Annotated in this window: 170 protein-coding genes, 2 pseudogenes and 1 other annotated feature; of the genes and pseudogenes, 44 read left to right on the top strand and 128 right to left on the bottom strand. The window is 48.1% G+C overall.

Going from position 1 to position 167257, the window contains the following annotated elements; all coding sequences use genetic code 11:
- Window positions 1-256: 256 nt before the first annotated feature.
- The 14 genes from IQ294_RS11745 to acpS all read right to left on the bottom strand — a co-directional run bounded on the left by IQ294_RS11745 (window position 257) and on the right by acpS (window position 10377).
- Window positions 257-706, bottom strand: a complete 450-nt coding sequence (locus IQ294_RS11745; protein WP_203334220.1) for a SprT family protein — start codon at window positions 704-706, stop codon at window positions 257-259.
- 65 nt (window positions 707-771) lie between these two features.
- The gene (locus IQ294_RS11740) at window positions 772-2928 is read right to left on the bottom strand and encodes a Tex family protein (RefSeq protein ID WP_203334219.1); all 2157 of its coding nucleotides are present in this window, start codon (window positions 2926-2928) and stop codon (window positions 772-774) included.
- Between the two features lie 169 nt (window positions 2929-3097).
- A complete protein-coding gene (locus tag IQ294_RS11735) occupies window positions 3098-3697 on the bottom strand; it encodes a SpoIIE family protein phosphatase (RefSeq protein ID WP_203334218.1) in 600 nt (199 codons plus the stop codon).
- A complete protein-coding gene (gene sigB / locus IQ294_RS11730) occupies window positions 3697-4479 on the bottom strand; it encodes an RNA polymerase sigma factor SigB (RefSeq protein ID WP_203334217.1) in 783 nt (260 codons plus the stop codon). Before sigB ends, IQ294_RS11735 begins: the two co-directional genes overlap by 1 nt.
- The gene (gene rsbW / locus IQ294_RS11725; RefSeq protein ID WP_203334216.1) at window positions 4457-4927 is read right to left on the bottom strand and encodes an anti-sigma B factor RsbW; all 471 of its coding nucleotides are present in this window, start codon (window positions 4925-4927) and stop codon (window positions 4457-4459) included. Before rsbW ends, sigB begins: the two co-directional genes overlap by 23 nt.
- Window position 4928: 1 nt before the next feature.
- Complete coding sequence (locus tag IQ294_RS11720; protein WP_203334215.1) at window positions 4929-5258, bottom strand: anti-sigma factor antagonist; 330 nt, start codon at window positions 5256-5258, stop codon at window positions 4929-4931.
- Window positions 5259-5350: 92 nt separating this feature from the next.
- On the bottom strand, window positions 5351-6352 hold the full coding sequence (locus IQ294_RS11715) for a PP2C family protein-serine/threonine phosphatase (protein WP_203334214.1): 1002 nt from the start codon (window positions 6350-6352) through the stop codon (window positions 5351-5353).
- Between the two features lie 12 nt (window positions 6353-6364).
- Window positions 6365-6766, bottom strand: coding sequence for an anti-sigma regulatory factor (locus IQ294_RS11710; RefSeq protein WP_144840966.1), 402 nt, complete (start codon window positions 6764-6766; stop codon window positions 6365-6367).
- A 2-nt stretch (window positions 6767-6768) separates the two neighbouring features.
- Window positions 6769-7131: an STAS domain-containing protein gene (locus tag IQ294_RS11705; protein WP_203334213.1), complete on the bottom strand. Its 363-nt coding sequence runs from the start codon at window positions 7129-7131 to the stop codon at window positions 6769-6771.
- Window positions 7128-7958, bottom strand: coding sequence for an RsbT co-antagonist protein RsbRA (locus IQ294_RS11700; RefSeq protein WP_203334212.1), 831 nt, complete (start codon window positions 7956-7958; stop codon window positions 7128-7130). Before IQ294_RS11700 ends, IQ294_RS11705 begins: the two co-directional genes overlap by 4 nt.
- Window positions 7959-8158: 200 nt before the next feature.
- A complete protein-coding gene (locus IQ294_RS11695; RefSeq protein ID WP_033543552.1) occupies window positions 8159-8509 on the bottom strand; it encodes a type II toxin-antitoxin system PemK/MazF family toxin in 351 nt (116 codons plus the stop codon).
- 4 nt (window positions 8510-8513) lie between these two features.
- On the bottom strand, window positions 8514-8798 hold the full coding sequence (locus IQ294_RS11690) for a transcriptional regulator (RefSeq protein WP_203334211.1): 285 nt from the start codon (window positions 8796-8798) through the stop codon (window positions 8514-8516).
- 100 nt (window positions 8799-8898) lie between these two features.
- A complete protein-coding gene (alr, locus tag IQ294_RS11685) occupies window positions 8899-10008 on the bottom strand; it encodes an alanine racemase (protein ID WP_203334210.1) in 1110 nt (369 codons plus the stop codon).
- An 18-nt stretch (window positions 10009-10026) separates the two neighbouring features.
- On the bottom strand, window positions 10027-10377 hold the full coding sequence (acpS, locus tag IQ294_RS11680) for a holo-ACP synthase (RefSeq protein WP_203334209.1): 351 nt from the start codon (window positions 10375-10377) through the stop codon (window positions 10027-10029).
- 68 nt (window positions 10378-10445) lie between these two features.
- Here acpS and IQ294_RS11675 point away from each other — a divergent pair, with 68 nt between their 5' ends.
- Window positions 10446-11048: a rhomboid family intramembrane serine protease gene (locus tag IQ294_RS11675; protein WP_203334208.1), complete on the top strand. Its 603-nt coding sequence runs from the start codon at window positions 10446-10448 to the stop codon at window positions 11046-11048.
- Window positions 11049-11066: 18 nt separating this feature from the next.
- On the opposite strand, the gene IQ294_RS11670 is transcribed toward IQ294_RS11675, so the two are convergent.
- From IQ294_RS11670 to IQ294_RS11640, 7 genes are all read right to left on the bottom strand, one after another.
- Window positions 11067-12599 (bottom strand): PH domain-containing protein, encoded by a 1533-nt coding sequence (locus tag IQ294_RS11670; RefSeq protein ID WP_203334246.1) that lies wholly within the window; start codon window positions 12597-12599, stop codon window positions 11067-11069.
- Window positions 12592-13071 carry a PH domain-containing protein gene (locus IQ294_RS11665; protein WP_203334207.1) on the bottom strand — a complete coding sequence of 160 codons (480 nt, stop codon included), beginning with the start codon at window positions 13069-13071 and terminating at the stop codon, window positions 12592-12594. The genes IQ294_RS11670 and IQ294_RS11665 overlap by 8 nt, the downstream gene beginning before the upstream one ends.
- 471 nt (window positions 13072-13542) lie before the next feature.
- Window positions 13543-15063, bottom strand: a complete 1521-nt coding sequence (gene cshA, locus IQ294_RS11660) for a degradosome RNA helicase CshA (protein WP_203334206.1) — start codon at window positions 15061-15063, stop codon at window positions 13543-13545.
- 334 nt (window positions 15064-15397) lie between these two features.
- Window positions 15398-16096 (bottom strand): alpha/beta hydrolase, encoded by a 699-nt coding sequence (locus tag IQ294_RS11655; protein WP_203334205.1) that lies wholly within the window; start codon window positions 16094-16096, stop codon window positions 15398-15400.
- A gap of 18 nt (window positions 16097-16114) precedes the next feature.
- Entirely contained in the window at window positions 16115-17473 is a 1359-nt protein-coding gene (locus IQ294_RS11650; protein ID WP_203334204.1) for a UDP-N-acetylmuramoyl-tripeptide--D-alanyl-D-alanine ligase, read from the bottom strand.
- A 12-nt stretch (window positions 17474-17485) separates the two neighbouring features.
- Window positions 17486-18556, bottom strand: coding sequence for a D-alanine--D-alanine ligase (locus tag IQ294_RS11645; RefSeq protein ID WP_203334203.1), 1071 nt, complete (start codon window positions 18554-18556; stop codon window positions 17486-17488).
- Window positions 18557-18731: 175 nt separating this feature from the next.
- Complete coding sequence (locus tag IQ294_RS11640; protein ID WP_203334245.1) at window positions 18732-19502, bottom strand: hypothetical protein; 771 nt, start codon at window positions 19500-19502, stop codon at window positions 18732-18734.
- A gap of 158 nt (window positions 19503-19660) precedes the next feature.
- Between IQ294_RS11640 and IQ294_RS11635 the strand changes: the two genes are divergently transcribed.
- The gene (locus IQ294_RS11635; RefSeq protein ID WP_203334202.1) at window positions 19661-20848 is read left to right on the top strand and encodes an FtsW/RodA/SpoVE family cell cycle protein; all 1188 of its coding nucleotides are present in this window, start codon (window positions 19661-19663) and stop codon (window positions 20846-20848) included.
- Window positions 20849-20877: 29 nt separating this feature from the next.
- Here the strand turns inward: IQ294_RS11635 and IQ294_RS11630 are convergent, their stop codons facing one another.
- On the bottom strand, window positions 20878-21018 hold the full coding sequence (locus IQ294_RS11630; protein ID WP_203334201.1) for an Lmo0850 family protein: 141 nt from the start codon (window positions 21016-21018) through the stop codon (window positions 20878-20880).
- A 294-nt stretch (window positions 21019-21312) separates the two neighbouring features.
- On the opposite strand from IQ294_RS11630, the gene IQ294_RS11625 reads away from it, so the two are divergent.
- Window positions 21313-22488 carry an MFS transporter gene (locus IQ294_RS11625; RefSeq protein ID WP_203334200.1) on the top strand — a complete coding sequence of 392 codons (1176 nt, stop codon included), beginning with the start codon at window positions 21313-21315 and terminating at the stop codon, window positions 22486-22488.
- A gap of 22 nt (window positions 22489-22510) precedes the next feature.
- Here the strand turns inward: IQ294_RS11625 and IQ294_RS11620 are convergent, their stop codons facing one another.
- Window positions 22511-23368 (bottom strand): SDR family oxidoreductase, encoded by an 858-nt coding sequence (locus IQ294_RS11620; protein WP_203334199.1) that lies wholly within the window; start codon window positions 23366-23368, stop codon window positions 22511-22513.
- A 99-nt stretch (window positions 23369-23467) separates the two neighbouring features.
- Window positions 23468-24766, bottom strand: coding sequence for an MFS transporter (locus tag IQ294_RS11615; protein WP_203334198.1), 1299 nt, complete (start codon window positions 24764-24766; stop codon window positions 23468-23470).
- A 117-nt stretch (window positions 24767-24883) separates the two neighbouring features.
- Here IQ294_RS11615 and IQ294_RS11610 point away from each other — a divergent pair, with 117 nt between their 5' ends.
- Window positions 24884-26104 carry a helix-turn-helix domain-containing protein gene (locus tag IQ294_RS11610; protein ID WP_203334197.1) on the top strand — a complete coding sequence of 407 codons (1221 nt, stop codon included), beginning with the start codon at window positions 24884-24886 and terminating at the stop codon, window positions 26102-26104.
- A gap of 33 nt (window positions 26105-26137) precedes the next feature.
- Here IQ294_RS11610 and IQ294_RS11605 read toward each other — a convergent pair whose 3' ends face one another.
- On the bottom strand, window positions 26138-27256 hold the full coding sequence (locus IQ294_RS11605) for an NAD(P)/FAD-dependent oxidoreductase (RefSeq protein WP_203334196.1): 1119 nt from the start codon (window positions 27254-27256) through the stop codon (window positions 26138-26140).
- A gap of 153 nt (window positions 27257-27409) precedes the next feature.
- Between IQ294_RS11605 and IQ294_RS11600 the strand changes: the two genes are divergently transcribed.
- The 5 genes from IQ294_RS11600 to cls all read left to right on the top strand — a co-directional run bounded on the left by IQ294_RS11600 (window position 27410) and on the right by cls (window position 33026).
- Window positions 27410-28252, top strand: coding sequence for an MBL fold metallo-hydrolase (locus IQ294_RS11600; RefSeq protein ID WP_203334195.1), 843 nt, complete (start codon window positions 27410-27412; stop codon window positions 28250-28252).
- A 221-nt stretch (window positions 28253-28473) separates the two neighbouring features.
- Window positions 28474-29736 carry a glycosyltransferase gene (locus IQ294_RS11595; protein WP_203334194.1) on the top strand — a complete coding sequence of 421 codons (1263 nt, stop codon included), beginning with the start codon at window positions 28474-28476 and terminating at the stop codon, window positions 29734-29736.
- Window positions 29681-30400 carry an HAD-IIB family hydrolase gene (locus IQ294_RS11590; RefSeq protein WP_203334193.1) on the top strand — a complete coding sequence of 240 codons (720 nt, stop codon included), beginning with the start codon at window positions 29681-29683 and terminating at the stop codon, window positions 30398-30400. Before IQ294_RS11595 ends, IQ294_RS11590 begins: the two co-directional genes overlap by 56 nt.
- Window positions 30401-30599: 199 nt before the next feature.
- Window positions 30600-31430 (top strand): squalene/phytoene synthase family protein, encoded by an 831-nt coding sequence (locus IQ294_RS11585; RefSeq protein ID WP_203334192.1) that lies wholly within the window; start codon window positions 30600-30602, stop codon window positions 31428-31430.
- A gap of 141 nt (window positions 31431-31571) precedes the next feature.
- Entirely contained in the window at window positions 31572-33026 is a 1455-nt protein-coding gene (gene cls / locus IQ294_RS11580; RefSeq protein WP_203334191.1) for a cardiolipin synthase, read from the top strand.
- Between the two features lie 57 nt (window positions 33027-33083).
- Here cls and IQ294_RS11575 read toward each other — a convergent pair whose 3' ends face one another.
- On the bottom strand, window positions 33084-33968 hold the full coding sequence (locus tag IQ294_RS11575) for a M15 family metallopeptidase (RefSeq protein WP_203334190.1): 885 nt from the start codon (window positions 33966-33968) through the stop codon (window positions 33084-33086).
- 119 nt (window positions 33969-34087) lie between these two features.
- Here IQ294_RS11575 and IQ294_RS11570 point away from each other — a divergent pair, with 119 nt between their 5' ends.
- Window positions 34088-35239 carry a 3-phenylpropionate MFS transporter gene (locus tag IQ294_RS11570; RefSeq protein WP_203334189.1) on the top strand — a complete coding sequence of 384 codons (1152 nt, stop codon included), beginning with the start codon at window positions 34088-34090 and terminating at the stop codon, window positions 35237-35239.
- Between the two features lie 685 nt (window positions 35240-35924).
- Here the strand turns inward: IQ294_RS11570 and IQ294_RS11565 are convergent.
- The 4 genes from IQ294_RS11565 to IQ294_RS11550 form a co-directional block, all read right to left on the bottom strand.
- Window positions 35925-36179, bottom strand: coding sequence for a hypothetical protein (locus tag IQ294_RS11565; RefSeq protein WP_349291353.1), 255 nt, complete (start codon window positions 36177-36179; stop codon window positions 35925-35927).
- 42 nt (window positions 36180-36221) lie between these two features.
- Window positions 36222-37007, bottom strand: a complete 786-nt coding sequence (gene yidC, locus IQ294_RS11560) for a membrane protein insertase YidC (RefSeq protein ID WP_203334187.1) — start codon at window positions 37005-37007, stop codon at window positions 36222-36224.
- A 203-nt stretch (window positions 37008-37210) separates the two neighbouring features.
- Window positions 37211-37996 carry a helix-turn-helix domain-containing protein gene (locus tag IQ294_RS11555; protein ID WP_203334186.1) on the bottom strand — a complete coding sequence of 262 codons (786 nt, stop codon included), beginning with the start codon at window positions 37994-37996 and terminating at the stop codon, window positions 37211-37213.
- Window positions 37997-38279: 283 nt separating this feature from the next.
- Entirely contained in the window at window positions 38280-39185 is a 906-nt protein-coding gene (locus IQ294_RS11550) for a diacylglycerol/lipid kinase family protein (protein WP_203334185.1), read from the bottom strand.
- Between the two features lie 262 nt (window positions 39186-39447).
- Between IQ294_RS11550 and IQ294_RS11545 the strand changes: the two genes are divergently transcribed.
- A complete protein-coding gene (locus tag IQ294_RS11545) occupies window positions 39448-40575 on the top strand; it encodes an MFS transporter (protein ID WP_203334184.1) in 1128 nt (375 codons plus the stop codon).
- A 31-nt stretch (window positions 40576-40606) separates the two neighbouring features.
- On the opposite strand, the gene IQ294_RS11540 is transcribed toward IQ294_RS11545, so the two are convergent.
- Window positions 40607-40999: a hypothetical protein gene (locus tag IQ294_RS11540; RefSeq protein ID WP_203334183.1), complete on the bottom strand. Its 393-nt coding sequence runs from the start codon at window positions 40997-40999 to the stop codon at window positions 40607-40609.
- 86 nt (window positions 41000-41085) lie between these two features.
- A complete protein-coding gene (locus tag IQ294_RS11535) occupies window positions 41086-41532 on the bottom strand; it encodes a GNAT family N-acetyltransferase (protein ID WP_203334182.1) in 447 nt (148 codons plus the stop codon).
- Window positions 41533-41626: 94 nt separating this feature from the next.
- On the opposite strand from IQ294_RS11535, the gene IQ294_RS11530 reads away from it, so the two are divergent.
- A complete protein-coding gene (locus IQ294_RS11530; protein ID WP_203334181.1) occupies window positions 41627-42118 on the top strand; it encodes a GNAT family N-acetyltransferase in 492 nt (163 codons plus the stop codon).
- A 20-nt stretch (window positions 42119-42138) separates the two neighbouring features.
- On the opposite strand, the gene IQ294_RS11525 is transcribed toward IQ294_RS11530, so the two are convergent.
- From IQ294_RS11525 to mntR, 6 genes are all read right to left on the bottom strand, one after another.
- On the bottom strand, window positions 42139-42783 hold the full coding sequence (locus IQ294_RS11525) for a DUF4064 domain-containing protein (RefSeq protein ID WP_203334180.1): 645 nt from the start codon (window positions 42781-42783) through the stop codon (window positions 42139-42141).
- A gap of 395 nt (window positions 42784-43178) precedes the next feature.
- Window positions 43179-43460 carry a GNAT family N-acetyltransferase gene (locus tag IQ294_RS11520; protein WP_203334179.1) on the bottom strand — a complete coding sequence of 94 codons (282 nt, stop codon included), beginning with the start codon at window positions 43458-43460 and terminating at the stop codon, window positions 43179-43181.
- Window positions 43461-43476: 16 nt separating this feature from the next.
- Window positions 43477-44448, bottom strand: coding sequence for a ring-cleaving dioxygenase (locus IQ294_RS11515; protein ID WP_203334178.1), 972 nt, complete (start codon window positions 44446-44448; stop codon window positions 43477-43479).
- A gap of 395 nt (window positions 44449-44843) precedes the next feature.
- A complete protein-coding gene (locus tag IQ294_RS11510) occupies window positions 44844-45728 on the bottom strand; it encodes a DUF1002 domain-containing protein (RefSeq protein WP_203334177.1) in 885 nt (294 codons plus the stop codon).
- Window positions 45729-45781: 53 nt separating this feature from the next.
- Window positions 45782-46645, bottom strand: a complete 864-nt coding sequence (locus tag IQ294_RS11505) for a CvfB family protein (RefSeq protein ID WP_203334176.1) — start codon at window positions 46643-46645, stop codon at window positions 45782-45784.
- Window positions 46646-46665: 20 nt separating this feature from the next.
- Window positions 46666-47088: a transcriptional regulator MntR gene (mntR, locus tag IQ294_RS11500; protein ID WP_203334175.1), complete on the bottom strand. Its 423-nt coding sequence runs from the start codon at window positions 47086-47088 to the stop codon at window positions 46666-46668.
- Window positions 47089-47250: 162 nt separating this feature from the next.
- On the opposite strand from mntR, the gene IQ294_RS11495 reads away from it, so the two are divergent.
- Window positions 47251-47406, top strand: a complete 156-nt coding sequence (locus IQ294_RS11495) for a lmo0937 family membrane protein (protein WP_112224129.1) — start codon at window positions 47251-47253, stop codon at window positions 47404-47406.
- 61 nt (window positions 47407-47467) lie between these two features.
- On the opposite strand, the gene IQ294_RS11490 is transcribed toward IQ294_RS11495, so the two are convergent.
- The 3 genes from IQ294_RS11490 to IQ294_RS11480 are packed head-to-tail and all read right to left on the bottom strand — an operon-like array spanning window position 47468 to window position 51033.
- Window positions 47468-48586 carry a GNAT family N-acetyltransferase gene (locus IQ294_RS11490; protein ID WP_203334174.1) on the bottom strand — a complete coding sequence of 373 codons (1119 nt, stop codon included), beginning with the start codon at window positions 48584-48586 and terminating at the stop codon, window positions 47468-47470.
- A gap of 25 nt (window positions 48587-48611) precedes the next feature.
- The gene (locus tag IQ294_RS11485; protein WP_203334173.1) at window positions 48612-50684 is read right to left on the bottom strand and encodes a heavy metal translocating P-type ATPase; all 2073 of its coding nucleotides are present in this window, start codon (window positions 50682-50684) and stop codon (window positions 48612-48614) included.
- Window positions 50677-51033, bottom strand: a complete 357-nt coding sequence (locus IQ294_RS11480) for an ArsR/SmtB family transcription factor (RefSeq protein WP_203334172.1) — start codon at window positions 51031-51033, stop codon at window positions 50677-50679. The genes IQ294_RS11485 and IQ294_RS11480 overlap by 8 nt, the downstream gene beginning before the upstream one ends.
- 176 nt (window positions 51034-51209) lie before the next feature.
- On the opposite strand from IQ294_RS11480, the gene IQ294_RS11475 reads away from it, so the two are divergent.
- Entirely contained in the window at window positions 51210-51629 is a 420-nt protein-coding gene (locus tag IQ294_RS11475) for a universal stress protein (RefSeq protein WP_203334171.1), read from the top strand.
- A gap of 50 nt (window positions 51630-51679) precedes the next feature.
- Here IQ294_RS11475 and IQ294_RS11470 read toward each other — a convergent pair whose 3' ends face one another.
- The 4 genes from IQ294_RS11470 to murB form a co-directional block, all read right to left on the bottom strand.
- Complete coding sequence (locus IQ294_RS11470; RefSeq protein WP_203334170.1) at window positions 51680-52015, bottom strand: fluoride efflux transporter FluC; 336 nt, start codon at window positions 52013-52015, stop codon at window positions 51680-51682.
- Window positions 52012-52356: a fluoride efflux transporter FluC gene (locus IQ294_RS11465; protein ID WP_238942809.1), complete on the bottom strand. Its 345-nt coding sequence runs from the start codon at window positions 52354-52356 to the stop codon at window positions 52012-52014. Before IQ294_RS11465 ends, IQ294_RS11470 begins: the two co-directional genes overlap by 4 nt.
- Window positions 52357-52400: 44 nt before the next feature.
- Window positions 52401-54767 carry a penicillin acylase family protein gene (locus tag IQ294_RS11460; protein ID WP_203334168.1) on the bottom strand — a complete coding sequence of 789 codons (2367 nt, stop codon included), beginning with the start codon at window positions 54765-54767 and terminating at the stop codon, window positions 52401-52403.
- 141 nt (window positions 54768-54908) lie between these two features.
- Window positions 54909-55826 carry a UDP-N-acetylmuramate dehydrogenase gene (gene murB / locus IQ294_RS11455; RefSeq protein ID WP_203334167.1) on the bottom strand — a complete coding sequence of 306 codons (918 nt, stop codon included), beginning with the start codon at window positions 55824-55826 and terminating at the stop codon, window positions 54909-54911.
- A 206-nt stretch (window positions 55827-56032) separates the two neighbouring features.
- Here murB and IQ294_RS11450 point away from each other — a divergent pair, with 206 nt between their 5' ends.
- Window positions 56033-56557, top strand: coding sequence for a YceI family protein (locus IQ294_RS11450; RefSeq protein ID WP_203334166.1), 525 nt, complete (start codon window positions 56033-56035; stop codon window positions 56555-56557).
- Between the two features lie 65 nt (window positions 56558-56622).
- On the opposite strand, the gene IQ294_RS11445 is transcribed toward IQ294_RS11450, so the two are convergent.
- The 4 genes from IQ294_RS11445 to IQ294_RS11430 all read right to left on the bottom strand — a co-directional run bounded on the left by IQ294_RS11445 (window position 56623) and on the right by IQ294_RS11430 (window position 60897).
- A complete protein-coding gene (locus IQ294_RS11445) occupies window positions 56623-58164 on the bottom strand; it encodes an FAD-dependent oxidoreductase (protein WP_203334165.1) in 1542 nt (513 codons plus the stop codon).
- Between the two features lie 116 nt (window positions 58165-58280).
- A complete protein-coding gene (locus tag IQ294_RS11440) occupies window positions 58281-58910 on the bottom strand; it encodes an FMN-dependent NADH-azoreductase (protein WP_203334164.1) in 630 nt (209 codons plus the stop codon).
- 105 nt (window positions 58911-59015) lie between these two features.
- Window positions 59016-59732: a DsbA family oxidoreductase gene (locus IQ294_RS11435; protein ID WP_238942790.1), complete on the bottom strand. Its 717-nt coding sequence runs from the start codon at window positions 59730-59732 to the stop codon at window positions 59016-59018.
- 238 nt (window positions 59733-59970) lie between these two features.
- Window positions 59971-60897 carry a manganese-dependent inorganic pyrophosphatase gene (locus tag IQ294_RS11430; RefSeq protein WP_203334162.1) on the bottom strand — a complete coding sequence of 309 codons (927 nt, stop codon included), beginning with the start codon at window positions 60895-60897 and terminating at the stop codon, window positions 59971-59973.
- Window positions 60898-61279: 382 nt separating this feature from the next.
- Here IQ294_RS11430 and IQ294_RS11425 point away from each other — a divergent pair, with 382 nt between their 5' ends.
- Window positions 61280-62083 (top strand): GNAT family N-acetyltransferase, encoded by an 804-nt coding sequence (locus tag IQ294_RS11425; protein ID WP_203334161.1) that lies wholly within the window; start codon window positions 61280-61282, stop codon window positions 62081-62083.
- A gap of 33 nt (window positions 62084-62116) precedes the next feature.
- Here the strand turns inward: IQ294_RS11425 and IQ294_RS11420 are convergent, their stop codons facing one another.
- The 20 genes and pseudogenes from IQ294_RS11420 to IQ294_RS11330 form a co-directional block, all read right to left on the bottom strand.
- On the bottom strand, window positions 62117-63412 hold the full coding sequence (locus tag IQ294_RS11420; RefSeq protein WP_203334160.1) for an arsenic transporter: 1296 nt from the start codon (window positions 63410-63412) through the stop codon (window positions 62117-62119).
- A gap of 15 nt (window positions 63413-63427) precedes the next feature.
- Window positions 63428-63757: an ArsR/SmtB family transcription factor gene (locus IQ294_RS11415; RefSeq protein ID WP_203334159.1), complete on the bottom strand. Its 330-nt coding sequence runs from the start codon at window positions 63755-63757 to the stop codon at window positions 63428-63430.
- A 156-nt stretch (window positions 63758-63913) separates the two neighbouring features.
- Window positions 63914-64441: a type 1 glutamine amidotransferase domain-containing protein gene (locus IQ294_RS11410; RefSeq protein ID WP_238942789.1), complete on the bottom strand. Its 528-nt coding sequence runs from the start codon at window positions 64439-64441 to the stop codon at window positions 63914-63916.
- A 69-nt stretch (window positions 64442-64510) separates the two neighbouring features.
- Window positions 64511-65101 carry a DNA-3-methyladenine glycosylase gene (locus IQ294_RS11405; RefSeq protein ID WP_203334158.1) on the bottom strand — a complete coding sequence of 197 codons (591 nt, stop codon included), beginning with the start codon at window positions 65099-65101 and terminating at the stop codon, window positions 64511-64513.
- Between the two features lie 21 nt (window positions 65102-65122).
- Complete coding sequence (gene trpA, locus IQ294_RS11400) at window positions 65123-65893, bottom strand: tryptophan synthase subunit alpha (RefSeq protein ID WP_203334157.1); 771 nt, start codon at window positions 65891-65893, stop codon at window positions 65123-65125.
- Complete coding sequence (trpB, locus tag IQ294_RS11395; protein WP_238942808.1) at window positions 65890-67083, bottom strand: tryptophan synthase subunit beta; 1194 nt, start codon at window positions 67081-67083, stop codon at window positions 65890-65892. Before trpB ends, trpA begins: the two co-directional genes overlap by 4 nt.
- Before the next feature lie 75 nt (window positions 67084-67158).
- Window positions 67159-67695 (bottom strand): annotated as a pseudogene (locus IQ294_RS16330) (phosphoribosylanthranilate isomerase); the annotation flags it as partial.
- A complete protein-coding gene (gene trpC, locus IQ294_RS11390) occupies window positions 67692-68468 on the bottom strand; it encodes an indole-3-glycerol phosphate synthase TrpC (protein WP_203334155.1) in 777 nt (258 codons plus the stop codon). The gene trpC and the pseudogene IQ294_RS16330, both read right to left, overlap by 4 nt.
- On the bottom strand, window positions 68465-69457 hold the full coding sequence (gene trpD, locus IQ294_RS11385) for an anthranilate phosphoribosyltransferase (protein ID WP_203334154.1): 993 nt from the start codon (window positions 69455-69457) through the stop codon (window positions 68465-68467). Before trpD ends, trpC begins: the two co-directional genes overlap by 4 nt.
- Before the next feature lie 60 nt (window positions 69458-69517).
- Window positions 69518-69750: a binding site (T-box leader), on the bottom strand.
- 111 nt (window positions 69751-69861) lie between these two features.
- Complete coding sequence (locus IQ294_RS11380) at window positions 69862-71010, bottom strand: acyl-CoA dehydrogenase family protein (protein WP_203334153.1); 1149 nt, start codon at window positions 71008-71010, stop codon at window positions 69862-69864.
- Between the two features lie 12 nt (window positions 71011-71022).
- Window positions 71023-71793 carry a 3-hydroxyacyl-CoA dehydrogenase gene (locus IQ294_RS11375; RefSeq protein WP_203334152.1) on the bottom strand — a complete coding sequence of 257 codons (771 nt, stop codon included), beginning with the start codon at window positions 71791-71793 and terminating at the stop codon, window positions 71023-71025.
- Between the two features lie 19 nt (window positions 71794-71812).
- Window positions 71813-72961: a thiolase family protein gene (locus IQ294_RS11370; RefSeq protein WP_203334151.1), complete on the bottom strand. Its 1149-nt coding sequence runs from the start codon at window positions 72959-72961 to the stop codon at window positions 71813-71815.
- A 140-nt stretch (window positions 72962-73101) separates the two neighbouring features.
- A complete protein-coding gene (locus IQ294_RS11365; RefSeq protein ID WP_203334150.1) occupies window positions 73102-74007 on the bottom strand; it encodes a glycine betaine ABC transporter substrate-binding protein in 906 nt (301 codons plus the stop codon).
- A gap of 15 nt (window positions 74008-74022) precedes the next feature.
- Window positions 74023-74661, bottom strand: a complete 639-nt coding sequence (locus IQ294_RS11360) for an ABC transporter permease (protein ID WP_203334149.1) — start codon at window positions 74659-74661, stop codon at window positions 74023-74025.
- Window positions 74658-75626 carry an ABC transporter ATP-binding protein gene (locus IQ294_RS11355; protein ID WP_203334148.1) on the bottom strand — a complete coding sequence of 323 codons (969 nt, stop codon included), beginning with the start codon at window positions 75624-75626 and terminating at the stop codon, window positions 74658-74660. Before IQ294_RS11355 ends, IQ294_RS11360 begins: the two co-directional genes overlap by 4 nt.
- A gap of 153 nt (window positions 75627-75779) precedes the next feature.
- On the bottom strand, window positions 75780-77420 hold the full coding sequence (gene abc-f, locus IQ294_RS11350) for a ribosomal protection-like ABC-F family protein (protein WP_203334147.1): 1641 nt from the start codon (window positions 77418-77420) through the stop codon (window positions 75780-75782).
- Window positions 77421-77694: 274 nt separating this feature from the next.
- Window positions 77695-78564, bottom strand: a complete 870-nt coding sequence (locus IQ294_RS11345) for a GNAT family N-acetyltransferase (RefSeq protein ID WP_203334146.1) — start codon at window positions 78562-78564, stop codon at window positions 77695-77697.
- Between the two features lie 128 nt (window positions 78565-78692).
- The gene (locus tag IQ294_RS11340) at window positions 78693-79922 is read right to left on the bottom strand and encodes an MFS transporter (RefSeq protein ID WP_203334145.1); all 1230 of its coding nucleotides are present in this window, start codon (window positions 79920-79922) and stop codon (window positions 78693-78695) included.
- A gap of 171 nt (window positions 79923-80093) precedes the next feature.
- Window positions 80094-80903 (bottom strand): zinc transporter ZupT, encoded by an 810-nt coding sequence (zupT, locus tag IQ294_RS11335; protein ID WP_203334144.1) that lies wholly within the window; start codon window positions 80901-80903, stop codon window positions 80094-80096.
- A 100-nt stretch (window positions 80904-81003) separates the two neighbouring features.
- Window positions 81004-81648 carry a uracil-DNA glycosylase gene (locus tag IQ294_RS11330; RefSeq protein ID WP_203334143.1) on the bottom strand — a complete coding sequence of 215 codons (645 nt, stop codon included), beginning with the start codon at window positions 81646-81648 and terminating at the stop codon, window positions 81004-81006.
- A gap of 130 nt (window positions 81649-81778) precedes the next feature.
- On the opposite strand from IQ294_RS11330, the gene IQ294_RS11325 reads away from it, so the two are divergent.
- Window positions 81779-82120 (top strand): P-II family nitrogen regulator, encoded by a 342-nt coding sequence (locus IQ294_RS11325; protein WP_203334142.1) that lies wholly within the window; start codon window positions 81779-81781, stop codon window positions 82118-82120.
- 125 nt (window positions 82121-82245) lie between these two features.
- Window positions 82246-83526 carry an ammonium transporter gene (locus IQ294_RS11320; protein WP_203334141.1) on the top strand — a complete coding sequence of 427 codons (1281 nt, stop codon included), beginning with the start codon at window positions 82246-82248 and terminating at the stop codon, window positions 83524-83526.
- Window positions 83527-83591: 65 nt separating this feature from the next.
- Here the strand turns inward: IQ294_RS11320 and IQ294_RS16325 are convergent, their stop codons facing one another.
- From IQ294_RS16325 to IQ294_RS11290, 6 genes are all read right to left on the bottom strand, one after another.
- Window positions 83592-84224, bottom strand: coding sequence for a phosphatase PAP2 family protein (locus IQ294_RS16325; RefSeq protein ID WP_203334140.1), 633 nt, complete (start codon window positions 84222-84224; stop codon window positions 83592-83594).
- 383 nt (window positions 84225-84607) lie between these two features.
- Window positions 84608-85561 carry a siderophore ABC transporter substrate-binding protein gene (locus IQ294_RS11310; protein ID WP_203334139.1) on the bottom strand — a complete coding sequence of 318 codons (954 nt, stop codon included), beginning with the start codon at window positions 85559-85561 and terminating at the stop codon, window positions 84608-84610.
- Window positions 85562-85581: 20 nt separating this feature from the next.
- Window positions 85582-86343 carry an iron ABC transporter ATP-binding protein gene (locus tag IQ294_RS11305; protein ID WP_203334138.1) on the bottom strand — a complete coding sequence of 254 codons (762 nt, stop codon included), beginning with the start codon at window positions 86341-86343 and terminating at the stop codon, window positions 85582-85584.
- Window positions 86340-87290: an iron chelate uptake ABC transporter family permease subunit gene (locus IQ294_RS11300; protein WP_203334137.1), complete on the bottom strand. Its 951-nt coding sequence runs from the start codon at window positions 87288-87290 to the stop codon at window positions 86340-86342. Before IQ294_RS11300 ends, IQ294_RS11305 begins: the two co-directional genes overlap by 4 nt.
- Entirely contained in the window at window positions 87283-88233 is a 951-nt protein-coding gene (locus IQ294_RS11295) for an ABC transporter permease (RefSeq protein ID WP_203334136.1), read from the bottom strand. The genes IQ294_RS11300 and IQ294_RS11295 overlap by 8 nt, the downstream gene beginning before the upstream one ends.
- A 257-nt stretch (window positions 88234-88490) precedes the next feature.
- Complete coding sequence (locus IQ294_RS11290; protein ID WP_203334135.1) at window positions 88491-89351, bottom strand: DUF6612 family protein; 861 nt, start codon at window positions 89349-89351, stop codon at window positions 88491-88493.
- A gap of 197 nt (window positions 89352-89548) precedes the next feature.
- Between IQ294_RS11290 and IQ294_RS11285 the strand changes: the two genes are divergently transcribed.
- Entirely contained in the window at window positions 89549-91267 is a 1719-nt protein-coding gene (locus tag IQ294_RS11285) for an ABC transporter ATP-binding protein (protein WP_203334134.1), read from the top strand.
- Window positions 91268-91554: 287 nt separating this feature from the next.
- On the opposite strand, the gene hflX is transcribed toward IQ294_RS11285, so the two are convergent.
- Window positions 91555-92826 carry a GTPase HflX gene (gene hflX / locus IQ294_RS11280; protein WP_203334133.1) on the bottom strand — a complete coding sequence of 424 codons (1272 nt, stop codon included), beginning with the start codon at window positions 92824-92826 and terminating at the stop codon, window positions 91555-91557.
- A 90-nt stretch (window positions 92827-92916) separates the two neighbouring features.
- The gene (locus tag IQ294_RS11275) at window positions 92917-93621 is read right to left on the bottom strand and encodes a VOC family protein (RefSeq protein ID WP_203334132.1); all 705 of its coding nucleotides are present in this window, start codon (window positions 93619-93621) and stop codon (window positions 92917-92919) included.
- 167 nt (window positions 93622-93788) lie between these two features.
- On the opposite strand from IQ294_RS11275, the gene IQ294_RS11270 reads away from it, so the two are divergent.
- Window positions 93789-95339 (top strand): BCCT family transporter, encoded by a 1551-nt coding sequence (locus tag IQ294_RS11270; protein ID WP_203334131.1) that lies wholly within the window; start codon window positions 93789-93791, stop codon window positions 95337-95339.
- Between the two features lie 51 nt (window positions 95340-95390).
- Here the strand turns inward: IQ294_RS11270 and putP are convergent, their stop codons facing one another.
- A complete protein-coding gene (putP, locus tag IQ294_RS11265; protein WP_203334130.1) occupies window positions 95391-96911 on the bottom strand; it encodes a sodium/proline symporter PutP in 1521 nt (506 codons plus the stop codon).
- Between the two features lie 109 nt (window positions 96912-97020).
- Between putP and IQ294_RS11260 the strand changes: the two genes are divergently transcribed.
- A complete protein-coding gene (locus IQ294_RS11260; RefSeq protein WP_203334129.1) occupies window positions 97021-97383 on the top strand; it encodes a DUF2188 domain-containing protein in 363 nt (120 codons plus the stop codon).
- 53 nt (window positions 97384-97436) lie between these two features.
- Here IQ294_RS11260 and IQ294_RS11255 read toward each other — a convergent pair whose 3' ends face one another.
- The 3 genes from IQ294_RS11255 to desA all read right to left on the bottom strand — a co-directional run bounded on the left by IQ294_RS11255 (window position 97437) and on the right by desA (window position 100299).
- Complete coding sequence (locus IQ294_RS11255) at window positions 97437-98036, bottom strand: response regulator transcription factor (RefSeq protein WP_203334128.1); 600 nt, start codon at window positions 98034-98036, stop codon at window positions 97437-97439.
- Window positions 98033-99169 (bottom strand): sensor histidine kinase, encoded by a 1137-nt coding sequence (locus tag IQ294_RS11250; protein ID WP_203334127.1) that lies wholly within the window; start codon window positions 99167-99169, stop codon window positions 98033-98035. The genes IQ294_RS11255 and IQ294_RS11250 overlap by 4 nt, the downstream gene beginning before the upstream one ends.
- A 107-nt stretch (window positions 99170-99276) precedes the next feature.
- Complete coding sequence (gene desA / locus IQ294_RS11245) at window positions 99277-100299, bottom strand: Delta(5) desaturase DesA (RefSeq protein ID WP_203334126.1); 1023 nt, start codon at window positions 100297-100299, stop codon at window positions 99277-99279.
- A 102-nt stretch (window positions 100300-100401) separates the two neighbouring features.
- On the opposite strand from desA, the gene IQ294_RS16515 reads away from it, so the two are divergent.
- Entirely contained in the window at window positions 100402-100764 is a 363-nt protein-coding gene (locus tag IQ294_RS16515) for a hypothetical protein (protein WP_432419956.1), read from the top strand.
- Window positions 100765-101055: 291 nt separating this feature from the next.
- On the opposite strand, the gene cydC is transcribed toward IQ294_RS16515, so the two are convergent.
- The 5 genes from cydC to IQ294_RS11215 form a co-directional block, all read right to left on the bottom strand.
- Window positions 101056-102762, bottom strand: a complete 1707-nt coding sequence (gene cydC / locus IQ294_RS11235; RefSeq protein ID WP_203334125.1) for a thiol reductant ABC exporter subunit CydC — start codon at window positions 102760-102762, stop codon at window positions 101056-101058.
- Window positions 102759-104486 carry a thiol reductant ABC exporter subunit CydD gene (gene cydD, locus IQ294_RS11230; RefSeq protein ID WP_203334124.1) on the bottom strand — a complete coding sequence of 576 codons (1728 nt, stop codon included), beginning with the start codon at window positions 104484-104486 and terminating at the stop codon, window positions 102759-102761. Before cydD ends, cydC begins: the two co-directional genes overlap by 4 nt.
- A 195-nt stretch (window positions 104487-104681) precedes the next feature.
- On the bottom strand, window positions 104682-104855 hold the full coding sequence (locus IQ294_RS11225; protein WP_203334123.1) for a hypothetical protein: 174 nt from the start codon (window positions 104853-104855) through the stop codon (window positions 104682-104684).
- Window positions 104856-104964: 109 nt separating this feature from the next.
- Complete coding sequence (locus IQ294_RS11220; protein ID WP_238942787.1) at window positions 104965-105756, bottom strand: hypothetical protein; 792 nt, start codon at window positions 105754-105756, stop codon at window positions 104965-104967.
- Window positions 105757-105931: 175 nt separating this feature from the next.
- On the bottom strand, window positions 105932-107575 hold the full coding sequence (locus tag IQ294_RS11215; protein WP_203334122.1) for an AMP-binding protein: 1644 nt from the start codon (window positions 107573-107575) through the stop codon (window positions 105932-105934).
- 163 nt (window positions 107576-107738) lie between these two features.
- Between IQ294_RS11215 and IQ294_RS11210 the strand changes: the two genes are divergently transcribed.
- Together IQ294_RS11210 and IQ294_RS11205 are read left to right on the top strand one after the other, a co-directional pair.
- Entirely contained in the window at window positions 107739-108896 is a 1158-nt protein-coding gene (locus IQ294_RS11210; RefSeq protein ID WP_203334121.1) for a class I SAM-dependent methyltransferase, read from the top strand.
- Window positions 108893-109150 (top strand): hypothetical protein, encoded by a 258-nt coding sequence (locus tag IQ294_RS11205; protein WP_203334120.1) that lies wholly within the window; start codon window positions 108893-108895, stop codon window positions 109148-109150. The genes IQ294_RS11210 and IQ294_RS11205 overlap by 4 nt, the downstream gene beginning before the upstream one ends.
- A 46-nt stretch (window positions 109151-109196) precedes the next feature.
- On the opposite strand, the gene IQ294_RS11200 is transcribed toward IQ294_RS11205, so the two are convergent.
- The gene (locus IQ294_RS11200; RefSeq protein WP_203334119.1) at window positions 109197-109619 is read right to left on the bottom strand and encodes a hypothetical protein; all 423 of its coding nucleotides are present in this window, start codon (window positions 109617-109619) and stop codon (window positions 109197-109199) included.
- 142 nt (window positions 109620-109761) lie between these two features.
- On the opposite strand from IQ294_RS11200, the gene IQ294_RS11195 reads away from it, so the two are divergent.
- From IQ294_RS11195 to IQ294_RS11175, 5 genes are read left to right on the top strand one after another with little or no spacing between them, the layout of a single operon-like run.
- Complete coding sequence (locus IQ294_RS11195; RefSeq protein WP_203334118.1) at window positions 109762-110526, top strand: hypothetical protein; 765 nt, start codon at window positions 109762-109764, stop codon at window positions 110524-110526.
- A 1-nt stretch (window position 110527) separates the two neighbouring features.
- A complete protein-coding gene (locus tag IQ294_RS11190; protein ID WP_203334117.1) occupies window positions 110528-110887 on the top strand; it encodes a GntR family transcriptional regulator in 360 nt (119 codons plus the stop codon).
- Entirely contained in the window at window positions 110884-111582 is a 699-nt protein-coding gene (locus tag IQ294_RS11185) for an ATP-binding cassette domain-containing protein (protein ID WP_203334116.1), read from the top strand. Before IQ294_RS11190 ends, IQ294_RS11185 begins: the two co-directional genes overlap by 4 nt.
- Window positions 111583-111584: 2 nt before the next feature.
- Window positions 111585-112508 (top strand): ABC transporter ATP-binding protein, encoded by a 924-nt coding sequence (locus tag IQ294_RS11180; RefSeq protein WP_203334115.1) that lies wholly within the window; start codon window positions 111585-111587, stop codon window positions 112506-112508.
- Complete coding sequence (locus IQ294_RS11175) at window positions 112486-113430, top strand: ABC transporter permease (RefSeq protein ID WP_203334114.1); 945 nt, start codon at window positions 112486-112488, stop codon at window positions 113428-113430. Before IQ294_RS11180 ends, IQ294_RS11175 begins: the two co-directional genes overlap by 23 nt.
- A 329-nt stretch (window positions 113431-113759) precedes the next feature.
- Here IQ294_RS11175 and IQ294_RS11170 read toward each other — a convergent pair whose 3' ends face one another.
- Together IQ294_RS11170 and IQ294_RS11165 are read right to left on the bottom strand one after the other, a co-directional pair.
- Window positions 113760-114374, bottom strand: coding sequence for an NAD(P)-dependent oxidoreductase (locus IQ294_RS11170; RefSeq protein ID WP_203334113.1), 615 nt, complete (start codon window positions 114372-114374; stop codon window positions 113760-113762).
- A 23-nt stretch (window positions 114375-114397) separates the two neighbouring features.
- A complete protein-coding gene (locus tag IQ294_RS11165; RefSeq protein WP_203334112.1) occupies window positions 114398-115129 on the bottom strand; it encodes an NADPH-dependent oxidoreductase in 732 nt (243 codons plus the stop codon).
- A 103-nt stretch (window positions 115130-115232) separates the two neighbouring features.
- Between IQ294_RS11165 and IQ294_RS11160 the strand changes: the two genes are divergently transcribed.
- Both IQ294_RS11160 and IQ294_RS11155 read left to right on the top strand, forming a co-directional pair.
- The gene (locus IQ294_RS11160) at window positions 115233-115787 is read left to right on the top strand and encodes a M15 family metallopeptidase (protein WP_238942786.1); all 555 of its coding nucleotides are present in this window, start codon (window positions 115233-115235) and stop codon (window positions 115785-115787) included.
- Between the two features lie 381 nt (window positions 115788-116168).
- Window positions 116169-116744 carry a hypothetical protein gene (locus IQ294_RS11155; RefSeq protein WP_238942785.1) on the top strand — a complete coding sequence of 192 codons (576 nt, stop codon included), beginning with the start codon at window positions 116169-116171 and terminating at the stop codon, window positions 116742-116744.
- A 37-nt stretch (window positions 116745-116781) separates the two neighbouring features.
- On the opposite strand, the gene IQ294_RS11150 is transcribed toward IQ294_RS11155, so the two are convergent.
- Window positions 116782-118080: an ABC transporter permease gene (locus tag IQ294_RS11150; protein ID WP_203334111.1), complete on the bottom strand. Its 1299-nt coding sequence runs from the start codon at window positions 118078-118080 to the stop codon at window positions 116782-116784.
- Window positions 118070-118768, bottom strand: coding sequence for an ABC transporter ATP-binding protein (locus IQ294_RS11145; RefSeq protein ID WP_203334110.1), 699 nt, complete (start codon window positions 118766-118768; stop codon window positions 118070-118072). The genes IQ294_RS11150 and IQ294_RS11145 overlap by 11 nt, the downstream gene beginning before the upstream one ends.
- A gap of 205 nt (window positions 118769-118973) precedes the next feature.
- Between IQ294_RS11145 and IQ294_RS11140 the strand changes: the two genes are divergently transcribed.
- The 5 genes from IQ294_RS11140 (at window position 118974) to IQ294_RS11120 (ending at window position 123444) form a co-directional block, all read left to right on the top strand.
- Complete coding sequence (locus IQ294_RS11140; RefSeq protein ID WP_203334109.1) at window positions 118974-120020, top strand: glycosyltransferase; 1047 nt, start codon at window positions 118974-118976, stop codon at window positions 120018-120020.
- A gap of 151 nt (window positions 120021-120171) precedes the next feature.
- Window positions 120172-121017, top strand: coding sequence for an STAS domain-containing protein (locus tag IQ294_RS11135; RefSeq protein WP_203334108.1), 846 nt, complete (start codon window positions 120172-120174; stop codon window positions 121015-121017).
- A 134-nt stretch (window positions 121018-121151) separates the two neighbouring features.
- Window positions 121152-121973 carry an amino acid ABC transporter substrate-binding protein gene (locus IQ294_RS11130; RefSeq protein WP_203334107.1) on the top strand — a complete coding sequence of 274 codons (822 nt, stop codon included), beginning with the start codon at window positions 121152-121154 and terminating at the stop codon, window positions 121971-121973.
- Complete coding sequence (locus tag IQ294_RS11125; protein WP_203334106.1) at window positions 121960-122664, top strand: amino acid ABC transporter permease; 705 nt, start codon at window positions 121960-121962, stop codon at window positions 122662-122664. Before IQ294_RS11130 ends, IQ294_RS11125 begins: the two co-directional genes overlap by 14 nt.
- Before the next feature lie 30 nt (window positions 122665-122694).
- Window positions 122695-123444, top strand: a complete 750-nt coding sequence (locus tag IQ294_RS11120) for an amino acid ABC transporter ATP-binding protein (RefSeq protein ID WP_203334105.1) — start codon at window positions 122695-122697, stop codon at window positions 123442-123444.
- A gap of 190 nt (window positions 123445-123634) precedes the next feature.
- On the opposite strand, the gene IQ294_RS11115 is transcribed toward IQ294_RS11120, so the two are convergent.
- The 8 genes from IQ294_RS11115 to IQ294_RS11080 form a co-directional block, all read right to left on the bottom strand.
- Entirely contained in the window at window positions 123635-124399 is a 765-nt protein-coding gene (locus IQ294_RS11115) for a SurA N-terminal domain-containing protein (RefSeq protein WP_238942784.1), read from the bottom strand.
- A gap of 140 nt (window positions 124400-124539) precedes the next feature.
- A complete protein-coding gene (locus IQ294_RS11110; protein WP_203334104.1) occupies window positions 124540-125196 on the bottom strand; it encodes a Dph6-related ATP pyrophosphatase in 657 nt (218 codons plus the stop codon).
- A gap of 116 nt (window positions 125197-125312) precedes the next feature.
- Window positions 125313-126695, bottom strand: coding sequence for a class II fumarate hydratase (gene fumC, locus IQ294_RS11105; RefSeq protein WP_203334103.1), 1383 nt, complete (start codon window positions 126693-126695; stop codon window positions 125313-125315).
- Window positions 126696-126920: 225 nt separating this feature from the next.
- On the bottom strand, window positions 126921-128414 hold the full coding sequence (locus tag IQ294_RS11100) for a UDP-N-acetylmuramoyl-L-alanyl-D-glutamate--2,6-diaminopimelate ligase (RefSeq protein WP_203334102.1): 1494 nt from the start codon (window positions 128412-128414) through the stop codon (window positions 126921-126923).
- A 220-nt stretch (window positions 128415-128634) separates the two neighbouring features.
- Complete coding sequence (gene floT, locus IQ294_RS11095) at window positions 128635-130173, bottom strand: flotillin lipid rafts scaffold protein FloT (protein WP_203334101.1); 1539 nt, start codon at window positions 130171-130173, stop codon at window positions 128635-128637.
- A gap of 20 nt (window positions 130174-130193) precedes the next feature.
- Window positions 130194-130733, bottom strand: a complete 540-nt coding sequence (locus IQ294_RS11090; protein ID WP_203334100.1) for an NfeD family protein — start codon at window positions 130731-130733, stop codon at window positions 130194-130196.
- A gap of 108 nt (window positions 130734-130841) precedes the next feature.
- The gene (locus tag IQ294_RS11085; RefSeq protein ID WP_203334099.1) at window positions 130842-131558 is read right to left on the bottom strand and encodes a hypothetical protein; all 717 of its coding nucleotides are present in this window, start codon (window positions 131556-131558) and stop codon (window positions 130842-130844) included.
- Between the two features lie 112 nt (window positions 131559-131670).
- Window positions 131671-132204 (bottom strand): P-loop NTPase family protein, encoded by a 534-nt coding sequence (locus IQ294_RS11080; protein WP_203334098.1) that lies wholly within the window; start codon window positions 132202-132204, stop codon window positions 131671-131673.
- Window positions 132205-132432: 228 nt separating this feature from the next.
- Here IQ294_RS11080 and IQ294_RS11075 point away from each other — a divergent pair, with 228 nt between their 5' ends.
- Complete coding sequence (locus IQ294_RS11075; protein WP_006830093.1) at window positions 132433-132633, top strand: cold-shock protein; 201 nt, start codon at window positions 132433-132435, stop codon at window positions 132631-132633.
- 323 nt (window positions 132634-132956) lie between these two features.
- Here the strand turns inward: IQ294_RS11075 and IQ294_RS11070 are convergent, their stop codons facing one another.
- The 7 genes from IQ294_RS11070 to IQ294_RS11040 all read right to left on the bottom strand — a co-directional run bounded on the left by IQ294_RS11070 (window position 132957) and on the right by IQ294_RS11040 (window position 141178).
- The gene (locus IQ294_RS11070) at window positions 132957-134600 is read right to left on the bottom strand and encodes a serine hydrolase (protein WP_203334097.1); all 1644 of its coding nucleotides are present in this window, start codon (window positions 134598-134600) and stop codon (window positions 132957-132959) included.
- A 94-nt stretch (window positions 134601-134694) separates the two neighbouring features.
- On the bottom strand, window positions 134695-135723 hold the full coding sequence (locus IQ294_RS11065; RefSeq protein ID WP_203334096.1) for a F0F1 ATP synthase subunit beta: 1029 nt from the start codon (window positions 135721-135723) through the stop codon (window positions 134695-134697).
- Window positions 135724-135908: 185 nt separating this feature from the next.
- Complete coding sequence (locus tag IQ294_RS11060; RefSeq protein WP_203334095.1) at window positions 135909-136361, bottom strand: GNAT family N-acetyltransferase; 453 nt, start codon at window positions 136359-136361, stop codon at window positions 135909-135911.
- Window positions 136361-136813: a hypothetical protein gene (locus IQ294_RS11055; RefSeq protein ID WP_203334094.1), complete on the bottom strand. Its 453-nt coding sequence runs from the start codon at window positions 136811-136813 to the stop codon at window positions 136361-136363. The genes IQ294_RS11060 and IQ294_RS11055 overlap by 1 nt, the downstream gene beginning before the upstream one ends.
- Window positions 136814-136918: 105 nt before the next feature.
- Window positions 136919-139546, bottom strand: a complete 2628-nt coding sequence (locus IQ294_RS11050) for an MMPL family transporter (protein WP_203334093.1) — start codon at window positions 139544-139546, stop codon at window positions 136919-136921.
- A gap of 3 nt (window positions 139547-139549) precedes the next feature.
- The gene (locus IQ294_RS11045) at window positions 139550-139993 is read right to left on the bottom strand and encodes a MarR family winged helix-turn-helix transcriptional regulator (RefSeq protein ID WP_203334092.1); all 444 of its coding nucleotides are present in this window, start codon (window positions 139991-139993) and stop codon (window positions 139550-139552) included.
- 105 nt (window positions 139994-140098) lie between these two features.
- Window positions 140099-141178, bottom strand: coding sequence for an AI-2E family transporter (locus tag IQ294_RS11040; protein ID WP_203334091.1), 1080 nt, complete (start codon window positions 141176-141178; stop codon window positions 140099-140101).
- Window positions 141179-141321: 143 nt separating this feature from the next.
- Between IQ294_RS11040 and IQ294_RS11035 the strand changes: the two genes are divergently transcribed.
- Entirely contained in the window at window positions 141322-142152 is an 831-nt protein-coding gene (locus tag IQ294_RS11035; protein WP_203334090.1) for an undecaprenyl-diphosphate phosphatase, read from the top strand.
- Between the two features lie 377 nt (window positions 142153-142529).
- On the opposite strand, the gene IQ294_RS11030 is transcribed toward IQ294_RS11035, so the two are convergent.
- From IQ294_RS11030 to IQ294_RS11015, 4 genes are all read right to left on the bottom strand, one after another.
- Window positions 142530-143657 carry a CAP-associated domain-containing protein gene (locus IQ294_RS11030; protein ID WP_203334089.1) on the bottom strand — a complete coding sequence of 376 codons (1128 nt, stop codon included), beginning with the start codon at window positions 143655-143657 and terminating at the stop codon, window positions 142530-142532.
- 188 nt (window positions 143658-143845) lie between these two features.
- A complete protein-coding gene (locus IQ294_RS11025) occupies window positions 143846-145534 on the bottom strand; it encodes a hypothetical protein (RefSeq protein ID WP_203334088.1) in 1689 nt (562 codons plus the stop codon).
- 114 nt (window positions 145535-145648) lie between these two features.
- Window positions 145649-146476, bottom strand: a complete 828-nt coding sequence (locus IQ294_RS11020) for a DUF368 domain-containing protein (protein ID WP_203334087.1) — start codon at window positions 146474-146476, stop codon at window positions 145649-145651.
- Window positions 146477-146568: 92 nt separating this feature from the next.
- A complete protein-coding gene (locus IQ294_RS11015) occupies window positions 146569-147639 on the bottom strand; it encodes a nitronate monooxygenase (protein ID WP_203334086.1) in 1071 nt (356 codons plus the stop codon).
- 130 nt (window positions 147640-147769) lie between these two features.
- On the opposite strand from IQ294_RS11015, the gene IQ294_RS11010 reads away from it, so the two are divergent.
- Complete coding sequence (locus IQ294_RS11010; RefSeq protein WP_203334248.1) at window positions 147770-148024, top strand: hypothetical protein; 255 nt, start codon at window positions 147770-147772, stop codon at window positions 148022-148024.
- Between the two features lie 357 nt (window positions 148025-148381).
- On the opposite strand, the gene IQ294_RS11005 is transcribed toward IQ294_RS11010, so the two are convergent.
- The gene (locus IQ294_RS11005) at window positions 148382-149341 is read right to left on the bottom strand and encodes a nuclease-related domain-containing protein (protein ID WP_203334085.1); all 960 of its coding nucleotides are present in this window, start codon (window positions 149339-149341) and stop codon (window positions 148382-148384) included.
- 126 nt (window positions 149342-149467) lie between these two features.
- Window positions 149468-150319, bottom strand: a complete 852-nt coding sequence (locus tag IQ294_RS11000; RefSeq protein WP_203334084.1) for a VOC family protein — start codon at window positions 150317-150319, stop codon at window positions 149468-149470.
- A gap of 135 nt (window positions 150320-150454) precedes the next feature.
- On the opposite strand from IQ294_RS11000, the gene IQ294_RS10995 reads away from it, so the two are divergent.
- The gene (locus IQ294_RS10995; RefSeq protein WP_203334083.1) at window positions 150455-150781 is read left to right on the top strand and encodes a winged helix-turn-helix transcriptional regulator; all 327 of its coding nucleotides are present in this window, start codon (window positions 150455-150457) and stop codon (window positions 150779-150781) included.
- 43 nt (window positions 150782-150824) lie between these two features.
- Here the strand turns inward: IQ294_RS10995 and abc-f (IQ294_RS10990) are convergent, their stop codons facing one another.
- The 8 genes from abc-f (IQ294_RS10990) to IQ294_RS10955 all read right to left on the bottom strand — a co-directional run bounded on the left by abc-f (IQ294_RS10990) (window position 150825) and on the right by IQ294_RS10955 (window position 157450).
- The gene (gene abc-f / locus IQ294_RS10990; RefSeq protein WP_203334082.1) at window positions 150825-152459 is read right to left on the bottom strand and encodes a ribosomal protection-like ABC-F family protein; all 1635 of its coding nucleotides are present in this window, start codon (window positions 152457-152459) and stop codon (window positions 150825-150827) included.
- 99 nt (window positions 152460-152558) lie between these two features.
- Entirely contained in the window at window positions 152559-152696 is a 138-nt protein-coding gene (locus IQ294_RS10985; protein ID WP_161787028.1) for a hypothetical protein, read from the bottom strand.
- A 97-nt stretch (window positions 152697-152793) separates the two neighbouring features.
- The gene (locus IQ294_RS10980) at window positions 152794-153747 is read right to left on the bottom strand and encodes a CorA family divalent cation transporter (protein ID WP_203334081.1); all 954 of its coding nucleotides are present in this window, start codon (window positions 153745-153747) and stop codon (window positions 152794-152796) included.
- A 79-nt stretch (window positions 153748-153826) separates the two neighbouring features.
- Window positions 153827-153982 carry a hypothetical protein gene (locus tag IQ294_RS10975; protein WP_203334080.1) on the bottom strand — a complete coding sequence of 52 codons (156 nt, stop codon included), beginning with the start codon at window positions 153980-153982 and terminating at the stop codon, window positions 153827-153829.
- 62 nt (window positions 153983-154044) lie between these two features.
- Window positions 154045-155205 carry a PstS family phosphate ABC transporter substrate-binding protein gene (locus tag IQ294_RS10970; protein ID WP_238942783.1) on the bottom strand — a complete coding sequence of 387 codons (1161 nt, stop codon included), beginning with the start codon at window positions 155203-155205 and terminating at the stop codon, window positions 154045-154047.
- Between the two features lie 21 nt (window positions 155206-155226).
- Window positions 155227-155643, bottom strand: a complete 417-nt coding sequence (locus IQ294_RS10965; RefSeq protein WP_203334079.1) for an NUDIX hydrolase — start codon at window positions 155641-155643, stop codon at window positions 155227-155229.
- A gap of 137 nt (window positions 155644-155780) precedes the next feature.
- Window positions 155781-156254 (bottom strand): GNAT family N-acetyltransferase, encoded by a 474-nt coding sequence (locus tag IQ294_RS10960; RefSeq protein ID WP_203334078.1) that lies wholly within the window; start codon window positions 156252-156254, stop codon window positions 155781-155783.
- Window positions 156255-156664: 410 nt separating this feature from the next.
- Window positions 156665-157450 (bottom strand): LysM peptidoglycan-binding domain-containing protein, encoded by a 786-nt coding sequence (locus IQ294_RS10955; RefSeq protein WP_203334077.1) that lies wholly within the window; start codon window positions 157448-157450, stop codon window positions 156665-156667.
- Window positions 157451-157726: 276 nt separating this feature from the next.
- Here IQ294_RS10955 and IQ294_RS10950 point away from each other — a divergent pair, with 276 nt between their 5' ends.
- Complete coding sequence (locus IQ294_RS10950) at window positions 157727-159232, top strand: BCCT family transporter (protein WP_203334076.1); 1506 nt, start codon at window positions 157727-157729, stop codon at window positions 159230-159232.
- 167 nt (window positions 159233-159399) lie between these two features.
- Entirely contained in the window at window positions 159400-159597 is a 198-nt protein-coding gene (locus IQ294_RS10945) for a hypothetical protein (protein ID WP_203334075.1), read from the top strand.
- On the opposite strand, the gene IQ294_RS10940 is transcribed toward IQ294_RS10945, so the two are convergent.
- Window positions 159573-160559, bottom strand: coding sequence for an NAD(P)/FAD-dependent oxidoreductase (locus tag IQ294_RS10940; protein ID WP_203334074.1), 987 nt, complete (start codon window positions 160557-160559; stop codon window positions 159573-159575). The two genes, IQ294_RS10945 and IQ294_RS10940, sit on opposite strands and share 25 nt — an antisense overlap.
- 226 nt (window positions 160560-160785) lie before the next feature.
- Here IQ294_RS10940 and IQ294_RS10935 point away from each other — a divergent pair, with 226 nt between their 5' ends.
- Together IQ294_RS10935 and IQ294_RS10930 are read left to right on the top strand one after the other, a co-directional pair.
- A complete protein-coding gene (locus IQ294_RS10935) occupies window positions 160786-161577 on the top strand; it encodes an SDR family oxidoreductase (RefSeq protein ID WP_203334073.1) in 792 nt (263 codons plus the stop codon).
- A 76-nt stretch (window positions 161578-161653) separates the two neighbouring features.
- A complete protein-coding gene (locus IQ294_RS10930; RefSeq protein ID WP_203334072.1) occupies window positions 161654-162097 on the top strand; it encodes a peptidylprolyl isomerase in 444 nt (147 codons plus the stop codon).
- A 131-nt stretch (window positions 162098-162228) separates the two neighbouring features.
- Here the strand turns inward: IQ294_RS10930 and IQ294_RS10925 are convergent, their stop codons facing one another.
- From IQ294_RS10925 to IQ294_RS10895, 7 genes and pseudogenes are all read right to left on the bottom strand, one after another.
- On the bottom strand, window positions 162229-163317 hold the full coding sequence (locus tag IQ294_RS10925) for an AI-2E family transporter (protein WP_203334071.1): 1089 nt from the start codon (window positions 163315-163317) through the stop codon (window positions 162229-162231).
- 93 nt (window positions 163318-163410) lie between these two features.
- Window positions 163411-163692 carry a hypothetical protein gene (locus IQ294_RS10920; protein ID WP_203334070.1) on the bottom strand — a complete coding sequence of 94 codons (282 nt, stop codon included), beginning with the start codon at window positions 163690-163692 and terminating at the stop codon, window positions 163411-163413.
- A gap of 100 nt (window positions 163693-163792) precedes the next feature.
- Complete coding sequence (locus IQ294_RS10915; protein WP_203334069.1) at window positions 163793-164308, bottom strand: isoprenylcysteine carboxyl methyltransferase family protein; 516 nt, start codon at window positions 164306-164308, stop codon at window positions 163793-163795.
- A pseudogene (locus IQ294_RS10910) lies at window positions 164305-165375 on the bottom strand (type III polyketide synthase). The gene IQ294_RS10915 and the pseudogene IQ294_RS10910 overlap by 4 nt, the downstream one beginning before the upstream one ends.
- Before the next feature lie 24 nt (window positions 165376-165399).
- The gene (locus IQ294_RS10905) at window positions 165400-166095 is read right to left on the bottom strand and encodes a type 1 glutamine amidotransferase domain-containing protein (RefSeq protein ID WP_203334068.1); all 696 of its coding nucleotides are present in this window, start codon (window positions 166093-166095) and stop codon (window positions 165400-165402) included.
- A gap of 123 nt (window positions 166096-166218) precedes the next feature.
- Window positions 166219-166665: a YaiI/YqxD family protein gene (locus IQ294_RS10900; RefSeq protein ID WP_203334067.1), complete on the bottom strand. Its 447-nt coding sequence runs from the start codon at window positions 166663-166665 to the stop codon at window positions 166219-166221.
- Window positions 166665-167240, bottom strand: coding sequence for a DUF1836 domain-containing protein (locus tag IQ294_RS10895; protein WP_203334066.1), 576 nt, complete (start codon window positions 167238-167240; stop codon window positions 166665-166667). Before IQ294_RS10895 ends, IQ294_RS10900 begins: the two co-directional genes overlap by 1 nt.
- Between the last annotated feature and the right edge of the window lie 17 nt (window positions 167241-167257).

Genomic DNA, 167257 nt, shown 5'->3' with positions numbered 1-167257 from the left:
CTCTACCACTGAGCTACTTCGGAATAATAATTCAATTGCGCCGTCAGTACTTGTCGACTTTTCCTATTATAAAGAGCCCTGAAGAAAACGTCAACCTCTTTTCTTGAATTAGTTTTTTTCCACAGATTATTGTTAATTCCGGACAATTAAAAGAGAAGATTCTCAAAATCGAGAATCTCCTCAGCATTCTGGTATTTCGTTTCAGCCTTTATTCTTCGTTCCATAAAATTATAAACCGCCCGCTGCTGATGCGGATTTATTTCATGGCCAATTTGCCTGCGCATCTTCCGCAGCGATATCGCTCCGTGTTCATCCTGATCTTCCGGATGTAATCCGCCTGACACGAAACGCATCGATAAATATAACGCTTCGAGGGCTTCCGGTTCTTCTGTTCAATCAGCGAACAAAAACGGGGAGAGCCCGTTTCCTTTAGAAGGTTTCTGAAATCTGCATCCCGATGTTTATATCCTTTGCCTTCAAGGTGCAGATGATAATGGCACAGTTCATGTTTGATGATGCCTTCCAACTCAGCGTAGCCAAATTTCTTGTAGGAGTTTGGATTGATTTCGATATTATGGGATTTTAGCATGTAGCGCCCGCCTGTTGTTCGCAGCCGAGAATTGAAAAAGCCGCTATGCTTGAACGGTTTACGGAAAACCGTTGCTGAAATCTCTTTGATCATTTCAGTGAGCTCGTAGTCAGTCATAAAGATTCCCCTGTTTGATTAGTTATAGAAAATGGCCGCTCCTGAAACGAAGAACGGCCATCCCTTTAAATCTGTTCTTTCGGCTGAAGCATGGTCAATGCGATCCGCCCTTTTTCTTTTTCCACTTTTTCGACCCAGGCTGTGACGATATCGCCGACAGCCACCACTTCAAGCGGATGTTTTACGAAACCTTTTTTCAATTTCGAGATATGGACAAGCCCATCCTGTTTGACGCCTATGTCGATAAAGGCACCAAAATCCACTACATTCCGGACGGTACCCTGCACTTCCATACCCGGCAGCAAGTCTTCCATCTTCAGAATATCGTTCTTCAATAAAGGCTGCGGGAATTCGTCACGGGGATCCCGGAAAGGTTTTTTCAATGCGTCCAGGATATCCTGCAAAGTGATTTCGCCCACTTCCAGCTTTTCACTGAGTTCTTTGATGTTCAAACCTTCAAGTTTATCTGTTGTTTCAGGTTTTCCGACATCTTTTTTATCCGCCCCTACAAGTTTCAGCAGTTTTTCAGCTACATCGTAACTCTCTGGATGAATGCCGGTAGCGTCCAACGGATTTTTGCCCTCCGGAATACGGAGGAAGCCGATAGCCTGTTCATAGGTTTTTGCGCCCAGCCTCGGAATTTTCTTCAATTGTACGCGTGATGTAAATGCCCCATTTTCATCGCGTACTTTGATGACATTCTCTGCAACAGTCTTGCTGAGGCCTGCCACATACTGCAACAGCGATGAAGATGCCGAATTGACATTGACGCCGACCTGGTTCACCGCTGTTTCGACTACGAACGTCAGCTGATCCGCTAATTTTTTCTGTGATACATCATGCTGATACTGGCCGACGCCCACTGCTTTCGGATCGATTTTCACCAGTTCCGATAATGGATCTTGAAGGCGGCGCGCGATTGAAGCGGCGCTGCGTTCTTCCACTTGGAGATCCGGAAACTCGGCTCTTGCAATGTCTGACGCCGAATAAACACTCGCCCCCGCTTCATTGACGATGACGTACGAGATGCCTGCAGAATTACCTGAAATGAAATCGGCGACAAATTGTTCGGTTTCACGCGAAGCGGTCCCGTTGCCGATTGCCATGATTTCAATCGGATATTTATCCGTCAGGCGTTTCATCGTTTTTTTCGCGCCTTCCTGGTCATTTCGGGGTGCATGCGGGTATATGACTGCAACTTCGAGCAATTTACCCGTTTCATCGATAACAGCCAGTTTACAGCCTGTCCGATAAGCCGGATCTACCCCCAGTACCATTTTATTCTTCATAGGCGGCTGCAGTAACAGGTTACGGAGGTTCTCCGAGAAGATATGGATGGCCTGTGTTTCGCCTTTTTCACTGAGCTCATTTCTGATTTCCCGCTCTACAGAAGGTTGGATCAAACGTTTGTAACCATCTTCAATCGCCTGCTCCAAATAATGGATGGCATGGCCTGAGGCGGGTATCCATTTCCTCTTCATCAATGCGATGATTCGATCTGCCGGGGGATTGATGGAAACTTTCAAAACATTTTCCTTTTCACCCCGGTTGATCGCCAAGATACGGTGTGGAACAATTTTCTGGATGGCTTCTTCGTATTCGTAATACATTTCGAATACTTGCTTCTCATCTTCATTGCCTTTTTTAACCGATGTTGAAATCATCCCGTCTTTTCTCGTCATATAACGGATTTTCTCGCGAATATCAGCATCATCGGCGAAAACTTCAGCCAATATATCCTGCGCCCCTTGGAGCGCTTCTTCAGCATCCGCTACATTTTCTCCTGTAAATTCCGCAGCTTTTTTCATTGCGTCTCCGCTGCCGCCTTCGAACAGCCAATCTGCCAGTGGCTGCAAACCTTTTTCTTTGGCAATGGTGGCTTTCGTCCGGCGTTTTTGTTTGAACGGGCGATAAAGGTCCTCCAGCCGCTGCAATACTGTCGCTCCCTGAATTTCTTTCTCCAATTCCGGAGTCATTTTTTCCTGCTCATCAATTGAACGGATAATTTCTATTTTTCGCTGTTCGAGATTTTGGATATATGTGTACCGGTCATCGATCGCTTTTATCTGCACTTCATCAAGGGAGCCTGTCGCTTCCTTGCGGTAACGGGCTATAAAAGGAACCGTATTGCCGTCTTCGATCAAGCTGATGACCTGTGCAACCTGGTTTGGGCGGACACCCGTCTCTTTTGCAATCAGGCTTTGAATTTGCTGTAATTCCATCAAAACACTCTCCTTTATTCCTATCCCATTTTAACACATTAAGAAAAGCGGCGGCGACGGCTTATGACCCGAAGAGCCGGGCGCTGGAGTCTGGACACAGGAACGCCTTTCTAAGAGCCTGTAGACTAAAAAAGCCAGACTTTCTTTACCATTAAAAAAAGAAGCCATCTCATTTGAGAAGGCTTCCGGTTATGAATGTAGCATCGTCACCCGATTGGATCGTAGTGAGAATATCGTAATATAATTGTTCTGGCAATCCTGAGCGGCGCATCAATGCTTTCGGATTGCGCAGTTCTACACCATCTGAGTGGATGAGGAATAAGTCATCTTCCACGTAAGTGTAAAGCTGGGTATGCAATTTTTGTGGACGGCCGGAAAGATAACCCATCACAGGCAATGGGTAGATCATTTCATCCGTACCCTTGCGATAGAGATAGAAGCGGATGTTTCCGACACAGCTGTATTCCAGGGTCTTATTTTTAAAGTCCACTTTGAAGATGGCTACCGCTGCGCCTCTCTTCTGCACCATTAAATCATTGAAACGATACATCAGCTCATCTATAGACTCGTGGTGATGTTCTCTCAAAATTTCAGGAATGACCTGCGAAGACTCTCTCGCAATCGGCCCACTTCCCAGACCATCGGCTATGGAGCAAATAAAATAATCTTCAGTCAGCACAGTATGATAGCTGTCACCGGATTCAAAATTACCTTTTTTTGCTTCATTGAAGATACAAGCGTCAATATATTGGTGACGGATTTTTTCCACTACGTAACTCCACCCGCCGCTAATATGGCTTCCTGCAGTTTCTTGATGGCTTTGCGTTGAAGACGGGATACGTGCATTTGTGAAATGCCGAGTTTATCCCCCGTCTCTTTTTGGCTCAGCTGCTCTATGTAGGTGTATTGGATAATCTGCTTTTCGCGTTCGGAAAGCACATTCATCGCATTTGCCACCAACATGCGCTGATCCGCTTTTTCATAACCGTCATCTTCTTGACCGACAACGTCAAATAAAGTCACGGTGCTTCCGTCTGAATCGGCTTCCAAAGAGTGGTCCATGGACAAAGCCTGATAACTTTTGCCCATTTCCATCGCTTCCAGTACATCGTCCTCATCAACATCAAGGTATTCAGCGATTTCCCATACCTGGGGAGAACGCTGAAGCTCGCTTGTCAGCACTTCTACAGTTGCCTTGATACGCGGACCCAATTCCTTGATCCTCCGGGGAACATGGATTGCCCAGGTCTTATCACGCAGGAAACGCTTGATCTCCCCGATGATAGTCGGTACGGCAAACGCTTCAAAACTGCGGCCAAATGAGGGATCGTACCTTCTGATGGCACCCAGGAGCCCAAGCATGCCCACTTGCGCAATATCCTCGTGATAGGATTTACCATTCGAATATTTACGGGCGATGGACTCCACTAACCTTTTGTAGTTGTTCACCAGGTGAGTTTGGGCTTCTTCATCCTCATTTTTCTGATAAGCCTCAATCCATTCCAATACCTGCTCTTTGGTAGGCTGATTAGGATGAGATCGTTTCGACATCCTCTTCCACCTGCTCTCCTCCAACATACTTGGTCATGAAGACAGTGACGCCTTCCTGATGATGGACTTTTACTTCATCCATTAACGTTTCGATCAAATACAGGCCTAGGCCTCCTTCACGAAGGAAATCTCCTTCGGCTTGATCATGGTAAGGACCTACTTTCGCTTTCGTTTCTTCGAAATCAAAACTTTGGCCATGGTCAGCAACCATGATTTCGATTTTATCTCCATATAAAGCACAACCGATGACAACTTCGCCGTCTTCATCATCACTGTAGGCATGTTGAACAGCATTTGTTACAGCTTCACTAGAAGCGATTTTCAAATCTTCGATATCATCATAGGAAAAGCCGATTCTGCTGGCCAGTCCTGAGATCGTCAATCGTGCAACACCGACATATTGGGATTTAGCAGGGACACGCATTTCAACATAATCAAAAGGGCGCATGTTAATTACCACCTTTTCCAGCTGATTCGATATCCATGATATCTCCTAAACCGGTAATATCGAACAACCGTTTTAAGCGCGCAGACAAACCACTTAATTTCAAATGGCCTCCCTGGGAATTCACTGATTTATAAAAAGCCACAAATACACCAAGACCGGTACTGTCCATATAATTAACTTCCGAAAGGTTCAATTCTGCATTTAAGGATTCTATATTTTGATAAGGCTCTAATTTCTCGCGCAGAACCGGTGCAGTATGTGCATCAATTTCACCGCTGATATGGCCTTTAAGGACCTTATCCGATTCCTGCAAATCTACTTGAATATTCATCTTTATGACACCCCGTTTTTCTATAATTAGCAAAAATTAAAAAAGCCACTGTACATCTGTTTACCACAAGCGCATGGCAATTAAACATACAATCAGACTTTTTTATAGATAACCAATGTAAAGTCATCGCTAAGCTCAGCATTTTGCATGCGAACCAGCTCATCGTAGACATATTGCACAATGACTTGTGCAGATTCATCTTTTTTCCGGAGAATCAATTCATTGATCACTTCCCGGCCTATGAAGCCTTCTGCCGTCCGGCCTTCTGTCACACCGTCCGTCATCATGATGACCATATCATTCTTTTCCAGTTTGACTTCTTTTTCTTCATAAGTAGCCATGGTGGAAACGCCCAACAACAGGCCTTTGACGGTCAATTCTTCAAATTCACCAGCCTCTGCGCGATAAAGCACTGCCGGTTCATGGCCAGCAGAGCCATATGTCAGAATGCTGGTTTCAGCTTCATATCTTCCATAAAACATGGAAACGAACATGAAATCATCGACACTTTTCTCTACGATGCGGTTGATGGTGCTAAGAACTTCCCTTGGAAATGCCAGTGAATCATTCAAACTGTCCATCCCGAATTTAACCATAGACATGCAAAGGGCCGCCGGAAGGCCTTTGCCGATTACATCAGCCACAGCTATCCCTGCGTGTCCATTATCATCACTGATAAAATATATGTAATCCCCGTTCATCTTGCGAAGGGGCACGGAAAGCAAACCGATGTCCAAGCCTTCGAGTGCAGGCATCTTTGTTTTCAGCAACGTTTCCTGAACATTGGCTGCCAAATCCATCTCCATCCGCAATTCTTCCTGTCTCTGCAGGAGACTTTGACGCTCTTGCAGGGCCAGTCCGTAATTGATCATCATTTCAATCAGGAAGTCGAAAGAATGCCAGACAGTTTCTGGCATCTCTTCGTATAATTCCTGCATCGCCGCTTTATGCATGCTGATGACATCTTCCGGAGCGGTGTTTTCAGAAATAAGCTGGCGGCTGAAGTTTTGGCCGACATATAGATTCTGTTCCGATTGCCGTTGCATATATTGGTTCAATATTTCTTTATATTGACTGCCGATTTTTTGAACCATATGGAATTCCCCCTATCGAAGCCATTTCGTAGCTCTAATATCTGTCCCTTCACCTAGGGTTGTTTCAATTTTAAAGTCATCCATCAAACGTTTGACACCAGGAAGCCCTGCTCCAAGTCCGCCTGAAGTTGAAAAACCGTCTTCCATCACTTTGCGGATATCAGGAATTCCTGGACCGCTGTCTGCAGCAATGATCAAAATACCGTTAATGCCATTTTCTGTCAGACGTTGGATTTCAATCTTGCCTTGTCCGGCATATAAATAGATATTGCGGGCAAGCTCGCTGATTGCCGTTGTGATGCGAGCCTGGTCTACTGTACCGAAACCCAGTTCTTTAGCCACATTGCGGCCAAGTTGTCTGGCGGCTACAATATCCCATTCTGTTTGGATTTCCACTGAGGATTGGTTGCTCATCTTTAAGCCTCCAATTCCATTTGAAGTTTATCCAAACCGTTTTCTAAATCCAGTGCTGTCATGACATCTTCAAGTCGAATTCCTAACTCGATCAAAGTGATAGCAACTGCCGGCTGAATACCAGTTATAACAACTCTCGCTCCCATTAAGCTTGACATGCTGATGACGTCTCCCAAAACTTTTGCGATGAACGAATCGATGAAATCTATGGAAGTCAAATCGATTACGACGCCACGGGCACTTGTTTCATGCAATTTGGCCAATAAATCTTCCTGGAACTGTATAGCAGTCTGATCATCCAATTCCCATTGAATGGAGACGATCAATGTATCTCTCAGTTTTAAAATCGGTATACGGACATTCATGCTTCATCTACCTCCACAATTTTTCGATTTGTCCAAGCCAAAGCTTGTTCAACACCGCGCTGCAAGGTGCTTGTTGTGGTGAATTCATTCAAATTGATGCCGAGCGTTACGATTGTCTGGGCAATTTCTGGCCGTATGCCGACCAGCATGCATTTCGCTCCCACTAACCGTACAGCGTCCGCCGCTTGAATAATGTGATGCGCCACCATTGTATCTACTACCGGGACACCTGTTATATCAAGCAGGACCACTTCGGCACGATGTCTTACTACACCATCCAGAAGGTTTTCCATAATAAGGCGGGCGCGTTCTGTATCAATCGTTCCGACAAGAGGCATGACCGACACTTTATCGAAAACCGGGATCAATGAAGCCGAAAGTTCCTGTAAGGCGATTTTCTGAAGGCTGACAGTGCGTTCCCATGTTCTTGAATATGTATCGATCGTGCTGTCGCGGATAGGTGTGATCCACTTATTGAATTCTTTGGAGAACCCGCGGTAATTGTCATTATTGATGAGCCCGTCTTTTTCCATTCCGTCAAAGACGATATCCCCGAAATGATTGATGGCTTTCGTTACGAAGGTGATCGACCAGCCGTAACGGACCACTTTTTCCGCGAAATCATTCAGACGGCTTTCATAGGCCTGATGGCTTTCCAATAAATTCGATGTCATCAATTCAGCAAATTCCCTGCTTGTCTGATTCATCAATTCTTCAGGCAGCACTTCAAATGAGCGTTCACTCTTTTCATTGCGCATCAGTTCCTGCCAATTCGAAATAATCTCCGTCATGTTCTCCTGAATATATCTAGCCATTTGCTTATTCATGTTTTAAAAGATCCTCCTTAGGCTCAAAACACTCTCTTTAAATTCCCCGCTATCATTTTTAAGTTCTCTATTCTTTATTGTATCGGAAATGTCCAGATTGCACATCTTTTTTATATTCCATTCTCATTATAAAGGGGTATATTGTAAAAAAACACCCGAAGATAAGCCTCTTCGGATGTTTTTTAAAAGGATATGTATGCTTAGAACTTCACGAGGCCGACACTGATTTCAAGTGCTTCATCCACTTTTTCCATCAAGGCTTCATCAAGCTGTGTAATTTTATCCGTCAACCGCGATTTATCGATCGTACGCAATTGTTCGAGCAAAATCACCGAATCTCGTTCAAAACCATATTTCTTGGCGTCAATCTCAACATGCGTTGGAAGTTTGGCTTTCTGGATCTGTGCTGTGATTGCTGCAATGATGACAGTTGGACTGAACCGGTTTCCTATATCATTTTGTATTACCAGCACCGGCCGGGTTCCTCCTTGCTCTGACCCGACCACTGGTGATAATTCCGCAAAAAAAACGTCTCCGCGTTTTACAATCAAGTTGTCACCCTCCGCTTACGAGCCGTACGGTCATATGCTCCGCTTCATACTCAGCATGAGAACATTCACAGGAAATCGACAGATTAATCTGCGACATTTCCACGTAGCCCTTGATCATCGCTTCCCGAATATGATTAGAGTCATACATGTTTTTCATCACACGCTGAGTGGAAACATAGATGAATTCTCCGTCCGCTTGAACCCGCTCATCTGAATGTGTAGTAAGTTCTGAAATCAATTGTTTCGGCAGCTTAACGACTACCTCTTTTGTCTTGGACTTCTCGTACACAGCTGACACCTCCGGAATACCATTGTTCTCTCTGTATCTTTTTCTATTCTACAATCTTAACATCCCTGCATACTTAAAGAAAGACAATTTTCGAAGTTCTTTAGGCCCCCCTGTACAGCCTCGGCACCCGCGCCGTGAGAATACAGGGGATTTCATAAGGGATGGTCCCCAATTTTTCTGCCCATTCTTCTATTGATATAGTGTCATTCAGCTGCGTTCCGAGCAATTGGACTTTTTCGCCGACAGCAATTTTCTCCGGCAGGCGGATCATGCATTGATCCATGCAGATGCGTCCGATGATCGGCATGCGCTGCCCCCCTACCAAGACTTCCTGCCCCTGAAGACCTCGGAGCAATCCGTCCGCATAGCCGATAGGCAATGTCGCAATCCATTCATCTTCATCACTTGTATAGGTAGCGCCGTAACTGACCTTATCCCCTTTTTTCACTTTTTTGACATGGATGATTTCAGTTTCGAGACCCATCGCCTGTTTTAACTCGAGGTGCATTTCATTCTTCACATAACTTGAAGGTGCGATGCCGTAAAGGGAGATGCCGATGCGCACGGCATCAAATGCAAGTTCCGGATTCAGGATGGCCGCAGCGCTGTTGGAAACGTGAAAAAGCAAAGGCCCGCCATTCCATTTTTGTCTGATGGCTTTGATCCTTTCGGCCTGTTCAAGAAATAAAGGATTGGCCGCCTCGTCTGCAGTCGCGAAATGGGTGAACATCCCCGCCACTTCGAAAACCGGATTGGCTGCCACGGCGAACGCCGCTTCCGCCTCCTCCGGTTCAAAGCCGATCCTCCGCATGCCCGTGTCGAATTTGAGGTGGATCTTCAGCGGCGCATCCGTCCCTTCGAGTCCAGCGGCTGCAGCTTCCATCCACTCGAGCGAATAGGCTGTCACGGTGATATTCCGCTTGACCGCTTCTCCAAGAAAACTGACTGGCGATGCACCCAATATGAGAATTTCCGCATCTACTGCATGATCCCTTAAATACAATGCTTCATCCGGAGTTGCCACTGCGAGCATCTCCGCTCCGCTCTTCAGCGCCTGTTTTGCGATTTGCACAATTCCGTGGCCGTATGCATCCGCTTTGACAACGGCCATGACCCTTGCGGCGCCCACTCTTTCTTTCAAGACTTTCATATTGTGATCGATCGCTTCCAGATCAATGATCGCTTTCGTTGGTCGGTATATTATGTCCATTCATTCATTCGCCTGCCTCTATGATTGTAAAAGTATCTGCGCTGCTGCATATTCCTTTGTGTGTGTGATGGAAACCAATCCGTCCGGCTGTTCATGGAAGAAGACGGACGGTTTGCCGCTTGGATCTTTTCTGATTTCAATATCCTTGAAACTGCAGAATTTCCCGATGCCCGTCCCTTTCGCTTTTCCAAAAGCTTCTTTCGCCGCAAACCGGCCAGCAAGGTATTCCGTCTTTCTGCTGTCCGATAATAATTCATATTCCGCCAATTCGCGATCGGTTAGCACGCGTTCACGAAATTTCGCGGACCTGCCGTCAAGTCGCCTGATACGGCCCAATTCGACGATATCCAAGCCAATTCCAGTAATCATAAATGCTTCTCCTTTCATTCACAAACCCGAAAAAGGTATAATGATCAATATGAAACAGAGGTGACGAAATGTTTATTCGCAGAGAAAGCTTTTCCGAGTATTTACGCTTTTATCCCGTTGTATCCACATTGATCGCCATTAATGTTTTGATACATATTTTATCATGGATTCCTTTGCTCGGAGCGTATATCTTCAATTACGGCGTCGGCGCCAACTTCCTGATCGCTGAAGGCGAATGGTGGCGCTTCATCACGCCGATGTTCCTGCACGGGGGCCTGATGCACTTGCTGTTCAATATGTTCTCGCTGTTCCTCTTTGGACCTGAGCTGGAAAAATTGACTGGAAAAGTCCGCTTTATCACGATCTATGCGCTTGCCGGCATTTTCGCCAACATCGCGACTTATTTCCTGCAGCCCCCGAGCTACCTGCACCTGGGTGCCAGCGGAGCAATTTTCGGCGTCTTCGGGGCATACGGCGCATTGCTGTATTACGGAGGACGCGCGCTGCCGCAACTAAGACAGATCCTCCTGCCGATCCTTGTAATCAGCGTCATCATGACATTCCTGACGCCGAACGTCAATGTTACGGCACACATCGCCGGATTGATCACGGGCTTCATCATCGGACTGGGTTTTTTCCATCCGAAGCGAATCGTCAGTTGGCGGAAATAAGAAAAGATCAGCCGGGAATCACTCCGGCTGATCTTTTTGTTTTATTCTGCGGGGAGACGGCTGATACCATTCCAGGATCCGGCTGGCGTCGTCTTTCTCCATATAAGTTAAGCGGGCCGTATAGCCGAGCATCCCTGATTTGATCGTCGCCTGAATAGAAGCGAGCTCTCTTTTACGCTGGAAATAGGTCTGCGAAACATTCACTGCCTGCACCCGTTTTTTCCAGGCATAAAATGTATGTTTACTGAACCCCCTGAATTCCATCGTCAGCTGTTTTCCGGTAAGCGCGTAACCTGCCGTGCGGTGCTGCCAAATCCCGACCGCAATAACCGGCGGTACGATCAACAGCGATAACAGACCGTAAGGATAGAAATAATAACCCAAAGCACCGATGACCGGCAGCATCCAGATAAAATCGAGGCGGTAATAAAAATGGACGCTTCGTTTCGGCGCTTTTGTTAGTTCCGGTTCGAATTCCATATCCGGGAACAATTCACGCAGCACCGGAAGCATGTCGGCAGTTTTCACCAATGGGAACAGACGGATTTTCTCGTCTTTGGCACCCATTGAACCGCCGGCACTTTCGACGGTCACGACACCGTAGCCGAACAATTCACGCAGCGGATTCCTTGAAACTTTTATTCCTTGAATCCGTTTGAACGGCACTGAAACTTTCTTCTTCTCAAGCAGCCCCCTGGTGATATAGATATGATCATCATCGACCTGGATGGTGAACTGGTAATTCGCCAACAGCGTCAAAATGACCGAGATGACCCAGGCGACCAGAAGGCCGGCAAATACCGCAAGGGCGACAATAAGATAACCGAAACGCAGGAAGAGCATGACTTCCTCGTAAATCGCTTCATAAGGAATCAGTTCGCTGAATTGGGATAAAAATACACCGACCGCTGAAATGACGACTCCTATGCCGCCGGAAGTCGTCGCCAGAATCAGCAATTCCTTCATCGACATGCGGTAGAGTGTCTTCAATTCCTTTTTCTGCGGCGCCGCGCTTTCTTCTGCCGTTTCAGTCACGGCTTCGTGCGGCCCCATAGCCGGTACGGCCGGATATTTCGCCTTTTCCATTTCCGTTTCGATGCGGTCTGCATCTGCACGTTTAATCGCTGTAAGTTCCGCTTCCGCTTCCCCTGCTTTACTGGACCCAGCCGTCTCAACCTTTACTTTCACCAAGTCAAAAGGCCGGTGAAAAATTCCTTCCGTATAGTTGAGGCTTTGAATCCGCTCAAACGGGATGTATCTTTTCTTTTTTACGAAAAGGCCGTACTCGATGCGCAATTCCCCATCTTCAAACCAGTAAACGAACCTCTTCCATTTAACAATTCCGATAACCAGCGACATCAGCACCACTGCCAATCCGATTATCAAAGGGAGAAGACCGACCCAGCCCTCATTGAACATCGCGCTGATGCCGCCTTCCCTGAAAATATTGACTCCGAAAATCACAAGAAACGGAATGATTAATTCCTTCAAACTTTTCATGAAATTAATGAACGCCGAGACCGGATGCAATTTATAGCGAACGTTAGACATCATCTTCCGCCACCCTTGCCAATGCTGAAATCATCCCTCGAAGTTCATCCGCTTCAGAGGTGATCAAAGCCGGAATGGTATGTGTAGTGGCCGCAGTGGAAATGGTGATTTCAGCCAAATCATACCGCCGCAGAATCGGCCCCTGTTCCGTATCAACGTGCTGCACACGCACCATCGGCACCAGCGTGCGTTTTACGATGAACAGGCCATGCTGCAATTCAATTTCCTGTTCCCTTACCTCATAACGCCAGCGCTGCCAGCGGATTTTAGGGAAGAGGTAGATGAACAGAAAAGCGAATAAGACGACTATGCCTGCATAAACGGCATAAAGCCATACCGGCCAGTCCAGAAAATAAGTCAATACGCCGGCACCAATTGCCAGCAACGCTAAAATAATGGTTTCAATGATTCCATAGAGCCGCCACACGGTCAGGCCTTTTCGCGAAATTCTGTTTTTCGGCTGATTATCCATTTCCGATTCCCCATTCCTTATTCTCTCTTTAGTCTTTCATATTCTGTTATACGATTCAATAGCAGGAATGTTTCGGGTTGTGATATTTTTTATAGAAGTTGAACAATAAACAGTCTGAATATATCGCTTCAGCGCTATGGACAGTGCAAAGATTATGCTCCTGCGCAAAGGAGGCGCCGCAAGTTCATGGCGCACCTTCGCTTAGGTCCACTTCTGGTTATCGATCGAAGCAGCAAAGATTNGGACAGTGCAAAGATTATGCTCCTGCGCAAAGGAGGCGCCGCAAGTTCATGGCGCACCTTCGCTTAGGTCCACTTCTGGTTATCGATCGAAGCAGCAAAGATTCGGCCTCGCAGGCGTCGGCCAGATCTTCGAAGCTGTTTTGTGCAATATCGATTTTCCACTTTTATCTCTTCCTTACCAAAAAACCCGCCAGCAGTTTCCTGCTGACGGGTTGTGGATTCGTAATTATTAAGATTCGTGACGGCGAGTGCGTCCTGGACGGCCTCCGCCTGCTGCACCGGATCCGCCTTCACGACGGCGGCTTGCGCCTGAACTTGCGCCACTTCTTGCCGGACGGCCTGAGCCTGAAGAACGGTTGCCTTTATAGCCTCCGCCGCTTCCGCTGCGAGATCCGCCGGATTTTCCTTTGTAGCCTCCGCCACCGCGTGACGGCAATGGACGCTCTTCAGAAATTTGAACTGGAACATCTTCCGGTTCTTTAGTCAATGTTTTAAGTGCTGCTGCAATCAAATCGACCGCATCATGCTTTTCAAGCATTTGCGTCGCGAATTCGCGATAGTCGCCAAGATTGTTTTTATCAGTCATTTCAAGCAATTGTTCCATTGCAACACGTTTTTGGCCAAGTACAGCCTCATCCGCAGTCGGTGGCACCAATGCTTCCATTTTCTTCTTGGTAGTACGTTCGACAATTGTCAGGTAGCCCATTTCACGTGGCGTTACAAACGTGACTGCGACTCCTTTTTTGCCTGCGCGGCCAGTACGGCCGATGCGGTGAACATAGCTTTCCGGATCTTGTGGGATATCGAAGTTGTATACGTGCGATACGCCTGAGATATCAAGTCCGCGAGCTGCTACGTCAGTGGCAACCAAAATGTCGACTTTACCAGCTTTGAACTGTTTCAAAACAGACATACGTTTCGCTTGGCTCAAGTCACCGTGAATTCCTTCAGCAACGTAGCCGCGGATATTCAAAGCTTTAGCCAATTCGTCAACGCGGCGTTTTGTGCGACCGAAAATGATCGCAAGTTCCGGCTGTTGTACATTCAAAAGACGTGAAAGAACGTCGAATTTTTCGCGTTCAACAGATTTAACATAGAATTGCTCGATGTTTTCAACTGTCATTTCTTTTGATTTGATTTTCACGATTTCAGGAGTCTTCATGAATTTCTCAGCGATGCGGCGGATTGCATCCGGCATTGTTGCTGAGAACAATAATGTCTGGCGTGTTTCAGGAACACTTGACATGATTGTTTGGATGTCTTCGATAAAGCCCATGTTCAACATTTCGTCTGCTTCATCAAGGATCAATGTGTTTACGTTGTCCAGTTTAAGCGTGCGGCGGTTGATATGGTCCAAAAGACGTCCTGGCGTACCAACGATAATTTGCGGGCGGTTTTTAAGCGCGCGGATTTGACGTCCGATTTCCTGTCCGCCATAAACGGAAAGAATGCGTACGTTTTTGTCCTGCCCGAGTCTGTAAAGCTCTTCAGAAACCTGAATAGCAAGTTCGCGAGTCGGTGCGATGACCAATCCCTGTACGTTACCGTCTTTAGTGTCGATCTTTTCGATCAACGGGATACCGAAGGCAGTAGTTTTACCAGTACCTGTCTGTGCCTGGCCGATGATGTCCTTGCCTTCCATACCAAGACGGATCGTACCTTCCTGGATTGGTGTTGCTTCTTCAAACCCCATGCGTCTTACGGACTTTAAAGTTGTTTCGCTGATATTTAACTCTGAAAATTTTACCAAATTTTTTCAATCTCCTTTTGTCTTCATCTTATTTACAAATGGTACACATTTTAGATGAATTCGTGACAAGGTCGAGCCTTTATGAGGAAGTTTCACGTCGAAAATCATACTCTGTAGTTTTAAGTTCAGAGGAATGTGTGAACAGAAAAAGCTCGGGCTTTGCCGAGCGGTCTGATCGGCGGGTGTTTCATGCCCAAAATATAGAACAAACCGTTTTGCTCAAAAAAATACTCTTCACAGGGAAGAGTGCTTCAAAAATGTATCCATTGCTCTAAATAGAATAACACGCTTCTTTTCCACATGCAATCAATACGCAAAGGTTCCATTAATCAGTTTATTCTTGTTCCTTCTCCATAAATGCCAAAACATGTGCAAACCATTCTTCACGGTCATCGCTGTAGCAGATCAGATGCTGCCCGTTTTCGGAATGGCGGATTTCCTTTTCAACGGAACCGATTTTATTATATATATGCTCTGCCGCCGCAAATGGCACGATGCCATCTTTCTTGCCTTGGACAATGCAGATTGGCAGCGTCAGCTTATCATAATACGGTTCGACCATTTTGACCACCCGAAGAAATTCAAACGCTGAACTGATCGGAGTGTTCAACAATTTGTACTCATACAGGTGGAACAGCGGATTTTGGGCAAGCCTGCCTTTAACGGCATCGCCCGCGGCCACCCGCACCTCTTCGAGAATCTGCCCCGCGCTGATGTATTTGACCGCTGCACTCAACAGCACCAGTTTCTCTATCTTATAGCGCATCGCCAAATACATGGCGATAAGGCCCCCCATCGAAAAGCCGACGATGATGACGCGGTCGACCTGCTTTTTCAAGTCTTTCAAAGCGAGTTCCGCTTCCATCATCCAGGATTCAGCCGTCTTTTTCCGAAGGTCCAGGGTGCCGCCGTGCCCTGGCAATGTCGGCATTTTCACGACCCACGAAGTTTTTTCTTCTATATAATCAGCAAGCGGCTGAACCTCAAAAGGGCCTCCTGTAAAACCATGGATAAGTAAAACACCCGTTTTCAAATTGCTTCCTTCTTTCAATCAGTTCCGGGTAAAAGGTTCGATGATGTTTTCCAGCGCCATCCCACGGGAACCCTTCACCAGGATCAAGGATTTTTCCGTAATCGATTTTTCCAGCACATCAATGACAGGGCAATAATCATCCTTGCTCCAAATCAGTTCCCCGCCAAAGCTTTCCTGCAGTTTCGCATATAGCCATTCCATTCGGGGACCATACAGGCAAACGCCTTTGATCTCATCAGTGATGAAATTCGCAATCGACTCATGATAATCGCGCTCCTTTTCACCAAGCTCGAGCATATCCCCAAGAACCACCCATTTTTCTTCCTTCATGGTCGTTTCCCGGATGAAATTCAATGCCGCTTTCATCGAAGAAGGAGCTGCATTGTAGGCATCATTGATGAATGTGGCCCCGCTTATCGCGTGAATCATCTGCATGCGCATATCCGTCAAAGCCGCATCTTTCAGGGATCTGCGGATATCTTCCTCCGTCAAACCTGCTTCCAGCGCAATCAAAATCGCCGACAGCGTATTTTTTACCTGATGCTCGCCTAGCACAGGAATCGTGAATGTCGCATCTATGATGCCGCTGACCATGAACGTGCTGCCGCTTTCTGTCGCACGGATATCCGTCACCGTCAATTCGTTATTATCATCGAAGCCGAATGAAACCGCCTGCGGGAAATTTTCAACAAATGGCTTCAGCAACGGTTCATCACCGTCATAGAACAATTTGCCGTGTGTTTCCAGACCAGCTGTAATTTCGAATTTCGCCCTTGCGATGCCTTCTCGCGAACCAAGATCCTGCATATGTGCTTCACCGATGTTCGTGATGACCGCATAGTCCGGACGGGCCAGTTCTGACAGGAATTCAATCTGGCCAAAGCCGCTCATCCCCATTTCCAGTACCGCAAACTTCGTATCTTCATCAAGTGACAGGATCGTCAGCGGCAATCCCAGTTCATTGTTGAAATTGCCCTGCGTTTTCTGCACTTTGAAATAAGGCTTCAACACACTCGCAACCAGGTCTTTCGTAGATGTCTTGCCGTTTGAACCGGTGATCCCGATGACTGTCGTGGACAGTTCATCGCGGTAAGCGCGCGCCATTTCCTGGAGCGCTTTCTGGCAGTCATCGACAATCAGCAGCGGCAAATCCTCCGGCGGCGATGGTTCATCACGCTGCCATAATGCGGCAGCTGCCCCCGCTTCGATGGCTTGGCGCACATATTTATGCCCGTTGACCTTTTCGCCGCGGAACGGCACAAACAGGTCACCTTTCTGAAGCGTCCGCGTGTTGATGGAAACCCCGGTGATTTCAATGCCTTTTAAATTCGTTCTTACATCCAGCCATTTGGCTACTTGCTCTATCATTTTCTTCATGCTTTTCTCCACTCAATCCATTTTTACTTGAAGTAATTGTTTTTCCTTGTAGCGTTCCATGGCAAGGTCGATCAGTCTTTCAATCAATGCCGGGTAAGCCAGTCCTGTGTTCTCCCATAATAAAGGGAACATGCTGAACGGCGTGAAGCCCGGAAGCGTATTTACTTCATTGATCAGAATTTCGTGCTCTGCAGTGACGAAGAAGTCAGCGCGCACAAGCCCTGAACAATCCAATATTTTAAACGCCTTTTTGGCAGATTCAACAAGTTCGCCATACACTTCATCCGGAAGATCTGCCGGAATGATCATGGCTGTATTGCCGTCTTTATATTTCGCCTGGTAATCATAGAATGCTTTCAGCGGTTTGATCTCGCCGGCGACCGAACATTCCGGCTCATCGTTGCCGAGGACGGCGATTTCGATTTCGCGGGCGGTCACGCCTTGCTCAACCACGATTTTACGGTCGAACTTCAATGCTTCCTCAACTGCCGCAATCAATTCTTCCTCATTTTCCGCTTTACTGATCCCGACACTTGAGCCAAGATTTGCCGGTTTGACGAATACCGGCCAGCTGAGTTCTGCCGTGATCTTTTCAACAAGACCTGTCTGGCCATTTTTCCAGTCTCTTCTGATGAAATAGACATAAGGCGTCTGTTTCAGGCCCGCGATTTCGAATAATTGTTTCATGACCACTTTATCCATCCCTGCGGAAGAAGCAAGCACGCCATTGCCGACATACGGAAGGTTCATCACTTCAAGCATCCCCTGCACAGTACCGTCTTCTCCGTTCGGCCCGTGAAGCAGCGGAATGATGACGTCGAGGCTGCCGTCCTGCTCAGCCGGAAGGAAACCGGAAATGTCATTCGGAGCTGAAGCGCCCAAGGTGAGCTGCAATTGTTCAATGCCTGCAGCCGGTCCTTCAAGTGCTGCGCCTTTCCGCCATTCCCCTTCCTGTGTGATATAAACCGGATAAACTTCATATTTATCAAAATTCAGCGCTTTCGTCACTGCCTGGGCTGTTGAAAGGGAAACTTCGTGTTCTGCGGATTTGCCGCCATATAATAAACCAATTCTTTTCTTCATGTCTAATTGACCCCATTTCGTTTTCCATTATGCTTTAGTTTATCACGAACCCGGTTCGACGAAAAATCTTTCCTGAACCGGCAATTGAAAAAGCTGCCGAAATTAATCGGCAGCCTGTGATTTGGAGCGGTTTCGCTTTTCCCTGTCGAGTCGTAACGGAAGCCGTCGCTGTCCTCTAGGTCCAACGCTTCAATTTGCGGTCATAAATGACCTTCTGTACAATTTTCTGCTTTGTATAATCCCCGATATCCGAATCGAAATCATCCATGAATGAGATTTCCTCAATTTGGCGAATATGCAATTCAATCGTATTTTTCGTTTTTTCGGGATCTGCCAGCGAGATTAAAATCCCTTCCCGGTAGAGATTCTTCATTGACTTCAAAATCTCCTCAGGCAGTTCCGGAATCATGTCCTTCACTTTGCGCCGCCAGAAATTCTGGCCGTGGTCGACGCGGCGGATCATCTGCATAAAGTAATTGCCGACCAATTCGTTCAGCCGCTCCAGATTGCGGAAATAGATCTTCGTCGTCTGCTCGTCTTCGCTCGACAGATAAATGAATTCATTCAGCAAAGTCGAATAGAAAGGCGAGCGGACCGTTTCTTTCTTATGTCCAATATATAATAATTCCGCCTGTTCCTGCGGCGTCAGGGAATTCACCTGCTTCTCACTCCGAAAATCGATCCAGCAGAATTCCCCCTTGTTTGCTGCGCGTGATTTCCGCAGCTCCGGGTATTCTTCCTGGGAGGCGAATTCCAGCTGCGTGTGCATATTATAAGAAGCATCCTCATAGGAATGCTTCAGCAGCAACAGGTTTCTCGGCATTTTTACAGCATCCATAAACTGAGCGAAGGTAAGGCCACTGAACAGGGCAAATTGATCAGCATCATTTAAGTAAATATATAGATGCTGAACATAATGTTCCGTATTATTCACTTTCTTCACCATTTCCTTCACTCCATTCTCCCCTCATTATACGTGCAGTTCCATTAAATATGAAACATCCGGGCTCGTTATGCGTCATTACTTTTGTAATGCGCATAAACGGCCGGAATAAGTTATAATGTAAACCGACTCTCAATACTAAAAAGTACAGGTGAACGCTAATGCAAACGAATAAAAGCTTTGCCGACCGCATCGACTGGTCGCTCGCTTTCATATTATTTCTTTTTTTCGTCGTCAGTCTCGTGGCAATATCGTCCGCTCAGACTTCCGGTCAATATCTGACCAATTTTGTGCCAAAGCAAGGTCTTTTTTATATCATTTCGATCGTTATGATCGGTGTGCTGATGTATTTCGAACCGGAACAATACAAGAAAATGGCCTATTATCTTTATGGCGCCGGAATCCTGTTGCTGCTGCTATTGATGCTGGCACCTGATGGCCCCGGCCAGATCGGGCGTCCCATCAACGGCGCCAAAGCCTGGTTCCATACCCCATTCGTCAATATTCAGCCGGCTGAGTTTATGAAAACCTTCTATATACTTGGTCTCGCGAAGATGATTTCATCGCATCATGAGAAATTCGCGCTGAAAACCACTAAAACCGATTTGTGGCTGCTTGGCAAAATCGGGATCTTGTTAATGATTCCACTGGCTTTCATCCTTCAGCAGCCTGATATGGGAACTGCTCTCGTCTTCATTGCCATTACACTTGCCATTATTGTTGTGGCAGGCATTTCATGGAAAATCATTCTGCCAAGTTTCGGCAGTGTGGCGCTTCTCGGCGGAACGCTATTATGGATGGCGCTCTACATGCAGGATTTCCTGTCGAACACGTTAGGCATCGGCCAATACGCGTTTGCACGGATTTACACCTGGCTCGATCCCTATTCATATGCCGATGGTGAAGGTTATAACCTGATTGCCGCCTTGAATGCCATCGGTTCCGGTGAAGTTTTCGGTAAAGGCTATCAGGGGCGTGAGGTCTATGTACCTGAAAATCATACCGATTTCATCTTTACCGTCATATCGGAGGATTTCGGCTTTATCGGTGCAAGTGCCGTCATCATCCTGTTCTTCATGCTTATCTATCATTTGACGAAAATCACTTTGCAGCTGAAAGACACATTCAGCACTTACGTCTGTGCGGGAATCATCGCCATGATCACATTCCACGTATTCCAGAACATCGGGATGACCATCCAGCTGCTGCCTATCACCGGTATCCCACTGCCATTCATCAGTTACGGCGGGAGCTCGCTGATCGGGAATATGCTTGCAATCGGGATTGTCTTCAGTTTGAAATTCCATCACAAAACATATATGTTCGGCAATGATAAAGAAGACCAATAAAAACTCCGACGCGCGATGCGTCGGAGTTTTTACATTTCAGATTGTGGTCGAGGGGGTTGCGGCAATGCTAATGCCTTCAATAATTCAGTACGTGATTTTGTGATTTTTGCTTGGATCCCAAGTTTCGTCAAATTTGAAACGATATTGCGAACATCTACTTCCTTCGCCATCCAGATCACCTCTCCGTATTTCACTCATTTATAATAACGTATGTAAAGCCTTTTTGGATTCATACAATTAGTTAAATAGTTGACTTTTCTTTGTCTATGTATATAATACCATCTTTTCAGGGTTTTAAACTTTTCATTTACATTACAATATTGCAGTCGTGTAAATTTATATGCCGCTCGCTTCCGCCTATTTGACCGGTCGTAAAACCGTTAACTTTATACCTTTCATTTACCTTCACGCTGAACAGGAGTAAACTGGTAGCATAGTCTTTTTAGAAAGCGGGAACATATAACATGAAGAAAACCATTTTACTGCTCATGTCGGTCCAATTTTTTGTCTATTTGGGATTCGGCATCATCATTCCGATTTTACCGGAAGTGATCGTCCAGCAAGGATACAGTGAAATCCATGTCGGCGGCCTTATTACGATATACGCACTGGCTTCTTTTTTCACAGCACCGTTATGGGGCAAGTTATCGGACAGCACCGGACGGAAGAAGTTAATCCTGATCGGCCTCGCCGGTTTCAGCCTGAGCTTCTTCCTGTTTTCCCTGTTCCTCGATAACCTTGCGCTCCTGTACATATCCCGCATCATCGGCGGCCTTTTCTCCGGCGCTTTGTATACGGCTGTCACCGGCTATGTCGCGGATATTACAACCAATGAAGAACGCAATAAATATATGGGGCTTCTCGGCATGTCGATTGGCCTTGGCTTTATCTTCGGGCCGGCTATCGGCGGTGTGCTCGGGGCAGTCTCACTGTCGCTGCCTTTTACCGCTTCAGCTGCCCTGACTTTATTGCTGCTGGTTTATGCAGGCGTCATTTTGAAGGAGCCTGTCCGCCAGGGTGAGGCGACAAAACGCGCTTTGCTGCCGAAAGGCGCAAGCACGCTGTGGCAATTCCGGATCCGTTATCTGTTCCTGATGTCTTTCATGGTGACCTTCCTTCTCGCAGGACTGGAATCGACGTTCCAGTTATTCCAGATCGACCAGATCGAAATCACACCGCTGCAGCTCGGTTACCTGTTCATGGCCAGCGGTTTTGTGGATGCCGCCATTCAAGGCGGCGTCGTCCGGCGCATCAAAGACGGAGCCGAAACGAAATGGATCATCGGCGCCCAGGTCATTACAGCTGCCGGGCTTCTGCTCCTGCCGTTTACAAGCAGCCTGATCTTCGCAGGTGTGGCATTGAGTGTTTTCACGGCCGGCAACGCGCTTGCCCGGACGGCACTCGTATCGCTGACATCGAAGGAATCCGGCGGCAAATACGGGACAGCTGCCGGCATGACCTATTCAATGGACAATATGGGGCGCATCATCGGTCCCTTATTCTTTACCTGGCTATTGACGATTCAGGCAGGTTCGATCTATTACCTGTCAGGAGCACTGGCAATTGCCAGCATCCTGTTGATCGTCCTGTTCCGCGGCTCCCTGAAAACGACACCCAAAAAAGAAGGCACTCCAGCATAATGGAGTGCCTTCTTTTCATTTTTTAGAAAGGTGTTCCTCCGTTGATATGCAGGACCTGCCCTGTCACGTAAGAAGAATCGTCGGAAGCGAGATATACATACCCCGGTGCAAGTTCATCCGGCTGCCCCGGTCTGCCAAGCGGCGTCTCCGTTCCGAAACCTTCTACCTGATCGGCCGGGAACGATGCCGGAATGAGCGGTGTCCAGATTGGTCCCGGGGCCACGCCGTTTACGCGGATCCCTTCTTCTGCCAATGACCCTGACAGAGCACGGGTGAATGACAGGATCGCACCTTTTGTCGATGAATAATCGATCAGCGTCGGCATACCCTGGAATGCGGTGATCGAAGTCGTATTGATGATCGAAGCACCGCGTTTCATGTAGTCAAGCGCCGCCTTTGTCATATGGAACATACTAAATACATTCGTGCGGAAAGTCCGTTCCATCTGTTCGGCTGTAATATCTTTCAGCGACGTCTGCACATGCTGTTCACCCGCATTGTTTACGAGAATATCAATTCCGCCGAACTCATCCGCCACTTTCTGCACGCTTTCCCGGCAAAATGATTCGTCGCCGATATCGCCTGCAATCAGAATACATTTCCGGCCTTCCTGCTCGATCAATTTCTTCGTTTCTTCCGCATCCTGATGTTCATCCAGATAAAGAACGGCAACGTCCGCCCCTTCTTTTGCAAAAGCGACGGCAACCGCACGGCCGATTCCGCTGTCGCCTCCGGTGATCAGCGCTTTTTTACCAGGCAGGCGCTGGGCTTTGCCAGCCAGATTCTTATTGAAATCCGGTGCCGGATCCATTTCAGTCTCAAATCCCGGCTGGCGTTCCTGTACCTGTCCGGGCACTTTCTCCACTTTATCTTTATCCATTCCGAATCATCCTTTCCAGATTTTTATGTCTTTCAGGATTTTCCCGTTTTGAATGATCGTAAACATGGGAAAGCTCACAGCCATCAACCGAACCTTGTCCTATTCCTGAAATTTCGGCGTTGCCGGAATCACTTTTTTATCCAGCTCCGGATGCGCTTTTTTCAAAATGGACGGGCGCATCAGATAGCCTGTCAATACGATCAGGCATAGACTGCTTCCGAGCACCACATATTCTGCCGGCAGCAGATCATACAGCAGGCCGAACAATAAATAACCGAGGGGCATCATCGCCATCGCCATCGATTCCAGAATGCCGAAGACGCGGCCGCGATATTCCTCTTCGACATCTTTTTGCATCATGACGCCGATCGGGGTGTTGACGAATACATTGGTGATGCCGAATGTCAGCATAAGCAGCAGGTAATAAATGACGGCTGCCGAATACGTAAATTCAATCACGAGCGGCAAGCCCATCCCCGCCAGCAGGACCGACATTCCAAGGATCCCCCTTTTGGCGAACAGCAAAGGGAATTTCACTTCTTTTCTAACCGAGAAGTAAATGGAAGACGCCAGCATGCCGACAGCGATCATCGCTTCGATAAAGCCGAAATGAGTGGCTTCGATCTTGAGTTCCTGGACGACGATGAACGGCAAACCGATCATCAGCGCGGAAAAGAAGAAATTTACACCGACCGCGACGGTGACAATCACCATCACCACCTGATTCGATTTCAGATACACGAAACCTTCTTTCATGCCCGCAAGCATGGATTGTTTCACTTCCGTTGCCGCGTCAGCAACCCGGTTCGTGAATAATTTGAAATCCATCGTAGCCTCCAGTGCCACCGCCAATAAATACGCAGAAATCTGGATGATCAAAAAGACGTTCATCGACACAAAGCCGAATAGGATCCCCCCCACCACCGGCCCGCCGATTGTAGCGATCGCCATTGCCGACTGGTTGAAGCCCATCGCTTTTTGGATGCGGTCAGTATCGATCAGATTCGCGATGGAGGATGAAAATGTGACACTGGCAAACATTGAACTAACCGATAACAATGCCGTGGCCGTGTAGATGGCCGGCAACGACAAACCGGCGGCCATACTGTAAAGAAGCAGTCCACCAACAGACAATGCGCTGGCAAATTGAGCCAAAATGACAATGGTCTTTTTCGGATAATTATCGGCAAGATAGCCGGCGAAAGGCGCAAGTAACGTCCTCGCCAGAATGCTGCAGATCAAATTGAGCGCAAAACTGGCTGCTGAACCCGTCAAAGCCAAAACATACAAACTGATGCCGAATGTGTAAACCGAACTGCCGAATGTCGAGATGAGCTTACTGATCGTGAATGTGTACAGATGATAAGTGGCGCGCCGAATCTTTGCCGCTTCCGTCATTTTTCCCACTCTCCATTTTCAGAAGTTTAATTTAATTAAACAAAATATATCACGCCTTTACTGGTAATGCAAGAAAAAGTTTAATATAATTAAACTATATTTTAAAGAGGTGAGAAAATGGCTTCATTGGGTGAGCGCATCCGGAAATTGCGCAAAGAAAAAGGCCTGACATTGCAGGCGCTTGCTGGCGCCGAACTCTCCAAAGGCATGCTCAGCCTCATAGAAAACGGCAAAGCAAACCCTTCCATGGAGAGCCTGGCTTATATAGCAGAGCGTCTGGAGATCAATAAAAATGAATTACTGGAAGAAGTATCGCCTTCCGAATTGCGGGAGGTGCTGCAAGAAGTTGAAAATCTGTATTTAAAGATTATGGATGATATGACAGCCGGCTTCATAAAGATCATCGGACTGATCCGGCCGTATATCGAAAAACTGCCTTACCGGTATGAATCAGCACGGCTTCTCGAAATCTACAGCCGCTGTCTCTATTATATGAAAGAAGACGGCTGGGAAGCTTATCTCGCCGAGGCCGAAGAAATGTACGAAGGCCTCCACTTGATGAACAACAGTGCCGACATCCAGCTCTTCCGTGCCATGCTCCAATTCAATGATCATCGATACGCGGAATCCCTGGACATGCTGAAGCAGTCGCGGGAAATGTTTGAAGAACGCGGCGTCGTTCTGGATGCCCTTAAAAAACTGGATTTCGATTTCTCCGAAGCCATCCTGCATTTCGCAATCGGAAAAGATGAGGATGCATTGAAAATCATAGGAGATGCCATCCAGTATTCGAAAGAAAATCAGATTTTCTACAAAATGGATGCCTTGTACAGAGTTTCCGCCTTCCACGCGATCCTCAAGGAAGATGAAGAAAGAAAAGATTATTATGTCAATAAACTGCGGATTTTCGCAGAGTTTACCGATGATTCAAAAATCGATATTGTGCTGGATCTGCTGGAAGCCCATTATTTGAACTCTTTCAAACGTGATTTTGAGCGAGCGCTGGAAATAGTGGATAAAAATATCGAGAAATACAACGAAGAAGAGACTTCCCAGTTCTTCATCGAAAAAGGCAAAGCCCTGTACGGCCTTGGCAGAATGGAAGAAGCGCTGATTTGGCTTGAAAAGCATAGACTCTGGGAATTTATCCATCACCCTTATGACTTGCTGATGAACTATGAAAGAGATGCTTACCTTGCTTTAATCTACGAAGAGCAGGGCAGACACAAACTGGCGCTGAAGCACGCAGAAATCGCCAGAAACAATGCTGCTCCGATGCCCGACCTCCCTTATAAAAAGTTCATCATGGACGTATACAATCAAATCAGCCAACAATAAAACCCGCCAAATGGCGGGTTTTATTGTTGGGCATTAAATTTCCTGAAAAACATCTTCTATTGAATAATCGCCCAAATCGATATCGAGCGCCTCGCCTAATGCCAGTTTCGCAAGCTGCGCACCAAAATAAGGGCCAGCAGTCAGGCCGGATGAGCCGAGTGCGTTCGCTGCAAAAAGATTGTCGTGCCCTGGAACCCGGCCGATGAACGGCAGCGCGCTCAATGTGGTCGGGCGGAATCCCGTGCTTGCGCCCTTCAGTTCAGCTCCCGCTAACCCCGGAACCACATCCAGCACCTTATCAAGAATATGATGGATGCCTCCCGCTGTCAGCTTCGCATCAAATCCTGCGTCATTTTCATGGGTTGCCCCGGCAATGATTCGCCCGTCCGCAAACGGAACGATATATTGGCCATAAGGCACCATGGCGACAGGCCAATCCCCAGTTCCGCCTTCCCCAAGCTGCAATTCAAGAATCTGCGCTTTCTGCGGCACAACGTCCATCCGGAGGCCAAGGGGCCTGAACAATTCAGGCGCCCAAGCCCCGCCGGCCGATATCATGCTGTCGGCATAAAAATTCTGCCGATCCACTGCTGCACCGATCACTCGGCCGTCTTCCCTAATAAATCCGGCATCCCCGTCGATCATTTCCGCTCCCAGTTTACGGGCGGCACTGACCAGCGCATCCCGGACTGCCCGTCCGTCGATGCGGGCGGCGCCACTGACATAGAGGGAGCCGTATTCGGAGCCGGCATGCGGAAACAGAGCTTGGGTCTGTTCCGCATCAAGCCTTTCAATCGTCCCCATCTCCGGAGCCTCTTCTCTCCGCTCGCGCGCTTTCGCTTCCATCTTATCCAATTTGCTGTCTTCATGGATGCTGACGATGCCGACTTTCTTATAGCCTGTTTCCGTTTCGCCAAGCGCTTCCAGCTGTTCTATCAAACGCGGATAATACTTGGCACCGTTTTTCGCCAGATGATACCAGGCTTTATTCCTCCGCTGGGAAATCCACGGGCAGACGATGCCGGCAGCTGCTCCCGTCGCCTGGCCTGAATCCGCCCGGTCGATCAGCGTCACTTTCGCCCCCGCCTTCGCTGCTTCGTATGCAGTCGAAGCACCCAGAATCCCTCCACCGATGATGATCAATGACTTCATATTTTCACCTTTTCCCTGCTTTATCTGTCTTTCATTCTAAAGCACCGCGGCGAGAGACTCAACTTCACCAGAAACTGTGTCCGCCTGATTCAATTTCTGCAATTGGGGGTAAAGCAAGAAATAGAAACGATACGAGAACAGGAGGAACCCATTATGGAAAAAAGCAAAAGCACGGAAGCCATCCTGCCGATGACTTCCGTTAAAAGCGGCTCCGGAGTGGAAGTGGCGCCGGATGTCTACTGCTATACTAATCAGATCGTCAACTTATTTTTCATCGGAAATCCGGATATCAGCAATGATTATATCCTGGTCGATGCCGGCATGCCGCGTTCCGCCGACAAGATTCTGCAGGAAGCGGAAAACCGTTTCGGTCCTGAAGCAAATCTGAAAGCGATCATTTTAACTCACGGGCATTTTGATCATGTCGGCAGCATCGTCGATATTCTCGAGAAATATCCAGTGCCGGTTTATGCACACCCATTGGAATTCACCTATCTGAAAGGAATCACTGATTACCCCCAACCGGATTCATCTGTCGAGGGCGGCCTCGTCGCCAAAATTTCGAAAGCATTCCCGGTGGAATCAATCGATATTTCAAAACACCTGAATGAACTTCCGGCAGACGGCACTGTGCCGGGGATGCCGGGCTGGCGCTGGATTCATACGCCAGGGCATTCAGCAGGCCATATCTCCCTGTTCCGTGATAAAGGGAAATTGCTGATTGCCGGTGATGCTTTCGTGACAGTCAAACAGGACTCCCTCTATAAAGTGCTAACGCAGAAAAAAGAAGTTTGCGGCCCTCCTGTCTACCTGACCACGGACTGGCGCGCCGCTTGGGAATCCGTTGTCAAACTGGCAGACCTTCAGCCATCCATTGCCGTCACGGGACACGGCAAACCGATCCACGGAGCAGCTCTTGCCGAAGGTCTTGTAGACCTGGTGAAGAATTTCCCGGAGAAGGCTGTCCCTTCACACGGAAAATTTGTGGACAATTAAGCAATCGAATTTTTTTAGTAAATCCGTCAATTATTTTGATGGAACCTGACGCCAGCAGCTGCTGGCGTTTTTTTGCCGCTCCCAAAGTTATTAAAAATATATAAATTTTCAGTTTAAAGGTTTTATTTCCCGTAATTCAGGGTAAACAAATAACGGAGTCTCAAATTTTTAATACACTACTTAAATAATGATTTATGCATACAGAAACGGAGATGAGCTCGATGATTAAGAAAGTGCTGTTTGTTTCGGATCATGGAGATCCATTGGCAAAGTTGGGCGGTAAGCAAGCCGGAGGCCAGAATAATTATGTTAAACAATTGGCACTTGCACTGGAAGACAAAGGATTACAGGTCGATGTCGTAACGCATTGGTGCGAAGCTTCAGCCCCTCGTATAGAAGAATTCGGCAATGCCTGCCGTGTCATCCGGATTGAAGCCGGATATAAAGGATTCGTATCGAAAAATGAAATGTATTCGATGCTATCCGATTTTTATAAGGAAATGAAAGAGACATTGCCGCTCGATACTTATGACATTGTCCATACCCATTACTGGTTGTCGGGGTTAATCGGAATGCGGTTGAAGAAGGATTTCAATCTTCCGTTCATCCATACTTCCCACTCTCTCGGCTGGGCGAAAATGGAAGCTACAGGCATCAAGGATGACGTGCGTACCCAAGCTGAAATGGCGATTCTGGAAACAGCCGATCAGGTGCTTGCTACGACTAACAGTGAAAAACAATTGATCAAGAATCATGTTGCTTCTCCTTCTCCCATCCGAGTAATCCCCATTGGCGTCGACGAAGCGTTCAAAGTGCGCGGCAGCCGTACCCATATTCGCAAACGACTTGGCTACTCAAGCCCCCTTTTCGTATTTGCCGGAAGGCTCGAAGAAACGAAAGGTATCTTCACCTTGCTTAATGCATTTAAATTATTGGCCGATAAAACAACGGAAAATTTCCGCCCGCGCCTTGTCATGGCCGGCGGCGAACCGGACGCCATCAACCCGGTGACGAAACTTCCGAAAAACCATAAAATCCTGAAAGCTTTGCGTGGCATTGAAGATCAGGTGGAATTTGTAGGGCCAAAATCGCAGGAAGAATTGGCGCTTCTGTTCAATTCGGCTACAGCTACAATCGTGCCGAGTTTCTACGAATCGTTCGGCATGGTCGCTGCGGAAGCCCAAGCCTGCGGAAGCCCTGTCATCGCCTCCAATGTCGGCGGACTCAAAAACGTCGTACAGGACGGAGTAACCGGACTTCTTGTAGAAACAAAAAATGCAGTGGATCTGGCGGTGGCGATGGAGGTTCTTTCAATCAATCACCTTCTATCCCAGAAACTCAGCCGTCAGGCAGTGGAAGTGGCGAAAAAAGATTTCCACTGGCCATCGATTTCCGAAAGAGTAATGAAAATGTATGAGGTGGTAAGCAGTGAAAAACGCAACACATCTATTGGCAACCGATTTGGATGGAACATTGGTCGGTGACCGGCCAGGCTTGGATGAGCTTCTTGGGTTCTACAAGAACCAGGAATATACAGTTTCCCTGGTCTACATCACCGGGCGGCATTTCCAGTCGGCATTGTCGCTGATCAAAGAAGAAAAACTTCCTGTACCGGAAATACTCATAACGGACGTGGGTACAGAAATTCATGCGGGACCTGAGTTCATAAAAGACGGAGAATGGGAAGAACGGATGCAGCAGCACTGGCATCCGGAGGAAATAGACCGGATTGCAGCCTCTTTTCAAGCCTTGCAGAAACAGCAGCTCCCTGTGACCAATCGCTGTTCCTATTACGTTGAAGACCTCAAAACGGTTGAAGCGTTTGAACGGCAGCTTCTGGCAGCAGATATTCCCCATAAGCTGATATACAGCGGCGGCAGGGACCTCGACATCCTTCCTGCAAAAAGCGGAAAAGGTGCGGCACTCGAGTATATCCTTGATAAATTCGATGCACGCGAATCCAAAATCCTCGTGGCCGGCGATTCAGGAAACGATCTTGAGATGCTGACGCTGGGATTGCCTTCTGTCATAGTAGGAAACGCAATGCCTGAATTGCTGGAAAGCGAAGAACATCCAATGATTTTCCGGGCAAGCAAAGTTTGCGCAGGCGGGATCCAGGAAGCCTGGAGCCATTTTCATCCCAATTGATCATCCCTTTCCAATTATTTCTTTTTGGAAAGGGTTTTTTCAATGTGCCGTGTTTATGACAAAACCGCGTTATTATTTGTTTTTTCTCATATATGGTTTATATTTATATAGAAGGAATCTCATTCTCCGGAATGCTTGAAACTATAAAATCATACATATAATGCAGGATGAACAGCCATTTTAAAAGGAGGAATTTGAGATGAGTAAAGTTGCGAATCTGCAAAAAGAGTCCATGCTCATGTTGAAAGAAACGAGCCGCACCTTTTTCATTCCCATCAGTTTTTTGGAACCCACACTGAAAAAGACTGTCGGTTCCGCTTATCTTTGCATGCGCGCAATCGACGAACTTGAAGATCATCCTGAACTGGACAGCCAGATCAAAAGCCGCTTGCTCAGGGAAACAAGCAAAATGCTGAAGCTGCCTTTCGACCGGGATTCCTATGAAGCGATGCTCAAACCGTATGAGCATATCCTGCCGGAAGTCAGCCTGCGCCTAGCTGACTGGATCAGTATTTGTCCACCTGAAATAACAGCAAAAGTTTTGGAGTCAACTGCCGAGATGGCTGAAGGAATGGCCAAATGGGTTGACCGCGGCTTTGTCATACACACCCGTGAAGACCTCGATGATTATACGTATTACGTGGCGGGCCTGGTGGGTGTCATGCTATCCGACTTATGGAAATGGCATGACGGAACGGAAACCGACCATCAGTTGGCAATCGGCTTCGGCCGCGGACTCCAAGCAGTCAATATGCTGCGGAATCTGGATGAAGACCGCGAACGCGGCGTCAGTTTCGTACCTGAAGGCTGGACACGCGAAGACATGTTCAATTATGCCAATGAAAACCTGGCGCAAGCCGATCTCTACGTCAAGTCCATCAAGAACAAGCGAATTCTGATGTTCTGTAAAGTGCCGCTCGCACTGGCGCACAGTACGTTGAAAGCCCTGAAATCCGGTAAAGAGAAAATGAGCCGGGTGGAAGTGGAAGGCATTGTCGAACAATTGAAGGAGCAGGAACAAATTCAATGAATTCTCTAGTCCGTTTCTTTTGAAGCGGACTTTTGTTCACTTGAAAGGGTATGGTATGGTCAAGTCAATTTTTTCTAAAATAATCCAACAGACTGGGTTATACTGTAAAGATAAGAAATCATTGCGCAAAGGGGAAATAAAATGACCGTCACGATTGTCAGCGTATTATCTGTCGCCATCTTCATACTGAATATTTTTCTTGCAGCCGCTCTGGTATTCCTGGAACGCCGGGATGCTTCTTCAACCTGGGCATGGCTGCTTGTGCTGTTTTTCATTCCGATTGCCGGATTCTTCATTTACCTCCTGCTGGGCAGGAGACTCCGTAAAAAAACTTTGTTCAAATGGGAAGGCCGCACCCGGGTCGGAATCGAGAACCTGATTGCGCATCAGATGAATGAATTGCATGATGATACGTTCTATTACAGACATGAAAATTCAAAGGAATACAAAGATCTCATCTATCTCCACCTCCGCAATAACGGAGCTGTACTGACACAAAATAACGGAGTCGAAATCTTCAATGACGGCCGGGAAAAATTCGAAGCCCTGCTGGAAGATATTGAAAAAGCGAAACATCATATACATATCCAATATTATATCTTCAGGCTTGATCAATTGGGCACGCGCCTGCTCAATGCTTTGATCGATAAAGCGAAGGAAGGCGTCAAGGTCCGGCTTTTATATGATGATATGGGATCCCGGACGCTCCGCAAGAGGCATTTCAAGGAATTGATCAGTTACGGCGGCGAAGTGGAATCTTTCTTCCCTTCCATCCTGCCGCTCATCAATCCCCGGCTGAATTACCGCAACCACAGGAAAATCGTTGTCATCGACGGGTGCATCGGTTATATCGGCGGCTTCAATGTCGGCGACGAGTACATCGGCCTCAGCCGTAAATTCGGTTATTGGCGCGATACCCATCTTCGCATAGAAGGCGGTGCCCTGCACCCGCTGCAAACCCGGTTTATCCGTGACTGGAATCAGGCATCCACCCGCCAGGACATCGAATATGACGAAATCTACTTTCCGGCAACCGTTGAAAAAGGGGAGACCTCCATGCAGATTGTTTCCAGCGGACCTGATGAAGAATGGGAGCAGATCAAAGACGGTTACATGAAGCTGATCAATATGGCTGAAGAATATGTCTATATTCAAACGCCTTATTTCATACCGGATGCAAGTTTCTACGACGCAATCCGTGTGGCCGCCTTATCGGGTATCGATGTGCGTGTCATGATACCGAATAAACCCGATCATCCATTCGTCTACTGGGCAACTTATTCCTACGCCGGCCAATTGCTGCGTGCAGGTGCCCGGGTGTTCATCTACGATAACGGATTCCTGCATACGAAAATGATCGTCGTGGATGATAAAGCTTCGACTGTCGGAACTGCCAATATCGATGTCCGCAGTTTTAAACTGAATTTCGAAGTGAACGCCTTTATCTATGATGAGAAAGTTTCAACTGAACTCGCCGATTTATTCTATCAGGACATGGAATTATCCACCGAACTCACTATGCAGACCTACTACGAAAGAACGCGGATGATCAAAACGAAAGAATCCATCGCGCGGCTCTTGTCACCCATCCTGTAAAATAACAATAAGGCGCCCCGGAGAAAGCATTGTTTTCTCCGGGGCGCCTTATTGTTTTCAATCCACTTCCAAGTATTCTTCCAGCGTGATATCAGCTTCATAAATCTCCGTTGCCGCACCTTTTCCGACATAGCGGAAATGCCAGGATTCATGCATATATCCTGTCAGCTGTTCCTTGCCTTCCGGATATCGCAGGATAAATCCGAAACGGTGGGCATTTTCAGCCAGCCATTTTCCGCCTTCCGTTTCGCCGAAACTGGCAGCGGCCCAGTGCTGTTCCTCACCCGTTTCACCGATATCGAACGCCAGGCCGGTCTGATGTTCTGAAAATCCGGGGCGGGCACTGTAGCGATCCGCTTTTTCCACGCCATCTTTTTCCACGTAGCCTTCGTATAATTCCTGTTGGCGGTTGAAGTCACGGAATGTGCTGAATGCAATCAGATCGATATCCGATTTCAACGCTTCCTCCCGCATCGCATCAAACGAGCTTTTCGCTTCCGGATCGACTCCCGGTGCGTAGTCGGATGGCAGCGGATTCTGTTTATTGGCAATCAGGATGCCATTGATAAAAGTCGGTTCTTCCGGTAACTCGATGGAATCCGGATAAACGGTCGCATCTTTGACCGCCTCTTCCAGTTCCTCATCATCCGCCTCCGGTATCACCGGCAGGTTGTCTGTTACAACATCTTCTTTTTCTTCAGGAATTACGACCGATTCCTCTTGCACTTCTTCGATCTGCTTTTCCCCTTCCCCCGCAGGTTCAGGTGAGGCCAGCTGGTTGATCTCTTCAGTGAGCGCATCCCAGCTCCGCTCTGCATCCCAATCGTGAAGGTACAGCCAGAAAGCGGCGGCTCCCGCTATCAGCAAGGCTCCGATGATCAGAATCCATTTTATATAAGACTTTTTCTTGTTGTTATTATTAAGTGCATAACGGGACTGCATAGTTCTCCTTCTTTCTCTCAAGTTCTATCTCATTCTAACACTTTTATGCGTTAAATTCCCCCTAAAACCATGAACATTGGATATACTGGAAAGGACTTTGAATGATTAGAGGTAACGATATGAACAATCAAAAATGGCTGTCACTCAACTTTTTCGCCTTCTTCTTCACCTGGGGCATATTTCTTCCATATTGGACGGGCTGGCTGACAAACGATAAAGGGCTCAGCGTCTCAGCAGCCAGCATCATCATGGGCGCCGGCATGATTGCACGTTCCCTGTCGACGCTCCTGTTTTTTCCGATGCTGACCAGGCTGTTCTCACTCGGACGCCTCATGCAGATTCTCGCTTTTGCTTCACTCGTCAGCATGGCGCTGTACATACCGGCAAATTCTTATGTATCCTTATTTGCCATCACATTTATCTTCAGTTTGACGTATCCGAACATTTTACCGGCTATGGAAAGCGGTGCGACCGTATTGATGCAGACGGACCGCATCCATTACGGGAAAAGCCGGTCATTCGGCTCAGTCGGCTACATGGTCGCTGTGCTGATTGTCGGCATCGCAACTTCCATTTGGCTGGAAGCGGCGATTCTCTGGGTAATGATAGCTGGGCTGCTGTTCATGGCCATTACCCTGTCGACTGTTTCACCCGCCCCGCTGTCGGTAAAACCTGAGCCGAAAAATAAAGCAAGCAAAGGGGCTGTCAAAGAACTGCTCCGATCAAAGGCGTTCCTGACTGTGCTGCTGGTGTCCATCCTGTTGCAGGGCGCACACGCCGCTTATTACAACTATGGCTTCATCTATTTGCAGGATATCGGCGTAGGTGCTTTCTACATCGGCCTCATCCTGAATGTCGCCATCATTTTTGAAATCGTCATTTTTGCGAAAGCCGATACATGGTTTGATAAATGGAGCGTTTCATCCATGTTCATCCTGGCGGGCATCGGCTCGACACTGCGCTGGGTCCTGATTTTCCTGTTTCCATCGGTGTGGGTCTTCATCTTTTCACAGGCGCTGCACGCCCTTTCATTCGGTATCGCCCATTATGCTTTTATCCGTTACATTTTCAAAAAGCTCGATCCACTGCATATACCCGCTGCACAGGGGATGTATGCCGCAATTGCCATGAGCCTGAGTGTCGCATTGCTGACATTCATCGGTGGTTTCCTTTACGAAATATCGCCTGGCCTGTCATTCCTTGGGATGATCGCTTTCTCGTTCCCGGCAATTATTCTCGTGTTGCTGACAAGAAAGAAATTTTCTTATTAAATTTTGTCCCACCCCCGAAAAGAGCTGCTGCCTGACGAATAACTGGGTAATACGCTACAAGGAGATGGACAAAAGATGAAACAAATTTCACAGAGCGATCTTATCAGCTTGCTCGACCAGCTGGATGTATTGCTTGAAGAATGCGAACAGGATGAACGTCAATCAAACAATACCTCGGCTTCTGCTTAAGAAGACTTCAGGAAAATATAATAGATGAGTTGAAATAAAGGTTTGATAGTAATCGATATTCCACAAAACAGCTTCGCTTTCCATAAACCCGTGCTCCTGGCTCTGCATCGCTAACGCTAGCTTCGAGACATGGTGGGGCGTTGGATCGCTGCGCTAGCTTCGTCGCAGGAGGCTTCGCTGTTTTGCTCCATATCTTAGAAATTCTTCTCGAGCTGAAGTGGTTTCCATAAGCGAACTCGGACCCTCGTCCGAGTGGGTGCACAACGCTGCGCTGAAACTGAAGGAAGTCTTTGCTGCTTCACTCCAACTCTAGAAGTGGACCTAAGCGAAGGCGCGGCACAGGACTGGGTGGAGCAATAAGACGAGTGTTCTTCTCGGCTTATTGTGGGAACCCGGTCCATAGCGCCAAAGCGAAATATAAATGTCGTTTCTTTAATTCATTTTATATAAAAACAGCGCAGCCCTTTTTATATGAGCTCCGCTGTTTTTGATTTGATTAGATTATAATCGTTCCCAGTACCACGAAGAACAGGATGCCGAAGATGACAGCCATCCCCCTCATCCATTTCGCTTCACGATCCATACCCTGCGCTTTCATCTGGCGATACCTGAACATATTCGTCAAGACGAACAGGACCGTCATGAAAAGAACCGCGATATCCATATACCCCATAAACAGAAAGACTACTGCCGCTATACTCAACACGGCGATTGCAATTCCCTGCATCATTTTTGAATTCAACTTTCCCACTCCTCAAAAAGAAAGCCGGCATACGCTGCCGGCAGACTTCCATTATTTTTTCTCTTCTGCTTCTACCGCTTCCAGAGCTTTTTCCGGATGATTCGAATAGAATTTACGTCCGATGAATGTTTGGATGATCAGGAGGATCCCTCCGACTGCCCAATAAACCGGCAGTGCCGCCATCGAAGTAAAGGAGATGAACATGATCATGATCGGCGAGATGTAGATGAATAGCTTCATCTGCTTCTGCTGCTGTTCAGGCATCGTCCAAAGTGAGATTTTTGCCTGGAAGAAATACACAGCACCCGCTATCAGTGTCATCGCGATATCCGGTTCCCCTAAGTTGAACCATAGGAATTCGTGCGTCCGCACTTCCGGTGAATACAGGATCGCAAAATACAGACCCATGACGATCGGCATTTGGATGATGACCGGCAAACAGCCCATATTCAAGGGATTGACTTCATGTTTTTTGTAAAGTCCCATCATTTCCTGCTGAAGTTTCATCTGTTCTTCTTTGTCTTTTGTTTCTTTCAGACGTTTCTGGATATCTTCCATTTCAGGGCGCATTGCATCCATTTTGACTTTCATCCCCTGCTGGCGCTTATATGTACGCAGCATGAACGGCATCAAGACCAGACGGATTATGACCGTGATCGCCACAATGGCAAGTCCGTAGCTGCCGCCGAAAAGATTACCTAAATAATCAAGGGAAAAGTCGAAGGGTGCAACAAAAATGGTGTAGAAGAAACCTTCCTTGTTCTGTACAGCCGCACAGCCGCTCAGGAATAGCACAGCTGTTGCCAGCATCGACATCAATATCAATTTCTTTTTCAAATTAGTCACCTTCACCTTTTTAAACTATAAAGAAGTATACCGCATACGCAGGTCACATTTCAAACCGCTGAAAATAAATGCAGAAAGATTCCGTAAAGGATTTGACAGGAATGTGGCACAGGAAAAGCAGAAACGGCCGTTCAGCTCCGACAAGCGTAAGACATCCTAAAATCTCCATAAAAAAAAGGGAGAATTTCTTCTCCCTACTTAGCGTTCGGCAATGTATATCTGAAATAAGGAATATGCTGGCTGTCGCGGAATTGTTTCGGCGTCACCGTCGTATATTTCTTGAAGATGCGTGTGAAGTAGCTTTGATTACAGAAATGGAATTGCTTCGAGATTTCTGAAATCCCTTTATCTGAATGGCGAAGATAATGTTGAGATTCTTCAACACGGCGCACATTCAAGTATTCCACCAGCGTAATGCCTGCGTGTTCACGGAAAATCCGCGACAAGTGGCTGGTTGAGATATGGAAATGTTTCGCCACATCTTCCACTGACAGATCGCGTTCCACTTCATCATTGATGAACATGACAACTTTATTGACCGTCTGGTGGCCAAATGAAGGCTGTTTGCGTTCTGATATGACGGAAATGAAAAACTCGATCAATTCGTCTGCTACATACAGGAACTCGGAATCGCTCATACGATTGTCCACAAGTTCGATGCATGCGTTATTAAATGCAAATGCTTTTTTCGGCGGCACGCGCATTTCAAATAGCTTCCGTGCCATCACGGAAGAAAGAACTATGTAATAGTTTCGGATTGCCCGAATTGTGTCTTTCCCTGCGTGCAAGGAAATCATATCGATCAAAGCACGAAGGGTTTCTTTCGCTTTGTCTTTTTCCAAATGATGGATTTCATAAATTAATTGGGTTTCGGTTTCGTAAAACTTTTCCAAACCATCATATTGGTTGAGGTTCTCACTTTCAGCCATGAAAATTTTGGAAATCGTTTCTTGAATTGTAGGCACAGCAATAATATTCATCTTTTCCCCGTCTTTCTTTTCACAAGTTTTTGCACTCACTTTACCAACTATATACTGAAACAATAAATAAGAACACAGTTTTGCTTGCAGAATTTAACCTTCTTTAAGCATTATGGTCCATTACCTATTTCCCAATGATAAATTCATTAGGAAATATCTTCCCTAAATGTATACTAAATATACCGCAATTAGTGTAAAAAATCACTAATTTTCTTTAAAAGTAATGAAGTTTTAATATTTCTGCAATGCAATACTTCTTTACCACTTAATATGCAAGCCACTTTTACTCCTGGAGTTCTTCTTTTTCCGGCGGGATAAGCGCTCTGATATGACGCGGCAGCACTTCGATTTTAAACGGCGTCGCACAGCCTTCGTCTCCGTCTATATTACAGACCAGCGGTTCTTTTGTTTTTATGACCACTTTTGTTGTATGGATTGCTTCCACCGCAGGGTCCTCTTCCAGTTTCCCTCTCCACAAAGCTCCCGCCATTCTGACAAAACCAGCGAGTTTCGCGTGTTCCACGATAAACAGATGCAGCAGCCCGTCATCCGTCAATGCCTCAGGCGCCAATTTTTCAAAACCGCCTACGGAATTTGTTAAAGCGACGAGAACCAGTTTCGCATCCCCTTCCCAGACACCGTGGTCATGCTCAATTTCGAAATGCGTTTCCTGATCCGAAGTGATCGCTTTGATCCCTTCTATGAAATAGGCGAGTGCACCCAGACGTGTTTTCTGTTCAGGGGATACTGCTGATGTGGATTCCGCCACATCCCCGATGGCCAAAATGTTCATGAAATAATAATCGCCCACTTTGGCGATATCGACCTTTTTCTCAGTCCCTTTTTTCAATGCGGCAATCGCTTCTTCAGGATCCAGGGAAATTCCAAGTGCACGGGCGAAATCATTGACCGTCCCCAATGGGATCAAAGAAAACAAAGGCTGATGCGGCTGTTCGGCCAGACCTGATACAGCTTCGTTTATCGTTCCGTCCCCTCCCATGGCAACGACGAAGTCGTATTTCTCCTCACAGGCTTCTTTCGCAAAGCGAGTGGCGTCCATTTGTTTCTCTGTCTCTCTAGTATCGACAGTATAACCCATTTCTTTAAGTGTTTCTTCTACATTTCCCTTGTAATCAGCAGCTTTTTCTTTTCCTGCCGAGGGATTCAGGATGAACATGGCCTTTTTCATCTTCTAACCTCCAAATGATATAATGTAGTAGGTGAATAATATTTTTAAAAATAGCTATTCCGCAAAACAGCTCCGAAGGTATTAGCCGTGCCTTCCACGGCTAATACCATTGCGACGAGCTGTGCGCAGGAGCATAATCTTTGCTCTGTCCAAAGCGCCGAAGCGACTTATTTAGTCAAACTTCATTATTTCTATAATACCCTTTAATCAGGAACTCTTAATCCATAAACTTTTTATTATTTCCAGGGAATGGGGATGCGCAGTGCATATCTTTATTTATCTCATCATCTTTTTCTCGTTCTTCGATTTATTTGCCCAATTGCCGATCATCAGCCCATTTGCAGTCGAGCTGCAGGCCACTCCATTTTTGGCGGGGCTCGCGGTCGGGATGTATTCGCTGTCGAATACATTCGGCAATATCCTATCCGGTGTTTTTTCCGACAGGAAAGGGCCGTTCGCCATTCTGGTCACCGGACTGGTGTTGACAGCGTTGTTTCTTTTCACTTATTCATTCGCTGAAGATCCATACAGCCTTCTGATCGTCCGTTTCCTCCATGGGTTAGCCGCGGGATTGATCATTCCTGCCGCATTCACCTATCTGGCCAACCGCACAGAACAGAACCGCCGCGGAAAAGGGGCGGCAGTTTCAGGAGCATTTGTGGGCTTGGCTGCAATCATCGGACCTGCATATGGAGCGATATCTGCAAGCCGTTCGGGTGTTCCGGAGACCATGGCGATTACAGGAGTGATGCTGCTGATCCTTGGGGTTTTTTCTTTTTTCCTGTTGAACCGAAATGTGAAAAGCGGAAAAAAACTGCCTGCTGGACCCCTCTCCTTCATGATGATCCGGCGAAATCCTGGATTATTGCGGGCATTCATGGGCGCTTTTTTCCTGATGTTTTCCCAGGGCGTCCTTGCTTATATGCTGCCGCTGAAAGTCGATTTGCTCGAATTGCCTTCGGAAATGAGCGGATTGCTGCTGAGTGTTTTCGGCATCACCGCCATTCTGATTTTCCTGTTGCCGGTCAACCGCCTTTTTGATCGGGTGAAACCTGTCTATACCTTAATCGCAGGCTTTTCCGTCATGGGCAGCTCACTCTTTTTATTGAGCGCCGTTTCAGCCGCCCCGCTGCTGTATGTGAGCATGATCTGCTACGGCATCGGCTTTGCCTTATTATTCCCATCCATCAACTCGCTGTTGATCGATGCCACTACAGAACGCTCCCGCGGCAGGGCCTACGGTTATTTTTACGCTTTCTTCTCGATCGGCGTTGTGGCAGGCTCTTCCTTCACCGGTGCTTTGGCGCTGACTGCCGACCAGGGTTTCGTCACCAGCGGCGTATTGCTTCTGAGCGCGGCAGCCATTAATCTGGCGACATTAAAAAAATGAAGAAGTAAAGGGTGGTCCGAGGACCACCCTTTTAAATATTCTCTGTGCCTATGCGTGGTTCCGGAGAGACCGAATCGGTGTTTTCCGATTTTTCCTTGCTGCTGTCGTTGGAGGACAATTTTTTATCGTCTTCGTTTTGCTGTTCTTTTTCATTTTGCTGTTCTTCTTCATTGTAATATTGCACGGAAGTCATTGAACCTTCCGATACCATCTTGTTTTCACGCGGTTCTTTCGGATCTGAGCCGTCATGTGGTGTCTTTTTAACGTCATCCAAGTTTTGTGATTCCATATAACTGTTCACCTTCTCTTTCGCATTATTGAAAGCCAATGTCGCTTTTTCACGATTTTCCGGATTTTTGAAATATGCGTAGGCACCTACCGCAAGGCCTGCCAGCAACAGTCCCTTGCCTTTTCCTTTAGCCATTCAACCACTCCTCCGCCAAATAATGTCTTCTATATAATATACCCTTATTCAATGAATTTAATCTTTTTGGACAGTGCATCGAAAGCTCAGATTTTCTCCAGTTTCATATCAAGATGGGGAATGCCGTCTTCATCATATTCGGCTGAAATCGGCTCGAATCCGAACGATTGATAAAAATCCTTCAAATAGACCTGCCCCTGTAATTGAATCGCTTCCGGCTGCCATTCGGCAAAGATGAAATCAATGCATTTGTGCATCAGTTCTTTCGCCAATCCCCTGCCTCTCGCTTCCTGTCTGACAATCACCCGTCCGATGGAAGGGATATCGTATTTCAGGCCGCCCGGAACGAGCCTTGCGTAAGCAAGAACTTTTCCGTCCTTGGTATAGGATAAGTGGGCAGATTCCTGATCCAGACCATCAAGTTCCGGATAAGGGCAATTTTGTTCCACCACAAAGACATCGACACGCAGCTTCAATCGTTCGTAAAGTTCCGCTGCTGTCAGTTCATCAAATTTATGCAGTTCCCAAGTCAAAAGCACTCACTCCTTTTGTCTCTATTATTCCACAACAGTGGCTATTCATGCAGAATTTTGATATGATGACGAAAAGAATTTCTGAGGTGATTGCATGATTCGCACAGGTACTTCCCAAGATATAACCGCTGTCCAGGAAATTGCCCATACCAGCTGGAATGACACTTATCAAAATATTATCCCTTCGAATATACAGCAAAGTTTCTTAGATAAATCCTATTCTGTTCCGATGATGGAAATGCGTTTAAAAAAGACGATTCTTTTATTGGCTGAACATGAGGGAGAGGCTGTCGGATTTGCCAATTTCACAAAACTCGATGATGACGGCGATGCCGAACTCATCGCCCTCTACATGAAACCGGAACATCAGCGCAACGGCTACGGCAAGAAACTGCTCCACAGCGGATTGACGTATCTGCTCGATGGTTCGAATCTATTCGTCTATGTTGAATGTGAAAATATGAAAGGCCGCCGCTTCTATGAAGCGAACGGTTTCGAGTTGGTGGAAGAGTTCGAGGAATTATTTGAAGGCCACCCGCTGCAGACAGCCAAATATGTTTATAATTTGAAAGCACCCGCTCTGTGAGCAGGTGCTTTTTCATTTCCCTATAAAGGACGGCGAGGCGTGTCGTCGTCGGAACGCGCATCTTCTTTGCGAAGCATATCATCTGTCCTTGATCTTCGTGTTTCGTCCCTGCGCTCGACAGGCTCGGTTCTTCTGCCGACCGTTTCTTCGCGGCGAACAGGATCGTCTGTTCTGCCTGCATGATCCTCGCGGTAGACCGGATCTTCATTTCTGTACAGTTCATCTTCACGCAACTGCGGCTTGCGCACGAAGCACATGATCGCTGCGACATAGAAAAGGATCGATGTCGGCGATAGGACGAATGCCAGCAAACCTGCCAGGATGAAGAATACGCCTGCCAGATTCGCACTTCGGGTTTTCTTCAAGTTAAGGATGGCCACAATCGCAAAAATCGTGCTCAATACAAGCATTGCGACAAGGATCCATCCGAATACACTGACACTGCCCGTTATGAAGTCCACCACCATTTGAGCTTCTTCCGGATTTCCTTCAAATGCAGGGTCATTCATGATCTCCTGCTGGAATTGCTCGAACTCCGCTGTCCCTTCCAAGCTGCTGATGGATGTAATCAGCCATGCCAATAAAATAATGCTGAGCACATTAAATACGATACCGATAATACCTAAAACTCTTTCACCTGTCCTGCTGATCATTCCATTATTCACTGAATTCCCTCCTTATTATTAGTAGTAGTCACTATAAAAGCAGCTATTAATACATTGCCTGTAAATAGGATTCCCTAAATAAAATTGCGCAAAACATGTTTAATTGCCTCGGAGCCGGGTATTTATTTAGTAAGAAACAAAAATGCAAACAATTGAAAGGAGTTCTAAAAAATGGAAAAAAACTTAGTTTTTACTCAATCAGATTTCATGGTCGGTCTAGGTGGAGCTTCAATTTTAACTGGTATCGTTTTCTTAATGACATTCCTATAAGAAATTGGAGGCAATTATGAAAAATTACATACGCGAAACGTAGAAAAAGCAATCCAGACCATAATCGGCAGATTGCTTTTTTGTGTTGTTCTTCTATAATAAGCGCATTCAGTCAATCTCCCTGATTACGCCTTTAAGTCTTCATACTCATCCGAGCGTTCAAAAACAGCCGCTACATACGAACAAACCGGTTCTATTTTATAGTCATTTTCACGTGCATATGCTGCTGCACGGTCGACCAGTTTTTTCGCAAGGCCCTGATTGCGCATCTCTTCCTTTACATATGTGTGTTCCACGACCATAAGATCAGCCATCTGAGTCCACGTAATTTCTCCGTTGACGGTTCCGCCGTCTTCATTGCGGAATGCAAATTCTTCCTGCCCAAGTTCGATCAATTTAAATTCCATCTTCCATCCTCCTCGATTACTGCTTATTAATATTCAACGGGCGCAGTGATGCTTCAATCGCATCCCGCTTAGGCTCTAAAAATGGTGGCAAAGCCAATGTCTCCCCTAAACTTTCAAGCGGTTCATCTGTCGCAAAGCCGGGTTCATCTGTCGATAATTCAAACAGGATACCGTTCGGCTCCCGGAAATAGATCGCTTTGAAATAGTAGCGGTCCACTTCCCCGGAAGTCATAAAGCCGTTTTCACGCAGGTAATTATTCCACTTGCTGTATTCTTCGTAGGTTTTAACCCGGAACGCCACGTGATGGACGCTGCCGCGGCCGGGTCTTTCAGGTGGAAGATCCGGACGTTCCTCTACATGTACTTCGCCAGCCGGTCCGCCTTTTCCTGTCGAATAGACAAAAATTTCTTCCATGCCGGCTGTGTCCGACGGGTAGCTGCCAATCAGTTCAAAGCCCATGATCTCCGTCAACACCGCTGCTGTGCGGTCTCTCTTTCTCACCGTCAGCTGTACATTGCCTAATCCAAGAATTGCATACTCTTCCGGTATACCTGATTTTGTCCACGGAATACCAAATTCAATGCCTGTTCCGTCGTCTACCGTAAGCATCAGGCGGGAGCCTTCAAAATCCTGGAAATCCAATGTTTTACGGTTGAACCTGTCCTGTATTTCACCGTGAGGCACTTCAAATTCCTTAAAGCGCTTCAGCCAATACTCCAGCGCTTCTTCATTCCTTACCCGAAAAGCTGTCTTACTGATGCTTGAAACACCTGGATATGTGCGCCCCGCCATCGGGATATCAAAATACGTCATATCCGTTCCCGGTGTTCCAACAGCATCCGCGTAAAATAAATGATAGGATGAGGTCGAATCCTGATTCACGCTTTTCTTCACAAGGCGCATGCCGAGGATGCGTGTAAAAAAGTCATGGTTTTTATCTGCATTGGCTGTAATTGCCGACACATGGTGAATCCCTTCCAGTTTCATGATACCTGCCCCTTTCAATTGTCTCGAATTCGAGATATTAAACAAATAATAACACGCACTGGTATTCGTCGCAAGAATATGGCTTGGGATAAACCAATTTTTTCTATCTTCTTCAATCATTTCACTGCAGCTGGAGTGGAAAGAGAATAAATATAGATGAATAATCGATATGACGCTTCGCTGGGGTTCACTTCTAATGAGAACGTGAAGCACCCATGACTCCTCACAGTTTCAGCGTAGCGTTGAGCACTCACCCGCACGAAAGGTCTGAGTTAGCTCAGCGATGCAGGGACAGAGACAGGAGCACGGGTTTTGGAAGGCAAGCTGTTTTGCGGATTATCGGTTATATAGGTCATAACAAAAAACGGACAGCCTGGGTGGGCTGTCCGTTTTTATCAGTTAAACCAAGATCGAACTGTGTCCGCCAGGTTTCTGAAGAATTCTTTCACGCTGTTCCAAAAGCCTTCATTGTTGACGATCGAACCAAGTTTATCTTCAATCGTTTTGCTTAAATCTTCAAGCTGCGTCGACCATTTGGAGAAATCGATATCCAGCTGGCGGATGCGGTCCATCAGATCCGTCAATAATTTACGGTCTTCCGGGCTCAACTCGATCTGCAGCTTCGATAATTGTTCTTCAACAATTTTTTCGACGTCTTCACGGGAAGCTGGATTTGTTTCAGCAATCTGCTTTTTGATCTCTGTCAGCAATTCGCTGACTTTTGCTTCATCCACGTTTTCAGCAAGCTCCGTTGCAACTTCCAGTTCATCGTTCGCTACGTCTGTACGTTCCGGATCCAGTTGTTCGCCGTTCACTTCATAAGCTTTATAGATTCCCACCAATGCAGAATGGCCAGTGACCGGTTTGGGTGCCGCAACTTCAACTGTGGCATTTTCGATCCCTGCCGTCAGCATGGCATTGGCATACATTTCGGCAGTTACTTGCGTGATGTTATCCGGAGTTACGATTTGGATGACAAGACCCTTGCCTTCATCCTGACGGGTGATTTTTGCGGATGAGAACATGCGCGCACGTGCATCGCCGTCTTTGATATAAGCCACGAGGTCTTCGCCTGTCACTTCGATTTCTTCCACTTCCGCTTCGTCTTCGACACTCAGATCTTCAGAAACGCTCGCTTTTTCAGCTTCTGACAGATTTCCTCCGTACACGACGATCGGCACGCCGAATTTTTCATTGATACCGACATTCGCCATGGCCATGGAAGGCAGGATCATGGATATAGTTAAAATCATTGCAATCGTTGCGATTAGTTTTTTCATCTTTGTAAACCCCTTTCATAGAAATAATACGAATCAATTCCAGAAAGGTTGCATTACTTCTGCTGGAGTTTTGTCCAGCCATCTTCCTGCACAATTCGGCGATCTTTATATAATCTTCCTAAAGCCCGTTTGAATGCAGCTTTGCTCATGCCGAACATTTCCTGTATCTCATCCGGTGAAGATTTATCGCTGAAAGGCATCTGGCCGCCGGATTCCGTTAAATAACGCATGATCGTTTCCGCGTCATCCGACAGGCGTTCCTGTTTGCGCGGCAATAGAGAGCCGTTCAATGTACCATCGTCTTTGACGCCGATGATGCGCACTGTTTTTTCTTCGCCGAGGCGAGGTTCTTCTTCACGCTCTGTTTCGTGGACGAAGATTCTGTACATTTCAGGCACAGAAAGCATGAATGTGCCTACCGGCAGCAGACGGTAAGCCCGCGCTTTCAAATCCTGGTTATAGACGGCTGTTGGCGCATCCACGTATAATTCATTGACTTTTTCTTCTGTCGCGAGCCGCCCGTACAAGTCACCATAACGGTCTGTGCGCAGTGTCATGAAGATATGGTCTCCTTGTTTCGGCCATAATTCCTCAAATTGCGGCAAGTCTGCAGGCAATACATAAACTTCACGCGTCGTGCCGATATCCACGACAGCACCTTCACGTTTTGAAATTTTCAATACTTTTGCCCAGCCGTAGATGCTTGGCAGAATATGCGGGATCATTGGCGTGGCAGAAACACCGCCTTGACGGTTACGGTAAAGGAATACTTCAATTTCTTCCCCGATTTCGCGTCCTTCCTCGATTTCCGATTCGTTCATCAGGACTTCGTCACCTGATCCGTCGGATAAGATCCACTGGGAACCTGAACGGTCTTTAATTTGTAATGTCAATTTTTCACCTGGGTGTAATGCCATAATTGAACCTCCTGTTTCGTTTAACTGTTCTTTTCTTCATTCTTCAGTTTTTCCAGCTTGCTGATAAAATCCGGATTTTCTTCAAGTGCCTGAACAAGGTCCGCGATGCGGTTGATGGAATTCCAGCTTAAATGATGTTCAATTCCTTCTACATCATCATAAATACGCTCTTCCTCAACACCGATCAGGCGCAGGAACTGCTCCAGCAGGTCATGCCGTTTCACAAGGCGCTTCCCTAGCTTCTGGCCTTGCGGTGTCAGCACCAGCCCCCTGTATCGCTCATAAATCAGGTAGCCGTCCTTGTCCAGTTTCTGTACCATCTTCGTGACCGATGACGGTAATACAGACAACGCTTCCGCAATATCCGAAACGCGGGCGTAGCCTTTTTGTTCGATCAAAGAATAGATGATTTCGATATGGTCTTCCATACTTGGAGTAGGCAAATTTCGTTCCTCCCTAACGTAGCTATCCTCAGTTTACTATACCCTCCGCCGGCGAACAACTGAGCTTCCCCGCCTGAATCCGCCTGAAATTCCGCCCCAAGGTTTAGATGGTATTTTTCGAGGGTACTTATTACTATCAAGCAGAAAGGCTGGTGAGAACATATGGCTCGTATTTTATGGATTATTCTCGTAGTTATTTTAGCAATTTGGCTTATTGGATTTTTAATGGACGTAGCAGGAGGATTAATTCACCTTCTATTGATTGTTGCGGCAATCATCCTGATCGTTAACTTGATTTCCGGCAGGAAAGGCGTATAGAAGAAGAGACGGCGAGGACATTCCTCACCGTCTCTTTTTTTGTCGCTTATCGATCTCCTCATTAAACCCTGATTTTCGAATACACACACGTATCCCGCAATTTATTGTCTAAACGCGACAGCGTATCGTTGCGCAGGATGCCTTCCAATGTGAAATCCAGCCTTTCGGCGACAGCACGGCTTCTCACGTTGTCAGGGTCGCACCTGATCTCCACCCGGTTAGCCCCGAGTTCCTCGAATGCAAAGCGTGAAATGCGGTCGACCGCTTCCGTTACAAAGCCTTTTCCTTCAAAGCGGTTATCGACCCAATAGCCGATTTCAAATTTGCGCACATCCCAGTCAATGCGGTGAAGGCCGCTTGAGCCGACGAATTCCCCGGTCTCTTTCAGGAAAAAATGAAGGCGAAGATCTTTGCGCAGCTGGAAATCCGCTGCCGCTTCGATCAAATTCGCTTCAATCTGTTTGAGGTCGGGTTTTTTCTGGGCAAACGGCATCCAGGGCCGCAAAGAATCGATGGAATGCTTGATCGCTTCATAACTGTGGACGGCATCGCTCCGGCGGGGCGCCCGTATCAGCAGGCGCTCCGATTCAAATTCTTCCGGGAAATCGAGCAGCACCGGATTGAATGGAGGTGAAGACGGTTCTGCGATCGTATCTTCCCACAGCACCGGCGTCGTGACGCCCTGCTGCCAGTCTTCGCGTGTCATGCCGTACGTGACCGCATCAAAATAGCGGTTTTCTTTAGTCGAAAACCAGGCCTGCCTCATATGGGCCTCTTTGACGAATCCGGTACGTTCAAATGCTTTACGCATGGCAAAGTTATCATGGCGTGTATGGCCTTCAAGCCGGATTTTCTTTTCAGGCAATGAAAATACGTAATCCGCCGTCATTTTCAACGCTTTCGGACCATAGCCTTTTCCGCGATATGGATCGGCAATCCGCAGATCGAACAGCGGGATATCATCTTGAAGATCGAAAATCTTTACCAGCCCGACCTGCTCGCCTTCGTCATTCTCTACCCAAAAGGTGGTTACCTGATCAGACTGATAACCGCCTTCTTCTATCGTCTTCTGTATCAATGCACGAACAGGGTGTTCCTGCCCATGATACGGCCAGGAGTTCGTCGTCATAAAATGGATCAGCTGTTCCTGCTCTTCCATCGTCCACTCAGTTAATTTCAAAACAAATCCTCCAAGCATGCAGTGTTTACTTTTGGACCCTAACCAGGCGCAGCGCATTCAGGATCACGAGGAGTGTCGCACCCATATCAGCGAAAATCGCTATCCACAGCGTAAGCCATCCGGGAATGATCAACAGCAGCGCAATCACCTTCAACCCTAAAGCAAACATGATATTTTCCTTTATTATACGCAATGTCTTGCGGCTTAGTCGAATAGTATATGGAAGTTTCTCCAGATCATCCGCCATAAGGGCGATATCGGCAGTTTCAAGCGCTGCATCCGTGCCCGCTCCGCCCATTGCGATTCCTATTGTCGACGCAGCGAGTGCAGGTGCATCATTGATGCCATCACCCACCATCGCCACACGGCCGTATTGCTGCTGAAGTTCGCGGATCGCTGATAATTTATCTTCCGGCATCAATCCTGCCCGGATATCACTGACACCGATTTCTTTTCCGATTGCATCCGCTGTAGACGGATGGTCTCCCGTCAGCATGATGGTGGAGCTGATGCCCATTTCCTTCAATCTCCCGATAATGGACGGGCTTTCAGTACGGACGGCGTCAGCGACTGCAATGATGCCCACCAGAACATCTGTCCTGAAGACGGCCATGACCGATTTGCCGATTTGCTGAAGCTCACTGGCATACTGCGGTATCTTCAGTCCATATTCTTCCGCCCACAGCAGGCTGCCGATATGGATTCTTTGCCTTTCTACATCTGCGTATGCCCCTTTGCCTGTAACCGACTGGAAATTTTCGGCCGGCAGGAGCTCACCGTGTGCTTCTTTGATGATCGCCCGTGCGAGTGGATGCTGCGACATCGTTTCGGCTGATGCTGCGAGCTGCACAAGCTGCTGTTTTGTATAGCCGTTTTCCGGAATCGCATCCGTCATTTCCGGATAGCCTTTCGTCAATGTACCGGTTTTATCAAATGCCACCGCATTGATGCGGCCGGTTTCTTCCAAATGGATGCCGCCTTTGATCAGGACCCCTTGTCTCGCTGCGTTACCGATTGCGGTCACGATTGCAACCGGCGTCGAAACGACCAGCGCACAAGGACAGCCGACAACCAGCACGGCCAAGCCCTGATAGATCCAAAGCTGCCAGTCGCCTGTCACATATCCCGGCACCAGAGCCACAAGGAAGGCAATCGCAATAATCGCCGGCGTGTAATATTTCGCGAACCGGTCAACGAATTTTTGGGAAGGCGCTTTTTCAGCTTGCGCTTCTTCAACAAGATGGATGATTTTTGCGATAGTTGTATCTTCCACCCGTTTAGTGACGGTCACTTCAAGTGCGCCTTCTTCGTTCATCGTTCCCGCAAATACTTCATCACCAGCTGTTTTGATGGCCGGAATCGATTCTCCCGTAATCGCTGCCTGATTGACTGCAGACTGCCCGCGTAAAACGGTGCCGTCCATCGCGATCTTCTGACCGGGCTTCACAATCAGCACATCCCCGATGCGCACCTCTTCCGTATCCATTTCAAGCAATTCCCCGTTCCGCTGGATAAGGGCACGCGCCGGCGCAAGATCCATGAGACCCCGGATCGACTGGCGCGCCTTGTTCATGGAGAAGGACTCAAGCGCTTCACTGATCGCGAATAAAAACACGACCACTGCGCCTTCACGCCATTCACCGATAATGGCGGCACCGATGACTGCGATCGTCATCAACGTTTTCATATCGAATTCAAAGCGGCTCAGATTCAGGAGCCCTGTGCGGAACATATGATAGCCGCCGACCAGCATCGAACCGCCAAAGAGACCAATTGCCCATGGGTTATTTTCAGCAGTCTGGAATGAAATGATGACACCCGCCGCCAGCAATAAGAACGAAATCGCCGTTTCAATCGACTGCCGGCGCTTGTAGAAAGGCGTGTGTTCGATCCTCGACTTTTCCGGATAAACACGGATATGGTCGAAAGCTCCAGCCTGTTCAAGCGCTTCAATCGAGACATCGCCGTCGACTGTCAGCTTGGAAGCGCCGAAATTCAATTCGACATTTTTGATATCGGGCAAGTTGCGGACGTTATTCTCGAATTTCGCCGCACAGCTTGTGCAGGACAAATTCTCCAGCCGGTAGGTTTTAACCATTTACCACACCTTCTTTCGCGTGTTCATGGGCGATGGTCACAAGCTGATGTACATGTGTGTCTGACAGCGAATAATAGATCTGCTTCCCTTTCCGCTCGGATTTCGCCAATTTCCTTTCACGGAGATAGCGCAAATGGTGAGAAGCGGTAGCGGTCGAACCGCCGATGACAGCCGCAATATCACAGACACACATTTCTTCTTCGATCGTTAAGGCGTAAGCGATTTTCAGGCGCGTTTCATCTGCCAGCGCTTTGAAAAGAACCGTCACATCAGACAGGTCCGTCATTTGATTTTGGACGTTTTCCACTCGTTCAGGGTGGACTTTCGTAACTTCACAAAGTTCCTTCATCTTACTCCCTCTTTTCATTCAAACAAGCATTTGATTGTTGACTCCATTTTAGCATGCAGCACCAGATAATCAAACCTTTGTTTGAATGTATGGTTCCATCAAAAGAAAAGGACTTTCCCGGTTCTTGTCGAATTGATATCGTTAAGTATATTCAGAGGCAAAAGGGGGAGCTATGCATGTACCGGAAGATTTTATTGGCAGCAGATGGTTCGGACCATTCAAAGCGGGCAGCCGCGGAAGCAGTGAAAATGGCAAAAGTGTTCAGCGGCGCCGCCGTCACTCTGCTCTACGTCGTGGATTATGAAAAGGCTCGGACAGAAGTGCAGCATGACCGGCACAGCGATGAGCCCCATCTGCACCGCAAGCAATTGCTCCTGCCGCTTGAAAATCTCTTCACTTCGGCCGGAGTGCCTGTGGAAACGAAGACGCTGCATGGTGCGCCGGGGCCAACAATCATCCGCTACGCCAATGAAAACGATTATGATATCGTCTTTATCGGCAGCCGCGGACTCAATTCTTTCCAGGAAATGGTGCTCGGCAGCGTCAGCCACAAAGTGGCAAAACGGGTCCAGGCACCTGTAGTCATCGTAAAATAAAGAGAAGAAGGGCAACTGGATGCTGGTCATCTCAGTCGCCCTTCCTCTCTTTAAAATAGTGTATACGCCAGTATAAATAATCCCAGTCCGCCAATCAGGTTGGCCGCCAGATAGGAGATTCCAGCGAACCAGTCGCCATCTTCAAAATCCTTCACGGCATCAAGCGCCATCGTCGAGAAAGTGGTGAAGGCGCCGAGGAAACCCGTCAGCCAGAATACGGATAAATTGCCGCTTCCGATAAAAGCACCGATGATGAATGAACCGAGAACGTTCACCAGAAATGTGGCGATCTTCGGTTGTCTCCAGCGGCTTTCGGCAACCAGATAAAACAGATAACGCGCCATGGCACCAAGAAATCCGCCAAGCGCAATTTCGATTCCTGTCATTCCTTCACACCCTTTCTGCCCAGCCATAATCCGGCAGCGGCCGCAGCAACTGCAGCCGCTGTCATCGCCAAGCCATAGAACGCGCCGATTACGACAGAATTTTCAAGTACCCGGAACCAGTCATTCGAAAAAGCTGAAAAAGTGGTAAAAGAGCCCAGCAGCCCTGTTGATATGAACAGCCGTATCTCGGCGGACTTTTCACTGAGTTTCATTACGGCAAAGCCGATCAGAAAGCTGCCGATGATATTGATCAGCCAAAGACTGACCATACCCGGTACGGCAGCATATATCCATGCGCGCAGCAACGAGCCGGCCATACCGCCGGCCCCCACCGCCAACATCCTTTTCACATGTAACGCCCCTCATCTTTTTTCTCCATTATAACTTACTCCGCTTTGAGAGTTAAAGTTGAACCTTCTGCCGAGCCGTCGATCGGGGTTCTGTGGTAATCCCCTTCTGCCCATTTATCAACCTGGTTATGGAAGAAATTCGATTTCATGTGTCCGCTGATGCCCGGTCCGACAATGTGGTGGGCACCTGACAGATCAGCAAAGTCTGCAACGAAACGCCATGCCGCTCCGTGGTGAACCTTGCCGTCATCCTTAAACGCCGCTGCCTGCACGGTGATATTGGACCCGCCGAGCGGAACCGGATCAGGATTCAGGAATCTTTCGAGAATCGGTGATGCCCCAGCCATCGGATGCGGGAAGGTCAGCTGGTGAAATTCCCCCCATTTCCAGTCGGCCGGGTCTCCCCCGAAATCATCTTCAATCTCTGACATGCTCGTTTCCAGTGCGTCTGTCAGCCATTTCTCCAAACCCCCATATTCGCTGACCCACACGCCGTCATTGCCGGCGAACGATTCGCGCAGCATGGCATCGGTGATATGGTTTTTCCCAGGCATCAAATCATAGACATCTTCCGGAAATTCATCTTCCAGCAGCGTATGCGGCAGCTGCTTCATCCATTTATGGAAAATGAGCGGCGCCGCCTGATCTTCTGCATCAAATTGGTCCCAATCAGTGAGCAACGCGAGGATTTCATCATACTCACCGCTCTCGGATCGCACCGCTTCGATCATGTCATCCAGAAATTCAGCAGCATACAGATTTTTTTGGTCCATCTGAAGCTCCATCATATCTTCCGCCGTCAATTGGTCTGATGCTTCCAGCACTTCCGCAATCCGCTCGTAGCGGTATGGCTGCGCCCAGAAATCCGTGATGTGATATTCATAGGAATCATCCACCACCTGATTATTCGCTGTCGCAATAAAACCGCTTTCCGGATTTACGACGGTCGGCAACTCATCAAACGGCACGTATCCTTCCCATCCGTAATCGGCGGAATCACCGGGAACGGGCAATTGGCCGTCTCCCGTCTTCCGGATCGGGATACGCCCGTTCGCTTTATAGGCGATGGTGCCATCCGTTGCCGCAAAGACAAAATTCTGTGCGGGTGCCTGGAAATCTTCCAGGGCCGTTTCAAAGTCTTCCCAGTTCTCGGCCTTATTGAAACCGAGCACCGCCTGCAGTTCAAGCGTCGGTTCGAGTGCCGTCCACTGCATCGAGAACAGGGCCCCCGGATCTTCTTCTTCGTAGAGAAGATCGGAAATGATCGGTCCGTGGCGTGTCACCAACACTTCAAAATCGACGGTCTCCCCGTCACTTACCCGGATCGGCTCATCGCGGACCTCTGCCTGCTCCCATTCGCCTTCATACAGGAACTGGGTCGGGTCGTCCGGATTCGGCGTCTCGATATAGAGATCCTGTACGTCCGGACCAACATTCGTCACACCCCAGGCAACATTCTCATTGTGCCCGAGAATGATACCGGGAACGCCTGCAAAAATGACGCCTGACACGTTTTGTTCCGGTGACTGCAGATGCATCTGGTACCAGATGGATGGTGTGCTGAGACCCAGATGCGGATCATCGGCGAGAAGCGGCATGCCACTTTCCGTCTTATCGCCCGACACGACCCAGTTATTGCTGCCATTGAATTCACTCGGCACAAGCGATGCATCGAACTCTCCCGCCACTTTTACCTGACTGCCGATATTGGCTTCGATGATCGACGGTGCTTCTTCCGGATATTCAATGAACAATTCCCGTGCTTTGTCTTCAGGAAATTCACCGAGCACCCAGTGCCGAACTGCAAGGGACGACCAATTGCCGCCAAGGTCGTAAGCCATAAATTTCCCGATTGCCAGCGAATCGACCGGCGTCCATTCTTCCGGTGTGTATCCCAGCAGGCTGAATTCATAGCTCAATTTGTCCTCGGCTTTCGCTTCCTCAATAAAAGCATTCACCCCTTCGGCGAACCACTCGAGCACTTGCTTCGACTCGGCGTCATAGCCTTCCCACGATTTTTCAGCAGCATCGCGCAGACTGAACGTACGGAAGAATTTATCCGTATCGACAGCTGCCGCTCCCACGGCTTCTGCCAGACGCCCGCTTGCCTGACGGCGTGACAGGTCCATCTGGAACAGCCGGTCCTGCGCTACGACATAACCCTGGGCACGGTAAAGGTCCGCATCCGACTGCGCTTCAATATGCGGCACGCCGATTTCATCGCGAATCACCTTCACCTCTTTATCCAGGATGGACACAGTCAATTCCCCGCTGATCACCGGTTTCGATTTCCCGATGTAAGCGTTTACAAAAATGAGCGCGATGACTGCAACTGCGAGCAAGACCCCGAACGTACCGAGCATCCATTTGAGCCATTTTCTTTTTTTCGGCTTTTTCACCATTTCACTTTCTCCCCCTTTTCATCCTCTTATTGCATTCGACCCGAAGCCAGATTTTCCCTTCAAGTTAATGGAAGTTATAACCCCAGAGCTTCTTCGGCAATAAAAAAACAGGAACCCTTTTCAAAGGTTCCCGTTCGCATGTCAATTGAGGTCGTCGCCGACGATTTTCACTTCAAGTTCCAAATCGATGCCGAATTTTTCCCGCACCGCCGACTTCACCATTTCGATCGTCTGGATGTAATCGTTGGCTGTCGCATTGTTTTTATTGACAATAAACCCTGCGTGCTTGGTCGAAACTTCTGCACCGCCGAAGCCCTTGCCCTGCAATCCGCTTTCCTGGATCAGCTTGCCGGCAAAATTGCCGGGCGGACGTTTGAATACACTGCCTGCTGAAGGAAACTCAAGCGGCTGCTTCGTTTCACGCTGATGCGTCAAGTCTGCCATTTTGGCATCGATGACGTTCTGATCGCCTTTTTCAAGAGCGAATTCCGCCGAAAGAACGTAATATCCTTCTTTCGTAATGATGCTCTTGCGGTAATCGAGTTCAAGTTCTTCCTTGGATAGGACCAGTTTTTCCCCTTCGGTCGTGAGCACAGTTGCCTGAACGATAATATCTTTGATCTCACCGCCGTAAGCTCCGGCGTTCATCGCCATTGCCCCGCCGACCGATCCTGGAATTCCACAAGCGAACTCAAAGCCGGTCAATCCGCTGACAGCTGCCGCTTTCGACACTTCCTTGATGTTCGCGCCGCCCTGTGCGTAGACATTCAATCCATCGATACGGACCTCTTTAAGGCTTTTCAGGTTCAATACAATCCCCCGCACGCCGCCATCACGCACGACCATATTAGAACCATTGCCCAATAATAGAAGCGGAATATTGTTCTCATATGCATATTTAACTGTATAAGCAGTTTCATCTTCATTGGTTGGTGATACAAAAATATCAGCCGGTCCGCCCATTCTCGTCATCGTATGCAGATGCAGCGGCTCGTCGATTTTCACGTGGCTTTCCGCCACAAACCGGCGAAGGTCTGATAACCATCTTTCTTTCGTCATTCCAAGCAAATCCCTTCTAAACAATATAACTTCTAATAGTATCCGATTTTATCCCCCGATTTACAAGCATTAATCATCATATACGTTCTAAAGTCCAACGAAAATTTTATCTCGAATTCGAGAATAATTAATTAAAGTATATTGACATCATAGTTTTATTGGTTTATAGTCGGTTTAGACATAAAAAATATTGGAGGAAATTACACATGAAAAAATGGACAGTAGACGCAGCGCATTCGGAAATCGGTTTTTCAGTAAAACACATGATGGTATCAAAAGTTAAAGGCTCTTTCGCATCATATGATGCAACAGTGGAAGCAGATGAAACGGATCTTCAAGGCGCTTTGATCGATTTCAAAATCGACGTGGCAAGCATCAACACAAACAATGAAGACCGCGACAACCACTTGCGTTCAGGAGATTTCTTCGACGCTGAAAAATATCCGAACATCACTTTCAAAGCAAGCGAGATCGCTAAAAAAGACGACGGTGAATATGAATTGACTGGCGACTTGACGATCAAAGACGTAACACGTCCAGTGACTTTCGACGTTGAATACGGTGGCAAAGCAACAAACCCTTGGGGCGTTGAAGTTGTAGCGTTCAGCGGCGAAGGCAAAGTAAACCGTAAAGATTTCGGCCTTACATGGAACCAGACGCTTGAAACCGGCGGCGTTCTTGTAGGCGAAGACATCAAGATCACCCTTGAACTTGAAGCTAACCCGGCATAAATTGATAGATACAAAAGGAGCTGCAGTCCATCTGCAGCTCCTTTTTGACTTTATTTGAATGGACTTTATTCCTCGATCCGTTTAAGCGGCTTGACGGCCGGGCCTTCCAGCACTTCGCCTGTATAAGAAAAACGGGAACCGTGGCACGGGCAATCCCATGAACGTTCGGCATCGTTCCATTTCGTTTCGCATCCCATATGGGTGCAGGTCGTATCGACGAGATGCAGCTGACCGTATTCATCACGGTAACCGCCCGCCGCCCCTTTCGACGTTTTGACACTTGCGCCTTCTCCGTTTTCAAGAGCATCCGGCGTTTTCATCGATTTCTTCAATTTGCCTTTGACCAGCTCTTTGGCAACGGATGCATTGTCTTTTACAAAGCTTGCCACATCGACCGCTTTCATCTTCGTGCGGGTCGGATCATATAAGGAAGCAAAGCGGTTTTCATTGCCAAGGACCTGGTCACTCAACAGCAGGCCTGCAACCGCGCCGTGTGCCATTCCCCATTTACGGAAACCGGTTGCGACCAGGATGTTTTCATAGCCGACCGTGCTCGTTCCGATATACGGAATCTTGTCGAGTGTCGACATATCCTGCGCCGACCAGCGGTAAGGGATTTCTTCCACACCGAAATGCTCGTCGCCCCATTTTGCCAGCTTTTCATAATTCTCGATCGTCTCTCCCGAGTGCTTGCCGGAGCCGTGTCCTTCCCCGCCGATCAGCAGGAGCTGCTCGCCGTCATCATTTTTTGCATAGCGCAGAGAGCGCATCGGCATATCGGTGCTGATATACATATGCTTTGGCACAGTGCCTTTCACTTTTGCCGCCACTACATATGAGCGTTCCACCGACATCCTTGCGAAGTACATGCCGTCCGCATCGTTGAATGGATAATGAGTGGCCACGATGACTTTTTCACACGACAGATGTGACATATTCTCTGTTTGGATCACGGGATTTTTTTTGCTGAGAATTTTTACCGCTCGGGTCTTTTCATAGACCGTCCCGCCAAGGCGCTCAAATTCCTTCACCAGCCCGGCCAGGAATTTCACCGGATGGAATTGTGCCTGATTGCGCATGACCACCGCTTCCTTGACTGCAAACGGCAGTTCAACTTCCTCTTTCGCGAGCCCGCCTGGAATGCCGAGCTGCTGATAGGCTTCCGCCTCTTGTTCGATGAGTTTCGCGCCGATTTCCGTATTCGCATAGACGAAGGCATCCTGATGTTCAAAATCGCAGTCGATCCCGAGTTCCTCGGCGGTGTTTTTGATCCATTCCAGCCCTTCTATATTGGCATCATAATATCTTTTTGCATCGATTTCACCCGCCATTTTGATCAGCGGGAAATAAAACAACCCGTGCTGCGCTGAAATTTTAGCCGTCGTATAACCGGTTACGCCGTCCACTAATTTCCCAGCATCGATCAACGTCACACTCTTCCCGGCTTTCGCCAGTAAATAAGCACTGATGATGCCGGCAATACCACCGCCGACAACGCCTATTTCCGTCGACTCATTTTTTTGCAGCTGTGGATAATCCGGTATGTCATCAAATGCACGCCAATAAGATTCTTTTGACGTCGGGATATCATTTTTATCAATTTTCATCGCTGCCAAGTCCTCCTCAAAATTCATTTACCTTTTATGTACCCTTCCTTCCAAAAAATAAGCGTATAGAAAAACCCGGGAACGCTTCAGCGTTTCCGGGTTTTCGGCAATTGTTCCTATACATTCACTTTATCAAATGATTTAGCTGCTTCTTCGACGCGTTTCATGCCGTCTGCAATAATTTCCTGCGCTCTGTCAGGATACATATTGTGGCCTTCGATGATCACTTCTTCGATATCTTCGATGCCGAAGAAATTCATGATCATGCGGACATAGTTGACGCTCATTTCGCTTGGCGCCATTTCCGGAGTGGAGTATACTCCGCCGCGGGCATTCAGGATGATGACTTTCTTTTCAGGGACAAGGCCTTGTGGACCTTCTTCCGTATATTTGAATGTCACGCCTGCACGGTAGATATAATCGATGAAAGTCTGCAGGGGTGCCGGAATCGTTTTATTCCATAACGGGAAGGCGAATACAACAACGTCAGCCTCAAGGAAAGCGTCCATCGCTTTGTTCGCAGCTGTCAAAATGCGCTGTTCGATATCTTCCAATTCCTCAGCCTGTACTGATTTCTGCATAGCGTTAAAGAAATCCTGGCCGAAATACGGCATATCCTCTTTGAATACGTCGAACGTTTTCACGTTCACGTCAGACCCTACATTGTCCATAAATACATCGTACATTTTACTTGAAACGCCCTCTGATGCCGGACGGTTATTGGCTTTTACTACTAAAACATTCATGAAAATTAAAATCTCCTTTTACGTTAATATTAGTTATCCCTAATCAATGACTATCCAATTTTAAGAACTATACTTGCTCCAGTCAATCAAAGTGCCTGACAGGAGTCATTCCGAATGGCAGGAATCCCCTGTGCAATAGCTTGTCTTCTTATTACCGGCAGGTTTGGTAGCCGGCCGGATCCCTTCTTCATCAGCGATCTGTTCGATCGAATCGATGAACGCTTCAAGGGGCTGGGCGCCGGATATGGCGTACTTGCGGTTGATCACGAAAAATGGAACTCCTTGAACACCCAGTTGCCCTGCCTCAGCGATATCCTGATGCACTTCCGTTAAAAAGTCATCCGAATCAAGAACGGCTTTCGCTTCATGGCGCGGCAGACCGATTGCTTCAGCGTTATCAAGCAATACCTGATGCTTGCCGATATGCTCAGCCTTAACGAAATAAGCATTCAGCAATTGTTCGGTCAGCAGGGCCTCCCTGCCATAGGTCGCCGCCCATTTCACCAGTCTGTGGGCAGCAAGTGTATTGGCTTGGACCATATGTTCAAAGTCGTATTCCAAACCGACTTGCCGGGCATGGGCTGCGACGCCTTTTGTTATTTCTTTGGCCTGCCCGACGGAATTGCCGAATTTGGCAGCCAGGCTTTCATAAACGGAAATATCGGAATCCACCGGAGTCGCCGGATCCAATTGATAAGCTTTAAAAGTAACTTCGCATTGATTGTTAAAGCCCGTTTTTACCAGGGCCTGCTCGAGTGTGCGTTTGCCTATGTAACAAAATGGACATACATAGTCGGACCAAATCTCAATTTTGAACATCATCGTTCACCTCGCCCTTTACTATAGCAAGCAAAAATGGAAGGCTCAATATTTCTGCCTGTGGACACTGAAAAGCGACAACGGCCGTTTAGCTCTGAAAGGCATAAGACGGAACAGCAGAGTGGCGTTCTGTGCCACGGCAGCTGGACCGGCTTATGACCGAAGAGCTGGCCCGTTGGAGTCTGGACACGAGAAAAGCGACGGCACCCATCCCATAAAAAAACTGACTCCCCGGAGGGAATCAGCTAAATGCTTCCGTGATGACAGGAACAATTTGTTTTTTGCGTGAAACAACGCCCGGCAAAAGAACGCGGTTATCAACGACACTCGACTTGAATGCCTGTTCAATAATATTCGAATGCTTGCCCAGCACAATCGCTTCGGAATCGTTATTCAAAATATCCGTTACCACGAAGACAAAAAGGTCGAGCCCTTTGCCCGTGATGGCGGCGTTCATCAAAGTTTCCAATTCTTTTTGGCGGTCAAGCACTTCAGAGATATCGATCGCATTGACCTGTGCCACTTCGAACCGGTGATCTCCGGCTTCGAATTCCTTCGAATCCAAAGAAATCAAATCTTCCAATGTTTTATTGCTAAGATCGGCTCCTGCTTTCAGCATCGACAATCCGTAAGCTTCTGCATCAACGCCTGCAATTTCAGCAAGTTCACGCGCTGCGCGGATATCCTGGTCTGTGCAAGTCGGGGATTTGAACAATAACGAATCGGAAATAATGGCCGACAGCAACAATCCTGCGATATTGGCCGGAACTTCCACACCGTTTTCCTTAAATAATTTATGGATGATCGTCGTTGTGCAGCCCACCGGCTCTGCACGGAAATACAATGGATCCGCAGTTTCAAAATTGGCGATCCGGTGATGGTCGATGACTTCAATGACTTGAACGTCATCAATGTCTTCAGCACTTTGCTGACGTTCGTTATGATCTACAAGAATCACTTGGGATGCTTCTTCTGAAACGCGGGTCACAAGGCGCGGTGCCTCGAAGCCGAATTCTTTCAGAGCGAAGATCGTTTCGTTATTCATCTCACCGAGACGGATCGGCTCCGCTTCCATCCCGATTTCATTTTTCAGATACGCATATGAAATTGCTGAGCAAACTGAATCTGTATCCGGGTTTTTATGGCCTAAAACAAAAACTTTTGACATGATTTTGCCTCCTGATCAATGTTGGTTTCTGTGTAATTTTAACATAACTCCCGGTGCAGCTGAACTTTCAGTCTTCATGATTCAAAAATCCTTCTGATCACAAGAGTTCCTCGGCAACTGAAGTCTGTATGCCAAAAAGAAAATTCCTGAACAAGTTATTACTAGCCATATACAACTAAGCCTTAAAACCTATTTTTATCCTATTTTCTGTAATAAAGTTATCCGGTTTGGGAAAAATAAGAAATTCGTATGTAAAATTGAAAAATTTTTTGATTTTACAGAATTTATTTACTAATAAAAGATAAATTTCTATGCGAAACAATAGTACTAATGATATAATAATTCTAATTAATCCATCTGGAAAAGAAGGGAAGTGAAAATAATGACTATTATTCTGGAAAAGAAATACATTCCATTAGCAAATTACTTTTCTTCTGCTACGAATTCGTCAATTAAGCTGAGTTTTACTGAAATTGAACAAATCATGGGCCAGCAATTGCCAAATGCTGCTTATTTAAACAGGAGCTGGTGGAAAAAGACAAAAGCGCCCGCCAAACATTTCCACGCATGGATGGATGCCGGCTATTTCGTCAGCGAAGTGGAAACAGATCGTTACGTCGTTTTTGAACGGATTGACGCTTCTAACGGAAGCAGCGCAAAAGGCGGCAAAGGCGATGGGGATATCCTGCTCATCCGAAACGCTGAACATGGCGACGCTCGGTCGCTGGCTGCCCTTATGAAAACTGTAGAAGCCGAATCCGATTTCATGCTCTACGGCAAGGACGAAAGAAGCCAGTCGACCCAGAAAGTCAGAAAACAAATAATCGAATGGCGCCAAAGCGGCCATTCAACCATCTTCATCGCCATTTTGAATGGCGAGCACGTCGGTTTCCTCACCATCACCGGCAATGACGCTAAACGCGCAGCTCATCGCGCAGAGATTTGCATCGGCGTCCAAGCACATGCCCGCCGCAAAGGAATCGCAACCAAACTTCTCCAAAAAGGGGAAGAATGGGCTGCCTCCAAAAAAATCAGCCGTCTGGAGCTGACAATTGTCGAAAATGATAAGCCCGGCAGAAAACTGTTCGAAAAAGCCGGCTACGTATCCGAAGGCATCCGCCAGGACTCCATGATCATCAACGGTAAACATTACGATGAAATCTACATGGCTAAATTCCTGGACTAAAAGAGACCCGCTTCTGCGAGTCTCTTTTTTCTATCAATCAAGGATTGTCAGCCACAGGTACAAACCGCTCAACGTGACGAGCAGCGTGGGAACCGTCAGGATGATGCCGACTTTTAAATAATACCCCCAACTGATCTGGACACCTTTCACTTTTAACACATGCAGCCAAAGCAGGGTCGCAAGCGAACCGATCGGCGTGATTTTCGGACCGAGGTCGGAACCGATGACATTGGCGTAAATCAAAGCATCCCGCATGGCACCGGCAGCGGCAATTTCTTCAATTGCCAGTGCATTGATCATGACGGTCGGCATATTATTCATCACTGACGACAGCAGCGCCGCGATAAAGCCCATGCCAACCGTTGCCGCATACAATCCGTGCCCTGCCGTCCATTCGATCGCCGTTGCAAGCACGGATGTCAAACCGGCATTGCGTAATCCGTAAACGACGACATACATGCCGATCGAGAAAAAGACAATCGCCCACGGCGCACCCTTCAGCACCGTCATCGTTTCGACTGATTCGCTTCGACGGGCGATCGCTAGGAAAATGATGGCGACCGCTCCCGCGATGAACGATACAGGAATACCCATTGTTTCACTTGTAAAATACCCCACCAACAATACTGCAAGCACCAACCACGACAGGCGGAACATTTTCAGGTCCTTGATTGCGGCAGCCGGCGCTTTCAATGCCCCGGCATCAAAATGGCCTGGAATGTCCTTGCGGAAATAAAGATAAAGCACCAGCATACTCGCGAGTATACTGAACAGATTCGGCACCACCATCTTGATGGCGTATTCAGTGAAGCCGATATTGAAAAAGTCTGCCGAGACGATATTGACCAGGTTACTGATGACAAACGGCAAAGACGCCGTATCCGCAATAAAGCCGGAGGCCATGATAAACGGCAGAATCATCGCATCTTTGAATTTCAGTGCTCTGACCATAGCGAGGACAATCGGCGTCAGAATCAGCGCCGCACCGTCATTCGCAAATAATGCCGCCACGACGGCCCCAAGGATCGTCACGAGGAAAAACATCCGCAGCCCGCTGCCTTTTGCCATGCGGGCCATATGTAAGGCTGCCCATTCAAAGAAGCCGATTTCATCGAGTATCAGGGAAATGATGATGAGGGCGACAAACGTCAATGTCGCATTCCAAACAATGCCGGTCACATCCCATACATCCCCGAAATCTACGACGCCGAACAATAATGCGACAGCCGCTCCGGCAATCGCCGACCAGCCGATCGACAATCCCCGCGGCTGCCAAATAACGAATATCAATGTCACTAAAAATATGAAACCTGCTAATCCAACTTCCATTATCCATTCATCCCCTTAATCACAAACCACTCTTTTTCCTTCTGCTACCAAAGTTTTTACCGTCACCTCAGGCTCCGGCAACAGACTCAAGAGATGGATCAGCATCGGATAGAGGTTGTGGCGGACATTCAACGACCAAATTGTCCAGCGCCCCCGCTTTTCTTCCGTCACCAACTCAGCTGCCTTGAGTTTCCGCATATGCTGGCTGACTGCCGGCTGCGTCATATCCAAAAGCTCCGTAAATTCGCAGATGCACAGCGAATCTGTCGACAAATATTTTAAAATCAGCATCCGGTTATGGTCGCTGATCGCCTTTAAATACGATTCCATGTTCACATAATCCATCTTGTCCCACCTTCTTCAAAGAGATTCGTCATTCATTATATAAGCGTTTGCTTATTTATACAAGATTATTTTGAGCAGAGATGGTTGTTTGCGGGATAGGTTTTACCCAATAAAAAACCCCGGCAATCGAAATCGCCGGGGCACTTACACAATCATTCAATTCGCTGCATATTGTTCCAGCACCCGCAGTGATTCGCGGTTGAATGCCGGGATATCATCCGGCTGGCGGCTTGTCACCAATTGATCCTGGCAGACAGCCACTTCTTCATCAACCAGCTTGGCGCCTGCGTATTCCATATCGACATGGATCGATTTATAGCCTGTCGCTTTGCGGCCCTCGAGCGCTTTTGCCGTAATCAGCAATTGCGGTCCATGGCAGATGGCGAATACAGGTTTTTTCGCATCCATGAATGCTTTCGTAAATTTCACAAAACGGTCATCCGCACGCAACTGGTCGGGAGAAAATCCGCCTGGCAGGAATAATGCGTCGTAATCATCCGGGTTTGCGTCATCGATGCCTTTATCGATCGACACCACCGCTTCCCCTTGTTTACCGGTCACTTCCTTACCGGCTTCCTTTTCAATCGTGAAAACTTCGTGACCCGCATCATTAAATGCTTTCGATGGATCCGTATATTCTACATCCTCGAACATATCAGTAATCAGCGTTGCAATTTTCGCCATTATCTTTCACTCCTTTAGTTTTGGGTTCTCCTGTATTATTCCACGTGCCGGAAATGCTAAACATGGAACTCAGCGGAATTTCGATACAAATGGATTATCCCGTTCCCAAAACCGGTATGGATAATGGACCGCCTCCTGCGAGTTGCCGATCCCGACCCTTGGCCCGACCGCAACGGCATGCACCGGATCCCCCTGCGCAATAAACAATGGCCGTTCCGTAAAATGATGGCCGTAATAATCCATCGTGATGCCCATCGCTTTCGTCAGCTTGCCGGGTCCGCTCGTCCATTGTTTGATGGGCATGTGGCGCCCGCGAAGTTCAGCCATAAGATCGATGCCTTCAACCGGTTCGACCGCCCGTATTAAAATCGCGCGCGGCGTGTCGACCGGTCCGCTGACCACGTTGATCAATGTATGGGTATGCATTTGATACGTATAGACAAGTCCGGCTTTGCCGAACATGATTTCAGTTCGCTTTGTACGGCGGTTTCCGAAACTGTGCGCCGCCCGGTCTTCCGCTCCCATATAGGCTTCTGTCTCGACGATGCGGCCGGCGACGATTCCTTCCGGCAATTCGTGGACCAGGATCTGCCCCAGCAGGTTGCGTGACAGTTCCAAGGTAGGCTTTTCGAAAAAATCAGCTGTGACTGGTTTGAACATCTGACATCCCTCCAGCTCCCATTATACCGGGTATGTCTGGGTCACCGCATGGATGAGGGGCTGAATACCGCTGAATTCACCTTCGTGAAAAGCTTTCACAATTGCCGATCCGACGATGAGCCCATCCACATCGTCCCGCAGCAAATCAACATGTTCCAGTTTCGAAATCCCGAATCCCGCATAGACCGGCACCGGGCTTTTGGCGCGCACCGTTTTCATGAATGCCTTCACTTCTTCTGTGAATTCATCGCGCACACCGGTAATTCCCGTCACCGTAACAGCGTAGACAAAACCTTCCGCCTCCTGCAAAATATCACGGAGGCGGTTTTCGGTTGTGGTGAGCGTCACCAGCTGAATCAACATAATTCCAGCCGCTTTCAAATAAGGCGACACTAACCGTTGATGTTCAAACGGCAAATCCGGAATGATGACGGCAGAGACGCCTGCCTCTTTGCAGGATTCCGCAAAACGCTCGGCACCGTAACAGATCACCGGATTCAAATAAGTCATGATGACGAGCGGAATCTTCACTTCAAAATCCCAGCTCTTCATTTCCAATAAAACTTTGTCGAGCGTCACGCCATTTTTCAGCGCGCGGTTGCCCGCTTCTTCAATCACAGGCCCGTCCGCAACCGGATCGGAAAACGGGATGCCGATTTCAATGGCTGTCACGCCCGAGCGCTGCAGCGTCTCCACCTGGCTCCGCAGTTTATCCAGCCCACCGTCACCTGCCATAATATAGGCAACGAACGCTTTGCTGCCTTTGTCTTTCATTGCCGCTAAACGCTTCATGCCAATCCCTCCAATCTATCGGCATATATGGCCATGTCCTTATCGCCGCGGCCGGATACGCAAATAACCAGGATTTCATCCCGGCCCATGCCGGCAGCCGTTTTTTCCGCTTCCGCTATGGCATGTGCCGATTCGAGTGCGGGAATGATGCCTTCGAGCCGCGACATTCCTATGACGGACGCCAGCGCTTCTTCATCCGTCACCGCTTTATATTCGATCCTCCCGATGTCTTCAAGATGCACATGCTCAGGACCGACGCCCGGATAATCAAGCCCCGCGGAAATCGAATGCGCTTCCTGGACCTGGCCGTTTTCATCCTGCAGCAGTTTCATATAGGAGCCGTGAAGCACCCCTTCCGACCCTTTCGTCAGCGTCGCCGCATGCCTGTCTGTATCGACGCCTTCACCGGCCGCCTCCACTCCAATGAGCCGCACCGATTCGTCCGTTATAAAGGGATGGAACATGCCGATCGCATTCGATCCGCCGCCGACACAGGCAAGAATTACATCAGGCAGACGCCCTTCCTTTTCCAGAATCTGTGTCCGCGTCTCCTTGCCGATGACGCTTTGAAAATCGCGGACCATCGTCGGGAAAGGATGCGGCCCAAGCGCCGAACCGATCAGGTAATGCGTGTCTTCGACATTCGCGACCCAGTAGCGCAGCGCTTCGTTTACTGCGTCTTTCAACGTGGCGCTGCCTTTCGTGACGCTTTCCACTTTCGCTCCGAGCAATTTCATGCGGAACACATTCAATTGCTGCCGCCGGATATCTTCCTCCCCCATGAAAATGACGCAGTCCAAATCCAGGAGCGCGCAGATTGTAGCCGTCGCAACACCGTGCTGCCCGGCTCCGGTTTCCGCGACGATTTTCCGTTTGCCCATCCGGATCGCGAGCAGGGCCTGACCGATTGCATTATTGATCTTATGGGCTCCCGTATGATTCAGGTCTTCTCGTTTCAGGTAAACTTTCGGTCCGCCCCACGCTTCCGTCAGCCTTGCCGCAAAAGTGAGCGGCTGCTCGCGCCCGACATATTCCTTCAAGTAATCATGATAGGTTTTCTGGAATTCCGGATCTTCTTTCGCTTCTGCGTAAGCCGCTTCCAGTTCCTTCACCGCTTTCATCAGCGTCTCCGGCACAAACTGGCCACCGAAACGCCCGAAGAAGCCTGCCTCTACTTTTGTCTCTTTCATGTTCTGCATCGAATCATCCTTTACCAGTGAAATGAATTCCTGTATCTTATGCGAATCTTTTTTCCCGTCAGTTTCTACTCCACTTGAGACATCGACCATGTATGGACCCAGTGCATCGATCGCAGACCTGACATTCCCTGCATCCAGCCCTCCTGCAACAATGAGTCTGCCAGGATCAACCGCTGCTTCAGCCAATAAACTCCAGTCGAATGTTTTGCCGCTGCCTCCCCGGAATCGGGTTCCGGGTGCATCGACCAGGACAAAATCCGCAATCGAGCGATTCAGTTTTTCCACATCTTCCAGTTTACGGATCGAAAACGCCTGAATTGTTTTAACTGGGATTCCGCGAATCAATTCGTCGGACTCATCGCCATGCAATTGCACCATCGTCAGCGGCACTTTTTCAACAGCTTCCAGGATTTCCTCCAGCCCGGAATTGACGAACACACCGATTTTTTCGATGCCTTCTGGGAGCTCAGCTGCGAGCCGCGCTGCTTTTTCAATTGAAATCCTTCTGCGGCTCGGCGCAAAAACGAATCCCGCTGCGTCAGCTCCGTCCAACGCTGTTACATGCTCCACTTCCTGTAATCCGCAAATTTTCACTCGTGTCATTTCGCCAGCTCCTGTGACGTGACATCCTTGATCCATCTTCCTGCATCTTTCGCCCGCATCAGGGCTTCGCCGACTAAAATTCCGGCAGCCCCTTGCGAAAAGGCGTAATGGGCATCGCTCTCTAAAGAAATCCCACTCTCGCTGATCAGCAGCGAGTTGCTATCGGGTGGAAAATAACCAGCAATTTCAGCCGTCCGTTCCAGTGCCACTTCAAAGGTTTTCAAGTCCCGGTTATTGACCCCGATCAATTCCGCCCCTAACCCTAAGGCGATTTCCAGTTCCTCAACATTGTGCACTTCAACAAGCACTTCGAGTTCTTCCGACTGCGCATAAGAATACAGCCTTTTTAGTTCATCCTGTCCGAGGGCTGCAACAATAAGCAGAATAACCGAAGCTCCTGCCTCTTTTGCCCGGTCGATCTGGATTTCATCGACGATGAAATCCTTGCAAAGCACTGGTATGCCGACAAGCTCCGCCACTTTCCGGAGATCCTTAATCGACCCTTTGAAAAAGGTGTTATCCGTCAATACGGAAATCGCGGCAGCCCCGGCTTCTTCGTAAATTCTTGCCTGCTTTACAACATCCACCTCCAGACGGATATCCCCTTTTGAAGGTGAAGCCTTTTTGATCTCCGCGATGACTCCTTTGCTTTCCCTTAAACGATCCGCTAATCCGGGTTTCGGGGGAATCCCCCCAGCCACTCCCGTTTCAACTGTGCCATAGGATTTTATTTCTTCGCGTTTTGCTGCAATGATTCTCTCCAGCAAATTCATACGAGCACCCCCAGCGCCTGGCGGTATGCTTCAAATACCCGGCCCGTTTCACCGGACAAGATCGATTTTCTCGCCAGGTGAACTCCTTCTGCGATTGCACCCGCTTTGCCGGCGGCGAACAATGCAACGCCCGCATTCAGCACAACTGTGTTCAAATGCGCCCCTTCTCTGCCTTCAAGCACTTCCCGGAAAATTTCCGCATTGCGCTTGGCGTCTCCGCCTCTGATCGCTTCGATAGACGCAAGCTCCAGACCCGCTTCTTCCGGATGGAATTGAATCGCTTTTTTGCCGTTTTCGTCAAAAAACAACAAGTCGTTGACGCCCGCCAATGAAAGTTCATCCATGCCTCCCCCTCCGTGAACCATTAAGCCTCGCTTTCTGCCAAGGCGCATCAACGCGTCCGCCATCGGCTCCATCATGTCCCGGCGGTAAACCCCGGTCATCTGCATTTCGATCGGCAGCGGATTTGCGAGCGGCCCCACCAGATTGAAAATCGTCGGTGTTGCCATGCTTTTCCGCACGTCCCGCAGCTTCCCGAGAGCCGGATGGATCGTCGGCGCGAATAAAAACGCAATCCCGGTCTTCTCAATTAAATCCGGGATAAGCGCCGGATCAAGCGTCGTCGATATCCCTAATTCTTCCAGAACATCTGAACTCCCTGTTTTACTCGAAACACTCCGATTGCCATGCTTCGCCACTTTCATGCCGCATCCTGCCAGCACAAAAGCAGTCAATGTGCTGATATTGAAACTGAACGAGCGGTCGCCCCCTGTTCCACACACATCGATCAGCGGCCCTTCCGTTTCAGGCAACGCCACTGATTTTGACCGCATCGCCCTGACCAGGCCCACCAGTTCATCCGCCGTTTCGCCTTTGTCATGCAGCTGTCCCAGGAATAGTTTTATGTCAGCGTCTGCCATTTTGCCTTCCAGCAGCGCCACTGATTTACTGTACATGCTGTGTTCACTTAAATTCTCCGCTCGTCTCATCTTCATCTCTCCTCAGCTCTTTTGAATACAAAAAACCCCGCAACCGGATAGATTTCCGGTTGCGGGGACGGGTTAAAAAACCGCGGTACCACCACGCATTAATGCATTTCTGCACTCACTCAAACAGGCTCTTCGCCTTTCCCTTTAACGCAGGGCATGCGTCTGCCTTACTCATGTCCATTTTCAGGCCAGCTCTCCTAAGTCCATTCGCGCAATGAATCCAATCAGCTCCCACCAGCCGCTGACTCTCTAAATGGATTTCATTGCCTACTCGTCTCAATCCTCGATTTTACACTCTTCTATTCTCATCTTCTCTGGGCTCTTCTCTCAAATAGACTTGCCGCTCTTCCAACAAGTTGAGTTCCACATTAAATTAGTTTGTTTATTCTGTCAAGCGGTCTGCTTCACAACCCCATCCGCTTCGCAATGATCGTTTTCATGATTTCATTGGATCCGGCATAGATGGCCGCCACCGGAATATCCCGGTAGCGCCGGGCAATTTTATATTCTTCCATATAGCCGTAACCGCCGTGGAGCTGCATGCATTCACCTGAAATTTTCTTAGCGGTGTCCGTCAGCCAGTATTTCGCCATCGAAACTTTTGATACGATATCTTTGCCGGCCATGTGCTCTTCGATCAACGATTCAAGAAATGAATGCCCCAATTCCACCTCAGTCGCCATTTCCACAATTTTAAACTGCGTATTCTGGAAAGCGCTGATCGGCTTGCCGAATGCCTGTCTGGACTTCACATAATCGATCGTCATTTCCAGCATATCTTCTGACGCCGTTTGTGCCGCGATCGCCACCACCAGCCGCTCCTGCTGCAATTTCTCCATCAGGTACGTGAATCCTTTGTTTTCTTCGCCGATCAGGTTCGCAGCCGGCACGACGCAATCCTCGAAATACAATTCGGACGTATCCTGCGCGTGAAGTCCGACTTTATCAAGCTTGCGCCCCTTCGTGAAGCCCGACATTCCTTCTTCGATCATCAACAGTGAAATGCCCCGATGCTTCGATTCAGCTTTTGCATCTGTTTTAACAGCGACGACCACATGCGTCGAGTTGATGCCATTCGTGATGAACGTCTTTTGGCCGTTGACGATGTAATTGTCGCCGTCACGGACGGCTGTCGTTGAAATATTCGCGAGATCCGATCCCGCTCCCGGTTCCGTCATCGCGATTGCGGTGATGAAATCACCTGAAATGCAACCGGGCAGCCAGCGCTGTTTCTGCTCATCATTGCCGTACGATTCGATGTACGGCACGGTGATGTCGTTATGCAGCCCGACACCCGTCAGGCTGGCACCGACCCGTTCCATTTCTTCACCGATGATGACGGCATAACGGAAATCAAGGCCCAGGCCACCGTAGCGTTCTTCCACCTGCGGGCACAGGAACCCCATTTCTCCGAGCTTCTTCCAGAATGATTTCGGGATCAGCCTTTCCTTTTCCCACTCTTCATATTGCGGCACCGCTTCTTTTTCAAGGAATTTCCGAAGTGACTTCCGGAACATGACGTGTTCATCTTCTTCAAAACGATATTTCCCCATTTGTATGCCCCCTCATTTCGGCTGCATGCGGATAGCGCCGTCCAGCCGGATCGTTTCTCCGTTCAGCATCGGATTTTCAATGATGCTTTCCACCAATTGCGCGTATTCATCCGGCCGGCCGAGACGCGCCGGGAACGGCACGGATGATTCCAGCGATTTGACGGCCGCTTCCGGCAAACCGTCGAACATCGGTGTTTTCATGAGCCCCGGCGCAATCGCCATGACGCGGATGCCATCCCGTGCAAATTCGCGGGCAATCGGCAACGTCATGGAGACGATGCCGCCTTTTGATGCGCTGTAAGCTGCCTGCCCGATCTGTCCTTCGTATGCGGCAACCGAAGCGGTCGAAATGATGACGCCCCGTTCACCGTTGTCATTCGGTTCATTTTTCTGCATGGCTGCCGCTGCGACGCGCAGCACATTGAAGCTGCCGACCAGATTGATGCGGATGACCCTCTCAAATAGAGCCAGCGGCTGCGGCTCCCCTTTTGAAACGACTTTTGCCGGCGTTCCAATTCCTGCGCAGTTGACGACGAGATTCACGGAGCCAAATCGTTCCACCACTGCCGCTGTCTGCCGTTCGATCTGCGCTGCGTCGGTAACATCGGTTTCTGCATAAAATACCGACTCTTCACCGAGTTCTTCGATAAGTCTGGAAGCTTTTTCTCCATTGAGATCGAAGATAGCGGCTCGGCCTCCGCGCCCCACTAGGCGGCGGACGGTCGCTTCACCGAGACCGGATGCTCCGCCGGTGACGATCGCTTTCACTTTTCCCATTTCCATTTTTATCACCCCCGATTCTTTAAAGTCTTTCAATGATCGTTGCGTTCGCCATACCCATCCCTTCACAGATCGCGAGCAATCCGTAACGTCCACCGCTGCGTTCCAATTCATGCAGCAGCGATACCATCAGCTTCGTGCCCGTCGCACCGAGAGGATGGCCAAGCGCGATTGCGCCGCCGTTGACGTTCAGTTTTTCCGGATCCGCCCCGATATCGTGCAGCCACGCAAGCGGCACAGGCGCAAACGCTTCGTTCACTTCGTAGCGGTCCATATCCCCTATCGCAAGCCCCGCTTTTTCGAGCACTTTAGTCGTAGCCGCGATTGGTCCTGTGAGCATCAAAGTCGGGTCAGATCCGACAACCGCCCGGGCAACGATGCGCGCTTTCGGCTTCAGACCGAGTTCGTCAGCTTTTTCGCGCGACATCAATAGCACCGCGGATGCGCCGTCACTCATCTGGCTGGCGTTGCCTGCTGTGATGACGCCGTTTTCATCGAAAACTGTTTTCAGTCCGCCAAGAATCTCGAGCGTCGATTCAGGACGCGGCCCTTCATCTTTAGTGACCAGCCGTTTTTCTCCGCTTTCATCCGTCACTTCGACAGATACAATTTCCTTGTCATAATGGCCGGCTTCGATGGCTGCGAGTGCTCGCGTGTGGCTCCGCAGCGCAAACTCGTCCAATTGCCTGCGGCTGAAACCCCATTTTTCCGCAATGCGTTCTGCCGATAATCCCTGATTGATGATTTCATATTTCTCCGTCAGCTTCGGGCTCGGCTTTGCCCCCTGCATATTGGAGAACATCGGCACCCGCGTCATGCTTTCGACTCCGCCGGCGATGACAATATCCATATCGCCCGCAAGAATCGCCTGAGCTCCGAAATGGATCGCCTGCTGGCTCGAACCGCACTGGCGGTCAATCGTGACGCCCGGCACAAAATCCGGGAATCCGGCAATCAGCGCTGCCGTCCGGGCAATATTGCCTCCCTGTTCGCCTGACTGCGAGACGCATCCGAGAATAACATCTTCGACCTCGGCTTTATTGACGCCCGCCCGGTCCACCAATTCCGCCAGTACGAGCGCCGCGAGTTCATCCGGACGCGTTTCCGCGAACGCACCTTTTCTCCGTCCTACTGCCGATCTGACCCCTTCAACAATTACCACTTCGCGCATAATCATCCACCCCATCTTTATTTAAAATTAATTTATCGACAAATTTAAATTGAATGACTATTCATTCAACTTAATTGTACTCGAATTCCGGCAATGAAACCATATAAAAACCCCCGCATTTCTGCGGAGGTTTTCATCCTTCATTCTTCTATCAGCCCTTTTTCCATGAGGAAATCCCTCGCCACATCTTCCGGCTTGTCCTGGTCGACATCGACACGCGCATTCATCGCAAGCATCTCTTCTTCGTTGATCTGTCCGGCAAGTTCATTCAGCAGATCCTCCAGTTCCGGATACTGCTCCAGTGTTTCCTGACGGACTACCGGAGCCGCATCATATTTCGGGAAAAATGACAGATCATCCTCTGTCGTCTGCAGATCAAACAATCCAATGCGGCTGTCTGTCGTGAATGCCGGAATGACGTCTACATCACCGCTGTTCACCGCTTCATACATGATCGCTGGATCAAAGCTGTCAGTTGCCGAGAACTCAAACGGATAGGTCGTGATCATATCATCATAGCCGTCACCCTGGCGCTCATAGAACGGATGGGGTGCTCCGAAACTCAAGTCCTGGGATTGGGAGATTTCAGCCAGCTCCGAATAAGTGGCCGCAGTAAAGCCGCTGTCTTTTGAAAATGCCAATGTATAACCGTTTTCAAAACCCAGAGGTTCCAGCCAAGTTGCATCATATTCCGCCTCATACCCTTCGCGGACTAGCTGCAACACTTCTTCCGAAGACTGGCCAGGCTCCGATTCCTGTTTAAGCACATCTTTTAATCCCGTCCCTGTATATTCGACGTACAGATCGATATCCCCCTGCTCAAGGGCAGGCGTTAAGATCGAAACTTCGCCGAGACCTTCTTTGTATTCAACCGTGTAATCCGAATTCGCTTCTATATACTGCCCCAGAATATGCGGCAGAATATACTGCTCCGTCCACGGCTTGCCGCCGATGACGATCGGATCCGTTTCATCTCCACTTCCTGAGCCGCATCCTGCCAGCACGACAGCTCCTGCCGCCAACATCAAAGTCATCCCTTTTTTCATCCTCTATTCCCCCTCTTAATTTTTCAACCCTTTCGGCGTCGCCCGTTTCTCGATCCATTTCAGGATCAGATCAAATCCGATCGCGAGTAAGGCGACCGGCAGCGCACCCGCCAGCACCAGTGAATTATTATAAGACTGCAGGCCGCGGTAAATGATATCCCCGAGGCCGCCCGCTCCCACGAAAGTCGCAAGCGTGGCAATTCCGACAGTCAAAACAGTCGCCGTCCGGATGCCCGCCATGATGAACGGCAACGCGAGCGGCAACTCGATTTGCCTGAGTATCTGCGTACGGGTCATGCCCATGCCGCGACCCGCCTCAATAACAGAACCATCCACTCCCGTTATGCCCGTATACGTATTTCTCAGAATCGGCAATAATGCATAAATGATCAAGGCAATCAAAGCTGTCGTCGATCCGATTCCAAGGATCGGCACCAAAAAACCGAACAGCGCCAGACTCGGTATCGTCTGGAAAATGGCGGTCACGCCGATAACAGGCTCTGCATAGCGGCGGTAACGCGCAATGACGACACCGAGCGGCAATGCGATGGCGATTCCGATCGCTACGGCTACGAAGGATAAATAAATATGTTCCATAAATGCACTTAGAATCATATCTTGGCGACTGGCCAAAGTATCCATGAAATCCCTCATACAGTTGCACCTTCCTCTTTCAGAAGAGCAGCTTTCACCAGATCGCGGTCTCCTGCATAAGCAAAGGCCCGGTCACCGTCCATAATCTTCAAGGTGGAATATCCACTCGTTTCGAGCAGCGCAAATGCATCAGCGATTGTCGATTCACCAGAGATCTCAATGGCATCAGCAGTTTCCCGTCCCTTAAAAACAGTGTAGAATTCTTTTAGTCTCCGCTCCCCGAATGAGCGTTGCCGGTTGATCCTGTCCACTCCGATAAAGCTCTTTACAAAATCATTCGCCGGGTTATTGATCAATTCCTGTGGCGTGCCGATCTGTTCGATCCGCCCTTCGCGCATAAGGACAACCTGATCAGCGAGCTTTAATGCCTCATCCATATCATGCGTAACAAAAACGATCGTCTTCCTGATTTCCTGCTGAAGATCCCGCAGATCTTCCTGCAATTGCTCCCGGCTGATGGGATCGAGCGCAGAAAAAGGTTCATCCATCAGCACGATATTCGGATCTCCCGCCAGCGCCCGCACCACTCCGACGCGCTGCTGCTGGCCGCCGCTCAGTTCCAGTGGATAGCGCTGCTTGTAAACGGCCGGCTCGAGCCCCACAAGTTCCAATAATTCATCCACTCTCCCGGCTGTCCGCTGTTTTGGCCATTCCAATAAACGCGGCACAAGTGACACGTTTTCCTCTATTGTCATGTGGGGAAACAGTCCGATACGCTGGATGACGTAGCCGATTGAACGGCGCAACTGCACTTCATCCAGCCCGGTAATCGATTTTTCATCAATGAACACATCACCTTTGGTCGGCGTTTCCAATTTATTGACCATACGCATCAATGTCGTTTTTCCACAGCCGCTCGGACCGATAAGAACGGTCAATTTATGGGTTGGAAAAGTCACCGAAATATCTTTCAGTGCCTCCGTCCCGTCCGGAAACTGCTTTGTCACTTGTTCAAAACGGATCATTCATTCCGCTCCTTCCTGCACCTTTCCTACTGTCTTTTTTTCAATACCCTGTTTCCGGATCCATTATTCCTGAGTTGTATCCCCGATTGCCTTTTCTTTCAATTAAGCGCAATCAGAAAAAACGGCCGCCCTCCGGCAGCCGTTTTACGTCCATTATTTCTTTGCAGTTCCAAGAGACTGGATGGCAGCAGTCAATTCATTGAACCGCCTGTCCAGCATTTCGTATTCACGGTCGCCCGGTGTCATGAAACTCAATTTCCCCAACACTTCCTGTCTTTCCAGGTCCATTTGCAGCAGGTCAGGCTGTTCGGCAGCCCCTTTGCGGTCGAGCCAATCTGCATATCCGCCTTCGTATTTAGACAGACGGCCATTTTCGAACACGAGTAATCTATCGCTCAGTTTTTCCATGAAATAGCGGTCATGGGTGGCAATCAGCATCGTCCCGTCAAAGTAGCCGAGAGCACGCTCCAACTCTTCCCTGGATGGCAGATCCAAATGGTTGGTCGGTTCATCGAGAAGCAGGACATTGCAATCGGCCAACATGAATTCCATCAGCTTCAGTTTGACCCGCTCGCCCATGCTCATATGCGAAACCGGCTGTTCCCAATGCACCTTTTCAAAACCCAGATGGTCCATTAAATTGCGGATCTTGCCTGTTTCCTCAAAACTCGGGGCCCAAAACAGCTCAGACGGGGTCTTTTCTTCAGGTAAGTCAAAGACATCCTGGCTTAAATAGCCGATTTTCATCCCGTCGCTTAACCAGACCTCCCCTTCATGAGCTTCCATACCCAGCACCATCTTAAGAAGCGTCGTTTTCCCGCTGCCATTGGTGCCCACTAAGCCAACCCGCTCGCCATGCTGTATGGTGAATGTTGCCCGGTCGAACAGCAGTCTGCCTCCAAACCATTTGCATGCGTTTTTCAGCTCGATGACCCTGTTGCCTTTCTTCGCAGCATCATGGATATCAAATGAAACTTGCAATTCTTCTTTCGGCTGTTCAATCCGGTCCTGTTTCAGTTCCGCCTGAAGACGCTGCCGCTTGCTGCGGACCTGCACATCTTTTTTCTTCGCTTTCATACGGAAATATTCTTTTGCCCCATCTTTTTTCGTCGATTCGGCATGCGCTTTGCCAGACCACGATTGGAGTTGAACAATCTGGTTTTCCACTTGCGCAATTTTCGCCTGCTGTTTGTCATATTTGCGTTTTTGCGTAAGCCTCCGGTGTTCCTTTTCGGCTCTGGAAGCAGAATAATTCCCTTCATACTCAATCAAACCCGCGTCTTCAATTTCCCAGACATGCGTGGCTGCCTGGTCGATAAAATGACGGTCATGTGAAACAAAAATCACCGTTCCATCGATTTTTTCAATGCTGTCCGCCAGCATCTCCAGACTTCCCGCATCCAAATGGTTGGTCGGTTCATCCAGCAGGTAGATATCGCCCCTTCGCGCCAAAGCATATGAAAGCCGCAGTTTCATCGTTTCCCCGCCACTCAGCTCTTTCCGTCCGGCCGGAACACGCCACTTCTTTCTCATCGCTGCGGTTTCCGCTTCCACATTCGCCATATCGAAATCCCTGGCTTCCTGTTCCATATAAATAATTTCAGGGTCATTTCCGAGCCAATGGACTCCTTGCCCATTCCGCGCTATCGCTTCAAGGAGACTAGTTTTCCCTGAACCGTTTGCGCCGATCACCGCAATTCTCGATCGCTCATGGATAGCAGCTTTCGCATTTTCTAAAATGATCCGATCTCTATAACGGACGGTCATGTTGTTTAATTTGCCTAAGATGGCCATATCAATCTCTCCCTTTTCGGAGAAATAAAAAAAATTCCTCCGATTGATTTTCGGAAGAATTCGGCAGCCCAAATAACCAGCAATAAAACTGAAATATAAATTGAACCGGATTACAGACCTGAAGCTCACGCTCGAATCAAAGCACAGCCTCCGGGACTTTTTCAATTCAATTCATAAAATGCAAAATGGGCAGACGAATCCTGTTTCTTTTAAGCTGAAAAACTTCAGTTGCTCAGAAAAAGGAATTTATTTCATCGTCCACCCATCACCTCACTTACTTTATTAGTTGAATTTTATCATCCTGCGATTGAAATCGCAAATGCACCGGGTTAGCGATTTTTTCATAACCGATTTCGCTGTATATCTTATTGGATGTCGGATTTTTCAAGTCCGTATAAAGCATGACGAAATCGAATTCCAGGAGCAATTCCTCTGTCACTTCCGCCACCAGTGTCCGGGCGTAACCTTTACGACGGTGCTCTTGCGGTGTAAATACAAAAGAAACCGTTATACCGTTCCTTGAAGGGCGTGATTTCTTCATGCAGGACACGGTTTCTCCATCCACTTCCCAGATATATACTTCTTTATCATCAAGAAATTTATCGATCTTTGCCCCCGCTTCCTTCTGGCTGGAAGCACCGGTTCCCGCATCCTTTTCAAACTGTAAAAACCATTCCGCCAATAAATCAGCGTCCTTCTTATTGGCCACACGCCAGGTGCCCGGGCTCCGTTCGAGACCTTTTACAACTGCATCGATCCGGTAAAGACCTTCATCCATATGCAATTCGATAGTCTGGCCGGTTTCCGCCACCCAAAAATCAGCGAACGACTGCACTGTTTCCTTATCACCGATGACACCCGAGACTCCGATGTCCCGTTGCTTCAAAACTCGTACAAGCTCGAAATCCAGATCCGGAAATTCTGTAAAGACGATCAGCTGCAGCGGATGGGGCGGTGTCATCAATGCCGCCGCCAGCACTTCATCCCCTTCCTCTGCCAGCGCCAGGTAATAATGTTCATAGCGCCCAGCCTTGATCTGATTGATGATACCAAGAAACAGGCTATTTTTATCTTCATTCAGATACAGTAGGTTTTCGGTTTTCTCATAAAATACATTCGGATCTTCGTAGAAATTCCACTTCATATACACTCACTCTTTTCCATTCGATTCATCTACTAAGTATTGGCTGTTTCTTCCTTTTTTCCTGCCAGATTCAGAAAAAAATAAAAAACTGCCGGCAAATTATGCGTTGCCGGCAGCTGCAGCTTCTTTTATTCAAGTTCGATTTGCTTGGTTTCAGTGCCGAGAAACGCGACGGCCAGCGCACCTATGATGATGGCTCCGCAGAAAATCGCGAAGATGACATTGACTCCAAAACCGGCTGTCAGCATGAAGCCGACGAGAAGCGGTCCGAAAATACCGCCGATGCGGCCGAATGATGCCGCCATGCCTGTACCCGTGCCTCTGATGACAGTCGGATACTGCTCAGGCGAATATGCGTACAGCGCACCCCATGCGCCGAGATTGAAGAATGACAGGAAAGCGCCGGCTGTGATCAGCATGGCGAGTGAATCGGCGTTGCCGAAAGCGAGCGCACTCGCAGCCGTTCCGAGAAGATATGTCACCAATACGAATTTCCGGCCGATCCGCTCGATCAGCCACGCAGCGGTGAAATAGCCCGGCAGCTGTGCCAAAGTCATGATCAATACATACTGGAAACTTTTAATGAGCGTGAACCCTTTCAGCGTCATGACACTCGGAAGCCAAAGGAACATGCCGTAATATGAAAATACGACCATGAACCAGACGATCCAAAGCATCAATGTGGCCCTGAAATATTTTTTCGACCAGACATCTTTCACGTTTGTCGAAATCGACCGCAGCACATCCTTCTTTGCGGCGAACTGCGGTGAATCCGGAAGATTGATCCGCAGGTAAAGCGCATAAAGAGCCGGCAGGGCTGTGATCAATAATGCGATGCGCCAGCCATATTCGGAAGCTGGAATAACAAAATAAGAAATGATTGCCGCAAGCAGCCAGCCTGCCGCCCAAAAACTTTCCAGCAATACGACTACGCGACCCCGTTCTTTGGCAGGGACACTTTCTGAAACCAATGTCGATGCAACCGGCAATTCTCCTCCGAGACCCATGCCGATGAAAAACCGCAGAATCATAAAGGCCGCGAGTGTAGTAGTGAGCGCCGAAAGCCCACTTGCCAGCGAAAACAGCAGCAACGTGATGATGAAAATCTTTTTGCGTCCGACCCGGTCCGCGTAGATGCCGAATACGAACGCGCCCACTGCCATCCCGATAGAATTGACGCTTCCGATCCAACCCATCTGATCCGTCGTTAAATTCCAATCCTGCTGAAGCGCCGCAATGATGAATGATAAAATTCCGACATCCATTGCATCGAAGAGCCACCCTAGACCCGCGACCCACAATAATTTATTGCGTGATAATGGCGCTGTATTTTTTTCACTTGCTGTAATTGTAGACATCTGCATTCTCCTTAAGCAATATCCTAAGTGTCTTTACACCTTATTACTATACGCTTAAGGTGAATTTGACACAAGCTTCTCTTTCAGGGAATAAAAGCGAGCGTTTATTGACCGATAAAAAAACGCCTCCACATCCCTGGATTCAGGAAGCTGGAGACGTTTCGATTCGAATCACGTTAATAATACAAGACTTACCGCCATTACCGCCATCCCGGCGACAAGGCCATAAATTGACAGATGCGCTTCATCATAGCGTTTTGCGGCAGGCAGCAATTCATCCAACGAGATGAAGACCATGATTCCGGCGACCGATGCAAAGACGATGCCAAAAAGCGTATCACTCATATACGGCATAAGGAACAGCCAAGCGGCAATCGCGCCGATCGGTTCGGAAATCCCTGAAAGGACACTGTATAGCAACGCTTTTTTCCGGCTGCCGGATGCATAATAGATGGGTACCGAGACCGCTATCCCTTCCGGAATATTATGTATGGCGACAGCTATCGCAATGGCGATGCCAAGCGCCGGATCCTGGATGGCCGACATGAAAGTCGCAATCCCTTCCGGAAAGTTATGGATGCCGATCGCGAGCGCCGTGAAAATCCCCATTTTGCGCAACCGGGCATATTCATCGTTGGTCGGGCCTTCATCCATATCTTCTATTGTCTTGACCTCATGAGGATTTCCGAGCTGCGGAAGAATCCTGTCGAGCAGGGCCATAAAAATCATACCGCCGAAAAAGCCCGCGAGCGTCAGCCAATAGCCATTCGTCTCGCCATGGGCGTCCGTCAGGGAATCTTTCGCTTTAAAGAAAATTTCAATCATCGAAACATATATCATGACACCTGCCGAAAAACCTAAAGAAACAGATAAAAATTTCGTATTGGTCCGGGAGGCGAAAAACGCCAGCAAACTGCCGATGCCGGTGGCTAAACCAGCAAAAAGCGTAAGCCCCAAAGCAAATAAGACCGTACTGTCCATAACCCCGACTTCCTTCCATTCTTGGTGAATAAGGTTATTGTACGCCTAAAGTTTCCTTAGTGCAACATTTTTCAACGAAGAAAGATATTGGATTATTCCCTCACCTTTTTATCTTCAGAATATCTCCTAACGTCCGCCAATCTGCGTCTTTCAACTGTCTGACAGGCGGATTATAGAAGACGCTCGCCGGGTGGAAAGTCGGAAAAACATGATAAGTTTCTTCCGTTTCAATGAACGCCCCAGCTTCCTCGTCCCAACGCAAAATCGGCGTTTCCATCAATACACCATGCAATTCCGTCACTTTTGCCTGCGGGCCGATCAAACGCTGCAGCCCGACATTGCCCAAAGTCACGATGAGCGGCGGATTCACATCTCTGATTTCCGTATCCAGAATCGGAGCATGCGCAATAATCTCTTTTTTCGTCGGGGCACGGTTGTATTTCCTTTCAATCATTTCCCCATTACGCGCTTTTTTCATCCCCCATTTATATGGTCTGCTTCTGACAGCACTTGTAATGTAGACATCTTCCCGGCTAAGACCAACACTCGCCAGTGAAGTCATCAACTCTTTCCCCGCTCTCCCCGTAAAAGGGATGCCTGTTTCCACTTCGTTTTCTCCCGGCGCTTCTCCAACCAGCATAATAGCCGGGTTGAACGGTCCGCTTCCCTTCACAAAACCTTCCACCGGAAATCCTTCTATCCGTTTGAGCCCCAATTCCACAAGTTCATCACTGATTCTATACATCAAAATCACCTCAAATTTAATTGATAATTTTCTATATGTTAACTTTCCTAACATTTATTGAAAAAAGTTCTTGCATTTTCAGAATAATATATTTAATATGTTAACAAACATAACATTAAGGAGGTGCGACATGAAAAAAATTGAAACTATTATCCGTCCTTCCGTTTTCGGAAGTGTGCGCCAGGCGTTGGCCCTCGAAGGAATTGATGGCTTAAGTGTTACGGAAATCGCAGGAATAGGCAAGCAGGAAGGACGGGTCGGCATGTTCCGGGGAAATACTTATAAAATGGAATTCTCACCGAAACTGAAACTGGAAATGGTGGTGGAAGATTCAAAAGTCGAAGCCATCGTGGAAGCTCTGCTGGAATATGCGGCGACAGGCGAAGTCGGAGACGGCAAAATTTTCATTTTCCCAGTCGAAGATGCAATCAGAATCAGAACGAAAGAGCGCGGCGCTGTCGCGGTCGGATAAGGTGAAACTTCATTCAGCAAAGGCGGAATGTTAGTTGAACCAATCGGACTTTTCCGGTCAGTTGCCTTCCGCTCCGAAAAGCGGAAGTCTTACTGCCCGTTAAAGCAGGATAAGGGGGAGATTAAATGGAAGCACTACAAGGCTCAATTGATATGATATGGATTATGCTCGGCGCCATGCTTGTCTTTTTCATGCATGCAGGGTTCGCCATGGTGGAATCAGGATTTACCCGCTCGAAAAACACTTTGAACATCCTAATGAAAAACATCATCACCATTTCAATCGGTTCCATTCTTTATTTCATCGTCGGGTTCGCCTTAATGTTCGGACCATCAGCTTTCGGTCTGATCGGTACGCAAGGTTTCGCCCTTTTGGGTGATGCAGATATCGCATTCTTCGTTTTCCAGGCTGTTTTTGCAGCAACATGCGCAACCATCGTCTCAGGCGCAGTTGCTGAACGCATTAATCTGACAGCCTATATTTTATTGACCGTTGCCATCGTCGCACTCATCTACCCGGTTGTCGGCCATTGGGTCTGGGCTGGCGGATGGCTTGCTGAAATTGGATTCATCGATTTCGCCGGTTCAACTGTTGTCCACTTGACGGGAGCCGTAGCCGCCTTCATCGCAGCATGGAAAATCGGTCCGCGCATCGGAAAATACAGCGGGAAAATCGTCAACTCGATCCCCGGCCATAACATCCCACTCGGCGCATTGGGCGTTTTCATCCTGTGGCTCGGCTGGTTCGGCTTCAACGGCGGCAGCACACTTGCAGCCGACCCTGCACTCGTGCCTTCAGTAATCGCCAATACGCTGCTGGCGGCTTCTGCCGGAGTTCTCGCTACTGCAGGATATACCCGATTTAAATACGGACAAATCGACCCTTCCATTACATTGAATGGCGCTCTGGCAGGTCTTGTCGGCATTACAGCCGGCGCTGCGAACGTGTCGTTCATCGGTGCTATCGCAATCGGATTGGCAGCCGGGATCATCATGACCGAAGCCATCCGTCTGCTGGACTCAAAAATCCGTGTCGATGATCCTGTCGGCGCCATCTCCGTACACGGAATCGCCGGAATCTGGGGTACCGTCGCAATCGGACTGTTCGATACGTCTGGAGGACTGTTATACGGCGGAGGAGCAGAAATTCTCGGCATCCAAGTTGTAGGGGTTCTCGCCGTCATTGCCTGGACCTCCATCACTACAGCCATTGCCCTTGCAGCCATCGGCCTCATCGTCCCGCTTCGTGTATCTGCCGAAGAGGAAGAAAGCGGACTCGATTTTTCAGAACACGGCTCGCAGGCTTATTCCATGGATGAGGTGCTGCAGGGTTCTGCAGGCGCAGGAGATTCTTTCGCCAGCCGCCTCAACCAATTGGGCACGCACCCTGATACCGTAAAATCCTGAAATGAATAAAATACCGGAACATCCAAAAGGCGACCGCTTCTGCGGCCGCCTTTTTCAATCTTCCATCATTCAATATCTTCTCTAAGGATTTTCCTGAATTGCCTTTCGCGCATTTCATACCAAACAGCTGTAGCCACGAACAATGAATATCCGATGAACCAGCCTGCCAGCACATCAGAAAAGAAATGCTCTCCTCCGGCAACCCGGGACAGTCCGGTAAGCACCACCACAAGAACCGCAATCATCCAGATCAGCCAGCCGGCAGATTTGGATACCATATGTTCCGCCAGAAAGTAAGCTAGCGTAAAATACAATAATAACCCAAGCATCGCATGGCTCGACGGGAAAGAGAAAGTTTCAAGTCCACGCGGCAGATCCGGCCGTTCAGTTACAAAAAAGTATTCCATCAGCTCATTCAAGCCATTGCCCACACCAACCGCCAGAAAGACGAAAAGCATCCCTCTGAAATTCTGCATTTTCACCCATAGATAAATGATCAGTCCCAGGCTCAAGATTAAAACCAGCCACCGATCAGCAAATACCGACAGCGCGTCGAGCAAGATGAGGCCATGAAGCCATTCCATTGTACGCAAATCCAATTCCAGAAACCCTTCATTCGTATAACTCGTCAAGATAGCAAAAAAACCGATCAAAGTTGCCATTCCCAGCGGATAGAATAGCCGTTTGATAGTCCCCACCCTCTTTCTTCAGTATATTCAGTCTATCACAGAAGGACTTTCGCTTCATTTTATTGATACAGAAAAGGCGAAACCGAAAACTTTTAACCCTCCAGCAACTGATAGCGTCTACAATCATTTCGCTCCAGGCGGACACTTTCCACAGTCCTGGCCTCTTCGCTCACTGTATTAAAGTGTCCCTTTTTCAATCAAGAGAAAATTAGGACCAGCCCTTTAATAGAAGAGAATCTGAGATATGGAGCAAAACAATGAAGACTCCCTTTCTAGCTCAGCGCGAGCCCCAGGAAAGCGAAGTTGTTTTGCGGAATATAGATTTTACTGGATGTATTTAAGATAAGCAAAAAACCCTCAGCGGTAAGCAGTCCGCTGAGGGTTTTGAGAAATTATTCAAATGCTGATTGGATGTCTGTAACCATCTGGCTGACAGATTGCAGTCCGCCGCCTGACAGGTACCAGTAATCCGGATCAAGATAGATGATTTTGTCTTCCTGGTAAGCAGTCGTTTTTTGCACCAATTCATTTTCAAGTGAATCTTTGGCACTTGCATCAGTACCGACTGCCGCATTGCGGTCGATGACAAAAATCATATCCGGGTTTGTTTCAAGAATATACTCAAACGAGATGCTTTGGCCGTGAGTTGAAGTTTCAATGCCTTCATCAGCTTGCTGAACGCCGAATACATCATGGATGATGCCGAAACGTGAAGCTGCTCCGTACGCACTTACTTTACCTTCATTCGCAAGGACGATCAATGCTTTTTCGTCAGTTGTGCTTGCTTTAACGTCTTCGATCTGAGTTTCAATTGCCGCCAACTCTTCTGCTACTTCATCTTCTTTGCCGAAGATATCACCAAGAGTCGTCATATTGCTTTCAAATGATTCCATGTATTTCGTCGTGTCTACACCAAGGTGGATCGTCGGTGCGATATCGGAAAACTCTTCATACATTGCAGCCTGGCGACCAGAAATGATGATCAGGTCCGGTTTCATCGCGTGGATCGCTTCAAAATCAGCTTCTTTCAATGTACCAGCGTTCACATATTTTTCTGCGTCAGCAAATTTTTCAAGATAGCCCGGGATGTTTCCTTGTGGAACGCCCGCTACCGATTCGATCCCTAATTTATCCATCGAATCAAGAATACCGAAGTCGAATACGACTACTTTTTCAGGATTTTTACCGACCTTCGTTTCACCAAGTTCATGAGTTACCGTGATCGTTTCAACTTCTTTTGTATCTGCTGAAGCTTTGTTTGAATCAGTTGCCTCTTCATCTGCTCCGCAAGCCGCAAGGAAAGCGACCATCATTAATGTAAATGCGATCAATAACCATTTTTTCATCTTTTTCGTGCTCCTCTTTTTTAAGAATTAAAGTATACACAGATCCGGCAATTATCCATCATCTGAATCGGAATATCCATATCGTATATCTCTTTCAATGCTGAACTTTGTATAATTTCTTCAGTCGGTCCGTCTTTTACGACACGGCCGTTTTTAAGTGCGACAATCCGGTCCGAATAGACAGAAGCGAAGTTGATGTCATGCAAAACGATGATGACCGTCTTGCCCAGTTCATCAACGAGGCGGCGCAAAATCTTCATGATTTGGACAGAATGTTTCATATCCAGGTTATTCAACGGCTCATCCAGCAGCACATAATCCGTATCCTGGGCAATGACCATGGCAATGAACGCGCGTTGGCGCTGACCGCCGGACAGTTCATCCAAATAGGAATGCTCCATCTCTTTCAAATCCATATATTCGATCGCCTGGTCCACCATTTTTTCATCTTCATCATTCAGGCGCCCTTTTGAATAAGGGAAACGGCCGAATGATACCAATTCGCGGATCGTAAGGCGGACGTTCATGAAGTTCGACTGTTTGAGGATCGATACTCTTTTCGCCAGCTCATTGGATTTCATTTTCTTCGTATTCGTCGAATCGATCAGTACTTCACCGGTATCTGCATCCAGAAGACGGCTGACCATAGATAAAAGCGTGGATTTCCCTGCTCCGTTCGGTCCGATGAAAGACGTGATCTGACCCCGGCGTATATCGACGTTGACATTTTCTACGACTTGCTTTTTTCCGTAAAGCTTGGACAATTCGCGTACCTGTATCATTTAGCCCGACTCTCCCTTAATAACAGATAGATGAAGTAAACTCCACCGATGAAGTTGATGATGACACTTAATGTAGTATTGAAAGTAAACAGCCTTTCCACTACCCATTGTCCGCCGACCAGGGCGATGATACTGATGACAATGGATCCCGTGAGCAGCACTGAATGCTTATATGATCTGAAAAATTGATAGGACAGGTTGGCCACAATCAGCCCGAAGAATGTAATCGGACCGACCAGCGCTGTCGCGATGGCAATCAAAACCGCTGACAGGATCAGCATATACCGGACAAGCGAGTCGTAATTGACTCCCAGGTTCAATGCGGTATCGCGGCCGAGCGACAACACATCGAGCGAAGCGTTATGCCTCCAGGCAAATGCAATCAGCAGGACGATGATGACCAGCGACAGCCAGACCAGATCGGAATTGACATTATTGAAGCTGGCAAACATCTGGTCCTGGACGATCTGGAATTCATTCGGATCGATCAATACTTGCAGGAAGGTTGAAATACTTCCAAAAAATGTTCCGAATATGATGCCGATCAATAACAGGAAATAAATGGGCTGGTTGCCTTTTTTAAAGAGGAAATGATAGAACAATAAGGCAAAAACCACCATCGCTGCTATTGACAGGATAAAGTTCACTTGTCTGTTCATGATACTGATGTGGTCGGACCCAAGGAAGAAAATCAATAGCGTCTGCAGCAGCATATAAAGTGAATCGAGCCCCATAATGCTCGGCGTCAGGATGCGGTTATGCGTAATGGTTTGGAAAACCACTGTCGCATAGGCAATCGCGATACCGGTAAGCACCATGGCGAACACTTTGACACCGCGCCTTGGCAGCGCATAATCAAAACTTCCGTTCAAGTCATGAAAAAGATAAACTCCACAAGCGGCCAAAGCCAGGCCAGCGAGTATGAGCATCTTGTGTAAATCACGCATACGCCTTCCTCCTAAACAATAAGAAGAGGAAGATAAAGCTTCCGATGACGCCGACCATCAGGCTGATGGAAATTTCATACGGATAAATCAGGACTCTTCCTAAAATATCACACAGCAATAAGAAGATGGCTCCGAGCATTGCTGTATGCGGTAATGTTTTTTGAAGATGGTCACCTTTGAAAATCGACACGATGTTCGGAATGATCAAACCGAGAAACGGGATGATCCCTACCGTCAAAACGACAGTGGCCGTGATCAATGCCACAAGCACCAATCCGATGTTGACGATGCTCCGGTATTTCAGCCCCAGATTTTTGGAGAAATCCTCACCCATGCCGGCAACCGTAAAGCGGTTGGCATACAGGTAAGCGATGATGAAGACCGGAACACTGATATAGAGCAGTTCATAGCTCCCTTTCATCACCATCGAGAAATCACCCTGCAGCCAGGCGGACATATTCTGGATAACATCCGCACGGTAAGCGAAGAAGGTGGTGATGGATGAAAGGATATTCCCGAACATCAAACCGACCAAAGGAATGAAGATCGCATCTTTGAATTTGATGCGGTTGAGAATTTGCATAAAGAGGAACGTACCAGCCAGGGCAAACAAAAACGCTACAGCCATTTTCTCGATCATGGACGCATTCGCGAACAATAACATCGAAACGAGAATCCCAAGCCTTGTAGCATCAAGTGTTCCTGCCGTGGTTGGCGACACAAATTTATTGCGGCTCAACTGCTGCATAATGAGTCCTGCCATACTCATACCTGCACCCGCCAGCAAGATGGCGACCAGCCTTGGCAGCCGGCTGATCAGGAAAATCTGTGTTTCTTCCGATTGGAAATCCAGCAGATCCAAAGGACTGATACTGCTGACTCCGACAAACAGCGAAATGACAGACAGTATGAGTAATGCCGGTATTAAATAACGTTTTTTCATGACTGACCCTCATCCGTGTTCAATAAAAAGTAAATTGACTGAATTTTTGATAGTGATAATCATTATCACTGTCTCACAAATCCTAGTATATCATGCCATTGAGAAGAGTCAACGAATAACTGAGAATAATTTTCATTTAGATGAGAATCAGAAGATTTGTCCTTCTTTTGCCACAATTAAAGGCCTCCTCGTGCATAAAAAAGCTGCGCCCTCTGCCGGATTTCCGGCAAATGGCACAGCTTTTATAGTAGAATCCCTTAAATTTCCTCCGCGTTTTCAAGTATTTCCGCGGGAACCGTGATGGCGTCGATACTGTTGTAGCCACTATATTCAGACTGAATATCGCTCTGGATCGTCATGGATTCACCTTCCATCTCCATCGCAAAATCCATTGTGATATTCATCGTATTCGGCAACAGCGTTTCTTTATCGATGAAAATCTCATAATAGACCTTGTTAATCGTCATTCCAGCCAGAAGCTCCTGAGCGCCCATTTCCATTTCCGCATCGCCCATCATCTGGCCCATTTGTTCAGAAATCAGTTTTTCGTATTCTTCACCGGCTGCATCCAGCGTCAAAATGAATTCATCATCGGTTTGTTCAAAAGTGAAATCATCCTGGAACGCTTCCAATTGTTCCAACTGCCCCGACAAGTCACCGGATTGCTGCTCCATCGACATAATCGCCTCAAGTTCCCCCATTTCGTCTGCCGGCATTTTAAACCACGCATCCATCATCGGATCATAAGTGAACATGCCTTCTGGCGTATAATACATTTCTGTTTCCATGGCCGGCATGCCTTCCATATCTTCAGAGATAAACTCGGATGTACCTGTCTGATAAAATGCCATCGGTTCAAGTGTCACATCCATCGACATATCCATTTTCATGTCCATTTCCATCCCTGGCCCCATCACCATTGTCTGGTTCGTCACCATATCCATATGGAAACTTTCCGCCTCTTCAGATGCTGCTGTCGTTTTTGCAAAAAGCTCTTCCAGAGTCAAGTCACTTTTTTCCGAAGGCTCCGTGTCCTCGGATGGTGTTGCCGTTTCACCGCATCCTGCCAATGTCAGCGCCAATGCACCTGATCCCATCACCGTCAGCCATTTTTTCAAAATAATCATCCTTTCCAGTTTCTGTATTAATACATTATACGACGCAAAGTTCTTTAAGTTTCATAAAATAGGCTGATTTCCGAAATTTCAATCGTTTATTTTCCAGTTATGGACTATACTTTTCTTTGTGGGAAAATTATTTCAGTGATCAGAGCGTCATTCAATGGCCTGTACAATACATATAAGAGGTGGGAATTTTGAATTTAAAGCATTTTTTCAAGTATTATAAGCCGCATAAACGGCTGTTCATCATCGATTTCTCGAGTGCCGTCATCGTGGCAATCCTGGAACTTGCGTTTCCGGTGGCGGTCCAGTGGTTCATCGACGACCTGCTGCCGAGCGGGGAATGGAATTCGATCGTCACCGTCAGTGTCCTGCTGCTGGCCGTATTCCTGCTTAGCACGTTCCTCCAATATATCGTCAGCTATCTCGGACATAAGCTCGGCATCAATATTGAAACCGATATGCGTGAAGAATTGTTCACGCATGTGCAGCGGCAGTCCTTCCGCTTTTTCGACAACATCAAAACCGGCCACATCATGAGCCGCATCACGAATGACTTGTTTGATATCGGAGAGCTGGCACACCATGGGCCGGAAGATTTCTTCATCGCCATCATGACGTTTTTCGGCGCATTCGGCATTATGTTCTGGATCAACCCGAAACTTGCACTTGTCACGCTGATCGTGATTCCATTCCTGGTCTGGCTGATCACGTACTGCAACATCAAGATGAACTCGGCGTGGAGCAATATGTACGGCAAAATCGCCGACGTCAATGGACGGGTCGAAGACAGTGTCTCCGGCGCGCGCGTAGTGCAATCTTTCACGAATGAAGAATTTGAAATCAACCGTTTCAAAAAAGACAACGGCAGCTTCCGTCTTGCCAAACTTGTCGCCTATAAAGTGATGGCCGCTACGCATTCTAGCATCTATATGATGACGCGCCTCCTGACGCTGATCGTCCTCGTTTACGGAGCATGGCTGAACTACCAAGGAGAACTGAGCTACGGGGAACTGGTCAGTTTCGTGTTATTCCTGAACGTGCTGATCAAACCGATCGACAAAATCAGCGCATTGCTCGAATTGTATCCGAAAGGGATGGCCGGTTTTGGCCGGTTCCGCGAGCTGCTCGAACAGGATCCGGATATCGTCGACAAAAAAGGCGCCCAGCCGGTCAGCGGCCTGCAGGGCAATATCACGTTCGACAATGTCCACTTTGGGTATGATGAGCATAAAAAAGTATTGAATGGCATCGACCTGACTTTGCAGGCAGGCGAAACGATCGCATTTGTCGGGCCATCCGGTGCCGGCAAGACGACGATCTGTTCACTGATCCCGAGATTCTATGATATCCAGCAGGGATCCATTGCGATAGACGGCATCGATATCCGCGATATGACGAAGCATTCACTGCGTTCGCACATCGGCATCGTGCAGCAGGATGTGTTCCTGTTCACCGGCACCATCCGCGAAAATATCGCTTACGGCAAACAAGGCGCCAGCGATGAGGAAATTCTAGCTGCTGCCCGCAAAGCCCATCTCGAAGACTTCGTCAGCAAACTGCCGAACGGTTACGAGACACAGATCGGCGAACGCGGACTGAAATTATCAGGCGGACAGAAACAGCGCCTGGCCATTGCACGCATGTTCCTGAAGAATCCGCCGATCCTGATTCTCGACGAAGCCACTTCGGCGCTCGATACCGAAACGGAACGCGTCATCCAGGAAGCTCTTACTGAACTTGCTGAAGACCGCACCACCCTGATCATCGCCCACAGGCTCGCAACGATCCGCGATGCAGACCGCGTCATCGTCGTGACTGAAGACGGCATCGCTGAACAGGGCGGATACAATGAACTGCTGGAACACGACGGCATTTTTGCTAATCTGCACCGGATTCAATTTCAGCAATAGAGAAAAGCGACAGCGCCCGTTAAGCTCTGAAAGGCATAAGAAAGAACAGCAGAGTGGCGTCCTTTGCCACGGCAGTTGGGCTGACTTATGACCCGAAGTGCTGGGCCGCGGGAGTCTGGACAATAGAGAAAAGCGACAGCGCGGCTGGGATTTCCCCGGCCGTGCTTTTTTGCGAGTTGAGCGTATTTGGCCAGAAGTTGATCGGATTCGCACTCAAGTTGATCGGATTTCCAAAAACACCACACCATCAAAAAAGCAGGCTTCCGCGGAAGCCTGCTTTTTAAATTTTATTTACCTACTACAAACTCCTGGTAGCGGTCGTAATCCGCCCGGCTCAATTCCAAGGTCAGCGATGTGCCGTCTTCTTCGTATTCCGTTTCGCGGATTGTCGCACTGTCATTCAGGTAAGCGACGATATCGCCGCGGTCGAACGGGATGACCATCCGGCATGTTACATAAGTGGCGAAGATGCGCTGCTTGACCATCGCCAGCAGTTCATCCAATCCTTTGTCCTCTTTTGCGGAGATCCATAAGCCATCGCCATTCATTTTCGGATACGGGATGCCGGCAAGATCGGATTTATTGTACACATACAGCGTCGGCACATCTTCGACGCCGACTTCCTGAAGGGTACGGTTCGTGACTTCCATCATATGGCGGTATTCTTCGTGGGATACATCGACGACATGCAAAAGCAGGTCGGCGTTCCGCGCTTCTTCAAGCGTCGAACGGAAAGCACGCACCAGGTGATGCGGCAGTTTGCTGACGAATCCCACCGTATCAGTGAGGAGGAAGCTTTTATTGTCGTTGAGTGAAATCTGGCGTACGGATGTTTCCAGGGTAGCGAACAGCATGTCCTTTTCGAAAACCTGTTTTTCTTCTTGGTGCCCTGTTTTTTTCAGAAGTTCATTCATGACCGTGGACTTTCCGGCATTGGTATAACCGACAAGCGACACGACCGGCATGCCTTTTTTCGTACGCTGCTTGCGCTGTGTCACCCGCTGATCTTTGATATGCTCCAATTCTTTATGGAGCTTCGAAATCTGGTCTTCGATTTTCCGGCGGTCAAGTTCCAGTTTCGTTTCACCGGCACCGCGGTTCGCGACACCACCGCCGCTGCTCCCGCCCTGTCTTCCAAGAGAGGCACGAAGTCCGACCAGCCTAGGCATCATATACTGCAATTGAGCCAGTTCAACCTGTACTTGCGCTTCACGCGTTTTGGCTCGCCGGGAGAAAATGTCCAGGATCAGCATCGTGCGGTCGATGACTTTACACTCCAGCTCTTCTTCAAGATTGCGGATTTGCGATGGAGACAGTTCGTCATTGAAAATGATCACATTCGCGTCCAGTTCCTCATAAAGCGCTTTGAGTTCTTCGACTTTGCCTTTTCCGACATAATGGGCCGTATTGATGCGATCAAGATTTTGGGTGAGTTCTGCGAGCACTTCTACGTCACAGGCACTTGCCAAATTTCTCAGTTCATCCATTTCATAAGCGAAATGCGTGTCTTTTTGCAATTGCACTCCGACCAGCACTGCTTTTTCCTTCAATATATCCATATGCACATTCTCCTTTGCAGCCAGTTTAAACGGACCGCTTCTGTTCCCTCCATCTTATCACAGAGGCAGCCCGCCTTTAAATTCGAGGGATTATATAAAATAAACACCTTTTTCAAATTCAATGCGCCGCCCGCCATTTTGATAATGGACTTCTTCCAGACGTTCCTGCCGTCCCTGCAAATCGCGGAATTCAATCCGGCAATTAGGCAGCTGCAATGTGCCGCCCAGCAGCTGTTTCCATCTCGCTTCGGCAGCTTCCACGTCCTCGACGCCAAAAATGCAGCGTTCCAATAAAAGACCGTCACTTTCCGCCGTCACTGCTCCGCTTTCACGAAGTGCCGCATAACGCTGGTCGTCGCTTTCACCCCATTGGATGAAAAACGGATTCGGCAGGCGGGCAGAAGGTTCTTCATCGATGAACAGCATCTTCCACTCGATCAGCTTCCCTTCAGCCGTGCGGCGGCTCCCGTCCAATATGCCACTCGTCTGAAATCCTGAAGCCTTCAACCGTTCATCAAGCGCGACAATCGATTCCGTCCGGAAACACACCGTCCCGAACCCCGCTCCGTTATGCAGCAGCAATTGCGTCAATGGATGATCGGCACCTTCAGCAACTTTCCTTTCTTCAAGAGCCAGCCATTCGATGTAGCTGTCTTTTCCATACAATAAAGCGTTGCGGGTCCCCCATTTTTCATGCCGGCCCCCGGCGACCGCTTTCAACTTTTGACGATTCCAGAATTCGGTTGCACTCTCCGGCGTCTCTTCTATAAAGTGTATGACATGGTCAAATTTCATGGATCCAATCCCTTTCTGTTAATTCGATTTCCTTCTATTTAAATATTTCCTTTTGAAAACATCTCATTATTTTTGCCTTTTTCTTTCCATATTAATCGTATCACCCGGTTATTTTCGTTAAGCTAGGGTATATAGTATTAAATCTTTATATTACATAGGAGGTCAACATGGACAAAAATTTATGGAAAAATCCTGTTTTTATTGTTTCGACAGCAGTGATTTTGCTGTTAGTGCTGCTTGGGGCGCTCGCAAATGAGCAGTTTACGAATGCAGCCAACACGCTTTTCAGCTTCACGACCAGTAATTTCGGCTGGTTCTACCTGCTGGCTGTATTCATCATTACCCTCTTTCTCATTTTTATATCCATCAGCAAATACGGAAGTATCCGCCTCGGGGCCGATTCTGATCGCCCGGAGTTCCCATTCTTCACTTGGATCGGCATGCTGTTTTCAGCCGGTTTCGGTGCAGGGCTCGTGTTCTGGGGAGTAGCCGAACCGATGAGCCACTTCTTCACTACCCCCTTCGGCAATGAAGCACAAACTCCGGAAGCCGCGCGCATTGCGATGGGTTACTCATTTTTCCATTGGGGCGTCAGCCAGTGGTCGGTTTTCGCGATCGTCGGTCTGATCATCGGTTTCCTGCAGTTCCGCAAGAAAAAATCCGGATTGGTATCAACCGCCCTTGAACCCGTAGTCGGTTCGAGGCCTGTGATCAAGCACTCGATCGATTCCCTGGCAGTTATTGCGACAGTCATGGGTATCGCTACATCCCTTGGACTCGGGGTCCTTCAGATGAACGGCGGATTGAATGCTGTTTTCGGCATCGAAAATTCGTTTACGATCCAATTGATCATCATCGGCGTCATGTTCGCCGCTTATACGTTATCGTCATCTACCGGCCTACATAAAGGTATTGCATATCTCAGTAATTTAAACCTCGGCTTAGCTTTAGTATTGATGGTCTTCGTCTTTATCGCAGGGCCGACAGTCTTCATCATGGAAACGTTCACGCTTGCACTTGGTGACTATCTAACAAATTTCATCCAGTACAGCTTGCGGATGCAGCCTTATGCTGACGGCCAATGGGTGAGTGACTGGACGATTTTCTACTGGGCATGGGCAATCGCCTGGTCCCCGTTCGTCGGCGCCTTTGTCGCCCGCGTTTCCCGCGGCCGCACCATCCGTGAATTCGTAATGGGCGTTCTTGTCATCCCGCCGGCCATCGCTTGTGTATGGATTGCCGTATTCGGCGGAACTGCGCTGTTCTATGATTTGAATAATGGAGCCGGCATCGCAGAAGCAGTCGATAACGACTTGACTTCCGCGTTATTCCAGACTTTTGATGTGCTGCCATTGTCGACTATCATGTCTATCGCAGCCATCCTATTGATCTTCACATTCCTGGTCACTTCCGCTGACTCCGCTACTTATATCCTGGCGAGTATGACTAGCTTCGGCAGCCTGAATCCGCCGACGGCCTTCAAAATCATTTGGGGTGTGCTGATGTCCGCGATCGCTGCAGTCCTGCTGTTTGCAGGTGGACTCGAGGCGCTGCAGACTGCCTCACTCATCTCGGCATTGCCATTTACCGTCCTGCTCCTGATGATGGTGTGGGCGTTCGTTAAAATCATACGAACTGAAACACCGCCAATCCGCAAGTCAGATTTGCGCCAGTTCAAAAAAATGGAACGTGAAGCACGTAAAGATCAACGGAAATAAAACAAAAGCACAACCCTTCCATTACGGAAGGGTTGTGCTTTTTCTTATTGCTTATTTATCTTCTTTGATCAAACGCAACGTTTCATCGAATTCTGTTTCGATCTCTGCATTCGGTTTATAGGTGACAAGACTTACTAACCACGCAACCAACAGACAGAGGATGAATCCTGGAATGATTTCATAGACACTGCCGAAAAATTCCTGATTCGGCGTTGGAACTGCCCCTTCCTCGACCTTGCCAAGCAGATCCCAGATGATGACAGTTACGGCACCTACGATCATGCCTGCCAGTGCGCCCATACTCGTAAGCTTGCGCCAGAATAATGCCAAGAGGATCAGTGGACCGAATGCCGCACCGAATCCTGCCCATGCGTAAGCAACCAGATCAAGGATCGTCTGATTTTTTTCCCATGCCAGCCAAGCAGCGACAACCGCGACCAATAGAACGCCCGCACGGCCAAGATTTACAACGACGGCATCGGAAACTTTCTTTTTAAAAGCAATTTTATAGAGATCTTCCACCAACGCCGAAGAACTAACCAGCAATTGAGACGAAATCGTGCTCATGATGGCGGCCAGTACAGCAGCCAACATTAAGCCGGCGATAAATGGATGGAACAGTATCTGTCCAAGCGTGATAAAGATCGCTTCTGAATCTGTCAGTGATGCACTTGGATTCTGCTGGAAATAAGCAATCCCTACAAGAGCTGTAGCAGTGGCACCCAGAAGGCTTAGGATCATCCAGCCGATGCCGATGCGACGGGCCTGCCGGACTTCTTTCAAAGTCTTAATGGCCATAAAACGGACGATGATGTGAGGCTGTCCGAAATATCCCAGCCCCCATGCCACAGCCGAAATGATGCCGATCGCCGAAGCACCCGTAGTGAAGTTCAGTAAAGCCGGATCAACCGAACGGATGCTATCAGCAGTTTCACCGAATCCTCCGGTAACGAAAACGCCGACCGTCGGCACAGCGATCAGCGCCAGGAACATCATGACACCCTGTACAAAATCCGTATAGCTGACGGCCAGGAATCCGCCGAACAAAGTGTACGCTACAACCACTCCAGCCACGACGAGCATACCTGTTTGATAACTCATATTGAATGAGCTTTCAAAGAATACTCCTCCTGCCACCATTCCTGAAGACACATAGAACGTAAAAAAGATCAAAATGATAATTCCGGAAACAATTCGTAATAACCGTGAAGAATCTCTCAAGCGATTTTCTAAAAAGCTGGGAATTGTAATCGAATCTTTTGTGACAAGTGAATAGACGCGCAGACGCGGAGCCACGAAGAACCAGTTCAAATAGGCTCCGATCGTCAATCCGATGGCGATCCAGACTTCCACCAGACCGTTAAGATATATAATTCCTGGAAGCCCCATTAATAACCAGCCTGACATGTCGGATGCCCCTGCACTAAGTGCGGCTACGCCTGGTCCAAGACCGCGTCCCCCGAGCATGTAATCGGATAAATTGACGGTTTTTCGATATGCATAAAAACCAATGCCTAACATAGCGATGAGGTAAATTATTAGCGCAATGATTTGATAAGTTAAATCTGACATCTAATCTCCCCCTTCTTCAACATTGTAACATTCTAAGTCTTTAATACCAGTAATTTTTTGTTTCGCATGCTAATAAAAGGGGGAATTGAGAGTCAAGGAGGCGATGACAGTGCCATGGAATAAAGATGATTATCCGGATTCATTTAAAAATCTGAACACTGATGTACGCAACAAAGCTATTGAAATCGCCAACGCTCTGCTGCGCGATGGCTATGAAGAGGGCCGTGCGATTCCGATTGCCTTGGATCGTGCAAAATCCAGCGTCCACGGCGACGAAGAAAAGCTGATCTACGAAATCCGTTCCCACGATGAAGGATGGCAATTGAAGAAAAAAGACAGCAAGAAAGCGATCCTGATCGAGGAGACAAAAGAAGAGCTGATGGATGATGCCAAACGCTACGTCAACAAACATAACGGCGAACTCCACATCTACACAGAAGAAGGTAAATTAGAAGATACATTATACGAATGACACAGGAAAACCGGCGAAGAAGCAGAATCCCCCTCTTCGCCGGCTTTTGCCGTTTATTTGAACCAGCCTTTTTCCTTGAAGCGCGAAATGGCTTCAATCCGGTTGCCGACATCCAGTTTGTCGAGGATCACCGAGATATAATTTCGTACAGTGCCGGATGTGATGAACATCTCCTTAGCGATTTCGCTGGTGCTTTTCCCCTGCGCAATCAGCTCCATTACTTGCTTCTCCCTTTCTGTCAGCGGATTATCCGCTTCATAGGCAAGGTCCACAAGTTCAGGCGCATAGATGCGGCGGCCGCTCATGATACTCCGGATCGAAGAGGCGAGATCCTCACTCGGACTGTCTTTCAGCAAATAGCCGCTGACGCCTGCGTTGCGTGCCCGCTCAAAATAGCCGGCCCGTGCGAATGTCGTCAGGATGATCACTTTACATGGATGATCTTTCAGCTGCTCTGCTGCATCGAGGCCGCTTTTCAGCGGCATCTCTATATCCATGATGCAAATATCCGGATTCAGCTGTTCAACAAGTTCAATCGCCTCCTGGCCGTTCGGCGCCATGCCGACAACTTCCAGATCTTCCTCCAGATCAAGCAAGGAGCCCAAAGCTCCAAGCATCATACGCTGATCTTCAGCCAAAACTATTCGAATCATGCCATCTCCCCCTTGGAATTATGAAGTATTACGTTAGGCACCCGGATATTCAACGTCATTCCGTCCGATCCTTTGATATCTGCAGAGCCATTGATGAACTCAAGCCGTTCCCTCATGCCGGCCAAACCATTTCCCTGCATGAAGCCTCCTGTCTCAGGCAAGCCGATGCCATCATCCTGCACCTGCACCAGAACTTCCTGCGGCGTCTGTTTGATGAGGATGGTACACCTTGTGGCATGGCTGTGCTTGACGACATTATTGACCGCCTCTTTCAGGCACATGCTCAGGACATTCTCCACCAGCAGAGGCGTATTTTTCAGTTTCGGGCTACCGTACATCACAAAATCGATTTCGCCTGCCTTCAGGATCTGTTGCACCCGCAGCAATTCATCTTCCAGTTTCGTTCCGCGCATATCCGACACCAATTCACGCACTTCCTTTAAAGCCGTGCGGGCAGTCTGCCTGACATCATTGATTTCATTCAATGCAGCTTCCGGATCACGGTACAGCAATTTGCTGGAAAGATCACTTTTCAGGCCGATCAGCGACAGTTTCTGGCCGAGCGTATCGTGAAGGTCCCGCGCAATCCGTTCTCTTTCTTCTATTATAACCAATTGCGAAATCCGCTTGTTTGCATCTTCCAGCTGGCCTTCCAATTTTTCGCGTTTATTGCGGTTAAAGGTGTTGAACGGCAAAAGAATGACGCCGAGAACCGTCAGTACGATAAACGGCAGCTGGGACAGGAACAGATTACTATGAAAAACGATGCCGAGAGCCACCGTTGCGATGGTCGTTCCGATATGAATGCCGTAAACGATATAAAAGCCGACCTTATTGCGTATATTGCCAATGAAGAAAGCAAGGAAAATGGCCAAATAAACGTAGCCGAAAAGGTAGGTCAAGATGATATTGATGGCCATCTCGATGCTTACCCAGAGATAGACGAATCCCGTCCGTGAATTGACGGACAAACGGTATGCCAAAAAGAACAGCCCCAAAAGGGCGATACCGATGCCGATTTCCACCAGCGATGAAGACCGGAAGATGAAGAAGAAAGGTAAAATAACAAAGATGAGCCATGCATACAGGCTGAGCCATGGGTTTTTCGGGAATAATTGATACCAGCTTCGCATAAGCTCCTCCTCGTTAACGCTATTATTATCAATCATACCAAACTCTCTGCAAAAGAAAAAACCATTCCGCCGGGGAATGGTTTTTCTGCTTTTCGATGTCGCTTTTCTTAGTCTTGTGCAGTAGTCTTTGAATCCTGCAGCAAGTGCTTAATGTCACCGAATGTGACGAAGGTTTTATTTTTTGCATCATATACTTTATAGCGCAATGATTTAAGGCTCGATTTAATCGTGATTGTAGTTGCCTGCTGAAGAGGCGGAGTGGATTCATGCGCTTTTTCCAAGTTATAGTTCGGAACGCGCGGGCTCAAGTGATGCACATGGTGGAAACCGATGTTCCCTGTGACCCATTGCAGAACTTTCGGAAGCTGGTAATACGAACTTCCTTCTACAGCCGCTTTCACATAATCCCATTCGCTTTCATCTTCAAAATAAGAATCTTCGAATGTATGCTGTACATAGAACAACCAGATACCAAGTGCTCCAGCGATGAACATCGTTGTGCCCTGGACAATCAGGAATGCCTGCCAGCCGATCGCCCAAATAAGAAGCGAGTAGATAACGACAAGAGAGATATTGATCAAATACGTATTGTTGCGTTCTTTCTTACGTGCATCTTTCCGGTTGAAACGGCTTGAGATCAGTACAAGGAATAATGGTCCAAGACCGAACATGACCAGCGGATTGCGGTACATGCGGTATTTGAAGCGTTCCCACTTCGATGCTTCCACATATTCTTCGATCGTCATGACCCAGATGTCACCGACGCCGCGTTTATCAAGGTTTCCGCTTGAAGCGTGGTGGATCGAATGCTCGCGTTTCCATTTTTCATAAGCGAATAATGTCATGATCCCAGTAATTGTCCCGACTACGGCATTCGCTTTCTTGTCTTTAAAGAAAGAACCATGTGTGCAATCGTGGAAAATGATGAAGGTACGGATTACAAAAGCTGCAGCTACTGCAGATAATGCAATGGTAAGCCAAATCGAAACGTCCAATGCCTGGTAAGCCAGAAACCATGCAATGATAAATGGTGGAATGGTATTCACCAATTGCCGTACACTTGCTCTTACATCAGAGCCTTCAAAAGGTTTCACGAATTTGCGCAATTGTGCTGTTTTCTCTTTACTCATGATCTTCCTCCTTATTCGGACATCCTGTGTCCGGATAACTTATTAATCTAAGAATATACAAAAAAACACCTACGAATAAGTCATAAACGCACGGATTCATACATGACACTTGTCATGTATTTTAAAAAAATCCTTTACCCCTTGCCTGGACAGGATGAAAATGAAATTCTTCCCATTGCCGGTTCCTGGTGTATAATTGAAATAATCAGACATTTCGAAAGAGAGGTGGATGTCATAATCGGGTTTATCGCTGTAGTCATGGTTTTTTCTATCCCCCTCGCGGCCATCATCACATCGCATCTGGAAACACAGACCAAGCTGAAGCATAAGATGATTGAAAGCGAAATAGAACTCGAGCGGCTGAAGCATGAAAACTTTGTCATCGAGACGCAGAAAATGCGTTTGGAGCTGGAACAGATGAAACTGGAAGATATAAAAAGAGAACAGAAATTTTTATCGAAATAACAGCGCAAGCGCCCGGTAAGCCTGGCATAAGCAGGTTCAGCGAAGCAGCGCTCTTTGCTGAGCCTGCTGATCTTTTTTCTTATCCAAAACTAAAAAGCAAAGCCGATTTCAGCTTTGCTCTTCATCATTCAGGCTGCCGGCAAGTGTACGGCAGTTTTTTTACGGGGATTTTGGGATTTGTGCGCGGGAGAGCTATCGTTGTGCGCGGGAGAACCTCGTTTGTGCTCAACTTAGCAATAATCCCTCATTCCAATAAAAAACACCTTCATTAAGAAGGTGTTTTTTCCTCTATTATGCCAGAATTTCTCGCTCCAGTTCTTTCATTCCGTAGAAATAGCCTTTCTGCTCCAGCAATTCCTCATATGTCCCCTGTTCAATCAACCGTCCGTTTTCCATTACAAGGATCTGGTCCATGGCGTGAAGCCCTGATAAATCATGGCTGATGATGATGAAAGTGCCGCCGGGATAGTTGCGGAACAGCCGCTCATAAATAAGTTGTCCTGTAGCAGAATCGACGGAAGACACCGGTTCATCCAGCAGCCACAACTCGCCTGCCTTCAAAATGGCTCTAGCGATTGCAAGCCGCTGCCTTTCCCCTCCGGAGAGGTTCTGCCCTTTTTCTTCAACTTCCATGTCGAGAGAAAAATCAGCCAGCTCCACTTTCTGCAGCGCTTCGGTCAATTGAGCGTCATCTGCCGCTGAGTCGGCTAATTGCAGATTGCTTCGGATCGTTCCGTAGAAAAAGTGATTTTCCTGCAGCACCACGTTCATCCGGCTCCAGATGCTTTCCTGTGAAAACTCTACAGAATCGCGGCCGTTAAAGGTGATTTCTCCTTCGCCAGCCGGAAGCACATCCATCAATACGGATAATAATGTGGATTTTCCGGACCCGCTCGCTCCCACAATGGCGGTTTTACTGCCGGCAGGCAGATTCAGCGAAATGCCGTCCAATGCCGGGCGCTGTTCATCCGGAAATGTATAACTGAGATTTCGCACTGAAATGGACAGCGGGTCCGCCGGAAGTTCCCCAGTTTTCTTATGACGAGGCGCCTCTCCCACAACTTCTTCGAGCCTGGCAGCCGCTTTCCGGCTTTCTTCGAAATGGCCAGGGAAAGCCGCCATCGGGGCGATGTTTTCAAAGACTCCAAACGAAATCATCACGAGCATCGCCAGGAATAAACCATCCAGTTCTCCGGCAGCCGTAAAGTACGCACCCATCGCCAGAATGGCCAGTGAAATCAGGAACGCCACCAGTGCATTAATCGACTGGCTGTAAACTTCTTCTTTTCCTTCCTTACGCTGTTCTTCATTATAGGAATCGATCAATGCCGTCAATTGCTGCTCTTTGCCTGTCAGCTGACGGTATATTTTCAAATCGCGGAATCCATACAGGAATTCAGTCGCTTCCGCTGACAGTGCACCGCGGCTTTCGCGGATGCGCCAGTCATTGCGGCGTCTTCTCCAGGCAAAATATGCCGGCACCGCAACTGTAGTCAAAAGGAATCCGGCTGCCAGTAAAATGGCGGTTTGGATTGAAAAATAAAGGGTGAAAAGAATGGTTCCGGTAAATACCAGCAAAAGCACCACTGGCGGATAGAATACGCGCAGCAAAAAATTCTGCAGACTTTCAACATCACCGATGATCCGCGACAGTAAATCTCCACTTCTGTATTTTCCGTAAAGCTCCGGTGCTACAGGTGACAATCTTTCAAAGAACGATACCCTCAAGTTACCCAGCATGGTAAACGTCGCCCGGTGCGAGAACAGCCGCTCCGAATAACGGCTGAGTGCCGATGCGAGGCCGAATAATTTCAAACAGGCGCCGATCACGATCAAAACCGTCAATTGGCCAGTCAATGCCGCTTTGGAAATCAAATAACCGCTCGAAGCCAGAAGTGCCACGCTTGCTAAACCCGCAAGCATACCGAAGATGATTGCAAGCGTGACATCTTTTTTCTCGCGCAAGGTCAATTTCAGAATTTGTGATAATCCATTCAACGCAGTGCACCTCCCTGCTGAAGCGGCAATAGGTTCCGATAAGTTTCATAATCTGAAGCGAGCTCCTCATGCGTGCCCACTGCGGCCACTTTTCCTTTTTCGAGATAAATAATCTGATCAGAATTACGGATGGTATGCAATCTATGGGCGACCGTAATGACTGTCGCGTAACGTGAGAGTTCTGCGATGGATTGCTGCAGAATCTGCTCCGTCTTAAGATCCAAGCCGGTCGTCGGCTCATCGAACAGGACGACAGCCGGCTTTTTCAAAAAAGCACGCGCAAGTGCAATGCGCTGCTTCTCACCGCCGGACAGACCGCGGCCACCTTCACCCACCTGTGTCCGGTAACCAGCCGGCAAAGATTCGATCAGTTGGGCAAGTCCAGCTTTCATAGCCGCTCTTTCGATTTCTTCCTCACTCGGCACCCCGGTGACACCGATGGCTATATTCTCGCTTATGGTTCCAGCAAAGAGATAAGGTGACTGGGAAATATAGCTTATGTGGCCAAACCAGGACGATTCGCTGATCTCTTCCCGGTTTTTTCCTTCTATTAGAATACGTCCTTCTTTCACCGGCAATAAACCAGCGATAATATGCAAAAGCGTCGTTTTGCCCGAGCCACTTTTCCCGATGATGGCTATTTTTTTGCCAGCTTCTATATCGAATGAAATCTGCTGCAGGGCAAAATTCCGATTATAGGAAAAACCCACATCTTCAAGACGGATATGGGGAATCCGATTTTCCGCCAATTCCGTTTCGCCCCATTTTACCGGTGTCCTTTCTTTCGAAAACTCTTCATCCAGCAATTGCGCCGCAGACAGGCTGCCCCGGGCACTATGGAATGCACTCCCGAAATCCTTCAGCATCATAAAGAAGTCCGGAACAAGGATCATGATGAAGAAAGCGCTGAAAAAGCTGAGGTTATCAAAAACAACCAGACGCAGACCGACTTCAAGAGCAATGATCCCGATACTGAGCATCGATATATATTCAAGGGTCAAAGAAGAAAGAAATGCAGATTTTAGCACGTCCATCGTTGATTCGCGGAAATCCTTACTGCTCTTCTCGATTTTCTCTTTTTGCTTATCGCTTTGCCCAAACAGGCGCAGTGTCGTCAAACCTTGCAGAATATCCAAAAAAGTGCCGGAAAACCGGTTCAGCTGATCCACCTTCTCATCAGCCTTCTCTTTTGTCCGTTTACCGACGATGGCCATGAAGACAGGGATGAACGGCGCAGTCAGCAACAGGATAAGGCCCGTCGTCCAATTCTGCGAGACAATCGCCACTAGAAGAAGCAGAGGGATGACATAACTTTGCATCAATTGCGGAATGTATTTACTGAAAAAACCATCCGTTTCGTCCACGGCATCCATCAGCAAACCGACTTTTTGCCCGGACGGGCTTTCGGCAGAAGACAATAATGGGTCTTCCTTAAACGAATTGACCAATTTCAGGCGCAATTCTTTCTTCACATCCGCTGCCATATTGACACCGGTCCTGCCGATCAGATAGCTCGATGCTGAACGGATGATGATTGTTGCTACAAGCGCATACAGATACGGCACAATCTCTGCAAAACTCTTATCCTGTATAAAAACCCCATCTACTGCGAGAACGAAAAATACTGCCTGGCCGATCATCGATATCCCTTTCAGGACAGACATCGCGATCAGCAGGCTCATTGCTTTTTTCCGTTCGAAAGCGAGTCTTTTCAAGTCTTTCATGAAGCATTCCTCTCCATTCATATACTTCCATTATAAAGCATGGAACTCTAAAATCCGTTCCGTGCGCCTGTCTGAAACCCTATAATCGATGAGATTGTTACAGCCCTGTTAACTTTCCGATTCCAAATTATTTCCCGGGAAATAATCTTTTTACGCATAAAAAAACCCATAAGCTATTCTCCGCTTACAGGTCCTTCATTTTTCCCTATAATTGCTTGGATGTTCTTCTGCGATGCCGATGACTGTTTGCAATAAAGAAATATCCTCTCTAATTTGCTGCCTCATTGAGAGGTTCGTGCATTTTCGATATTCATGGCGTAGTTTATCCAGCTCGTATACGAAAACGACTTTTTCCTCTTCTTTAACCAATTTGGCCACCTCATAGGATTGTAATTTAATAGTTGCGCACCCTTTTACCCATATATAATGATAAAATTATATAACAAATAGTATAAAATAGCTACCTTTTTCTGAATTTTCATATTACGAGAATCAACACTGAATATAAAAGCACACCGAGAGCAAATGATGAGAAGCTGCTTTCGCGGTCTTCCGGCAATTCCTCTTTCAAAACGTTCAAGATAATCCCTCCGGCAAGCAATGCGACGAGAAACGATACAATAAGGTCGGATAATTCCGTAGCAATGCCGACGAGCCATCCGATGACCACGGCTGCTGTTAAAAGCCATCTGCCGTATCGGTCGTAATCTTTTTCATGCAAGTTGCTCAAAGCATTATCATTCGCAATGAAATGAAGGCCCATTGCCGCAAAATAAAAAAAGGTGCCCCAACTGCCGGGGGAATGCTCCTGTACCAGCAAATACCCGATCAATGAGTTATATAAAATGAACGACCCGATATGAATCCAAAATACACCGGCTTCCGTTCCGGCTTTTTTTTCATCCCTCTTCTTCGCTTTCACGACCATCACTTCAAGCCCATAAAATAAGCCGAGCCCCAACATTGCGACTACGTAAATATGGCTTTCGATAAAAGCCCATACGCCGCCATTCAATTCCCCTTCCAATTCACTTTGGAAATGTGCGAGTTCAGGAAGCAGATACAAAAACACATAAGCGACCGAAATTCCGCCTGCCAATGACAAAAAGCGGCTTCTCGGCACGCCATTCAGAAACTTCATCTTTTTCGAATATAAATGGATAAGTACAAACCCGATAATATAAATAAGAGTAGTCCAAACCAATCCCATCGCTCCGTTCGTTTCAACAATAAATAAAGCTGGCCCGCTTTGCCCTGTCCACCCGTTCATTGCCCGCCGCAATATCGCCTCCAGCCTATAAATTTGACCTCACTTTACCACTGTCCCCTCTCGCCTCTCCAATTAAACAAATATCCACTCTTCGACACAAATACCGAAGGCGCTGCAACGGATCACAGCGCCTCTTCTCCAGTTCAAGTTCAATTCCATCAAAACAGTGTTTCCTTTAAGCCTTGCTAGTGCCAGCCAGTTCAGCGGACTGTTCGCGTAATTTGAATTTCTGGATCTTTCCTGAAGCCGTCATCGGGTATTCTTTCGTGAATTCAAAATACCGCGGAATTTTATGACGGGATATTTTGCCCGTACAATACGTTCGCAGCTCCTCCGCACCGAGCTGTTCCCCTTCTTTCAGAATGATCCAGGCCATCAATTCCTCGCCGTATTTCGGATCCGGCACCCCTACCACCTGAACATCCTGGATCGCAGGATGACTGTATAGAAATTCCTCGATTTCCCGCGGATAAATATTCTCGCCTCCGCGGATCACCATATCTTTGATGCGGCCCGTAATTGCGATATAGCCATCTTCATCTTCCACCGCAATATCGCCAGTATGCAGCCAGCCTTCGGAATCGATTGCGTTTCGGGTCGCTTCCTCATTTTTATAATAACCTTTCATGATATGGTAGCCCCGGGTGCACAACTCTCCCGGGACACCGGATGCGGCGGTTTCACCGGTTGCCGGATCAATGATTTTCACTTCAACCTCCGCATGCGGTTTACCGACCGTCGAAACGCGTTTTTCGATTGCATCATCCGCACGGGTCTGCGTGATGACCGGTGAAGATTCAGTCTGTCCGTATGCGATCGTAATCTCTGTTGCGCCCATATCACTGATCACTTTCTTCATCACTTCAATCGGACACGGCGAGCCTGCCATGATACCGGTACGGAGAGTGGATGTGTCGAATGATGCAAAATCGGGATGATTCAATTCTGCAATGAACATTGTCGGCACACCGTGCAAACCGGTGCATTTCTCGTCCTGCACCATCTGCAGCACACGCTTCGGTTCGAATTGTTCAGCGATGACCATCGTCGTCGAATGCGTCACCGCCGCCATCGTCCCAAGCACACAGCCGAAACAATGGAAAAAAGGCACCGGAATGCACAAACGGTCCTGCTCCGTCAGGTTCATCGTATCCCCTACAAGTTTCCCGTTATTGACGACATTGAGATGCGTCAGCATGACCCCTTTCGGAAACCCTGTGGTGCCGGATGTATATTGAATATTGATGACGTCGTCCGGATCCATCGAATGGAAGCGCTCTTCGAGTTGCTCATCTGATACCCTTTCTGCAAAGGATTCAAATTCGCTCCATTTGTAGATGCCAGAGTAACTGTTTTCACCCATGACGATCACGCGTTTAAACCGCGGCAAGTTATCACTCCGGATATCGCCCTTTTCGGAGTCTTTCAGCTCTGGGCATACTGTATTAATAATATCGATATAATTATTCCCTTTGAATTCTTCTCCTAAGATCAGCGTCGCCGCATCCGATTGCTTCAGCAGGTACTCCAGTTCACTCGACTGATAGCTCGTATTCACTGTCACCAGCACGCCACCCATTTTCCCTGTGGCAAACTGGCTCAGCAGCCATTCGCGCTTATTGTCGGACCAGATGGCAATATGCTCGCCTTTTTCTATGCCGATGCCCATAAAAGCCTTGGCGAGCCTGTCTGTTTCCTCATCAAATTCCTTATACGTCCTGCGGATGCCATGCTCCGGGTAAACGTAGGCTTCTGTCGTCGGATGCAGAGCAGCCCGCTCGCGCACCATTTCCCCTACCGTCTGTTTTAAAATCGCCATTAGAATCCCCCCATGATGTAAGCGTTTTCCATTCCCATATTATATTATCATAAAATTCCGATTAATTTAATTTTCAAATAGGTTTTCTGTAAAACAGCTCTCTCCCTCAAGGCACCGAATCCATGATAAACTTGTCTTATTACGGATCAGGAAAGGAAATACCATGGAATTACAAGAAATGCACCGACAATTAATGGCACGCCTCACGAACAGAGGACTGGTGTCAGCGACAATCAGTCAGCCCCGCCAGAAATCGGGTGACTTGAAACGCGTCAGATTAAAACCGGTCGAAATAAAGAATATCTATCATATACAATTCGAATACCAGCATGAACATGTGCTGAAGCATAAGAACCTGACGGTGGAGGAAGCGGCTGCGGAATTAGCGGAGTTATTCGCGGAGTTCCGCCAGGGCCTGTTTCAATTCAATGAAGAGAAAGTCCAGATCCAGCTCTCCAAGAAATTAAAGGTGAGCTGGAAAACGGAACAAACAGAAAAGAAACAGGCGCAGCTGTCCCATAACCGAAAAAAGCGATATCTGCTGGAAGAGGGTGTTCCTTACCCGTTTCTCGTCCGCCTTGGCGTGCAGAATCCGGATGGCAGCGTCAAAAAACAGAAATACGATAAATTCCGCCAGATCAATCGCTTCATCGAGTTCATCGATGATTCGCTGGTTCACCTGCCAAAAGACCGGACCGTCCGCATCCTCGATTTCGGCTCAGGGAAATCGTATCTGACTTTTGCTCTCTATCATTACCTGCGCATCGAAAAAGGCCTCGATCTCCGGGTGACCGGCCTCGATTTGAAAAAAGAAGTGATTGAGGAATGCCGCGGCATCGCAGAAGATCTGGGCTATGAGCAATTGGAGTTTCTGGTCGGGGATATCAATGAATACAACGAGGAATCCGCAGTCGACATGGTCGTAACGCTGCATGCGTGCGACGTGGCGACCGATATGGCTTTATCGCGTGCGGTTAAATGGAATGCGAAAGTCATTCTCAGCGTCCCTTGCTGCCAAAGTGAATTGAACCATCAGATCAATTCGCCGGAACTCGGCATCATGCTGCAGCATGGACTGATCAAAGAACGGTTCAGCGCTCTTGCGACAGATTCCATCCGCGCTGAACTGCTGTCGCTTGTCGGATATGAAACACAATTGATGGAATTCATCGATATGGAGCATACGCCGAAGAATATTTTGATCCGCGCATACAAAACCGGGCGGAAACCCGAAGCCGGACAGCTGGAGCGCTACCGCCAGTTCACTGGCCTATTGTCTGCAAAACCATTTCTTGAAAATGAATTAAAGGAGCTATTATGAAAAGAATCCACATCGTCAACGGCATCATTTTAGCGTTTTCCGTCATACTGGTGCGCTACATCGATGTCCATGTCTATGATATGCACATCATCCTCAACCTGCTGGTCCTGGTCGGCCTGATTGTCGGCGGGATGAAAGTCGCCGAACGCTTTCCTGCACTCGATTACGATGTCAGCAGAAAAGTCGGAATGGTGATCAATACGATTGTCGTACTCACTATTTTCCTGGCGTTTTTCATTTTGGAATTAGGATAATAAAAGAAGCATCCTCCATTTTATGAGGGATGCTTCTTTTATTTGATTACGGAGAGTTTTCGTTCGGCTTTTTCTCCGCCTGTTCCCGGATCACTTCCATTACATACTCTTCGACCGGCTCCAGTGTGAATTCCAGGCGGCTCGTCTCCAAATTATTTTTGAGGTAATCCAATTGATGGTCCTCGACGGATTCCGACTGCAGATTGAGGGTGCTGTTGACGTAGAGCATCCCTTCGTTGGTCGCCATCGGACTCTCGACGCCGTCTTCCCTTTTACGTGCTTCCGCCCTTTCAAGGCCGTAGATCAATCCCTCGTCTTCAAGTTCCTTGACGGCTTTTCTGTACCGCTCTTCCCCTACCGCTTCGGACAGCCGTTCATCGAGTTTTTTGACGTCTTCCAGCGTGGCCCCTTTAAAATACTGGGCATAGTATGCGATCAATATCTGCTCTTTATCCAGTAATTCCTTCATTGTGATTCCTCCCAGATAAAAACTGTATACCTCCCTATTCCCGTTTTAAGGATGCATTAGACATTTATTTGGAATTTGTGTTGCAATTAACATTACAGCGGTGTACTATTTGATTAATACAGTAAGACAAGGAGATGGCACGATGAACCAATTGCGCGGATTGATGATGAAAGATTGGACGATTATCAAAGGCTATATGCTGCTGGCATTTTTGCTGGATATCGTTATCCCACTGGGAGCAGCTTCCCTGTACCGGACTGAATTCTATGAGGGACTCCTGGTCTTTTGCGGAACAATGATGGCGCTGCATATACTGCTGCCGATTATTTTGCTCTCCATCCTTTTTACAAAAGAGATGGACCATCCGGATATCTTTTTCCATTCCACTGCTTCCATCCATAAAATCAATGCCAGTAAATTCGGGATCGCTTTTTTTGTCACATGCCTGTCATTGCTCTGGATGAGTATCCTGACATTTGCATTTACGCTTATTGCACCTGAAGTATTTGATATGGATGAATTGCTCCTCTTTGGAGCTGCTTTCATTGCTGGAATATTATTCTTCTCGGTATTCGTCTCCATCATTTACTATTTTTACTTGACCATGTTCTATACAATGAAACCGAAAATCGGGGGCTTTGCATACATCGTCTCCATCGGGCTGTTCATCTTCGGCCTTGAAATGTGGGACCGTATTGCAGCAACTGAATTATACGCGGCAATTACAGGTTTCTGGGTCATCCAGGTGAGCGAATCCGACTTGCTGACCCGCCTGTCCTACGGGTTGATGGTCTCTTTCGGGGAGCCGCCGACGATTCAAATGGGACAGCTGCTGATCAGTTTGCTGTTATTGTCGGGTCTCTACCTGCTGTCAGCACGATGGTTCGAAAAGAAAGTGAGGGCTTGAGATGGGGCTCGATTTCGAAAAGGATAAGCCGATTTATCAGCAACTGATCGACCTGCTGTCGGGGGATATTATCCGGGGACACAGAAAACCGGGCGATAAATTGCCTTCTGTCCGTGAATATGCGATTGAGGTCGGGGTCAACGCCAATACAGTGCAACGCGTTTACAAGGAGATGGAAGCGATGGAACTTACAGAAACCAGGCGTGGCCAAGGTTCATTCATTACTGACAACGAAGATCGCTTAAATATGCTGCGAGACAGCAAAAAAACCGATTTGGTGAAATCTTTTATCGCCGATGTCGAAGCCTACGGTTTTTCGAAAGATGAAATCGTGGAACTTGTCAGGAGGGAAATCCAATGATCGAATTGAGCAATGTCAAAAAATCATTCGGCTCCGCTAAGGCGCTGCAGGGTGTTAACCTCAAACTAGAAACCGGAAAAATCATCGGGATTGCCGGTGAAAATGGCAGCGGGAAATCCACCTTGCTGAAATCCCTTGCAGGGGTCAGCCCGATTGACCGCGGATCGATCCTTGTCGACGGTGATCCTGTGTCACGGAAGCATGCCGGCCGAATCGCCTATCTTCCCGATACCGATTTGTTCTACCCCTATTTCACCGTCAAACAATTACTTGCGTATTACAATAGCCAGTTCGCCGATTTCAATGAAGCGAAGGCGAAAGAGGTATTGGATTTCCTGGAAGTCCCGCTTGCCTCAAAGATGAAAAATCTTTCCAAAGGGATGCGTGGACGTGCTAAAATGGCAGCAACATTAGGTCGGGAAAGCCGTTATTATTTAATGGACGAACCCTTTTCCGGACTCGATCCGATGGTGCGGGGAGACTTGGTCAAAGGCCTGATCCGGTTTACGGACCTGGAGCGCCAGACTTTGATCCTGTCGACGCATGAAATCCGGGAAGTGGAAGTGCTGCTCGATGAATTGGTCCTGTTGAAAAACGGCCAGGTCCTGGCTCATAGGCAATTGGATGAAATCCGCAGCGAAACCGGAATGGATACGGTGGAATGGATGACAAAAGAAACGAAAGCAGGTGCTTGAAGATGTCTGAACAGGCGTTGGTGCAGATCAGGAATTTATCAAAGACGATCGGCAATAAAAGGATCATCAAGAATCTGAATCTCGACTTGTACAAAGGGCAGATTACCGGCTTCCTCGGACCGAATGGCGCCGGTAAAACCACGACGATCCGGATGATGGTCGGCTTGATGAAGCCGACGGAAGGCGATGTAATCATCGATGGACAGTCAGTAACGAACCATTTCGAGGACAGCATCGAGAAAGTCGGCGTAATTGTTGAAAATCCCGAATTGTATAAATACATGTCGGGTTACAAGAACCTGCTTCACTTTTCAAGAATGCATAAAGGCATCCCGAAGAAACGGATCGACGAAGTGGTACAGCAGGTCGGCATGAAAAACCGCATCAACGAAAAAGTGGGTTCCTACTCACTTGGCATGCGCCAGCGGCTTGGTTTGGCCCAAGCACTTCTTCACAATCCAAAATTCCTGATTCTGGACGAACCAACCAATGGGCTGGACCCCGCAGGAATTCGGGAATTCCGCCTGTATTTGCAGAAAATCGCCCGTGAGAACGGTGTCGCCGTATTTGTTTCCAGTCATTTATTGTCTGAAATTGAACTGTTGTGCGACCGGATCGCCATTATTCAAAACGGTGAATTGATCGATATAAAGAACGTCAAAGAGCTGCAGCTGTCCCGATTCCTTTTCAAAGTCGAACCGCTGGCGGAAGCAGAAGAGATATTGGCGGGCATCGGCTTCCCGGTTTCCCGCCATGACGATGGATTGATCGTGGAAACAGAAGCGGAACACGTACCCGGTGCTGTCAAAATCCTGGTGAATGCGAATATCTCGATTTTCGCCGTGCAGCCGTTCAAAGCGACACTGGAAGATCAATTCCTTGAAATGACAGGAGGCGGAGACATTGCTCAAGCTCATACAAAATGAATGGATGAAATTATGGAGCCGTAAATCCTCCTGGATCATGCTGATTTTGCTGGTCCTGATTCTATTTGGCACTGCCGCGATCACCAAATGGGTGAACACCGCCATGCCGGTCGAAAATCCGGAAACCTGGCAGCAGGTCGAGACCAATGAAATGCTCTACAACCAGAGCATGCTCGAAAATCCTGAGCTCGATCAAGTCCAGCGCGACTATTTCGAAGGAGAAATAGCGATTTCCGAGCACCGTTTGGAAAATGATCTGCCGCCTTATGAATACACAAGTATGCAGCAAGGTGTCATCGAATCACATTTCATGATCTCAATCGTCACATTGTTCACAGTCATAGTCGCCGGTGGCATTGTAGCGGCTGAATTTTCACAGGGAACCATCAAGATGCTGCTGACACGTCCCGTCAAACGCTGGAAGATCCTGACTTCCAAATATCTTGCTGCCATGATCTATGCGGTGCTGCTGACAATTGTGCTGTTCATCTCCACCGCAATGGCCGGACTGATTTTCTTCGGCATCGGTGAAGGAACCTTCCTCACCTGGAACGGCTCCGAAGTTGCCGAAGGGTCCTTCTGGCTCGAAGGCCTCAAGATGCTCGCTTTGAGTTTCGCGGGCGTCTGGATCATCGGCACTTTCGCATTTATGCTGGGCACCGTATTCCGTTCCAGCTCGCTTGCGATCGGCTTGTCGATCTTCCTGATGTTTACAGGGATTCAATTGGTATTCCTGTTGGCGGACTATGAAATCGTCAAATACTACTTGTTTACACACACCGACCTGACACAGTATTACACTGGCTTTTTACCGGTCGAAGGCATCACGATGACCATGTCGGTGATCGTACTGATGGTCTACTTTGTGATTTTCATGGCCGTCAGCTACCTTACTTTCGGGAAAAGGGATGTTACGGCTTAATAAAGAAAAGCGACAGCGAAGAGCTGGACAAATGTAATTTGCGTCATCTCTATGCGACGAAGCTGGCGAAGCGATGCAGGAGCAACTTTTATTCCACAGCAGCTGGGCTGGCTTATGACCCGAAGACCTGGGCCGCTGGAGTCTGGACACAGAACCCCTTTTTCAAAGTATTTTCAGACTATAAATTTAGCCGCGCAGGCAGCAGTTGCCTGCGCGGCTTTTTTGGGTTGAATTGGCGAGTTGATCGTATTTTAGTGGAAGTTGATCGTATTCGGGCCCAAGTTGATCGTATTTTAAAAATGGCCTGAAAACTCCAGGCCATTTCCTCATCAATATGCAATACCCACACGGCTGCCGATAAATTCCGAACTCTCCAGCTGCCGATAAGCGAATTCGGCGGTATCACCGGTGCTGATTTCTTTGCCATCCTCTGGCAGGTAATCCTTCTCCACACGGTAAGCGCCTTTCGCTTCACCATCCGGCAAATAGGTCGGACAGATAATCGTCCAGTCGAGACCGGATTCCGCGAGCATGCGAAAAGCTTTGTCATGCTGTTCTGCTGCAAATGTCAGTTTCCGGTTGGAGTCTCCGCCCTGATAACGCAGCTTCCCTTCTTCCAGGCGGCTGTCCAGGATCCCGGCTGTGCCGATCGTGATGATCCGATTGATGCCGTGGCGTTTCATCGACTCGATAATATAGGGCATCGCGTCTGTCAGCGTCGTCGTTTTATCGGTTCCGAGCGCACTGATGACCACATCCGCCCCTGCAATAGAACGCTCTATATCTTTGCTGTTTCTGACATTGCCGAATATCGTCTCAAGATCAGGATGCGTGTCGAGTTTCGGTGAACGCTGCAGCGCGGTCACTTTATGGCCGTCAGCCAGCGCCCGTTTCAAGATTTCGCTTCCGACTCTTCCGGTTGCTCCGAATAACGTCAGTTTCATCGTGTCTTCCTCCCTGGAATTCATTAGTTAAATTTATAGCCTCTTGCCGCAAGGATGTTCTTGAGGTCCTGGCGATGCGGCTTGTTCAGGAAATGGGCCATTTGCTGCGACCAGGTAGCCGACTTCTGGTTGGATCCGCGGCTGCCGTAATATTCCTGGATGGTTTTATCATAGGCTGGCAGGATTTCTTCGTACTTGTGCTCATCGTACTCATTTTCATGCAAAATCGCTTCCACCGGAAGACGCGGTTTTACATCATTCGTTTTGCTTGGTACACCGACAGTCAGACCGTAAACCGGGAAAACCCCTTCAGGCAATCCCACCAATTGGCTGATCTCTTCCATATTATTGCGGACTCCGCCGATATAGCAGATGCCGTATCCTTTTGATTCGGCTGCGAGAGCCAGATTTTGTGCCAGCAGCGCTACATCCGTAACAGCAACCAGCAGATTCTCCGCCTGATCGAAGATGATTTCTTCCCCGTTCATCTCGACCGCATGCTTCAGCCGGTTGTAATCCGCACACATCAGGAAAACCGCGCCGGCGCCTTCCATCTGCTTGGCGTTCTTCGATAAGTCACCCAGCTTCCGGCGTTTTTCCGGATCTGTTACCCAAACTATCGAATAGGCCTGCACAAAATGGGACGTTGCCGCATATTGCGCCGCTCCGATCAATTCTTCGACTTGCTGCCGCGTCAACTGCTCTTCTGTATAATCGCGCACAGAAGCGTGGGATTTCATCAATTCAAGTACCATATGTATTCCTCCTAAGTATCGTTTCTTCTATCGTATCAAATTCCTTCCGAGGATACTGTTTCCGTGATTTTTGCTAGAATAAAACCATAGAGGTGATAAAGGTTTGAAACAAGCTAAAATGGCAATTACGATTCTTTTCCTGCTGCTGCTCGGCAGTTTTTTATTTATATGGATACAGCGCGAAATTGCATTCCGGGAAGAATTGGCGGCCCGCCCGTTACCCGATTCGCTGCACCCGATCCTTGAAGAGAAGAGCCGTGAACTGGTGGAAGCGGCGGAGGACATCGGCATCACGATCCTGATTACCGACGGGTTCCGGTCGTTCGGTGAACAGGATATCCTGCATCAGCAGGGACGCAGTTCCGGCGGCAATATCGTGACTTATGCAGAAGGGGGCGAATCCTATCATAATTACGGTCTCGCCGTCGATTTTGCGCTGCAGCTTGATGACGGCTCAGTCGTCTGGGACATTGAGCGCGATGATAACGGCAACGGCGAACCCGACTGGTTTGAAGTGGCGGACATCGGCAAAAGCCTCGGTTTCGACTGGGGCGGTGATTGGAACGGTTTCAAGGATTACCCCCATCTCGAAATGACATTCGGCCTGTCGATCCGCGAATTACAGCAGGGCTGGCGGCCGGAGGATACGTTTGACTGACAAAAGACTGATTGGAAAAACATTCGCCGGGGCGAATGTTCCGTGGATGGTTGCCGCCGGGGCGTAAACCATCCGAAAAACCCGCATATTTTATAAAAATGATTGTTATATGTCGTTTTAATCAGGTGTAATTCCCAGTTATTTGGATATACTGTTCACTTTTAAGTCTAAGATTAGGATTTCCAAATTTATTTCCCAATATTTGGCGATACTTTCCGTTTTGACCTAAATACTTTCCAATTTATCATTTAGATCGCAAATAAAAATTATGTATAATATTTCAAAAAAGCTATAACGTCCATCTAAATCTATATTTCCTATTAAAAACTGTAACTCTCCCCTTTCCGCTACGTCTCATTCAGTAAAGAGGGGTGTTTGGAAATGATAGTCCGAAGCAGTCTTTTCTTATTGACAGTGATCCTGCTGCTCGCTGGATGCGGGACGGGAGAAGATACCGCAAATGGCGATTCTTCTTCAAATATCGGCGATTTTACAGTAAAAGCTACAGAAGCTGAAACAACCGATGGCGATTTCATCTACCGGCTTGTATCCGAAAAAGAGGAGTATGCCAGCGGCGGCCCGGTAGAAGTTTACGCAGAACTTGAATATATCGGCGACGAAGAAAGCATCGATATCTTCCACGCCGGATCCGCGTTCTATTTCCCGATGGAAGAAGAAACACGGGATTATGAAATCCATTATCCGATGATCGAACCTCTGTTGATGACAACTCTCACGAAAGGTGAGCCTCTCCGGGAAAAATACAGCGGCAGCGGTGGTTACAGCGATCTGGATGACGCTGCCTATATCGACTTCTCAAAACAAGTGATGGAAAACCAGTTCCCCCAAGGTTATTACACAGTGAACGGCTATGCTGATTTTTTCACGGAATCTCCAAGCGGTGAGAAAACAGATTATCAGATCCATGCAGAAATCGATTTTAAAGTCATCGATTAAAAAAGCGCATCCCCACCCGGGAACGCGCTTTTTTCTATTACATTTCCTGTCTCAAAGCCTGGATCACATCGATCTGTGTCGCTTTCCGTGCGGGGTTCCAGCCAGATACCATCGCCACTCCGATGCTGATGACGGAAGCGATCACGACAAGCTGCCACGGAATTGTGGAGATGATAATTGTGAAGTCTTCCGGCTGATCTTCGCCAAGCGAACTCATGACGATGATCGGAATCAGCCAATTGGACAGCATGCTGATACCATATGAAATCACGACTGCCAATACGGTACCAATCACTCCGATGGCCGCGCTTTCCATCAGGAATAATTTCCGGATAAGCTTCGGCTGTGCGCCGATCGCTTTCATGACGCCGATTTCACGCGTCCTTTCAGTAACCGCCATTGTCATGGTGTTGAAAATACCGATGGAGGCAATCAATACCGCAATCGTCCCGACAAAAATCAGACCGGCTTTCAATGCGTTGAAGAATACATTCACCGTGCCCAACTCTTCCGTTACGGAATAGACGTAGTAACCGTCTTCTTTCAAGGCATTCGTGATGCCGCCGACATTCTGCAGGTCGTCCGCATAGACGAGAATATTCTCATAGCCCGGCTGCATGTTCAGTTCTTCGTTGAAGATTGCTCCCCATGAACTGTCTGCATAGACACCGGTGTCCGTCATCCAGTCTTTGGCCGGTTCTTTGGCGACTCCCGTCACAACGAATTCCCATGCAGCCATTTCCGTCTTTTCGTCTCCTTCATTCATAAAAGGAGTCAGCTGCAATTCAATCGTCTGGCCGATCAAACTGCCCGCAAAACCGCTGACTTCTTCCCCCTTCTCCTGTTTTTCCTGCTCCGCTTCTGTCAGCAGCATGTCTGCCGTGTGATAGCCGATCACGACCTCATTGGCGTTCGCCGGCATCTTTCCTTCCGACAGTCCGAATCCCGCTTTTTGTTCTTCTTCCATACTCGACAGTACGACATTCGAATAAGTGCTGCGCTCACCGATTACGACTTTTGTTTCAGCATCGGGCCGGTTGCGTTCGACGACCGCTGCCACATGCTGCATTTCACGCATCTGCTGAACTTCCGCATCCGGAATTTCCCCCGGTGACAAATCTGTTTCTTCACCTGCTTTTCCGGCCACTTCAATTTCCGTCACCAGATTATTGTTCAGGACATCGTCCGTAAGCGTCTGATGCAGCCCAAAGCCGATGGATGCGAGGACAATCAAAAATGCACAGCCCATCGTTGCCGCCAGGATAGTGGTGGCGACACGTAATTTATTGCGTTTCATATGTTGTCTGATGAAATCGATCTGATCTTTAAACTGCATGGCGCTGTTCCCCTTTCACCAATTCGCCGTCGTGCAGGTGATATTGCCGGTCTGCCACTGCAGCCACTTCTTCGTCGTGGGTAATGATGACAAACGTCAATCCTAATTTCTTATTCAATGATTGGATCAATAACAGGATCTCTTTTTCCGTTTCCGAATCCAGGCTTCCTGTCGGTTCATCCGCCAATATGATAGGCGCATCCGTTATGAGCGCACGCGCAATGCTGACCCGTTGCTGCTGGCCGCCGGAAAGTTCGTTGGGGTAATGGCCGGAAACTTCCTGGAGTCCGACTTTCCCAAGCATCTGCTGTACTTTCTTTTTACGGTCCGCTTCATCCATGCCAAGGATTTTCAATGGCAGCTCCACATTTTCAAATGCGCTGAGCCCTGGCATCAATTGGAAGTTCTGAAAGATGAATCCGAAGTTCGCAAGCCGGAAACTCGCCTGCTCCGATTCTTTCAATGCGGAAGTTTCCTGGCCATTCACCAGTACGGATCCTGCTTCAGGAGACATGAATCCCGCCAATATATGGAGCAATGTCGATTTTCCAGAACCGCTTTTGCCAAGTATGGCCACAATTTCGCCATTCCCGACTTCCAATGTGACGCCTTTTAATACCGGCACAAGCCGTTCATTCCCTTTTTTCCCAATTTTAAAATGATGTTGAAGTTCGCTGATCGTAATCATTTTTATTCCCCTTTCACTGATATCCAAAGTATAAATGGGAAATCTTAATAAAGATGGAGGGGCTTTCTGAAGATTTTCTTAAGATGCCGTGTGAAAAGGGCTGTGCTTGGGTATTCCTATTAATAAGGGCCGATCAATTAACCGTAATTTCACTGAGGTGTCTTGGCGAAAGTTGCTGTCATCTAAACCGGAGAGGAGGTGTCGTGTGAAGCAGCCAGCCATAATTATTCCTGCATATAAACCTGATGAAAAATGTCTGAATGCTGTCGAAACAATCATCCAGTCAGGATTCAAACAGATTTTTATCGTTGATGACGGCAGTGGTCGTGAATTCGCCCATATCTTCGAGGAGCTTGAATCCCATAAAGAAGTCACGCTTTTGAGGCACGCCGTCAATCAAGGGAAAGGACGTGCGCTGAAAACCGCTTTCCACTACATACTCACCCATCAGCTTCCTTTTGAAGCTGTCATCACTGCGGATGCGGATGGCCAGCATTTAGCCGTTGATATGGTGAAATTAGCACAGAAATTGCATGATGCACCGGATAAAGTCGTTCTTGGCGCCCGTGATTTCAAGCAAAAGAATATACCGTTCAGAAGCCGTTTCGGCAACCGCTTCACGCGCATGCTGTTCAAGCTCACCACTGGCACCGTCCTTACGGATACCCAGACAGGGCTGCGGGGAATACCGGTGAAATACCTGCCGCAGCTGCTGACAGTCCTTGGTGAACGTTTTGAGTATGAGATGAACGCCCTCGCTGCACTTCGAAAAAACGAGATTGATATGGTGGAAGTGACGATTGAAACCGTCTATATCGATGACAATAAATCTTCGCATTTCCATCCATTGAGGGATTCTTTACATATCTATAAAATCTTCATTTTCTACGGGTTGTCCGGAGGCGCCTCCTTTGCGCTCGATATCGGCTTATATTGGCTATTCATCCAGCTGCTCAAGGATTCATCGCCTGAAATGTTCATCATACTGGCAACGGTCGCAGCCCGGATCCTGTCTTCATTATTCAATTATTATATAAACCGCAATAAGGTGTTCAAGCAGGGATCCAGCAAATCCCTGGTCCGTTATTATATTCTGGCAGCGTTCATCATGGTGGCTTCGGCTGGGTCCGTCCATCTGCTTTACGCCGAATGGCTCGGACGCGGCGAAGTGATCCTGAAAGTATTCGTCGATACTGTACTTTTCATATTCGGTTTCGTGGCCCAGCGCGCATGGGTTTTCCGAAAAAAATAGACGGCGAACCCCATAAGGCCGGGACAGATTCCCATTCTGTCCCGGCCTTATTATCATGGACGATAAAAACCCATTGCTTTCCTGACAGATACCTTTATTGTAAAAATTAAGTTATACTGGAAATATGAATTAAAGCAAAGGTGTGAAGAAAATGACTACTGTCCATGAATTTTCCTCGTACGTCTCTAAAAACGCACATTTGATATCGGAAGAAGTTGTCGAATATGTAGTAAGTCACACTGAAATGGAAATTCCCCAAGAAGAAAAAAAGATGGCTTTGTACATGTATATCAAGCTGTTGGGCTTCTACAGCGATTCTTTGGAAGATGATCCGGATGATGAAAAATTCGTGCCGGCACACCTGCTCGAATGGAGCAAGAACAATGCTGAAATGCAGGTCTCCCGCGGAGGAAAGCTTTCAGATGTGATAGTGCGCTACCCGCTGACCCGTGATATATTCGCCGACATCATGGCCCGTATCAGCCTTGAAATGGGTCTGTCCGCAGCCTTGACTGCAACAATCATCAAAAGGATCAACTCCATCCTGGATGTCAGCCTCACTGAAACCGTCTTCGCATTTGAACGCCTGTCTGAAGAGTCGAAAAGCAAATTGCAAAAAGAGCTCCTATCACTTTCTGCACCAGTCGTCCCTATCCGTGATGACATTGTGGTGCTGCCTCTTGTCGGTTTTATCGATGAAGCGAGGGTCACATTCATCATGGAAATGGTGATCCCGAAAATTTCCACAATGGAAGTCGAGTATGTCATCCTTGATTTCTCCGGTGTCCTGACAATCGATCACCGTGTTGCGGAGATGCTGGTCCAAGCCGGTAAAATGCTGAGGATGATGGGCATGAGCGTCATGACGACCGGCTTACGGCCAAAACTGGTCCAGGTCGCCATGCACAACGACATCAAATTCACCTCCCCTTTCTCTTTCAGCACCGTGAAACAGGCTCTTGAAAGTATCGAAAAACTAAAAAATGGCACGCAATAAAAGCTTCTCCTTTCAGGAGAGGCTTTTTTCTGTTGGTAAGAAAGATTTATTGAGCAGAATCAAAGAAGATGCTATACTCAAACAGCATTTATTTTAATGCCGACTAAAACTATAAGAATTAGGGGAGATATAGGATGAAGAAATCTTATCTATTGCTTTTGATGTTGTTCGGAGCTGTATTATTGCTTGCGGCTTGCGGAGATTCATCGGAAGACAACACAACTGAAAACCAGCCGGAAGAGGGCTCTTCCGAAGATCTACTGGCAAAAGTCCAGGATGAAGGCGAGTTGCTGATTGGAACGGAAGGCACGTATCCTCCGTTCACTTTCCACGATGAATCCGGAGAACTGACAGGATTTGACGTTGAAATTGCCCGCGAAGTGGCTGAACGCCTTGGTGTTGAAGCTAAATTCCTGGAAACTCAATGGGACGGCATGTTCGCTGGCCTCGATTCCGGCAGATTCGATATGGTGGCGAATCAGGTCGGTATCCGCGAAGACCGCTTGGAGATCTACGATTTTTCTGATCCATACATCACATCTGCGGCTGTATTGGTGACTAGCGCAGATGAAACGGAGATTACCTCATTTGAAGGCCTTGAAGGCAAAAAGTCAGCTCAATCACTGACAAGCAACTACGCTGACATCGCAAAAGAATTCGGCGCTGAACTTACAGGCGTGGAAGGATTCAATCAGGCAATCGAGCTATTGGTTTCAGACCGTGTCGATGCTACAGTGAACGATAAAATTTCCGTACTGGACTTTTTGAAACAGCGTCCGGATGCCCCGATTCAAATTGCCGACGAATCTGATGACGCTTCACAAAGCGGATTGCAGTTCAGAAAAGACAGCGGCGCGATTATCGATGAAGTGAACAAAGCCTTGGCAGAAATGATCGAAGACGGAACATACGAAGAAATTTCACAGAAATGGTTTGGCGAAAATGTACTTGAATAGTATTTTCACAAACCCTGAACGTTTAGAACGGTTACTGGACATTGCCCAGTCATCGTTCCTTCCTTTATTGGAAGGAGCAATCCAGTATACGATTCCACTGACACTGATATCATTCACGATTGGGCTGGTGCTGGCAACATTGACGGCGCTGGCCCGTATTTCAACGATTAAGATCCTTCAGATCGTGGCGCGGATCTATGTCTCCATCATTCGCGGCACGCCGCTGCTCGTCCAGCTGTCGATCCTCTTTTATGGATTGCCGACTGTCGGCATTACATTGGAGCCTTTTACAGCGGCCATCCTCGGATTCTCACTGAATGTCGGGGCATATGCTTCTGAAGTGATCCGGGCAGCGATTCTATCCATTCCAAAAGGGCAATGGGAAGCGGCCAACACCATCGGCATGACCTACAGCCAGTCGCTGAAGCGGATTATCCTGCCGCAGGCATCACGGGTATCCATCCCGCCTTTGTCGAATACATTCATCAGCCTGGTCAAAGACACTTCACTGGCTTCCTTCATCCTGGTGACGGAAATGTTCCGGAGAGCCCAGGAAATTGCAGCTTTCAACTACGAATTCCTGCTCCTGTATGCGCAGGCCGGTCTGCTGTATTGGATCATCTGCTTCCTTCTCTCACTGGTTCAGGGGCGACTGGAAAATCGTTTTGACCGCTATGTAGCAAAAACATGAATTCAATTCTCTATATGAAAGGAGCATTCTATGATTGCAATAAATAATCTGCATAAGAGCTTTGGCGATCTTGAGGTATTGAAAGGCATCGACCTCAATGTGGAAAAAGGCCAGGCTGTCGTTGTCATCGGCCCTTCCGGATCCGGTAAGACGACATTTCTCCGCTGTCTGAACATCCTGGAAACGCCGACTGCCGGGACTGTGGCGATTGACGGACATGTGGCAGATTTCTCAAAACCGTTATCAAAGAAGAAAATAACGGAGTTCAGAAAACAGTCAGCCATGGTTTTTCAGCATTATAATCTCTTCCCTCATATGACTGCCCTTGAAAATGTCATGGAAGGCCCGGTCACCGTCCAAAAAATCGATAAGCAGAAAGCCCGTGCAAAGGCGGAAGATTTACTGGTAAAAGTCGGCCTGAAGGAAAAGATGAACGAATACCCGTTCCAGCTTTCCGGCGGCCAGCAGCAGCGTGTCGGCATTGCACGCGCTTTGGCCCTGGAACCGAAAGTGATGCTTTTCGATGAACCCACTTCAGCGCTGGATCCTGAACTTGTCGGGGAAGTTCTTCAAGTCATGAAAGAATTGGCTTTGGAAGGTATGACCATGGTCGTCGTCACGCATGAAATGCGTTTTGCAAAAGGCGTCGCGGATGAAGTCCTGTTCATGGATGCCGGACGCATCATCGAACGCGGCACACCGCAGGAAATCTTCGACAATCCGAAAGAAGAACGGACGAAGCAATTCCTGAACCTGATCCAAAAAGCGGATACGATTTAAGAAAAGCGACAGCGAGAGATAGCCCAAACTCGTTTGGGCCTATCTCTTGCGACGAAGCAGCGTAGCACTGCAGGAGCAACTGCAGGAGCACTGTAGGAGCAACTGCACTGGCTTATGGCACGAAGAGCTGGGCCGCTGGGGTCTGTACACAAAAAAACCAAGTCCGAAAACGGGCTTGGTTTTTTTGTTCTTAAATATTAATTTTTACATCTGCGCCTTCGCGAAGTTCAGCCACTAATTCCTCAACGGCTGTGTTTTCTTTCTGCATGGCAATCTGTCCTTCAAGTTCAGACTTTATATCTTCCAAAGGAGGCAAGTCTCCGCCACCCATTTCTTCCTGCTGAGCCAATAGCCCATCATAGAATTCCTGGACTTCCTCTTCAGATGGCTGAATATCTCCCGCTTCCTCGGCGATCAATTTATCCATCTTCACTTGTGAGGCCACTTGTTCCATCACTTCTTCTTCCGAAAGCCCCTGCTCTTCAAGCGCAGCCAAAAACTCATCGGAAGAAGCGAGACCGTTCTGTTCTGCCAACGCAGTCAATGTTTCTTCCGTTTCTTCGTCAGTCGCTTCAATTGAACGATTGTCCGTTTCCTGCATCAGCAAACGCTGTCCGACAAGACTTTCGGCAATCTGGGTTTTCAATTGATCCTGATCGACTTCCTGGCCGGACATCTGTGCCTGCATCGCAATTTGCTGGAATTGTGCAACGTAAGCAGACTCGAATTCGGCTTTTTTGATTTCTTCGCCGTTTACTTCAGCTACAAGATCAGGTACTCCTTCAAGATCCGGCTCCGGCATTTCCAGCTGTTCAGTTGCCTCGCCATTTTCTCCTGCCGCTTGTTCCTCTGTGGCTGTTTCTTCTTCATTCGTATTGTCATCCTCATTGCCGCATGCCGCTGTTACCAAAACTGAGGCACCGATCAATAGGCTTAAAAGCATTTTATTAGTCAAATGAATTCCCCTTCCAAATCTTAATGGACGTAATTGTATCACATACAGGTCGTATGTAAACCGAAAACCCTCATGTCCATCGTGGTCAGAAAAGGCATTTTTTCAGGCATTTTCCAAATCCGCCTCAAGAGACACCGCCTTTAATCTTGAAGCTTCACTTCAAGAACACGGTATTGTCCCGCCTCAATTTCATCACCAAATACCAGCGGAATCGGCTCCACAAATATCGGCCCATCTATGATGACTGTATGAAATTCCCCTTCTTCACCGCAAGCATCGATGTCGAGTGTTTCCAGTTCTTCAATCAGTTCGTGCGTAAATTCACGTCCAAGGAATTTCGCATCCATGCGGGCAGTATCCACCACGGTGATGACAGCTTTGAACCCTTCGGCAATCAATTCTTCCAGCAATTCCCGTCGCGGCCGCCCCCATAACGGATGGCTCACCCCGATCCCGGCTTCTGCACTGACTTTCTGCACCCATGCGCGGTGGTCTTCCAGATCGATATCACCGTATACTCCCATATCGATGCCTTCACGTTTGAAATTCTTTAATCGATCGATAAACTCTTTTTCATAGCCATTCCAGTCCGCCTTGCCGATTTCCAGTGGCAGCCCCATCCGTTCAGCCTGCGCTTCCAGAACTTCGAGCGGCAAACCGTGCGAACGTGATTTGGACCCATCTTCTTCAAACATCGTCAGCAGGGCAACCGGAACATTTCCTTCCAGCACTGCACGGTAATAAGCGAGAGCGGAATCTTTCCCGCCGCTCCACGACATCACAAACGTTTTTTGCATGACGCACCTCTTCCGTAAATTCTTTTCCAGCGTAAATACTTCGACACTTCAGCAACGAAACCTCTTCACCTCATAATAAAAGCGGCCGGAACAGGAGTCCGGCCGCTGCGTTCTACTTATTTGCCAACCATATTCTCAGGTTTGACCCACTCATCAAATTGCTCAGCTGTCAGATGTCCGCTCTTCACCGCAGACTCTTTCAATGTCGAGCCTTCGTTATGGGCCTGCTTCGCGATTGCTGCCGCTTTTTCGTAGCCGATATGCGGGTTCAGCGAAGTGACAAGCATCAATGAGTTGTTTACGTGATTCTGGATAACATCGAGGTTCGCTTCGATGCCGACTGCACAGTGATCGTTGAAGCTGATCAAGCTGTCTGCCAACAGGCGAACAGATTGCAGGAAGTTATATGCGATAACCGGTTTGAATACGTTCAACTCGAAGTTCCCCTGGCTCGCAGAGAAACCGATTGTCGCGTCATTCCCCATTACCTGTGCCGCCACCATCGTCAACGCTTCACTTTGCGTCGGATTGACTTTACCAGGCATGATCGAGCTTCCCGGTTCGTTTGCCGGAATCGTGATTTCACCGATGCCGCTGCGTGGACCACTTGCCAGCCAGCGAACATCGTTTGCAATCTTCATTGCGTCTGCCGCCAGCGCTTTGATCGCGCCGTGTGCGTAAACCATTTCGTCATGGCTGGTCAGTGCATGGAATTTATTTTCAGCTGAAGTGAATTCAGAGCCGACCGCTTCCGCGATGAATTCTGCCACATAGCCGCCGAATTTCGGATCTGCGTTGATCCCTGTTCCAACAGCTGTTCCGCCGATAGCGAGTTCACGCATATAGTTGACGCTTTCGCTGATCATGCGCTCGCTCTTTTCAAGCATATGTTTCCAGCCGCTGATTTCCTGGCCAAGCGTAAGCGGTGTCGCATCCTGCAGGTGAGTACGGCCGATTTTGATGATGTCATCAAATTTCTCCGATTTCTCAGCCAGCGTCGCTTTCAATTTCTGAACAGCCGGGATCAATGTCTCAGTCACAGCCAAGACGCCTGCTACGTGCATAGCCGTCGGATACGTGTCATTCGAACTTTGGGACATGTTCACGTCATCGTTCGGGTGCAGTTTCTCTTCCGAATTCTGCTCAGCAAGAATTTCATTGCCGCGGCGTGCGAGTACTTCGTTCATGTTCATGTTCGACTGCGTTCCGCTGCCTGTCTGCCAGACAACCAATGGGAAATGGTCGTTCCATTTGCCTTCGATTACTTCGTTGGCTGCTGTTTCGATCGCTTTCATCTTCGCTTCAGATAATTTCCCAAGCTTATGGTTCGCTTTCGCTGTCGCTTTTTTCAATTGGGCGAACGCCATGACGACTTCATGCGGCATACGCTCCGTGCCGATCGCAAAGTTCTGGACGCTGCGTTGAGTTTGCGCCCCCCACATTTTGTCAGCTTCAACCTGAATTTCACCAATCGTATCTTTTTCTGTACGATATTGCATTTCATTCACTCCAATTCTTATGTCTAATGAAACCTTCTCTTCTATTAAACACAAAATAAGGCAAAAAAGCGACTAATCTATAGAAAAGCGAAAGCGCCCGTGTAGATTCGACGGGCATAAGACGCTCTGCCGAAGCGGCTTGTTTTCAGCCGCACAGCCAGAGTGGCTTATGACACTAGAATCTGGGCGCTGGAGTCTGGACAAGAGGAAAAGCCGCTAGATACCTTATAAATTTTGCTGTAAAAAATACTCCTCTATAATTTCCTCATCCGAATGCGGAATATACTCGCCTTTTACAATCTGCGAGCCGTTGATGCAGCCGCTCGATAAGACAATCAGATCTTCCGGCCCGCTTGCCTTCAATGCTTCGAGTACGGCACCGCGACGCGACGCCGCCCTCCGCACTTCCTGTTTATAAGGGATGGTGAACCCTTTGATCACCTCATCAACGACATCGTCCGGGTCGTTATAACCGGGATGGTCCACAGTCACAACGATCATGTCCGCCTTGCCTTCTGCCGCTCTTGCCATTTTCGGCATCTTGGCAAAATCACGGATGCCGATTCCGGCAACCAATGCGATCAAACGCCGATACGGCAATTTTCTTGCCTCTCTCAACACCAGGTCAATGGCAACCGGTGTATGCGCATAATCGAGGATGATTTTCCTGCCTTCAGGTCCGGCGAGAACCTGAAAACGCCCTTCGACTTGCGGCATATCGGCCATCACACTTAAAATCTCTTCAAATGATTTTCCTGCCAGCAATGCCGCTGCGATCGCCGCCGTCAGGTTGCCGGCATTGTATTCGCCGAACAGCGGGACTTCGACAGGCCGCTTGACGCCTTCATATATCAGTTCAAAAGCCAGCCCATCATCAAGTGTCCGGCAGTTCTGCCAGATCAGGTCGGCTCCGGACGCAATATCCGCGCTATAAGTCAGGACAGGGTACTGGACCACTTCCAAAATTTCTTTCGACATGCCAGCATCATCCAGATTCACGACTGCGGATTTCGCCTGACGGAACAAAGCCAGTTTTGAGTGGAGATAATGTTCGAATGTCTTATGGTATTCCATATGTTCTTCTGAAATATTCGTATGGATGGCCACATCGAACACGATTCCCTCCACTCTTTTCTGATCCAGCGCAATTGAAGAAACTTCCATCGACGCCGCTAGGTCACCCTGGGCAGCAAGCTGGGAAAAGACATTATGGATATCAGATGAAATGGGTGTCGTCGGTGTGCTCTTCCTATAGTCCAGTTTGCTTTTCGAGGACCAGATTCCCGTAGTCCCGAGGAAACCGCAAGGCAGCCCAAGCCGGTTGAAAAGGTTATAAACGTAGGTTGCCGTGGTGGTTTTACCATTTGTCCCCGTTACACCGACTTTAATCAGTCTGTCCTGGGCATTCTTATAAAAATAAATTGAAATATGCGCTAAAGCAGTCCTGGAATCTTCCACATGGAGGAATGTCAATTGAGGATATAAACTAAAAAATTTATCCAAGATATCCTTATTGGTGCCGATGATCGTGCCGGCTCCTTTATCGATCGCTTCCTGGATATACAGATGTCCGTCTGTATTTTCACCGGTCACACAAAAGAAAGCGGATCCTTCTTCGGTATCCACTGAATTATAAACGATGGAAGTAATATCCCGGGCACGCGGCCCGCTTATGGACAGGAGCGGCAATTGGGGGATTTCGTCAAATTTTACGTTCATAGGATACTCCTTAAATTGATGTTTTTTCGTTCAAATGAAAATCTCTTCTATATAAATATGTATCTTCATTCAATTATCATTGTTCAACTCTTAAAAATAGCAGAGGAGCATTTTCCCATCAAAAATGTGATTTTCATACTATCAGCCTATCTTTTCCCCTTATGCTTTCTTCTGAAACCAAAAACAGCCCCAAAAAGCAAAAGCTTTTTGAGGCTGTCTCTTAAATTTCTATTTTCTTTTCATCTACTGCTGTTTCCTTTTCCGCCAATTCATAGCGCAATTGCTCGATTGTGCTGGTGTAATCGTTTTTACCGCTCATGTTCTCAAGCATTTCCCGGACATCGATTCCGGAGGATTCCTTCAGCGTTTCCTGCAACGTGGACATCAAGTTCGTTGCATACGATGTGACTTTATTGGCACCGCCGCCTTCTCCGCCTCCCGTATCCACAACTGTGATCTTGTCGATATTCGAAAGCGGGCTTGCAATCTGTTTCGCGTATTCCGGAAGCATTTTGACGATCATATCCAGAGTGGCTGCCTGGCCGTACATTTCGAATGCTTCGGCGATTTTGCGTTTCGCTTCGGCTTCGGCAAGACCTTTCAGGCGGATGACATCCGCTTCGGATTCACCCTGGGCACGCATGGAATCAGCTTTCGCCATACCATCCAAGCGAACTTTCTCTGCATCGGCTTTGGCCATCGCCTCGACGCGGTATTTCTGTCCGTCTGCATCGGCAAGCTGTTTGGATTTCTCAGCTTCCGCAGCCTGTTCAACAGAATAGCGGTCCGCATCCGCTTTTTTCTTCACTTCAGAATCATACTGGCGCTCACGGCGCTGAATTTCTTTTTCTTCAAGTTCAATCTGTTTTTGACGCTCGATAATCTGGATCTGCATTTCCTGCTCGACAACTTCCTGTTTTGAACGGGCTGTCTCTAGCTCGTACGCCTGATCGGCACGTGCTTTCGCGCTGTCCTGCTCACGCCGGTATTCAGCGACTTTCAATTGATTATCTTTTTCCGCTTCGGCAATTTCAGTAGCGCGCTGAATTTCGGCACGCTGGGCTTCTTTGCCGGCTTCGGCACGTTTGATCCGTGTCTCCATTTCAGATTCGGCTGTTGAGATATCCGCATCACGTTTCACCTGCGCGATCCTTGCTTTACCGAGGGAATCCAAATAACCGTTTTTATCACGTACATCTTTGATCGTGAATGACACGATGATCAAGCCCATTTTTGCCAGGTCATGCGACGCTACACGCTGCACTTCCTGCGAGAATTTATCACGGTTTTTGTAAATCTCTTCGACTGTCATCGACCCGAGGATCGAACGAAGATGCCCTTCCAGCACTTCTTTCGCTTCGTTTTCCCGGTCTTCTTTTGACTTGCCCAGGAATTGCTCGGCTGCTGTTGCGATTTCAGAAATCGAACCGCCGATTTTGATGATGGCCGTTCCGTCTGCCATAACCGGTACACCCTGTTCCGTATAGACTTCAGGTGTCGTCACTTCCAATTTGCTTGATAACAGGCTTAGCGGTGCCGCCTGTTGGAATACCGGCAGCAGGAATGTCCCCCCGCCTCTGATGATCTTAATGCGATTGCCCGAATCATCCGTATGGACGTTTTTCGATCCGAGGTAACTCCCTGTGACAATCAGCGCTTCATCCGGCCCCACCGTCTTATACTTCGTTACGTAGACACCGATGATCGCCAGGATGACAAAAGCGACAATCCCGATTACATACCACAATCCCATTTCCATTCCATTTCCCCCTTATCATTCTATTTTTTATTTCCTATTACAAAAGGCTGGTACTCCCTTACTAGCAACGTGCCGTCTTTTATCTCGATGATCAGCACCTGCTCGTCCTGTGCGATCGGCTCGTTGTCGTAGCCGGTCGCCCGTTTTGAAATCATGCCGCCGTAGGTTTCAAGCACGACTTCACCGTAGCCGTCTGTCGGGATCGGCACAATCACTTTAGCTACCTGGCCGAGCAGCGATTGTTCCGTATAAGCGATGGATGCTTCCGCAGACCTCAACGGCAACAGCACGAAGAAATAAAAGAGGAAATCGAGTATCGCCCCGCCGACTGCCGCAATCCCGATGATGACCCAGCTGTTCAGATCCGTTGCCCGTTCGAGCAGAAATGCGATGGCGAAAAACAGGGTCGAAAATGCCAGGAGCACAGCCGGATTCAGGAACGGAATTCCATCGCCCGCTTCTGCTATGTCAGCGAACAATACATATAATAAGGTCAAGGCACCTGCAATCAGGAGCCCGTACATATAAACCTGGGCAATCTCCATCCCGAACAATTCCATTCCAATCCCTCCCATTCTTTCTGCCTATTTCCATCTTATCTTATTTACGGGAATATGCGGTAAAAGTTTCAGAATAATTTAATTTATTACAAAATAAAAACCCACTCTTTATGAGAGAGTGGGTTTAACAAATTGAATTTCGTGGAAGCCGTCCTTCATCTGAAAATTGACGCCTACATAACCCGCAGCGAGCAGTTCATGCTGCCTCTGAAAATCGTCCAGCTTGGCCGCCGCAGATTCAGTATAGGCAAGTGTCGGTTTCTCAAGGTCTTTGACGCAGACATAGCGTTCTTTGCTGCCGTATTTTTGGGTGAGGGCGACGATATACATATCCTGTGTAAATTTATCTTTCAGGCTGGGGATATTCATCGGTGCGACAGTACAGGCCACGTAATGAAAATTGCCCGGCAACTTTGGAAGTTCATTCATGATGACATCCGCCAATTTCTGCTGAAGGCGATTTCCTCTGTAAGCCGGCAGCACCGCTGATATTTCCTGATAAATCACTTTTGGCAATTCTTCTTCCTGCAAACCGATGTCATAGCCGAGGTGCTCCTCGTCGATTTCAGGAATCAGCAGTGCACGGAAACCGATCAGCTCATCTTCCGCATAAGCGCCGACCATGAGGCCGCGCTCGTTCAGGATGAAGAGGTATTCTTCCGTGCTTAAAGGGTGCAAAGCCGTTTTATCGCGCAAATCGGCGATTACAGCTTCCTGCACGGCTTCGATGGCCGGCAGATCTTCAAGATATAAACGTTTCATGCGCAGAGGCAGTTTTTTGTGAAGCGCCTGATTCGTTATAGTACCTTCATGTAAAACTTTCATCTCTGCGCCTCCCGACATTTTTATATTTTTATCATACCATTTATCTTTTTATATGTAAGTCCGTTTTTCTAGATTTCCAACAATTAAGATAAATTTTTGACCGGCTCCACAGTTAATGCGCTGCCGGTCTGCCTATACTCTCCAAAAAGCTTTCGATTTCTTCCCGGGTCTGCAGGATGATGGATCGGCGACCGGATCCGCTTGCCGAAAAATCGCTGGCGCGCTTGTGCATTTCGACTTTTCTGTCCGCATAAGTTGTAACGATGAATCTCAGGAATTCGATATCCATCTTCTCCGGACACCCCTCTGCCATATCCGGACGAGTTTTCCCGTAATTGGTGATCCAACGTTTCAGCGCCCGGTAAACACAGACGCGTAATGGAAGTTCTAAATAGATGAACGTATCCGCCTCTTTCAATCGGATGTCCATGGTGCTTCCATAATTCCCTTCTATGATCCACGTTTCTTCTGTCACCAGATGCTGCTGAACCGCCTTGAATTCTTCAGGATCCCGCTCCACCCATCCGGCTTTCCAGTAATACGCATCCAGATGGTGCACCGGAATCAATAATTTTTCACTGAGTTGCCGGGCAAATGTGGATTTCCCTGTTCCTGCTGAAACGCCCGCCACGACGACCTTTTTCATCTTTCCACCTCCAAAAACTACCTATTTCATCAGTATAATCAATAAGAAATATATATGCTATTACATCAATTATTCATTAACGCTTGCAATCTGGATAAAGCCGTGTTATTCTTAAGAAGAATTATTTTTGTTCGGATAACTTTTTACAAAGTGTCAGATGTTCATCTGCAAGGTTTGAGCAAGGATAGTAATACAATGTATGCTTACGCATACGAGGAGGAAACACACATGGAACAAGGTAAAGTAAAATGGTTTAACTCAGAAAAAGGATTCGGCTTCATCGAACGCGAAGGCGGAGACGACGTATTCGTACACTTCTCAGCTATCCAAAGCGAAGGATTCAAATCTCTTGACGAAGGCCAAGAAGTAACGTTTGATATCGAGCAAGGCCAACGCGGTCTTCAAGCTACTAACGTACAAAAAGCGTAATCCAACTATAACTATTAATGAGTTCTTCTTCAGAAGAGCTCATTTTTTTGTTTCTATATCCTTTCCATCAAAAGAAGCGATCCCCTTTAAAAGGAATCGCTTCTTTTTCTTTTAACTGCGCAAATTCTATGAATTCATCATAAAATACAGCTGGAAAACAAGGAATATCAGTGCAGCTGCACCAATTGTTCCGAAGACGATGAATAACGCCAATTTTTTTCCGCTCATATTTCTACCCCTTTTATCCCGTATTGACGATCAATTGGACCCTCTGACACCCAGCGGGAACACCGTCCCGCTAAGTGAAGTTTCTCCTCAGCATTTCATTTTGACTTTGCCTCTTCGATCAGCTGGACAACCGCACCGGCACCCGCGCTTTCATTTGATAAGACAGTTAAGATACTGCCGTCAGCCGGATAATAGCCGGAGTGGAAACTGACTCCCGGGTCGTAGCCCATTACGTGATATTTCCGGACTGCATCACCGGTCGTTTCGATCCATACGCCGTAGCCGTAATCATCCTCACCATCCGATGCATGAGTCGTGAACATCGTGCGGGTCATTTTTTCCGAAAGCAGCTTATGGTTCAGCAGCGCTTCCCAGAAAGCGGCCATATCAGTAGCCGTGACATAGGCTCCGCCGTCCGCCCCGCCTTTGATCGGGAGCGAGTACTGATTAGTGCGCCACCCTGCATCCTCGTCGATATAGCCGGTGGCCGTTTCTGCCGGCAGACGGTCCATCTGGAAGTAACCGGAACGTTCCATGCCGGCGCGCTGGAAAATCCGCTCTTCGATAACTTCAGTAAACGGTTTGCCGGTCAATTTTTCGACAACCAGCCCGAGCACAATAAAGCCGGCATTATTGTACTGGAATTTTTCGCCCGGTTCAAACATCATCGGTTTATCTTTGAAAAGAGGGAGGAAATCCCGGGTTGATTTCATCCGGTACATCGGAAACTCCTGCCACAGCTCTTCGTAGTCGTCCATTACCGCTTCGTCGAAATAATCCGGGATGCCGGATGTATGCGTCAGTAATTGGTGGATCGTGGCTGGGTAGTCCGGGAACTCCTCCGGCAGCAGATCCGAAAGCACATCATCAAATGATAATTTCCCTTCTTCCACCAATTGCGCCACAGCGACAGCGGTGAAGATCTTACAGCCTGAAGCTATGCCGAAACGGGTGTCGACTGCATTCGGCCGTTCGTTTGCGCGGTCTGCCATTCCTTTTGCCACTGCCCATACCTCATCCGTTTTCAGCATGGCAGCACCGGAGAACTCCATTTCCTCCAATCCGTCAGATAAAGGGTTTTCGGGAATTGCTGTGCCGTAATTCCCCTCTTCATCGATATCGATTTGGCGGCCATCCATCAATTCGATTGATAATGGATGAACTTCACTTTTCCTTTTCGAGAAATACCAGGTTCTTTTCGGTGGCGTGAGCAGGATGAATGCCGCTCCCCGCCCGAGAAAGTTCAAAGAGTTGGGATCGATGCCTTTATAGCCGCGGACAGGAATCTCCATGTCTTCGATCCGCTTGCCGACTTCCGCCACATGCGGCGTCGTGATGCTCACTTCACTGATGTTCAGCAGTGAATCGACCGTGAAATTGCCCATCCGGTCCGTGTTGCGGCGTCCCAGAAACTCGACGATATTGCCGGCCGGGTCTTCAAAATAAAAAGCGTCGGCATCAAAATTCGCATAATATATTTCATCCATGCCTTCCTGGCGGTTCAATTCGACTTTCGAATTTGCCCAGCCTTTCGCAAGCGAGAACTGGTTGCCTGGAATATTGAATGCAAAATGGTAAAAGGCCGGCCGAATGGTCTGGCGGAAAATCAGCTGCGACTCCCCGATCGCCAGCATGAAGCTCGATTCGTCTTCTTCGATGATCCGGAAACCCAGTTGATATTCATAAAAGCCTTTCATTTCGTTCAGCTTGTTTGTGTATAGAGTCACTTTCTTGAACATGTCATCACTCCCTGCTTCAAGCATACCGAAATTTGCTGTTTTTTTCCTCTTTTAGTTTATTTTCAACCATAAAAAAAAGAGCGCTAAGGCTCTTTTATAAGGCTCCGATAAATTGAAGCTGTGCAACTTCCTGCTGATCTGCCTGACCTCCGAGAATAGCTGCGACGTCTGCCAGTGTCTGTTCAAGCGGCACAGATTGCCCTGCCTGTCCCGTAAGTTCAGCAGCTACATAAAACGGCTGTGTGAAATATGCTTCCAGTCTTTCACCTCTCCGGTAAGTATCCACTTCTGCTGCCGGCAGACGCGCTTCGCCTTGCGACTGTACGATAGACCGAAGTTCCCGGTAGCGGCGGAGCAGACTGCGTGCACGCTGGCGAAGCTGAAAATGCTGTTCATCCACATCTTTCTCGTCCAGTATAGAGGAAGCCGAGTAAAGCGGACTCAGCGCCGGATACTGATGGCGGGCAGCCAAATCGGCATCCAATTGCCAGACCGTTTCAAGCGGGCCGAATGGGAAATCGTCGTCTGAAACTTTGCCTGAAAGGTCAACCAATAATGTAGTGACATCGTGGTCGCCCAACGCTTCCTGCAGTTCGAATAATAATCCCGAGTCTACATGTTCTTTATCCGTGACCAATACCGTCTGATCGCCAAAACGCCCGATTGTTTCTATAGTATCTTCGAAGCCGCGGGTGATGGAATCGGCAAGCTCGATTGTTCCCTCCAGTTCGGGATTTTGTCCTGTCGGGGAAAGAAAAACAGTTTTCAGCTCCGTCTCTTTGAAGCGGTGCAGCAATTCAGCCAGTATGACAAGCTGTCCCATCCCCGGCCTTGCGACCAACCCGGTAGTTCCGCCCTTTACGAATGGAGCAAAAAAATCCAGCGCTTTAATTTTCGTTTCAATCATTTTCCTCTTCTCCCCCCGAATGATTAAGTCATCGATTTTACAATCGGCCAATTCCGCCAAGCCCACCAACGTTCTCACTTCCGCTTTTCCCAAGTCGATTTTACCTGTACAAAGATTCGAGACAGTGGCTGGCCTTATTCCAGCATTTTTAGCCGCGGCCGTTAAATTGGGCACCCGTTTTCTCAATAAGCTGACGTTTAATCTGATTTCTTCCATGCAATCCCTCCTCGTTACTTTATATAGTAATTCATTTTACTTTTAAAAGCAATATTCATTACTTCCAAAAGTAATTATTTTTACTTTCAAATGTTTTATTGAGGGAATATCTTAAGATAAACAGTTTATCGGCGATTCTTCTTTTCCCGATAAAAAAACCCTTCCCCGGAAGGAAGAGTTTCATTTTAAATCGTATAAACCAGCCGGATCATATCCCGGCAGACAATGCCGTTTTCGATGATCGGTTCCGGATAATTCCGTGTAAAGAAATCCCGGTCGATGGAGTCGACCCGGAATCCGCATTTCTGATACAGCGCCAGTTGATCCAGGCTCGAGTTGCCGGTGCCGATTTCGACTTTGCTGAATCCTAACCGTTCCGCTTCAGCCAAAGCGTGGCGGAGCAGCTTTTTGCCATAACCCTGCCCTCTCACACTCTCTGCCACAGCAATATTCTTAACTTCAACTGCCAGCTCCGTCAATGGCAATAAAACATAAACTCCAGCGATATCGCCAGCCAGTTCAGCTGCATAAACAAGCCCGCCCGCGCAGTATTCCACCACCAGCTCCTTTGAAGGATCAGCTTCCAGCAGCAGCTGCATCGGCAACTCTTCATCTCTTCCGAGCAAACGGATCTCCATTATTTCGGCTCTTTAAAACCCTGGTCGATCAAATAGTCTTCGGCGTCACTGAATGTACCGAAGCTTTCTTCCAAATTTTTACCGGTGTAGATATTCCAGAAAGGCTCTTCGTATACCAGATCCAATTTTTCATTTTCGCGGTTCGTCCACGTTTTATCGTAAGGCGGTTCCGGCTCAAGCGACAGATAATCCAGTGAATCGGCGAGGATGCTGCGCAATTCCTTTTCTGAGAAATCGCGGATGTTGACGAAGCCTTTTTTGTCCGCTTCATACTGCGGCAAATTGCCGACATAGACAAAGCCATTGCCTGTCGGATGCAGGTGGTAAACAACGATTTTTTTGTCATAAAGACTTTCTTCGTAATGGAAATTAACACGTTTCATCGACACGTCTTTGCGTGTCAATTCCGGAAATGACTCAATGATTTCCAGCTTTTGTTCAAAAGTTAACATCTTATAACTACCCCGTTTCATCTTTTCATTATGAAGCTATTATAACATGGCTCGTAAAATTCATTCATTAACAGAAAAAAGCCGCTCGAAAGCGGCTTTTATTCCTTAGTTATTTTTCTTTTTGCCGCCGAATGGCCACCAGACGCCGCGGTCAAATGAAACCGAGATCGCCGGGATGAGCAATGGCAATACGACTAAACCGTAAAGCAGAAGGCCTGTAACCACGATGGTCGCGATCTGCAGAAGGCTTAAGACGCCGGAAGGCATCATGGCACTGAATGTACCTGCCAGAATAATGGCAGCCGTAATGATGACGGTACCCATTTTTGCCATCGATGTGTACATCGCCTGCCGCACCGAATCACCGTTGAGGGATTCTTCACGGAACCGGTCGAGCAGGAAGATGGAATAATCGACGCCGAGTGCTACGAGCATCGCAAATCCGAAGAACGGCACTGCCCAGCTGATTCCGTCATAGCCAAGGCCGTTTACGAAGATCAGCTCCGCGATGGCGATCGATGTGTAATAAGTCAGCAATAGCGAACCGATCATATAGAGAGGCATGATCAATGAACGGAACAGGATCGCCAAAACGACAAACAGGCTGACCAGCATGATGATCACTGTCTTAGTGAAATCGCTTGATGAGACGTCCTGCAGATCGCTGTTGATGCTGGCGATTCCGCTGAACGCGATTTCAGCATCTTCAAGCGGTGTCGCCGCTGTGCTCCGATCGACACTGTCTTTGATCTCAGCCACTATATCAATCGCTTCCGGAGAATACGGGTCTTCAGAAAGAATGACTTCCATCATGACGCCTGTTTCTTCAGCAAATGTGTAACGGTCCAGGACCTGCTCGAAGTCCGCCTCATCCAGGGTCCCTTCCGGAATGAACAAGCCGGTCGCGCGCACAGATTCGCTGTCGCTCATCGTCTGCATCATGTCCGTCGCTTCCGTCAGCCCTGCAGAGATTTCAGCAAGACCGTCATTGGCAGCGGTGATTCCGCCTGCAAGCTGCTCAAGCCCTGCACCAAGTTCCCCTGTTTGACCGGCGGCTCCCTGCAATCCTTGTTCAATTTGAGCAAGGCCGCCGCTGATCTGTGTCAGCGCACCCACAGTCTGCTGGATATTGCCGGTCGCCTGAAGGCCCTGGGTCACCTGGCCAAGCTGACCGTTCAGCTGAGCGAGTCCGGCTGCCGCGTCACCCAGTCCGCCAACACCGCCGGCCTGTCCGCCGATGCCGGATAAATTGGTTTCGATTTCTGTAAGACCCGCCTGAACTTCTTCAAGTCCGCCGCGCGCTTCCGTTAAGCCGTCTGCCAATAATCCTATTTGTTCATCCACATATAATTCTTCGATGATATCTCCAGTCGGACGCGTGATAGCACGGACTGATTCGACACCTTCAATTTTTTCAAGTTCACGGCTGATGGATTCAAAATAAGGAATTGTTTCTTCATCCGTTAAAGCATCCGCTGATTTGAAGATGACCTGCACCGGCAAAGATTCACCTTTGCCAAAGCCGTCTTCAATCGCGCGGAGCCCTTTTACCGATTCGTATTCATCACCGATTTCATCGACCGTGTTGAAAGAAAGATCGTTGTCATACGTAAATAACAGCGGGACGGTGATGAGCGCTACAACCAGCATCGACAATAATGGCCGGTTGATCGACAGTTTGCTCATCCAGATCCAGATTTTGCTGTCTGAATGTGAAGCTGATTTCTTCGATGGCCAGAATAATTTCTCTTTCAATAAAGCCATGAAGAACGGCACAACCGTAAACAGGACGATCAATAAGACAAAAATACCCACCGCGACGGCAACAGCTGATTTAAAAATCGGGAATTCAGCGAAACCGATGGCCGAAAAGCCGATGAATACAGCGAGCCCACTGATGAACAGCGTGCGCCCGGCGGTTCTATAGGTGTTGACGATTGCCTGTTCCACATCATGTCCGGATGCAAGTTCTTCCTTGTAACGGCTGAGGAGCAATATACAATAATCGGTCCCGATACCGAACAGAATCGCCACCAGGAAGATTTGCGTATAATTTGAAACCGGGAACCCGAACCAGTCGATGAAGAATGCCACAAGTGACTGGCTGAGCAGATAGGAGATCCCTACCGCCACAAGCGGGATGAATGGTGTAATGATTGAGCGGAAAACCGCCAGCAATAAACCGAAGATCAGTACGACGGTAATGATCTCGGTCCGTTTCAGGCCTTCCTGCGCACTGATATTCACATCATTACTAATGATGGCTTCTCCGGTGACATAAGCCGTCATATCGGAAGGGATCACCGTTTCGCGGATTTCATCCGCCACCCGGTTCACTTCTTCATCCGATCCACCCAGTGTAATCGGGATCAAAACTGTTGATCCATCTTCTGAGATCAGTTGCTCTTCAAGCTCCGGACTTCCCACCGGATTCAGGACACTTTCAACCGGTCCTCCGATCGCTTCAGCATCTGCTGCGATGTCATTCAGCATATCGCGTGCTGAATCATCCAGCTCCGAATCCATCTGAATGACGATCGAGATGGTTTGGGAGGAAGCTCCCGCATCTGATAAGATATTTGCGGCCATTTGGGAAGAGGCTTCTTCAGAAAGCTGGAATGATCCCGCCTCTTCAGCCTGCTCGGTCAAATTCGGCGCCAGTAGGAAAAGAACTGCCGTTACTATGATTAAACCGATCATGATCGGCCATTTGAGTTTCAATATCGTCTTCACATTTTACACTCCATCCATTTTTAGAATCTTTTTCAGTTTGCGGAAAATGATGAGGAATTGATCGATCTCCTCATCTTCAATATGCGCCGACATCAGTTTCTCTATGTATTCCGTCAGCGCTTTTTCGGATTGCTTCAGCACTTCCCTGCCGGCATCCGTGATTTCCAGCATTTTCGTTCGTTTATCGTCCGAATCAGCAATGCGGATCAATTCCTTTTGCAGCAATTTTTTGATCCTGCTGGAAATTGCGGATTTATGCACGGATTGCAGCACAGCTAAACGGCTCGAGGTAACGCGTTCTTCCTTCCTGATCAGCTTGAGCATCTGCATCTGTTCCGGGGAATATTCATTCCAAAGCGGATGATCGATGGATTTGATGACTTTCTCAGTCCCATAAACCATGACATCTGTAAATAGGTCAACGGCTTCTTTTATTCGTTGATCCAAAATAGTCCACCCCCTCAACTAATAAACAGTTTAGGGGGTGGACTATTGTCTGTCAATGATTTTGCATTAAAAACCCCCGTGAATAATCCATTCACGGGAGTGCTGTTAAACATCTTTCGTTGCTGTCTTGCCTATATCCTGACGTCTTGCATAAATATTCTTCACAACTGATTTCACAACGGCATAAACCGGGATCGCAAGAATGATCCCCCATAAGCCGGCGATATTTCCTGCTGCCAATATTAATGTGATGACGGTCAACGGATGAACGTCGAGCGCATTGCCCATGACGTTCGGGGTAATCAGGTTACTTTCAATTTGCTGTGCAACGAGCATTATGACCGCTACCCATACAGCCTGGATCGGATCTGTTACGAGAGCAATGAGCATTGCGGGAATTACGGCGATATACGGCCCGAGGAACGGGATGACGTTTGTCACCATACCGATCAGCGCCAATAACAGGGCGTATTCAAGACCGATGATCCAGTAGCCTATCAACAGCATGATGCCGACAAGGAAACTGACGAATAATTGGCCTTGGATATATGCTCTTAGAGTTTTGTCCACATCCTGGAGTGTTTTGATGATCCAGGATTTCCGTTCTCCTGAAAAGAAACCGGAAACGAACGGCACAAATTTCTTATGGTCGATCAGCAGGTAAATCAGGAAGAATGGTACCAGTACAAGTGATATGACTCCTGACACCAAGCTCATCGTAAACGACAGCAGGACGGATCCGATGTTGGAAGCCAAATTCCCGATGCTACCTGTCATGTCGGAAATCTGTTCCTGGATAGAGTCCGGCAGACGGCTGCGCTGATCCAGCACATATTGGGCATAGCCTTCCACTTCTTCCACAATTTCAGGGAAATTATCCACCAGTGTATTGACCTGTTTTGTCACAGCAGGTCCGATCATGGCATAGAATAGCCAAAATGCCAAAAGAATCGCGAGAATGATGCTGATGATCGAAGCCCATTTCGGAAGGCCCCGCTTTTCAAGGAAATAAAGGATCGGGCGTGTCAGATAGAACAGGACCCCTCCGAGAAGCAGCGGGACGAATACGGTTCCTGCGATGATGAACAGCGGATCGAAAATCCCCTGTACTTCTATGAATAAGCGAATAATGACTAAAGCAAGAATTATTCCGACTCCCGCTTGGAACCAAAGTTTATTTGTCAACATTTTCACTCCTTTTATTTTTCAAGGTATACCCAGTTTATCATTAAATTATGTTATTATTATTCTTTGTGAAAGCGAACTTTATTATTTTGAATGCGTCCCTAGACATGGACTTACAGAATCATATTGAAGGAGTTATTCTAATGGAACAATTATGGCTTACAATAAAATTTTTACTGCTCGGATTATTTCAGGGACTGACGGAACCGATCCCGATTTCATCCAGCGGGCATTTGCTGATCGCACAATATTTCCTTGATGTGGAAATCGAAGGCAGCGTCTCCACTTTTGCGCTGCTCGTCAACACCGCTTCTTTGATCGCAGTGTTGATCATCTACCGTGAAGATATCGTACGGCTGGTCGTAAACGGGCTGCGGTTCTTCAAAGTAAAAGACGAAGAAACGACACGCGACTTCATGTTCATCGTCTACTTGGTGATCGCGACGATTCCTGCCGCTGTCATCGGACTGCTGTTCCAGGATACGATCGATGATTACCTGTCGACAGTTGTGACGGTCGGCGTTACGCTCGTCATCACAGGTTTCGCCCTATGGTTGATCCGCAATATCCATGGTATCCGAAAAGACGGCAATATGACGATGAAAGATGCCATCATCATCGGACTTGCCCAAGCTGTCGCGTTGATCCCGGGAATCAGCCGGAGCGGCGCAACGATTGTTGCCGCCATGTTCCGCGGCATCAACCAGGAAACGGCGTTACGCTTTTCTTTCCTTTTGTTCATCCCGATCAGCCTTGGCGGCGCGGTGCTCAGCTTCTCTGATATCCTGAGCGATGACAACTTGTCCACTCTCGCTGTGCCTTATATCATGGCATTTGCCGGCTCGCTTGTGGCTTCTTACTTCTCCCTTAAGTGGTTCATGAACATCATGGCCAAAGGGCAATTGAAGTATTTCGCGATTTACTGCTTCATCGTCGGACCGCTTGTCGTCCTTGCCTGGTTTTTGTTCCAATAAAACACAGTGCCTCATTGCTGGCCCCTTTTATGGGGGTCAGCTTTTTTATGTATTTTCGGACTCTTCTTATACGGAGCTAGGATGGATTGGTTTCAAAATTCCAAACTTTTTAGGCGATTTTCATTTTATGCCCAACTATCATGGTTTTATGCCCAACTTCGGCTCGTTTATGCCCAACTTCGGCTCGTTTATGCCCAACTTGCCAAAAACTCTAAAAAAGCCGGTCCGCTCAGCGGACCGGCTGTTACTTTTCAGCATCCAGACTCAAGCGGCCCAGCTCTCCGGGTCATAAGCCAGCCCAGCTGCATGGCAAAGAACGCCATTTCGCTGGTCCGTCTTATGCCTTTCAGAGCTAAACGGGCACTTCGCTTTTCTAACTATCTATTAAAGAAGTTGGCCGTATAGAACGGCTGCTTCTCATCATTGAAGGCAGCACCAATACCGAGATAGCCGAAATCAGGCTTGACGATATTTTCACGGTGTCCCGCCGAATTCATCAATCCTTCGTGGGCAAAAATACTGCTGTATTGCCCGTATGCCAAATTTTCACCGGCGACAAAAAAGCTGATGCCGTCGTCAGACATGCGTTCAAACGGCGACTTCCCTTCTTTATTGGTATGGCTGAAATAAGCCTGTTCCGCCATATCCTCACTGTGCTTGCGCGCAGTCAGCATCGTTTGCCCATCCCATTTCAGCAGCGGCAATTCGCGTTGGATGCGGGCTGAATTGGTCAGTTCGAACAGCAAATATTCATAGCCTTCCCGCAAATCATCATCCGGCGCAGCGTAAATCTCCTTCCGCTGCTTTTCGAGATCTTCATGGATGACCTGCAATGCGGTCACCGTATTTTCTTCGTGGATATCATAGAAAACAGTTATATAAAGCGAACCTCTTTTGAACACATCGTATTCATCACGCGTATCGAGAATATATTGGACATTTCCTTTTTGCAGACTCTTCAGCGGCACGCCCAATTTTTCACGCACTTCTTCTTTATCCGAATTCATCGTGATGCCTTCAGTGGAAGAAATGATGTCCTGGTTCGTGAACATCCCGTTCACTGCGCCATTCTGGTCGTAAGCCAATAAAACATAGTTTTGGTAATCGGTATGGTAGCTGTGCCAATCCGTGCCGTACTCATTCTTCATCAGGCGAAGCGGCAGCCCGACTTTCACCTGTGCTTCTTCTTTCGACATGCCGAGCGTCACATTATGGATCGCAAACAGCGAGTCCGTTTCCGACAATTCCGGTTTTCCGACCGCTTCCGGCATACTGTCTGCATCCGTCAAAACGAGCGCCTGCAATTGGCTTGCAAAGCGCGCGGTGAACTCTTTCGCCTCATCGAGTGCAGTCGTCACATCTGCCTTGCCAATAAAACTGTCGATCGCGTTGTCCACCGGATCGAGAAAACTCAAATCCACGTAGTCTCCGACCGGTTCTTCCCAAAGCGGCCGTGCGAAATAGACCAGCACAATTATGATCATCAATGAAAATAATTTCCGCACTTGCCATCACCTCTTCGTTTCAGTTTAAACTGTAGACGGCTTTCTATAAAGCAAAAAGAACTACATAAAAATCAAATTGTTACGACCTATCCAGAACGATCTGTCTGCCTTATTTTATTCCCATATTATTGAATAATATGTCGTGCAGAAAAAATAAAACCCTTCGCCGAAACGGCAAAGGGCTAGTCCTATTCAATGGCATCGATCTGTAAAGTTTTCACCGGCAGGAACATCTCACCGGTATCCGCGTAATTCACGGTTACCGCATCCCCGGCCTCCAGATAAATCGCCAAGGGATTGGTTTCTGACGACACGATATAATTCGATCCATCATTCAACAGGAACGATACGACCGTATAATCTCCCGTTTTTTCCTTGAAGACACGCTCCACTGTACCAGCCGTCTCCGCTTGTGGCGCATTCGACGTGTTGTCTACAATGCTGCCGCCTTTTTGCAGCGCAGTCTGGTAAAGGCGAAGCGCTTCATTCGGCGTATTCGCAAAGACCGAAATTTCCGGATTGGCTGCTGAAACGATGAAATAATTCTGCAGGAAGCCGTTGGAATCCAGAACCGGCGTCAACCAGCTCGCTTCCCCGTAAAAATTGTACAGCACCGGCATTTTACCGGACCATTGCTTTTCGATGAACTGCTTTTCGATGATCTGCAGGTTCCCTTGCGAGTCCATATAGGAATCGTCCAGGCTACCTGTAAAGAATGTCGACTCCCCCGTCCGTGCATGGGTCAAAGAATAGCCGAGCATGGAGTCGACTCCTTCTTTCGGACTCGTGAAATCTGTGAAGTAATACATTTCGCCGTCTGCATCGAAAATCGGGCTGACGTTCGCTTCCGTTCCTTCATCCGACGGCAGCTTCACATCTTTTTTACCGAACTTGCTGTTCCAGAAGCCGTTCGCATAGTTTCCGTAATAGCTGTTTTCAAGACTGACGGATTCAGGCGACACTGCCCCGTCGATAAAGGCCGGAACATCTGCCAATGCATAATTCTCGTTTTCTCCGGTTGCCGGGTCCACGACTACGATCCCTTTCACGTCAAAGCCGTCTCTCGCAGAGATGAAATCTCCGTATGAACGGATGTAGAAAGGCTTTCCATCCTCATCCACTTCGAGCTGCGGTTCGCCGTAGAATACGGCTTCAGGATTTTCCATCCGCATTTGGCGCTCAATGTTTTTACCGAAATAAGAAGACGGTGTATAAATCATTTCCGCCTGGATGAATTTCGGATTGGCGGCTGCATCTGTCGCACTCATCGTGAAATAACCCGGTGTCGAATCCGCATTCCACCATTTGAAGAAGCCGGAAAACTCGACCGGAGCGATATAGACATACTCACCGTTCACTTTCTGGATCTGAAGATTACCAAGTTCATAATAGCTCGTATCCGGAACCTGGCCGAACGCCTTCTTCATTTTATTGCGTGCGAACTGCGGCGGAACACTGGCCGGCGTTTTTGTTTCATCAAAAGCTTCGAGTTCCACTTCCTCTTTCATTTCCGCTGATTCGAACTTTTCTCCTGCATTGAAAAGCGGCGCTGCAAAAATGTAAGCTGTTCCCGCCACTGCAGCAACCGCAAGAAGCGTTTTGGCTTTCTGCTCCAGCCCTGTCGAAATCGTCGTCCCTAAAAGCGCCGCTGCCAGGGCGAATGGCCATAGCGATGAAATATTGCGGTCGACGTTGAAAACGTAATAATATATCGCTATAGCAATGAATGACAATACAAAGAAAATCACAAAAGCCACTGCTATCTCAGCTAACTTCCCTGTTGATTTTTCTTTATCGGATTTCCCTATAGTGAACGGCGTGATGATCACTGCCATTACCAAAGCGCCAATTGCGCTGAATAATAAAATACTGCCCATAATAAAACTTCACGTCCCCATTTAAATTTTGCTTATATAAGGTTATACGGGCCGGAAGGGAAATGGTTTCAAAAAAACAGCCCTCTTTGAAAGAGGGCTGTCCAGGTTTATCAGTTAATCTGTAATGACTGTTTTCTTCGGCGAACTGAACAACAAAGTGAACACAAGGCCGACCGTAAAGGTGATCAGGCTGGTTACGAGCGTTGCCGTATCAGCCGCAAAGCCAGGGAATACGACGAACAATGAACCAAGGATCAAACCGATGATCGCTGCATATGTCACATAGGTGAAGTGTTCAAGCAGATAGCGGATCGCTTTACTGCTGACGATGAATCCGACGATGACACCTGCGCCAATCGCAAGTGCAATGGGAATGTTCAAAGTCGACAAGGCATTGATCGCAGTCGTGTATACCCCTAGCAGCAACAGGATGAACGAACCGCTGATCCCCGGCAGCAGCATCGCCATACTGGCAAGCCAGCCCGAGAAAAAGAGGGTGAAGAATACCGGTACACTCAAGTCGACGATCGGTGCGACATCATCGTTCGTGCCGATGAATGCAGTTGATGCCAACGCGATGCCGATCAGCACCAGGATGGCGATATGGCGCTTGGTGAAATTCTTTTTCACTTCAGCCTGTTTCATGATATACGGAATGACTCCCAGAATCAGACCCATAAAAAAGAATTGTGTCGCTTCATAATGGTTCTCGAGCAAAAATTCGATGACACGGCTGAAAAGAAGCAGCGTTACGCCGATCCCGATTACTAGCGGAATCAGAAAACCAAGATGTTTTTTCCATTCGCGGCTGAAAAATCCGCTGATCGCTTCAAGCAGCCGATCATAGATTCCTAAGATGAACGCGATCGTGCCTCCGCTGACACCGGGAATCAGGTCACTGATGCCCATCAAAATGCCGCGGTATATATTTTTCCATTCCATTTGGTCAATCTCCTCTTCATTAAAAAAATCACATTTATAAGTATAGCATGATGCCGGTCTGAATCCCGCAAAAATATGCTGATGCTAAAGCGCTATCCCTTTAACGTTTTTTGTGCGTTTCGCATGATTTCCTCCAGAATTTGAGCTGCCGGCATCTGATCATTCACGAGTCTTAGCGACTGGCCAGCCCATAACGACATGAACTCACTGTTATTCTGCTGTGCGGCCGCTGTACGGATGTCACGCGTCACTGTGTTATGTGACGGAAACGGCAGGGGCCTGGTTCCCGCTTTTTCAAATTCTTTTATAAAGCGGTTCGAGATTCCGCGCGCCGGTCGCCCCGAAAAAATTTTTGTGATGACCGTCTGTTCTTCATTCGAATCAATGACTTTTTGCTGGTAGGCCGGATGCGTCCCTGCTTCTTCAGCCAGCAGGAAACGTGTACCGATTTGAACCGCCTCAGCGCCGAGCGCAAGAGCTGCAACAAGTCCGCGCCCATCAGCGATGCCGCCAGCTGCGATAACCGGAATCCGGATGGCGTCCACCACTTGCGGAACAAGGGACATCGTGCCGATCTGGGCACCGTCCGGATGAGTGGCCAGCGAGAACGTCCCTCTGTGGCCGCCCGCTTCACTGCCTTGTGCAACAACGGCGTCTGCGCCTGCCTGTTCCGCCAGTTTAGCTTCTTCAACTGTCGTGGTCATAGCGATTATTTTGATGCCGGCGAATTTGGCAGCTTGCATCGATTCGTTATCCAATAAACCAAAAGCGGTGCTGATGATGGGTACTCCCATTTCGATACAGATATCGAATTGCTGACGGCTCCAGTCTGCGGCATTTGAAATTTCGGGTTCATCAATGTTGAGTTCTTTCCGGAAAGGCGCGAGTGCCCGCTGCACTTCCGCGAGACGGGAAAAATCATCTTTCTCTTTTGACACGAAAATATTGACTGCGAAGGGCTTTCGGGTGGCTGACTTTATTGCCGTGATGGCCTTGCGGAGAGCCCCAGGCGCAAGATAGGCGGCTCCCAACGTTCCGAGACCGCCCGCTTCGCTGACGGCCGCAGCCAGCTTCGGCGTGGCCGGGCCGCCGGCCATTCCCGCCTGGATGATAGGATATTCGATGCCGAGTAAATGACAGATTTTCGTTTGCAGGGTCAGCACAGCGATTCCTCCTTATTATGGATACTCTTTACTGTTAGTATCACGCACTAGGCTCGGCACAGCAACCGGGAACCTTTTTTGCCGATCTGCGTTTCATATACTAAGCAAACACTAGAAAGCGGGGTTTCACATGAAGGGATTCCTTTCATTTTTGGGCATCACTTTGATCACCGTGGCATTTGGAGCAATATTACTATCATTCTACGAAAATCCGCTGGAGGATCTGAAAGTCCAGGAACGCCAGCTCGCCTATCAGGAAATGCGCGCAAACAGCACTGCTTCGGCAGATGTTAGTGTCGTTTCCACCATGTCCGGTGCGGATCATGACACCAATTTCACTATCGAAGACGGCCAAAGTTGTGCGCGGCTGTCTTTTGACCAATAAAGAGAAACTTCATTCTCCCCCTCGAAGAAGCGGGCGTCATACTGACCGTTAATGCGGGATAGAAAACCCCGGCTCATTCGCACATGAGCCGGGGTTTTATCTGTTTTATTGAAATTTAGTCCTTTTTATGAGATATTTTGGTTTTTGTGAGTGATTGAGGTAGTTTATCCGCCATTCTACCGGATATTCACTGGAAATAAAAACCATATGCATGCTTTTCGCAGGCGAAAAGCGACAGGACCTCATTTTGTGATCGGCATAAGTGGTTTTATGATCGGCATCTGGCCATTTGTGATCGCTATAACGTCATTTGTGATCGGCATAACGTCATTTGTGATCGGCATAGCGGTTTCTGGATTAATTTGGCATTTTAATATTGTATTTCCGTACTTTTTTCTCTCCGCTCATTTCCATCCGATATTTCACCAGTATCCTGGATGCAGCGTGACGCGATTCCAGCAAGAAGAAATTTCGCAGTTCGGCATTGGAAATCGTGTGGCTGACCAGCGAGAAATATTCGCTCAATGTGCTGCGGATCGCTTCCGCATCGGTGTATCCGCATTTATTGCAGCACCAGCCTGTCTTTTTCATCCTGCCGTTTCCAAAACTTCCGCAACCCAGGCATTGAACTCCTTTCCTTAAAGAGCCAGGATCTATCCGGTAATAATCGCAGAGTGGAATCCGCTTATAAGGCGACTGTTGGCTGTCGATCAGCTTTTTCAGTTTTTTCGGATTGATGGATGGGGCCTGGGGTGCGGCACCGAGCATGCTGTAGAGATATTCATGGAGTTGGTATGTTTTGCAGATGGGGACGTTCTGCGGTTTGGAGATGAATTCGCATTCTTTTGCGGTGAAAACGACGAGGCCTTTCACGACAATATCCAAATTCCTGGATTTCAGCCAGTCATTGAAAAAACGCATATTTCTTTTCAGTTGGATCACCGGATCATCCATCACTGTCTTTTCTCCGCCTTTATCGTACCGATAGAATTCGCCAGTTGCTTCATCAAAATGGATCTTGCCATTGATGTTTTTCGATTCGATGATGATCGCCTGTGAATCGGTCAACAGCAGGCTGTCCATTTGAATCTTCATGTTGCCTCGGCTCATACTGATGTCCAGAACCACTAAAAAGCTTTCCTTCCAATTGAATTCAGCCAGCTTTTTGAGGAGTTTTTCCTCCCCTCGTTTGCCCGCGCTCACTTTGTGCAGTTCCGTTTCCAAAAACTTTTGATAAGGATGCTGCGCCGGCAACCGGCTGATCAATGCTTCAAGCGCTTTTACTTCCGTCATTAAAACTGCAGCTCCCCTTTCCATTACATCCTCCTTTCAATTCGTGACACCCAAAGTATAGCATTTCCACGGAACTATAATCAGAAATTTCAAATAATAAAAAAAGACCCTGGCTCATCTAAAATGAGCCGGGGTCCTTGCATGTATTCATTAAACTGCCAAACGGATGGTAATTCCCGCCGGGTCTTTCGTTTCCCAGTAGCCGTCAGCTTCCGTCACTTCTGCGCCGAGCGCACGCAGGCGATCTGCCATCTCGCTGCGTTTCGCTTCATCCGCAACAACCAACGTGAAGAAATCAAGGCCGGCTTCATTTTCAGGAAGTGCCGGAATGCCCATGCCGTTCCAGATGTTCAAGGCGACGTGGTGATGGTATTTCTGGTCAGAAAGGAATACTGCCTGTCCGCCCATCTGCGTGACCACTTCAAATCCAATGCCTTCCGTGTAGAATTTCTGCGCTTCAGGGAGATTGGACACATGCAGATGCACGTGGCCCATCAATGTGCCGGCCGGCATGCCGCTCCAGCTTTCATTCGCCAGACCCGCTTCACGCAAAATGCCTTCCGCATCGATCGGGTCAACTGCCATCGCAACTTCCCCGCCGCTCCAGCTCCATTCTTCCGGATCGCGGTCGCGGTAAATTTCGATGCCGTTGCCTTCCGGATCCGATAAATACAACGCTTCGCTGACCAGATGATCCGATGAACCGACACGGATTCCATGGTTATGCAAATGCAGCAGAATTTTGCCGAGCTCTTTGCGGTTCGGCAAAAGAATCGCGAAATGATACAATCCCGCATAACGCCCTCTTTTCGGCATAAGCCCCTCTGATGCTGTCAGCCTCAATAAACTGTTGCCATCTTTGCCTAAACGCACTTCGTTGCCTTCTTCGGAAATGACTTCAAATCCGATGATGTCCCGATAGAATTTTTTCATTCCATCCAGATCCAATACTTTTAATCCCACTTCATCTGTATAAGTTATAGGTTTTTGATGAAAATTCATCTTGCAGTCCTCGTTTCGTATGTTAGTTACTTTATGTAACCTATTGTATTTTAGTTATTACGAAGTGTCAAGTAACTTAATTCTTTTATATTAGAGGGAAGCTGTGATATCATATCCATAAAGGAGTGATCAATCATGGATACATCTGTTATCTGCCCGCGTTTTGAATCGGCCATTTCGATACTCAGCCAGCGTTGGACGGGTCTGATCATTTATCAGCTTCTGAACGGTCCGCAGCGTTTCAGCAAATTGACTGAAGTCATCGGCATCAGTGGGCGGCTCCTGTCCGAGCGCCTTAAGAACCTTGAATCCCAAGGTCTTGTCACACGCACTGTTTATCCTGAAACGCCTGTACGTATAGAATATGAACTGACTGAAAAAGGGAAATCCCTGAAATCCGTCATGGATGAAATCCAAACCTGGTCACAGGAATGGATCGAAGCACCTGCAGAAACAAAATAAAGCGGCGCATCTTTTCAGATGGCCGCTTTTTGTTTTTGCATTTTCAGCTGTACGCGATCGATGCACGCTTGGTTTTTGCCGCAGAATAATTTCCTTCAAACCGTTCAATCTGCTGATCATGAAGCCAATACGTCACAGGAAATAATTTATCCAGGAAATAGCGGTCATGGGACACGGCAATGATGGTGCCCGGGAAATCCGCCAGCGCTTCTTCCATGACTTCTTTCGCTTCCAGATCCAGGTGGTTGGTGGGCTCATCCAGCACCAGAAGATTGTGATCCATGTGCATCAGCTGGGCCAGGCGGAGCCTCATGCGTTCACCGCCGCTGAGCTGGCGGACAGGCTGAAACACCATGTTTCCGAAGAATAGGAATTTCGCCAGCAGATGCCGAGCGTCGAATTCGGAGACTGCGACCGCATCCCGGAATTCGTCTATGACGCTCCGGCTATTGTCCATTTCAAGTGTATGCTGCGATAAGTGTCCGATGGATAGATTGCTGCCGGTACGAAGCTCACCGGCATCAATCTGTTCCTTGCCGAGTATGAGATTGAGGAGCGTCGTCTTGCCTGTACCATTGGATCCGACAATTGCGGCCCGCTCGCCGAACCGGATATGAAGCGACGCATCGTGGAATAAGATGCGGTCACCATAGCCTTTCCAGACGTCTTCCATCAACACGACATCACGGCCACTGCGCTCACCCGATTGAAAATCGAGCGCCATCTGTTTTTTGGAAAGTACGGGGCGATCGAGAACTTCGATTCGTGCGAGCGCCTTTTCCATACTTTTCGCTCGCCGGTGCATCCCCGCGTTCGGCGGATTCGCCCGGTTAGCCCACTCCTTCAGGCGCTTGATCGTCTCTTTCATCTTCTGGATCTTTTTCTGCTGATCCTGAAATTGCTGAAACTGGATCAGCAGACGCGCTTCCCGTTCTTTCACATAAGCCGAATAATTCCCGGTATACTGGATCAGATCCCCCTGGTCCAGTTCCCAGATGTGCGTGACGGTCTCATCGAGAAAGTAACGGTCATGCGATACCAGCACCACAGTTCCTTTATAATGTGCAATAAAAGAACCGAGCCACTCGATGGCTTCCAGATCCAAGTGGTTCGTCGGTTCATCCAGCAAAAGGAGATCCGGCTCCTGAAGCAGCAGTTTCGCCAATCCGACTTTGGTCCGTTCCCCACCGCTGAGATGCCCCCAACTCTCCCCTTTCAGGCGACTTATTTTCAAGCCGTTCAGCACCTGGTCAATCCGGACATCGATTTCATAACCTCCACGCTGAATGAAGTCGTCCTGAACACTGCCGTAACGTGACAGTAATTTCTCCAACTCTTCCGGCGGCGCTGTTTCCATGCGCTTTTCCATAGCTTTCAGCTCTTCCTGGGTTTCCGTCAATTCCGCAAATACAGCCGTCAATAATTCTGCGACCGCCAAATCCCCTTGTTCATCCGGTGTCTGTTTCAACAGCCCGATGACGCTGCCTTTCTTCCATGTCACCTGTCCTTCATCCGGTTCCTGGCTGCCGGCCAAAATGTTCAATAACGTGGTTTTCCCTTCACCATTCCGGCCGACCAGACCGATGCGTCTGCCTTCTGCAATGTCCCCTTTGATGTGGTTGAATAATTTATGTGAAGCAAAATGGCATTGTATCTGTTGAAATTGGCTGATGATCATAGTTCTCTTCCTTCCGTTCCGGAAGAGACGCCGGCCAAAACAAAAAAGGCATGCAAAGACGCATGCCTTTCGGTAATTCCGTTTGCAGGCAGATGTCTCTTACTGGTAATTTTCACATGATTCGATTAGCTGAAAAAGGACAGACTCCTCCCTTGCATCGATTCCAGTGAAAGTGACGCCATGCAGAATGTATAGATATTCCTGACACTCCGTCATGCGCTTACCAGTTTGATTCATCATACCCACCTCCTTCGTTCATTTGTTCCATTTTAAATGAAAAACCGGGCAGCGTCAATTGAAATTTCTGAATATTCGCCGTGGAATTTAACCGCCCTCACTTCCGCCGGTTCTTTTGTTCGTTACTGTCTTTCCGGAGTGTTTGTAAAATGTCTCCTGTCCATCCTTTATTTCTTAAGTAGAAATAAAGGAAAGCCGTGGATAATACGATCAGAATCAGGGAACCGGGATAACCGAAAGTCCAGTCCAATTCCGGCATGTATTTGAAATTCATGCCCCACAATGCACCGAATGCCATAACCGGCGTGAAAAGCGTAGTCAATACCGTCAGCGTCTTCATGATTTCGTTCCCCCGGTAATTGGCAACGACATTTTCCATATCCACCATATTATTCACTTCGTTTTCGTAAGCATTGATCAACATTTCCATTCGATCAATGCGGGAAGCGGTCCGGTAATATTCTGGATCCTCGTGAACTCCTTTGCCGAACGTTTCCGGCATGATCATCTTCATCTCGCTGAAACCCAGAATGATATTTTTCCACAGCAGGATTTCGTGGCGGACATTTTCGATTTCCGCCAGTGTATTCCGGTTATTTTTTTCTTTAATCTCCCAGAGCAGATTATTCAGCCGCTCTTCAAATACATCTATTTTATGTAGCAGGGATCCGGTCATCGCCCCGAGCAGAATCATCAGCAATTCTGCTGTCGACCCCGCATGTTCCATATGCGCATGGATTTTCTTCTTATCCATGTCCTCGTCTTCATCATAGTCAAGGCGGTTCGTCAGAAGGATCTCCTTGGACAAATAAAAATGCAGGGTCTTCATGTCCTTTTTATCTTTAGGGTTATGCCTGTATATCAATGAACCCCAGACCTTCTCTTCACCAGGAATTGTCGTATCGGCGTGAAGGATATTGACAGTCATATCCTTCGATTCATCGCGCCAGGAATGCTGCTGGATCTGTTCCGGCAAGAGACGGGCAAACTCGCTTCCCTTCTCTGAATCCTCTTCATGCCAAACTGCATGTCTGAACGTATATTTCGGCACAGTCATCCTCCTCACGTAAGAAATCTGCATAGACAGTTAAAAAAGCAAGCCCGTTAAGACTTGCCTGGAAGCATAAATTTCAATTTTGGTCCCTGTACTTCTCGTTGGAGTTTTCTTTGTACTCCAATTCACGGTCCGGCATGGGATCCATGTCTTTTTCTTTTGGCTTATCGCGTCGGGGTTCGACTTCAGGAATTAATTTTTCACCTTCGTGATTTTCTTTATCCTTCTTCATGCCTGCCCTCCTCTTCGGGTTTATTACTCCATAAAATACCCGTTCCGCCAAAATCTAACCCTTTACTCGATGGAAACGAATCCGGTCCGCTCCACCAATTCCTGCCCTTCTTCCGATAAAATCCAGTCGATGAAGGGCTGGACATTGGGATTATCGGACCCTGCCGTTACGGCATAGAATTCGGATGACAGCGGATATTCATCCGAACGGATCGTTTCAATGGAAGGTTCCACTCCGTCAATCGCGAGTAATTTGATCTTGTCGTTCCGAACCATCTCTGTGGAGAAAAAGCGGAATGTATAGCCGATCGCATTTTTATAGTTCCGGTAGCTCGCCACTTCGCTGATGATGCCGCCCATGCCGGACGCCATCTCTTCGATTTCGGGTTCTTCGATTGGCGTATCACCCATGAATTTGATGAACGTCGTTTGGCTGCCGCTGTCGACCGGCCGCTGGAAGGCACGGATTTCATCATCCTTCCCGCCGAACTCCGACCAATCGGTCACTTCTCCCGAATAAATGCTTCTTATTTCATCACTGCTCAAACCATCCACCGGATTTCGCGCATTGACGAAAAAGACGAAAGCTTCGCGGCCGATCGGCGTCATTTTGAGCTCGAGCCCTTTGGCTTCCGCCCGGTTTTGATGTCCGCTTGAAGGACCCGCCACGAATATGATATCGGTTTCCCCTGCCAGCAGCCGGTCATATGCTTCCGGTGTCGTCGTCGATACGACTTTGCTGAATCCGGGATCATAGACAGGATAATTCCCTTCCGGATAGACCGCTTCGGTAAACGCGGCATACAGCGGATAAAGCGCCGTCGCGCCGTCCAATCTCGGCAGATCGGCTGTCAATTTAAAACTTGCCGGCGCATCCAGTTCCGCCAATTTCCCACTGCCTGTAAAAGCTTCGTATTCGAAAAGGTCCACTTCCCCGTCGACCTGTGCGAAACTTTGTTTGTAATAATGCGGAACGGCAAATGAAGCACCGATCACTAAAATCGCCGCAATGATCCCGGCTGCCATTTTCTTGCCATTCGTTTTTTTATACAGCCCGATGTCCGAGAACAGATACAGCAGCCAGACGGAAATCATTGAGGCAAGTACCAGGCCGATCAAATGGATGTCTCCGGACAACGCAACGATAAACAGGACAGGCAAACCGACAAAACAGACGATAACCCCGATAAAAAGCGCCATCATCACTCTTCCGAACTTCTCCATAACTCCATCCCTCTCCTTCTCCTAGTGTCCGATCAAAGATCTGATCACATTTGCCTCATTCGGGTCGGCCATTTCCAGCGTCTCCAAGTTTTCAATCGGCTGCCAGACGATCGCCTGAATCCACGGATCTTCATCCCATACAGCAAGCTCGCCTCCCACAACTTCCACTTGGAAATAATGCAATTCAACTGATACATCCGCATTATCAAAGCTGTCTCTTTTGATATCTGCGCTTTTCAAGATTCTCACATCGAGGCCCGTCACTTCTGAAAATTCACGGACGCAGCTCTCTTCTAGTGTCTCTCCCGGTTCAGGAGGCCCGGCCGGCACTCCCCATTTCTTCTCATCGTCATCCGGCGGACCCTGCAGTACCATCAATACCTCATTTTGGCTGTTGATGCAGATGCCCGCAGCCCCTTTCCAATTCGCCATTTCCATTTTAAAGACCTCTCTTTCTTCATTGTTGCTCAGTCCAAGCTGCTCTTTTTTCAAGATACCATATATTACCGCTGATTGGATACGCGCTGAAAAATAAAAAGCGGCTGAACCAGGTCAGCCGCTTTCTTTCCATGAAGTTAATTTGCCTCTTTTGAATACTCGTTCTCCAATATGATGTGATGCGTCGCTTCAGGCAGACCTAAGTCTCCGGAAAAACCGTTCGCCCTGTAGAAAGCATCCGCAATCGATGAATCAGTCCGCACCACGATTTCATTGAAATGGCCTTTGCCGTAATCCAAGATTTCCTGGAGTAATTTCGTGCCGATCCCTTGCCGGCGTGCATGTTCAGAGATGTAGAACCTTCTCAATCTGCCGACTCCGCTTTTATCCGAATAGGGGTCCCGGTTCAATCCGCCGATCGCCACCAGTTCACCCGCCGGATCCCAAACACCGTAAAGCACTTCTCCCGCTTTATTGAATGTATTGGTGCCATCTTCGTATTGATTGACGAGGCGCCTCAGAAACCGATACCCTTCCGCTTCACTTTCTTCCACCAATTTCGTAACGTCCACTTGTTTTAAATCGTCGATCACTTTTATATTCATCGGCATACTGCATCCTCCTATGGTACGTATTTTTTCCCATTCATCGGATTACACTTTTCATCATCGTTCTCTTTCAGTGTATAGAATGCCGCAGCCAATTACCAGCAGTTTTCGGAATCTTCTTTCAACTATATAAGCTGAATTAAGGAAATAACAGAAATGTCGCTTTGGCGCTATGGACAGTGCAAAGATTCCCAACAGTTTCAGCGCAGCGCCCGGCACCCACTCGGACGAAGTGAAACGAGTCCGAGTGGGCTCGGCGCAAGCAGCCAGGAAAGCGAAGCTGTTTTGCGGAATATCGATTATTCAATATTATTAATTCAACTTATATAGAAGAAGCTAGACCGTCATGCTTCAAATTTTGGCAATAAAAAAGGCCAAGGGAATGGACACCTCGGCTTTGTAGCTGGTAATTCTTATTTCAGGATTTTGATTGTTACAGTTTTGCGGCCCCATTGAAGAGCTGCATCTCTCGACGGGATGAACACATCGATTTTGTTTCCTTTGATAGCTCCGCCAGTGTCGCCGGCGATTGCTGTACCATAGCCTTCAACCCAGACTGTTGATCCAAGTGGAATAACTGTAGGGTCTACTGCGATAACTTTTTGGTTCGGGTTCGAACGCAAGTCGATGCCTGTTGCCGTGATGCCTGAGCATCCTGCACAGTATGCAGTATAAGCTGTTGCTGAAACTTGCATTTCTTTACCGGATTGCGCTGCTGGTGCCGGTGCTGAAGTTTTTGCCGGTGCAGTTGACTGTGCCGGTGCCGGTGTTGAAGATTGAGCCGGTGCTTTAGGAACTGAGATTGGCGTTCCGCCGCTCACTACCAATTTGTCACCAGGATAGATCAAGTGGCCTGTAATTCCGTTCCAGCTCATCAGCTGGTCCAACGAAATTCCGTGATTGACTGCGATACGGTACAATGTGTCACCGCTTTGGACTGTATAAGATGATGATGCCACTGCTGCTTTTTCTTCTTTTTGCGTTTCTCCCCCAATGCTAAGCTGCTGGTTCGGGAAGATAAGATCTGATGAAAGGTCATTCCAGCCTTTCAAGTCACTTACTGAAACGTTGTTCGCCTGAGAGATGGCCCACAGAGTGTCACCGGATTTAACTGTATAATTTGAGTCTGCGCTTGCTGCTGTTGCTGCGCCTACACTAAGAGCTGCTACTGCCGTTAGTGCAACGATATGTTTTTTCATAAAATGAAATTCCTCCTTTTCACTAACACAAGTCACACTATAACACCTAAACATTTCATTCCAATGACAAAACGACAGTTCAAATTTAACAATTACGTTACGTGAAAGTGTGAAATATTACAGGATGTAATATAACTATGTATTCGGAGTTCGAGATAATTGGAGGAAAGGACCTGGCAATTGAACGGCCACCAAAGTTTATGGGACGATGAAATAGGCTAAAGCAGACTATAAAAGAAATAGGTTTCAATCACTAAACGGAAAGGAGGCGACGATTTGAAAAATGTTACATCCGTTTTCTGGATTTCACTTGCCGCCTGTGTTGCGCTGGTCATCTGGGGAGCTGCTGCCCCGCTGAGTTTCAGCGAACTCAGCGGCGGCCTCACCGCTCAGATATCCAAGACCTTCGGCTGGTACTATCTAATGACCGTTTTCCTGATACTTCTTTTTTGCATTTATCTCATCTTTTCACGCTTTTCTTCTATTAAACTCGGAAAGTCTGAGGATAAACCCGAATTCTCCCTGCTTTCCTGGTTTGCCATGCTTTTCAGTGCCGGAATGGGGATGGGCCTTGTTTTTTGGACCACTTCAGAACCGATTTCCCATGCATTCCTCAGTGCTCCGCGGGCAGAAACAGGTACAAATGAAGCGATAACGGAAGCCATGCAATTTTCATTTTTCCACTGGGGCCTGCATGCCTGGGCTGTCTACGGCCTTGTCGCCCTGGCTCTGGCCTATTCAAAATTCCATAATGATGCGCCCGGCCTCATCAGCGCAACATTGGTTCCGCTGTTCGGAAAAAAACGGATGGCTGGTCCACTCGGCAAATTGATCGACGTGCTGGCGGTCTTTGCCACCATCGTGGGAGTTGCTTCCACTTTAGGATTCGGTTCCGCGCAGATCAATGAAGGAATGCATTTCCTTCTCGGCACCCCGAATACATTTCCATTCCAATTGCTGATATTGGCAGTCGCAACCGTCCTATTCATCTTCTCGGCCTGGTCAGGAATCGGCAAAGGCATCAAATACCTGAGCAATATCAATATGGTGCTCGCTTTCGTCCTGGTGGCCCTCTTATTATTCGCCGGCCCTACGCTTTATATTCTCAATATGTTTACAAATAGCCTGGGCGGTTACCTGTCGAATTTCTTCATGATGAGCTTCCACTTGGAGCCGCTGAATCTGGATCGCCGCGCCTGGGTAAACAGCTGGACAATCTTTTATTGGGCCTGGTGGATTTCATGGGCGCCATTTGTCGGCATTTTCATCGCCCGCATTTCCCGCGGCCGGACGATCAAGGAATTCATTCTCGGCGTCTTATTGGTTCCATCCCTGGTCTGCTTCATCTTCTTCGCGGTATTCGGCGCTTCCGCTTTGAATCTGGAACAATCCGGCATCGCGAAAATTTCGGAATACAGCCTGGAGACCGCCACTTTCGCCGTGCTGCAGAATTATCCGCTCGGGATCCTGATGTCGATCATGACCTTGTTCGTGGTGGCCATCTTCTTTATCACCTCTGCCGACTCCGCGACTTTTGTGCTGGGCATGCAGACTACCGGCGGCATGATCAATCCCCCGAACCTCGTCAAAATCACCTGGGGACTGATTCAATCCGCGGTCGCCGCCATCGTCGTTTTTTCCGGAGGGACAGAAGGGCTGCAGAACATCCTCATTATAGCGGCCCTCCCTTTTTCAGTGGTCATCTTGCTGATGGGCGCTGCATTTATTAAAGCAGCTTCACAGGACCCGCTGGCTAAGAAATCAAAAAGGGGCAGAATTTGAGTCGAATAAAGAGCATTTCCATTTTAAATAGGGAAATGCTCTTTTTGGGGGGATTTTTGAATGATTGTTGCATCGTTGGTTAAGATTTCGTCGTTTGAAGCTGTTTTTTCCGGATTTTATTGTATAAATTTTACAAATAAGGGCTTTAGAGGAATAAAAAAGGGGGCGTGGTTGATTTTGTGATCGGCATAATAGGTTTTATGATCGGCATAGGGTCATTTGTGATCGGCATAATGGGTTTTATGATCGCTATATCCCCATTTGTGATCGGCATGGTTGTTTCCCATTTATATGGGAATAAAAAAAGCATTTCCACTGTCGCCAGCGGAAATGCTTCAACTTATTTGAATACGCTTGTGCTGTGAAGCGGCTGGATTTTGGATTTCGGATCCAGGTATGCTTTTGCGTTGTTGATGGCAGTCGGCGCTTCGCCGAAACCTACAGCAATCAGCTTCACTTTTCCTTCGTAAGTGGCAACGTCTCCGGCTGCATAGATGCCTTCGATGCTCGTCTCCATTTTTGAGTTGACGACAACGGAACTTTTCTCCATCTCAAGGCCCCAGTCTTTCAGTGGCCCAAGCGAAGTTACATTTCCGTAGTTCACGATGACATGATCAACTTCAAGGCGCTCTTCATTTCCTTCTTTATCCATCAATACCAGCTCACGGATTTCGCCGTTCTCTCCGACCAATTCCTTGATGCCATATGGTTTTTTCACATCGACGCTTGATGCCATCAATGTGTCCACGTTGGCTTCGTGCGCTGTCATTTTTTCACGGCGGTGGCTCAATGTAACGTGGGAAGCCACGTTCTCAAGCATCATCGCCCAGTCGACTGCAGAGTCTCCCCCGCCCAGTACGACAACTTTTTTGCCGCTGAACATCGTCAGGTCCTTCACTCCGTAATGCAGTGTTTTCCCTTCAAATGCTTCAGACCCTTCAACCGCAATTTTACGCGGCTGGAACGCTCCGACCCCTGCAGTCAATAAAATCGTCCGCGAATAATGTTCGCCTTTATCGGTACGGATGACAAAATGGTCGCCATGACGTTCTGCAGCTGATACTGTTTCTTCAAGACAAATTGTCGGATCGGCGTATTTAGCCTGTTCCGTCAGATTATCCACCAGATCTTTTGCCAGCACTTTCGGGAATCCGCCGACATCGTAAATATATTTATCAGGATAAAGTTCTGTCAACTGTCCGCCAAGCTGAGGCAGGCTGTCCAAAATCTTCACTTTCATCTTCCGCATACCACCGTAAAAGGAAGCAAACAAGCCCGTTGGCCCGCCGCCGATAATCGTAATATCATAAATCTCGCGTTCTTCCATCTTTAAAACACTCCTATTATAAGCATATTTATATCCTATCATATTTTATCCTATTTCACGCTATTGGACTATTGATGGAGATTTAACAGAAAAGCGACGGCCCCCGCTTAATAAGACGGAGTCTAGACAGGTAAGAAAATTCAGAATGCCGATACCCTTTTACTGCAATCAAGCCGGGCATTCGGTAAACTTGGACATGTAAACCATTCAGAAAGGGTGAAGATAGATGGATTTAGGGTTGAAGGATAAAGTGGTAGCCGTCATGGCATCCAGCAAGGGGCTTGGAAAAGCGGCCGCGATGGAATTTGCAAAAGAAGGTGCGATCGTCTTCATTTCAAGCCGCAGTGAAGAGAAACTGCAGCAGACCGCAGAAGAGATCATAAAGGAATCGGAGAATGAGCAGATATTCCATAAATCCTGCGACATGACGAACGAACAGGATATTGCCGAATTCTTTGCTTTTATTATCGAAAAAGCGGTCCGCATAGATGTGCTGGTCAATAATACCGGCGGACCGAAAGCCGGCGGATTTGACGGCGTCACTGATGAAGACTGGTATAAAGCTTTCGACCAGAATCTGCTGAGCTATATTCGCACTTCGCGTGCAGTGCTGCCTTATATGAAGGAACAGCAATTCGGCCGCATCATCAATATCTCATCGTCTTCGACAAAAGAAGTGCTCGATGGGCTGATCCTGTCCAACACGTTCCGTGCCGGGATGGTCGGTTTTGCGAAAACGCTGGCGCGCGAAGTTGCCGGCGACAATATCATGGTCAATACCGTCGGACCGGGTAAAATTTCGACGGACCGGGTCGCTGAACTCAACCGGATTGCAGCGGATAAACAGAACCTGACGCTTGAACAAGTCATTGAAAATACCGAAAAGCAGATCCCGAGGGGACGCATGGGTGAGCCGGAGGAATTTGCGAAAATCATCGTATTCCTCGCATCTTCCGCCAACTCTTATCTGACCGGCCAGTCACTTGTAGTCGACGGCGGTTTGCTGAAAGCCTTGTAAGGCGGCAAATCATTATACACAACCGCCCAAACTCGCTATACTTGAAATTGTACAAACCGAAAAGGAGATGTTTTAAATGGCAAAAAAAGGCCACATCCACATGGAAAACGGCGAAATCATCAATTTCGAACTTTTCCCGAATGAAGCACCGAATACAGTAGCAAACTTTGAGGAACTGGCAAACTCCGGTTTCTATAATGACGTAACTTTCCACCGCGTCATCCCTGGCTTCGTAAGCCAAGGCGGCGACCCGACCGGCACTGGTGCAGGCGGCAGCGGCAAAACGATCAAATGTGAAACAGACAACAACCCGCACAAGCACCAGGCAGGAAGCCTGTCCATGGCTCATGCAGGTAAAGACACTGGCTCAAGCCAATTCTTTATCGTCCACGAACCGCAGCCGCATCTTGACGGCGTGCACACAGTTTTCGGAAAAGTCGACGCAGCAGGCGTAGACATTGCGCGCGCAATGAAAAATGGCGACAAAATGACGAAAGTCCACGTGTTTGACGAAGAGTAAAGAATAGCGGAAACTGCCGTTCAGCTCAGACTGGCTTATGGCCCGCAGAGCTGGGTCGTCGGAGTCTCCTCAACATGCAATACAAAAAATCCTTACCGGAATGTTTTCCGGTAAGGATTTTTTTCATCACTTCAATTCAATTTCTCAGCCACTTCCCGCTTCCTTCTCAACCTCATGAACAGCCTGAAATTATGGACGAGCGTTTTCACCACCGCATACAGCGGAATGGCGATCAGGATACCGATGAATCCGAACAGCGCCGCAGCCACCATCAATAGCAGGATGATGGTCAGCGGATGGATATTCAGCCTGTTGCCCATGATATTCGGTGTGATGAGATTGCCTTCCAATTGCTGTACTATAATCAATACAACGATCACCTTTATCGCCATGACAGGTTCCCCGTTTACGAGTGCCACAAACAGCGCCGGTAAAATGCCGAGAATCGGTCCCAAAAACGGAATAATAATAAGAAACATTGCAAAAATAGCCAGAGTAAAAGCGTAGTCCAGTCCGATGATGACATAGCCGATGTACATCAGTACACCGACGGTAAGCGCAACCAGCGCCTGGCCGATGATATAGGCCGCTAAAGTTGCATCCATATCCTTCAGCAATTTCCGCCCTTCCGGTTTGCGTTCTTCCGACAGGTATTTCGTGATATGCGGAATCAGTTTTTCGTCATCTTTCAATAAGAAGAAAAGGATAAATGGCACAACGACGATGACGACGGCAATATTCACGATTGTGGTCAACACACCTGCAACGTTATCCAGCAATCCATCAGAAGCGGCTTTAACATATGACAGCGCCCTGGTTCGTATTTCTGTGCCCTGAATTCCCATGAATTCAAAATCGTCCATCGCTGAGGCGGATTCCTCCGTCACCTCTTCCACTCTTTCAGGCGCGAGTTCCATGAAACTCTGTACCTGCTCCTGGACAGTAGGTCCAAACAGATAAACGCCAATTGAAAGGATGATGGCGATTAAGGCAAAAACGATTCCGATACTCGCAATCTTAGGAACTTTACGGCTCAGAAGATTCACAAGTGGACGCAATAGATAATAGAACAGACCCGCTATTAATAATGGCGCAAAAAGTGTTGCAATGATGACTTTGAATGGCCAGAGCGCATAATCGATTTTCCCCAGGAAAAACAGAAAAATGACGATCAATATGGCAGCTGTGGCATATTCGAAAAAGGCTTTTCTAATCCACAAAGCATTCTCTCCTTCCCGGACTCTATCCGTTATTAAAGCGAAAAAAAGAGCGAAAGCGGGGACTTTCTCCACTTTCGCTCTTTTTAAATGCTCTTAGTTGTCTTCTTCCAATTCACGCATTTCTCTGTGCGTCTGTGGAATTGCATTTGCCTGCCATTCGTCGCGGTAAGCAGAATCCAATTGCGTCAGCCCTTTTTCAGCCGGATCCACATCTGCCTTCACACTTTCTTTACGGTCGACATCTGTGCTATTGCGCATGTCTGTATCTTCAGCGACTTTCGGATTGTTCTTTTGCTGGTAAGCTTTAAAGACAAAAACTCCTGCAGCGGCTGCTAATGCACTGCCCATCACTGTATTCATCGTTGATTTTTTCATCGAATCCCTCCAAATAAAAGCTTGATTTCTCTTCATATCTATTTGTATACCCTTAATATGCAATTCTAACTAGCAAATTATAAGATTTTTATTATTCATCCTAATTCTCCAGTTGCTGAAGGGCTTTTTCTTCAGCCGGAATTCGGACGAGCAGGAGCAATAATGCGTTTGCGATCGTAAACACAAGCGCCGTCCGCCAAGCGCCGAAAATCAGCGGCAATGAAAGGATTTCAAGGGCCACGACGATGTAATTGGGATGCGGAATCCAGCGGTATGGCCCTTTTCTGACTTTCTCCGCCCCTGGCAGAACCAGAATCTTGGTATTCCAGAATTGCCCCAATGACGCCAGTGCCCATATGCGCAAAATCTGCGCCACGATGAAAATGACGAGGAACAGCCACCAGATACCTGTCTCCATAATATCCAAGTAGAGCACTTCAACAAGCAAGGCGATGAAGAATAATACATGGAGCAGCACAATCCATTTATAATGTGCAGCACCCGATTCGATCGCCCCTTGCTGCTTCATGCGTTTTTCATTGGATTTCGCATACAGCATTTCTGCGAGCCGCTGCACGATTACAAAGATGAAAATAATAGTAAAAAACCAGGTCATCCGCTCTTCTCCCTCCATTCCAGCCACAGCATTTCTGAGCTGAAACCGGGGCCGAGCGCTGTCAGCAGCCCTTGTTCCCCCGCATTCGGGTGTTGATCGATGAATTCTTTTAGCACATATAAGACGGTCGGTGAAGACATATTGCCGAAATCCCTCAGTACATTTCTCGGATGTTCCGTTTTCCCGGTCCCGATCGACAAGGATTTTTCATAGGCGGACAATACTTTTTTGCCGCCTGGATGCGCGATGAAATGTTCGATATCCTCCGGCTTCCTGTCCAGTTTCTCCAAAAATTGATCCAGATTCGGCTTCAGCTAGCTTTCGATGATTTTCGGGATATCACGTGAAAAAACGACATGCAGCCCTTCGTCTTTCACATCCCATCCCATTACGTCTTCAGAATCGGGCATCAAAGTCGATTGGGTATCGTGTATGAAAAATCCGGTATCGTCGCCGCCAGCCTGTTCGCCTGTAACAAGCGCGCAGGCCGAACCGTCGGCGAACAGCGAAGTACCGATCAGATTGCTCTTGGAAAGATCCGAACGCTGAAAAGTCAGGCTGCATAATTCGAGACACAGCACAAGCACTTTGGCGTCTGGATAAGCCCGGCAATAATCATGGGCACGGCTGAGCCCCGCTGCCCCTCCCGCACACCCCAGGCCCCAGATCGGCATGCGTTTGATATGGGGCGGCATCTTCAGTCCATTCATGATGCGCGCATCGATCGTCGGGGTCGCCATCCCTGAACTCGAAACGAATATGAAAGCATCAATTTCTTCTTTCGCAGTGCCCGTTTCCTCCAGGCAGCGTTCGACTACCCGGCTGCCCATCCGCACAGCTTCTTCTATATAAAGCCGGTTCTTTTCTTCCAGACCGCGCTCTTTTTCAAACCATTCCAGCGGCGCAGCGGAATAACGCCCTTCAATCTGGCCGTTTCCAAAAACCCGCAGCAACCGTTCAATATCATCAAAATGGTCGCCGAATAAATTCCGGACCACCTGGACAATTTCCTGCTGGCCGACATGATAAGGTGCGTTTTCGGTAACCACTTTCCGAATTATGGACATCGCATGTGCTCCTTTCTGTTTCTTTTATGTTTGACCGAGCGCTTCAAGCTCTTTCAGCAGCTTGTATGCCACGCCCCTAGCCGAAGCCGGATTCTGGCCGGTGATGAGGCGTCCGGATATGACTGTGCATGGGGCCATCGGGATGGAGGCTTTTTTGAAAAGCCCGCCCCTCTCCTTCAGCACCTGTTCGAGTGAAAATGGAATATTTTTATACATCCCCATCATTTTCTCTTCCCTGTCCGAAAAACCTGTGACGACATGGCCGGACACCAGCAACCTGCCGTTTGACAGCCGGACATTCTGCAACCCGCTCGGTCCGTGGCAGACGGCCGTCACGTAGCCGCCCTGTTCATAGATCTGCCGCGTCAACGCCTGCAATTCTTCATTGTCCGGAAAATCCATCATCGTGCCGTGGCCGCCGGTAAAGTAAATCGCGGCGTAATCTTCAGCATTCACCTGTGACGGCACCAGCGGTTTCTTCAGCTGCACCATGAAATCGTCATCCATATAATAGTGGCGGGTCTGCCCATGCGTAACAGCACCGATCAGACTCCGCGGGTCGATCGGAACCCTGTCAGGCGATGTACTGATGATGTCCACTGCAAACTGTTTCCGCACCAAATGATAGAAATCCGTCAGTTCCCGGAGCCACAAGCCTGTCTTCTTCCCTTTTTCACCAAGCCGGGAGCTGTTCGTCACCACGATCAATACTTTATCCATGCCAATCCCCTCTCCGTTTTCGTGTTTTTTTCATTATTCCCCATTGAAGGAAGTTTACTCCTTCCATCGGAGCGGAAACTAAATAAACGATGGACACCGCCTTCTGCAGGCAATGTCCATCGTTTATTCGGGTACCGTATTTCGGATCAGCTCTTCCAGCTTCACTTTGAATAATTCATTGTCTTCCGGCTTTCGTTTTTTAGGGCCTTTCAGCCGGCCGCCGCCTGCCCGGATTTTCTTGGCTACATGCCGGCCGTGCAGCAGCTGATCGATATTCTCTTCCGAATAGATCCGGCCGTTCTGGTCAATCGGATAACCTTGTTTGGCAAGGACCATCGCAGCCAGGCCATAATCCTGCGTCACGACGATATCCCCTTTCTTCACACGGTTCACCAGCACAAAATCGACAGCATCCGGTCCTTTCGAAACCGTAATCGTCTCGGCACCTTCCCGGTACATCTCGTGGGAGGTGTCGCATATGAGAATGACGTCGCGCTGAAACTTACGGGCAGCTTCAATGGTTTCACCGACCACCGGGCAGCCGTCTGCATCGATCAAAATTTTCGCCATCAGACATCTTCCCCTTCCGACATGCCATCGACCAGCATTTCAGCCGCTCTTCTGTATAGATTGCTCATATGGGTGAGTGATGCGATGAGCAGCACTTTCTCGGCTTCTTCCTGTCCGCCGGCGGAACTTACCGGGTTTTGCCCCACTCTCTTGACGTGCTGTTCAAAATTGGCTTTGAACAGTTCATCGTCATGCTGCTGGATTTCCAGATACCATTGGTAGAACTCACTGAGGTCCAGTTCTTCCTTCGCCGCCCTGTCATTGATGCCGGCCAAAACTTTTTTCACATCTGCAATCGATAAAACACTTTTCATCTGATAAATCAGGCTGATTAACATGACATGATTGCGGGAATACTTTTTATTGGTTACGGGATAAAACAATTTCCCTTTGGCATAATTATTGATCATGGTCTTCGTGAGAATCTTCTCGTCCGGCTTTCTTTTCATGTCAGAAAAACCATTCTCGAACAATTGTATGACCTGGTCGATATATAGATCGATTTTCGGTATTTCCGACACTGGAATCTGCTTGTCCATCGCCAAGCGGCTAATGATCTCTTTGGCATCCGTCATTTCGGAACGCCCCCTTT

This window comes from Planococcus beigongshangi (assembly GCF_016820495.1).
Classification (GTDB): domain Bacteria; phylum Bacillota; class Bacilli; order Bacillales_A; family Planococcaceae; genus Planococcus; species Planococcus beigongshangi.
Note: the sequence above shows the minus strand (reverse complement) of the source record. Positions and strands in the feature narration are given on the sequence as shown.

Coding starts and splice junctions, on each gene's coding strand:
- IQ294_RS11070 (WP_203334097.1), bottom strand. CDS start 134,600: ATGTTCAAGAAAGTGACTCTATACACAAACAAGCTGAACGAAATGAAA.
- IQ294_RS10930 (WP_203334072.1), top strand. CDS start 161,654: ATGGCAAAAAAAGGCCACATCCACATGGAAAACGGCGAAATCATCAAT.
- IQ294_RS11470 (WP_203334170.1), bottom strand. CDS start 52,015: ATGACAGGAATCGAAATTGCGCTTGGCGGATTTCTTGGTGCCATGGCG.
- IQ294_RS11705 (WP_203334213.1), bottom strand. CDS start 7,131: ATGAATGTCCGTATACCGATTTTAAAACTGAGAGATACATTGATCGTC.
- IQ294_RS11150 (WP_203334111.1), bottom strand. CDS start 118,080: ATGCAGTTTAAAGATCAGATCGATTTCATCAGACAACATATGAAACGC.
- IQ294_RS10965 (WP_203334079.1), bottom strand. CDS start 155,643: ATGGAAATGGCGAATTGGAAAGGGGCTGCGGGCATCTGCATCAACAGC.
- IQ294_RS11025 (WP_203334088.1), bottom strand. CDS start 145,534: ATGGGCAGTATTTTATTATTCAGCGCAATTGGCGCTTTGGTAATGGCA.
- IQ294_RS11615 (WP_203334198.1), bottom strand. CDS start 24,766: ATGACGGAAGCGGCAAAGATTCGGCGCGCCACTTATCATCTGTACACA.
- IQ294_RS11275 (WP_203334132.1), bottom strand. CDS start 93,621: ATGAAATTTGACCATGTCATACACTTTATAGAAGAGACGCCGGAGAGT.
- IQ294_RS11295 (WP_203334136.1), bottom strand. CDS start 88,233: ATGAAAAAACGTTATTTAATACCGGCATTACTCATACTGTCTGTCATT.
- IQ294_RS11670 (WP_203334246.1), bottom strand. CDS start 12,599: ATGTCTAACGTTCGCTATAAATTGCATCCGGTCTCGGCGTTCATTAAT.
- IQ294_RS11195 (WP_203334118.1), top strand. CDS start 109,762: ATGAACCAATTGCGCGGATTGATGATGAAAGATTGGACGATTATCAAA.
- IQ294_RS11190 (WP_203334117.1), top strand. CDS start 110,528: ATGGGGCTCGATTTCGAAAAGGATAAGCCGATTTATCAGCAACTGATC.
- IQ294_RS11090 (WP_203334100.1), bottom strand. CDS start 130,733: ATGGAATTGTTCGGGATGGAGATTGCCCAGGTTTATATGTACGGGCTC.
- rsbW (WP_203334216.1), bottom strand. CDS start 4,927: ATGCGCCCTTTTGATTATGTTGAAATGCGTGTCCCTGCTAAATCCCAA.
- IQ294_RS11435 (WP_238942790.1), bottom strand. CDS start 59,732: ATGATGTTCAAAATTGAGATTTGGTCCGACTATGTATGTCCATTTTGT.
- IQ294_RS11410 (WP_238942789.1), bottom strand. CDS start 64,441: ATGGCGAAAATTGCAACGCTGATTACTGATATGTTCGAGGATGTAGAA.
- IQ294_RS11635 (WP_203334202.1), top strand. CDS start 19,661: ATGCAAACGAATAAAAGCTTTGCCGACCGCATCGACTGGTCGCTCGCT.
- IQ294_RS11215 (WP_203334122.1), bottom strand. CDS start 107,575: ATGGCGATTTTAAAACAGACGGTAGGGGAAATGGTGCGCGAGCGGGCT.
- IQ294_RS11550 (WP_203334185.1), bottom strand. CDS start 39,185: ATGAAAAAGGCCATGTTCATCCTGAATCCCTCGGCAGGAAAAGAAAAA.
- IQ294_RS11130 (WP_203334107.1), top strand. CDS start 121,152: ATGAAGAAATCTTATCTATTGCTTTTGATGTTGTTCGGAGCTGTATTA.
- IQ294_RS11210 (WP_203334121.1), top strand. CDS start 107,739: ATGGAATTACAAGAAATGCACCGACAATTAATGGCACGCCTCACGAAC.
- IQ294_RS10955 (WP_203334077.1), bottom strand. CDS start 157,450: ATGAAAAAACATATCGTTGCACTAACGGCAGTAGCAGCTCTTAGTGTA.
- IQ294_RS11310 (WP_203334139.1), bottom strand. CDS start 85,561: ATGAAAAAATGGTTATTGATCGCATTTACATTAATGATGGTCGCTTTC.
- IQ294_RS11480 (WP_203334172.1), bottom strand. CDS start 51,033: ATGAAGGAACTTTGTGAAGTTACGAAAGTCCACCCTGAACGAGTGGAA.
- IQ294_RS11510 (WP_203334177.1), bottom strand. CDS start 45,728: ATGAAAAAACTAATCGCAACGATTGCAATGATTTTAACTATATCCATG.
- IQ294_RS11665 (WP_203334207.1), bottom strand. CDS start 13,071: ATGGATAATCAGCCGAAAAACAGAATTTCGCGAAAAGGCCTGACCGTG.
- acpS (WP_203334209.1), bottom strand. CDS start 10,377: ATGATTACTGGAATTGGCTTGGATATCGTCGAATTGGGCCGTATCAGG.
- IQ294_RS11460 (WP_203334168.1), bottom strand. CDS start 54,767: ATGGTGAAAAAGCCGAAAAAAAGAAAATGGCTCAAATGGATGCTCGGT.
- floT (WP_203334101.1), bottom strand. CDS start 130,173: ATGGAAATGGGATTGTGGTATGTAATCGGGATTGTCGCTTTTGTCATC.
- IQ294_RS11420 (WP_203334160.1), bottom strand. CDS start 63,412: ATGGAAGTTGGATTAGCAGGTTTCATATTTTTAGTGACATTGATATTC.
- IQ294_RS11450 (WP_203334166.1), top strand. CDS start 56,033: ATGAAAAAATGGACAGTAGACGCAGCGCATTCGGAAATCGGTTTTTCA.
- IQ294_RS11180 (WP_203334115.1), top strand. CDS start 111,585: ATGTCTGAACAGGCGTTGGTGCAGATCAGGAATTTATCAAAGACGATC.
- IQ294_RS11745 (WP_203334220.1), bottom strand. CDS start 706: ATGACTGACTACGAGCTCACTGAAATGATCAAAGAGATTTCAGCAACG.
- IQ294_RS11520 (WP_203334179.1), bottom strand. CDS start 43,460: ATGGAATTTAAATTGATCGAACTTGGGCAGGAAGAATTTGCATTCCGC.
- IQ294_RS10935 (WP_203334073.1), top strand. CDS start 160,786: ATGGATTTAGGGTTGAAGGATAAAGTGGTAGCCGTCATGGCATCCAGC.
- murB (WP_203334167.1), bottom strand. CDS start 55,826: ATGACGAAAGAAAGATGGTTATCAGACCTTCGCCGGTTTGTGGCGGAA.
- trpD (WP_203334154.1), bottom strand. CDS start 69,457: ATGAGACGAGCGGAGAATTTAAGTGAACACAGCATGTACAGTAAATCA.
- IQ294_RS11645 (WP_203334203.1), bottom strand. CDS start 18,556: ATGAAGAAAAGAATTGGTTTATTATATGGCGGCAAATCCGCAGAACAC.
- IQ294_RS11475 (WP_203334171.1), top strand. CDS start 51,210: ATGTACCGGAAGATTTTATTGGCAGCAGATGGTTCGGACCATTCAAAG.
- IQ294_RS11345 (WP_203334146.1), bottom strand. CDS start 78,564: ATGAAGTGGAATTTCTACGAAGATCCGAATGTATTTTATGAGAAAACC.
- IQ294_RS10920 (WP_203334070.1), bottom strand. CDS start 163,692: ATGAAAAAATCAACGATGAATACAGTGATGGGCAGTGCATTAGCAGCC.
- IQ294_RS11085 (WP_203334099.1), bottom strand. CDS start 131,558: ATGAAAGTTTTACATGAAGGTACTATAACGAATCAGGCGCTTCACAAA.
- IQ294_RS11700 (WP_203334212.1), bottom strand. CDS start 7,958: ATGAATAAGCAAATGGCTAGATATATTCAGGAGAACATGACGGAGATT.
- IQ294_RS11060 (WP_203334095.1), bottom strand. CDS start 136,361: ATGGAGATCCGTTTGCTCGGAAGAGATGAAGAGTTGCCGATGCAGCTG.
- IQ294_RS10915 (WP_203334069.1), bottom strand. CDS start 164,308: ATGACCTGGTTTTTTACTATTATTTTCATCTTTGTAATCGTGCAGCGG.
- IQ294_RS11120 (WP_203334105.1), top strand. CDS start 122,695: ATGATTGCAATAAATAATCTGCATAAGAGCTTTGGCGATCTTGAGGTA.
- zupT (WP_203334144.1), bottom strand. CDS start 80,903: ATGGACAGTACGGTCTTATTTGCTTTGGGGCTTACGCTTTTTGCTGGT.
- IQ294_RS11575 (WP_203334190.1), bottom strand. CDS start 33,968: ATGCAGTCCCGTTATGCACTTAATAATAACAACAAGAAAAAGTCTTAT.
- trpA (WP_203334157.1), bottom strand. CDS start 65,893: ATGAAGCGTTTAGCGGCAATGAAAGACAAAGGCAGCAAAGCGTTCGTT.
- IQ294_RS10900 (WP_203334067.1), bottom strand. CDS start 166,665: ATGGCGAAAATTTTGATCGATGCAGACGGCTGCCCGGTGGTCGGTGAA.
- IQ294_RS11080 (WP_203334098.1), bottom strand. CDS start 132,204: ATGAAAAAGGTCGTCGTGGCGGGCGTTTCAGCAGGAACAGGGAAATCC.
- IQ294_RS11220 (WP_238942787.1), bottom strand. CDS start 105,756: ATGAACGGGTGGACAGGGCAAAGCGGGCCAGCTTTATTTATTGTTGAA.
- IQ294_RS11155 (WP_238942785.1), top strand. CDS start 116,169: ATGATAGTCCGAAGCAGTCTTTTCTTATTGACAGTGATCCTGCTGCTC.
- trpC (WP_203334155.1), bottom strand. CDS start 68,468: ATGAATTTGCTGGAGAGAATCATTGCAGCAAAACGCGAAGAAATAAAA.
- IQ294_RS11425 (WP_203334161.1), top strand. CDS start 61,280: ATGACTATTATTCTGGAAAAGAAATACATTCCATTAGCAAATTACTTT.
- IQ294_RS11165 (WP_203334112.1), bottom strand. CDS start 115,129: ATGGTACTTGAATTGATGAAATCCCACGCTTCTGTGCGCGATTATACA.
- IQ294_RS11100 (WP_203334102.1), bottom strand. CDS start 128,414: ATGAACGTAAAATTTGACGAAATCCCCCAATTGCCGCTCCTGTCCATA.
- IQ294_RS10905 (WP_203334068.1), bottom strand. CDS start 166,095: ATGGATAAAGTATTGATCGTGGTGACGAACAGCTCCCGGCTTGGTGAA.
- IQ294_RS11135 (WP_203334108.1), top strand. CDS start 120,172: ATGACTACTGTCCATGAATTTTCCTCGTACGTCTCTAAAAACGCACAT.
- IQ294_RS11530 (WP_203334181.1), top strand. CDS start 41,627: ATGATTCGCACAGGTACTTCCCAAGATATAACCGCTGTCCAGGAAATT.
- IQ294_RS11600 (WP_203334195.1), top strand. CDS start 27,410: ATGGAAAAAAGCAAAAGCACGGAAGCCATCCTGCCGATGACTTCCGTT.
- putP (WP_203334130.1), bottom strand. CDS start 96,911: ATGTCAGATTTAACTTATCAAATCATTGCGCTAATAATTTACCTCATC.
- IQ294_RS11320 (WP_203334141.1), top strand. CDS start 82,246: ATGGAAGCACTACAAGGCTCAATTGATATGATATGGATTATGCTCGGC.
- IQ294_RS10975 (WP_203334080.1), bottom strand. CDS start 153,982: ATGAAGAAGGATAAAGAAAATCACGAAGGTGAAAAATTAATTCCTGAA.
- IQ294_RS11370 (WP_203334151.1), bottom strand. CDS start 72,961: ATGCGCGAAGTGGTAATTGTTGAAGGGGTCAGATCGGCAGTAGGACGG.
- IQ294_RS11075 (WP_006830093.1), top strand. CDS start 132,433: ATGGAACAAGGTAAAGTAAAATGGTTTAACTCAGAAAAAGGATTCGGC.
- IQ294_RS11065 (WP_203334096.1), bottom strand. CDS start 135,723: ATGGAAGAAATCAGATTAAACGTCAGCTTATTGAGAAAACGGGTGCCC.
- IQ294_RS10970 (WP_238942783.1), bottom strand. CDS start 155,205: ATGGAGAAGTTCGGAAGAGTGATGATGGCGCTTTTTATCGGGGTTATC.
- IQ294_RS11330 (WP_203334143.1), bottom strand. CDS start 81,648: ATGTATAGAATCAGTGATGAACTTGTGGAATTGGGGCTCAAACGGATA.
- trpB (WP_238942808.1), bottom strand. CDS start 67,083: ATGAAAGAGACAAAAGTAGAGGCAGGCTTCTTCGGGCGTTTCGGTGGC.
- IQ294_RS10985 (WP_161787028.1), bottom strand. CDS start 152,696: ATGAATCAAACTGGTAAGCGCATGACGGAGTGTCAGGAATATCTATAC.
- IQ294_RS11005 (WP_203334085.1), bottom strand. CDS start 149,341: ATGGAAAGGGGAGCTGCAGTTTTAATGACGGAAGTAAAAGCGCTTGAA.
- IQ294_RS11300 (WP_203334137.1), bottom strand. CDS start 87,290: ATGCGTGATTTACACAAGATGCTCATACTCGCTGGCCTGGCTTTGGCC.
- IQ294_RS11485 (WP_203334173.1), bottom strand. CDS start 50,684: ATGGTTAAAACCTACCGGCTGGAGAATTTGTCCTGCACAAGCTGTGCG.
- IQ294_RS11020 (WP_203334087.1), bottom strand. CDS start 146,476: ATGGAATGGAAAAATATATACCGCGGCATTTTGATGGGCATCAGTGAC.
- IQ294_RS11145 (WP_203334110.1), bottom strand. CDS start 118,768: ATGATTACGATCAGCGAACTTCAACATCATTTTAAAATTGGGAAAAAA.
- IQ294_RS11595 (WP_203334194.1), top strand. CDS start 28,474: ATGATTAAGAAAGTGCTGTTTGTTTCGGATCATGGAGATCCATTGGCA.
- IQ294_RS10895 (WP_203334066.1), bottom strand. CDS start 167,240: ATGACGGATGCCAAAGAGATCATTAGCCGCTTGGCGATGGACAAGCAG.
- IQ294_RS11555 (WP_203334186.1), bottom strand. CDS start 37,996: ATGAATATTATTGCTGTGCCTACAATTCAAGAAACGATTTCCAAAATT.
- IQ294_RS11340 (WP_203334145.1), bottom strand. CDS start 79,922: ATGTCTACAATTACAGCAAGTGAAAAAAATACAGCGCCATTATCACGC.
- IQ294_RS11010 (WP_203334248.1), top strand. CDS start 147,770: ATGAAGGGATTCCTTTCATTTTTGGGCATCACTTTGATCACCGTGGCA.
- IQ294_RS11465 (WP_238942809.1), bottom strand. CDS start 52,356: ATGTTGGCGGTGGGGGCCGGCGGTATGGCCGGCTCGTTGCTGCGCGCA.
- alr (WP_203334210.1), bottom strand. CDS start 10,008: ATGGACATAATATACCGACCAACGAAAGCGATCATTGATCTGGAAGCG.
- abc-f (WP_203334082.1), bottom strand. CDS start 152,459: ATGATCATCAGCCAATTTCAACAGATACAATGCCATTTTGCTTCACAT.
- IQ294_RS11035 (WP_203334090.1), top strand. CDS start 141,322: ATGGAACAATTATGGCTTACAATAAAATTTTTACTGCTCGGATTATTT.
- IQ294_RS10960 (WP_203334078.1), bottom strand. CDS start 156,254: ATGCCGATGAATATAAAAGTGATCGACGATTTAAAACAAGTGGACGTT.
- IQ294_RS11200 (WP_203334119.1), bottom strand. CDS start 109,619: ATGAAGGAATTACTGGATAAAGAGCAGATATTGATCGCATACTATGCC.
- IQ294_RS11640 (WP_203334245.1), bottom strand. CDS start 19,502: ATGGTGAAGAAAGTGAATAATACGGAACATTATGTTCAGCATCTATAT.
- IQ294_RS11715 (WP_203334214.1), bottom strand. CDS start 6,352: ATGGTTCAAAAAATCGGCAGTCAATATAAAGAAATATTGAACCAATAT.
- IQ294_RS11380 (WP_203334153.1), bottom strand. CDS start 71,010: ATGGGGAAATATCGTTTTGAAGAAGATGAACACGTCATGTTCCGGAAG.
- IQ294_RS11570 (WP_203334189.1), top strand. CDS start 34,088: ATGAACAATCAAAAATGGCTGTCACTCAACTTTTTCGCCTTCTTCTTC.
- IQ294_RS11540 (WP_203334183.1), bottom strand. CDS start 40,999: ATGGCTAAAGGAAAAGGCAAGGGACTGTTGCTGGCAGGCCTTGCGGTA.
- IQ294_RS11125 (WP_203334106.1), top strand. CDS start 121,960: ATGTACTTGAATAGTATTTTCACAAACCCTGAACGTTTAGAACGGTTA.
- IQ294_RS11610 (WP_203334197.1), top strand. CDS start 24,884: ATGGCTTCATTGGGTGAGCGCATCCGGAAATTGCGCAAAGAAAAAGGC.
- IQ294_RS11270 (WP_203334131.1), top strand. CDS start 93,789: ATGGACAAAAATTTATGGAAAAATCCTGTTTTTATTGTTTCGACAGCA.
- IQ294_RS16515 (WP_432419956.1), top strand. CDS start 100,402: ATGACACTTGTCATGTATTTTAAAAAAATCCTTTACCCCTTGCCTGGA.
- IQ294_RS11445 (WP_203334165.1), bottom strand. CDS start 58,164: ATGAAAATTGATAAAAATGATATCCCGACGTCAAAAGAATCTTATTGG.
- IQ294_RS11305 (WP_203334138.1), bottom strand. CDS start 86,343: ATGATACAGGTACGCGAATTGTCCAAGCTTTACGGAAAAAAGCAAGTC.
- IQ294_RS11325 (WP_203334142.1), top strand. CDS start 81,779: ATGAAAAAAATTGAAACTATTATCCGTCCTTCCGTTTTCGGAAGTGTG.
- IQ294_RS11000 (WP_203334084.1), bottom strand. CDS start 150,319: ATGAATTTTCATCAAAAACCTATAACTTATACAGATGAAGTGGGATTA.
- IQ294_RS11740 (WP_203334219.1), bottom strand. CDS start 2,928: ATGGAATTACAGCAAATTCAAAGCCTGATTGCAAAAGAGACGGGTGTC.
- cydD (WP_203334124.1), bottom strand. CDS start 104,486: ATGAAAGACTTGAAAAGACTCGCTTTCGAACGGAAAAAAGCAATGAGC.
- hflX (WP_203334133.1), bottom strand. CDS start 92,826: ATGGATATATTGAAGGAAAAAGCAGTGCTGGTCGGAGTGCAATTGCAA.
- IQ294_RS11710 (WP_144840966.1), bottom strand. CDS start 6,766: ATGAGCAACCAATCCTCAGTGGAAATCCAAACAGAATGGGATATTGTA.
- IQ294_RS11355 (WP_203334148.1), bottom strand. CDS start 75,626: ATGATCCGTTTTGAACAAGTGACAAAGCAGTTTCCGGACGGGACGGAG.
- IQ294_RS11625 (WP_203334200.1), top strand. CDS start 21,313: ATGAAGAAAACCATTTTACTGCTCATGTCGGTCCAATTTTTTGTCTAT.
- IQ294_RS11185 (WP_203334116.1), top strand. CDS start 110,884: ATGATCGAATTGAGCAATGTCAAAAAATCATTCGGCTCCGCTAAGGCG.
- IQ294_RS11675 (WP_203334208.1), top strand. CDS start 10,446: ATGTTTATTCGCAGAGAAAGCTTTTCCGAGTATTTACGCTTTTATCCC.
- IQ294_RS11605 (WP_203334196.1), bottom strand. CDS start 27,256: ATGAAGTCATTGATCATCATCGGTGGAGGGATTCTGGGTGCTTCGACT.
- fumC (WP_203334103.1), bottom strand. CDS start 126,695: ATGCAATATCGTACAGAAAAAGATACGATTGGTGAAATTCAGGTTGAA.
- IQ294_RS10940 (WP_203334074.1), bottom strand. CDS start 160,559: ATGGAAGAACGCGAGATTTATGATATTACGATTATCGGCGGCGGGCCA.
- IQ294_RS11055 (WP_203334094.1), bottom strand. CDS start 136,813: ATGTTAACTTTTGAACAAAAGCTGGAAATCATTGAGTCATTTCCGGAA.
- IQ294_RS11720 (WP_203334215.1), bottom strand. CDS start 5,258: ATGAATATTCAAGTAGATTTGCAGGAATCGGATAAGGTCCTTAAAGGC.
- IQ294_RS11585 (WP_203334192.1), top strand. CDS start 30,600: ATGAGTAAAGTTGCGAATCTGCAAAAAGAGTCCATGCTCATGTTGAAA.
- IQ294_RS11505 (WP_203334176.1), bottom strand. CDS start 46,645: ATGGCATTACACCCAGGTGAAAAATTGACATTACAAATTAAAGACCGT.
- IQ294_RS11205 (WP_203334120.1), top strand. CDS start 108,893: ATGAAAAGAATCCACATCGTCAACGGCATCATTTTAGCGTTTTCCGTC.
- abc-f (WP_203334147.1), bottom strand. CDS start 77,420: ATGGCCATCTTAGGCAAATTAAACAACATGACCGTCCGTTATAGAGAT.
- IQ294_RS11250 (WP_203334127.1), bottom strand. CDS start 99,169: ATGCGAAGCTGGTATCAATTATTCCCGAAAAACCCATGGCTCAGCCTG.
- IQ294_RS11405 (WP_203334158.1), bottom strand. CDS start 65,101: ATGTTCAAACCAGTCACAGCTGATTTTTTCGAAAAGCCTACCTTGGAA.
- IQ294_RS11440 (WP_203334164.1), bottom strand. CDS start 58,910: ATGAATGTTTTAGTAGTAAAAGCCAATAACCGTCCGGCATCAGAGGGC.
- IQ294_RS11495 (WP_112224129.1), top strand. CDS start 47,251: ATGGCTCGTATTTTATGGATTATTCTCGTAGTTATTTTAGCAATTTGG.
- IQ294_RS11255 (WP_203334128.1), bottom strand. CDS start 98,036: ATGATTCGAATAGTTTTGGCTGAAGATCAGCGTATGATGCTTGGAGCT.
- IQ294_RS11170 (WP_203334113.1), bottom strand. CDS start 114,374: ATGAAACTGACGTTATTCGGAGCAACCGGAAGAGTCGGAAGCGAAATC.
- IQ294_RS11360 (WP_203334149.1), bottom strand. CDS start 74,661: ATGAGGGATTTCATGGATACTTTGGCCAGTCGCCAAGATATGATTCTA.
- desA (WP_203334126.1), bottom strand. CDS start 100,299: ATGAGTAAAGAGAAAACAGCACAATTGCGCAAATTCGTGAAACCTTTT.
- IQ294_RS11430 (WP_203334162.1), bottom strand. CDS start 60,897: ATGTCAAAAGTTTTTGTTTTAGGCCATAAAAACCCGGATACAGATTCA.
- IQ294_RS11650 (WP_203334204.1), bottom strand. CDS start 17,473: ATGAAGAAAATGATAGAGCAAGTAGCCAAATGGCTGGATGTAAGAACG.
- sigB (WP_203334217.1), bottom strand. CDS start 4,479: ATGTCGAAACGATCTCATCCTAATCAGCCTACCAAAGAGCAGGTATTG.
- IQ294_RS11375 (WP_203334152.1), bottom strand. CDS start 71,793: ATGGAAATGGGAAAAGTGAAAGCGATCGTCACCGGCGGAGCATCCGGT.
- IQ294_RS11620 (WP_203334199.1), bottom strand. CDS start 23,368: ATGGATAAAGATAAAGTGGAGAAAGTGCCCGGACAGGTACAGGAACGC.
- IQ294_RS10995 (WP_203334083.1), top strand. CDS start 150,455: ATGGATACATCTGTTATCTGCCCGCGTTTTGAATCGGCCATTTCGATA.
- IQ294_RS11515 (WP_203334178.1), bottom strand. CDS start 44,448: ATGAAACTGGAAGGGATTCACCATGTGTCGGCAATTACAGCCAATGCA.
- IQ294_RS11630 (WP_203334201.1), bottom strand. CDS start 21,018: ATGGCGAAGGAAGTAGATGTTCGCAATATCGTTTCAAATTTGACGAAA.
- cls (WP_203334191.1), top strand. CDS start 31,572: ATGACCGTCACGATTGTCAGCGTATTATCTGTCGCCATCTTCATACTG.
- IQ294_RS11365 (WP_203334150.1), bottom strand. CDS start 74,007: ATGAAAAAAGGGATGACTTTGATGTTGGCGGCAGGAGCTGTCGTGCTG.
- IQ294_RS11415 (WP_203334159.1), bottom strand. CDS start 63,757: ATGGATTATGTGAACATGGAATCGTATTTAAAGGCGATCAGCGACCAT.
- IQ294_RS11110 (WP_203334104.1), bottom strand. CDS start 125,196: ATGCAAAAAACGTTTGTGATGTCGTGGAGCGGCGGGAAAGATTCCGCT.